The sequence below is a fragment of the Mycolicibacterium frederiksbergense genome (assembly GCF_012223425.1).
Classification (GTDB): domain Bacteria; phylum Actinomycetota; class Actinomycetes; order Mycobacteriales; family Mycobacteriaceae; genus Mycobacterium; species Mycobacterium frederiksbergense.
In genome coordinates, this window is sequence record NZ_CP038799.1 from 399,630 (window position 1) to 630,315 (window position 230,686).

191 protein-coding genes, 1 tRNA gene, 1 other RNA gene, 10 pseudogenes and 1 riboswitch (2 of these 204 only partly in view) are annotated in these 230,686 nt (G+C 67.5%); of the genes and pseudogenes, 105 read left to right on the top strand and 98 right to left on the bottom strand.

From position 1 onward, the window contains the following. Positions 1-562, top strand: partial view of an AMP-binding protein gene (locus EXE63_RS04990; protein ID WP_168141060.1) — the end only. The gene continues 884 nt to the left of window position 1, outside the view; 562 of the gene's 1,446 nt are visible here — the last part of the coding sequence; its start codon lies off the left edge, out of view; its stop codon occupies positions 560-562. Here the strand turns inward: EXE63_RS04990 and EXE63_RS04995 are convergent, their stop codons facing one another. Further along, positions 563-1,321, bottom strand: coding sequence for a DUF2127 domain-containing protein (locus tag EXE63_RS04995; protein WP_168145408.1), 759 nt, complete (start codon positions 1,319-1,321; stop codon positions 563-565). A 2-nt stretch (positions 1,322-1,323) separates the two neighbouring features. Further along, a complete protein-coding gene (locus EXE63_RS05000) occupies positions 1,324-3,480 on the bottom strand; it encodes an Rv1355c family protein (RefSeq protein WP_168145409.1) in 2,157 nt (718 codons plus the stop codon). 97 nt (positions 3,481-3,577) lie between these two features. On the opposite strand from EXE63_RS05000, the gene EXE63_RS05005 reads away from it, so the two are divergent. Continuing rightward, on the top strand, positions 3,578-4,951 hold the full coding sequence (locus EXE63_RS05005; protein WP_168141061.1) for a cytochrome P450: 1,374 nt from the start codon (positions 3,578-3,580) through the stop codon (positions 4,949-4,951). A 58-nt stretch (positions 4,952-5,009) separates the two neighbouring features. On the opposite strand, the gene EXE63_RS05010 is transcribed toward EXE63_RS05005, so the two are convergent. Continuing rightward, positions 5,010-5,654 (bottom strand): TetR/AcrR family transcriptional regulator, encoded by a 645-nt coding sequence (locus tag EXE63_RS05010; protein WP_168141062.1) that lies wholly within the window; start codon positions 5,652-5,654, stop codon positions 5,010-5,012. A 148-nt stretch (positions 5,655-5,802) separates the two neighbouring features. Between EXE63_RS05010 and EXE63_RS05015 the strand changes: the two genes are divergently transcribed. Together EXE63_RS05015 and EXE63_RS05020 are read left to right on the top strand one after the other, a co-directional pair. Then, positions 5,803-6,507 (top strand): dienelactone hydrolase family protein, encoded by a 705-nt coding sequence (locus tag EXE63_RS05015; RefSeq protein WP_168141063.1) that lies wholly within the window; start codon positions 5,803-5,805, stop codon positions 6,505-6,507. A gap of 21 nt (positions 6,508-6,528) precedes the next feature. After that, positions 6,529-7,194 (top strand): class I SAM-dependent methyltransferase, encoded by a 666-nt coding sequence (locus EXE63_RS05020; RefSeq protein WP_234904365.1) that lies wholly within the window; start codon positions 6,529-6,531, stop codon positions 7,192-7,194. Between the two features lie 18 nt (positions 7,195-7,212). Here the strand turns inward: EXE63_RS05020 and EXE63_RS05025 are convergent, their stop codons facing one another. The 5 genes from EXE63_RS05025 to pgm all read right to left on the bottom strand — a co-directional run bounded on the left by EXE63_RS05025 (position 7,213) and on the right by pgm (position 13,631). After that, positions 7,213-9,018: a putative bifunctional diguanylate cyclase/phosphodiesterase gene (locus EXE63_RS05025; protein ID WP_234904692.1), complete on the bottom strand. Its 1,806-nt coding sequence runs from the start codon at positions 9,016-9,018 to the stop codon at positions 7,213-7,215. 151 nt (positions 9,019-9,169) lie between these two features. After that, positions 9,170-10,417, bottom strand: a complete 1,248-nt coding sequence (locus EXE63_RS05030; protein WP_234904366.1) for a sensor domain-containing phosphodiesterase — start codon at positions 10,415-10,417, stop codon at positions 9,170-9,172. Between the two features lie 185 nt (positions 10,418-10,602). Continuing rightward, positions 10,603-10,675: transfer RNA gene (locus EXE63_RS05035), tRNA-Ala, on the bottom strand. A gap of 56 nt (positions 10,676-10,731) precedes the next feature. Further along, a complete protein-coding gene (locus tag EXE63_RS05040) occupies positions 10,732-12,000 on the bottom strand; it encodes an MFS transporter (RefSeq protein ID WP_168141066.1) in 1,269 nt (422 codons plus the stop codon). Next, positions 11,997-13,631, bottom strand: coding sequence for a phosphoglucomutase (alpha-D-glucose-1,6-bisphosphate-dependent) (gene pgm / locus EXE63_RS05045; protein WP_168141067.1), 1,635 nt, complete (start codon positions 13,629-13,631; stop codon positions 11,997-11,999). The genes EXE63_RS05040 and pgm overlap by 4 nt, the downstream gene beginning before the upstream one ends. A 94-nt stretch (positions 13,632-13,725) precedes the next feature. Here pgm and EXE63_RS05050 point away from each other — a divergent pair, with 94 nt between their 5' ends. After that, the gene (locus EXE63_RS05050) at positions 13,726-14,418 is read left to right on the top strand and encodes a hemerythrin domain-containing protein (RefSeq protein WP_168141068.1); all 693 of its coding nucleotides are present in this window, start codon (positions 13,726-13,728) and stop codon (positions 14,416-14,418) included. An 88-nt stretch (positions 14,419-14,506) separates the two neighbouring features. On the opposite strand, the gene EXE63_RS05055 is transcribed toward EXE63_RS05050, so the two are convergent. Continuing rightward, positions 14,507-17,785 carry an ATP-binding protein gene (locus EXE63_RS05055; RefSeq protein ID WP_168141069.1) on the bottom strand — a complete coding sequence of 1,093 codons (3,279 nt, stop codon included), beginning with the start codon at positions 17,783-17,785 and terminating at the stop codon, positions 14,507-14,509. Between the two features lie 48 nt (positions 17,786-17,833). Between EXE63_RS05055 and crcB (EXE63_RS05060) the strand changes: the two genes are divergently transcribed. The 6 genes from crcB (EXE63_RS05060) to mbtN are packed head-to-tail and all read left to right on the top strand — an operon-like array spanning position 17,834 to position 22,741. Then, positions 17,834-18,229 carry a fluoride efflux transporter CrcB gene (gene crcB / locus EXE63_RS05060; protein WP_105366065.1) on the top strand — a complete coding sequence of 132 codons (396 nt, stop codon included), beginning with the start codon at positions 17,834-17,836 and terminating at the stop codon, positions 18,227-18,229. Between the two features lie 26 nt (positions 18,230-18,255). Continuing rightward, the gene (crcB, locus tag EXE63_RS05065) at positions 18,256-18,600 is read left to right on the top strand and encodes a fluoride efflux transporter CrcB (RefSeq protein WP_234904693.1); all 345 of its coding nucleotides are present in this window, start codon (positions 18,256-18,258) and stop codon (positions 18,598-18,600) included. Then, positions 18,597-19,646 (top strand): putative PII-like signaling protein, encoded by a 1,050-nt coding sequence (locus EXE63_RS05070; protein WP_168141071.1) that lies wholly within the window; start codon positions 18,597-18,599, stop codon positions 19,644-19,646. Before crcB (EXE63_RS05065) ends, EXE63_RS05070 begins: the two co-directional genes overlap by 4 nt. Positions 19,647-19,701: 55 nt before the next feature. Then, the gene (locus tag EXE63_RS05075; protein ID WP_105366062.1) at positions 19,702-19,971 is read left to right on the top strand and encodes an acyl carrier protein; all 270 of its coding nucleotides are present in this window, start codon (positions 19,702-19,704) and stop codon (positions 19,969-19,971) included. Positions 19,972-19,988: 17 nt separating this feature from the next. Next, positions 19,989-21,563, top strand: coding sequence for a long-chain-fatty acid--ACP ligase MbtM (gene mbtM / locus EXE63_RS05080; protein ID WP_168145411.1), 1,575 nt, complete (start codon positions 19,989-19,991; stop codon positions 21,561-21,563). Positions 21,564-21,589: 26 nt separating this feature from the next. Next, a complete protein-coding gene (gene mbtN, locus EXE63_RS05085; RefSeq protein ID WP_168145412.1) occupies positions 21,590-22,741 on the top strand; it encodes a mycobactin biosynthesis acyl-ACP dehydrogenase MbtN in 1,152 nt (383 codons plus the stop codon). Positions 22,742-22,815: 74 nt separating this feature from the next. Here mbtN and EXE63_RS05090 read toward each other — a convergent pair whose 3' ends face one another. Next, complete coding sequence (locus EXE63_RS05090; protein WP_168141072.1) at positions 22,816-23,445, bottom strand: GNAT family N-acetyltransferase; 630 nt, start codon at positions 23,443-23,445, stop codon at positions 22,816-22,818. A 132-nt stretch (positions 23,446-23,577) separates the two neighbouring features. On the opposite strand from EXE63_RS05090, the gene EXE63_RS05095 reads away from it, so the two are divergent. Next, positions 23,578-23,772, top strand: a complete 195-nt coding sequence (locus EXE63_RS05095) for a hypothetical protein (protein WP_168141073.1) — start codon at positions 23,578-23,580, stop codon at positions 23,770-23,772. A 25-nt stretch (positions 23,773-23,797) separates the two neighbouring features. Beyond that, positions 23,798-25,441, top strand: a complete 1,644-nt coding sequence (locus EXE63_RS05100; protein ID WP_234904367.1) for a patatin-like phospholipase family protein — start codon at positions 23,798-23,800, stop codon at positions 25,439-25,441. Here the strand turns inward: EXE63_RS05100 and EXE63_RS05105 are convergent. Continuing rightward, positions 25,438-25,833 (bottom strand): DUF2237 family protein, encoded by a 396-nt coding sequence (locus tag EXE63_RS05105; protein ID WP_105366058.1) that lies wholly within the window; start codon positions 25,831-25,833, stop codon positions 25,438-25,440. The two genes, EXE63_RS05100 and EXE63_RS05105, sit on opposite strands and share 4 nt — an antisense overlap. A gap of 175 nt (positions 25,834-26,008) precedes the next feature. Here EXE63_RS05105 and EXE63_RS05110 point away from each other — a divergent pair, with 175 nt between their 5' ends. After that, positions 26,009-26,245 carry a hypothetical protein gene (locus EXE63_RS05110; RefSeq protein ID WP_168141074.1) on the top strand — a complete coding sequence of 79 codons (237 nt, stop codon included), beginning with the start codon at positions 26,009-26,011 and terminating at the stop codon, positions 26,243-26,245. Positions 26,246-26,252: 7 nt separating this feature from the next. Here EXE63_RS05110 and nagA read toward each other — a convergent pair whose 3' ends face one another. From nagA to EXE63_RS05125, 3 genes are read right to left on the bottom strand one after another with little or no spacing between them, the layout of a single operon-like run. Further along, on the bottom strand, positions 26,253-27,377 hold the full coding sequence (gene nagA / locus EXE63_RS05115) for an N-acetylglucosamine-6-phosphate deacetylase (RefSeq protein ID WP_168141075.1): 1,125 nt from the start codon (positions 27,375-27,377) through the stop codon (positions 26,253-26,255). Then, entirely contained in the window at positions 27,378-28,163 is a 786-nt protein-coding gene (nagB, locus tag EXE63_RS05120) for a glucosamine-6-phosphate deaminase (protein WP_168141076.1), read from the bottom strand. Continuing rightward, positions 28,163-28,624, bottom strand: coding sequence for a PTS sugar transporter subunit IIA (locus EXE63_RS05125; RefSeq protein ID WP_168141077.1), 462 nt, complete (start codon positions 28,622-28,624; stop codon positions 28,163-28,165). The genes nagB and EXE63_RS05125 overlap by 1 nt, the downstream gene beginning before the upstream one ends. Before the next feature lie 68 nt (positions 28,625-28,692). Here EXE63_RS05125 and EXE63_RS05130 point away from each other — a divergent pair, with 68 nt between their 5' ends. Then, on the top strand, positions 28,693-30,231 hold the full coding sequence (locus EXE63_RS05130; protein WP_168141078.1) for a PTS transporter subunit EIIC: 1,539 nt from the start codon (positions 28,693-28,695) through the stop codon (positions 30,229-30,231). A gap of 6 nt (positions 30,232-30,237) precedes the next feature. Here the strand turns inward: EXE63_RS05130 and EXE63_RS05135 are convergent, their stop codons facing one another. Further along, positions 30,238-30,786: a chorismate mutase gene (locus tag EXE63_RS05135; RefSeq protein WP_168141079.1), complete on the bottom strand. Its 549-nt coding sequence runs from the start codon at positions 30,784-30,786 to the stop codon at positions 30,238-30,240. Continuing rightward, entirely contained in the window at positions 30,786-32,546 is a 1,761-nt protein-coding gene (locus EXE63_RS05140; protein ID WP_168141080.1) for an N-acyl-D-amino-acid deacylase family protein, read from the bottom strand. Before EXE63_RS05140 ends, EXE63_RS05135 begins: the two co-directional genes overlap by 1 nt. Positions 32,547-32,791: 245 nt before the next feature. On the opposite strand from EXE63_RS05140, the gene EXE63_RS05145 reads away from it, so the two are divergent. Beyond that, on the top strand, positions 32,792-33,613 hold the full coding sequence (locus tag EXE63_RS05145) for a type IV toxin-antitoxin system AbiEi family antitoxin (protein WP_168141081.1): 822 nt from the start codon (positions 32,792-32,794) through the stop codon (positions 33,611-33,613). Here EXE63_RS05145 and EXE63_RS05150 read toward each other — a convergent pair. Next, complete coding sequence (locus EXE63_RS05150) at positions 33,610-34,596, bottom strand: LmeA family phospholipid-binding protein (protein WP_168141082.1); 987 nt, start codon at positions 34,594-34,596, stop codon at positions 33,610-33,612. The two genes, EXE63_RS05145 and EXE63_RS05150, sit on opposite strands and share 4 nt — an antisense overlap. Positions 34,597-34,663: 67 nt before the next feature. Further along, complete coding sequence (locus EXE63_RS05155) at positions 34,664-34,957, bottom strand: hypothetical protein (protein ID WP_168141083.1); 294 nt, start codon at positions 34,955-34,957, stop codon at positions 34,664-34,666. A 131-nt stretch (positions 34,958-35,088) separates the two neighbouring features. Here EXE63_RS05155 and EXE63_RS05160 point away from each other — a divergent pair, with 131 nt between their 5' ends. Further along, a complete protein-coding gene (locus EXE63_RS05160; protein ID WP_234904694.1) occupies positions 35,089-36,843 on the top strand; it encodes a sulfatase-like hydrolase/transferase in 1,755 nt (584 codons plus the stop codon). Between the two features lies 1 nt (position 36,844). Here EXE63_RS05160 and EXE63_RS05165 read toward each other — a convergent pair whose 3' ends face one another. After that, entirely contained in the window at positions 36,845-37,528 is a 684-nt protein-coding gene (locus tag EXE63_RS05165; protein WP_168141085.1) for a YceI family protein, read from the bottom strand. A 122-nt stretch (positions 37,529-37,650) separates the two neighbouring features. Between EXE63_RS05165 and EXE63_RS05170 the strand changes: the two genes are divergently transcribed. From EXE63_RS05170 to EXE63_RS05195, 6 genes are read left to right on the top strand one after another with little or no spacing between them, the layout of a single operon-like run. Then, the gene (locus tag EXE63_RS05170) at positions 37,651-39,270 is read left to right on the top strand and encodes a peptide chain release factor 3 (RefSeq protein ID WP_168141086.1); all 1,620 of its coding nucleotides are present in this window, start codon (positions 37,651-37,653) and stop codon (positions 39,268-39,270) included. A 42-nt stretch (positions 39,271-39,312) separates the two neighbouring features. Continuing rightward, a complete protein-coding gene (locus EXE63_RS05175; RefSeq protein WP_168141087.1) occupies positions 39,313-39,519 on the top strand; it encodes a CopG family transcriptional regulator in 207 nt (68 codons plus the stop codon). Then, complete coding sequence (locus EXE63_RS05180) at positions 39,516-39,890, top strand: type II toxin-antitoxin system death-on-curing family toxin (RefSeq protein WP_168141088.1); 375 nt, start codon at positions 39,516-39,518, stop codon at positions 39,888-39,890. The genes EXE63_RS05175 and EXE63_RS05180 overlap by 4 nt, the downstream gene beginning before the upstream one ends. Positions 39,891-39,924: 34 nt before the next feature. After that, positions 39,925-40,440 (top strand): 2Fe-2S iron-sulfur cluster-binding protein, encoded by a 516-nt coding sequence (locus EXE63_RS05185; RefSeq protein ID WP_168141089.1) that lies wholly within the window; start codon positions 39,925-39,927, stop codon positions 40,438-40,440. Continuing rightward, a complete protein-coding gene (locus EXE63_RS05190; protein WP_168141090.1) occupies positions 40,437-41,432 on the top strand; it encodes an FAD binding domain-containing protein in 996 nt (331 codons plus the stop codon). Before EXE63_RS05185 ends, EXE63_RS05190 begins: the two co-directional genes overlap by 4 nt. Further along, entirely contained in the window at positions 41,429-43,507 is a 2,079-nt protein-coding gene (locus EXE63_RS05195) for a xanthine dehydrogenase family protein molybdopterin-binding subunit (RefSeq protein WP_168141091.1), read from the top strand. The genes EXE63_RS05190 and EXE63_RS05195 overlap by 4 nt, the downstream gene beginning before the upstream one ends. A gap of 3 nt (positions 43,508-43,510) precedes the next feature. On the opposite strand, the gene EXE63_RS05200 is transcribed toward EXE63_RS05195, so the two are convergent. The 11 genes and pseudogenes from EXE63_RS05200 to EXE63_RS05250 form a co-directional block, all read right to left on the bottom strand. After that, positions 43,511-44,464 carry a mechanosensitive ion channel family protein gene (locus tag EXE63_RS05200; protein WP_168141092.1) on the bottom strand — a complete coding sequence of 318 codons (954 nt, stop codon included), beginning with the start codon at positions 44,462-44,464 and terminating at the stop codon, positions 43,511-43,513. 39 nt (positions 44,465-44,503) lie between these two features. Continuing rightward, positions 44,504-45,000 (bottom strand): annotated as a pseudogene (locus EXE63_RS05205) (O-acetyl-ADP-ribose deacetylase). A 10-nt stretch (positions 45,001-45,010) separates the two neighbouring features. Next, on the bottom strand, positions 45,011-48,124 hold the full coding sequence (locus tag EXE63_RS05210) for a helicase HerA domain-containing protein (RefSeq protein WP_168141093.1): 3,114 nt from the start codon (positions 48,122-48,124) through the stop codon (positions 45,011-45,013). Further along, positions 48,124-48,741, bottom strand: a complete 618-nt coding sequence (locus EXE63_RS05215) for a hypothetical protein (RefSeq protein WP_168141094.1) — start codon at positions 48,739-48,741, stop codon at positions 48,124-48,126. The genes EXE63_RS05210 and EXE63_RS05215 overlap by 1 nt, the downstream gene beginning before the upstream one ends. A gap of 50 nt (positions 48,742-48,791) precedes the next feature. Continuing rightward, positions 48,792-49,832, bottom strand: a complete 1,041-nt coding sequence (locus tag EXE63_RS05220) for a DUF7159 family protein (RefSeq protein ID WP_168141095.1) — start codon at positions 49,830-49,832, stop codon at positions 48,792-48,794. Between the two features lie 88 nt (positions 49,833-49,920). Further along, positions 49,921-50,313, bottom strand: a complete 393-nt coding sequence (locus tag EXE63_RS05225) for a type II toxin-antitoxin system VapC family toxin (RefSeq protein WP_168141096.1) — start codon at positions 50,311-50,313, stop codon at positions 49,921-49,923. Then, positions 50,310-50,573 carry a type II toxin-antitoxin system VapB family antitoxin gene (locus EXE63_RS05230; protein WP_168141097.1) on the bottom strand — a complete coding sequence of 88 codons (264 nt, stop codon included), beginning with the start codon at positions 50,571-50,573 and terminating at the stop codon, positions 50,310-50,312. The genes EXE63_RS05225 and EXE63_RS05230 overlap by 4 nt, the downstream gene beginning before the upstream one ends. Positions 50,574-50,617: 44 nt before the next feature. Next, entirely contained in the window at positions 50,618-51,448 is an 831-nt protein-coding gene (locus EXE63_RS05235; RefSeq protein WP_210000284.1) for an RNase H family protein, read from the bottom strand. A 93-nt stretch (positions 51,449-51,541) separates the two neighbouring features. Beyond that, positions 51,542-52,123 (bottom strand): DUF2510 domain-containing protein, encoded by a 582-nt coding sequence (locus tag EXE63_RS05240; protein WP_168141099.1) that lies wholly within the window; start codon positions 52,121-52,123, stop codon positions 51,542-51,544. Between the two features lie 90 nt (positions 52,124-52,213). Then, positions 52,214-52,849 carry a hypothetical protein gene (locus EXE63_RS05245; RefSeq protein WP_168141100.1) on the bottom strand — a complete coding sequence of 212 codons (636 nt, stop codon included), beginning with the start codon at positions 52,847-52,849 and terminating at the stop codon, positions 52,214-52,216. An 8-nt stretch (positions 52,850-52,857) separates the two neighbouring features. Continuing rightward, a complete protein-coding gene (locus tag EXE63_RS05250; protein WP_168141101.1) occupies positions 52,858-53,370 on the bottom strand; it encodes a hypothetical protein in 513 nt (170 codons plus the stop codon). Positions 53,371-53,518: 148 nt separating this feature from the next. Between EXE63_RS05250 and EXE63_RS05255 the strand changes: the two genes are divergently transcribed. The 3 genes from EXE63_RS05255 (at position 53,519) to EXE63_RS05265 (ending at position 55,531) form a co-directional block, all read left to right on the top strand. Further along, on the top strand, positions 53,519-54,808 hold the full coding sequence (locus tag EXE63_RS05255) for a plasmid pRiA4b ORF-3 family protein (RefSeq protein ID WP_168141102.1): 1,290 nt from the start codon (positions 53,519-53,521) through the stop codon (positions 54,806-54,808). 94 nt (positions 54,809-54,902) lie between these two features. Continuing rightward, the gene (locus EXE63_RS05260; RefSeq protein ID WP_168141103.1) at positions 54,903-55,145 is read left to right on the top strand and encodes a type II toxin-antitoxin system Phd/YefM family antitoxin; all 243 of its coding nucleotides are present in this window, start codon (positions 54,903-54,905) and stop codon (positions 55,143-55,145) included. Further along, a complete protein-coding gene (locus EXE63_RS05265; RefSeq protein ID WP_168141104.1) occupies positions 55,142-55,531 on the top strand; it encodes a type II toxin-antitoxin system VapC family toxin in 390 nt (129 codons plus the stop codon). The genes EXE63_RS05260 and EXE63_RS05265 overlap by 4 nt, the downstream gene beginning before the upstream one ends. A gap of 43 nt (positions 55,532-55,574) precedes the next feature. Here EXE63_RS05265 and EXE63_RS05270 read toward each other — a convergent pair whose 3' ends face one another. After that, positions 55,575-56,237 carry an NUDIX hydrolase gene (locus EXE63_RS05270; RefSeq protein ID WP_168141105.1) on the bottom strand — a complete coding sequence of 221 codons (663 nt, stop codon included), beginning with the start codon at positions 56,235-56,237 and terminating at the stop codon, positions 55,575-55,577. 65 nt (positions 56,238-56,302) lie between these two features. Between EXE63_RS05270 and EXE63_RS05275 the strand changes: the two genes are divergently transcribed. Genes EXE63_RS05275 through EXE63_RS05285 form a run of 3 tightly spaced genes read left to right on the top strand, consistent with a single transcriptional unit; the run spans position 56,303 to position 59,426 of the window. After that, complete coding sequence (locus EXE63_RS05275) at positions 56,303-57,712, top strand: ADP-ribosylglycohydrolase family protein (RefSeq protein ID WP_168141106.1); 1,410 nt, start codon at positions 56,303-56,305, stop codon at positions 57,710-57,712. Further along, a complete protein-coding gene (gene pnuC, locus EXE63_RS05280) occupies positions 57,709-58,350 on the top strand; it encodes a nicotinamide riboside transporter PnuC (protein WP_168141107.1) in 642 nt (213 codons plus the stop codon). Before EXE63_RS05275 ends, pnuC begins: the two co-directional genes overlap by 4 nt. Beyond that, on the top strand, positions 58,350-59,426 hold the full coding sequence (locus EXE63_RS05285; RefSeq protein ID WP_168141108.1) for an AAA family ATPase: 1,077 nt from the start codon (positions 58,350-58,352) through the stop codon (positions 59,424-59,426). Before pnuC ends, EXE63_RS05285 begins: the two co-directional genes overlap by 1 nt. A gap of 5 nt (positions 59,427-59,431) precedes the next feature. On the opposite strand, the gene EXE63_RS05290 is transcribed toward EXE63_RS05285, so the two are convergent. Both EXE63_RS05290 and EXE63_RS05295 read right to left on the bottom strand, forming a co-directional pair. Continuing rightward, positions 59,432-60,277: a hypothetical protein gene (locus tag EXE63_RS05290; RefSeq protein ID WP_168141109.1), complete on the bottom strand. Its 846-nt coding sequence runs from the start codon at positions 60,275-60,277 to the stop codon at positions 59,432-59,434. 59 nt (positions 60,278-60,336) lie between these two features. Further along, positions 60,337-61,143, bottom strand: a complete 807-nt coding sequence (locus EXE63_RS05295; protein ID WP_234904368.1) for a hypothetical protein — start codon at positions 61,141-61,143, stop codon at positions 60,337-60,339. A 116-nt stretch (positions 61,144-61,259) separates the two neighbouring features. Between EXE63_RS05295 and EXE63_RS05300 the strand changes: the two genes are divergently transcribed. Next, positions 61,260-62,333: an HNH endonuclease gene (locus tag EXE63_RS05300; protein WP_234904369.1), complete on the top strand. Its 1,074-nt coding sequence runs from the start codon at positions 61,260-61,262 to the stop codon at positions 62,331-62,333. A gap of 73 nt (positions 62,334-62,406) precedes the next feature. Continuing rightward, on the top strand, positions 62,407-63,024 hold the full coding sequence (locus tag EXE63_RS05305) for an endonuclease/exonuclease/phosphatase family protein (RefSeq protein WP_210000286.1): 618 nt from the start codon (positions 62,407-62,409) through the stop codon (positions 63,022-63,024). A 611-nt stretch (positions 63,025-63,635) separates the two neighbouring features. On the opposite strand, the gene EXE63_RS05310 is transcribed toward EXE63_RS05305, so the two are convergent. The 10 genes and pseudogenes from EXE63_RS05310 to EXE63_RS05355 form a co-directional block, all read right to left on the bottom strand. Then, a complete protein-coding gene (locus EXE63_RS05310) occupies positions 63,636-64,046 on the bottom strand; it encodes a hypothetical protein (protein ID WP_168141111.1) in 411 nt (136 codons plus the stop codon). A 279-nt stretch (positions 64,047-64,325) separates the two neighbouring features. Beyond that, complete coding sequence (locus tag EXE63_RS05315) at positions 64,326-65,771, bottom strand: serine/threonine-protein kinase (protein WP_168141112.1); 1,446 nt, start codon at positions 65,769-65,771, stop codon at positions 64,326-64,328. 588 nt (positions 65,772-66,359) lie between these two features. Next, positions 66,360-67,418: an EcsC family protein gene (locus EXE63_RS05320; protein ID WP_168141113.1), complete on the bottom strand. Its 1,059-nt coding sequence runs from the start codon at positions 67,416-67,418 to the stop codon at positions 66,360-66,362. A gap of 75 nt (positions 67,419-67,493) precedes the next feature. After that, on the bottom strand, positions 67,494-68,984 hold the full coding sequence (locus EXE63_RS05325; RefSeq protein ID WP_168141114.1) for a serine/threonine-protein kinase: 1,491 nt from the start codon (positions 68,982-68,984) through the stop codon (positions 67,494-67,496). Positions 68,985-69,602: 618 nt separating this feature from the next. After that, positions 69,603-70,028 (bottom strand): annotated as a pseudogene (locus EXE63_RS05330) (ATP-binding protein); the annotation flags it as partial. 64 nt (positions 70,029-70,092) lie between these two features. Continuing rightward, positions 70,093-70,536: a DUF6262 family protein gene (locus tag EXE63_RS05335; RefSeq protein WP_168140339.1), complete on the bottom strand. Its 444-nt coding sequence runs from the start codon at positions 70,534-70,536 to the stop codon at positions 70,093-70,095. Further along, positions 70,533-72,707 carry a tyrosine-type recombinase/integrase gene (locus EXE63_RS05340; protein ID WP_168140340.1) on the bottom strand — a complete coding sequence of 725 codons (2,175 nt, stop codon included), beginning with the start codon at positions 72,705-72,707 and terminating at the stop codon, positions 70,533-70,535. Before EXE63_RS05340 ends, EXE63_RS05335 begins: the two co-directional genes overlap by 4 nt. Continuing rightward, positions 72,704-73,885, bottom strand: coding sequence for a tyrosine-type recombinase/integrase (locus EXE63_RS05345; RefSeq protein ID WP_168140271.1), 1,182 nt, complete (start codon positions 73,883-73,885; stop codon positions 72,704-72,706). Before EXE63_RS05345 ends, EXE63_RS05340 begins: the two co-directional genes overlap by 4 nt. 153 nt (positions 73,886-74,038) lie before the next feature. Continuing rightward, positions 74,039-74,359 (bottom strand): annotated as a pseudogene (locus EXE63_RS05350) (ATP-binding protein); the annotation flags it as partial. Then, a pseudogene (locus EXE63_RS05355) lies at positions 74,359-75,183 on the bottom strand (Mu transposase domain-containing protein); the annotation flags it as partial. The pseudogenes EXE63_RS05350 and EXE63_RS05355, both read right to left, overlap by 1 nt. Before the next feature lie 167 nt (positions 75,184-75,350). Here EXE63_RS05355 and istA (EXE63_RS05360) point away from each other — a divergent pair. Both istA (EXE63_RS05360) and istB read left to right on the top strand, forming a co-directional pair. Further along, complete coding sequence (gene istA, locus EXE63_RS05360; RefSeq protein WP_168141116.1) at positions 75,351-76,856, top strand: IS21 family transposase; 1,506 nt, start codon at positions 75,351-75,353, stop codon at positions 76,854-76,856. Further along, entirely contained in the window at positions 76,853-77,662 is an 810-nt protein-coding gene (gene istB, locus EXE63_RS05365; RefSeq protein ID WP_168141117.1) for an IS21-like element helper ATPase IstB, read from the top strand. Before istA (EXE63_RS05360) ends, istB begins: the two co-directional genes overlap by 4 nt. 44 nt (positions 77,663-77,706) lie before the next feature. Here the strand turns inward: istB and EXE63_RS05370 are convergent. The 4 genes and pseudogenes from EXE63_RS05370 to EXE63_RS05385 form a co-directional block, all read right to left on the bottom strand. Continuing rightward, positions 77,707-78,141 (bottom strand): annotated as a pseudogene (locus tag EXE63_RS05370) (sigma factor-like helix-turn-helix DNA-binding protein); the annotation flags it as partial. 307 nt (positions 78,142-78,448) lie between these two features. After that, positions 78,449-78,826 carry a DUF732 domain-containing protein gene (locus EXE63_RS05375; RefSeq protein WP_168141118.1) on the bottom strand — a complete coding sequence of 126 codons (378 nt, stop codon included), beginning with the start codon at positions 78,824-78,826 and terminating at the stop codon, positions 78,449-78,451. Positions 78,827-79,066: 240 nt separating this feature from the next. Next, positions 79,067-79,453, bottom strand: coding sequence for a DUF732 domain-containing protein (locus tag EXE63_RS05380; RefSeq protein ID WP_168141119.1), 387 nt, complete (start codon positions 79,451-79,453; stop codon positions 79,067-79,069). 35 nt (positions 79,454-79,488) lie between these two features. Then, complete coding sequence (locus EXE63_RS05385; protein ID WP_168141120.1) at positions 79,489-79,908, bottom strand: DUF732 domain-containing protein; 420 nt, start codon at positions 79,906-79,908, stop codon at positions 79,489-79,491. A 636-nt stretch (positions 79,909-80,544) separates the two neighbouring features. Between EXE63_RS05385 and EXE63_RS05390 the strand changes: the two genes are divergently transcribed. Continuing rightward, positions 80,545-81,690: an ATP-binding protein gene (locus EXE63_RS05390; protein ID WP_168141121.1), complete on the top strand. Its 1,146-nt coding sequence runs from the start codon at positions 80,545-80,547 to the stop codon at positions 81,688-81,690. Between the two features lie 60 nt (positions 81,691-81,750). Here EXE63_RS05390 and EXE63_RS05395 read toward each other — a convergent pair whose 3' ends face one another. Beyond that, a complete protein-coding gene (locus tag EXE63_RS05395; RefSeq protein WP_168141122.1) occupies positions 81,751-82,719 on the bottom strand; it encodes a metallophosphoesterase in 969 nt (322 codons plus the stop codon). A gap of 156 nt (positions 82,720-82,875) precedes the next feature. Beyond that, a riboswitch (SAM riboswitch) is annotated at positions 82,876-82,983 on the top strand. 33 nt (positions 82,984-83,016) lie between these two features. On the opposite strand from EXE63_RS05395, the gene EXE63_RS05400 reads away from it, so the two are divergent. After that, a complete protein-coding gene (locus EXE63_RS05400) occupies positions 83,017-83,598 on the top strand; it encodes a hypothetical protein (protein ID WP_168141123.1) in 582 nt (193 codons plus the stop codon). Between the two features lie 3 nt (positions 83,599-83,601). Here EXE63_RS05400 and EXE63_RS05405 read toward each other — a convergent pair whose 3' ends face one another. Continuing rightward, a complete protein-coding gene (locus EXE63_RS05405) occupies positions 83,602-84,252 on the bottom strand; it encodes a DsbA family protein (protein WP_396835284.1) in 651 nt (216 codons plus the stop codon). A gap of 190 nt (positions 84,253-84,442) precedes the next feature. On the opposite strand from EXE63_RS05405, the gene EXE63_RS05410 reads away from it, so the two are divergent. Continuing rightward, complete coding sequence (locus EXE63_RS05410; RefSeq protein ID WP_168141124.1) at positions 84,443-85,738, top strand: DUF2786 domain-containing protein; 1,296 nt, start codon at positions 84,443-84,445, stop codon at positions 85,736-85,738. A 59-nt stretch (positions 85,739-85,797) separates the two neighbouring features. Here the strand turns inward: EXE63_RS05410 and EXE63_RS05415 are convergent, their stop codons facing one another. From EXE63_RS05415 to EXE63_RS05435, 5 genes are all read right to left on the bottom strand, one after another. Further along, positions 85,798-87,462, bottom strand: a complete 1,665-nt coding sequence (locus tag EXE63_RS05415; protein ID WP_168141125.1) for an SWIM zinc finger family protein — start codon at positions 87,460-87,462, stop codon at positions 85,798-85,800. Positions 87,463-87,845: 383 nt separating this feature from the next. Continuing rightward, positions 87,846-88,595 (bottom strand): hypothetical protein, encoded by a 750-nt coding sequence (locus EXE63_RS05420; RefSeq protein ID WP_168141126.1) that lies wholly within the window; start codon positions 88,593-88,595, stop codon positions 87,846-87,848. A 181-nt stretch (positions 88,596-88,776) separates the two neighbouring features. Continuing rightward, positions 88,777-89,265: a hypothetical protein gene (locus tag EXE63_RS05425; RefSeq protein WP_168141127.1), complete on the bottom strand. Its 489-nt coding sequence runs from the start codon at positions 89,263-89,265 to the stop codon at positions 88,777-88,779. A 4-nt stretch (positions 89,266-89,269) separates the two neighbouring features. Then, a complete protein-coding gene (locus tag EXE63_RS05430; protein ID WP_168141128.1) occupies positions 89,270-90,478 on the bottom strand; it encodes an amidase domain-containing protein in 1,209 nt (402 codons plus the stop codon). A 392-nt stretch (positions 90,479-90,870) separates the two neighbouring features. After that, positions 90,871-91,959, bottom strand: coding sequence for a fatty acid desaturase family protein (locus EXE63_RS05435; RefSeq protein WP_168141129.1), 1,089 nt, complete (start codon positions 91,957-91,959; stop codon positions 90,871-90,873). A 308-nt stretch (positions 91,960-92,267) separates the two neighbouring features. On the opposite strand from EXE63_RS05435, the gene EXE63_RS05440 reads away from it, so the two are divergent. From EXE63_RS05440 to EXE63_RS05455, 4 genes are all read left to right on the top strand, one after another. Further along, entirely contained in the window at positions 92,268-92,582 is a 315-nt protein-coding gene (locus EXE63_RS05440) for a type VII secretion target (RefSeq protein ID WP_168141130.1), read from the top strand. Between the two features lie 15 nt (positions 92,583-92,597). Continuing rightward, positions 92,598-94,265 (top strand): Rv0964c family protein, encoded by a 1,668-nt coding sequence (locus EXE63_RS05445; protein WP_234904540.1) that lies wholly within the window; start codon positions 92,598-92,600, stop codon positions 94,263-94,265. Next, on the top strand, positions 94,262-94,705 hold the full coding sequence (locus EXE63_RS05450) for a hypothetical protein (protein WP_168141132.1): 444 nt from the start codon (positions 94,262-94,264) through the stop codon (positions 94,703-94,705). Before EXE63_RS05445 ends, EXE63_RS05450 begins: the two co-directional genes overlap by 4 nt. 111 nt (positions 94,706-94,816) lie before the next feature. Further along, positions 94,817-95,242 (top strand): hypothetical protein, encoded by a 426-nt coding sequence (locus EXE63_RS05455; RefSeq protein WP_168141133.1) that lies wholly within the window; start codon positions 94,817-94,819, stop codon positions 95,240-95,242. Positions 95,243-95,278: 36 nt separating this feature from the next. Here the strand turns inward: EXE63_RS05455 and EXE63_RS05460 are convergent, their stop codons facing one another. Both EXE63_RS05460 and EXE63_RS05465 read right to left on the bottom strand, forming a co-directional pair. After that, positions 95,279-95,596, bottom strand: coding sequence for a hypothetical protein (locus EXE63_RS05460; protein WP_168141134.1), 318 nt, complete (start codon positions 95,594-95,596; stop codon positions 95,279-95,281). 85 nt (positions 95,597-95,681) lie between these two features. After that, a pseudogene (locus EXE63_RS05465) lies at positions 95,682-96,134 on the bottom strand (ATP-binding protein); the annotation flags it as partial. Positions 96,135-96,255: 121 nt separating this feature from the next. Here EXE63_RS05465 and EXE63_RS05470 point away from each other — a divergent pair. The 3 genes from EXE63_RS05470 to EXE63_RS05480 are packed head-to-tail and all read left to right on the top strand — an operon-like array spanning position 96,256 to position 100,048. After that, complete coding sequence (locus EXE63_RS05470) at positions 96,256-97,437, top strand: tyrosine-type recombinase/integrase (RefSeq protein WP_168140271.1); 1,182 nt, start codon at positions 96,256-96,258, stop codon at positions 97,435-97,437. Next, a complete protein-coding gene (locus EXE63_RS05475; RefSeq protein WP_168140340.1) occupies positions 97,434-99,608 on the top strand; it encodes a tyrosine-type recombinase/integrase in 2,175 nt (724 codons plus the stop codon). Before EXE63_RS05470 ends, EXE63_RS05475 begins: the two co-directional genes overlap by 4 nt. Next, entirely contained in the window at positions 99,605-100,048 is a 444-nt protein-coding gene (locus EXE63_RS05480) for a DUF6262 family protein (RefSeq protein WP_168140339.1), read from the top strand. Before EXE63_RS05475 ends, EXE63_RS05480 begins: the two co-directional genes overlap by 4 nt. 45 nt (positions 100,049-100,093) lie before the next feature. On the opposite strand, the pseudogene EXE63_RS05485 reads toward EXE63_RS05480, so the two are convergent. Both EXE63_RS05485 and istA (EXE63_RS05490) read right to left on the bottom strand, forming a co-directional pair. Then, a pseudogene (locus EXE63_RS05485) lies at positions 100,094-100,423 on the bottom strand (ATP-binding protein); the annotation flags it as partial. 2 nt (positions 100,424-100,425) lie between these two features. Continuing rightward, entirely contained in the window at positions 100,426-101,658 is a 1,233-nt protein-coding gene (istA, locus tag EXE63_RS05490; protein WP_372513160.1) for an IS21 family transposase, read from the bottom strand. Between the two features lie 124 nt (positions 101,659-101,782). Between istA (EXE63_RS05490) and EXE63_RS05495 the strand changes: the two genes are divergently transcribed. Continuing rightward, complete coding sequence (locus tag EXE63_RS05495; RefSeq protein ID WP_168141136.1) at positions 101,783-102,013, top strand: hypothetical protein; 231 nt, start codon at positions 101,783-101,785, stop codon at positions 102,011-102,013. 254 nt (positions 102,014-102,267) lie between these two features. Then, on the top strand, positions 102,268-103,575 hold the full coding sequence (locus tag EXE63_RS05500; protein WP_168141137.1) for an HNH endonuclease signature motif containing protein: 1,308 nt from the start codon (positions 102,268-102,270) through the stop codon (positions 103,573-103,575). A 231-nt stretch (positions 103,576-103,806) separates the two neighbouring features. On the opposite strand, the gene EXE63_RS05505 is transcribed toward EXE63_RS05500, so the two are convergent. Both EXE63_RS05505 and EXE63_RS05510 read right to left on the bottom strand, forming a co-directional pair. Continuing rightward, positions 103,807-104,124: a hypothetical protein gene (locus EXE63_RS05505; protein ID WP_234904370.1), complete on the bottom strand. Its 318-nt coding sequence runs from the start codon at positions 104,122-104,124 to the stop codon at positions 103,807-103,809. A 207-nt stretch (positions 104,125-104,331) separates the two neighbouring features. Further along, the gene (locus EXE63_RS05510; RefSeq protein ID WP_168141138.1) at positions 104,332-105,834 is read right to left on the bottom strand and encodes an APC family permease; all 1,503 of its coding nucleotides are present in this window, start codon (positions 105,832-105,834) and stop codon (positions 104,332-104,334) included. Positions 105,835-105,972: 138 nt separating this feature from the next. On the opposite strand from EXE63_RS05510, the gene EXE63_RS05515 reads away from it, so the two are divergent. From EXE63_RS05515 to EXE63_RS05545, 7 genes are all read left to right on the top strand, one after another. Further along, positions 105,973-106,707: a FadR/GntR family transcriptional regulator gene (locus tag EXE63_RS05515; protein ID WP_234904371.1), complete on the top strand. Its 735-nt coding sequence runs from the start codon at positions 105,973-105,975 to the stop codon at positions 106,705-106,707. Further along, positions 106,704-107,396, top strand: coding sequence for a cache domain-containing protein (locus EXE63_RS05520; RefSeq protein WP_168141139.1), 693 nt, complete (start codon positions 106,704-106,706; stop codon positions 107,394-107,396). Before EXE63_RS05515 ends, EXE63_RS05520 begins: the two co-directional genes overlap by 4 nt. A 99-nt stretch (positions 107,397-107,495) precedes the next feature. Then, on the top strand, positions 107,496-108,692 hold the full coding sequence (locus tag EXE63_RS05525) for a cytochrome P450 (RefSeq protein WP_168141140.1): 1,197 nt from the start codon (positions 107,496-107,498) through the stop codon (positions 108,690-108,692). Positions 108,693-108,705: 13 nt separating this feature from the next. Beyond that, positions 108,706-110,091 (top strand): glutamine synthetase family protein, encoded by a 1,386-nt coding sequence (locus EXE63_RS05530; protein WP_168141141.1) that lies wholly within the window; start codon positions 108,706-108,708, stop codon positions 110,089-110,091. Then, entirely contained in the window at positions 110,088-110,786 is a 699-nt protein-coding gene (locus tag EXE63_RS05535; RefSeq protein WP_168141142.1) for an ABC transporter substrate-binding protein, read from the top strand. Before EXE63_RS05530 ends, EXE63_RS05535 begins: the two co-directional genes overlap by 4 nt. Positions 110,787-110,788: 2 nt before the next feature. Further along, on the top strand, positions 110,789-111,490 hold the full coding sequence (locus EXE63_RS05540; protein ID WP_168141143.1) for a gamma-glutamyl-gamma-aminobutyrate hydrolase family protein: 702 nt from the start codon (positions 110,789-110,791) through the stop codon (positions 111,488-111,490). After that, positions 111,487-112,296, top strand: a complete 810-nt coding sequence (locus EXE63_RS05545; protein ID WP_168141144.1) for a gamma-glutamyl-gamma-aminobutyrate hydrolase family protein — start codon at positions 111,487-111,489, stop codon at positions 112,294-112,296. Before EXE63_RS05540 ends, EXE63_RS05545 begins: the two co-directional genes overlap by 4 nt. Before the next feature lie 50 nt (positions 112,297-112,346). Here EXE63_RS05545 and EXE63_RS05550 read toward each other — a convergent pair whose 3' ends face one another. Then, entirely contained in the window at positions 112,347-112,985 is a 639-nt protein-coding gene (locus EXE63_RS05550) for a TetR/AcrR family transcriptional regulator (RefSeq protein ID WP_234904372.1), read from the bottom strand. A gap of 125 nt (positions 112,986-113,110) precedes the next feature. Between EXE63_RS05550 and EXE63_RS05555 the strand changes: the two genes are divergently transcribed. The 4 genes from EXE63_RS05555 to EXE63_RS05570 all read left to right on the top strand — a co-directional run bounded on the left by EXE63_RS05555 (position 113,111) and on the right by EXE63_RS05570 (position 115,068). After that, the gene (locus EXE63_RS05555; RefSeq protein ID WP_168140736.1) at positions 113,111-113,353 is read left to right on the top strand and encodes a hypothetical protein; all 243 of its coding nucleotides are present in this window, start codon (positions 113,111-113,113) and stop codon (positions 113,351-113,353) included. Positions 113,354-113,433: 80 nt separating this feature from the next. After that, a complete protein-coding gene (locus EXE63_RS05560; protein ID WP_105363609.1) occupies positions 113,434-113,862 on the top strand; it encodes a MarR family winged helix-turn-helix transcriptional regulator in 429 nt (142 codons plus the stop codon). Between the two features lie 35 nt (positions 113,863-113,897). Beyond that, positions 113,898-114,257, top strand: a complete 360-nt coding sequence (locus EXE63_RS05565; protein ID WP_234904373.1) for a nuclear transport factor 2 family protein — start codon at positions 113,898-113,900, stop codon at positions 114,255-114,257. A 64-nt stretch (positions 114,258-114,321) separates the two neighbouring features. Beyond that, positions 114,322-115,068, top strand: a complete 747-nt coding sequence (locus tag EXE63_RS05570) for an SDR family oxidoreductase (RefSeq protein ID WP_168145418.1) — start codon at positions 114,322-114,324, stop codon at positions 115,066-115,068. Positions 115,069-115,072: 4 nt separating this feature from the next. On the opposite strand, the gene EXE63_RS05575 is transcribed toward EXE63_RS05570, so the two are convergent. From EXE63_RS05575 to EXE63_RS05615, 9 genes are all read right to left on the bottom strand, one after another. Further along, a complete protein-coding gene (locus EXE63_RS05575; RefSeq protein WP_168141146.1) occupies positions 115,073-116,191 on the bottom strand; it encodes a PDR/VanB family oxidoreductase in 1,119 nt (372 codons plus the stop codon). After that, entirely contained in the window at positions 116,184-117,092 is a 909-nt protein-coding gene (locus tag EXE63_RS05580) for a metal-dependent hydrolase (RefSeq protein ID WP_168141147.1), read from the bottom strand. Before EXE63_RS05580 ends, EXE63_RS05575 begins: the two co-directional genes overlap by 8 nt. 129 nt (positions 117,093-117,221) lie before the next feature. Next, complete coding sequence (locus EXE63_RS05585) at positions 117,222-118,028, bottom strand: transglutaminase-like domain-containing protein (RefSeq protein ID WP_168141148.1); 807 nt, start codon at positions 118,026-118,028, stop codon at positions 117,222-117,224. After that, positions 118,025-118,756 carry an N-formylglutamate amidohydrolase gene (locus tag EXE63_RS05590; protein WP_168141149.1) on the bottom strand — a complete coding sequence of 244 codons (732 nt, stop codon included), beginning with the start codon at positions 118,754-118,756 and terminating at the stop codon, positions 118,025-118,027. The genes EXE63_RS05585 and EXE63_RS05590 overlap by 4 nt, the downstream gene beginning before the upstream one ends. Positions 118,757-118,765: 9 nt before the next feature. Beyond that, positions 118,766-119,494 carry a proteasome-type protease gene (locus EXE63_RS05595; RefSeq protein WP_168141150.1) on the bottom strand — a complete coding sequence of 243 codons (729 nt, stop codon included), beginning with the start codon at positions 119,492-119,494 and terminating at the stop codon, positions 118,766-118,768. Positions 119,495-119,619: 125 nt separating this feature from the next. After that, positions 119,620-121,326 carry a glycoside hydrolase family 13 protein gene (locus EXE63_RS05600; RefSeq protein WP_168141151.1) on the bottom strand — a complete coding sequence of 569 codons (1,707 nt, stop codon included), beginning with the start codon at positions 121,324-121,326 and terminating at the stop codon, positions 119,620-119,622. Then, positions 121,323-122,333, bottom strand: a complete 1,011-nt coding sequence (locus EXE63_RS05605) for a glycosyltransferase family 4 protein (RefSeq protein WP_234904374.1) — start codon at positions 122,331-122,333, stop codon at positions 121,323-121,325. Before EXE63_RS05605 ends, EXE63_RS05600 begins: the two co-directional genes overlap by 4 nt. Positions 122,334-122,372: 39 nt before the next feature. Further along, entirely contained in the window at positions 122,373-125,213 is a 2,841-nt protein-coding gene (locus tag EXE63_RS05610) for an MMPL/RND family transporter (protein WP_168141152.1), read from the bottom strand. Between the two features lie 101 nt (positions 125,214-125,314). After that, on the bottom strand, positions 125,315-126,013 hold the full coding sequence (locus tag EXE63_RS05615; RefSeq protein ID WP_168141153.1) for an Ntn hydrolase family protein: 699 nt from the start codon (positions 126,011-126,013) through the stop codon (positions 125,315-125,317). 22 nt (positions 126,014-126,035) lie between these two features. Between EXE63_RS05615 and EXE63_RS05620 the strand changes: the two genes are divergently transcribed. The 7 genes and pseudogenes from EXE63_RS05620 to EXE63_RS05645 all read left to right on the top strand — a co-directional run bounded on the left by EXE63_RS05620 (position 126,036) and on the right by EXE63_RS05645 (position 134,126). Next, the gene (locus EXE63_RS05620) at positions 126,036-127,025 is read left to right on the top strand and encodes a DNA polymerase domain-containing protein (RefSeq protein WP_168141154.1); all 990 of its coding nucleotides are present in this window, start codon (positions 126,036-126,038) and stop codon (positions 127,023-127,025) included. A 66-nt stretch (positions 127,026-127,091) separates the two neighbouring features. Further along, a complete protein-coding gene (locus EXE63_RS05625) occupies positions 127,092-127,625 on the top strand; it encodes a hypothetical protein (protein WP_168141155.1) in 534 nt (177 codons plus the stop codon). Positions 127,626-127,699: 74 nt separating this feature from the next. After that, positions 127,700-129,154 carry a DUF3375 domain-containing protein gene (locus EXE63_RS05630; RefSeq protein WP_168141156.1) on the top strand — a complete coding sequence of 485 codons (1,455 nt, stop codon included), beginning with the start codon at positions 127,700-127,702 and terminating at the stop codon, positions 129,152-129,154. Then, positions 129,151-129,738 carry a DUF4194 domain-containing protein gene (locus tag EXE63_RS05635; RefSeq protein ID WP_168141157.1) on the top strand — a complete coding sequence of 196 codons (588 nt, stop codon included), beginning with the start codon at positions 129,151-129,153 and terminating at the stop codon, positions 129,736-129,738. The genes EXE63_RS05630 and EXE63_RS05635 overlap by 4 nt, the downstream gene beginning before the upstream one ends. Next, positions 129,731-129,886, top strand: a pseudogene (locus EXE63_RS33405) (ATP-binding protein); the annotation flags it as partial. The gene EXE63_RS05635 and the pseudogene EXE63_RS33405, both read left to right, overlap by 8 nt. A 183-nt stretch (positions 129,887-130,069) precedes the next feature. Beyond that, positions 130,070-133,012: an ATP-binding protein gene (locus EXE63_RS05640; RefSeq protein ID WP_234904375.1), complete on the top strand. Its 2,943-nt coding sequence runs from the start codon at positions 130,070-130,072 to the stop codon at positions 133,010-133,012. Then, entirely contained in the window at positions 133,005-134,126 is a 1,122-nt protein-coding gene (locus tag EXE63_RS05645) for a DUF3322 domain-containing protein (protein WP_168141159.1), read from the top strand. Before EXE63_RS05640 ends, EXE63_RS05645 begins: the two co-directional genes overlap by 8 nt. A gap of 21 nt (positions 134,127-134,147) precedes the next feature. Here EXE63_RS05645 and EXE63_RS05650 read toward each other — a convergent pair whose 3' ends face one another. The 5 genes from EXE63_RS05650 to EXE63_RS05670 all read right to left on the bottom strand — a co-directional run bounded on the left by EXE63_RS05650 (position 134,148) and on the right by EXE63_RS05670 (position 137,921). After that, positions 134,148-134,930 carry a hypothetical protein gene (locus EXE63_RS05650; protein ID WP_234904376.1) on the bottom strand — a complete coding sequence of 261 codons (783 nt, stop codon included), beginning with the start codon at positions 134,928-134,930 and terminating at the stop codon, positions 134,148-134,150. Next, positions 134,887-135,204, bottom strand: a complete 318-nt coding sequence (locus EXE63_RS05655) for a hypothetical protein (RefSeq protein WP_168141160.1) — start codon at positions 135,202-135,204, stop codon at positions 134,887-134,889. Before EXE63_RS05655 ends, EXE63_RS05650 begins: the two co-directional genes overlap by 44 nt. Before the next feature lie 315 nt (positions 135,205-135,519). Further along, on the bottom strand, positions 135,520-136,107 hold the full coding sequence (locus EXE63_RS05660; RefSeq protein ID WP_168141161.1) for a hypothetical protein: 588 nt from the start codon (positions 136,105-136,107) through the stop codon (positions 135,520-135,522). 28 nt (positions 136,108-136,135) lie between these two features. Further along, positions 136,136-137,044 carry an alpha/beta fold hydrolase gene (locus EXE63_RS05665; RefSeq protein ID WP_168141162.1) on the bottom strand — a complete coding sequence of 303 codons (909 nt, stop codon included), beginning with the start codon at positions 137,042-137,044 and terminating at the stop codon, positions 136,136-136,138. A 106-nt stretch (positions 137,045-137,150) separates the two neighbouring features. Next, positions 137,151-137,921, bottom strand: a complete 771-nt coding sequence (locus tag EXE63_RS05670; protein ID WP_168141163.1) for an SDR family NAD(P)-dependent oxidoreductase — start codon at positions 137,919-137,921, stop codon at positions 137,151-137,153. A gap of 90 nt (positions 137,922-138,011) precedes the next feature. Here EXE63_RS05670 and EXE63_RS05675 point away from each other — a divergent pair, with 90 nt between their 5' ends. Next, positions 138,012-138,572: a dihydrofolate reductase family protein gene (locus EXE63_RS05675; protein WP_168141164.1), complete on the top strand. Its 561-nt coding sequence runs from the start codon at positions 138,012-138,014 to the stop codon at positions 138,570-138,572. A 50-nt stretch (positions 138,573-138,622) separates the two neighbouring features. On the opposite strand, the gene ssrA is transcribed toward EXE63_RS05675, so the two are convergent. The 8 genes from ssrA to prfB all read right to left on the bottom strand — a co-directional run bounded on the left by ssrA (position 138,623) and on the right by prfB (position 146,139). Beyond that, positions 138,623-138,993, bottom strand: a transfer-messenger RNA (tmRNA) gene (gene ssrA, locus EXE63_RS05680). 65 nt (positions 138,994-139,058) lie between these two features. Continuing rightward, complete coding sequence (locus EXE63_RS05685) at positions 139,059-141,317, bottom strand: putative bifunctional diguanylate cyclase/phosphodiesterase (RefSeq protein ID WP_366515309.1); 2,259 nt, start codon at positions 141,315-141,317, stop codon at positions 139,059-139,061. A gap of 131 nt (positions 141,318-141,448) precedes the next feature. After that, the gene (gene smpB, locus EXE63_RS05690; protein WP_168141165.1) at positions 141,449-141,946 is read right to left on the bottom strand and encodes an SsrA-binding protein SmpB; all 498 of its coding nucleotides are present in this window, start codon (positions 141,944-141,946) and stop codon (positions 141,449-141,451) included. A 2-nt stretch (positions 141,947-141,948) separates the two neighbouring features. Further along, positions 141,949-142,842 carry a permease-like cell division protein FtsX gene (gene ftsX, locus EXE63_RS05695; protein WP_168141166.1) on the bottom strand — a complete coding sequence of 298 codons (894 nt, stop codon included), beginning with the start codon at positions 142,840-142,842 and terminating at the stop codon, positions 141,949-141,951. Continuing rightward, entirely contained in the window at positions 142,842-143,531 is a 690-nt protein-coding gene (gene ftsE / locus EXE63_RS05700) for a cell division ATP-binding protein FtsE (RefSeq protein ID WP_105363313.1), read from the bottom strand. The genes ftsX and ftsE overlap by 1 nt, the downstream gene beginning before the upstream one ends. A gap of 25 nt (positions 143,532-143,556) precedes the next feature. Next, on the bottom strand, positions 143,557-144,066 hold the full coding sequence (locus tag EXE63_RS05705; RefSeq protein WP_168141167.1) for an Rv3103c family proline-rich protein: 510 nt from the start codon (positions 144,064-144,066) through the stop codon (positions 143,557-143,559). Beyond that, positions 144,063-145,034: a mechanosensitive ion channel family protein gene (locus EXE63_RS05710; protein ID WP_168141168.1), complete on the bottom strand. Its 972-nt coding sequence runs from the start codon at positions 145,032-145,034 to the stop codon at positions 144,063-144,065. The genes EXE63_RS05705 and EXE63_RS05710 overlap by 4 nt, the downstream gene beginning before the upstream one ends. Next, positions 145,024-146,139 (bottom strand): peptide chain release factor 2, encoded by a 1,116-nt coding sequence (gene prfB / locus EXE63_RS05715; protein WP_168141169.1) that lies wholly within the window; start codon positions 146,137-146,139, stop codon positions 145,024-145,026. Before prfB ends, EXE63_RS05710 begins: the two co-directional genes overlap by 11 nt. A gap of 139 nt (positions 146,140-146,278) precedes the next feature. On the opposite strand from prfB, the gene EXE63_RS05720 reads away from it, so the two are divergent. Further along, positions 146,279-147,619, top strand: coding sequence for an FAD-dependent oxidoreductase (locus EXE63_RS05720; RefSeq protein ID WP_168141170.1), 1,341 nt, complete (start codon positions 146,279-146,281; stop codon positions 147,617-147,619). A gap of 170 nt (positions 147,620-147,789) precedes the next feature. Further along, complete coding sequence (locus EXE63_RS05725; RefSeq protein WP_234904377.1) at positions 147,790-148,737, top strand: type IV toxin-antitoxin system AbiEi family antitoxin; 948 nt, start codon at positions 147,790-147,792, stop codon at positions 148,735-148,737. Here the strand turns inward: EXE63_RS05725 and EXE63_RS05730 are convergent, their stop codons facing one another. Both EXE63_RS05730 and EXE63_RS05735 read right to left on the bottom strand, forming a co-directional pair. After that, positions 148,738-149,145 (bottom strand): PPOX class F420-dependent oxidoreductase, encoded by a 408-nt coding sequence (locus EXE63_RS05730; RefSeq protein ID WP_168141171.1) that lies wholly within the window; start codon positions 149,143-149,145, stop codon positions 148,738-148,740. It lies immediately after the preceding gene. A gap of 12 nt (positions 149,146-149,157) precedes the next feature. After that, positions 149,158-149,520, bottom strand: coding sequence for a hypothetical protein (locus EXE63_RS05735; protein WP_168141172.1), 363 nt, complete (start codon positions 149,518-149,520; stop codon positions 149,158-149,160). A 23-nt stretch (positions 149,521-149,543) separates the two neighbouring features. Between EXE63_RS05735 and hisN the strand changes: the two genes are divergently transcribed. From hisN to EXE63_RS05755, 4 genes are all read left to right on the top strand, one after another. Next, entirely contained in the window at positions 149,544-150,311 is a 768-nt protein-coding gene (hisN, locus tag EXE63_RS05740; RefSeq protein ID WP_168141173.1) for a histidinol-phosphatase, read from the top strand. A gap of 82 nt (positions 150,312-150,393) precedes the next feature. After that, positions 150,394-151,782: an acyl-CoA dehydrogenase family protein gene (locus EXE63_RS05745; protein WP_168141174.1), complete on the top strand. Its 1,389-nt coding sequence runs from the start codon at positions 150,394-150,396 to the stop codon at positions 151,780-151,782. Between the two features lie 25 nt (positions 151,783-151,807). Next, a complete protein-coding gene (locus EXE63_RS05750) occupies positions 151,808-153,022 on the top strand; it encodes an acyl-CoA dehydrogenase family protein (protein ID WP_168141175.1) in 1,215 nt (404 codons plus the stop codon). 192 nt (positions 153,023-153,214) lie between these two features. After that, positions 153,215-153,634 (top strand): hypothetical protein, encoded by a 420-nt coding sequence (locus EXE63_RS05755; RefSeq protein WP_168141176.1) that lies wholly within the window; start codon positions 153,215-153,217, stop codon positions 153,632-153,634. Positions 153,635-153,797: 163 nt separating this feature from the next. On the opposite strand, the gene EXE63_RS05760 is transcribed toward EXE63_RS05755, so the two are convergent. Beyond that, positions 153,798-154,769, bottom strand: a complete 972-nt coding sequence (locus tag EXE63_RS05760) for an esterase family protein (RefSeq protein ID WP_168141177.1) — start codon at positions 154,767-154,769, stop codon at positions 153,798-153,800. Positions 154,770-154,991: 222 nt separating this feature from the next. Between EXE63_RS05760 and EXE63_RS05765 the strand changes: the two genes are divergently transcribed. Both EXE63_RS05765 and EXE63_RS05770 read left to right on the top strand, forming a co-directional pair. After that, positions 154,992-155,558, top strand: a complete 567-nt coding sequence (locus tag EXE63_RS05765) for a TetR/AcrR family transcriptional regulator (RefSeq protein WP_168141178.1) — start codon at positions 154,992-154,994, stop codon at positions 155,556-155,558. Positions 155,559-155,597: 39 nt separating this feature from the next. Continuing rightward, the gene (locus EXE63_RS05770; RefSeq protein ID WP_210000297.1) at positions 155,598-156,761 is read left to right on the top strand and encodes an acyl-CoA dehydrogenase family protein; all 1,164 of its coding nucleotides are present in this window, start codon (positions 155,598-155,600) and stop codon (positions 156,759-156,761) included. 120 nt (positions 156,762-156,881) lie between these two features. Here the strand turns inward: EXE63_RS05770 and EXE63_RS05775 are convergent, their stop codons facing one another. The 4 genes and pseudogenes from EXE63_RS05775 to EXE63_RS05790 form a co-directional block, all read right to left on the bottom strand. Further along, a complete protein-coding gene (locus EXE63_RS05775; RefSeq protein WP_234904378.1) occupies positions 156,882-159,851 on the bottom strand; it encodes an MMPL/RND family transporter in 2,970 nt (989 codons plus the stop codon). After that, entirely contained in the window at positions 159,848-176,593 is a 16,746-nt protein-coding gene (locus tag EXE63_RS33410; RefSeq protein ID WP_168141179.1) for a non-ribosomal peptide synthetase, read from the bottom strand. Before EXE63_RS33410 ends, EXE63_RS05775 begins: the two co-directional genes overlap by 4 nt. 79 nt (positions 176,594-176,672) lie before the next feature. After that, positions 176,673-190,760, bottom strand: a pseudogene (locus EXE63_RS33415) (amino acid adenylation domain-containing protein); the annotation flags it as partial. A gap of 30 nt (positions 190,761-190,790) precedes the next feature. Further along, complete coding sequence (locus tag EXE63_RS05790) at positions 190,791-191,015, bottom strand: MbtH family protein (protein ID WP_168141180.1); 225 nt, start codon at positions 191,013-191,015, stop codon at positions 190,791-190,793. A 553-nt stretch (positions 191,016-191,568) separates the two neighbouring features. On the opposite strand from EXE63_RS05790, the gene EXE63_RS05795 reads away from it, so the two are divergent. The 9 genes from EXE63_RS05795 to EXE63_RS05835 all read left to right on the top strand — a co-directional run bounded on the left by EXE63_RS05795 (position 191,569) and on the right by EXE63_RS05835 (position 199,746). Further along, positions 191,569-192,012, top strand: a complete 444-nt coding sequence (locus EXE63_RS05795) for a DUF3887 domain-containing protein (RefSeq protein WP_168141181.1) — start codon at positions 191,569-191,571, stop codon at positions 192,010-192,012. 99 nt (positions 192,013-192,111) lie between these two features. Beyond that, positions 192,112-193,203: a homogentisate 1,2-dioxygenase gene (locus EXE63_RS05800; protein ID WP_168141182.1), complete on the top strand. Its 1,092-nt coding sequence runs from the start codon at positions 192,112-192,114 to the stop codon at positions 193,201-193,203. A 2-nt stretch (positions 193,204-193,205) separates the two neighbouring features. Further along, on the top strand, positions 193,206-194,396 hold the full coding sequence (locus EXE63_RS05805; RefSeq protein WP_168141183.1) for an alpha/beta hydrolase family protein: 1,191 nt from the start codon (positions 193,206-193,208) through the stop codon (positions 194,394-194,396). Further along, on the top strand, positions 194,393-195,613 hold the full coding sequence (locus EXE63_RS05810; RefSeq protein ID WP_168141184.1) for a CaiB/BaiF CoA transferase family protein: 1,221 nt from the start codon (positions 194,393-194,395) through the stop codon (positions 195,611-195,613). The genes EXE63_RS05805 and EXE63_RS05810 overlap by 4 nt, the downstream gene beginning before the upstream one ends. Next, positions 195,610-196,548 (top strand): hydroxymethylglutaryl-CoA lyase, encoded by a 939-nt coding sequence (locus EXE63_RS05815; RefSeq protein WP_168141185.1) that lies wholly within the window; start codon positions 195,610-195,612, stop codon positions 196,546-196,548. Before EXE63_RS05810 ends, EXE63_RS05815 begins: the two co-directional genes overlap by 4 nt. A gap of 1 nt (position 196,549) precedes the next feature. Further along, complete coding sequence (locus tag EXE63_RS05820; protein ID WP_105363563.1) at positions 196,550-197,164, top strand: TetR/AcrR family transcriptional regulator; 615 nt, start codon at positions 196,550-196,552, stop codon at positions 197,162-197,164. Between the two features lie 19 nt (positions 197,165-197,183). Continuing rightward, positions 197,184-198,422 carry an acyl-CoA dehydrogenase family protein gene (locus tag EXE63_RS05825; RefSeq protein WP_168141186.1) on the top strand — a complete coding sequence of 413 codons (1,239 nt, stop codon included), beginning with the start codon at positions 197,184-197,186 and terminating at the stop codon, positions 198,420-198,422. Further along, positions 198,419-199,411 (top strand): phosphotransferase family protein, encoded by a 993-nt coding sequence (locus EXE63_RS05830; protein WP_168141187.1) that lies wholly within the window; start codon positions 198,419-198,421, stop codon positions 199,409-199,411. The genes EXE63_RS05825 and EXE63_RS05830 overlap by 4 nt, the downstream gene beginning before the upstream one ends. Beyond that, a complete protein-coding gene (locus tag EXE63_RS05835) occupies positions 199,408-199,746 on the top strand; it encodes a DUF6285 domain-containing protein (RefSeq protein WP_168141188.1) in 339 nt (112 codons plus the stop codon). Before EXE63_RS05830 ends, EXE63_RS05835 begins: the two co-directional genes overlap by 4 nt. A 1-nt stretch (position 199,747) precedes the next feature. Here EXE63_RS05835 and EXE63_RS05840 read toward each other — a convergent pair whose 3' ends face one another. Then, entirely contained in the window at positions 199,748-200,107 is a 360-nt protein-coding gene (locus EXE63_RS05840) for an SPX domain-containing protein (protein WP_168141189.1), read from the bottom strand. Positions 200,108-200,152: 45 nt separating this feature from the next. Next, positions 200,153-200,767, bottom strand: a complete 615-nt coding sequence (locus EXE63_RS05845) for a class I SAM-dependent methyltransferase (protein ID WP_168141190.1) — start codon at positions 200,765-200,767, stop codon at positions 200,153-200,155. Between the two features lie 86 nt (positions 200,768-200,853). Between EXE63_RS05845 and EXE63_RS05850 the strand changes: the two genes are divergently transcribed. From EXE63_RS05850 to EXE63_RS05935, 18 genes and pseudogenes are all read left to right on the top strand, one after another. Beyond that, the gene (locus EXE63_RS05850) at positions 200,854-201,225 is read left to right on the top strand and encodes a nuclear transport factor 2 family protein (protein WP_168141191.1); all 372 of its coding nucleotides are present in this window, start codon (positions 200,854-200,856) and stop codon (positions 201,223-201,225) included. A 10-nt stretch (positions 201,226-201,235) separates the two neighbouring features. Continuing rightward, entirely contained in the window at positions 201,236-201,748 is a 513-nt protein-coding gene (locus EXE63_RS05855; protein WP_168141192.1) for a YceI family protein, read from the top strand. Positions 201,749-201,758: 10 nt separating this feature from the next. After that, positions 201,759-202,157 carry an Rv3143 family two-component system response regulator gene (locus EXE63_RS05860; RefSeq protein ID WP_168141193.1) on the top strand — a complete coding sequence of 133 codons (399 nt, stop codon included), beginning with the start codon at positions 201,759-201,761 and terminating at the stop codon, positions 202,155-202,157. A 183-nt stretch (positions 202,158-202,340) separates the two neighbouring features. Beyond that, positions 202,341-202,715, top strand: a complete 375-nt coding sequence (locus EXE63_RS05865; RefSeq protein WP_168141194.1) for an NADH-quinone oxidoreductase subunit A — start codon at positions 202,341-202,343, stop codon at positions 202,713-202,715. Continuing rightward, positions 202,706-203,263, top strand: a complete 558-nt coding sequence (locus tag EXE63_RS05870) for a NuoB/complex I 20 kDa subunit family protein (RefSeq protein WP_057167587.1) — start codon at positions 202,706-202,708, stop codon at positions 203,261-203,263. Before EXE63_RS05865 ends, EXE63_RS05870 begins: the two co-directional genes overlap by 10 nt. After that, the gene (locus EXE63_RS05875) at positions 203,260-203,946 is read left to right on the top strand and encodes an NADH-quinone oxidoreductase subunit C (RefSeq protein WP_168141195.1); all 687 of its coding nucleotides are present in this window, start codon (positions 203,260-203,262) and stop codon (positions 203,944-203,946) included. The genes EXE63_RS05870 and EXE63_RS05875 overlap by 4 nt, the downstream gene beginning before the upstream one ends. After that, positions 203,946-205,247, top strand: coding sequence for an NADH dehydrogenase (quinone) subunit D (gene nuoD, locus EXE63_RS05880; RefSeq protein WP_168141196.1), 1,302 nt, complete (start codon positions 203,946-203,948; stop codon positions 205,245-205,247). The genes EXE63_RS05875 and nuoD overlap by 1 nt, the downstream gene beginning before the upstream one ends. After that, positions 205,244-206,089, top strand: a complete 846-nt coding sequence (gene nuoE, locus EXE63_RS05885) for an NADH-quinone oxidoreductase subunit NuoE (RefSeq protein WP_168141197.1) — start codon at positions 205,244-205,246, stop codon at positions 206,087-206,089. Before nuoD ends, nuoE begins: the two co-directional genes overlap by 4 nt. After that, entirely contained in the window at positions 206,086-207,378 is a 1,293-nt protein-coding gene (gene nuoF, locus EXE63_RS05890) for an NADH-quinone oxidoreductase subunit NuoF (protein ID WP_168141198.1), read from the top strand. The genes nuoE and nuoF overlap by 4 nt, the downstream gene beginning before the upstream one ends. A 97-nt stretch (positions 207,379-207,475) precedes the next feature. Further along, positions 207,476-209,848, top strand: coding sequence for an NADH-quinone oxidoreductase subunit G (locus EXE63_RS05895; protein WP_168141199.1), 2,373 nt, complete (start codon positions 207,476-207,478; stop codon positions 209,846-209,848). 28 nt (positions 209,849-209,876) lie between these two features. Then, positions 209,877-211,142: an NADH-quinone oxidoreductase subunit NuoH gene (gene nuoH / locus EXE63_RS05900; protein ID WP_168141200.1), complete on the top strand. Its 1,266-nt coding sequence runs from the start codon at positions 209,877-209,879 to the stop codon at positions 211,140-211,142. Then, positions 211,126-211,662: an NADH-quinone oxidoreductase subunit NuoI gene (gene nuoI, locus EXE63_RS05905; protein ID WP_168141201.1), complete on the top strand. Its 537-nt coding sequence runs from the start codon at positions 211,126-211,128 to the stop codon at positions 211,660-211,662. The genes nuoH and nuoI overlap by 17 nt, the downstream gene beginning before the upstream one ends. Next, on the top strand, positions 211,662-212,426 hold the full coding sequence (locus EXE63_RS05910) for an NADH-quinone oxidoreductase subunit J (protein WP_168141202.1): 765 nt from the start codon (positions 211,662-211,664) through the stop codon (positions 212,424-212,426). The genes nuoI and EXE63_RS05910 overlap by 1 nt, the downstream gene beginning before the upstream one ends. Next, a complete protein-coding gene (nuoK, locus tag EXE63_RS05915) occupies positions 212,423-212,722 on the top strand; it encodes an NADH-quinone oxidoreductase subunit NuoK (RefSeq protein ID WP_168141203.1) in 300 nt (99 codons plus the stop codon). Before EXE63_RS05910 ends, nuoK begins: the two co-directional genes overlap by 4 nt. Continuing rightward, positions 212,722-214,631 (top strand): annotated as a pseudogene (gene nuoL, locus EXE63_RS05920) (NADH-quinone oxidoreductase subunit L). Before nuoK ends, nuoL begins: the two are co-directional and overlap by 1 nt. Positions 214,632-214,669: 38 nt before the next feature. Further along, complete coding sequence (locus EXE63_RS05925; protein ID WP_234904541.1) at positions 214,670-216,184, top strand: NADH-quinone oxidoreductase subunit M; 1,515 nt, start codon at positions 214,670-214,672, stop codon at positions 216,182-216,184. Further along, a complete protein-coding gene (gene nuoN / locus EXE63_RS05930; protein ID WP_168141205.1) occupies positions 216,181-217,743 on the top strand; it encodes an NADH-quinone oxidoreductase subunit NuoN in 1,563 nt (520 codons plus the stop codon). Before EXE63_RS05925 ends, nuoN begins: the two co-directional genes overlap by 4 nt. 9 nt (positions 217,744-217,752) lie before the next feature. Then, the gene (locus tag EXE63_RS05935) at positions 217,753-218,517 is read left to right on the top strand and encodes an enoyl-CoA hydratase (protein WP_168141206.1); all 765 of its coding nucleotides are present in this window, start codon (positions 217,753-217,755) and stop codon (positions 218,515-218,517) included. 72 nt (positions 218,518-218,589) lie between these two features. Here the strand turns inward: EXE63_RS05935 and EXE63_RS05940 are convergent, their stop codons facing one another. Continuing rightward, complete coding sequence (locus EXE63_RS05940) at positions 218,590-219,186, bottom strand: TetR/AcrR family transcriptional regulator (RefSeq protein WP_105363583.1); 597 nt, start codon at positions 219,184-219,186, stop codon at positions 218,590-218,592. A 43-nt stretch (positions 219,187-219,229) separates the two neighbouring features. Between EXE63_RS05940 and EXE63_RS05945 the strand changes: the two genes are divergently transcribed. The 3 genes from EXE63_RS05945 to EXE63_RS05955 all read left to right on the top strand — a co-directional run bounded on the left by EXE63_RS05945 (position 219,230) and on the right by EXE63_RS05955 (position 222,413). Further along, complete coding sequence (locus EXE63_RS05945; RefSeq protein WP_168141207.1) at positions 219,230-220,354, top strand: phosphotransferase family protein; 1,125 nt, start codon at positions 219,230-219,232, stop codon at positions 220,352-220,354. Then, complete coding sequence (locus EXE63_RS05950) at positions 220,354-221,469, top strand: Rv3169 family protein (protein WP_168141208.1); 1,116 nt, start codon at positions 220,354-220,356, stop codon at positions 221,467-221,469. The genes EXE63_RS05945 and EXE63_RS05950 overlap by 1 nt, the downstream gene beginning before the upstream one ends. Positions 221,470-221,515: 46 nt before the next feature. Then, positions 221,516-222,413 (top strand): IS5 family transposase gene (locus EXE63_RS05955; protein ID WP_372451606.1). Its coding sequence is split into 2 segments (ribosomal slippage): positions 221,516-221,899 and positions 221,901-222,413, totalling 897 coding nucleotides; the frame shifts between segments, so codons are not numbered across the junction. 45 nt (positions 222,414-222,458) lie between these two features. Here EXE63_RS05955 and EXE63_RS05960 read toward each other — a convergent pair. Beyond that, positions 222,459-222,860, bottom strand: a complete 402-nt coding sequence (locus EXE63_RS05960) for a DUF4345 domain-containing protein (RefSeq protein ID WP_168141209.1) — start codon at positions 222,858-222,860, stop codon at positions 222,459-222,461. Here EXE63_RS05960 and EXE63_RS05965 point away from each other — a divergent pair. After that, a complete protein-coding gene (locus EXE63_RS05965; RefSeq protein WP_168141210.1) occupies positions 222,859-223,644 on the top strand; it encodes a helix-turn-helix domain-containing protein in 786 nt (261 codons plus the stop codon). The two genes, EXE63_RS05960 and EXE63_RS05965, sit on opposite strands and share 2 nt — an antisense overlap. A gap of 2 nt (positions 223,645-223,646) precedes the next feature. Here the strand turns inward: EXE63_RS05965 and EXE63_RS05970 are convergent, their stop codons facing one another. Both EXE63_RS05970 and EXE63_RS05975 read right to left on the bottom strand, forming a co-directional pair. Further along, a complete protein-coding gene (locus EXE63_RS05970; protein ID WP_168141211.1) occupies positions 223,647-225,197 on the bottom strand; it encodes a flavin-containing monooxygenase in 1,551 nt (516 codons plus the stop codon). 47 nt (positions 225,198-225,244) lie between these two features. Next, positions 225,245-226,216 (bottom strand): TIGR03617 family F420-dependent LLM class oxidoreductase, encoded by a 972-nt coding sequence (locus EXE63_RS05975; protein WP_168145424.1) that lies wholly within the window; start codon positions 226,214-226,216, stop codon positions 225,245-225,247. 90 nt (positions 226,217-226,306) lie between these two features. Here EXE63_RS05975 and EXE63_RS05980 point away from each other — a divergent pair, with 90 nt between their 5' ends. After that, complete coding sequence (locus tag EXE63_RS05980) at positions 226,307-227,641, top strand: flavin monoamine oxidase family protein (protein WP_168141212.1); 1,335 nt, start codon at positions 226,307-226,309, stop codon at positions 227,639-227,641. On the opposite strand, the gene EXE63_RS05985 is transcribed toward EXE63_RS05980, so the two are convergent. After that, complete coding sequence (locus tag EXE63_RS05985) at positions 227,631-228,554, bottom strand: alpha/beta fold hydrolase (protein ID WP_168141213.1); 924 nt, start codon at positions 228,552-228,554, stop codon at positions 227,631-227,633. The two genes, EXE63_RS05980 and EXE63_RS05985, sit on opposite strands and share 11 nt — an antisense overlap. Before the next feature lie 61 nt (positions 228,555-228,615). Then, the gene (locus EXE63_RS05990) at positions 228,616-229,695 is read right to left on the bottom strand and encodes an NAD(P)-dependent alcohol dehydrogenase (protein WP_372513158.1); all 1,080 of its coding nucleotides are present in this window, start codon (positions 229,693-229,695) and stop codon (positions 228,616-228,618) included. A 27-nt stretch (positions 229,696-229,722) separates the two neighbouring features. Here EXE63_RS05990 and EXE63_RS05995 point away from each other — a divergent pair, with 27 nt between their 5' ends. Beyond that, positions 229,723-230,686, top strand: the 5' portion of a protein-coding gene (locus EXE63_RS05995; RefSeq protein WP_168141215.1) for an NADPH:quinone oxidoreductase family protein. It continues 5 nt past the right edge of the window; 964 of the gene's 969 nt are visible here — the first part of the coding sequence; its start codon is at positions 229,723-229,725; its stop codon lies off the right edge, out of view.

A 230,686-nucleotide genomic window follows, 5' to 3' on the forward strand; every position in this document is an offset into this window, starting at 1 on the left:
CGGTGGCAACATCGCCTTTCTCGGCCCGTCTGATCACCTCTCCGAGGATCCCGCGGTGCTGCGCAGCGCGGGTCGTCCCCATGACGAGGTCAGCATCCGGATCGCCTCCGACGGCGAGATCCTGGTCCGCGGCGCGCAGGTCGCCGCCCAGTACTGGCCGGACGGACCGGCGACCGTCGACGGCTGGTTGCACACCGGCGACGCCGGGTTCATCGATGACAGCGGACGACTGGTGGTGACCGACCGCCTCAAGGACATCATCATCACCGGCGGCGAGAACGTGTCCTCGCGAGAAGTGGAAGACATACTCTCCCTGCATCCGGGCGTCGAGCAGGCTGCCGTGGTCGGCGTGCCCGACGAGTACTGGGGCGAGGCGATCTGTGCGGTGGTGGTGCCCGGCCCGACGCAGCCGACCGCCGATGAGCTGATCGCCCATGTGCGGGCACATCTGGCCGGGTTCAAGCGGCCCCGGCATGTGCACTTCGTCGAGGAATTACCGCTGACCAGCAACGGCAAGGTCGCCAAATCGACTGTCCGGCAGTACGCCCGCGAGTCGCTGTGATCAGCGGGTGTCCAGACCGGCACGCTCGACGCTGAGCAGGCTCTCGGTGTGATGCTCGGCGAGGTAGGCTTGCCCGCCGCCGTTGAGCCCGAACAGCCGCTTACTCCACAACAGCCACACCACCGCGACGATATTGATCAGCACCGCCAGCAGCCGCAGCGTGGTCACCTTCTCGGTCAGCTCGTAGATCTCCAGCGGCAGAAAGGCACTCGTGGCGACCACCGCGAAATACTCGCCCCAGCGTTTCATCGACCACAGCCCGACCGCCTCGATGAGCTCGATCACGGCATAGGCGATCAACCCGATGGCGATCCACAGCAGCGTGGTCTCCGACAAGGTGAAGGCCTCGCCGATGTGCTGGACGATCTTGGAATCATCGAGATTCCAGCCGATCTGGTCACTCAACGGCCGAATCAACGGGAGCTCGGCCTCGAACTTCTGCTGCAGCTCGGTGTGGGATCTGCGCAGAGTGAACACCCCGGCGGCCACCAGCAGGATGACCAGCGCGCGGATCACCCGTTCCACCGCGAGCAGCCGCATCAATGTCCGGTCACGCAGCAACCGTCCGCGCGGCACCTCCGGGGCGGTGTCGGCGGGCCCGCGTCCACGCGGCGCCCCGACGACGAACGTCTCACAGCGCAGGCAGCGCCACGCCTCCCCGACCGGGGTGTCGACCCGCAACCGGTCGGCGAGGTCGGTCTCGTCCGGGGCGAACGTCGCGTGCCCGTGCAGACCACACGAGCGCAGTGCGAAATCCAGTTTCACCGGGTGGCCCCCTGAATCGGCGCGAGCGAGAGCCGATCCCTGCTGCGACGGCTGGGCAGTGAGGTCGGCGGGGTGTGTGCCAAGCGCAGGGTGAGGGCGATCGACTCATCGGCCTGCAGTCCGATCAGATCGTCGAATTCCCGCTGCAGCGCCCCCAATTCACCGGCGAACGACGGGGACAGCTCGTGCAGATCCTCGGCGGTCTGCGCGTACAGGAAGACCGGGGACACCGGCTGGGCACCGATGCCACGCTGTGAAGCGGTGATCCACACCGCTTCCACCGCGGACCCGCCGGCGGCGTAGTCGCGCAGGTTATGCCCCGGCACGCTGATGACGGCGAGCGCCGAGCTGGCCAGGATGCGGTCGCGCATATCGTCGCCGAGCGCCGAGCCGGCGTCCCACCCGGCCAATTGCGCCATCACATCGGGGCGGCGCAGCACGCCGAACACCGCCATATCCCCCTCGTCGAATTCGAGGTTGCGCACATCGATACCGGCGTCCGGGTCGGGGTCACCCGGCCAGCGCAGCTCGGAGATCATCTCTGCATGCAGGTGCGGGGTCAGGAATCGGATCCGGTCCGCGGCCGCGAAGATCATTGCCGCCCGCTCGATGTCGGCGCGCTCGGTGAGCAGCCTGAGCCGCCCGCCCTGATGTTCGGCCGCGGCCGTCAGTGCCGTGACAAGGTCACCATCGATGGGATGCGGTTCGCCGTGATGACGGTTCGTCTCGCGCGCCATCATCGCCGCGAAAAGCCCGGCAAGGTCGGCGTCGGCACCTGTTCCGAGCCGCAACCGGACCTGCAGCGGCACCCCGCCGGCGTCCTCGGAGACGCTGACCTCGCCGAGCGCGCCGTGCGCTGCCGCGGCGATGCGGGTGTTCAGCAGCGCCGCGCCGACCGCCACCGCACTGCCGCGGAATCCAACGTCCATCGTCGATGTGTAGGTGGGCGCAATGCCGATCTCGACCTCGTCCGGCCGCACGCCGATGCGCCACGGCTGGACGTTGCCGCCCGAGGGTGCCCGCATCGCCGCCACCGCCAGATCGCCGAGGAGTTCGCCCGGCGCAGCCACCGAAGTCCCTGTGTGACCAGGAGAATCGATCCATTCGGCGTCATCGCCGCTGTGATGGGTCATCTCGGGCTCATGAATCTGGTCGAGTGCCCAGCCGATGTCGAGACGGGTCCGGCCCGAACGCAGCTCCTCCCCGAGCCCGATCCGGCGGACGGCCTCGGTCACCGCGCACGCACCGATACCGACGTCGGCGGCGGTCTGCGGCCACGTCGACAGGGATTTGTCGATCTCGAGCAGCGAGGCCGCGATGCGGGCCGACAGCCGCTCGGCCTCCAGATGCCGCAGGATATGCGGGATCTTCTCGCGATTGGACATGCCCGGCAGCAGATCGATATCGAGTTGCCCGAGCAATCCGTGCAGGATCGGGCGGCCCGGCTCGTGGTCGAACCGTTCCACGTCGACGATCCCGCGGTCGCTGGTCGCCATCAGCACCGGGATGCGACGTTGCTGCGCGGCCATCCGGAGCACGGCCTTGATGTGCAACGAATCGCATTCCTCGACCACGATGTCCAGACCGTCGACGAAGTCGTCGAGCGTCTCGGGATTGAGACCCGTGTCGAAAACCTCGACGGGCAGGTAGGGATCGATCTCGGCGATCCGGCGCGCGGCGACGTATGCCTTGTTCACCCCGAGATCGAAGACCGTGGCCGGAACCCGGTTCAGGTTGGACAGTTCCAGCTCGTCGAAATCGGCGAGCCGCAGGTTCCCGCACACCCCTTGCATGGCCAACGTGTGCGCGATGATGTGCCCGACGCTCAGACCCGCAACCCCGATCGAGAGTTCGGCGAGGCGGTCCTGCTCGACGGCGGTGATGCTGTTGCGATTGCGGTCCAGACGCAGTGCCCGAAATCCGCGCGGCCCCAACACCGCCACGGCGGCCCGCCGCCACGGGTAGAACGCCCACCTGCCGGGCTCGGCGAGCAGATCCGGATCCGGTGCCGGGCGCAGACCTTCCAGGCTTGCCAGTTGCTGACCGTGGTGATCCAGGAGTTCGATGCCCGGGTCCCGCCGGAGCGTGTCGAGGATGTCGCTGTCCGCGGGGTCGGCCGGGTCCAGAATCTGTGCGCGGTAAGCGATCGGCATGCTGTCCTCGTCATCCTCGTGCGCCACGGCGCGAACTCATCCGAGTCGTACACTAGGACCGATTCAACGGGGGCGTGGGGACCGACTCGACGGAGGTATGTCCTTGCCCGAGGTGACGCACGATCGCACCGTGGCCGAACTACCGCTCGCCCCGCTCAATCCGTTGCCCTACCGGCAAAGACGGGACGCGTTGCGTAACTTCCACACCGGCACCGACATCCTGCGCGATGCGGGCGGTCCGGTAACCCGGTTCAGCCTCGGCCCGAGTTGGCTCATGCCGCCCATCGTGGTGGCCACCTCACCTCAGGGAATACGCGATATTGTCAGCGTCCGCGACGGCTCCATCGACAAGACCAGCGCGGTCGCCACCCAGCTGCGCAGCCTCATCGGGGGGAATCTTTTCGTCTTGCCACACGAGGAGTGGCTACCACGGCGGCGGACCCTGCAACCGGTTTTCACCAAGCAACGCGTCGACTCGTTCGCCGGACACATGGCAGAGGCTGCCGAAATGATCACGGCCTCTTGGGTAGACGGCAGCGAGATCGATCTGGACGGGCAGGCCCGGCTGCTGTCCATGCGCGCGCTGGGGCGTTCGGTGCTGGGGCTGGACCTCGACGAGAGATCCGATGCCGTCGCCGAACCACTGCGGGTGGCGACCAGTTACGCCGTGGCCCGCGCGCTGCGTCCGCTGCGGGCGCCGTCCTGGCTGCCGACACCGGCGCGGCGACGAGCCAGGGCAGCCACCGAGAGCATCCGTCGGTTGGCCGCCGAGATCATCACCGCCTGCCGCGCCGACCCCACCCTGGACGCTCCCCTGGTGCACGCCCTCATCGCCGCCACCGACCCGGAGACCGGCCAGCCGTTGTCGGACAACGAGATCCGTGACGAGATGATCATCTTTCTGTTCGCCGGGCAGGACACCACCGCCACCACGCTCACCTACACCCTGTGGTCGCTGGGCCGCCACCGCGAGATCCAGGACAGGGTGGCCGCCGAAGTGGCCGCGATCGGGGATCGGCGGCTGACCACCGACGATGTCGGACGCCTCGGCTACACCGTCCAGGTGATCAAGGAGGCGTTGCGGCTGTGCCCGCCCGGGCCGACCGGCTCACGCAGGGCGACAAAGGATGTGGAGGTGGCCGGGTACCGGGTCGAAGCCGGCACGATGCTGGTGTTCGGACGCATGTCGGTGCAACGCGATCCGTCGCTGTGGGCAAACCCACTGCAGTTCGACCCCGACCGTTTCAGCCCGCAGAATGCCAAGGACCGCGACCGCTGGCAATACGTGCCCTTCGGCGGTGGCCCACGGTCCTGTATCGGCGATCATTTCGCGATGCTGGAGGCGACGCTGGCCATCGCCACCATCATCAGGGAGGTGCAGATCACCGCCCTGGACCCCGATTTCCCGCTGGCCGTGCCGTTCACCATGGTGCCGGGCGGTCCGATCCGCGCCCGGGTGACTGCGCGTTGATCCCTGGTGGGGCATACCCCACGAACACCCGCACCAGGGATCAACGCTCGCCAATTGGTCAATCGCGCGCCGTGGGAACAGCGGCGGCGTCGAGGACTTGACCCTGGCGGATCAGCCCCGTCACCGCGGCATCCCAGCGCTGCAGCTGCGTTCGGGTCACGAACGATTCCGGAAGATGACGCTCGATGTGCGGTCGGAGGATCATCGCCCCGACCCGCAAGATCAGCGGATTGAGGGCACCCCACACCGGATCGAGATCGGGGCTGGTCAGGCCGGCCTCGGCGAACTTCTCCCCCTGCGCGGCGCTGATCTGAAGCAGACCGTCGAAGATGACGGATCCGATCTTGTCGCCCTCGACGAGCGCGTGCGCAATGTAGTTCACCAGGTCCGGGTATTCGTAGAGCAACTGGGAGAACCGGCTACCCATCTGCGCGAGATACTCACTCGTCATCTCCGATACCGGCGTCACCTCTATGATCTCGCCGAACACCTGCAGCACGTAGTCGTCGACGGCGGCCACCAACCCGGCCTTGTTGCGGAAATAGTGCTGCACCAGGCCGATCGAGACCCCGGCCTCCTCGGCAACGGCCCGCAGCGACGTCGCGGCGACACCCTTCTCGGCCAGCGTCCGCACTGCGGCATCACGAATGCGATCGATACTCGTGGGCCCGGGCGTCACCGTTGGCCGGAGAAAGACCGTCATACCCTGAGACAATACAGCCAACTTGTATTCCAATGCGACCCTATGGTTCGGCGATATGGCACGCTGGGTTGGCAATGCGTGCGTACCGCCGCGGACCGCCAAATGCGCTGGACAACCAATTCAGCTGAACAACAACGGGATAACCCACATGCCGAAGGTCACCTATCCAGCACCGGCGGGCCCGCTGCCCGGCTACCTCGCGACACCCACCACCGAAGGCCCCTGGCCGGCCGTCATCGTGGTGCAGGACGTGCGCGGGATGACCGCCGATGTCCGGCGTATCAGTGACCGCCTGGCCGCGGCGGGGTACCTCACGCTGGCGCCCGCGCTCTACGGGCGCGGTCTCAAGATCAAATGCATGATCGCCACCATGCGCACCCATTTCGCGGGCACCGGTGCCGCCTTCGATGACATCGTCGCCGCGCGCGACCACCTGCTGGCCGACCCGGACTGCACCGGCAAGGTCGGCCTGGTCGGCTTCTGCATGGGCGCGGGCTTCGTCCTGCAACTCGCGCCCAGCGGCCTGTTCGACGCGACCGCCCCCAACTACGGGCTGAACCCGGAGAACATCGAGGCGCTCTCCCAATCCTGCCCCGTGGTGGCAAGTTACGGCGCCAAGGATCGGATCGTGCGCAGCGGATCGGCGGCCGAACTGGAGACGGTGCTCGCCAAGGGCGGCGTACCCCGCGATATCAAGGAGTACCCGAACGTCGGGCACAGCTTCATGAACGATTTCGGCATCCCCGCGCCGTTCAATGTGATCGAGCGGATCGCCGGCATGGAGTACTCCGAACCGGAGGCCGAGGATGCGTGGCGGCGCATCCTGGCCTTCTTCGGTGAACATCTGGGCTGACTCCCGCTACGCTTTGGCGCTATGGGTGAAGTGATGGACTGGGATGCCGCGTACTCCGACCACATCTTCGCGGGCCCGCCGCCATGGAACATCGGTGAGGCGCAACCCGAGATCGCCGCGCTGATCGACGGCGGCAAGATCACCAGCCCCGTTCTGGACGCCGGCTGCGGTGTCGGAGATGTGTCACTGGCGCTGGCCGCTGCCGGGTACGACGTCGTCGGCGCCGATATCTCCACGGTCGCCATCGAAGCCGCCACCCGCGCCGCCGCGGAGCGCGGGCTGACGAATGTCCGCTTCGTACAGGGTGACCTACGCACCCTCACCGTGGACGGCGAGCCGTTCAACACCGTCGTCGACTGCACGCTGTTCCATTCGCTGCCGGTCGAGGCCCGCCCGGATTACCTGCGCGGCATCCACGAGGTGTCCGCCCCCGGCGCGGTGCTGCACATGCTGGTGTTCACCACCGACGCGCTGCCCCCGGATTCCCCGTTCCCGGTGCCGAACCTGGTGACCGAGGCCGAGCTGCGCGATGCCGTATCGCAGGTCTGGACGATCGAGAAGGTCCAGCCGGCCTTCGTGGCGGTGCAGTTGCCCGATGTCCCGAACCTGCCGGAGCACAGCTTCGACAGCGACGCGAAGGGCCGCGTGAAGCTGCCCGCACTGCTGCTGTCGGCCCGTAAGAGTTGACCCGAAGCGACCGGGAATCTAGCGCCGCCAGGCGATGGTGCCGGTCGCCAGCATCTGTGCCATGGTGTCCGCATCGACCGGTGGAGACAGCAGGAAACCCTGGGCCTGATGGCAGCCCATCTTCACCAGCATCTGCGCGGCCGCCTCGGTCTCCAGTCCCACGGCGACCAGACCCAGGCCGAACGCTTCGCCGAGGGACACGATGGCCCGGATGATCGTCACATCATCCTTGCTTCCGTCGAGGTGTTGCACGAATGACCGGTCGATCTTCAAGGTGTCGATGGGCAGCGACTTCAGCCTGCTCAAATCGCTATAGGCGGCCCCGAACTCGTCGAGTGCCAGTCCCACGCCGAGTGCGCGCAGCGCGGTGAGGATCTCGTTGTTCAGATCGGCGTCGTCAGTGACGAAGCTCTCCGAGAACTCCAGACTCAACGAGGCCGGATCGAGCTCGAACTCCGCCAGCACCCGCGCCACGTGGTCGACAAAACCATCGGCCACCCGCTGTACCGGTGACACGTTGACCCGCAACTTCACGTCCTGCGCGAGACCCATCGACTTCCACTGCCGCAACTGCGCGCAGGCGTCCTGAAGTACTTTGCGGCCCAATACCGCTGCCAGGTTCGAGGATTCGGCGACCGGCATGAAGGCGCTCGGCAGCAGCATGCCCCGGGTGGGGTGGTTCCACCGCACCAGCGCCTCCACCGCGACCACTGCACCGGTACGCAGGTCCACCTCGGGCTGGTAATGCACGACGAACGCTTCGCTCTCGATGCCGTCGCGCAGGTGTAACTCGACATCGTTGAGCAGCTGGTATTTCAGGGCGATCGCATCGGTGAAGACGGCGGCGTCATTACCTCCCGAGCCCTTGGCCGCGACCAGTGCCAGGTCGGCGTAACGCAACACGTCGGAGGCCGAGTCCTGGCCCGGGAGTCCCACCGCAACACCGATACTGGCAGTCCGGCGGACGAACTCGCGGCCGACCGTGAAGGACTCCCGAACGAGCAGCCGGATCCGTTCGGCCAGCAGCGCGGCCTCCGCCAGCCCCATCGGCTCATGCGGCACGATCACGAACTCGTCCCCACCTTGACGAGCGAGTAGTGCAGTGTCACCGATGGATTCGCGCAGCCGACGGGCGAACTGAGCGATCAGTTCGTCCCCAGCGGTGTGGCCGAACAGGTCGTTCACCGATTTCAGGCGATCCAGGTCGGTGAACAGCACCGCCACCGGTCCGTCCTGTCCCGGCGCGAGGCGGTCATCGAGATGAGCGGTGAGCACCCCGCTGTTGCACAGCCCGGTGAGGTCGTCGTGTTCTGCCAGGAACTGCAGCCGCTCGATCGCCACCAGCCTGGCCTGCAGCTGGGCGAACATGGTCGCGATGGTCTTCAGTGCGTTGAGTTCTTCTTCGAGCCACTCCCGGTCGCCGTATTTCACGAAACCCAACGTGCCGGTGGTGACGTCGTGCGACAGCAATGGCACGCAGGCCAGCGAAGTCTGCGGAACCTCGGTGCCCTGCTGGATCGTCTGCTGATACTCGTCGGTCTTGGGCTCGGGGCGGATCACCAACGGCTCCTTGAGCCATTCGGCCATCGCGAAGACCGGGTCGGCGTCGGCGAAGTAGACGACACCGATCGGGTCCGGGTCGGGCACGAAGGTGCGTATCGGCCACTGCGCCACCAACCGGGTCGCATGGATCTCGTGATCGTTGTGCCGCAGGAAGGCGACATCGAGCCCGAGATAGGCCGCCAGATCGGTGAGCACCAGTTCGCTGACCTCGACCACGTTGTCGGTGTGGGCGGTGATCAGCCGTTTGGCAGCCAGATCCACCAAACCGTTGAGACTGCCGATCAACTGGCGCCACCGACTTTGCAAGCCCCCCGAGTTCCGGCAGCACGGCGAGAGGTGCACATCGCCCACACTTTAGCGGCCCGCGTCAATTCTGCGGCGACGCCAAGCCGGTGTGCACATACCGCACCGCTCAGTGCATTCGGTCCAACAGGCTGCGTGCGACGACGGTCACCAGATCGCGGTCGTAGGTGATGGCGAGATCGAACCGGCGCTCGGCCTCGGGCACCGACCCGGTGGGGTCCTGCTCGCGCGCGATCAGCGCCGCGCAATGGTGCGGGCCGAGGATGAGCACGATCCACTGTCCGCACAGCGGGTCCTCGGGGTCCAGGTCCACCCCCCGGATGCCGGATCCCAGATCCTCGGGCAGGCCCCGGCCGAAGATGGCGACCAGCGCCGAGAACGGGGCCAGCTCGCCGTAGCGCGCCCTGGTCGCGGCCGTGAAGTGTTGCGCCAGCTGCAAGGAGGCCATCACCATCGGTGGATCGGTGGCATGCCGCGCCTGGGCTTCGATGTGCCGGGAGAACGGAATCAGGGTGGCCTTGCGCGCGGTGCGCACCAGGATCTTGCCCGCCACGACGTCGAACGGCGAGGCACCGACCGGCTGCACCGGGGCTTTCATCGGCGGCGGCGCCCACGACACCGACACCGGCGCGGTCAACGGCCCGGGCCGCCCGAATTTGTAGCCCTGACCGAGGCTGGCCCCCAGCGCCAGCGCCTGCTCGAGGTGCTCGTCGGATTCGATGCCCTCGGCGAGCAGCACCGCCCCGGTGCGTTCGGTGTGCGCCAGCACGGCGGCCAGGATGTGCGCCTGGGCGTCGGTGGGGTGGGACTGCACCAGATGGACGTCGAGTTTGACGATATCCGGACAGATGACGTCGAGCAGCGCCAGCGAATCAGGATGGGCGCCAATATCGTCGAGGGCGATGCCGAACCCGTCCGCACGCAGACGGGCCACCTTCCGCAGCAGCGCCCGCGGGTGGGTGAGCAGGCTGCGCTCGGTCAGCTCGAAAATCACCCGCAGCTCGCCGTGCGCGCGGTCCAGCAGCGGGTTCTCGGCGCGGCTGAGGTGGCTACCGAGCGGTTCGCAGTTGAGCGCCAGCAGGGTGCCCCGAGGCAGGTCCTGGCGCAGGGCATTGTCGATCGCGGCGTCGATGCACATCTTTTCCAGACCGCCGAGCCTGCCGGTGGCCGCGGCGTGGGCGAACACCGCCTCGGGATCAGGGTCTTCGAGCGCCGGCCACCGCGTCAGGGCCTCGAAGCCGACCACCGAGCCGTCCGCGAGGGCGGTGATGGGCTGAAACGCCGGGTCGAGCCCGACTCCGGACACGGCCTCGTCAAGAATCGCGTCGTGGGGACCGCTGAGCGCAGTGGGCGACACGATCATCCCCCTGCGCTAGTCCCCGTGACGCCGACCAGTTCCCACTCACCCCGCATGCGCCCCGATGGCAAACATAGCCCGGCCCACCGAGCGCCGCGTCGCGTTCGGCGAAGGCGGTGCGAACACCGGGTCCCGGAAACGGAAAAATCCGCCCCGACCGAAGTCGGAACGGACTTTCGAAAACGTGGAGCTAAGGGGATTCGAACCCCTGACCCCCACACTGCCAGTGTGGTGCGCTACCAACTGCGCCATAGCCCCGTTTGTTGTGCTGTTGAAAGGTACACCACTGTCCCACACAGGTTCAAAACAGCTGGTCAGGGCACCTCGCCGCCGGCCTCTGGGCCCAGCGGGCGGACCGGGGTGTGCTCGGCGGGTGGCCGACCCCTGGTCTCGGGGGCGAACACCCAGGCCAGTGCGGCGACCAGCAGGATTGCCCCGCTGATCACGAACGCCCAGGAGAACGAGAAGTACTGCGCGATCAACCCCACCAGCAGCGAGCCGCCGATCGAGCCGACATCGGCCATCATCTGGAAGGTCGCCACCGCGGTGCCACCGCGCGATTTGTTGCCGACCACGTCGGCGACCGCGGCCTGCTGCGGTGAGACGAAGATCCCGGTGGCCGCGCCGGCCACATAGGCCGCGGCCAGGAAGACCGGCAGCGAGGTGGTGTAGCGTACCAGCGCCGTCGACACCGCTGCCAGCGTCAACCCGAAGATCAGCAGCTTGCGCCGGCCCAGCTTGTCCGACAGGTACCCGCTGGGAATGACGACCGAGATATTGCCCACCGCGAACGCCGTCAGCGCCAGCCCGGCCGCACCCGGGCCCTGACCCAGCACCTCCACGACGAACAGCGGAACCAGCGCGATTCGCAGCCCGAACGATGCCCATCCGGTGGCGAAGTTGGAGATCAGCGCCGCCTTGTAGGCCCGGTGGGCGAACACGGTGCGGAACGGCACCGGCGGGGCCTCGTCCTCGTCCGACCGGCCGGCGATGGTGGAATGCCGCAGGCTGAAGAACACCACCGCGGCGGCGACCAGCAGCGCGGCTCCGTAGATCAGGAACGGCGCGGACAGGCCGAACCCCACGGTCAGGCTGCCCAGGACCGGCCCGCCGACCGAGCCGATCATGAAGCCCGACGAGAACAGTCCGGCGACCCGGCCCCGCGCATCGGCGGGCGAGATGCGGATCAGCAGCCCCAGCGAGGACACCGTGAACATCGCCGAACCGAGACCGCCGAGGGACCGGAACAACAGCAGCTGCCAGTAGCTTTCGGCCAGTGCGCAGGCACCGGTCGAGAGCGCCACGATGACCAGCCCGCTGATGTAGACCTTGCGCTCGCCGAGCCGCTGCACCAGAAATCCGGCCGGCGGTGCACCGATCAGACGCATCACGGCGAATGCGGTGATGACAAACGTCGCGGCGGCAATACTGACCCCGAAGTGCCGGGCGTACTGCGGCAGCACCGGCGCCACCACCCCGAAACCCAGCGCCACCACGATATTGGCGGCCACCAGGACCCAGACCTCGCGCGGCAGCCTCCGCTTGGCATCAGCCGGACAGTCTTCCTCCGCGGTAGAGCTCACCCGATGACTGTATTCACCACATCTTTGGCGGCCTCCTGCACCTCCGCCAGATGCTCGGGTCCTTTGAAGGACTCGGCGTAGATCTTGTACACGTCCTCGGTGCCCGAGGGCCGGGCGGCGAACCAGGCGTTCTCGGTGGTGACCTTCAGCCCGCCCAGGGACGCCCCGTTACCGGGCGCGGTGGTGAGCTTGGCGGTGATCTTCTCGCCGGCCAGTTCGGTGGCGCTCACCTGCTCGGGCGACAGCTTGGCCAGCCGAGCCTTCTGCTCGCGGTCGGCCGGGGCGTCGATGCGTGCGTAGGTGGGCGCCCCGTACTTGGCGGCGAGCTCGGCGTAGCGCTGCGACGGGGTGGACCCGGTGACCGCGAGGATCTCCGAGGCCAGCAACGCCAGGATGATGCCGTCCTTGTCGGTGGTCCAGGTCGAGCCGTCGGTCCGCAGGAAGGAGGCGCCCGCGCTTTCCTCACCACCGAAACCGATTGTCCCGCCGATCAACCCGTCCACGAACCATTTGAAGCCGACGGGCACCTCGACCAGCTCGCGGCCCAGCCCGCCGACCACCCGGTCGATGATCGAACTGCTCACCGCGGTCTTGCCGACCGCGGTGCTACCCGGCCAGCCCGGGCGGTGGGTGAACAGGTAGTCGATGGCGACCGCCAGGTAGTGGTTGGGGTTCATCAGCCCGCCGTCGGGGGTGACGATGCCGTGCCGGTCGGAGTCGGCGTCGTTGCCGGTGGCGATCTGGTACTCGCCGATCTTGCCGATCAGCGAAGCCATCGCGTTCGGCGAGCTGCAGTCCATTCGGATCTTGCCGTCGGTGTCCAGCGTCATGAACCGCCACGTCGCATCGACCAGCGGGTTGACCACGGTGAGGTTCAGATTGTGGGTCTCGGCGATCGCGCCCCAGTAGTCGACGCTGGCGCCACCGAGCGGATCCGCCCCGATGCGCACCCCCTGCGCGCGGATGGCGTGCAGATCGACCACGTTGGGCAGATCCGCGACGTAGGCGTTGAGGTAGTCGTGGCGCTGGGCGACCTGAAGGGCGCGCGAGAGCGGGACCCGCTTCACCGAGCGGATGCCTTCGCGCAAAATCTCGTTGGCCCGCTTGGCGATCACACTGGTGGCGTCGGTGTCGGCGGGGCCGCCGTTGGGCGGGTTGTACTTGAAGCCGCCGTCGCGCGGCGGATTGTGCGACGGGGTCACCACGATCCCGTCGGCCAGGTCGGTGTCGCGGCCCCGGTTGAAGGTGAGGATGGCGTGGCTGACCGCCGGGGTCGGGGTGTAGCGGTCGGCGGCGTCGATCATCGCCACCACGTCATTGGTCGCCAGCACTTCCAGCGCCGACGCCCAGGCCGGCTCGCTCAGGGCGTGGGTGTCCCGACCGATGAACAACGGGCCCGTGGTGCCCTGCGCGGCGCGGTACTCCACGATCGCCTGGGTGGTGGCAATGATGTGCGCCTCGTTGAAGGCCCCGTCGAGCGCGGAGCCGCGGTGCCCGGACGTCCCGAACGCCACCTGCTGGGCGACGTCATCGGGGTCGGGTTGCACCGTGTAATAGGCGGTGACCAGATGTGCGAGGTCGACGAGATCTTCGGGCTGTGCCGGCTGACCGGCTCGCGGATTGGCCACCATGACACCATCCTTGCCTACCCGCGGCACCGGTGTCTCGCCGTAGTGCAAGCCCGTCGCAAGTTCGTCGCAAGTGGGCCGTTACAAGGTTGTCGGCATGAACAATTCCGCACGATCAGCCCACCCCGCAGACAACGCCCGACGTCCCGCCGATCCGGGGCCCGACCTCAGCGGGATCACCCTGACCCACCGCGCCATGGTCGCCGACACCCGGCGCCTCGCCGAGCTGACCACCGCCCTCGCCCAGCGCCGGCTGCCGTGCGGTCCCCCGCGCGCCAAGGCCGTGGCCCGCTATGTCGCGCTGATGTGTGAGTCGATCCACCATCACCACACCATGGAAGACGATGTGCTGTGGCCGGTGATCGAGGCCTCGGCGGGCGACTTCATCGACCTGACGGAGCTGACCGAGGATCATGCCGCGCTGGATCCGCGATTGGACCGGCTGCGCGTCCAGGCCGCGGCCTTCGGGCGGTCCGCCGACCCGGAGCTGGCCCGGCCGCTGGCCGCCGGGCTGACCGATCTGCACCAGCTGCTCCAGGCGCACATCGCCGACGAGGAACGCGAGTTGTTCCCGGTGATCCGCCGCTATGTCTCGGTCAAGGACTGGGAGTCGATCGAGAAGGCGGCCCGGCGCAGCGGGCGGTTGTCCTTCGAGGGGCCGCGCATCCTGGGGGCGGCCGATGATGCCGAGCGCGCGATGATCGCCGCCAGTGTGCCGGGACCGCTGATGCTGCTGCTGCGTTTCCTCTCCGCCCGGCACCGCCGCTTCGAGCGCGCGGTATTCGGCTGATTCACCCACTGATGTCGCGGCGAAACTCGCGTACCCGGCGTCGGCGCGGCCGAAATGACGCCCGGTACGCGAGTTTCGCCCACGACGGTCAGTCGATCAACGCCTGGGCGGCCGCGCGCAGCCGTTCGGTCAGCTCCGCCGCGGCCTGCCGGTAGCGCGCGGCACCGGTGGCATCGCCGGTGGCCTCGGCGACGGCGGCCAGCGCGGCGTCCACCGGCCCGGTGAGCAGAGTCCCGTTGTCGAGGCCGGCGAACCGCCCGGAGTATGGCAGCAGCTCCGCCGCGGTGGCGGTCGCGACGGCGAGATCACCCACCGCGACGGCCGCATGGGCCCGCAGGGTGGCCATCGCGACGAAGTAGAAGGACCGCTCGATCGGGACGCGCTGCGCCCAGATCTGCTGGGCTTCTTCGGTTCTGCCCGCCTGATGCAGGGCGATCGCGGCGCCGTCGGCGATGATGCGGGACACGAAGCGGTGCACGGCGACCAGATCGTCGGCCATCGGAGCGAGGCCGCCGCGCACCAGGTTGGCGCTCACCCTACCCACGATGCCGATGTGCGCCCCGTTGGCCACCCCGTATTCGGCCAGCTTCGCCGAGACGGCGATATAGCCCCGCTCCCCCTCGTCGGTCCGGCCGGCCAGCACGGCCAGCTGCGCGCCGAAGGCGTCGAGCACACCCAGCAGGAAACCGAGCTGGCCGGTACCGGCCCGCGCCACCGCCTGGTCGGCATGGGCGGCCGCACCCGCCAGATCCGAGCCCGCGGACGCGTCCAGGAACGCGAACCAGTGTGCCACCGCCTGATAGTCGATGGCGTCACAGGCTTCTGCGACCGAGAGAAGTTCGGCGACAACGCTTTCCCGCTCGTGGGCCAAGTCGGGGCCGAGGCAGGCGAAGGCCCGCACGTTGAGCGCCGCACACAGCAGCCGCTGGTTGCCGGCCGGATCCTGCGCGTGCACGGCCCGGGCCAGTGCCAGCGCCTCCTGGCCGGCGGCCAGCGCCGAATCGTGTTCCACGCCCTCCAGTTCGGTGAACAGGGTCAACAGCAACCGGGCACGCACCTGCGGGTCCTGTTCACGGTTCAGCACCCGCCGCAGCGGGTCGACGATGGCGTGGTCGATGAGGTCGCCGTCGCGCACCCGCCACACCAGCGGGCTGTCCGAGGCGGTCAGCGCCTGCACCGCCAAGGCGTCGTGGGAACCGACGGCAACCATGGTGTGGTGCAACTCTTCCCGCGACCCGATCGCATCACCGGCCTGGGCGAGCGCGGCAATGAGACCGCACCGGGCGGGAACCGCCGCCGAGTGGTCCGCGCCGGCGAGCTCGAACATGCGCACCGCGGCCCGCCACTGCCGGGCGGCCTCCACCGGCGCCCCGACCGCGTCGGCCTCCCTGGCCGCCTGCATCGCGAAACCCGCTGCCTCGGAAGCGGTATCGGCGGTGGCGGCCGCGACGGCATGGTAGGCCAGCGAGGCCGCGTCGGCGCCGCGTGGCCGCAGCAGGTCCAGCGCCGCGGCATGCAGCCGGGACCGGCGCAGCACCGAGGTGTCCTCGTAGAGGGTGTCCCGGATGAGGTTGTGCGCGAATCTGACCCGTCCGGGCACCGATTCGTCGAGCAGGCCGGCAAGTACCGCGGGTTCCAGCGCATCGAGCAGTTCGTCGTCATCGCTGCGGGCCAGCTCGCCCAGCAGGGTGATATCGACCTCGCGACCCAGCACCGCCGCCTGGCGCAGCGCGGTCGCGGTCTGCGGTGGCAGCCGGGCCAGCCGGCGGCGCACCACGTCCCCGACCCCGGCGGGAATCCTGCCGTGGGCGGCGTCGACACCTTCGGCGACCATCAGCCGGGCCAACTCCCGGACGAACAGCGGGTTGCCACCGGTGCGGTCCCGCAACAGCCGCAACGTTTCCCGGGTGACCGCAGGCAACCCGCAGTCGATGGCCAACGCGGTCAGCGCCGCATCGTCCAGACCGGACAGCGTCAGGTGCGCGGCGGTGTGGTTGGCCAGCGCGGCCCGGGCCTGGCCAAGCTCGGCACCGGATTCCGAGGGCCGGTAGGTGCCGATGACGAGCACCCGCCCCGAACCGAGCCGGTCGGCGGTCAGTCGCAGCAACTCAAGTGTCAGACCGTCGGTGCGGTGCAGGTCGTCGAGCACGATGAGCAGGGGCGTCCGCTCGGCCGCCTGCCCGAGCACCTCGGCCAGCGCGTGCGCGATCCAGAACGCGGAGCCCTCCGCGGTTGCCCGGCCGTCGTGCAGCAGCGGCGCCAGCGCACCAGCCTGTCGCGGCGGCAGTGTGGCGGAGAAGGTTTCGAGCACCTCGGTCCACGCCCACCCCGGTGGCGCGCCGTCGACCTCGGGGCTGCGCCCGGCGACGACCGTCCAACCGGCGTCGCGCAGCCGGGCCGCCGCCGCGTCGACGACGGTGGTCTTGCCCGCACCGGCCTCACCGCCGATCCACACCACCCGCAACCCGCCGCGCACCGCGGCGGCCGCGGCAGCGTCGATGGCGGCGAGTTCATCGGCGCGGCCGCGGGTGGGGCTGGCCTGCGGTGCGTCATGGGGCGGTGACACCGGCGCCGGCGCGAGTGCGATGGGCTCCAGGTGATCGGCGTGGCGCAGGATGTCGCGTTCCAGATCCCGCAGTGCCCGACCGGGTTCCAGGCCGAGTTCCTCGGTGAGGTAGGCGGTGGTACGGCGCAGCACGTCCAGGGCCGCGGCCTGATGACCGGAGCGGTACCGGGCGACCGCCAGCAGGCAGGCGGCCGCCTCGCGGTCCGGGTGATCGCGCACATGCGGTTCCAGCACCCGGGCCACCACGCCGTGCTGTCCGAGGGCGGACTGGGCCGCGGCGTGGGCCTCGGTGACGGACAGCCGCAACTCGGCCAGCCGGGCCACCTCGGGGGCTGCCCAGAGCGCGTCGCGGACCTCGACGTAGGGATCACCGGTCCACGCGGCGACCACATCCTCCAGCAGCGGTGCCCGCTCCAAGGGGTCGCTGTGCTGTTCGGCCGCGGCGATCCTGGCTTCCAGCGACCACACGTCGACGGCTTCGTCGGGTAGCCGCAGGCAGTACCCGGGGGCGGCACTGACGATCACCCGGGCCGCCGCGCGCCGTTCACGGCCGGGTTCGAGGACCCGGCGCAGGTGCGAGATGTAGGCCTGCAGCGCCGCCAGCGCCTTCGGCGGCGGTTCCCCGGCCCAGAGGTCCTCGATCAGCCGGTCGACCGACACCACGTCGCCGTGCGCCAGGACCAGCCGGACGAGCACCGACCGCTGTTTGGGTCCGGCCAGATCGACCAGTTCGCCACCCACCGACGCCCGGACCGGTCCGAGTACGGAGATCCGCACCGGGAGGAGATCCTGCGCCGTCATGGTGTGCCGACCCTATCGGTACGGCCGCCAGGCCACATACTTTGTCGTGTGGCGATCACCGACCGGCGGGAAGTGGCTGCGGTGTTTCTCGGCGGTGCGCTGGGGACGCTGGCGCGCGCCGCGCTCAGCCACGTCCTCGCGGTGCCGCCGGGGCACTGGCCGTGGGCGACGTTCATCGTCAACATCGTCGGGGCCGCGCTGCTGGGGTACTTCACCACCCGGCTGCTGGAACGGCTGCCCGCATCGGGGTACCGCCGTCCGCTGCTGGGCACCGGTTTGTGCGGGGGGCTGACCACGTTCTCGACCATGCAGGTCGAGGTGCTGGTGATGCTGGAGCACGGTCACCACGCGCTGGCTGCCGGCTACACCGTGGTCAGCATCGGACTGGGTCTGCTGGCGGCGCAGGTGATGACCGCGTTGGTCCGACGGGTGCGTGTCCGGTGAGCACGGTCGCGGTGTGGGCCGGCGTGATGCTGCTCGGCGGGCTCGGCGCGGTATGCCGGTTGCTGGTCGACCGGGCGGTGTCGTCCCGGGTCACGGTCGCAAGCGGTTTCCCGGTGGGCACCCTCGCGGTGAATGTCAGCGGCGCGTGGCTGCTGGGTTTTGTCGGCGCGTTGACCATCAGCCCGCACGTGGCACTGCTGGCCGGTACTGCGTTCGTCGGCGCCTATACGACGTTCTCCACCTGGATGCTGGAAACCCAGCGGCTCGGTGAGGAACGGCGGGGACGGCTCGCGGTGGCCAATATCGTGCTCAGCGTCGCGCTGGGACTGGCGGCGGCCTGGCTGGGCCAGCTGATCGGACGGGCACTGTGAGTGCCGAACTGCTGAAGCTGACCGCGTACTTCGGGGAGCGGCTGCGCGGTGATCGCGGGTTCGCCGCCGACGAACTGCTCGATCTGTTCGACACCGAGCAGGTCGCCGACAGCGTGGTGCTGCGCGGTATCGGCGGATTCGGGCCCAGCCATCAGCTGCGCACCGACCGTTCGCTGTCGGCGTCCGAGGATCTGCCGGTGGCGCTGGTCGCGGTGGACACCGCCGATCGCATCGCCGGGCTGGCGCCCACCGTGGTGGCCGGTATCGCGCGCGGCATCGTCACCCTGGAACGGGCCGGGACCGGTGTCGGCGGTTCCGGTGCGGCAAAGCTCACGCTCTACATCGGGCGTCAGACCCGCATCGGCGGCCGGCCGGCGTACCGGGAGATCTGCGCGGTGTTGCACGGGCTCGGATTCGCGGGCGCGGCAGTCTTTCTCGGCGTCGACGGTACCGAGCACGGCGCGCGCCGGCGGGCCCGGTTCTTCAGCGCCAACACCGAGGTGCCGGTGATGATCGTCGCGTCCGGCACCGACGGACAGGTGACGGCGGCGCTGCCGCGCCTGCGTGAACTGCTGCCCGCCGCGGCGATGACGGTGGAGCGACTCCAGATCTGCAAGCGCGACGGACGGCTGCTGGACCGGCCCGCGACCCTGCCCGCCGCCGACGCCGACGGCGTGCCGCTGTGGCAGAAACTCACCATCCACACCTCCGAGGGCACCCGGCACGACGGGGTGCCCATCCACCGCGCGATCGTCGACGTGCTGCGGGCTCGACAGGCCGGCGGCGGCGCCACCGTGCTGCGCGGAATCTGGGGCTTCCACGGCGATCACGCACCGCACGGCGACCGACTGCTGCAGCTCGGACGTGAGGTCCCCGTCACAACCGTGGTCGTGGACACCCCGGCCCGGATTGCGGCGTGTTTCGACCTGATCGACCCGCTGACCGCGGTGCATGGCCTGATCACCAGTGAAGTTGTGCCCGCACTGGTCTCGATTGACGGGGGCGTCACAAAGGGCGACACGAGACTCGCCCGCCCGGCGCCCTGAGGGCACGTTCGGTAAGCCTACCCTGAGTAAATTCTCAGGTGTAGGGTCGCCGAACATGGAAATGTCACAGCCCGAAGCGGTCAATCCGGAGCTCTTGGCCATCCTGCGCGACGATCTCAACATCGACGTCAGCCGGGTATCGCGGGACTCCCGACTCGTCGACGATGTCGGCATGGATTCGGTGGCCTTCGCCGTCGGCATGGTCGCCATCGAGGATCGCCTGGGCGCCGCGCTGTCCGAGGAAGATCTGCTCAGCTGCGAGACCCTCGGCGACCTGGAAAAGGTGGTCCTGGCCAAACTGCCCGCGGATCAGGCGAACTCGTGACGGCCGCGCCATGGGGGCTGGCGCAGGCGCTGACCGATGCGATGACGTCCACGGACCGGGCGCTGGCGGTGCTCGACACCGGCGCCGGCACCTGGACCCGTCACCCGTGGGGTGAGATTCACGCACGCGCCGAGAACGTCGCCGCCCGCATCTGCGATGACGGCGCCGCCACGATCGGCCTCGTCGGCGATCCCACCGCGGAGTTCATCGCCGCCATCCCCGGCGCCTTCCTGGCCGGTGCCGCCGTGTCGATCCTGCCCGGACCGGTGCGCGGCGCCGACCCGAAGCGCTGGGCCCGCGCCACCATGGAACGGTTCGACCGGGTCGGGGTGCGCACCGTGTTCAGCCACGGCGCGCAGCTGCGTGAGCTGACCGGCGTGCAGAGTGCCATCGCGGTGCACGATGTCGGTGCGGTCGCGCACGCGCAGCGCTCCACGACCCACTCCGGCATGGTGACCGGCACCGGGGCGGCCGTGCTGCAGGGCACCGCGGGCTCCACCGGAACCCCACGCACGGCGCAACTCTCACCGGAGGCCGTGCTGGCCAACATCGGCGCGCTCGTGCAGCGCGTCGAGGTCACCGACGCCGACTGCGGCCATTCCTGGTTGCCGCTCTACCACGATATGGGCCTGTCCTTCGTGCTCACCATGGCGCTGGCCGGCGCTGAGCTGTGGCAGGCGCCGACATCGGCGTTCTCCGCATCACCGTTCGGCTGGATCAAGTGGCTCACCGAGAGCCGGGCCTCGCTGACCGCGGCGCCGAACATGGCCTACAACATCGTCGGCAAGTACGCCGGTCTGATCGGCGAGGCCGACTTCTCGAACCTGCGCTTCGCACTCAACGGCGGCGAGCCCGTCGACTGCGACGGCAGCCGGCGCTTCGCCGCCGAGATGGCCAAGTTCGGACTCGATCCCGGCGCGCTGGCCCCGTCCTACGGCCTGGCCGAATCCAATTGTGCGGTGGCGGTTCCGGTACCCGGACACGGTCTGCGGGTCGACGAGATCCACATCGTCACCGATGACGGTGGCTACGTCCGCAAGCACGCGGTGCTGGGTGAGGCCATTCCCGGTATGCAGATCCGCATCGCACCCAACGAACGGTTTTCCGGCGATGTCGCCGACCGCGAGGTCGGCGAGGTGGAGATCCGCGGCACCTCGATGATGAGCGGTTACCTGGGCGAGGACACCGTCGATGGCGAAAACTGGTTCCCCACCGGGGATATCGGCTACTTCCTGGACGGCAGCCTGGTCATCTGCGGGCGCGCCAAGGAGATCATCACCGTGGCCGGGCGCAACATCTTCCCCACCGAGATCGAGACCGTGGCCGCCCAGGTCGACGGTGTCCGGGCGGGCGCCGTCGTCGCCGTCGGCACCGACGGACCGGCCACCCGTCCCGGTCTGGTGATCGCCGCGGAGTTCAAGGGCGCAGACGAACCGGCCGCCCGCACCGCGCTGGTCGAGCTGGTCGCCTCCGAATGTGGCGTCGTACCGGCCGAAGTCGTCTTCATGCGACCCGGATCGCTGCCCAGGACCTCCTCGGGCAAGCTGCGCCGGCTCGAAGTCAAACGCAACCTGGAGGGCGCCGGACAGTGACCGCCACCATCGACACCGCCGAACCGATGGCGCTGGCAGAGTTCCAGGAACTGCTGAACCGGGTCTTCGACGACCGGGTCCGGGCCTGGACCGCCGACGCCGAGCGCACCGGAAAGTTCCCCCGGGAGCTCATCGAATATCTGGGTGCCGAAGGGGTTTTCGCCGCCAAGTGGGGCGATTCGCAGCAGCCCGACGTGGCCAAGGTGATCGCGCTAGCGCTGGCCCTGGGCAGGCTGGGATCGGCCGGTATCGCCGTCGGGGTCAGCCTGCACGACTCGGCCATCGCGCTGCTGCGCCGGTTCGGGCGTTCCGAACATCTGCGCGACATCACCGAGAAGGCCATCCGCGGCGAGGTCGTGTTGTGTGTCGGGGCCTCGGAGGAGTCCGGCGGATCGGACCTACAGATCGTCGAGACCAAGGTGCGTTCGGTGCGCGACGGGTTCGAGGTCAAGGGCGTCAAGAAGTTCGTCTCGCTCTCCCCCATCGCCGATTACGTGATGGCGGTGGCCCGCAATGTCGACAACAACCCGGACAGCAGGCACGGCAACGTCGTCGTCATCGCCATCCCGCTCCATGATGCGGGCGTGCGGGTGCAGCAGCCCTACAACAAGGTCGGCGCCGGACCGCTGGACACGGCCGCGGTGCACATCGATACCTGGGTGCCCGCCGATGCGCTGGTGGCCAGGGCGGGTATCGGCCTGGCCGCCATCTCCTGGGGTCTGGCCCACGAACGGATGTCGGTCGCCGGCCAGATCGCCGGCAGCTGCCAGCGGGTGCTGGGAATCACATTGGCCCGCATGATGACCCGCAGCCAGTTCGGGCACACGCTGTACGAGCATCAAGCGCTGCGGATGCGGATGGCCGACCTGCAGGCACGGGTGGACATGCTGCGCCACGCGCTCACCGGGATCGCCGCCGGCGGGAAACTCGACCTGCGCACCGCGGCCGCCATGAAGGTGTGCGCGGCCCGACTGGGTGAGGAAGTGGTCTCCGAATGCATGCACATCTTCGGCGGCACAGGCTATCTGGTCGATGAGACACCGCTGGGCCAGTGGTGGCGCGATATGAAGCTGGCGCGCGTCGGCGGCGGCACCGATGAGGTGCTGTGGGAGCTGGTCGCGGCCGCGATGAAGCCGGATCACGACGGCTACGAAGCGATGATGGGCTCCGCTCCCTAGCGCGAGCAGTCGCAAATGGCCCCTATTTCGCGGTGAAATGGGGCCATTTGTGTCTGCTCGCGGGAAGAAAGGAGCTATTTGTGCGCGGGGATGTCCTCGGGCGTGCGCGGAAAGACGTAGAGCGCCATCGTGCGATTGGCCATCTGGTGCTCGCCGAGGAAGGTGGCGCCCACGTACTCGACGAGCCGGCGCGCACCGGTGTTGCGGTGGTCGGGATCGAACATGATGCGCCGGCACTCGGGTTCCAGGGCGAACATGTCCTTCATCAGCCGCGGCAGCATCAGCGGCGCGATCCCCCGGTTCACCAGTTTGGTATCCGCGATCGCGGCGTGCATCCCGAGATCGTGCGGGTCGGCGTCATAGCGGGTGGCGATGGAATCCTTTGCCGCGCGGTACAGCTCGACGTAGCCGATGTCCTCGCCCTTGCGACTGGTGAGGAACGGCCGGGAGAACGACCCGGCCAGCTGGGCCTTGAGGTAGAGCCGCCAGCGCTCCGGCGGCCAGGCGTACTCCCAGGCCTCCGCGAGATGCGGAAGGTTCATCCACTCCGAGATCAGCTCGGCATCGGTGTCCGGGTCGACCGGCCGCGCAGCGTACGGCGCGGCGATATCGGGTATCTGCGGCGGGCCGACCCGCCGCACCGCGTCCGGGATGTCGGTGAGCTCGCGCGGAAGAATCGGCAGTGCCTCGTCAATGTCGATCATTTGATATTCGACCCTACCTAACCGCCCGAAGTTGGAGTGCCCTACGCCAGCTGGGCACACCGCACCCTGAGATGGCTCTCAGGTGTACCCCACCGCGGAGGTTTCCAATCTCCGCGGGAGCATCATAGGTACATGACGCGCGACCCGGTCGAAGAACTCCGCCGCTGGGAAGACTCCGGCGCGCACTGGCAGGTGGTGTCCCGGACAACAGATCGGGTCACCATCGCGCTGCTGCGGTGCGACGGCGGGGAGGAAGTCGAGCGGCTCGTCTCCGGTGACCCGGCGCTGCTGGCCTTCATCGGTGGTCGGGATCGCTCCGAGGACTGAGCTTCGACACTTAAAGTGTCTGACTGTGCAGACCCCGTTCGCCGACGCCGAGCCGGCCGACTCCGCCGAAGAGCGGGAGAACGCCGAGGCACTCGGGGCGGACCTGCCCTCCGGTGAACCGGCGCTGGCGCTGCAGAAGATGGAGAACCGGCTGGTCCGGCTGCAGCTGGCCCACCCGGACGTGCTGAACGCCGGCCAGGTCCGCAGGCTGCGCTATCTGCTGAACTTCGCCAAGCTGGCCGACTTCGAACCGGGTGCGGCCGGCCCCGGCGGGACGCGCGGGCGCGGCGACGTGTCGGTCGGTGCGGAGCTGAGGGGCTGGCAGTCCCGGGTGGTCGACGCCCTGCACGGACCGTTGCGCGAGCAGAAGCACGGGGTGAGCGCGCTGACCGCAGCGCGCGAGGTGCTGGCCGCACTCGCCGCGGACCAGGACACGCAGCGTCGTTCGCTGGCCGACCGCCACGGCAGCGACTTCTCGATGGCCGAGCTGGACGCGGAGGTCGGCAACAAGAAGTTGGTGACCGTGCTCGGCGGCGGCGGTGGCGCGGGCTTCGTCTACATCGGCGGGATGCAGCGGCTGCTGGAGGCCGGGCAGGTGCCCGATTACATGATCGGCTCGTCCATCGGGTCGGTGATCGGTTCGGTGATGGCGCGGTCGTTGCCGGTGCCGATCGAGGAGTATGTGGCGTGGGCCAAGACGGTGTCCTACCGGTCGATTCTGGGACCCGAACAGCTGCGCCGCAGGCATGGGCTGACCGGGGTGTTCTCCCTGCGCTTCGACCAGTTCGCGCACGCGCTGTTCACCCGCCCAGACGGTGAGCAGCTGCGGATGTCGGATCTGGGCATCCCGTTCGACGCGGTGATCGCCGGGGTGCGCAGGCAATCGTTCGCCGCGCTGCCCGCCAAGTTCCGCCATCAGGAACTCGCCGTGCTCAAGCTGCGCACCTTGCCCTTCCTGCCCATCGGTATGGGGCCCGAGGTGGCGGCTCGGCTCTGGCAGGCCGCGGCCTTCATCGATTCGCGGGTGGTCAAGGCGATCGTCGTCGGTGGTGACGATCTGACCCGCGACGTCAATGTCGTTGACGCCTCGTCGTTCTCGTCGGCGATTCCCGGCGTGCTGCACCATGAGACCCGGGATCCGCGGATGGTCCCGATCCTGGACGCGGTGCTGGCGGCCCACGATGTCGCGGCGATCGTCGACGGCGGCACGGCCAGCAATGTGCCGGTGGAGCTGGCGTGGAAGCGGATCCGCGATGGCCGCCTGGGCACCCGCAACGCCTGCTATCTGGCCTTCGACTGCTTTCACCCGCAGTGGGATCCACGGCATCTGTGGCTGGCGCCGATCGCGCAGGCCATCCAGCTGCAGATGGTGCGCAACCTGCCCTACTCCGACCACATCGTCCGGTTCTCACCCACCCTGTCGCCGGTGAACCTGGCGCCGTCGCGGGGTTCGATCGACCGGGCCTGCGCCTGGGGGCACAAACGCGTCGAGCGGGCCATTCCGATCACCTCGGCTCTGCTGCAACCGATCTGGTGGGAGGAGGCCACCCCGGTCGGCCCACCCAGACGTGTCAAGGCGTCGGTGGCGGCACCGATGAGCGAGGTGCTCTCCGGGGTCGGGCGGCCGCGCAACCGATTCGAGCGCTGGCGCAACCGCTACATCACCTAGAGGTCGCTGGCATCGTCGGGAACGTCGACGGCGTGCTCGGCAAGCGCCTCCAGTGGGACGACCTGCAGGGTGTTCTCGTGGGTGGACGCCATCACCACCGGGGCGGCGCAGCCGTCCTGATAGGCGCGCAGCCAATTCACCGCGGTGACACACCAGCGGTCCCCCGGTGTCAGTCCGGGAAACCGGTACTGTGGCATCGGCGTGCTCAGGTCGTTGCCGATGGAGCGCTGATGCTCCAGGAATTCGGCCGTCACGACCGCGCAGATGGTGTGCAGGCCCGCGTCTTCGGGCCCCGTCGAGCAGCAGCCGTCGCGATAGAAGCCGGTCACCGGGTCGGTGCCGCACGGCTCCAGCGGTCCGCCCAGCACATTGAGTTCGGGTTCGTCGGGCATGTGCCCATCATGCTCCAAGCGGTCACAGACCGTTGACCGGCGCACCGTTCGCCCGGCATCGAGAGCAACCGGTGCCGCGACGCCGGGCGCGTTCGAATACCACCAGAGTTGCCGATGAACGTGCCATTGCTCAGTGGCATCTTGATTTCACGGCGCCCGGGAATACAGTGACCCCATGGTGCTGATGTTCATGGTGCGGATCATCGACGTGGTGGTGCGCGCCGTGCGGCTGATGGCGAGCGGCTCGGCGGCCGGTATCGCGCTGCTGGTGTTGGTGGTCTTGCTGTTCGCCGCGGGCGCGTTCTCGGCCGTCTCGCTCGGGGCGTGGCTGCTGGCCACGATGCAGAACGACCACGGCTGGATGGATGCCGTGTTGCCCTGCGCACTGGGCGGTACCTGCCCCGCGCTGTGAGTCCGCGCTACACCCACGACCCGCGGTGCAGCACACCGGTGACGGCGAGATCCTGGTCCAGCGCCACCAGATCGGCGACGGCGCCGGGCTTCAGCGCGTTCGCCGGGAGCCCGAGGGCGCGGGCCGGGTTGATCGACGATTGCGCGACCGCCTGCAGCAGTGCCTCATCGCGCGCCAACCCGCTGTGCGCCACGGCGAACCGGAACACCCGGTCCATGGTGGCGGTGCTGCCGGCGATGGTATCGGTACCGGCAACCCGCGCCACCCCGTCGACCACATCCACCCCGAGCGGGCCCAGTTCGTAGCGCCCGTCGGACATCCCGGTGGCCGCCATGGCGTCGGTGATCAGCGAGACCCGCTGGGCGCCAACGCTTTGGGTGACGAACCGGTAGATGGCCGGGTTGATGTGCACACCGTCGGTGATCAACTCGACGGTCACCCGGGCATCCTCCATCAGCGCGACGACCGGCCCGGGTTCCCGCCGGTCGATCGGGCGCATCGCGTTGAACAGGTGGGTGCCGACGGTGGCGCCCGCGTCGATGGCCGAGCGGGCCTGCGCGTAGCTGGCCTCGGTGTGACCGACCGCGGTCACCACCCCGGCCGCGGTGAGTTGTGCGATGGCCGCCGGTGCACCGTCGCGTTCGGGGGCCAGCGTCACCATCGCGATGGCGCCGTCGGCGGCGGCCAGCACCCGGTCGATCTCGGCGGGATCGGGGTCGCGCATGAGCGCGGGCTGGTGCGCCCCGCAGCGGTGCACCGAGAGCCACGGGCCTTCCAGATGGATGCCGGCCAGCACACCGGCCCGGACATCGGCGGCCAAACTGCGCACCTGCCGCAGCAATTCGTCGGGCGCGGCGGTCACCAGCGAAGCGATCAGCGTGGTGGTGCCGTGCCTGCGGTGCAGCGCGGCCGCGGTGGCGGTCTCCTGCGCCGAGGCGGCGGAGAAGTTCGCGCCGCCGCCGCCGTGCAGGTGGGTGTCGACGAACCCGGGCACCACGACGGCGAGCTGGTGGTCTGCGGCGCCCGGTGGCGCCCCGGCACCGACGGCGCGGACCGCGCCCTCGGCCACGTCAATCCAGCCGGGCCGCAACAGGTCCGCGCCTGTCAGCAGGGTGTCAGCGGCCAGCAGCACTCAGATGCCCTGCCAGTCGGGTTTGGAGCGGTGCGTCTCGCGGTAGTAGTCGGCCAGCTGCAGCCGGCGCGCGGCGGCATCGTCGAGCAGCACCGTCACGTGCGGATGATGCTGCAGCACCGATGCCGGCCACATCGCGCTCACCGCGCCCTCGACGAGGTGGTGCACGGCCTCGGCCTTCTGCCGGCCGGTGGCCACCAGCACGACGTGGCGGGCATCGAGGATGGTGGCCAGCCCCTGGGTGAGGCAGTGGGTGGGCACCGCGTCGATATCGTCGTCGAAGAATCGGGCGTTGTCCGAACGGGTCTGTGCGGTCAGGGTTTTGATGCGGGTGCGCGAGGCCAGCGACGAGCCGGGTTCGTTGAAGCCGATGTGACCGTCGGTGCCGATACCGAGGATCTGCAGGTCGATGCCGCCGGCCGCACGGATGGCCTCCTCGTAGGCGGTGCAGGCGGCCGGGATGTCGGCGGCCAGGCCGTCGGGACCCTGCACCGCGCCGGGCGCGAAATCCACCCTGGACACGAACACGTTGTCGATGACGTTGCGGTAGCGCTCGGGGTGTTCGGCGGGCAGGCCGACGTACTCGTCGAGGGTGAAGCCGCGGACCTGACTGAAGGAGATCTGCCCTGCCGCACAACGGGTCACGAGTTCGTCGTAGATCGCCAGAGGGGAGGATCCGGTGGCCAGCCCGAGGACGGCGTCGGGCTTGCGGTGCAGCAGCGCGCTGATCGCGTCGGCGGCCAGGGTGCCGATCTCGGCCGGGCCGCCGGCGATGATGACCTCCATCAGCGGTGCGCCACGAACAGCTCGTCGCCGGACGCGATGGCGGCATCCAGCGCGGCGGTCACCGAGATGTTGGCGGCTTCGCGTTCGTCCATCACCACGACGGGCACGATCGGGTCGAGTCCCTTGGCGACGATCGCCGGGACGTCGAAGGTGATCACCGGCTGCCCGGCGCGGACCTGCTCACCCTGCTGCAGGTGGGTGGTGAAACCCTCCCCGTCGAGTGCGACGGTGTCCAGACCCAGATGCACCAGCACGCCCACGTTGTCGGCGGTCAGCACGACAAAGGCATGCGGCATCAGCTTGAGCAGCCGGCCGCCGACCGGCGCGACCGCGGTGATGACCTCGCGCGGCGGGTCGATTGCGGCGCCGTAACCCACCATGCCCTGGGCGAACACCGGGTCGGGTACATCGCCGAGGGCCACCGTGCGCCCGGCCACCGGGGCGATCACTGTCGTCGTCATGGTCCCAACACTACGAGCGTCGCCGAACATGGTCTTGGGTTCGCCGCTTCTCGTTTAAGCTCCCCGGCATGGGTGGGTCGACGAAACGTCAAAGCAGTCGCAGTATTCCGGGATTCGCGCAGTTGCAGCGGCTCGGCAAGAGCCTCATGCTGCCGATCGCGGTGCTACCTGCGGCGGGCATCCTGCTGCGACTGGGCCAGCCCGACCTGCTGGGCCGGATCGAGGCACCCGTCATCGGGCCGTTCTTCCAGGCCATGAGCGCCGCCGGCGGCGCGCTGTTCGACAACCTCGCCCTGCTGTTCGCCGTGGGTGTGGCGATCGGGTTCGCGAAGAAGGCCGACGGCTCCACGGCGCTGGCCGCCGTCGTCGGTTACCTGGTGATGGACAAGGTCTTCGAGACCATGTCGCCGTTCGTGCTCGACGGGGTGCTCGACAAGGCCGGCGAACAGGCGCAGATCAACTACAGCGTGTTCGGTGGCATCGTGATCGGACTGCTGACCGCGTGGCTGTTCGACAAGTACCACACCATCGAACTGCCGTCCTATCTCGGCTTTTTCGGCGGCCGCCGGTTCGTCCCGATCGTCGTCTCGCTGACCAGCCTGTTCGTCTCGTTCGCGATGAGCTACTTCTACCCGATCTTCGACGCCGGGCTGACCGGGCTGGGCCAGTTCATCGGCGGCGCCGGTGCGCTGGGTGCGTTCGTCTACGGGTTCGCCAACCGCATGCTCATACCGGTGGGTCTGCACCACATCCCGAACTCCTACATCTGGTTCCTCTACGGCGACTACGACACCCCCGAGGGTGTGGTCACCGGTGAGCTGACCCGGTTCGCCGCGGGCGACCCCACCGGCGGGCACCTGACCGCCGGGTTCTATCCGATCCTGATGTTCGGTCTGCCCGCCGCGGCGCTGGCGATGATCCACGTGGCCAACAAGAAGCAGCGCAAGGTCGCGGTCGGCATCCTGTCCGCGGCGGGGTTGACGGCGTTCCTGACCGGCGTGACCGAGCCGCTGGAGTTCGCGTTCATGTTCGTGGCGTTCCCGCTGTACGTCATCCACGCGGTGCTGACCGGCCTGTCGCTGGCGATCGCCTACATGCTCGACATCCATCTGGGCTTCTCGTTCTCCGCGGGCCTGATCGATCTGCTGCTGTACGGCACCGCACCGGCGGCCAAGAACATCCCGCTGCTGATCGGGATGGGTGTGGTGTTCTTCGTCATCTACTACCTGCTGTTCCGGTTCGCGATCACCCGGTGGAACATGCGCACCCCGGGCCGCGAACCCGAGGCGGAGTTCGAGGCCGAGCAGGCCGCCAACCTCGGCGACGCCGGCGAGTCCACCACCACGGTCGCCACCGTCGCGGCGCCGGCGCGGGCCGACACCAAGGCCGAACAGGTCATCGCGGCGTTCGGCGGCCGGGAGAACCTGGTCAATGTGGACGCCTGCATCACCCGGCTGCGGATGGAGGTCGCCGATCCTGCCAAGGTCGATCAGGCCCGGCTGAAGAGTCTGGGTGCGGCCGGGGTGATCGAGGTCGGCAGCAACGTGCAGGCGGTGTTCGGCACGGAGGCGGAGGCGCTCAAGAACGCCATCAAGGATGTGCTGTAGCTCGGCTCAGCGGCAGTAGTCGTGGGTGGCGTACTCGAGTGCGCGCCGATACAGCGGGTCCAACCCCCGGTTCACGGCCACCTCGTCGATGGTGGCGCCCAGCTCGGCGCGGCAGGTCGGGGCCTGAAGGTCCGGCCACCGCTGGGCGATCTCACTGACCATGGTCTGGTTGAGGCCGTCGATGGTGGCCCGCGTCGACGCCAGGTCCGGGGCGCTTGCCGGCGCGGCGGCCGGGTCGACCTTCCAATCGCCGAACAGGCTGTACTGCAACGACACCGTCGCGTCGATCTGGTCGCGGAACACGTCGCGGACATAGGCCGGATCGGCGCCCTGGGCCTGGGCCGCGGTGGCCACGGTGTCGAGGACCTGCGCTTCGCGCTGCGGATCCTCGATCGGGCCGCCCGTCAGATACTTGCTGGCCGCCACCGGTTCGGCGGTCAGCAGCCGCTGCGCGGCGGCGTCGACCAGCGGGTGCAGCGGGCTGAGCACATCAGCGCCCGCCACCGGCGCGGCGGCGACGGCCACGACCGCCAATGCGACCGCAAGTCCGCGCATCAGCGGCTCCCGCGGACCAACCGGCCCGGACGTGCCCCGGTGTCGACCCCGTCGCGGCGGGTGATGACACCGTTGACGACGGTGGCGGTGTAGCCGGAGGCGCCCTGGACCAGGCGGTGCCCGCCGGCGGGCAGGTCATAGGCCATCCGCGGGGCGTGCAGCGTCAGCGCGTCGAGGTCGATCACGTTGATATCGGCCTTCTTTCCGATCTCGATCACGCCGCGGTCGGTCAGCCCGAACAGTTGCGCGGTGTCGCGGGACTGTTTGCGAATCACGTACTCCAGCGGCAGCTTATCGCCGCGGTGCCGGTCGCGCGCCCAATGGGTGAGCAGGAACGTCGGGTAGGAGGCGTCGCAGATCATGCTGCAGTGCGCGCCGCCGTCGGACAGGCCGAGCACACCGGCGGGGTGGGTCAGCATCTCGCGGATCGCGTCGTGATTGCCCTCGGCGTAGTTGAACATCGGCAGCATCAGCATGGTGGCGGCGTCGGCCTCCAGCATGAGGTCGTACATGGTCGTCAGCACATCCTCGCCGCGCGCCTTGGCGATCGCGGACACCGTGCGCTCGGCGGTGGGCTCGTAGTCCGGCGGGTTGCCCAGCGAGTAGAGCCGGTCGCCCGAGTACTGCGCCAGCGCGAACATGCCGTCGAAGAGCACATTGGGGTCGACGGGCAGGTCCTCTTCGGACAGGATCGCCGCGCGCACAGCGGGTTCGGCGAGCTTCGCCGCCAGCTCCTCGCGGCTGAGTGCGGCCTTGAGCTTGCGGTAGGTGGGCCGGTGGGTGAAGGCGTGGTGGCCCGGGAAGCCGAGCAGCATGCCGAACGGGCGTGCCGCCACCTGCGGGTAGAGCCGGCTACCGGCCTGGTGCGCGGCCGCCGACAGGTCGAGCTGTTCGCGCCACAGGTTGGGGTCGGCGTCGACCTGGATGAGGGCGAAACTCAGCGCGCAGTCGATCTCCTCGCCGAGCCGGCGCATCCACTCCAATTCCTTTCGGGGCGCGACGATGTCCTCGCCGGCGGCACCTTGGGGGGCGAGTTCGAACACCGCACCACCCCCGGCCGCGGTGGCCCGGCCGAGCGCGAACAGTTCATCCTCGGCGGCGAACGTGCCGGGGACGGGTTCGCCGTCCATGGCGCGGTGGGCCAGGGTGCGTGATGACGAGAAGCCCAGTGCGCCGGCCTCGATGGCCTCCTGAACGATCCGGCTCATCGCAGCGATGTCATCTCCGGTGGCCGGTTCGTTGCGGGCGCCGCGCTCCCCCATGGCGTAGGCGCGCACGGTGCCGTGCGCGATCTGGCTGCCCATGTCGACCGCGAGTTCGCGGCGGCCGATGACATCGAGGTATTCGGCGTAGGTCTCCCAGCCCCAGGTGATGCCCTCGGTGAGCGCGGTACCCGGGATGTCCTCGACGCCCTCCATCAGTTCGATGAGCCACTGTTCCTGGCCGGGGCGCACCGGTGCGAAGCCGACTCCGCAGTTGCCGGCGACGATGGTGGTGACGCCGTGGTTGCTCGACGGTTCCAGCAGGTCGTCCCAGCTGACCTGGCCGTCGTAATGGGTGTGGATGTCCACGAAACCCGGCGCGACGATCTTGCCGGTGGCATCGATGGTCTCGGCGGCGTCGGCCTGCAGGACGGGGTCGCTCGGCCCACGCCGGCGGACCTCGACGATCTTGCCGTCCTTGATGGCGACGTCGGCGGTGAACCGGTCGGCACCGGTGCCGTCGACGACGGTGCCGCCGGTGATCAGTAGATCGAACACGATGCACTCCCTTTGGCCGGCGTCGCTTTCATCGTGTGTAACACGACGGTGCCGCCCGACTAGGCAGATTCGGAAAAGTGTTCACTGCTGCGGCGCCGGTCTCCTCCCATACTGCGGTCAACACCCTCGGACCCAAATCGAGCCCACGGTCGTAAATCACCCAGGCACCCCGTTATCCACAACCCTCACCTCGATCTGGGACAGAGGGACCGACACGTGTCGGTACCGCTGGCCAGCATGTCGCCATGTACGCATTTCTGGGCAATGAAGCCATCGCGAGCAGAGCCGTGTCCCGCGGCGAGCTCCGATCTCGCTACACCCGAGTCCTGCCGAACGTGTACGTCCACAAAGGTCTCGAACTCACCCTGGAAGACCGGGCACACGCGGCCTGGGTGTGGTGCGGGCAATCCGGTGTCATTGCAGGACGCACCGCCGCCGGCCTGTATCTGGACCCGTGGGCCGTCACCGCGGAGCCCGTCGAACTGATCGCGCTCAAGAGCAGGCATCCGCCGGGCCTGATCGTCCGCAATGAGCGGATCGCGGTCGATGAGATCACCGTCGTGGGACCTCTTGCGGTCACCAGTCCGGCTCGCACCGCGCTGGACCTGGCGCGCCACCATGACCGCGACATCGCCGTCGCACTCATGGACCAAATCGCCCGGCAAGCCCGCATCTCGAAGGACGACATCCTGCGATTGGCCGAACGCTACCCGCGCTCACGGGGAATCAACGCGGCGAAGGCGGCCATCGCCGACATCGAGCCCGGTGCCCGGACACCCGAAGAGACCAGGGTTCGCCTCATTCTCTCCGACGGTGGGCTGCGTCCGACCCATACCCAGATTCGCGTCACCGACGGGTTCCGGGAAGCCGTGATCGCCATGGGATGGCCGACCCAGAAGGTGGGAGTGAACTGCGATTATCTTGCTGCGCAACGCTTTCCATACCTGGCGGTGGACACCGCTGATCTGCTGCGGAATCTGGGCTGGCTGGTGATCGACGCTCTGCCCGACCACACCGAGCGCTACATCTACCTGCGCACACGCGATGCGCTGCGGTCGCGGGCTTAGAGCGCCTCGAAGCAGGAGTCGCTCTCCCCGGTCGGGATCGCCGCGTCGGTGGACGAGAACTTCCCGGTCACACCGGTGCTCGTCACGGCGACGCTGTCGGCCTTGATCCCCAACGGATAGTTGTCATTCAGCGTGGTGGTCAGCTCGCCGAGCGCGGTCTGCACGGCGTCCCTGCCGAACGGCCCGGTGACGTCGACGACGTTCAGCTCCAGATTGCCGGCGTTGACCTCCGGTCGCGCGGTGATGGTGGTGCCGCCGGTGGCGTCCATGATCAAGGTTCCCGCGGCCGCGTCGGTGCGTACATCGGTGACGAGGTCGCCGACGACCGGCAGATTCTCGGCGACGGTCTGCTTGATCCCGTCCGCGGTCCAGTCCAGGGTGGCCGTCACCGACCCGATGGTGCCCTTCGCGTCGGCGGTGGGTTGCAGGTCGATATCGCTGAGCGTGACATCGGCGGTCATGCCCTTGGCTTCCTGCACCCGGTCCCCGGTGGTGATCACCGAGATGTCGGAGTAGTGGTCGGTGAGGTACTGCCACAGGAACGGCGGCGTCACCGAGTACGAGACATCGGCGGTGTCCTCGACCAGGCAGTCGGTGATACCGGAGAGCACCGTGCCGGCCCGGTGCCGGGCGTAGAGCTCTGCGGCGGCGAGCCCGCCGACCAGCACCGCCACCACGATGACGGCGATCAGCACGATGCTCTGCTTGTTGCGTGCGGCCGGGGGCGGCGGGGGCTGCATGCCGGGCGGTCGCACCGGCGGGGCCGGTGGCGGCTGGGCTGGCGGCGGCGGTCTGCCGATCTGCTGGGTCACCGGGTCCGGGACCCGGATCTTCTGGGTGGGCGGCTCGGGACGCGGGAGGCGTTGGGTCGGACTGAACGGATCGCCCGGTCGCGGCGCTCCTGCCCGCCGGTCCGGCCCGGGTGGTCGCGGTATCCGCCGGGTCGCCGGGTCACGCGGCGGTTCGGGCGGCTGCGTCGGCATATGCCCAGTCTGCCAAACGACCGGCGGCGGGAAACCGAAGTTCCCCGCCGCCGGTGCTGACGTGCGCTTACTGCTCGGGCTGCTCGGTCCCTGCGTGTCCCTCGACGGCGCTGTAGCGGCTCCAGAACGCGTACGCGGCCAGGCCGGCGGCCACCGCGACCACGGTCCACACCACGAACGAGATGATCAGCGAGATCGGGGACAACCCGAAGGTGGACAGCGCGAAGCCCGCGTAGACCAGCCACAGCAGCCGGTACACCGACCACAGCGCGGTCAGGCCGCTGAAGAGGGCGATGATCAGGGCCGGGGTCTTCTCGACACGCTTGGTCAGGTCCTGCAGCTGGGCGGGGATCACGTTCATCGGTTGTCCTTTCGGGGTGCGCCGCCGCTCTGGCGTCGTCATGGCGCAAGTACAGCCGGGCGCATTCGCTACCGATCCCAACAATCTGGTGTTGAATTTGACGGGTGAGTCAACCCGACATCGTCATCCTGATGACCGACGAGGAACGCGCGGTCCCCCCGTACGAGTCGCCCGACGTGTTGGCCTGGCGGCAGCGCACGCTGAGCGGGCGGCGCTGGTTCGACGAGCACGGCGTCAGCTTCACCCGGCACTACACCGGGTCGCTGGCCTGCGTACCGAGCCGGCCGACGCTGTTCACCGGGCACTACCCGGATCTGCACGGCGTCACCCAGACCGACGGCCTGGGCAAGCGCTACGACGATTCGCGGTTGCGCTGGCTGCGCCCCGGTGAGGTGCCCACACTCGGAAACTGGTTCCGCGCAGCCGGTTACGACACCCACTACGACGGCAAGTGGCACATCTCGCACGCCGACCTGGAGGACCCGGCAACCGGCAAGATCCTGGCCACCAACGACAAGAACGGCAAGGTCGACCCGAAGGCCGTGCAGGCCTACCTCGACGCGGACCCGCTGGCACCCTACGGGTTCTCCGGCTGGGTGGGGCCCGAGCCGCACGGAGCGGCCCTGGCCAACAGCGGTTTCCGGCGTGACCCGCTGTTCGCGGACCGGATCGTGGCGTGGCTCGAGGACCGGTATGCCCGCCGCCGTGCCGGTGACGCCGCGGCTTTGCGGCCGTTCCTGCTGGTCGCCAGTTTCGTCAATCCCCATGACATCGTGTTGTTTCCGGCGTGGTCGCGGCGCAGCCCGCTGAAGGCCTCGCCGCTGGATCCCCCGCAGGTGCCGGCCGCGCCGACCGCGAACGAGGATCTGCGCAGCAAGCCGGCCGCGCAGGCGGCGTTCCGCGATGCCTACTACTCCGGCTACGGGCCCGCTGCGTCGGTCGCCCGGACCTATCGCCGCAAGGCGCAGGAGTACCGCGACCTTTACTACCGGTTGCACGCCGAGGTCGACGGCCCGGTGGACCGGGTGCGCCGCGCCGTCACCGCGGGCTCCACCGACGCGGTGCTGGTGCGTACCTCCGATCACGGGGAGCTGCTGGGTGCGCATGGCGGGCTGCACCAGAAGTGGTTCAACCTCTACGACGAGGCGACCCGGGTGCCGTTCGTCATCGCCCGCATCGGCGCGGGGGCGACGACGGCACGCACGGTCAGCGCTCCCACCTCGCATGTGGATCTGGTGCCGACGCTGCTCGGCGCGGCAGGCGTCGACGTGCCCGCGGTCGCCGCGCAGTTGGCCGCCGAGTTCAGCGAGGTGCATCCGCTACCCGGACACGACCTGATGCCCGTCGTGGACGGCGGCCCGGCCGATGAGGACCGCGCCGTGTACCTGTTGACCCGCGACAACGTGCTCGAAGGCGACAGCGGGGCGTCCGGGCTGGCACGGCAGCTCGGCCGGGACGTCAATCCCCCTGCACCGCTGCGCATCCGGGTGCCGGTGCAGGTCGCCGGCAACTTCGAGGGTCTGGTGGTGCGCGCCGATGACCGGCTGTGGAAGGTGGTGCGCACCTTCGACGATCCGGGTACCTGGACCGAGCCGGGGGTCCGGCAACTGGCCTACACCGGCAGCGGCGCCGAGCGCTACCGCAGCGATGTGCTCGACGACCAATGGGAGCTCTACGACCTGACCGGCGATCCCGCCGAGGCGGTGAACCGCTGGGAGGACCCGTCGCTGCACGAGCTACGGGCGCTGCTGCGCATGCAGCTCAAGCAGGTACGCGCCGCTGCGGTGCCGGAGCGCAACGCACCGTGGCCGTACGTGCGCCGCCGGCCCCCGGCCCCGGAGTCGGGTGGGCTGCTCGGGCGGGTGCTGGCTAGGTTCCGCCGCTGAGTCAGCCCTTGGCCAGGTGCACCAGGAATTCGATGGTCGCGACCGGCTGCACCTCCAGTAGCGAGGCGGGTGGCCGCGGCGGGTCCACATTGAAGTCGAAGAATCTGATCGGGATGGTCCCGGCGACGTCGACGCGATCGCCGTTGCGCTGGATGTCGATTTGCGCGCTCACCACCCGCGTCACGCCCTTGAGGGTCAGATGCACGGGCACCTCGAGCCGCGCCGGGCTGCCGTCCGCGGGCACCGCGGCCAGGTCGACGGGCATGTTCATGCTCACCGTCGCCGTCGGGAACGCCGCGGTGTCCAGCGCGTCGGTGCTGCGGAAGCGTTCGTCGCGGCCCGGGCGCCCGGAGTCGATGGCGGCAACGTCGACGGTGAATTTGGCGGACATCAGCTGGGATTGGCGGATCTCGGCGCCGCCGGTGACGGCATCGGTGCGCCCGTTGACGTCCACCATCAGCCAGAGCAGCTGCTGCTGGACGCGGTAGCCGGCCAACGATCCGGGTTGCACCATCCACGATCCGTCGACGTCCGTGCTCGCGGGACCGGCCCCGGACGGCAGCGCCAGGGGCGCGTCGGGCGGTCGTTCGACGTAGTTCTTGTACGCCCACGGCGCCACCGCCACGGCGGCGACGAGAAGAACGGCCAGCAGACCCGCAAAGATCAACCAGCTCTTTTTCCTCATCGGGTCATCGTGACAAACCCGCAGGCCTTTGGGGTGATCTTGAAGGAATCAACGTCGCTGCAGGTGGGCACTGTCCGGCGATTATCCGTTTCGCCACCTGGGCAAATATCATCGGAGGCGAGATGACCGAGAACACCCTGACCACCGCCGACACCAAGTCCGCCGCCCGCGTCACCGCGGAGGCCGCCCGGCGGCGCACCTTCGCCGTGATCAGCCACCCCGACGCCGGTAAGTCGACGCTGACCGAGGCGCTGGCCCTGCACGCGCGGGTCATCACCGAGGCCGGCGCCATCCATGGCAAGGCGGGGCGGCGCTCCACGGTGTCGGACTGGATGGAGATGGAGAAGGCCCGCGGTATCTCGATCACCTCGACCGCGCTGCAATTCCCGTATCGCGACTGCGTCATCAACCTGCTCGACACCCCCGGCCACGCCGACTTCTCCGAGGACACCTACCGGGTGCTCACCGCCGTCGACGCCGCGGTGATGCTCATCGACGCCGCGAAAGGCCTTGAGCCGCAGACCCTGAAGCTGTTCCAGGTGTGTAAGCACCGCGGCATCCCGATCATCACGGTGATCAACAAGTGGGACCGCCCGGGCCGCTACGCCCTGGAGCTGATGGACGAGATCCACGAACGCATCGGGCTGCGCACCACTCCCCTGACCTGGCCGGTGGGCATCGCCGGCGATTTCAAGGGCGTGATGGACCGCCGCAAGGGCCACTACATCCGGTTCACCCGCACCGCCGGCGGTGCCACCGCCGCGCCCGAGGAGCACATCCCGGCCGACGACGCGCTGGAGGCCGCCGGCACCGACTGGGAGACCGCGGTCGAGGAATCCGAGCTGCTGTCGATGGACGGCTCCGACTTCGATCCGGACACCTTCCGCACCGGCGAGTCCTCGCCGGTGCTGTTCACCTCCGCGGCGCTGAACTTCGGCGTCAACCAACTGCTCGATGTGCTGGTGGAGCTGGCGCCCTCACCGGGACCCATCGTCGATGTGGACGGAAACCCCCGTCCGGTCGAGTCACCGTTCAGCGCGTTCGTGTTCAAGGTGCAGGCCGGGATGGATTCCTCGCACCGCGACCGCATCGCGTACGCGCGGGTGTGCTCGGGGACGTTCGAGCGCGGCGATGTGCTGACCCACGCCGGTACCGGCAAGCCGTTCGTCACCAAGTACGCGCAGTCGGTGTTCGGCCAGCAGCGCTCCACGCTCGACGATGCGTGGCCCGGCGACGTGATCGGGCTGGCCAACGCCGCGGTGCTGCGCCCCGGGGACACGCTGTATCGCGATGTGCCCGTGGTCTATCCGCCGATCCCCAGCTTCTCCCCCGAGTACTTCTCGGTGGCGCGCGGCACCGATCCGAGCAAGCACAAGCAGTTCCGCAAGGGCATCGAGCAGCTGGACCAGGAGGGTGTGGTGCAGGTGCTGCGCTCGGACCGCCGCGGTGAGCAGGCCCCGGTGTTCGCCGCCGTCGGGCCGATGCAGTTCGAGGTGGCACAGCACCGGATGGCCGCCGAGATCGGCTCCCCGATCGCGCTGGAGTCGCTGCCCTATCAGGTGGCGCGCATCGTCGACCCCAAGGACGCCGACTTCATGAACAAGCAGGTCTCCGCCGAGGTTCTCACCCGCAGTGACGGGGTGATGCTGGTGCTGTTCTCCACGCCGTGGCGGCTGCAGGGCTTCCAGCGGGACAACCCGGACATCGAGCTCCGGTCGCTGGTGGCTGCGGCGGAGGGGTAAAACTCCTCGCCGGGCGTGGTATCACTGCGGTATCGTCGCCTCATGGGCATGACTCTGCGCACCAGCGACGAGCAGACCGCTGCGCTGCGCAAGCAGGCCGAAGCCGAAGGCCGGTCGATGCAGGCCGTCGCCCTCGCCGCCATCGATGAGTACATCGCTCGCCGCGCGCACACCGCCAAGGTCGACGCCGCACTCAGCCGCGTCCTGGTCGAAGAAGCCGGGGTGCTCGAGCGCCTCAAGGACGCGTGACCGAGTACCTCGATCTCGACGACCTGCTCGCGATCGCCCGTCGCGCGATCGACAACGACGTGGCGGTGCGCGATTACGGGCTCCTCGAGTCGGCGTTGGCGCGGCCACGTGCCTCGGTATTCGGCGAGGACGCGTACCCCGATGTCTTTCTCAAGGCGGCAGCGTTGATGCACTCCCTTGCCCGCAATCATGCGCTGGTCGATGGCAACAAGCGGCTGGCCTGGACCGCGTGCCGAACCTTCCTGGCTCTCAACGACCGGTGGATCGCAGCCACCGAGGACGACCGCTTCGACTTCGTCATTCGCGTTGCCACCGGCGCAGAACCCGAGCTCGACGAGATAGCCGCACAACTGCGCGGCTGGAGCGACTGAGTTTCGCCGCAATCCATCCGGGTAACCACCCGCCATGGAGTCAGCCCACTTCACCGAGGTCACCGTGCACGTCGACGGCACCGACCGCACGATACGCATCGACAACCGCACCACCCTGCTGGATCTGCTGCGCGAGCATCTCGGCGTGACCGCCCCCAAGAAGGGCTGCGACCACGGCCAGTGCGGCTCGTGCACCGTCCTGATCGACGGCAGACGCGCCACCACCTGCCTCGGTCTGGCCGTCGCCCACGACGGTGCGGAGATCGTCACTGCCGCCGGCCTCGGCGAGGACGACGCGCTGCACCCGGTCGCGCAGGCCTTCCTCGATCACGACGGGTTTCAATGCGGGTACTGCACGCCGGGACAGATCTGCTCGGCGGTCGGCATGCTCGACGAGGTCAAATCCGGTGCGCCCAGCCACGTCAGCGACGACCTGGAAGCCACCCCCGAACTCACCGATGAGGAGATCCGGGAACGCATGAGCGGCAACCTGTGTCGCTGCGCGGCCTACCCGAACATCGTCGACGCGATCCAGACGGCGGCACGATGATCCCCTTCGACTATCACCGCGCCACCAGCGTCGAGGACGCCGTCACCACGCTCGCCGAGCACCCCGACGCCATGTTCCTGGCCGGCGGCACCAACCTGGTCGACCACATGAAACTCGGTGTCGCACAACCCTCCCTGCTGGTCGACGTCGGACACCTCTTCCCGCTGCAGGACATCGACGTACTGCCCGACGGGTCACTGCGTGTCGGCGCCGATGTGCGCAACGCCGACCTCGCCGCGCACCCGGTGGTGCGCGGGAACTACCCGGTGCTGGCCCGCGCGCTGCTCTCCGGTGCCTCCGGCCAGCTGCGCAATCTGGCGACCACCGGCGGAAACCTGTTGCAGCGCACCCGCTGCGTGTACTTCCAGGACGTCACCACACCGTGCAACAAGCGCGAACCCGGTACCGGTTGCTCGGCCATCGGCGGCTATGTGCGCTATCACGCCATCCTCGGCGCCTCCGAACACTGCGTGGCGGTACACCCCTCGGACATGGCGGTGGCGATGACCGCGCTGGATGCGCAGATCGTCTACGTGGATGCCGACGGTGACCACCGGCGGCCGATCGAGGAGTTCTACCGGCTGCCCGGTGACGAACCCGACCGCGACACCACCCTGCCGCACGGCGCGTTGATCACCGCCGTCGAGATCCCCGCACCACCGGCCGGCGCGCACTCCACCTACCGCAAGGTCCGCGATCGGGCCTCCTATGCCTTCGCGCTGACCTCGGTGGCCGCCGAACTCGTCATCGAAGACGGCACCATCGGCGCGGCCCGCATCGCGCTCGGCGGTGTCGCGCACAAGCCGTGGCGGGCCAGCCTCGCCGAGCGGGCGCTCATCGGCGCACCGGCCGGCGCGGAGGCATTCGAACAGGCCGCCGCTGCCGAACTGGACCAGTCAGAACCGTTGGACGGCAACGAGTTCAAGGTGGCTCTGACGAAGCGGGCGATCGTGGCCATCCTGACCGCCGTGATGGAAGGACATGCACGATGACGCTGGCACACCGCGTGATGGGCACCGCCGTCACCCGCCTGGACGGCCCGGCCAAGGTCACCGGCACCGCGCCGTACGCCTTCGAGTTCGGCGTCGAGAACCCGGTGTACCTGCATCCGATCCAGGCCACCATCGCCCACGGCCGCATCACCGCCATGGACACCTCCGCGGCGGCAGCCATCGATGGCGTGGCCGCGGTGCTCACCGTGTTCGACGCCCCAACGCTCGCCGACGCCTCCAACGGTGACCTCGCGGTGCTGCAGGATGCTGCCGTGCATTACCGGGGCCAGTTGATCGGCGGGGTGCTCGCCGACAGCACCGAAACCGCCCGGCAGGCAGCGTCTCTGGTGCGCGTCGAATACGACGAGCAACCCGTCGACGCCGAACTGACCGCCGACCACCCGAAGCTCTACACCCCCGAGCAGGTCAACCCGGACTACCCGGCCGTGACGGCGCAGGGCGATGCCGAGGCCGCGCTGCGCGAGGCGGCCGTCGTCATCGACAACACCTACACCACCCCGCACGAGCACAACAGCCCGATGGAGCCGCACGCCTGCATCGCGCTGTGGGACAACGGTGAACTGACCCTGTGGGATTCCACCCAGGGTGTGCACGCCGTGCGTGAGGAGATCGCTTCGGCGTTCGGCCTGGACCCGGCCAAGGTGCGGGTGATCGCCAAGAACGTCGGCGGCGGCTTCGGCTCCAAGGGTGCTCCGCATTCGCACAATGTGCTCGCGGTGATGGCCGCGCAACGACTTCCGGGCCGGCACGTGAAGCTGGCGCTGACCCGTCAGCAGATGTTCGACATGGTCGGCTACCGCACCCCGACCATCCAGCATCTGCGTCTGGGCGCCATGCCGGACGGCAGCCTGACCGCGATCAGCCATGAGGTGGTGGAGCAGACCGCGACGGTCAAGGAGTACGCCGAGCAGACCGCGACGCCGACGCGGATGATGTACGCCGCGCCGCACCGCGCAACCTCGCACCAGCTGGCCCCATTGGATGTGCCGGTGCCGTTCTGGATGCGGGCACCCGGTGAATGCCCCGGCATGTTCGCGCTGGAAGTGGCGATGGACGAACTCGCCGTGGCCTGCGATATCGACCCCATCGAATTGCGCATCCGCAACGAGCCGCCCGTCGACCCGGAGACCGGCAACCCGTGGTCCAACCGTCGGCTCATCGAGTGCCTGCAGACCGGGGCCGAACGGTTCGGCTGGGCCGACCGCGACCCCAAGCCCGGAAACCGCTGCGAGGGTGAATGGTTGATCGGGTCGGGTGTGGCATCCGCGGTGTACCCGGCGATGGTGATGCCCGGCAACACCGCCCGCATCGAGCACGCAGCGCCCGGCCGGTTCGTCGTGCAAATCGGCGCGGTCGACATCGGCACCGGCACCTGGACCGCGCTGACGCAGATCGCCGCCGACGCGCTGGGCGTCGAGTTGGCCGCGGTCGACCTGCAGATCGGCGACACCGCGCTGCCCAGCGCCTCGGTGGCCGGCGGCTCGTCGGGCATCACGTCCTGGGGGCGGGCCATCGTCGCCGCGGCCCGGTCCTTCCGGCATGACCACGGCGAGCACCCCGAGGTGGGCGTGCACACCACCGCGTCGGCCGCCGACGCGAACGAGGAGGCCGAGAAGTTCGGGATGTATTCCTTCGGTGCGCATTTCGTGGAGGCGCGGGTCAGCAGGTTCACCGGCGAGGTGCACGTGTCCCGGATGCTGGGGGTGTTCTCGGTGGGCCGGGTGATCAACCCGACGACGCTGCGCTCACAGCTGATCGGCGGCATGACGATGGGCCTGTCGATGGCGTTGCACGAGCACAGCGTGCGCGATCCGCGTTTCGGGCACATCGTCACCCGCGACTTCGCCAGCTACCACATCAGTTCACACGCCGACGTTCCCGCCATCGAGGCCATCGCGCTCGACGACGTCGACGAGCACGCCAACCCGATGGGGTCGCGCGGCGCCGGGGAGATCGGCATCGTCGGCTCCGCGGCGGCGGTGGCCAACGCGGTCTTCCACGCCACCGGGGTACGGGTGCGCGATCTCCCCATCACCTGCGACGCCCTGCTCTAGGGACTACTCGGCGCCTGCGGAGGCCCGCAGCAACGGGTACGGCAGGTCGATACCGTTCTCGTCGTAGGCCCGCAGGATCTCGCGGCGCAGCCGGCGCTGCACCGACCACTGCGCGTTGGGCTTGGTCTTCAGCGTGAGCCGCAGCGTCGCCTGGTCCACCGACATGGTCTGCACGCCCAACATCTCCGGCTCACCGATCACCTTGGCGGCGATGGCCTCGTCCTTGATGGCCTCCCGGGCGGCCTCCAGCGCCACCCGCTCGGCTTCGTGCAGGTCGGCGTTCAGCGCGACGGGCACCTCGATGCGGGCGACCGCGTAGTCCTGGCTCATGTTGCCGACCCGGGCGATCTCGCCGTTGCGGACATACCAGAGCGTGCCGTCGATATCGCGCACCGTGGTGATGCGCAGGCCGACGGATTCCACCTCGCCGATGGCCTCACCGAGGTCGACGATGTCGCCGACGCCGTACTGGTCCTCCAGCAGCATGAACACACCCGTCACGAAGTCACGCACCAGGTTCTGCGCACCGAAACCGATGGCCAGCCCGACCACACCGGCCGAGGCGATGAACGGCGCGATATTGACCCCGAACACGTTGAGGATGGTCAGCACCACCCAGACCAGCAGCACGATCGACGCGGTCGACTTCAACACCGACCCGATGGTCTGCGCGCGCTGCTGACGCCGCGCGGCGACCTTGGCGGCGTTCGCCGAGCCGGTGCGCTCCCGCAGGTTGCGCAGCAGCGGTGGCTTCTTCGATGAGGTCTCGCCGGCGTCGGGCTGGGCTTCGGCGACGATCTTCGGGTTTCTGCCGGTAGTCGCGCGGTCGATGGCGCGGTGGATCAGATATCGCGCGATCAGCGCGATGACCAGGTACGCGGTCACTCTGATGGGCACTTCCACCAGCCAGTGCTTGTTGGTGTCGGTCCATTCGAAAGCAACGTTGTACACATCCATGCTGTGGCCCGTACCCGAATCGACGCGGGGTCAATCTGGTCAAACCAGGCGCGCGCGCACTGCCTCGAAGGTCGTGACATCGAAGGCGACGATTGTCACAGCGGTCACGTTGGTTGCCGCGCCGGCGATGGTGTCGATGGCCGCGGCAATGGCATCGTCCTTGGGCCAGCCGTAGATTCCGGCGCTGATCAGCGGGAAAGCGATTGCAGCGGCACCGAGTCGTCGGCGACCTGCAGTGACCGCCGATAGCAGGATTCCAGCAGGGCGCGGTCGCGCTGACCTGCGTTGTAGTTGGGTCCGACGGTGTGCACCACCCAGCGGGCAGGCAGACTTCCGGCGGTGGTCCAGCCGGCGTCGCCGGTGGCCAGGCCGTCGGGAAAGCGTCTGATGCAGTCCTGCAGCACATCGGGGCCGCCGGCGCGGTGGATGGCGCCGTCGACGCCTCCGCCGCCGCGCATGGCGCTGTTGGCGGCGTTGACGATGGCGTCCACGTTCTGCCGGGTGATGTCGCCGTGCACGGCGGTGATGGTCGGCATGGTGTCAGTACTACTCCGTGGCGGGCTGCGGTGTCTCCGTCTGCGCCAACGCCAGCACGTCCTCGGCCGACGGCGGGCTGGCCGCGTGATAGGACAGGCACCACGGCGCGACGATGCGGTGGAACGCCTCGCCCTCGGTGGCGACGTAAAAGTTCCCGGCCCGCAGGCGGCTGATATCGGGCACCAATCCGCCCTTCGCCCTGGCCATTTCCTCGGCGGTGCCGATCTGCACCGGTGAGTTCAGCAGCCCGTAGAACTGGGTGGTCGCGTTGCCCGGGATCTGGTTGTGCAGGCCCTTCGGCGACTGGGTGGCGAACACCAGTCCCAGGCCGTACTTGCGGGCCTGCGAGGCCAGCGCCAGCGTGCTGCGGGTGCTGGCCGTGGTGCCCCGCGATGGGGCGAGGGTCTGCGCCTCGTCCATCACCAGCAGCCCGCCCAGCGGCCGGTCCCCCGCCGGATTGCGTTTGATCCAGGCGAACAGCGCCATCTGCAGCTGGTTGACGAAGCCCTGGCGCTGCTCGTCGGATTGCAGGCCGATCATGCTGATCACCGACACCCGGGCCCGCTTGCCGTCGGTCGGGGTGAGCAGCAGACCGGGGTCGACGGGCTGGCCAGCCCCGCCGAACATCGGGTCGTTGACCATGGCGGCGCGCAGATCCTGGGCCATGTCCGCGGCGATGCGCCGGCCGTCGGCCAGGTTGCTGACATCGTCGGGCAGATCGGCGAGCATGTCGATGAACCCGTCCAGCGTCGGCGCGGGTTGACGGCCGTACTGCTGCAACGCTTCCCGCAGCACCGCGCGGGACCGGTTGGCCTTCTGCGTCTGCCCGGCGATCAGCGCGCGGGGTTCCAGGGCAGCACAGGCCGATTCGACGGCGTCGTGGTACTCGTCGCGGTCATCGACGACGCTCGGGAAATCGGGCAGCGGCTGGAACGCCAGCGGGCGGCCGTTGGAACGACGTGGCGTCCAGATGACGACCTCGGTGTTCTGCAGGTAATCCTGGGCGCGGCCATCATCGGAGCGCCGCCAGCCGTTGGGCAGCTCCGGCCACGCGGAGCCCAGGCGGGACAGATCGTTGTTGGGGTCCAGCACGATCGAGGACACCCCACGCAGCGCGCACTCCTCGACCAGGCGGCGGATCAGCACCGTCTTACCCGACCCGGAGCCGGCAAAGATCGCAATGTGCTTGCGCAGCATGGCCAGATCGATGGCCACCGTCTCGTCGGTGTGTAGGTCGATGCCGAGTGGGATCTGGGTGTCGGACACCGTGGTTTCCGGCAGCGGCTCCGCTTCCGGTTCCGGTACCGGCTCGGTGGCCTCCACGGCGGCGGGCGCCTCGAAGTCCAGGGCCTCCTGCAGCAGCCTGATGCCGTGCGCGGGCCGACGTTCGCGCAGCCAGTCGGTCAGGCCGTGCAGGTCCTCCGCGATCAGGTCGCGCAGCGCGGCCATGGTGCGGATGTCGTTGTCCGACAACGTCAAAGTGCGCCCACCGGCCGCCTTGACGTCATCGATCAGACTCTGGGTCTTCGAGCCGCTCGGCCACGGGTCGTTGCGCAGCAGGAACAGTCCGCGCCGGTCCGATCCGGACCCGAGACCCGTTGCGCTATAGGCCTTCTTGATGCGGTTCTGGGCGGCGACGGCGTTGGTGGCGCCGACCGCGCGAAACGCCCAGTGCCGTTCGTCGTCGGTGGCCGAGTCGATGGTCTGGCGCAGCCGGGCGTGCAGCACCACATGCGAGCCGGGTGGCGGGTCGCACTTGTAGGACTGGTCATCGCCATGTTCGACGATCCACGCCGTCAGCGCGGCGTTCAGCAGCGCGGGCACCGCGGTGTCCTCACCGTCCTGGTCCAGGGCGGCAGCGGTGACGGCGCGCGATCGGTATTCGGCGAAGCGCCGGTCGATCGGCGAGGTGTCGATGTCGTTATCCGGCTGAGGGTCCGACGGTTTTGGGGCCGCCCCGAAGCGGTGGATCTCGATGACCTCGCGGCGCAGCAGGCAGTCGCGGACGTGTTTGTCGGCGCGGATCAGCAGCTGGCGCGGGGTGTGCCCGGCGGCGCCGTCGAACGCCGCGGGCAGGATCGGCCAGCTCGGGTACGGCGGGGTGAACCCGACCGAGGCGTAGCTGGCGGCGAACCGGCGTTCCAGGATGGCGCGGCCGATATCGGCGCTGGGCAGCGGCGCCAGCGGCGCGGTGACCCGGAACCGGTCGGACACGCTGGCGGTGGCGTGGTCGCGGATGCGTTCCCACGCCGAGGGCAGACACGCCACCACCGCGACGGTGCGCCGCATGGTCTGGCGCAGCGACATCAAGCCGTGCGCGACCTGCTCGAGCACACCGTCGGCGTCGGGTCCGGCCTCGTCGGTGCGGGTGGAGGTCTGCGCGAGCAGGGTGTCGATCTGGTCGAGGGCGAGCACGGCGGGCCCGGCCAGCGCGGTCAGCCGGGCGATATCGCGCACGCACTGCTGCGCGGACGGGCTGGTGCCGCGCAGCCGCCAGGCCTGACGGTCCTCGGCGCCGACTTCCTCGCTGGCCTGCAGGTAGGCGTCGCCGATATCGCGGGCGCCAAGGTCGTTGGCGGCCAACAACACCAGCGCACGCAGGGTCTGGTGGCAGTCGCGGACGTCGCGGCGCGCCTTGGCCAGGGTGTTGACGAAGTCGTCGAGCACCTCGGGTTCGAGGTCCTCGTCGCCGATGATGGCGCGGCGGTCGGCCCGGGAGACGTGCGCGATGGAGGACAGCTCCCACAGCAGGTCCTTGAGCTGGGTTTCGCGGTGCTCGCCGGGGCGCCCGAGGCTTTCCAGGACGCCGCTGCGCACCGATTCCCAGAAGCTGGCGGCATCGAGCAGTTCGACGACGAAGAAGAATCCGCCGCCGGTCTGCACGCGTTGGCGGATCTGGCCGAGCAGGTGGGTCTTGCCCGAGCCGGCCTGCCCGCGGATCGCGACGCCCAGCGGGGCGGTGTCGGGGTCGCGCAGCGCGTCGCCGAACGCGTCCATGACGTCCTCGATGGCGCGCTCATTGAGGCCGTCCACGTGGGTGGCCTGCGGGCGCCACAGATCGTCACTGGTGGGCGCCCAGGTGAGGCGAAGCGCGGCGAGCGCGTCGCGATGTGCATCCTGCATCAGCTCTCGATGCTAATCAGATGCTTGGCCTGATTGCCGACTTCCAGCGCGGCGGCACGGTCTGCCGGGGTGAGGACCTTCTGGTTTTCCTCGGGGATGAGGCTGATGGCGCCGGCGCGGTACAGCTCGCCGAGGGCGTCGTCGATGTCGGTGCGGGGCAGGTCATCGAGCTGTGTGCGCAGTGTCGCCAGCGCGACCCAGGCGCCGGGGCGGGCGGCCAGGGCGGTGTAGGCGTCGCGGATCCGGTCGGTGGGGCCGCTCGGCGTGTCGGGCCAGAACACGTCGGCCAGGCTGAGGTCGGCGCGGTGCAGGTAGCGCTCGAACCCGTGCAGGATCGTGGCCAGGGTCTTCGCCGGTCCGGTGGCGCCGGCGGGCGGGTCGGCGCTCAGGATGTCGCGGCACACCCGCCAGCCGCGGTCGGTGAGCTCGTGCACGAAACGGCCACCGGTGCGGTCGGATTCGATCAGGCCGAGGCTGTTGAGCTTGTCACGGCCGGCCTTCTCCAGGCGGGGGCCCAGCGCGATCAGGTCGGGGTTGGGCACCGGGCGGGATTCGGCCATCAGGACCAGCAGCACAGCGCGCTCGGTGCCGGTCAGGTCTGCCGGGGTGACACTCACGGCTTACAACGTAGCGGGATGTGCGTGGCGCGTCAGAGCGAGCAGGTAGCTCAGTTGAAGCGGCCGATGATCGGGATGCGGTCCAGGATGCGGTCGCGCAGCCGCGGCTCCTGCACCGCGGGCACCGACGGTTGCAGCGGTGCGGGGGCCGCGGCCGGCGGGGGTGGTGGCGTGGGCGCGGCTTGTGGTGGTGCGGGAGCGGCAGCTTGCGGTGGTGGCGGCGCCGGAGCGGCCGGGGCGATGTTGAGGGTCCTGGCCATCTCCCGGGACGCGCGCGGCGGTACCGGGCTGAGCGGCGCTACCGGCGGCGGGGCGGTCTCCACGGCGGCCACCGGGCGGGGCGGTGGTTCGGGTGCCTCCGGGGCGGTCAGCGCGACCGACAGCGACACGACGAAGACGACGGCCGCGGAGCCCAAGGCGGTCGCGAGGGCGCCGACGCGGGTGATGCGCTTCTTGGTTTCGGGGGCTTCGGGCGTGTTGGCGGTCAGCGCGGAGGCCAGGGCGGCGCCGCGGGTGAGCGCGAAGTCGGCCTCGGTGGCCGTGATGACGGGGCGGTCCGTTTCCGCGGCGACGGCGGCGACGAGGTCGTCGGGGTCCTGCGAGCCCAGGATGTAGACGGCGTCGGGGCTGGGGCGGGCGGCGCGCACGATGGCGCGGACCCGGTCGTTGATGGTGGCGGCGTCGGCGTGGTCGATGTGCTCGACGTGGATCTCGAAGCCTTCGACGGTGGCCACGACGGCACCGTCGGGTTCGACGACGCAGATGACGGCGAAATCGTGTCCGGCGATGTCGGCGATGCCGCGGGCCAGGGCTGCGGTGGCCTCGACATCGCGGACGGCGACGATAGGTGCGCCGCCAGCGTAGGCGTCGAGGGCTTCACGGACCTTGACGGCCTCGGATTCGGCGTCGTGTGACCAGGTGATGCCGACGGCGCGCAGGTCGGCATCGGCCGGGAGTTCGGCCAGAAAGTCTTCGATGTGGTCTGCGTCCACGATGGCGCGGTCGATCGGGTGGCCCTCGCCGGTGTCGCCGTCGACCAGCTCGCCGTGGATGTCCTTCGATGTCACCGATAGGCCCAGTACGAGGCTCATTGGGGTCCCCCTGATCCGTCGTCCATTGGGGTTGAGGTTACCCAGGTGGCTTTGGTTTATTCGGGTCAGTGGGTTGTGAGCGGGTAAATCACCTTGCCGAGGCGATATCGGTGTGCGCGAAGTCGCCGCCGACGTACAGCAGTGGTTCCCCGGTGACGTCAGCGAGTGCGTAGGAATAGCAGTCACCGAGATTGAGTCCGGCCGGGTGGCCGCTGCCGCGACCGAAGTCGCGATAGGCCCGTGTCGCACGTGCCGCCTGCTCAGCATCGAAAGCTACTGTCTCGATGCCCAATTGGTCGATCAAGCGCTCGACGCGACGGAGATCTTCGGGCGCCATCCGTCGCATCAGCACGGCAGAGATCTCGACCATCGAGGCTGCCGAGATTTTCGCGGCAGTCGCATCCAAAATCGCGTCAATCAACCGGTCGCGTTCGGGTTCGTTGAGCGCTATGGCCACGATCGCGCTGGTATCGAGAATCACACCGGCAGCCCTTGGTCGTCATATAGCTGCTTCTCTTCGGCACGGATCTGGCTTTTCTGCCGAGAAGTCATCGATGTGTCCAGATCGACCAGCAGTTTGTTCACGTTGGCGCGGCGTGCATCTCGACCTGCCCCAGCGTTGACCTCTGCGAGCTTGGCGCGTACCGCCTCTTCGACGGCACTGGTTTGGCTGAGCCCGGTGCGTCGAGCAAGTTCGCGCACGAGCTCGACCGTCCGCTCGTTCTTGATGTTCAGACTCATGGTAGAAATCTACCCCTCCATGGTAGAAATGTCGACCTCGATGGCTACGCCGTCATCTCGGCAACGCGCCGAAACTCGGAGGCAAAACCCTCGGCGATGCCTGCGGCGCGGCGGCGGTACTCATCGTCATCGCGCAGGTCGTGGTCACCGCGTCGATGCCGCGACGCCAGCCGCGCCAAGGCGTCGGCACCCTCGTTGAGAGGTTCACCGCGATGGCCGGGTGCCCAGCGCACGTCGACCCGTTCCCGATCGACGTGGATCTGGCGTCGTGCGACATGCAGCGGGCCGTCGGACGGGTACTCGACGGGCATGGCGGTGTCCCCGCGCTTCCAGCAGTCCACCATGGCGACGGCATCCTGGCTGTCGGACATGATCGACAGGCGTCGGCGCGTCAGCTCGCCCACGGCGTCCCCGATGGCGAGCAGCTCGGCGACGAGTACCGGTTGCCTGCCCACCGTGTTCGCCGACGAGCGGTAGCCGGCCACCCCGTAGTGCCCGGTGCAGGACAGCCACGCGAACCCGGCGTGCTTGCCACGCACGGAGCCGTCGGCGGCGACCGTCATCGGGTCGAGCGTCACCGGCAGCGATATCGCAGGCGCAAAGGGGTTGTGCCGCAGCCGCTCCACGGCTGCGTCCACCAATGGTTGTTCCGCGGTATCGGGACGCTCGATCCACCAATGGATCTGGTGGGCCTCGCGCCACAACGGGCTGCTGCCTTTCAGGTTCACCAGGAACCGCATCCGCAGGTGTCTTCCGTGTTCGGCACGGATGCGGGTGATGGCCTCCAGCAGGGCGGCTTCTTTGGTGGGCGCGGCGATGAACCCTGCCCAGGACTGCAGCTCTCCGACGGCGGCGTAGCGGTAGCCGAAATCCACTGCGGCGACTGCTATTGCGATCGTCTCCGGTGGGCGCGGGCGGGCGAAGGCGAGGTCGACCGGTCTGGGTCGAGCTCGCGGTAGCGGAGCCATCTACCCGCAGTCCGGCGGGAGGTACTGGCCGTGCACTCCACGCGGATCGCCCTGCAGGTAGAGCTTGTCCTCGTGCTCGGCACGCTGCGCGAGCATGTCGCGCTGGAACTGCTCACAGCGCTGCTCTTCCTCGCGCCGTTGCGCAGCCTTCAGCGCCCAGAACCCGCCGCCGGCCAACGCGCCGATCACCGCGAGAACGGCCAGCAGCCACGGGTGTTGGGCGATCAGACCCATCAGGAAGAAGCCGCCGATGACCGCGAGCGCGATCAGCGGCCGCCAGTTCGCGGTGCGTACCGTCGCACCGTTGCCGGCGACCGCCACCGATGACGATCCGCCACCGCCGAAGATGGCGGCCAGGGCCCAGATCGGCAGCCACAGCCCGCAGGTGAACACCGTCAGCACCAGGTGCAGGCCGTGGCTGGTGCCGCCGCCGTTCGATACCGCGACCGCCACGGCCTGTGCCGGCGGCGCCGAGACGGGTGGCGGGGTGGGCGTGAAGTGCTGTGTCCAGCGGTGGCCGTCGTGATAGCGCTGGCCGGGCTGACCGGCCGGATCCGGGTACCAACCGGGGTGTGTGGTCATGGTGTCCTCCGTCGATTCGCTTCGTGCTCAAGCGAGCCGGACAGAATGACAGAGGGCACCGACAAGTTCCGGCGCAGAGCCTCCGGACCGTCAGGAGCGACGTCGGGGTCCGTCGAGGTAGTAGCCGATCAGGTACGCGATCGGCGGAAGCAGGAAGACCGGAATCGAGCTGATGACGATCAGCGCCAGCTGCACCCACCGGCGGCGGGCGATCGGGAATCCGTCATAGGAGTCGATGTACCCGGTGATGGCCAACATCGCGACGGTGAGTGTGCCGGCCCCGAGCGTTTCAGGCCCCATGCCGAACATCAGCGCGCTGGTTCCCGTGACCACGCCGAAGACCGTCAAGAGACACCAATGCGCTGTCGCGGTGACCTGCCCGCGGTACGCGTCGGGCGGCGGGATCACCCGCGGCGCGGGGCTGCCGTCGGTGGGCGGATCAGGTTGGGTTCGAGCGATCCAGAACGAATAAATTCGCCCGCCGATTTTGAGATAGGACGTTCTGAAGTAGGCGAGCAGTACTCCCAATGCCGCCACCAGTGCATAGACGACAAGTGCTGTCCCCCAGCCTCGATGCACTACTCCGAATGTCATTACGCCGGGGCTTAACAACCAGGTCGACCAATAGACTCGGCGTTCAATGCGCACGTTATGGATAAAGCCAAGGGCGATCGAGCCGACAATGCCTATGGCGAGTCCGGCCTGGAGCCAGACACTGCTATTCAACCGTCTGCTCAGTCCCAGTCTTGGGCGGCGAACATGAAGAGCCCCCAGCTGAAGCCTGCTCCGTAACCGCGGCCGTTCCAACTGAACCCATACTCTTGATAGTTCGCCAAGTACTGGTCATTGAGTGGACGCAGGGGGCCGGGGGTCAGCGGGCCAAAGCGTCGGGCGAAGTCGTTGACATCCACTTCCCATGGACCAAACTCTTTCGGAGACTCCACTTGCGGGAACTGTCCGCGCATTCGCCGGTAGTTCATTGACTGGGTCGAACCGCTTTCGGCCGCCACCGCTTTGAAGTCGAAGTCCGGCCATAAAGCACTGGCAAATTCCAGCGACGTAGCGTCGCTGTCTGTCCCGGTGAGTAGCACCTTCAAGTTCCGGAAGTAGGAAGCCTCGTCTCCAAGTGAGGATGCGACGCGGTCGCGCGCCCGCTCACCATCTTCGACAGAAAGTCCGTGCTCCGACAACTTCGCGTGTAGATGTTCGGTGATCTGAGACATCGACATCCGCAACTTCATGGTCATCAGCACATAGATTTCGAAATCAACGATGGCCGACTCTGCAATCTCTGTTGACAGGCCCTTTACTACCTGAGGTCAACTGTCGAGGTTACCTCCGATATCGGGGTTGGGTTGTCACCATTTCGGCCACTTCCCTCGTAGGCTGACCCGCGTGGGCAGCACCATCACAAGCAGGGAAGCCAAGAGCAATACCTACCGCGTGCTGGTGGACCTGGACGGCTCCACCCCGCCGATCTGGCGGCGCCTCGATCTCCGTGCGGATCTGCCGCTGGACGTGGTGCACCTGGTGGTGCAGGCCGCGTTCGACTGGGAGAACCGGCATCTGTACCGCTTCGCCATGGGTGGAGGACCATTCGATGACCGCAGCCTGAAGATCCTCTGCGACGAGGACATCGCCGAGGGTGAGGATCGTGGCCTACCTGCGTCCCAGACGTCGTTGGGCGCGATGATGAGTGAGCCCGGCGACCGGCTGGGCTATGTCTATGACTACGGCGATTTCTGGGAACTGACACTGGAACTCGAACAGGTACTCACTCCGATGGACAGCTACCCCGCCGCCGTGGTCATCGACGGCGAACGGGCCGCACCGCCGGAGGACTGCGGCGGGATCACCGATGCCGTGCAGCTCGCCACGGTGCTGCCTGATCCGGAACTGTTCGACCTCGCGCGGCTCAACGAGGCACTGCATGGCCCCTTCTTCTCCGCAGTGCTGGGCGGGCTGGATTCGCGGCTCATCGCCCTGTTGAGCCGCTTGCCGGACGGTCCCGTACTCGTCAACTTCGTCGCGGGCCTTGTCCAGTTGAGTTCGGCACCCACCATCGTCGACGACGACATCCTGCGAGCCAATCTGACCGCACACCAATGGTTCTTGGACCGGGCGGTGAAGGACGCCATCCCGTTGACATCGGCCGGCTATTTGAAACCCTCTGACGTGACCGCCGCAGCAGCGGTGGTGCCGCAGGTGGCCGAGTGGATGGGTAATAACAACCGTGAAGCCAATTGCCCTGCACTGCTGAACTTTCGGGAGTCCTTGCAGGCGATGGGATTGCTGCGCAAGCTGAAGGGCTCGCTGGTGCTGACCAAGGCCGGCATCGCCGCCCAGCGCGATCAGGCGGTGTTGTGGCGCCATCTCGCATCGCGACTAATTCCCTCTGACGGCGAAGCGTTCGAATGCCACGCCACGCTGTTGTTCCTGGCACAGGCAGGCGGCGCGGAGGACGGCCGGGTTCGGTTCAAAGACATCGCCGAAGCGCTCACCCAGCTGGGCTGGCGTCGCGAGGACGGTGAACCCGTCCCGTCAGACGTGCTGTACCGGCTGACCGCGCACGATGTGCTGGTCAACGTTTGCGATCGGCCGCGGCGGCTCGCCGACCTCAACTGGATCAGTCCTGCAGCTGCCGCGTTGGCAAGGGTGGCGCTGCGGGCCGGGCGTCTTACTTGAGGCGGAAGGCCTGATCGCTTGCTGCCCTCGGCCTAACGATCTTATTACGCTAGTTACGCTAGCGCGATTAGCTTCTCTGATCTACCATGGGCGTATGGAAAGCACGGTGACCAGCACGGAAGCCAAGAACCAGCTGAATCGCATCCTGGCCGAAGTTGAACGGACCGGCGCATCTGTGACCATCACGAATCATGGCCGCCCCATTGCCAGGCTGGTACCGGTGCAGCCCCTTCCGCGCACATTCGGCCAGTTGCCAGCCCTGCGCATCCCCCATGACTTTGATGAACCGCTGCCCGATGCCGAACTACACGCATGGGACGGCGCCGACGAGTCGTGAACGTTCTTCTGGACACCCACACCCTCCTGTGGCTGGTCAGCGCACCGGCCGAAGTGGAGGCCGCAGCCATGGCAGAGCTGATCAAGCCCGAAACCCACGTCGTCGTCAGTGCCGCTTCCGCATGGGAAATCGCCATCAAAACCAGGATCGGGAGACTCGATGGTGAGGCGTTACTGTCGGCTTGGCCGGACATCATTGCCGGTATGAGCGCCGCGGAATTGCCCATCGAGTCTGCCGACGCGATTCTCGCCGGACGGCTCCCGTGGCAACACAAAGACCCATTCGATCGGGCGATCGTGGCGCAGGCACTGCGCCGCAACCTCACCGTTGCCACTCGTGACGACAAGATCATCGACGCTGCACTGGTGGCCGTGATCAGGGCCTGATCACGGCCATGTTGGCGCCGGCGAGCGCTGCTTGAAAGTCAAGTCAGGTGCGATATGCGTTGCGCCGGAACAATTCAGCCGGACGCCCCCGACCGAGGGCCACCCGTTCACCGGTGGGCTCCAGGTGCGGCTCCATGGCGCGCCGAAAGGTGTCGCGCTGCAACGCCTCCCCCTCGATAGCCTCATGCAGCAGACGTAGGTCACGCAGGGTGAACTGCTCGCCGAGCAGTCGATCCGGGTCAGGTGTTCCGGCATAACGGGCACGAACGTCGTCGACGGCCAGCGCGATGATCTCGGCGTGGTCGTAGACCAGCCGGCCGGGCGCATCCACCGGCACCAACCGGGTGGTCTCGGGGATTCGTGTCGACAACTTGCCGGCGGGAACCACCGCCACGTGCGCGACCGACAGCACCCAGCCCCGGCCATCACGGCCGAGCGCATCAAAGACGTGGAGTTGACGCGGCGCCACCCCGTGGACGCCCGCCTTGTCGGCCAGCGAGCGCTTGACTGCGTCGGCGAGCGTCTCCCCCTCGTGCAGGAAGGTGCCCGGTAGCGCCCACCCCCTGCTCTGCGCGCGACGCACCTGCAGCACAGCCAGACCCAGGTCCGGATCGGGTGTCAGGACCGCGGCGTCGACGGCAACGGAAGGTCGCGGGTAGTCCGTGAGGGCCCGCCCGCTGCTGCTCAAAGGAATTCCGTTGTCCATGTCAGTGCCTCAGCGTACAGTCAACCATCAATTAGCGCAGATTCGCGCAAAATGGGGAGGGTGACATGACATCACGCAATGACCGGGCCGAGGGCGTGCTGCTGGGCACCGCCGCCGGCGACGCCCTGGGGGCGCCGTATGAGTTCCAGCCGCCGCGCGGGCCTGAGTTACCCGTCGAAATGACGGGCGGCGGGCCGTGGGAGGCCGGTGAGTGGACCGACGACACCGCGATGGCCATCGCGATCGCCGAAGTCGCCGCCACCGGGGCCGATCTGCGCGACGAGGCCGTGCAGGACGCGATCGTATCCCGCTGGCACACCTGGTCTTTGACCGCCAAGGATGTCGGCATCCAGACCCGGTCCGTGCTGTCCACAGCGGCCCGCGGCGGGGCTATCACGGCGGCCGCCGCCCGCGCGGCGTCGACCGAGCACCACGCACGTACAGGCCGCACCGCCGGCAACGGCTCGTTGATGCGCACCGCACCGGTCGCGCTGGCCTACCTCGATGACGAGGACGCCATGGTCGCGGCGGCTCGCGCGATCAGTGAGCTCACCCATTTCGACCCCGACGCGGGTGATGCCGCCGTGTTGTGGTGCTGCGCGATCCGGCACGCGGTGCTGACCGCCGAACTCGATGTCAGCGTCGGGCTGCGCCATCTCGACACCGCCCGTCGCAAGCTGTGGGCCACCCGCTTTGACGAGGCAGAAAAGGTCCGGCCCGCTGACATCCCGAACAACGGCTGGGCGGTCGCCGCGCTGCAGGCGGCGTGGTCGGCCATCTCGAGCACCCGCGGTGGCGGACCAGAGCATCTGCGCGATGGGCTCGACGCTGCGGTGCGCTCCGGATTCGATACCGACACCGTCGCCGCGATCGCCGGCGGCCTGCTCGGTGCCGCGTATGGAGCGTCCGCCGTGCCGCTGCAGTGGCGCCGACTGCTGCACGGCTGGCCGAGAATGACCGCGCGGGACCTGGTGGGTCTCGCAACGGCAATTCAGCGCAAGGGTGCGCCGAGTAGCGGCCCGTCCTACGCCGGTTACCGCACCGATGCCCTTGTCCCCCATCCCTTCGACGACGGCGTGCTGATCGGTGGCATCGGGGCGCTGCGCCGATTGCCGTCCGAGGTGGATGCGGTGGTGTCACTGTGCCGGGTGGCTGACGCCGATGTGCCGGTCGGGATGCCGCATGTCGAGGTGAGGCTGATCGACAGCTCCAACGCCGATGAGAATCCGCACCTCGACCACGTGTTGCTCGACGCGGCCCGCGCCGTCGAGGAACTCCGCGCGCAGGGCCACACGGTGCTGCTGCACTGCGTCGAGGCCTACAGCCGCACACCGACCGTCGCGGCGCTCTACGGTGCACTTGTGCGGGAAATCAGTGGTGACGAAGCCCTGCAGGCGGTGCTGGACGTGCTGCCTGACGCGAGCCCGAACCCGGCATTCCGGGACTCGGTACGCCGGCTGGCGGTGACGACATGATCGACTGGCTGGCGCGGCTGGTCGAGCCACTGAACGCAGTGCTGTTCACCATCGGAAGCGATCAGGTCAGCACCGCTGAGTTGCTCGGCTTCATCACCGGCGGCCTGTGTGTGGCATTGACGGTGCGGCGCAGCATTCTCAATTTCCCTGTCGGCATTGCCAACTGCGTGTTCTTCCTCGTCCTGTTCGTCTCGGCGCAGCTGTGGGCGGGGGCGACGCTGCAGCTGCTCTACATCGGACTCGGCGCCATCGGTTGGTGGCAGTGGCGGTCGGGACGGACCGGCGATGCGCCGGTCACGGTGCGCCGCTCGCATTGGCGCGTGCTGACGATGTGTGTGGCGTTCGTGGCGGTGGGCACTTGGGCGCTCAGCGAGATCCTTACCGCGGTCGACGGTTCGGCACCGCTGTGGGATGCGCTGACGACCTGCCTGGCGCTGGCGGCGCAATGGCTCCTCAACACCCGGCGGATCGAGACGTGGTTCTTCTGGATCGCCGCGGACTGCATCTACATTCCGCTCTACATCAGCCAGGGCCTGAACCTGACGGCCGCGATCTACGTGCTGTTCCTCGGGTTGTGCATCCTCGGTCTGCGCGAGTGGACACGGGCGCGCGTACCGCTGGCCGAAAGCGTGGCGTGATGAACGAGTTCCGGCATGGCCTGTTGGTCGGGAAGTTCTATCCGCCGCATCTCGGTCATCACCAAGCGATCCGGGCGGCGGCGGCACGCTGCGATGCGTTCACCGTGCTGGTGATGGCCTCCGCGGTGGAGACCGTGCCGCTGGCCGACCGTGTCGCGTGGATGCGAGAGGAGCACGCGGGCGATGCGAACGTGCGTGTCGCCGGTATCCGCTGTGATGCGCCAATGGACGTGACGGATCAACGGGTATGGGCGGCGCAGGTCGCGGTGATGCGGGCCGGTATCGGCGGGGTTGCGGTGGATGCGGTGTTCAGCGGGGATGATTACTGCGTCGAGCTGGCGCGCTGGTTCGACGCGAAGGCGGTGCGGCTGGAACGCGCCGGATCCAGCACGTCGGTGCGCCGGGATCTCGCCGGCCGGTGGGACCAGTTGGCGACACCGACCCGGGCCGGGTTGACGACGCGGGTCGTGGTGCTGGGCGCGGAGTCGACCGGGACGACGACAATCGCGCGGCGACTGGCCGCGCACTACGCCGCGCGAGGTGGCGTGTGGTCGGCGACGCAGTGCGTCGAGGAGTACGGACGGGACTACACCGCGCTGAAGTGGGCGGGGAATCCCGGCGTGAGACTTGACGAAATGGTCTGGACAGCCGAGGATTTCGATCTGATCGGCCCCGAGCAGACCCGACGCGAGCAGGCCGCGGCGCGCGCCGGATCACCGGTGCTGATCTGCGACACCGACGCGTTCGCGACCGCCATCTGGAAACGCCGCTACCTCGGCGACCCATCCGGGGGCGCGTGGACCGCGGTCCCGCCGCGGGCCGTGTATCTGGTCACCGACCATGTCGGTGTGCCGTGGGATGACGACGGTATGCGCGAGGGCGACCTCGCGGTGCGAGCGGCGATGACGGGCTGGTTCATCGACGCGCTCACTGGGGCCGGGCATTCGTGGGTGCTGCTGACCGGCACGCCGGAGCAGCGTCTCGACGTGGCTTTCAGGACGGTCGAGCCACTCCTACAATTGCGAGCCCGGTTCGGAGAGCCGTTACGCGGTCCGGGGTTCGAGGCCACCGAGTAGCGGTTTCACCACTCGTTGGAGCACACCTCGCAGTGCCAGGTTTCGTCGCGTGGGCAGCAGCCACCCATGTGCCGCCACGGCTCCCACTCGCTCGGGTTCGCCGGCTCGCCGTACCCGATCCACTGAGTACGCCGCGCACCGCATACACCGCACGCAGGATGCCGGCTGAACTTGAAGTCGATGAGCGAGGTGAAGTTGCCGTCCCGCATGCGGACGTCGCAGCGGCCGCACAGCACGCCCGGCCAGTCGCGCGCCAACTCCCGCAGCCAGGCCTGGTACGGCCGCGCGGGCCCCGATTTGTGGTACGTCCTAATCGGCGAGTCCGGCTCCGGCCTCGGTATCGGGTCCACCGTGTGGACGTGCACCCGATCGCGGGCATCGTATCCGCTGAGATCGATCTCCTCGTCACATGATGTGCATTTCCCATTGCACCGGAGCAGGATTCGCGCGGCAGCCACCGATGAGTGTCCCCAGCGATAGGCGGCTCGGCCGTGTATCGGGGTCTCGTGCAGCGCGAGGATCGCCCGTTCCGCGTCGTCATCGTCGAACCGCCAGCCGTCGAAGGCGCTAGGCAGGTCCAACACCATCGCCAAAGTCGTCAGATCGACCAGATCGAGAGAGTAGTCCCGCAGCAAGGCGCCGCCGAGTGGACCTTCGTGGTCGATGCGAGCCAGCTTCGTCAGCACCGACGCCGGGTCGGTCCCGAGCACCACGATGGCGTAATCACCCGGACGGGACTCCCCGAACGCGTACTGCCAAGGCCGGTACGGCGAGGTCGGTTCGAGCAGGGTGATGATCCCGTCTTTCCAGTCGGCGGCCTCAAGGATGTGCAGACGAATTCTTTGCGGCATTCTGTCATTATCCCACCAAGGTATGACATTTTTACCCGTCAGAACTTTGCTGTTCGGCGCTATCCGGCCTCGGCGTCACGGGCCCGTTGGATTCGATTCTTGATCTCCCGATAGGCCTGCACCCGTGCCATGACCGCCTCCACCGCGGAGTCCGTGGGCGTGGAGTCCGGCGTGGCCTCGATGCCGTAGAGCATCGCGCTGAGCTTGCCGTGCAGCTCGGCCCGCTGCTCGGCGACGCGGGCATCCTCCCGTTCGGCGCGCAGCGACGCATCGATGTGTCGCGCCTCGACGGCGCACTGAGCGATCAGTTCGACCCGCTCGATCGCGGTGCGTTCCAGGTTCGCGATGGTGGCGCGCGCCTCCGCGAGGAGCTTGCGGTCATCGTTGCTCGGCTTGTCCAGCGCCGACAGCTTGCCGGTCACGGCGTTCAGGGCATGCGCTTTCGCGAAGCCGTCGGCGATCCCGGCAATATCGGTGCTGAAGTCGACATCACCCAACCACCCGGCGCGAGCGGCCTCGGTGCCGACAACCTGCTTGACCGCGCGCAGCGCAGACTCCATCAGCACAGCATTCTGCGGCCCGAGCATGTCGATGCGCACCTGCTTCTCCCGGCGCTCCCACTCCACGCGTTCATGCTTGGCGGCGGCCGCCTGCGCCACGCGTTCTATGCGTATACGTTCCTGCTCCTCGACACGTCTCTTCTCAGCAGCCTCAACCGCTTTGGAGACCAACCAGATCACCAGGATGAGTGCAGTCATGGCTCCGAGGGTGATCCAGACCTCTTTCGGCACCGCCGCGATGAGCACGACGATGACGACAAACAGGACGCCCACGCCACCAGACCCACCGGATGAACCCTTGCTCACCGTTTCGCTCCCATCACGATTGGCTGCGTCGGATGTGCGCAGGCCAGCCGGACAGAATGACAGCGACCTCCGACAACTTGGGTCGGATCGGCGCTGCCCCGTGGTACCAAAGGTCTGTGCCCGAAGCCATCGACCCACTGCTGCTCGGTCAGCTTCTGGTGGCGATCCTGGAGACCGGGGTGCGGGTGGCGACCTACAAGCTCGCCACGCTGATGGCGCTCATCGACCACAGCATCGAGAACCTGCCCGAGCACCCGGCGGGCCCGCTGGCCGTGCCGATCCCCGATCTCGCGCACCGGGTGCTGCAGCTGTACTGGCGTCAGGTCCGCCCCTTCGAAGGGCACGATCTTCGGCAGTCCAGCGGAGAAGAGGAGCGCATTCCGCGTGCCGTCCGGGCCTTGCGCGCCGCGACGCCGGCGTCCTCGTTGAGCGTGGCGATGACGCTCGCGCCGGAGGTCTACCAGGCGTCCATCGACGAGATCGGGTTGTGCCTGGCGCAGCAGCCGCTGTATCGGCTACAGCGGCTGCCCGGCGGAGACTCCAATGATCCGTTCCTGTACGACGACAGCTTCCTGCACGCCAACGTGTCCCGACGGACGCTGCGGGCGCACGGTGACGCCATCGCTCTGATGCCGGGCGTGGCAACCGGTCTCGCCCGGCTGGCCGGGCTGCTCAAACCGGCGCTAGAGATCATGTGGGTCGATGACGTGCGCCGGATGAACAAATTCCTCAGTGCCGAGGTGCCGGACATCGCCGGGCATCTGTTCGGCCGCGACCGCACCGCATTGGCCGCGGTGCGTGGTCCCTTCAAGGATGCGTTCGGTGCGCGCTGCTTCTACTGCGACACCAATCTGCCGGCCGACAACCCGATCGACCACGTGCTGCCGTGGTCACTCGTCGGCATCGACGGACTGGCCAATCTCGTGTTGGCGTGTGCGCGCTGCAATACCGACAAACGACATGCACTGCCGGCGGTCGACCTCGTCGACAGGGTGCTCGGTCGGGACCGCGAAGAGCTCGAGCAGATCGCCGGCGCGATCCGATGGCCCACCGAGTACCTGCGCGTCGTCGCGGCGGCGCGCGGAATCTACGGAAGCCAGCCACCGGGAATTGCGACCTGGTCGGGATACAAGGCGAGTGTGCGCCTCGACATCAGATTCGCGCCCCGGTGGATGGATTCGCCCAGCTGAGCGCACTTGTCGGTACCCGCCCTCATACTGATCGGCTCGCTGGAGATTCCACGTCGAGCGAGAGGACACTCCGGTGGGCACGAGGCTCGCGACGCTCAACATCCGACACGGCGGCACCAAGTCCGCTGATGCGCTGGCCACTCGACTGCTCGGCTACGACGCCGACATTTTGGTGGTCACCGAGTTCCGCACCAACGCGGTCGGCGCGCGGCTGATCGACCGTCTTGAGCAGGCCGGCTACGACACTTCGCATCCCGCAGTCGGGCCGAAGGTGAACACCGTGCTGATCGCCGCGCGCATCGGCATCGAGCGGTCCTGGGCGTTCAGCGAATCGCTCGACCCGCGGCATCTGTGGTGCGCCGAGATCGACGGCGCCTACGTATGCGGGGTGTACATGCCGCAGAACACCGCGAAACTCCCCTACTGGGAAGCGCTGATCCGGGACGCCTCGTCGAATGGCATCGACCTGTTGATCGGCGACTTCAACACCGGCACCAACGATCTCGACAAGGATCCGCGGGGAGCCAAGTTCATCGGACCGGAGATGCCCGGACGGCTGATCGCCTCCGGGTACACCGATATGTGGCGGTCACTGCACCCCGACGTCCGCGAGTACTCCTGGTTCAGCCGGCCCGCTCGATACCCGAAGTCCCAGCAACTTCGCTCGCATTTGCGAGATTCTTGGCGCTAGTGGCATCGACCATGAGACCAAAAGCTTGAGAGCCACCTATCCCCGCCGTCCGCCGGTCGGAGGACACACCGAGGTCGCCGTGTCCGCCTGGCGGACTCGGCTGTCTCCAGTACATGGTCTCTGCCCTGCTCACCGAGACCGCTTGCATATGGCCGGCGTGACCCTACTGCCGACGTCTTCGTGCGCATCGGCTACTCGCTTTGGTACAGACTGCGCCGCCAACGCTATTACAAAGCCGTGGTGGCAATTCAGGTTTCCCCGTCCACGAAAGGGCAACACGCGGAACTCGATCGATGCACTGTGATCAACCCGTCGAGCGAAAAGCATGACCTGGTTGCGGAACTCGCGGGGCCAGGCCACAAGCACAACTGGAACCTTTTGCAGCACACCCGTCACGCGCGAGCCAACCCAGATGTCATCGATTTGGGCAGCAGACCCATCCACCCCGGCATGTCCTGGTGGATCAGTCGCTCGCCCGCGCGATCACGACGCTGTTGTCGCCGAGTTGGGCAGGCGCTCGTAGACAAGCTGCTTGGCGCTGTTAGCCTAGAACGTGGCTTAGCGGCGCCCGTATCGCTCTTCCGAGCAGACCGGTCCTATGTCCGACTGAACTACCCGCAGTCATCGCACACGCCGGTCAGCGGCAACTCCATGCTGCACGTCGAGCAGAGACCGGCTTTTGGACGGTGGCTGCGCTGCTGCGCCTCTCGTCGCACGCGGTTGGTTGGATGCGCTACGAACCACGGTCCTTTGCCCGACAACGGCCGTTCGCCGGCCACCCCGGACACCGATGAGGCCTCTTCTTCGGTCGTGAAACCTGTTGTATAACCCCAGAAGATACTGAGTGCCGGAAAGTTGCCGTTCCCCGTCGCCGAGACGTACGGCTCGCTGACGTCGACGATACTGAACTGGGTCAGTCCGGCGGCAGCTACCATCGCCTGGATGAATGCGTGGTTCTCAGCTGGAATACGAGCTCTCACCAGTGCACCGATGAGCGACTCTCGCTGAACGTCAGTCGTCATGCATCCCTCAATCCCACGCCCGGTGATCCAAGCTTCTTATCAGAGGCGAAGGTCGCCTGCACATTAGATCGACCACGATGAACCCAAAGCCCGATGTCTGCAGTCGATTCCCCTCCCCCAAGCTACCGTTCTGTCCGTCGCTGCGTACTCGTACTGACGCGTCTCGGGCTTGGATGTTCTGCCGGAAGCCTTCGCCACCAGATCCAGCTTCTCGTGTGCCCTTATTCTTTTGGGTCCCGGATTTCGGGGTTTGCTCACCTCAGCTCCACTGGGTTGCCGTCAGCATATGAACCCATCTGGCCCTTTGAAGTGATTGGCGAAATCCGCGCAGACCGGCCGGTTGACTTCGACCCAACCCTGTGGCGTGCACACTGTGTATGGCCCCTGTCCATAGTTAGGGCCAACCGTGCCGAGACGCGAACACCCCCCTGAGGTGATGAGCGGAGCATTGACGTAAACCCAGCCAGCGCCGGTGCATAGCGAGTAGGAGTCCATGGTCTCCGGCTCGTTCACTGTGCCAAAGTAGCCAATGCCGCACGGTTCCAACTCCGGATCGGTGTCAGGTGCCGTCGAGGTTGTAGTCGTTGTCGGCAACGTGATCGGAGGTAGCGGCGGTGGCGGCGCTGGCGCGGCGGTCTCAGTGGGGGTGGATGTGGTGGTCGGAGCCGGTTGGGTTCCCGACGCTTCTGTAGAAGTGGTAGGCCGCCACGGTCGCCAGACCAGCACCAATGCGGCGACCAGGAGGAACACGCCCACGACGGCCAGGGCGGCGAACCACGACCGGCGGCCCGGGCGAATCAAATTGGCATTTGGCGCATTGGTTCGCTGAGGTCTGCTCGCTGCCACAGCGGCTATTGTTGCGGCTTCGTGAAGTCGATTGTCCGGTGCCGCAGCGATTTCGGTGAGCTGATGGGTGAAATCAACGCAGCGTGGAAAGCGATCTTTTGGATCTTTGGCTAGGGCGGTCGCCAGAGGGTGATCGAGCGAGGCTAGTTCAGGCCGTGCGTCACCTAGAGCAGGTGCTGATGCATTGAGATGCCGACTAATCACAACCGCTGGGTTCAGATTTGAGAAGAGCTGCGATCCGGTCAATAAGTGGTAGGTCGTCGCGGCAAGGGCGTACTGGTCGGCTCTTCCGTTCATGGCTTCACCCATGAGCTGTTCCGGGGCGGCGTACGCAACCGTGCCGACAGTCATGTTGGTCGTGGTGATTCCGCTGGTGTCGTCGAGGGGTCGGGCGATCCCGAAATCGGCCAGGGAAATCTTGGGGTCGTCGGTATCGAGGTCCGCGACGATTATGTTCGCGGGCTTAACGTCGCGGTGTAGCAGGCCCTTCTTGTGGGCGTAGTCCAACGCGCTGGCCACGGCAGTGACGACTGCTAGGACATGCCCCACCGGCATGCCTTCCGAGTAGCGCCGCTCCAGAAGGTGTCTGAGGTCGGTGCCGTCAATGTAGTCCATCGTGATCCAAAGCTGACCTTCGTGCTCACCCCGGTCGTGAATACCCACGACATGGGGGTGGCGCAGGCCCGCGGCCAGGTCGGCTTCGCGGATGAACCTCTCCCGAAACGACGGATCCTGGGAAAACTCCGGGCGCAGGACCTTCAGTGCTTCCTGACGAGGAAGCCGAGGGTGCTGGACCGAATAGACCTCCCCCATTCCTCCGGAACCCAACTGCCGTAGAACGCGATATCCCGCGAAAGTGTCTCCGATTCTCAACGGCATGGGCGGATGTTAGCGGCAGACTGGGACAGTTCGCGCCCGCATCTCCACTTCGCCCCGTCAGCTTCGCTGTCTGTGCCGGCGTCGTCTGAACAAGGCGGGCAGCTTCCTCGACATATGATCTCGCGGAATCGAGGCCCTGTCAGCATGCATCTGCCAAGCATCCGACTCCGTGTGCCTGTACTCCAGATCGAGAGTCCTAGTGCCCTCGTCGCGCCGATGGCAACCCACCGAGTACCTCACGCCCACCCTCGAATAGGTCAGGGTTGCTGACGCTCTGGCGCCCCTGAGGCTTGCTTCGAGTCGGAGCCATGATTGCCTTCCTTTGCACTCGCAGCGCACGTTCGTAGATGCGGCGGTATCCGGGCCCCTTTTTAGCCTGACGCCCGGCCTGGTTCACGATTTCATCGAGCCGCTTGCGCGCCTTCTTCCCGAATGCGTAATTAGCCTCTAGCGCGGTCAACTTGTCATGAATCAGCTGAAGCATCACCGGCTTCCAGTCAGCTGACTGCTCCGTCTGTTTAGGGCTGTCCGTCAAATTGAAACTCTTTCGTGTGCCAGTGAAGATCCTTCGATCGCAGCGCTTCTGATCTAGCCCTCTGTGATTGGGCCGCCATTGTCAATAGTCACTCCCTCTGACTCAAGAATGCCGATCACATCGATCGCGTCGTCCTCGGCGACGCCAGACTTATCGACTTCGGCGTCGATCACCACAGGCCTAATTTCACCGCCCTTGTCGAAGAGAAACCGCTCACGATATGCCCAGTAGGCGGCACTGGCGACGTCGTCCACCATTTTCCAGTTCAACGCGGCACCAATTCCCACACCGGCGATCGGAACGAACTGTCCGAGCTTCTTTTTGGTCAGCTTCTGGCCGAACTGGGTGGCGAATCGCTGCACAACCTTGACGAACGTCTGTTGATTCAGTTGCCGCCAGGCCACATTGGTCGCGAGGCTACGGGTCAAGATCGCAAGCTGCTGGTAAGCAACCGCTTTAGCGGACGGAGTCACAGCGAGACCTAGACCGATGATCTGCATCATGAAAACTTCTTCGGCAGGGTCACGCGGGTCATAGCCGTAGTAGAGAGCGTCGTGCGCAATGACCCGGCTGCAGGCGGCCAGAAGCGCAGCAGCGTCAACGCCCATCGCGGCTGCAATGGTCCCCAGCCCTGGTGCAGCTGCCGCTCCTGCTCCCGCTACCGCACCGAATGCCGCCAACGCTTGCCCGCCGCTAACCGCAAGTCCGGCTGCTGCGCCCTCGGTTGCGGCGGAGATGGAATAGGCGTAGTGCAACCGCGTGAACGAAGCAACCTTGTCGATTGCTCGTAGATCCAGTTCGTGGATGTCATCAAGGCGCTCGACGGTGTGGCCCTTCTTGACATAGGACCGGATGACGCGAGTCTCGGACGTCGTCAGTTGCCCTGTGCGGGTCATGAACTTTCCAGCACCCTCGGCGGTCGCCTTTAGAGCAGCGGCTCCGCTGTCCTTCAGCTTGGCGGCACCCGGAGCTTTTAGCGCGCTGCCATACAACTTGCGGCCCGTTTCTTTAACCGACTCCGGCACGAGGTGTCGAGCGGACCCACGAAGTTCTCGCTCTTTGTGCTCACGCACCTTGTCAAGCTGAAGCCGCTCGTAATCCGACAGACCCACAGACTTTCCTCCCCTTGGTGTAGAACTAAAATTGACGGCACAGTTGCGTCAGAATGCACTGCTTGCAGCACGTAATCACGGTCCCGCCGAGATCGCCGGTTCGGCGTAAACGTCGCCGCCTGTATAGATCACCAGCCCGTTTCGACTGATGTCGTACCGGGTGTCCTCGTTGGCTACCGAGAATCCCGCCGGAGTGGCCACGACTCCAGGCAGATCGATTCGAGCGTTGTCCTTTCGGCGCAGACCCTTATAGGTATAGATGCCATTGCCCTCGTCACAAATGACAACCACGGATTGGACTGTTTGCAACGTCAACGCTGGAACGTACGGACACGACAATCCTGCATATGACCACGTAGCGGACGTCGGTGCAGCAGTGGCAGTCGGGGCATGCGCAGTCACCGTAGAACTCGTTGGCATCAAAGGCGTTTCAGTCCGCGCGCTGCTAACAACCGGTGTACCGGTCGCCATCCCGCTTCGCTCCCAAGGACGCGAGACCAACGCGACAGCTGCACCGCCAACAAGGGCGACGGCAACCAGAGTGCCGGCGACAATCGGCCATGCCCGACGTACCCGCACCTCCTGCGTTTGAGTAGGTGGATAGGGCGGCGTTAACGGCGAAAGCGTCTTCGTCAGGGGCGGTGCTTTGCGGATCTCAGACAAACGTGGCACCAAATGCGGACGAGCAGCGACTGGAGCCAGTACGGTCGTCTGCCGCGATGCCGTCGAAGCACTCGCGCCGCTGACGGCCTGCGCGAAGGCTGCGCAGGTGGCGTGACGGTCTTCGGGTGTCTTTTCGAGTGCTTGGCGGACTGGTGCGTTAAGCACCGCGAGGTCGGGACGTTCGTCGCCGAGCAAGGGTGGTGTCGTGCTGAGGTGCCGACTAATGACGACCGCTGGGTTGGAGTTTGGGAAGAGCTGCAATCCAGTCAGCAAGTGATACGTCGTCGCGGCCAGCGCGTACTGATCGGCCTTTCCGTTAATTGGCTCGCCCATGAGCTGTTCTGGTGCGGCGTAGGCGACGGTGCCGACCGTCATGTTGGTCGTGGTGATGCTGCTGGTGTCGTTTAGTGGTCGAGCTATCCCGAAGTCGGCAAGAAAGATCTTGGGGTCGTCGGCATCGAGGTCGGCGACGATGATATTGGCTGGCTTGACGTCTCGGTGCAGCAGGCGCTTCTTGTGCGCGTAGTCCAGCGCACTGGCCACAGCAGTGATGACGGTCAAGACATGCCCAACAGGGAGGCCTTGCGGGTACCTCCCGTCCAGCAGCTGGCCGAGGTCGCTGCCCTCAACGTAGTCCATCGCGATCCACAGGAGGCCGTCGTGCTCGCTCCGGTCGTGGATGCCGACGATGTGAGGGTGTCGCAACCCCGATGCGAGATCTGCTTCACGGATAAACCGCTCACGGAACGACTCATCCTGGGAGAACTCCGGGCGCAGGACTTTCAGGGCCTCCTGACGCGGCAGTCGAGGGTGCTGAACCAGATAGACCTCGCCCATCCCGCCCGACCCCAGCTGGCGCAGCACGCGGTATCCGGCGAAGGTGTCGCCGATCGTCAGTGGCATTGCCGGATACTAACGGCAGACTCCGACTGTTTTCATGGCCTCACAGTTGTCGGAGTTCATCACATTTAGTCAGAACGCCGCGACTGAAACCGTGACCTTCGTCGAACCCACCGATCCCAGGGTGACTGGCCAGCTCCGCGCGTTCGATCTGTCGGGCCCTGCCGCACGTCGTTTCCTTTATGGGTAGTAGCCCCTGTAGGACGCGTAGATGTCCCGGTATTGGGGGCAGTAGGTATCTATGACGTAGCCGATTCCCTGCTGGAGCTCCGTGTAACTCAGGTTCGTCTGCGTCATCCAGACTGAAACTTGGGTCCATATTCTGTGGCGCGTCGGGTCGGCGTCTAGGTCGCTGCATACCGCGTTCGAGTAAACGTTCCCGAACTGCTGGATGCTGGTGAAGTGCATCGTGTCGGGTTCTCCCAATATCGCTGCTTTTGTGGGGTCCGACGCGACGCCATACGGAGAGTCGGGCACCCATTGCACCGGGATTGGACCGTAAGGTCCACCGACACAAAGTGACCCTGTTCCGGGATAGCCTCCCGTCTCGCAGTACGGCCGTTGTCAACGGCAACCGAAAATTGACCAGCTGTCGGCAATTGAAAATTGACCAGCTTGGGTTCATTGGTCTTCGGCCGTGACGGTGGGTACGCGGCCGAGGTCTCGGTCTTTGATGCGGTAGCTGTCTCCTTTGAGGGCGATGACCTCGGCGTGATGGACAAGGCGGTCGATCATTGCGGCCGCGACGACGTCATCGCCGAAGACTTCACCCCAGCGGCCGAAGGGCTTGTTGGAGGTGACGATGAGGCTGGCGCGTTCGTAGCGCGAGGACACCAGTTGGAAGAACAGGTTGGCCGCTTCTGGCTCGAACGGGATATAGCCCACTTCGTCGATGACCAGCAGCGGGTAGCGCGCGAGGCGGACGAGTTCGGCTTGCAGGGTGCCGCTGTGGTGAGCGGCAGCGAGTCGGTCGACCCATTGGCTGGCGGTGGCGAACAGGACCCGGTGCCCGGCTTGGCATGCCCGGATCGCGATGCCGATCGCCAGGTGGGTCTTTCCGGTTCCACCCGTTATCGAAGGTTCGAACGCAGAATGACCGTGTTATGCCTGTTCAGGACGTTGTTGCGATCGATACGACGTTAGGCGAGGGCTGGATGCCGCGGCGGGCCAGTTCGCGCCGTAGGTCGAGGTTCTCTCCGTGTGCTCGTTCGAGTGCGTCGCGGAGTGCTTTGAGTTGCTGGTGGTGCTGTTTCTTGAGTTCGGCGATCTGGCGGGTCAGCGTGATGACGAGCGTGCTGTCGGTGTCCACGGATTGGTCGGCGGGGGCCTTGGGGCGGGTGCCGCGCAGATGTTCGATTCGTTTGCGCAGTTCGGGATGGTTGTAGAGGAAGGCGTGAGAGACGGCCGCTTCGCGTTGCACGGCCTGGAAAGTGATCGGGTCGCCACGTTTGACCAGTCGGCGGATGGCCTGCTCAGCGTCTCGGGTCTTGTTCTGAGACTTGGCTTTCGCTGCTTGGGTGAGTGCGGTGATGCGGCGTTCTCGGGAGTCGGTCATGGGGTGCTCCTGCGGTGGGCGGTGAGATCGAGAGTCAGCGGGACTGGTCCAGCGCTGGCTCGATGACACTGGGTTGTCGCGCCGTGGGCTGCGGAGCCGGGCGCATCGTCGAGGGCGGCCAGGAGTCGGGTAAGCGCGTGGTGTTCAGCTCGGCGGCGGATCAGCCAGACGTTGTCCTCGGGCATGGGATGGCCGTGTCGCTGTTCGAATTCCGTTGTGGCCCGGTCGATCAGGTCGGTGGTCTCGCGGAGTTGACGTTGCAGTACGTCGTGGTGGGTGTGGTCGGTGACGAAAACTGAGCAGGTCAGGCAGGCGTTGCCTTTGTCGCAGGATTGCAGCGGTGGCAGCATGCACCACCCGTTGGGCAGGAACCGGTCTGCGCGGCGGAACAGGTGCAGACTGTCGTGGTCGTCGCTGGAGAGTTGGATGCGGGTGCCGTCGGATCGCAGCTTGGCCGTGGCCAGGAATGCCTGCTCGGCGTGTTCGTCGCGGGCGGCGATGTAGTGCATCGTCATGGTGGGGGTGGCGTGCCCTGCATAGCGCTGTAGGACGTGAATCGGCAGACCGAGTTCGGCCAGTCGGGTCAGCCGGGTGTGGCGGAAGCGGTGAGTGTGGCTTAACCGCACGGCGTGGCCCTTGGCGTCGGTGATCTGAACGAGGTCGCTGAGGCTGCGCAGCACCCAGTTGTAGGTACCTGCCGGATAGGGTTTGTCACCGCGGCGGTTGCCCAGACGCCGCGCGAACAGATACCGCCTGCTGCCTTCTGGATGCTGGATTTGGAGCCAACGGTGTTGTTCGGCAATGACTTCGGTGACCTCGCGGTCGACGAGGATGATGTCGGGTGCGACATCGATCTTGCTCTGCGCGTAGCGGAACCTGGTCAGCATTTGGCCATCGCCCTCGGCCGCTGCGGTAGTGGCGGGCGCAGCCGAAAGGCAGTCGAAGTCGCAGGTGCGGATCTCGCTGGCCCGCCGGCCGGTGAGGATCTGCAGCAGGATCATCCGCATCGCTTGCGGGTCGTCAAGTCCGTTGGCGGTGAGGGTGGTGCCGTCGCCGCGGGTGATGGTCATCTGCTCGGTGCGCGGCAACCCGATCAGCGGCAGCGCCGCAGTGATCTGCGCGAGTGCGTGATCATCGATGTAGTTCGCATCGTTGAAACCGCGTTGATGCGGTATCCGGGTGACCCGGCCGAACCAGCTGGAGGCGTGTGCTGCGCTCACTCGTTGCCAGGGCTCGGCACCGAGAACGCTGCGAGCCTCCCCGGGATTGGCGGCAATGAAGTCCAAGAGGCCGGCCACCGCTCGCAGGTCGTCGTTGATTCCCCGGATCGGCACTGTTCTTCCGAGGTGGCGTGTGTCGGATTGGCGGGTGACGCGGTTGGCTGCCACGGCGGTCCACCGCGCGAACGCCGCCGCCTGTTCGACCGCGCTCGTTGGGTCGCCCAGGATGCCAGTCGGGTCGTCGAAGCTGGCGGTCAGCCAGTTGTCGAACCGGCGGAAGCTGCGCATGCGTTCCTGGCTGACCGTGGTCCAGCGCAGCGCCCCGGATTCGAGCATCGTGCCCAGGTGCCACTTCACCGCGGCCCGCAACCACGGAAGCTGTATATCTCCGGGTGCGCAGCCGTAGTTGGCGACCGGTTCACGATCGGTCAGTGGTATCCGCGGATCGCAGCGCGGGTGCCAGAAGTCCAGGTGCCACCACGGGCCGTCGTGGCAGGCGGCGATCAGGGCGTGCCGGGCGAACCCGAACAGAGCGTGCACCCGGCCCCGACCTCGGGGTGAGGGCAGTCGCTTGCCCCTGCTGAGATAGAACCAGCTCTGCAACACCGCGGCGGCGTCGTAATCCATCGCCCGGATCGACGAGGGGAAATCACGGCCCTCGGTAACTGCCCGCCGAATCATGTTGGCCAACTGCGCCATCGCCAACACCGAGACACGGGTGCCATCACCGGCCTGCCAGTGCGCCATCCACGCCAGCTCCGCGGCGAACGGATCGGGTAATTCGCTCAGATCCAAATGCGGCCAATCATTCTCGGTAATCGACGCCCAGTTCTCGATACCGGGCCCGAGCACGGGGCCACGCCACTGTGCTGGCAGCTCGTCAAAGAGTCGCCAGATCGGATCGAGGTGTTCGGCACTACGCAGGCGCAGGTGGCCATGCTCGTCGATCACTCGGCCACCCGCCAGCTGCTGGCATAGGACGCCCAGTTGGCTGCTGCTCGCAGGGCTTCGTCATCGCGAACCCAGCCGTAGAGGTCAAGGGTGGTCTGCACGTGGGCGTGCCCGAGGCGTCGGGAGACCACCCACTCCGGCGTCCCCGCCAGCAGCAGTGCAGTGGCATGGGTGTGGCGGAACCAATGCGGCGTCCACCCGGGTGGCCCGATGCAGCGCCGACGCAGCGTGGCCACCTTCTCCCGGACCGTCGTCTCTCGCAATGCGGCCAACAACGGTGGTCGGAACACATTCACCAGTAGCGGCGACGTGTCCGTAAGAGCAATGCCGCCTTCGGTTGCCCGGCAGGCGATATCGGTGAGATAGTCGGCGAACAGCCGCTCGAGGTCGGCCCCGACATAGACCCGTCGCGGTCGCATCATCTTCACCCGCGCCCCGTTGGGATTATCCGAGCGGGGCACGATCTGCACATACGCGGTGCCGCCGCGGCCAAGCACGAACTCGCCGATCCGCAGACCCAGCGCCTCCCCGAGACGCATCCCGGTCTCGGCCAACAGGGCGAACACGAACCGATCGCGCAGGTTGCCTCGCCACGATCCGGACTCGGCGTCGAAGACCGCGCAGCCATCCAGGATCGCCTGAATCTGCTCGGGCAGGAGCACGGGCGGTCTGTCGCGGCGGCGGTCGCGGCGCACGCGCACCAGCGATGACGCGACCGGGGCCGAACGCGCATCCAGATGCGCAAGCAAGCCTCGCGCCGGTCGGTGCCGCGGTGCTCCACGAAGGAGCCGTCCCGCTACCGCCACCCCGGACACGGCCTGATGCCAACGGTAGAACGAAATCACCGCTGCCAGGCGGACTTCCAACGTTGCAGCGGTCGGCGTCGGGCCAGACCCGGTCAGCCGATGTTCAACCGTGCGGCCATTGCGCTGCCAGGACAGGAACGCCGTGAACGCGGGGACACCGACATCACGCCAACCGTCGGTCTGTCCGCGTTGCTCCAGGAAGCTCCACCACTGCGCCAACGACGTCGCATAACCACGCACCGTGTTCGGTGACCACAGGTGCCGGTGAGCTTCGATCCACTCCTCGATCGGACCGACCGTTGCGAAGTCCTCGCCAAGCACAGTCCACGTCCGCTGCCCACCCGCAGGACACACAGCCACCGGATACGCCATCGTTGCCGTTCCTTCACGTTGAAGAACACCCGCCGATAAACCGGCAACAACGATGACTTGCCCCGCATCAACCCCCTTGTCACATACATAGATTCGAGCGTGTTGCTACCCGTTGATAACGGGTGGGCCCAGGAACACCACGTTGTCTTTGGCGGTAACGAAGTCCAGAGTTCCCAGATGGGCGATGAGATCGCGCTTGAGGCCGCGGGCGTGGTCGAAGTCGAACTCCTCCAACGATTTCCGGGATGGAAACCGAGCCGCCCGGATGCGTCCCTCCCCGCCGTGGGATTCACGGGCGGACACCTCACGCTGCAGACACGCTGCCAGGAATTCCTCGTAGCTCCAGGTTTCGGTGCGCGCGCGCTCTGCCAGCCGGTCGATCGCCTCACGCAGGGTCGGCGCTTTCAAGGCCCGGGTCAGATACGCCAGCTCCGCGGTCACGTCCCGGCTGCCACTCGCGGTCTTGGTGGCCATCACGCCACCGGCCCATCGAGCCCGAGCACGGCGTCATAATCGGCCAGCCGGCGTTGTTCGACCTCGACGTGCGCTGGCACAGTGAGAACGTCGAAACGGTGGCGGCGCAGCAGCTTGGCTGCATCCACGTGCTCGGGGTCAGAGATCGTCTGGTGCTTGGCCCAGATCCGAACATGGTCGCCGACCAGGGCGCCACCGCACCAGATGCGGACCCGTTCCAGATCGGCGGTGACCTCGATGCGCCGCCCGACCGCGATCGGGTGCACCGAGTAGTCGTTGCCGTCGAGACGGACGTAGTGATCGCGCGGCAGCCGGGTCGAACTGCGCCACCCCAGGCTCGGTGGCACTGGCGGCAGGCTCAGCATCGCCGCCTTGTCGGCCTCGATCCGATCCACTGGGCGACACCCCAACACCCGGTGCTGGCGGTGATTGGCCCGCACTAACCATTCGGTTAGTTGGGTGTTGAAGTCCGCCGGTGAGGTGAACACCCGACCTGGCAGAAACGCCCGTTCCAGGTAGTCGTGGAACCGCTCGACGAGTCCCTTGGCTTCGGGATCGGCGGGTTTGCAGATCAGCACCTTGGTTGCGAGCGTGCCGCGAAACCCCTGGCATGCCGCGGTCAGCTCGGGCTGGCGTGCCCGCCACCGCCCGACCGCGCCCTCGCCGTCCCAGACCAACACCCGCGGCACCGCTCCCAGCGTCCAAAGATGCTGCCACCAACCGGCATAGAGGTCTTCGGCTGTCCGCGTCGGGATGAGCATTGCTGAGGCCCACCGCGAATACCCGCACACCATCGTCAACACCGGCAATGCGGTGGCCGTGCGGATTGTCCGTGGCCATGAAAAAGTACCCGCTGGTGGCCAAGTAGAGGTCCCCGCTGGTGGCCAGATAAAAGTCCCCACCCTGTGTTCGTCGTGTCGATCAGGAACTGTGGGCCCCGATGGTGACGGTGAAGGTGCCAACCAAACGCCACCACCACCGGGGAGTTCCATTGAAGTCTGCGAAGGACCGCATGGACATCATTTCCGCCTACCAACAAGTCGGGTCGTACCGAGGTGCTGCCGACCTCTGCCACACCACCCCCAAGACCGTCAAACGGATCGTGAAGAAGTTCGAAGCCGGCGATAGCGCACCGCCACGGGCCCAACGGGCCCACAACTACGATGCGGTGACCGACCTGGTCACCGACCGTGTCGAGAAGTCCCAGGGCCGGATGTCGGCCAAACGGATGCTGCCGATGGCCAGGGCTGCCGGTTATCAGGGATCCGCCCGTAACTTCCGCCGCCTGGTCGCCGAGGCGAAGACGTTGTGGCGCAACGAGCATCACCGAGGGCGACGTCCCGCGGTGTGGTCACCGGGTGAGTATCTGGTCATCGACTGGGCCCAGGCCGCGCCGGGATTATTCCTGTTCTGCGCGGTGCTGGCGTTCTCACGGTGGCGCTTCGTCGCGTTCGCCACCGACCAGAAAGCCTCCACCACGTTGGCGTTGGTCGCCGAAGCATTCAATGCGATCGGTGGTGTTCCGGCGCGAGTGCTGGCCGACCGGATGGCGTGCCTCAAGGGCGGGGTGGTTGCCAACGTGGTGATCCCGACGGCCGAATACGTGAGATTGGCAGGGCATTACGGATTCACTCCGGATTTCTGCCACGCCAACGACCCGCAGTCCAAGGGAATCGTGGAGAACCTCTGCGGCTATGCTCAACGCGACCTGGCCGTCCCGTTGTTGACCGAAGCCGCCATCGCCGGACGGCCAGTCGATCTGCGGGTCGCGAACACCGCCGCCGCAGCGTGGTGCGCCGAAGTCAACGCCACGATGCATTCGGAGATCTGCGCCGTTCCCAACGAACGGCTGATCGTCGAACGTGAACTGCTGCAACCACTGCCGACGCTGCGGTTGCAGATCGGGGCACCCTCGGTACTGCGCAAGGTCGACCGACTGTCATGTATCCGATACGGCTCGGCCCGCTACTCGGTGCCGACCCGGCTGATCGGGACCAACGTCGCCGTCGTGGTCGATCACGGCGCGGTCTGCCTGGTTGAACCGGCCACCGGGATGATCGTGGCCGAACACGAGCTCGCCGCCCCAGGCAGTGCGTCGATTCTCGACGGGCACTACGACGGGCCACGACCAGCACCGAACCGGGGTCCACGACCCCGAACCACGACCGAGCAGCAGTTCTGCGCCCTGGGTGCGGATGCCGAGGCCTTCCTGGTCGGGGCAGCGGCGATCGGCAACACCAGGCTGGGCTCTGAACTGGAGGTCCTGCTCGGGTTGGGAGCCGCGCACGGCACCGACGCACTGACCGCGGCGTTGCGCCGGGCGGTGGCGTTTCGGCGGTTCCGTGCTGCTGACGTGCGCTCGATCCTGGCCGCCGGCGCGGGAACACCGCAGCCCCGCCCGGCCGGTGACGCGCTGATCCTGGACCTCCCGGTCGCCCCGATGCGTTCGCTGGACGCCTACACGGTGAGCCCGGCCGACGGGGGTGTCACGTCATGACCAGCACATCAGCGAAGGCCGTAAAACCCGTTGCGCCACCGTCAGTTCCGCCGCTGGCCGCTGATCTCGACGCCGGGTTACGGCGACTCAAACTGGCCGCGATCCGACGCACCGCACCCGAAGTGTTGATCACCGCGAAGACCCAACGCTGGACCCCCGAGGAAGTGCTGCGAACCCTGATCGAAACCGAACTCGCTTCACGGGATGCCTCCAACGTCGTCAACCGCCTCAAGGCCGCCGGCTTCCCCGTCACCAAGACACTCGAGTCGTTCGACGTGACAGTCTCCTCGATCCAGCCGAAAGTGTTCGACTACCTATCCAGCCTGGAATGGATACGCACACAACAGAACCTGGCCATCATCGGACCCGCCGGAACAGGTAAGTCCCACACCCTGATCGGACTGGGAGTCGCCGCCATCCATGCCGGGCACAAGGTGCGCTACTTCACCGCCGCCGACCTCGTGGAAACCCTCTACCGCGGCCTGGCCGACAACACCGTCGGCAAGATCATCGAATCGCTGCTCCGGGTCGACCTGATCATCCTCGACGAACTCGGCTTCGCCCCACTCGACGACACCGCCACCCAACTATTGTTCCGGCTCGTCGCCGGCGCCTACGAACGCCGCACCCTGGCCATCGGCTCGCACTGGCCATTCCAAGAATGGGGCCGATTCCTACCCGAACACACCACCGCCGTCAGCATCCTCGACCGGCTCCTGCACCACGCCACCGTCGTCATCACCGACGGCGACTCCTACCGCATGAAAGACGCCCACCACCGAAAGGAGAACACCCAACCAACCTAGGAATCACCACACGGGGTGGAGACTTTTATCCGGCCACCAGCGGGTACTTCCATTTGGCCATTGACACGGATCTGGCCGTACCCGACCGGCACTTCGACGTCGGGGAACCAGAAGTCACATTGGGCGATCTCGCCCGCCACATAGGTTGTGCGCGATACCGGATCCGGCGGCAGATACACCGGACGCAACTCCCGCACCCGCTCACTCAATGTTCGGATCGAATACGACCATCCGATCCGTTCGGCGATCACCGTCGCCGGCATCCGCGGGAACGCCGCCAACAGCTCACGAATCCTGGGCTCGGCCCCGTCTGCCACCGACCCCGCCGGCGCCCGCTGATACTTCGGCGGGCCATCGGAGGCCAGCGCCGTCTTCACCGTGTTCCGCGATATCCCCAACACCCGTGCGATCTCCGCAATCGGCATTTGCTCAGCCCGGCGTAACCGCCGGATCTCTGCCCAGTCCTCCACGCTCAACACTCGCTTCCTCCCTCGGCCTATAGCCAAGGGTCTCCAGGAAGCTGGTCAATTTTCAGTTGCCGCGCAGTGGTCAGTATTCAGTTGCCGCCGACAGCCGTGCGTTCGCCGTACCCGGCCCTACCGCCAGGCCCACACTTGTCATCCCGGTCATCACTAGGGCGGCAATGAGCTTCTTCATTTTCATTGCTTCTCCATATTTGCAAACCTCACTACAGACCATCCCGAGAAAACACATTCGACGTATTGCGGGCAGTGCATTGTGATCGAAGCGTCCAGAGGTGCGCGCCACCACCACGGGCGGAGGGACTCACCAAGTGGAGCCGGTTGCCAACTCGACAAGCATCTGAGGACAGTTGTCCTCCTCGGCCTGCCTAACGAAGTCCTCGACGTTCGGAGTGATCATGCCGGGATTCGTCTCGACCATGTGGTTGACAATGTCAGTCTCGCTGATCCCTTTCGCGCGCCAAGCGCAGATGTCCGTTGCATGGATGCCGACCGATTCCGGACTGGGACCATATGGGTTGTAGCCGTTGATCGGGGTGCTGTAGTACGGCTCGCAGACACCTTCCGAATTGAGTTCCCAGTTGACCTGGCAGGGTGGCGTGGCAGTCGCTGGAGCCGCTCCCATGAATGCACCGACGGCACCTGCCGCCAACGTGGTCAGCAGAAGTCGCTTCAGTGCCATAGACCCATCTCCGAAATAATTAGTGTTAGTGAAGTTGCTGCGGGATGATTGGCAATGTATATCAGACACGAACTCATCGATCTGGCAAAGTGTGAAGAAGCGCTAAGGTCCTAATACTTCGCGCCTCGCACACGGCCACTGATCACCCGGTGCCTGGCGTCCGCCGCCGCCCGTCAGGATGACCGCAGTCATCGGCGCACACAGACTGGGCTCCAGGTTGCTGCCCATGCCGCCCAGAGATCAGCACAGCAACTTTTGGGCGTTCTTCAACACCTGGACTGCCGAGGTCGTATCGACGCCCCCGCTGACCATCTTTTGTGCGATTTCGTTGGGTGGTGTGCCGCGTCCCAAGCTCCGGCAAATCGAGTATCCGAGTTCCAGGACATCCTCGCCGGTGGAGCCTGCAAACAGTGTCCCGCTCTCGGTCAGGAAAGCAGCCTCTCCGTGGTACTCAACGTCGCTGTTAACCACGTAAGGCTCGCAGGCGCCGGTAACAGGGTTGCGGAACTCGAGGCATCCAGGCTCGGCGTTGGCGATCGCCGGCGCGACCAACGCGGCGACGAGGGCACCGGTCAGGACTGACAGGGCCGCAAACGCTCGCGCGCTAGCTACGCAACAGGTGGTCACGATGCCTCCTACTTCAACCTCTTGAGGTGTCGCGATTATTTGAGGCCAGGGCACAGGTACATCTCGGCGTCGATTGCGAAGTAGCCCGAATCGTGCAGGTCGAGTCGATTCTTGTTGAAAGTTGCCGCCATGATGTCCTTGACGCGTTGTTCGGAAAAGCCTTGGCGACGGAGATCGCACGCGGCGTAGCCCAATTCAAGGATCTGTGCGTCATTCAGTCGCCGAATGGACGGCAGGATCAGTCTGACATCGGACACGAAACCTGCTTCGCCGGTTGGCCCGTAGGTGTCTCCGTTGCCGTTCTTACCAGCATCGAACGGAGCGCCACCTAAGCAAGCCTGGACGCCCGCGTCAGTGCCCCAGTCGCAAGTCTCGGAGACTGCGATTGGCGCTGACTGCAAGGCCACAGCAGCCAGCGCAAGTCCTGCGGCGCAAACTGACCCTGTCCACTTCATTCTTTACCCCCTGAAGCCGCTGACTGCCGAGTCGCCGTGCAGCGGCATATCCCCGATCAATGTAGTTCTCGCAACTCAGGTTGTCGCCGTTACAGGCTCCAGTTGGCAACAAACTTGACGACACACTGGGAGCGGTCAACCGAGAAATTTGGATCGTGTACGTGACCGACGCCGACCCCATGGGTGCGCACCTAGCCTGCGCCGGCAGCATCGAACGTGGCGAGCGTAATCTCGCCCTCCAGGCCGCTGGCGCCAAGGAACTCACGGCGTATCGAGGCGGCACCCGCTTTGTGCCGCGTCGGATACTTGGCCAAACCGACCACCCTGGCGTCAACGAAGTACACACTGGAGCAACCCCTCCTGTGCCGGACCGAGCACGTGAAGTACACCTGTTGCGCCGGCGTCCGGACACCCCGGGCTCGGGTCCAGCACAGTCGACCATCGTCGGCCCAAAAGTGCCCGCCACGGTCCGGACTATGGATACCCCTCAGCCGAAATCTCCCGTCGCCACCAGAGGGGCGCGTACCCGCCTGCCGTTCGGGCATGAAGCTGGGCAAAGCAGCGACTTACCAAGCCGTCCGTATAGATTCGTATACTTCTGGGTGATCTATACCGAACTATGCGGGAGGTGGGCCGATGGAGCCGAGCCCGTACGCACCCGGGTCGCTGCCAGAATATCTGGCAGGCCGTGGCCGTGAACGCGAGCTGATCCGCGACAAGGTGTCCCGGCTGAGCATGCTCGGGCGTTCCGGCGGACCCCTGCTGGCCTTCCATGCTCCGCGTGGCCTCGGGAAGACGTCGCTGCTGCGGATGGCCCAGCGCGACGCGCGCGCCGAAGGCTTCCTGACCGTGTGGGTCACCGGCCGTAATGACCGGCCGATGTCGCCCGATATGGCACAGGGATTGAGCGCGGCGGTGAAGGACCATTCCTTCGGGCACCGGGCGAACGCGCTGCTGGATCGGCTGGCCCAGGTCCAGGTCGAGTTCGGGATCCCGGGAGTCGAGGTCGGCGCGACGCTCTCCGCCGGGGACAAGGCTCCGGGTTCGGCGGTGTTGGAGAAGCTGCTCGAGGATGCCGGCCGGTTCAGCCGCGCGCATGCCGCCAAGGGGCTCGTCGTGTTCGTCGACGAGTTCCAGGAGGCCCAGCTCGGCGATCGCAAGAGCCTGCTGATCGGGCTGCAGCACTTCGACGGCGCCCCGGACGCGATACCGGTCGCGGTGATCGCCGCCGGCCTGCCCTCGTTGCCGCCGGCGGTGACCGAGGCGGCCACCTTCGGCGAGCGGTCCCGGTTCGTCGAACTCGGCCTGCTCACCGACGTCGCCGTTGCCGAGGCGATCCGGCTACCCGCCGAGCACCACCGGGTCACCTGGTCCGACGAGGCCATCATGGCCGCCATCGAGCTCGCCGCCGGCTACCCGCACAAGGTGCAGCTCATCGGCGACTCCACCTGGGAGATCGCCCGTCCCACCGCCGGGAGCACGATCAACGTGGGTCACGTCCGGCGGGCCGAAGAGGAGATCGAAGACCGCATGACGGGCCTGTTTCGTACCCGTCTGACCCGCGTGACGCCCGAGCAGCAGCGGTTCCTGACGGCCATGGCCGAAGTCGGAGACGGCCCGGTGGAGCGCGCGGCGATCGCCGCCGAACTGGGGGTAGCGACGACCGCGGTGAGCCGACCCCGGCAGCAGCTGATCGACGGCGGCTATATCGAGGCGGTTGGGCGCGGCAAGCTGCGATTCACCATTCCCGGGTTCGCGGCCTACATCCGCGCCAATGGTTGACGCGCCGGACTGCCCGCGGGCACTGCGGCTTCGCGACGGCGATCCATCACCCCGTTCCGTTCACCCCACGCTGCTGCCGACCGATACATAGTGGGACGGATCAATTCGCGTCTCCCCCGACCACCGGTACGCCGTCAACGCCCCGCCCTTGACCGCGCTGAAGTCCACGCACGCGGCGTAGTCGGTCCAGTCGTGCAGATGCCGCGGCGAACCCTGCCGCCAGTAGTGCCCATAAAACACCGGCACCTTCCCCTCGTACACGAAGTCCTGGACCAGCGTCACCTCCGGAAGCGCCGGATACGGCCGATGGTCCTCGGTGGTGAAGGTGCTACTGATCTCGGCGAGGTCGGCCAGCGTCGTCGCCGTCTCGTTCCACCACCGCAGCCGGGCGGCACCGCGGGAATGCCCGTCCTTGTCGAGGTAAGGCGGCTGCCCGTGCTCGACGAGGCTGACCTCGGGACCCTTGAGCAGCGTCTCCACCGCCTCAAACATCGGGTCGCCCTTCGTCGACGCCCGCACCAGCTGCTCATCGATGCTGATCCGGTCATCACCGAGCGCCGCCATCGACGCCTCATGCCAGCAGGCATGCACCACTCGGATGACGCCGAGGTCCAGCCACAGCGGCTGCGTCCGGAACCAGGCCAGGCACTCGGCACGCGCCTCCCCCGTCACCTGCTCCAGGAACTCCGCATGCTGTCTCTCATTCTTCGCCGCGTCCGGATTCCCGGGGTCGTCATGCGGCCGTAGGTACTTGCCCGAGCCGCGCGGCCACTCGGTGGCGTAGGCGAGTGCGTTGAACTCGTGGTTGCCCAACACCATTCGCGCGCTGCCGGCGTCGACCATCGCTTTGACGATCTGCAGCACCCGCAGCTGAGCGGGTCCGCGGTCGATGAGGTCGCCGACAAAGATCGCCGTGCGGTCGGGGTGCCGGTAGGCGCCGTCGCGGACGGCGTAGCCCAGCTGGGCAAGCAATGCCTCGAGTTCGTCGGCGCAGCCGTGGACATCGCCGATTACGTCATACCCATTCATCGGTACCTCCTTCGTCCGCCCCGTCAAAGGCGGTCCATCAGTGGTGTGTGCCGACCATCGCCTCGCACCGATGAACTCGGCGGGCAGGTCTGGAATCTGTCTTCAGGATATCGCCGGACACCGACATGTCGGAGTGGAGCCGTATCCTCGGAGACAGCTCACGAGCGGACGACTGCTTGGGTACCTGGCCCGTCGTCCCGGCAACCGCGCGCCACCGCACGGTGCCCCAGGGGAAGAGCGGGCACGACAGTGCAAGCGGTGGGCGTCCGAACGCGGCGCCGCCAGGAATGGCGAACGATGACCGACCAACCCCTGACGCCGGCGGATGCTGCTCTGCGCGAACGCATCACCGAACTCTCGGTACATATTCCGTGCGGCGGCCTGCGCGGACCGGTGCAGCGCACGGTGTGGCAATCCTGCCGCCACGAAGACTCCCCGCAGAAGTGGGAGGGTGTCGACGTCTCGCGTCACTACGACCTGTGCATCGTCTGCTTCCGCGCCACGGCAGGCGGAATTTCACGGTGGTCGTGGCTGGCCTGCGCGGACTGCCGCTCCGTCAACGACGCGATTGCCCAGGTGTGGGGATTCCGACCGTTCGCGCTGGGCCGGCACAGCCTGATGAACGGCATCGGGCTGCGCGGTGGTGCGTCGCCGGAAGTTCAACAGCGCCAGGCCGAACGGCTCAGCGAGTTCGCCGGCGGTGACTGGCGCCTGAAAGGTTGGCGCGATCACGAGTACCGGCTGATGGCGGCACGTTTCGAACCCGACGCCGATGTGCCCCTGCGGGAGTGGCAGCAGGCCTGGCCGCCCGGACCGGCTGCCTCACAGGAGGCGTTCGCGCGGCTGATCGGTCCGACGTTTCCTTTGGACCGCCCGTGAGGGTCAGCCCGCGACCTGACCCAACCAGTCCGAATTCCCATCGATGGGCTGCCCGTCGATCAACACCAGTGGAACCCCCGGCTCCGGAAACTGGTGCAGCAGAGCGAGGTTGTTGGCCGCAATCACCCGCGCGTCGTAACCGATCGGCAGGCCGATCCTGATGAGGTCGAGGGCGGCCGGTGGGGCTCCCGCACCGGCTGCCAGATCAGCCAGCTGGTTGTTGTCCAGATCGGTGGAGCCACCTTCGTGCGGCTGGTGCTCGGCGGAGAAGATCTGCTGCACGAAACGCCATGTGACATCGCTGGACTGTGACTGCCCAGCCACCACGAACGCCGCGTAGATGGCCCGGCTGTCGTATGTGCCGCTGGCCGAATACTTTTCGAGGAAGTTCACCAACCGCAGGTTGACATGCAGCGAGCCGTTCTCGATGCGCTGCCCGATATCGTCCCCCTGTTCCTGGATCAGCTGACCGCTGAACGGGCACAGCGGATCCAGATACAGATCGACCTGCCCGACCGCATGCGGGTCACCGATGGAGATCACATCGCCGGCAGGCGCCGCGACCGCCGCATGCGCGAAGCCCGCGGCCGGCGCTAACAGCAGCGCCGCGACCACGGCGAGAATTGCCCCGACGGCGCGCATCGGCCGGTTCACCCAGGTTCGGTCCATGACACCCATCATGCCGGGGCGAACGGGCCCTGCATCGTCAGTTGACGAGGAGACCGTTGCAGATGCTCGTATCGACATCTCCGTCGCCGCGCCACCCATCGATCGGTCCGAGCACCGCCAACGTGCGTACCCGAGCGACCAGTGACCTGTCGTACCCGTCCGACACAATCCGGACATGAGCCGACACAACCGCCAGAAGCGCGCGGCCAAGCAGAAGGCCCGCCGCCGCGCCTCATCCCAGCATGAACACCGCGAGCCCGAACCGGGCCACGACCGCATCGTCCTACTCGACCACCTCGTCGCGGCGTTGTACGCCTCGGCGAACTGTCCCGAGCATGACGCCGATGTCCACGCCGCCGAGCTGATCCAGGAGTTTTCCGGCTGGACCCGTGACCTCGATACCGCCGCCGAAGTCGCCATGGCCGGTGCCATCGGCCGGGCGTGGGAGGCGGGCTGGTCGCCGAGTGACCTCCACGAGCTTGTTCGCCGCCACCTCGATGCGTCGGCGACCGACTATCTGGCCGAGGCCATCGTGCGTGAGTCTGCCCAGTACGCCACCGCAACACTGCACCCGCGATGGCGGGCGGACCTCAATGCGCTGTCTCCGGGGATCGATCCCACCGCCCACGCGCCGCAGATGTGGGACTGGGCCGACCGACGCGCGGTCAGTCATCGCGCGGCCTTGGCGGTGGTGCTGAACGCGCTCCGATTCCTGGGGCGGCTTCCGGTCCTGGAGCCGTTGCTGCCCTTGCCCGGCGCGAGCCGGCACGCCGCGGTGGTGGTCGGCGAGGCCGACGCCAAGGCGCTCGGCCGAGTGCGCGGACTGCTCGCCAAGGCCGAGGCCACCAGGTTTCCCGAGGAGGCCGAGGCTCTTTCGGCCAAGGCGCAAGAATTGATGAGCAGGTACTCGCTGCACCACGCCATCAACAACCACGAGGCCGGCCGCACGGCAGAGGCGGCCGCGCGGCGGCTCTGGATCGACAACCCCTACGCCCGCGCCAAGGCGACGCTGGTGCAGGCGGTGGCGACAGCCAATCGGTGTCGCATGGTGTGGGCGGAGAAGCTCGGATTCGTCACCATCGTCGGCGCCGATGCTGACCTGGAATCCGTTGAGTTGCTGACCACGTCGCTGCTGGTGCAGGCCAACCGGGCCATGCTGGCCGCGGGACGCCAAAACGCCGGTGGGCAGGCCAGAACGAGATCATTCCGTCAATCGTTTCTCGTCTCCTACGCCGTCCGCATCGGCGAACGCCTCACCGTCGCCAGTTCGACCGCCGCCGCCGACGTCGGTCACGACAAGCTGCTACCGGTCTTAGCGGCGCGCAGCCGGGCGGCCGACGACCTGTTCGACCGACTCTTCCCGGCCGCCATCGCCCGCGCGGTGTCGGCGTCCAATATCGCCGGATTGGCGGCCGGGCGCGTCGCTGCCGACCTTGCCCAGCTGGATGTCCGCACACGGATAGCGGGCTAGCACGATCATGCCTTCAGCCCGTCGTTCACGCCGAGAAGGCGACAGCCGAGCGGCGGACGTCAGAGTTTCTTGGCGTCGAGTGCCTTCATCAACGATGGCCGTCGGCCGTACTCCCGCCGGATCTCGGCCATGAAGACCGCGAAATCGGCACTGCGTCCGCCCTTTTCGTACAGCTTCGCCATGGTGGCCAGCGTCGCGGCGATATCGGGATAGATCTTGGAGTTGGGATACCGCAAATCGTCCGCCAGCTTCGGGCGGTACAGGTCGGCCGCGGCGACGGGTCGAGCATCAGCACCGCGTTGCGCCAGTTCCTTCCAAGCCCAGCCCGGGCCGTAGCGATCTGCGGCCTGCCAGGCGGCCTCGATATCACCCTCACTGAGCCACAGCTGCACCAGAACCGCGCCCTGGGCGAATCGGTCCGCCGCGAGTCTCTCCGCATGCTCGAGCGCCCATGCCCGTTCGGTGTCGGCGCGATCGATGGTTGTCGCGAAGTCCAGCAAGACACGGTAAGTGGGAACCGAAGGCTGCCGGACAAAGTCGGCCCGCATGACATCGAGAGCGTCATCGAGACGGCCCAGGCTCAGGTAGGTCTGCGCAACGGCATCGGGGCTCAACCAGAAGTCATTGCCGCCACCGTGACTGGATACTCGGCCCTCGGTGACCGCGCGGTCAATCCACCCGACCGCTTCATCGGCTCGGCCGGCGGCCCGCAACCGATCCACGATCGCCCCGTATTGCGGGTGGTCGCGTCGGCTCAAGAGGTCGACGGCTTGGTCGACGTCGCCGTCGTGGTCGGCAAGTTCAAGTACCATTCGGTCGATTTCCGACCGAGTCCACTTTTCTCGGTCGGCGTACTTGCGGTCCACCGCGGCCACCGCCCGCCGATAGGTCGCCAGCGCAGGTTCGTCGAACGCGTCGACGAAATCGGCAAGGACCAGTTCGGGCCAGCCCGGCGAGTCGGCGCGAAATTTCACCAGCCAGGTGGCGAGCTTGACGGGATCGGGCCGGCCCAATCGGCACGCCCGTGCATAAAGGGAAGCCGCCCTTTCACATTCAAAGCCGATCGACCCCGACGAGTCGTCGGCCTCCTCCATGATCTTGCGCAACCGGGTCACCGCTCGCAGTAACGCGGGGCGCACCGCCTCGGCGGCCCCACCGTCCAGGTAGCTTTCCAACTCGTCGAGCACGTCAGCGGCCACGCCCGCAACGTCGAACGAGCGCCGATAGTCGATAAAGCCGCGAAACGACAGTGCGTTTCGCACATAGGCATCCAGCTCAGGTGCGGCCTCGGCGCCATCACTCGACGCTGCCATGGTTCGGATCTCGATCAGCCGTTGCACACTGTCGTCGCGGCGGGCAAGATCGAGCACCAGCTCGCGTAGTTCGTCGACATCCATCGCCCGCACCGCGTCATCCAAGGCCGTATCGGGTGCACCGTTGGTGTCAAGGTCGACTGCGACGCGGCCGGTGTCGATCGCGGCGAGCCCGACGGCGACCAGGTGCTTGCAGAAATTGCCGTCCTCAAAATGCGGGCAGGTGCACCATCCACCGAGCACCGAACCGGACCAATCGAGTTCCACGGTATACACCCGCTTGGCCTGGACGGACGCGTACGCCTTCGTGTCGGCGACCCGCAGCCCGCGGACATACCCGACGTAGTCCTCACCCCGGGCAAACACGACGCCGCCTGCCGCGCCAAGCAGGCCCGCTTCGGACAATGGCACATCCCCATCGTGCCGTATGAACTGCGGCTTCGGCCACTACCGGCAGCACGTGAGTTGTCGCTGCTTTGTCGCTACAAGGCGGGCAGTGACTTACTCACTTCTCCGCCGGCGCAGCGGCACGTGCCGGCCCCACAACGTCACCCACTCGGGTACGGCCAACCCGTGAATTATCCGTTGCGTCCGAAACAGCTGGCGCGGTGGCGAAGCCGAGTTGTGCGGCAGGTCGTACTTCTCGCACAGCTTCCGAACCCGGACACCGACTTCGCGGAGCCGATTTCTCGGCAGAGGGACAACTGACCTGCCGCCGTGCCGAAAAACAGCCCATCAACGTGGCACCAGGATCTCAGCACTACCTGAGATCGAATCGTCCATCGCGGAACCGCTCATCGACCCTCGAATCGACCAACTCCATCCGATCCTCCGGATGTAGCCAGTAGTGCCGCCCCCAACCAGTACACGGCCACACCGCGGGGAACGTATAAATTGAGGCCGCCAACGACCTTCTCGCTGCCATCGCGCAGGGACAGCACCACCGACCTGCCGGCTCTTTTGCCATCCTTGGTCTCGGAGTGATCCTTGATGCCGACAATGTCATCCCATTCCACCGCTCGGGTTTTGACTACATCGGCGATCTCGACCATTGCCGGACTGAGCCTGATGTATCCCACTCCCCCGCGCCGCACCCAGCTGGTCAGCCCGATGACCGCACACACGGCAGCTGCCAGGAACAGAGGGGGCGAGAAGATTTGGAGCCCTCGCGTCATGGGAATGTCGATCGCACCGCGCGGGATGAAGAACGCGAGCAGCAGTGCCGAGGGGACGATCACCGCGAGTCCGGTCAAGTACAGCATGGTGAACCGCTTATCCGGCCACACGGTGAACCCGGTTGCGTCGCTGGAGGTCCGCGTCTTCGTCTTGCCGGCTGACGCCAGGAGAAGAGCAGCCATCATCAGGACTGGAAACGTGATGAAGCCGAAAATCAAACACGTCGTCAAATAGTTGCCCCGCAGTCCGGCGAGGATTCCTCGGACAACGAAGTAGGCCACCCCCACAGACTCGATGAGTCCCGCCCACAACACGTACCTGCCGGATTCGGCCCAGTTCGCCGGCTTGGGGAGATTCAGTTCGGACACAACGCCTCCCCAACGAACTCGCCCATTTCTATGCCCCCGAAACCTCCGACAAGGCCACCTGCAACGGCGAATACCGGGACGGCACCTGGCGCGAACGGACCCGTCGCGAGACCCAACGCCGCACCGCCTTCTGCCAGAGCCCAACCGCCGCCACCACCGGCGGCAAGTTGATCGTTCCGGCTCACCCGCTGGTCGCGAAGTAGAACGGCTCCCAGTAACCCATCTCGGCGATCGCCACGACCCCGAGTTCGCGGGTGCGCGACGCTTGCCCCAGGCACCGCTCCTCGACCGTGACGTCGAAGCGGTAGGTCGAAGCTGCCGAGGACAACCCCGGAACCTGTTGTCCTCGTTGCTCCCCACGATCCTGCACCGCTGCCAGTTCGTACGCGCAGCCCGTCGCCGGCATGGCCGCTTCGATGGAGTCGCGCTGCTCCAGCGATAGCCCGCCTTTCAAGCGAAGTACCGGAACCTGTTCTGCGTCATGCGTGTTGAGACCCGCCACGAGTCGATCTGCCCACTCTTGTTGCTTGCCGGGACCGTAGTCACCTAACGACAGACCATCACTGTTGGACGGCAGAGTCAACAGCCAGACCGTGGCGGCCACCGCGACGACAAGCACCGCCGCAGCAATCCACGAAACGCGCCGGTGCGCGCTGTACCACTCCATCATGGATTCACTCCCCCGGATACCTCAGATGGACGAACTCGACTTGAGCTGGCGCATGAGTGTATTCCGCTGAATTGGGCATCCAGTCATCGTGCAGCTTCACTCCACCGGAATGCTGGTTGATGATGTCAGTTGGCACACCGTTGATCGTCTGCTGGCCGGCATAGACCGCTACATGGTTGATGCCGCCGTCGGCGTCCTTGTAGTAAATGAGATCTCCGGGAAGCAACCCCGCCTTTGAAGGCGCCAGTGGATCCAGCCCGTTACTGCTGGGCGTCGGCACCACTCCGACGATGTCGCCTCGACCCGAATGCTGGGTCACGAAATTGTGATTCTCCTTCGCCAGCGTCCAAGTCTTGGACGAGGTATTCCCCGGAAGTATCGCGCCATCATTTTGGTAGTACCAGTCGTCGCTGTCTCCACGGCGCCAATCATCGATGTCGTTGCCCACGTCATCGAACCCGCCGGCCCGCATTACTTGAGAAGCGAAGTTCGTACAGTCCAGGTCGCCACCACCAAGCGATTCGTATTCGGGGTTGAAGCCTTCGGCCCACTTCTCGGAGTATTCGACAGCCCGACGACGACTCTCGGACAACGGTGGGTTCTCGCCTAGCTCTGGCCCTAGTTTGATCTCGTTGCCGACCAGTTGCACCTGGTCGCCGGGCGCCTCGCTCCTGTTCTCGCCGTCGAACGAGATGCCGGCAAGTTCCTCAGCTTTGGCTTCGAGCTGTTTACCCACCAGAGCATCGGTTTGAACGAGTTGTTCAGCGCGCCAACGGATCTCTTCGGCATACTCGATCGCGGAAACAACACGAGTCGCCGCGGTCTGCGCGTCGTACGGACGAGTGTCGCTCACCGTCAGGTCCTCATCCACCTGGAAGCCGTCAGCCTCGGCAGTGTGGATTGCCTCGAGTACTTCCTGCTGAGCACTGCGAATGTCCTCTGCGCCGCGGGCTGCGATGACAGCAGCTTCACGTTGCGCGTCGCCCTGTCGATGTGCAACGGCGACGTCCGCGGTCACCCGCTGTAACGCTGCATCCTTGGCATCGCCGACCCATACCGGGTTGGCGATATTCTGCCGATGCTGGTCGAATGCGGCTTCTGCTGCCGACGCTGCCTGCTCCCACCGGGTCGCCGCACTGCTGAGGTCCGCCGTGTTCCAGCCCGCGACCTCCGATCGAGTCGGCAGCGCCGTCTGGGTAGCCGTAGGACTCAAATTGCCCCGTCAATAGCCGCTGAGTTGCCGCGGTCCGCGTCGTCGTAGCGCGTGCCCGCGGATGACAGATCTGCCGCCTGTTTCGCGATCCGGTCAGACTGCCTCGTGCGTACCGCCGCACACACCGCATCCAGCGCTGAGATTCCCGCGCCACTCGGCCGGGAATTGCTCACCGACTCCGTCACCGCACCATCCGCCAGACCTGCAGCGACCATCGTGCTTGCAGACGACGCCGTGCGCAGACCGTCGACCTCTACTTCCAGATTCCTCGCCATAGCTCCCCATCCAGCGACTCCAGAATCTGCAGAATATCGCACCTTGAACAGGCACCAACGCACCAGTTTTCTGTGCAGCGGTCGGTGCCGGTCTTCGTATACAGCGGGTGGCGAAAGCTAGCTGCGCCGTCCGGCCGGCAGAAGCCCATCCGGAATCCCCAACTCATGAATGATCCGCTGCGTCCGAAACAACTGGCGCGGAAGCGAAGCCGAGTTATACGGCAGATCGTACTTCTCGCACAGTTGCCGCACGCGGACACTGACCTCGGGCAGTCGGTTGCTCGGCAGGTCCGGGAACAGGTGATGCTCGATCTGGTAGCACAGGTGCCCGCCCGAGAGCGCCACCAACGGACTCACCTCGAAGTTGGCCGTCCCCAGCATCTGCCGCAGATACCACTCACCCCGGGTCTCATCCGTGACCACCGCCGGATCGAACGTCTGGGCACCATCGGGGATGTGCCCGCAGATGATGTTCACGTACACCCACAGGTTCCGGAGCGTGTTCGCCGCCACGTTGGCCGCCAGGGTCCGCCGCCACCGGCGCAGGCTCAGCGCCGGCATGAATATGTAGTCCTTGGCCAACTGACGGGCCGCCTTGCCGACGAACTTCCGCCGCTCGACCGCCAAGACCGCCGGCTCACCCCGCAACTTCTCCGAGTGCAGCCCGTGCAAGGCGATGCCCCATTCGAACATCGCCGCCAACACCAGGTTTCGTGCCGGAGTCGCCAGATACCACCAGCGCCACGGCTGGTCCTCGGTCACCCGCAGCAGGCGGTAGCCGATGTCCTCATCCATGCCGAGCACATTGCTGTAGACGTGATGCCGGTAGTTGTGCGAATACCGCCACTGCGCCGAATGCCCGACCATGTCCCACTCCCAGGTGTTGGAGTGGATTTCGGGGTCGTTCATCCAGTCCCACTGGCCGTGGGAGATGTTGTGGCCGAGTTCCATGTTCTCGAGGGACTTCGCGTACGCCAGCGCGCCCGTGCCCAGCAGCCATCCCTTCTTGGACCGGCTGCCGGCGATCACCAGACGCGCCGCGACGTCGAGCGCCCGCTGAAAATGAATCACGCGCCGGATGTAGGCCGCGTCCTTCGCCCCGAGCGAGTCCTCGACGTCCTGGCGGATCGCGTCGAGTTCGTAGGCGATCTCTTCGACGTCCGCGCTACTGAGATGCAGGTAGCTGGGAACATCGGCGATCGCCATCAAGGTGTCCTCGGGTGGGTGGGCGTGGAGCGGCGCAATCCACCGCGAGCGTCAGACCGCAGCTTAGAGGCTGCGGCTGAACGGCGAGTAATCGAGGTTCGCCGTCCAGGCGAAATGGCGGTGCGGACGCGCGGCGCTGGCTGCGCTCCGACCTACGACGACCAGGATGGACGCTTGTCGACGACGTGGCGTTGCAGCCCTCCGCGCACGCTGAGAAGTCGTTCAGAATCGGATCGCAGTTTTGGTGCGTTCCCGTGCCCCCTAGCGCCAGTAAACTGGCAATACACGTGTAACGGGGAGGTCGTGGGGTGCCCGAGCAAGGCGAGCCGCTGAAGGTAGATCCGACTGAGTTGGTGCTCGCCGCCGGTCAACTCGACGGCCAGGCCGCCGGCTTCAGGACGGCACATCAGTCGGCACATGCACGGGCGAGTCACGCGGCACTGGGCGCCGGCTCGTCTGCGGCCGCTCTGCCTGGAATGCTGGCTGCTTGGGAACGCGACGGCGTCCGCTACGACCAACAGTTCACCTCGCTCTCAGAAAAGCATCGGGCCGCTGCCGCGAAGTACGCGGCGACGGACGACCAGGAGTCTGCAGACATCGACACCGCAGGTTCTGCGCTCTGAGGTGACTGCGTGTCGATGACACTCAGGGAGCTCAGGGAGTGGGTTCCTGAAATAGCCGATCTGGCGGGATCGACCCGCGACGCGGCGGCCAACCACACGGCCTCGGCGGACTTCTACCGGTCGCTGGCCAGCGCGTCTACGTGGGAAGGTGACGGCGGCAACGCGGCCCGAGCAGCCATGGTGGCCAGCGCAGCCGACCATAGCGACACAGCTGACAATCTCGCCACCGCCGCAACGGGCATGGGCAGCGCGCACCAGCAAGCTGAGGCAATCGCCACGACGATCACCGGCATCTTGAACGACGCGGCGGCATCTCCTGTTGTTCTTGTCGACGAGACCACCAACCAGGTGATCCCGCCCGACGTCTCCTACCTCGACGAAGAGACCGCTGCCCAGGTCGCCGCAAAGGTTGCGGACCTACAGGCTCGAATCGCCGACGTGCTCGCCGACGGCGAACAGGTCGACGCTGACCTTGCAAGCGCTATCGGCACAGCCACCGGAGTCCCGGCACCAGCACAGCCTGCCACTTCGCTGGAGGACCTGCTACTTCCGGGTGCCAGGAATCCCGAGCAACCACCCGTACGCGGCCAATCAGAGCGTGCACCAAATGATCTCGGCGAAGCGCTCGCCCAACTAGCCGGACAACCCAGCGACCAACCCATCACGCCTCTCGCCCCGCCTCCGTTGGATCCCGTGAAAGTGGAGCAGTTCAAGACACTCGCAAGGCAGGAGATGCAACGTGCCGGAGTGCCGGCCGATCAGATCGAGGCACGTCTCGATGCGATGGTTGCGGCGGCGCAACGACCGCTTCCGCGCTACGTCCCACCCAAGCCCGAAGCGATGCCACCGCCGGGGTTCGGTGAGGGCTTCGCTGACCGGTGGTTTGCGACCGAGCAGGGAATCAAGGAACTCATGGGACAAGGCGGCCCCGGCGCTCCCGGAGTGCTCGAGTCATGGCGCGAGCTCGCCGCAAGTACGCACGACCAACTCACCAACCCGTTCGGCGCGGCCGTGGACGAGATCCAACATGCACTGAACTCTCCCAGTGCTGCCTACTATCTGGGCGAGAAGGCGGCCGACGGTGCCGTTGCCACACCCGGTTTGATCTTCGGCGGTGAAGGCGCCCTTATCGCACGGGCGGGAGCGCTTGACGGACCAGGCATCCCCCACGATCTGATCGATGGGCCAACGTCTGCCGGCGCTCTCGACCACCCGTCACCACTCGCCGCGCCAGACACCACTGGCTTGCCGTTGGACCCGCTGCCCGCCCCCGCGACGACAGGCCCGGAGTTCAACCTGAGCAACCCGCTCGACCACATGACCCCTGACCTACGCGTTTTGGCCGAGCAACATCTCACGGGCAGCGGACAGACGGTCCTCGGACCGTACAGCCCCGCCAACGGCGGTCCGTCTTACATTGAAGTTGCACAAGCGAACGGTGCGACCTACTTCGACATCGGCGATGCATGGAACGCAGCAACCCCGGTCGAACGACTCGCCGCGAACCAACATGTGCTGGATCTCGCGATCAGCAATGGCGACACGATAACGCTCTCGGTGCCGATCGACCAGATCAAGGTCGATACTTTCACCGGAGCCGAACTGAGATACTTGCAAGCTCATGGCTACGTGATTGTGAATAGCACGACGTTGGTTCCACCGAGTGCCGGAGGCCGCCCATGAAGACGCTCCTCGAGTTCATCGTCCGCTACGTACAAGTGCTCTATCTGAATCCGGCGTATCGCTTCACCGACTCCCGGACCCGCGGACTCGCGGACATCGACGCGTCTGTGTCGATCTCGAGCGATCAACTCCGCTGGGAGATCGCCAACGATCGCGGTCAAATCGGAATCACCGTTGCGCCGCTGCGATACGCAAACGACGAAAACTGGTTCTGGCTTTCCCTCATTCGCCAATACCTCGATGGTGGTTCAGACACCGAACAGGGTTCCTCGCTCGACCTCGCCGAGTGGTTGACCCAGAATCTCGTACGAGTCGAAGCACTTTTTGCAGATGAAGCGACGGCTCCCGATGTCTGCGCGAAGCTGGTTGCTCTCCGGAGGTCGAATTCCTACAAGAACTGGGGATGGCCAAAGCCCGGTCCCGATGACATCGACCCGTAGCCCCGTGCTGTTGATACGTAGACCGGAGCACCACGGCCGTGGACTTCGTCCGTCGCGGAGTCGAACGATTCCTGGACCACGTTTGCGCGCGTACGAATCTGGGGCAATTAGTTGAAGCATCTACTGGGAGTACTTCTCGAGTACTTCGATTTCCTGTACCTCGACCCCCAGTACCGCATCACGGACTCCAGTACGTCCGGCTCGCCGACAATCGATGCCCAACTGGTCCTCACCGGGCAGCTCCTGATTTGGTCCATCACCAACGACCGCGGACATATTCTGGTGGCAACCGCCCCCACTGCGAACAGTGCCCCTGAGAATTGGTTCCGCCTCTCGATTATCCGCCGTCATCTCGACGGCATTGTGACACCCAGTCCTCTCAATGCCGAGGCTGCCGACTGGCTCAGAACGAACACCGCTCGCGTCGAAGGCCTTTTCAAGGACGAAGCGACGGCGATCACGTCGTGCGCGGCGCTCGTTTCGCTCGAGCACGCTGCCGCCGAAGAGCTGTTCGGCCGGTCTGGAGGCGACCGGTAAGAACGCTTGTCGCCTGCTGACAATGCTCGGAAACTTCTAAGGACACTCCTCGGAATCAATCCGCACCACACCGAAGTCGATGTTGGTACTCACCGTGAACGTGGCGCCCGGCGCCGGGGTCGGGCTGCACACCTGCCAGTTGCGGTCACTCAACTGCGCACGATCCTGACCAGTGAGGTCGGTCGAACTGCTGAACCACACCTGCCCGCCGCTCACCGACTGGATCGCGTCCTGCGCACCCTGCAGGTCCATGCCAATCAGGTTCGGCATCGTCCAGGACGGCTCCGCCGACGCAGGCGGACTCATCGCGATCGCCACACCGACCACGGCCGCCACCACAAGAACATTTCTCATCGATTTCTCCTTGGCTCTGAACTTGTTGACGACGGTCGAAAAGTAGGCCAGAAGCGACGGTGAAAAGTAGGCCACGTGGTCGTGGTTATTGTGCCGTGTTGTCGGCTCTGGCGGAGGGCAAGGTGTCGATTCCGGTGTCTTTGAGCCGATAGCTGGAGCCTTTGAGGGTCAGGACGTCGGCGTGGTGGACGATGCGGTCGATCATTGCCGCGGCCACCACTTGGTCACCGAACACGTCGCCCCAGCGGGCGAAGGGCAGGTTCGAGGTCAGAATCAGTGAGGCGTGTTCGTAGCGGCTGGAGACCAGTTGGAAAAACAGGTTCGCCGCGTCCTGCTCGAAGGGGATGTATCCGACCTCGTCGACGACGAGCAGACCGATGCGCCGCAGCTTGACCAGCTCGGCCGGGAGTCGCCCGGCGTTGTGGGCGGCTTTGAGGCGGGCGACCCAATCCACCGCGGTGGCGAACGCGATGCGGTGCCCGGTCTGGGCGGCTTTGACCGCCAGTCCGATCGCGAGGTGGGTCTTGCCGGTTCCGGGTGTTATCAACGGGTAGCAACACGCTCGAATCTATGTATGTGACAAGGGGGTTGATGCGGGGCAAGTCATCGTTGTTGCCGGTTTATCGGCGGGTGTTCTTCAACGTGAAGGAACGGCAACGATGGCGTATCCGGTGGCTGTGTGTCCTGCGGGTGGGCAGCGGACGTGGACTGTGCTTGGCGAGGACTTCGCAACGGTCGGTCCGATCGAGGAGTGGATCGAAGCTCACCGGCACCTGTGGTCACCGAACACGGTGCGTGGTTATGCGACGTCGTTGGCGCAGTGGTGGAGCTTCCTGGAGCAACGCGGACAGACCGACGGTTGGCGTGATGTCGGTGTCCCCGCGTTCACGGCGTTCCTGTCCTGGCAGCGCAATGGCCGCACGGTTGAACATCGGCTGACCGGGTCTGGCCCGACGCCGACCGCTGCAACGTTGGAAGTCCGCCTGGCAGCGGTGATTTCGTTCTACCGTTGGCATCAGGCCGTGTCCGGGGTGGCGGTAGCGGGACGGCTCCTTCGTGGAGCACCGCGGCACCGACCGGCGCGAGGCTTGCTTGCGCATCTGGATGCGCGTTCGGCCCCGGTCGCGTCATCGCTGGTGCGCGTGCGCCGCGACCGCCGCCGCGACAGACCGCCCGTGCTCCTGCCCGAGCAGATTCAGGCGATCCTGGATGGCTGCGCGGTCTTCGACGCCGAGTCCGGATCGTGGCGAGGCAACCTGCGCGATCGGTTCGTGTTCGCCCTGTTGGCCGAGACCGGGATGCGTCTCGGGGAGGCGCTGGGTCTGCGGATCGGCGAGTTCGTGCTTGGCCGCGGCGGCACCGCGTATGTGCAGATCGTGCCCCGCTCGGATAATCCCAACGGGGCGCGGGTGAAGATGATGCGACCGCGACGGGTCTATGTCGGGGCCGACCTCGAGCGGCTGTTCGCCGACTATCTCACCGATATCGCCTGCCGGGCAACCGAAGGCGGCATTGCTCTTACGGACACGTCGCCGCTACTGGTGAATGTGTTCCGACCACCGTTGTTGGCCGCATTGCGAGAGACGACGGTCCGGGAGAAGGTGGCCACGCTGCGTCGGCGCTGCATCGGGCCACCCGGGTGGACGCCGCATTGGTTCCGCCACACCCATGCCACTGCACTGCTGCTGGCGGGGACGCCGGAGTGGGTGGTCTCCCGACGCCTCGGGCACGCCCACGTGCAGACCACCCTTGACCTCTACGGCTGGGTTCGCGATGACGAAGCCCTGCGAGCAGCAGCCAACTGGGCGTCCTATGCCAGCAGCTGGCGGGTGGCCGAGTGATCGACGAGCATGGCCACCTGCGCCTGCGTAGTGCCGAACACCTCGATCCGATCTGGCGACTCTTTGACGAGCTGCCAGCACAGTGGCGTGGCCCCGTGCTCGGGCCCGGTATCGAGAACTGGGCGTCGATTACCGAGAATGATTGGCCGCATTTGGATCTGAGCGAATTACCCGATCCGTTCGCCGCGGAGCTGGCGTGGATGGCGCACTGGCAGGCCGGTGATGGCACCCGTGTCTCGGTGTTGGCGATGGCGCAGTTGGCCAACATGATTCGGCGGGCAGTTACCGAGGGCCGTGATTTCCCCTCGTCGATCCGGGCGATGGATTACGACGCCGCCGCGGTGTTGCAGAGCTGGTTCTATCTCAGCAGGGGCAAGCGACTGCCCTCACCCCGAGGTCGGGGCCGGGTGCACGCTCTGTTCGGGTTCGCCCGGCACGCCCTGATCGCCGCCTGCCACGACGGCCCGTGGTGGCACCTGGACTTCTGGCACCCGCGCTGCGATCCGCGGATACCACTGACCGATCGTGAACCGGTCGCCAACTACGGCTGCGCACCCGGAGATATACAGCTTCCGTGGTTGCGGGCCGCGGTGAAGTGGCACCTGGGCACGATGCTCGAATCCGGGGCGCTGCGCTGGACCACGGTCAGCCAGGAACGCATGCGCAGCTTCCGCCGGTTCGACAACTGGCTGACCGCCAGCTTCGACGACCCGACTGGCATCCTGGGCGACCCAACGAGCGCGGTCGAACAGGCGGCGGCGTTCGCGCGGTGGACCGCCGTGGCAGCCAACCGCGTCACCCGCCAATCCGACACACGCCACCTCGGAAGAACAGTGCCGATCCGGGGAATCAACGACGACCTGCGAGCGGTGGCCGGCCTCTTGGACTTCATTGCCGCCAATCCCGGGGAGGCTCGCAGCGTTCTCGGTGCCGAGCCCTGGCAACGAGTGAGCGCAGCACACGCCTCCAGCTGGTTCGGCCGGGTCACCCGGATACCGCATCAACGCGGTTTCAACGATGCGAACTACATCGATGATCACGCACTCGCGCAGATCACTGCGGCGCTGCCGCTGATCGGGTTGCCGCGCACCGAGCAGATGACCATCACCCGCGGCGACGGCACCACCCTCACCGCCAACGGACTTGACGACCCGCAAGCGATGCGGATGATCCTGCTGCAGATCCTCACCGGCCGGCGGGCCAGCGAGATCCGCACCTGCGACTTCGACTGCCTTTCGGCTGCGCCCGCCACTACCGCAGCGGCCGAGGGCGATGGCCAAATGCTGACCAGGTTCCGCTACGCGCAGAGCAAGATCGATGTCGCACCCGACATCATCCTCGTCGACCGCGAGGTCACCGAAGTCATTGCCGAACAACACCGTTGGCTCCAAATCCAGCATCCAGAAGGCAGCAGGCGGTATCTGTTCGCGCGGCGTCTGGGCAACCGCCGCGGTGACAAACCCTATCCGGCAGGTACCTACAACTGGGTGCTGCGCAGCCTCAGCGACCTCGTTCAGATCACCGACGCCAAGGGCCACGCCGTGCGGTTAAGCCACACTCACCGCTTCCGCCACACCCGGCTGACCCGACTGGCCGAACTCGGTCTGCCGATTCACGTCCTACAGCGCTATGCAGGGCACGCCACCCCCACCATGACGATGCACTACATCGCCGCCCGCGACGAACACGCCGAGCAGGCATTCCTGGCCACGGCCAAGCTGCGATCCGACGGCACCCGCATCCAACTCTCCAGCGACGACCACGACAGTCTGCACCTGTTCCGCCGCGCAGACCGGTTCCTGCCCAACGGGTGGTGCATGCTGCCACCGCTGCAATCCTGCGACAAAGGCAACGCCTGCCTGACCTGCTCAGTTTTCGTCACCGACCACACCCACCACGACGTACTGCAACGTCAACTCCGCGAGACCACCGACCTGATCGACCGGGCCACAACGGAATTCGAACAGCGACACGGCCATCCCATGCCCGAGGACAACGTCTGGCTGATCCGCCGCCGAGCTGAACACCACGCGCTTACCCGACTCCTGGCCGCCCTCGACGATGCGCCCGGCTCCGCAGCCCACGGCGCGACAACCCAGTGTCATCGAGCCAGCGCTGGACCAGTCCCGCTGACTCTCGATCTCACCGCCCACCGCAGGAGCACCCCATGACCGACTCCCGAGAACGCCGCATCACCGCACTCACCCAAGCAGCGAAAGCCAAGTCTCAGAACAAGACCCGAGACGCTGAGCAGGCCATCCGCCGACTGGTCAAACGTGGCGACCCGATCACTTTCCAGGCCGTGCAACGCGAAGCGGCCGTCTCTCACGCCTTCCTCTACAACCATCCCGAACTGCGCAAACGAATCGAACATCTGCGCGGCACCCGCCCCAAGGCCCCCGCCGACCAATCCGTGGACACCGACAGCACGCTCGTCATCACGCTGACCCGCCAGATCGCCGAACTCAAGAAACAGCACCACCAGCAACTCAAAGCACTCCGCGACGCACTCGAACGAGCACACGGAGAGAACCTCGACCTACGGCGCGAACTGGCCCGCCGCGGCATCCAGCCCTCGCCTAACGTCGTATCGATCGCAACAACGTCCTGAACAGGCATAACACGGTCATTCTGCGTTCGAACCTTCGATAACCAGCGGCCCGAGGAGTACCACGTTGGAGGCCTTGGCCAGGAACGCGCCGGTGCCCAGGTGGGCGATCATGTCCCGGTTCAGCGCCGGCTGGTGATCGAAGTTGAAGTCCTCCAACGATTTGCGGGTCGGGAAACCGGCGGATCGGATACGCGTCGCCGCGCCGGAGGCTTCCCGGGCCGCGACCTCCCGAGACAGGACCGCGGCGAGGTATTCCTCGTGGGTCCAGCCCGCGTCGCGGGCTTGCTCGGCCAGTCGGGCAGCCGAGTCGCGGATGCGCGGCGCCTTGAGCGCTTGGGCGTAGTGCAGAACGGCCTTCATCGGATCCTCGGCCATGCTCATGCCACCTCGCCATCGGAAGTGACTGTGCCCGTGGTGAAGTCGACGCCGAATGCCCGGTCGTAGTCGGCCAGGTCGCGCACCAGCTGATCACCTGCGGCCGGTGGCGGGCCGGCCTGGAACTGGTGACGCAGCACCGCGGCAACCTGCACGTGGGTGGGATCGGTGAGGGTTTGTCGCGCCGCCCAGCAGCGGTCGTGAGCCGCCAGCAGGCGCCCCGACCGGGTCACCGTCACCTGGGCCAGGGTGGTGCTTACCTCGACGAGTTGGCCGATCGCATGGGGGTCCACGGAGTAGTCGTTGCCGGCCACCCGCACGTAGTAGTCGCGTCCCAGCCGCACCGAGGTCACCGTCTCGACGGTCGGCGGCACCGGTGGCAGCGCCAGCATGTGCGCGCGATCGATATCGAGGAAGTCGACCGGACGACCATCCAACACCCGCACCCGTCGGTTGTTGGCAATCGGAAGCCACTGCCCGAGCTGGTCATTGAAGTCGTGCGGTGAGGTGAAACTGCGACCGGGCAGAAACGAGGTCTCCAGATACCGGTTGGCTCGCTCCACCATTCCTTTGGATTCGGGGTCGTTAGGCTTCATCTGCACCAGTCGCGACCCCAGCGTGCCCACCAACGCCGTCACGGGATCGGTCAACCGGCCGCGACGACCGATCCCGGCTTCGTTGTCCCACCACAACTCGTGGGGCACCGTGATGAAGTTCTGCGAGAGCAGCTGCCACATCCCGGCCACGAGGTCCATGGTTTGGCGCGAGGGCAACATCACCGCGGCGACGAACCGCGAGAACGCCGCGACCATCACCAGCACCGGCAGCATCGCCTCCTGACCGAACCCGACCGCAATCCTCGGTGCCGGGAACCACAGGTCGCACTGGATCACCCGACCCGGCGGATGCTCGAGGCGATCGACCGGATCAGCAGGCAGATACTCCGGGCGAAGCGCCCGGACCCGCTCCCGGAACCAGGAGATCGAGCCAGTCCAGCCGACCCGCTCGGCGAGCACCGTCGCCGGCATCCGGGGATAAACCGACAACAACGCCCGAAGCCGCGGCTCCACCTCGGTGATCGCCGACGGACCTGCCGCCCGCTCGTACTTCGGTGGACCATCACTGGCCAACGCGCTGGCCACCGTGTCTCGCGCGATGCTCAGCTGTCGTGCGATAGCCCGCTGCGACAACCCTTCGCTGCGGTGAAGATGCCGGATCAAGGCCCAGTCTTCCAAGGAGATCACCATCCAATCTGATTGGGTGGCCTACTTTTCAGCCGTCGCGACTGGCCGGATTTTCAACCGTCGTTAACAGAACTCCTCATCTTTCGACATCCCCGCCTACCTCAACCACACCGCTATGGACGAGATCGAACGCAGCCTGCTGCCGCTGGGCAGCGCCATCCCCGGCCGCACCCGACCCGACCTCGACGCCGACCAACTCCAAGACCTGGTGTTCGTCACGATGGGCGTGACCTCGAGTGCCTGCCTACGCATCGCGCTGCAACGCCCACCCGGCTCGGACCGCGGCGCCATGGTCGCGCTGACCGCCAGGATGCTGGCGGCCGCGCTGACGCCGGATCCGAGTTGACCCTGATCCGTTTCGTCGAATACATGCCACCACCCGCACCGTCACCGAAGTCCTGATACAAAACCCCTTGCACAGGTTGCACTTCCGGCGTACTATCGAACACAAGTTCGAATGCGACGTGGCTCCCATCTTCACCGGTGAGCTTCAGACCGCGACTACGGTCGCCGCGAGGTTCGACTGCCCCTTCGGGGGCCAGTCGGACTGTATTGACTGATCGTGCGCTGTGCGTACCTTCTGTGAAAGCCGGTATCCCTATGGACGCCAACCATTTCAACACCTTTATCGATGCGCTTATCGACGATCTCACCCCGACACCCGTACCGGAGGACGACGCCGACCGGAGGCTGTGTCACCTGCTCGATTCTCCTCGGCGCATCGTGGATGAACCGGCGTTGCTCGCGGTACTGGCTGCTGCAGTCACGGCGCGCAACGTTTTCGACCATGTGATCGCCCAGGCCGTCGCAGCCGCGGAACGGGCCGGTATCCCGGGCCGCAAGCACCTGCGCTCCGGCGCTGACCTACTCAGCCAACTGGGGATGTCACCGGGTGCGACGTGGCGGGCGGTGCGGGTCGGACGTGCGGCACACACCCTGCCGGCACTGACCCAACAGCAGCGCCTCGGTGCGGTCGGAATCGAGTTCGCCGACGCCATCGGCAAGGGAGTCACTCACATCACCGAACGAGTCCCCTTGTCCGACAATGACCGCACGAACATCGTGACGAAGTTGATGATTGAGACCACCCCGTCGGATGTGGCCAAGAAGGCTCGCACGATCGCCATCGACAAGGCCGGCACAACACCCTTGGCCGAAGATGTCGTACCGGTCGCGGAGAACACCGACCTCAACGACATGACACTGGCTGTGAACGACGAAGGACGTATCACCGCCGCCCTGGACCTCGATGCGCTCACCGGCGAAGAACTCATCGCGGCACTCGATCCGTTGTGCCGGCCCGTACCGCTGCCCGACGGATCAGCGGACCCCCGCCCGGTCGGGCGGCGTCGCGCGGAGGCGTTCGGGCAGATCATGCGGACCTACCTGTCGAATTCGCAGCGCCCAATGTCGGGAGGTGTACTCCCGCACGTCACCCTGATCCGGCCCGCCGCACACGGCGTGGACACACTGGGATTCGGCGGGCCCGTCAGTGCCGCCACCGCCGAACTCATCGCCTGTGACAGCACTCTGACTTCGGTGATCGTCGACCACTCGGGCGTACCCCTGGATGTGGGGCGCAGCGAACGGCTCTTCCCGCCCCATATCCGTAAAGGGTTGGCGGTCCGTGATGGTGGTTGCGCGCACCCCGGCTGCGGGCGCCCGGTGTCCTGGTGCGATGCCCACCACATCACCCCCTGGGAGCATGGCGGCACCACCAGCCTCGACAACGGGGTTTTGCTCTGCCGACTGCACCACACCGCCATCCACCACGGCGGCTGGCAGGTCTACCTCGGCCCCGACCGCTACCCCTGGTTCATCCCGCCCCACGACCCGACCGGCCCCGAACCGGCGCATCTGCGATCGCACGCCCGACGCACCATGACCGACCTGCCCGCCGCTGCCTGACCAAGTCTTCACGCACCTTGATAACTCCATAGAGAACGCACACGCGGCGGGAACCGGCGAAGAATACGCCGCCGGACCCGCCACGATGAATCCTGCCGTGACCCACGGGACGGCCAACTAGCCTCCGCTGAGCCTTTAAGTCGACTTCAGTTCAGCGAAGGAACAATCGAACTCACCGCGGCGGCGCGAAACGTGGTGGGATTGCCGACAGCCGCCCGTCCTGCCCGGCGGCTAGGGACACTCCTCGGAATCAATCCGCACCACACCGAAGTCGATGTTGGTACTCACCGTGAACGTGCCACCCGGCGCCGGGGTCGAGCTGCACACCTGCCAGTTGCGGTCACTCAACTGCGCACGATCCTGACCAGTGAGGTCGGTCGAACTGCTGAACCACACCTGCCCGCCGCTCACCGACTGGATCGCGTCCTGCGCACCCTGCAGGTCCATCCCGATCAGGTTCGGCATGGTCCACGAGGGCTCCGCCGATGCAGCCGGGCTCATCGCGATCGCAACACCGACAACCGCCGCTGCTATAACAACACTTTTCATCGATTTCTCCTTGGCTCGAAGTAGCCGCACATCGTCGCATCCGGCACCGACAAGCCGTTCACTCTGCACACAGGGCGCGACTCGCTCGCACATCGCCGCCACCACCGCAGAGCCCAGACGACCCACAACCCGTGTCGCTCGATTGTCGCTCAGAGGTGGGCAAATCGAGAGCCCAAATTTTCCGGCGCGCGGCGGGGGCGACTGGAATCAGCGCCGGCCCGAAGGAATCGCATCGCTGTACGGCGCGGTGCTCCGACCAGCCACCGGGTGAACCACCATGTACACCAACCCGATTCCGATCACCACCACCGCCGACAGCGCCACGATCCAGTTGTCATACCACGCCGCATCCGGGGTCCGCGGCCACGCCATGTTCACCATGGCGATCACGCCGTACACCAGCGCGGCGATGTTCACCGGCAGCCCCCACCGCCCCAGCGAGTACTTCCCGCTAGGCACCCAGCCCTTCAGCCGGGCCCGCAGCGCCGCCAGCACCACCATCTGGAACGCGATGTAAATGCCCAACGCCGCAAAGCTGATGATCTTCGTGATCGCATCGGTGGAGAACCGCGATCCGATCACGATCACCGCCGGCACCACGGCCGCAATCACCAAGGCGTAGGGCGGCACATGCCGGGTAGCCGAAAACTTCGACAGCAGAGACGATCCCATGATCATCCCGTCCCGCCCATACGAGTAGGCCAGCCGGCTCGCCGCGGCCTGCAGGCTCATCGCGCACGACAGGAACGAGATCAGCACGACCACCAGGATCACCTTCGATCCGACCGGACCGAACGCCTCGTTGAGCACCGTGCTGACCGGGTCGGTGTCCTCACCGGCGATCACCGCGGGGATGTCGGCGACCGCGAGCACCAGCGCCAGGCACACGAAAGTGGCTGCCGCACCACCGATGTAGATGGTGCGCCGCATCGCCTTGGGGATCAGCCGGCCCGGGTCTTGCACCTCCTCGGCCACATCGCCGCACGCCTCGAAGCCGTAGTACTGGTAGATACCGATCAGCGCGGCCGCCGCGAACGCGAACATGTAGTTGCCGTCACCGCCGGTGCCGAAGCTGTCGAACAGCACCCCGAGATTGTGCTCGCGGTGCGCGATCAGCAGCCAGCCACCCACCACCAGCGCGCCGATGATCTCCGCGACGAAACCGATGATCGCCGCCTTGGCAAGGACTTTCGTCCCCAGAAAGTTGATGGCCGTCGCCGCCGCGATCAGCACCAGCGCGAACAGGATGATGTTGTCCGTGGTGGCCTCGATGCCGAACGTCGCGGCCACAAACGGCCCGCCGCCGTAGGTGACCGAGGCGATGGTGACCAGCAGCGCCACCAGGTACACCCACCCGGTCATCCACGCGTACCGCCGCCCCCACAACCGTCGCGCCCACGGATACACCCCGCCGGCCACCGGGAACTGCGCCACGATCTCGCTGAACACCAGCGCCACCAGCAGCTGGCCTACACCGACGATCAGGAAGCTCCAGATCATCGGCGGCCCACCGGTGGCCAACGCGAACGCGAACAACGTGTAGACGCCGACAACAGGCGACAGGTAGGTGAACCCCAGGCTGAAGTTCGCCCACGGGCTCATATCCCGCTTGAACTCCGACTTGAAGCCCAGCGCGTGCAGGTGCGCGGCGTCGTCATCGGGATGAGAAGCGTCATCGGGGCGGGACGTCGGTGGCGTGGCAGTGGTCATGAGCTGCTCTCCTTCGGGTGGAAAACCGAATGAGCGAAAAACTACATTCCTATGGTTTAAGCCGCTACCAAAACGGCAGAATTGGTACCCGATCGGGTACATTGCCGATCGTCGGGCAAATGACGGGAGGGGCGGACCGTGGTGTCTTCGCTGTCTCCCCTGGTCGCCCCCGACGCCCCCGTCGGCCGGGCCGACGAAATCGTCCTGCGCATCACCGAGGCCATCCACCTCGGCCTGCTCGACGACGGCGAACGCCTCCCGGTCGAGGTCGACCTCGCCGCCCAGTTCGGCGTCGCCCCGATGACCGTCCGCGAAGCGCTGGCCACCCTGCGCGAACAGCACCTCGTGGAAACCCGGCGCGGGCGCAGCGGCGGCTCCTTCGTCCGGCGCCCCGAGGGCCCACCTGTCGAGCAGCTCACCGAACGCCTGGCCGCGATGAGCGCCTCGGACCTGCGCGACCTGTTCGACGAGCACACCGCCATCGCCGGGCAGGCCGCGAAACTCGCCGCCGAACGCGCCGCCCCGTATGCGGTCCGCAGACTCTTCGCACTCACCGACCAACTCGGTGCGGCCGCGACCCTGGGTGACCGGATCCGCGCCGACAGCCGCTTCCACATCCAGGTGGCCGTCGCCTCCCAGTCCGCGCGGCTGGCCCGCCGCGAAGCCAACCTGCAGGCCGAGCTCGCCGGGCTCATCTGGCTACCCAGCGGCCCGGACATCGACGTCGCCGCCTACGTCGACACCCAGCACGCCATCGCCGCCGCGGTCGCCGCCGAGAACGCCCCCGAGGCGCGCCGGCTCGCCGAAGAACACGCCATGAGCCAACTGCCCCGATTGACCACGGTGAACATGAATCTGGCTGGCCGGTCATGACCGCACAGGAGCTGGCCACCGAGGCCTCGCACGCCGTCGAGCCGTTCTACCGACTGCTCGACACGGTCGCCGAGGAAGTGCTGCGCAGCCGCCCACCGCGCGCGTCGCTCACCGAGACGCACTTCTCCGGGTTGCAGCGCCTACTGGCCGGACTGCTCACCACCGAACACGGCATCTGGGGCATGGGCTTTGTCGCCGCGCCGTCGGTCGTCGAGGGCCGCGAACGCTATATGGCGTGGTGGCAGCGGCACAACGAACGCGTGGCCCGGCTGCGGCTGAACTTCGACCCGACCAGCATCGACGTCTACGACTACCTGCAGATGGACTGGTACCAGCTGGCCCAGCGCGGTCAGCAGCGCGTCGCCTACGGCCCGTATGTCGACTACAGCGGCTCGGACATGTACACCATCACCGCGACCATCCCGGTGATCGCCGACGGCACCTTCCTCGGCGTGGCCGGCGCGGACCTGGTGGTCGGCGATGTCGAACGCCGGCTGATCGAGGTGCTGCGGCACACCGGCGAGGACGCCGTCGTGGTCAACACCGAGCGCCGGGTCATCGCCGCGAACACCCCGCGCTGGCTGGTCGGCTCCCGGCTCGACGCCGTCCCCACCGACGACGAAACATTCCACGAGGTCGCCGAACTCCCCCTCGGCAACGGCTGGTCCGTTGCCATCGCAAACAGCTGAACCACGGGTTACCCAGACTTAACTCGCAGCCCTTGACATTAATCCTCTCTTTCTAGAGTCTTTAAAGGCATCCGGTCACGCACCCTGGAGGTAGCCCCGATGTCGCCCCTCGATCTCGTTCCGCACTTCGACGTCGCCGACCCGGAATTTTCGCTGACCTCCGCCGAAGTGCACGACGCCCGCGAACGCAGCTGGTACGCCACCACCCCGTACGGGATCGCGGTGCTGCGCTACGCCGAGATGAACAAACTGCTCAAGAGCCGCCAACTCCGCCAGGGCAGCATCGCCTGGCCCGCGCACAACGGCGTCACCGAAGGACCGTTCGCCCGATGGTGGGCCAGCTGGCTGCTCAACAAGGAAGGCGAGGAGCACCGCCGGCTGCGCCGCCTGATGACCCCGGCCTTCACCCAGCAGCTCATCGCCGGGCAGGTCCCCCGATTCCAGGCGCTGGCAGGCGAACTCGTCGACGCCTTCGCCGCACCCGACCGCTGCGAGTTCATGTCCGAGTTCGCCGAGCCGTACTCGGCGCGGGTCACCGCCATCATGCTCGGCACCCCCGAGCAGGACTGGCGCCTCCTCGCCAAGGAGGCCACCACGATCGGGCTGGCCATGGCCGTCACCCTCAAGGACGACCTACCCCGCATCGAGGGCGCGCTGGCACGGCTCTACGACTACTGCGACGCCCAGATCGCCGACCGCCGCGCCCATCCGCGCGAGGACTTCGTCACCGCCTTCGTCAACGCCGCCGACCCCGAGGACGGCCGACTGTCCGACGACGAACTGCGCGACGGCCTGACCATGCTGATCTTCGCCGCCTTCGACACCACCCGAAACCAGCTCGGCCTGGCCATGCAGACCTTCCTGGCCAGCCCCGACCAGTGGCGGCTGCTCGGCCAGCGCCCCGACCTCGGCGGCAAGGCCGTCGAGGAGATCATGCGGCTGAACCCCACCACCCGCTGGGTGACCCGCGAGGTCGTCGAGGACTTCGAATACGAGGGCGTGGAACTCAAGGCCGGCACCACCGTGCACCTCTACGCCGAGGCCGCCGGCACCGACCCGCGGGTGTACACCCCCGGCCTGGACATCACCGCGGAACGCAAGCCGCACTTCGGGTTCGGCGGCGGCCTGCACTACTGCCTGGGCCACTTCGTCGCCCGCGCCGATATGAGCGAGGCGCTGCCGCTGCTGGCCCGGCGGATGGTCGACCCGCACGAACTGCCCGGCGCCACCTGGCTTCCCGACTCCGGCAACACCGGCCCCATCACGCTGCCCATCGGCTTCACCCCAGCCCCCTGACCCAGGAGATCCGATGACCACCACCCCGCTCGACGCGCACCGGCAGACCAACGCCACCAGCGCACACCTGGCTCAGGTCCTGGAAACCATCGCCGAGCGCGGGGTGGAGTTCGTCTACTTCCAGGCGATCACCATCACCGGCCGGGTGGTCGGAAAGGTGGCCCCCGCACGACATTTCGAGCGCCTGGCCGTCAAGGGGGTGCAGCAGCACCAGACCGCGATCGCCAACCTGCAGGGCACCCGGGAGGGCGTCCTGCTGGCCGGCGGGGTCAACGCCCCCGAGTACACCGCGATCCCCGATCTGGACACCTTCGCCGTGCTGCCCTGGGACACCAGCTTCGCCCGGGTGTTCTGCCGCCTCTATGAACCCGACCACCTGGCCGTCGACGCCGGGATCGAACTGGCCTGCGACTCCCGAGGGCTGCTCCGAAAGGCGCACGCCGGGTTCACCGACCGCACCGGCCTGGAACTGCGCACCGGCTGTGAACCCGAAATGACCTGGCAGGGCGAGGGTCTGGAAGCCCAGTTCCGGCCCGGATCCAGCCCGGCCTATCACATCGAGCATCTGGAGCGGAACCGCCCGATCGTCAAGAAGGTCGTCGAGTACGCGCAGGCACTGGGCCTGGACATGATCGAGGGCGACTACGAGGACGAGTTCCAGGTCGAGCTGAACTTCATGTATGACCACGCCAACCTGACCGCCGACCGGCTGACCACCTACCGGCAGATCTGCAAGCAGGTCGCCCGCGAACTCGACATCCAGGCCAGCTTCATGCCCAAACCGGCCACCGGCATGATGGGCAACGGCTGCCACCACAACTTCAGCCTGTGGCGCGACGACGTGAACGTGCTCGTCGACCCGGGCGTCACCGAACTGCACCTCTCCGAGATCGGCAGGCATGCCCTGGGCGGGTTGCTGTCGCACTCGGCGGGCGCCATGCTGGTCAACGGCTCCACGGTGAACTCCTACAAACGCTATTGGGACGCCGGGCAATTCGCGCCGTCCAAGATCAACTGGGGCCTGGACAACAAGACCTGCACGGTGCGGCTCTCGGCCAACGGGCGCCTGGAATACAAGCTGCCCGACGCCGCGGTCAATCCGTATCTGTCGCATACGATCCTGCTGGCGGCGTGCGAGGACGGCATGAAGAATGCCACCGATCCGGGCGTGCCGTGCCAGGGGTCGTCCTATGACACCCCGCAGGACGAACGGTTCCCGGCGCTGCCGCTGACCCTCGGTGACGCGATCAACGCCTTCGGCAAGGACACCGTGATCACCGAGGCGTTCGGCCCGAAACTCTCCGCACTGCTCATCGACTTCCACACCGATGAGTGGGCCCGATTCTGTGGATACGTCACCGACTGGGAGCGTGAAATGTATTGGAATGATGCCCCGTGACCGACAAGCTGAGACTGGCCTGCCTGGACGCCGAGGCCCCGCCGCTGTTCACGTTGTGGACCCCGGAGAACGGGCGCGACGGCTATGAGCCCGGCGTCGCCGCGGCGCTCGGGGCCGAACTGGGCCGCGAGGTCGAGTGGGTGCGGGTGCCGTGGGTGGACATGATTCCCGCGGTGCAGCGCGGGGACTCCGACGCCGTGCTGTGCGGGCAGGGCATCACCGCCGAACGCCAAGCCCAGGTCGACTTCACCCGCCCGTACGCGATCTTCCATGAGGGCGTGCTGATCCGGCGCGGCGACGACATCCACTCCGCCGAGGACTTGGTGGGCCGCAGGGTCGCCGCCATCGAGAACAGCACCAATATGACGCTGGCCCAGACCTTCACCGGCGCCGAGCCGGTCGCGTTCGGGGCGGGCTCCGACGATGTGTACGCCGATATGCTGGCCGCGCTGCTGGCCAAGGATGTCGACGCCGTCGTCGACGACGATGTGGTGTTCGTGCCGCTAGGTGCCACCCACCCCGACTATGAGCTGGCCTTCACGGTGCAGACCGCCAACCGGTGGGGCATCGCCGTGTCCAAGGACCGGCCCGACACGCTGGCCGAGATCGACGGCGCGCTGGGCCGGCTCATCGACTCCGGTCGGCTGCAGCAGGTGTGGACAGCGCACCTGCCGACCCTCGACTACCCGTTCTGAGCGTGCGTCCGCTGATCGCGGTCACCGGTCGCCGGGCCGCGCAGGTACCGATCCTGCGGTTCTCGGCGACCCTGGCCGCCGAGGCGATCTGCGAATCGGTCTGGGCGGCCGGCGGGGAGCCGGTGATCCTGCATCCCCCGGCCGCCGACCCGCTCGCCGAATTACCCGGCAGACTGGCGGGTTTCGACGGGGTGCTGCTGCCCGGCGGCGCCGACCTGGAACCGGCCCGTTACGGCGCGGAACCCGCCCCGCAGACCACCGACACCGTCGCCTTCCAGGACGACTTCGACCTCGGCGTCACGAAGGCGCTGCTGGACACCGGCATCCCGGTGCTGGCGATCTGCCGCGGACTGCAGGTGCTCAACGTCGCGCTCGGCGGCACCCTGCACCAGCATCTGCCGGAGACCATGCACCACAACAGTATTCACTCGGTCGACGTGCAACCTCACACGAAATTGCGTGCCATCGTCGGCACCGACCGCATCGAGGTGTCCTCCTACCACCACCAGGCCGTGGACCGGCTCGGACGCGACCTGGTGGTCACCGCGTATGCCGATGGCGTCATCGAGGCGGTGGAGCACCGCCGCGCCGATATCGTGGCGGTGCAGTGGCATCCCGAGGACCGGCACGACGTCTCCCCCACCGACGCAGCACTGTTCACCGATCTGGTGGACCGCGCCCGCAAACGAAAGGCCAATCGATGACCGCCGTGGTGCACCTGCGGGATGTGCTGCCGGACCTGCCCGCGCCGGAGCCCCCGCGCGCCCACGTCTGCGTGCTGGCCTCGCTGAACTACCCCGATATCAGCGACGCCGACGTCGCGCTGATCAAGCGGTTCACCAAGGTGGCGCTGAGCACGCTGTACGAACTGGGCGCCGACTTCGAATTCTTCGACACCAGCGAAGCGCTCAACAACCCTTCCTCGGCAGCCTATTTCGACGGGCTGCTCCTGCTCGGCGGCGGTGACGTCGACAACTCCTGCTACGGGATGAGCACCCCGCATCCGACGACCTACGGGGTGGACGGCCGCGCCGACCGTGACGCGTTCGCCGCCATCGCCGCGGCCGCGGCCGCCGACCGGCCGATCTTCGGCATCTGCCGCGGCTCGCAGCTGCTCAACGTGTTCCGCGGCGGCACCCTGATCGGTGATATCGAGGACTATGCCCTGCACCACGGCGCACCCGGCGAGCCGGAGTTCGTCGACGAACCCGTCGACATCATCCCCGGCACCCGGCTGGCGGCCATCCTGGGCACCGACCGCATCATCGCCCGCAACGGGCATCACCAGGCCGTCGACAAGGTCGGCGGCGGGCTGGTGGTGGCGGCCCGCGCGCTGGACGGCATCACCGAGGGCATCGAGGATCCCAAGCGGTTCTTCCTGGGTGTGCAGTGGCACCCCGAGGACGATGACGGCCCGGCCACCGACCGGATGGCGCTGTTCGGCGCCTTCGTCGACGCCGCCGAGCAGGCCCGCGAGCGCAGCGCGGCCGCGGTCGCGCGGGCCGACTGACACGTGGCGATCCGCGAAGCTCACCCCTCTTCAGCTTCGCGGATCGCCCGCTAGATATCGGCGGCTTCCGCGGTGAACTGCCCCTTGCGGATGAGGGCGGTCACGGCGGCATCCCAGCGGTTCAACTGGCTGACCGTGTAGAACGGCTCGGGGATGTGGCGTTCGATGTGATGGCGCAACATCGTCGCGCCGACGCGCAGGATCAGCGGGTTGATGGTGCCCCACAGCAGATCGAGGTCGGAGCGGACCAGCCCGTGCTCGGCGTACTTCTCGCCCTGTTCGGTGCTGATGCGCAGCAGGCCATCGAAGATGACGTTGCCGATCTCGTCACCCTGACACAGCGCGTGCGCGACATAGTCGGTGACCTCGGGATACTTGTGGAAGAGCTTGGCGAAACGGCCGCGCAGTTCGACCGAGTGATCGCCAGGGGGCTCCGGCAGCGGCGCCGATTCGAGGACTTCGCCGAAGACCCGCAGCACGTACTCGTCGACCGCCGCCGTCAGGCCGGCCTTGTTCCCGAAGTAGTGCTGCACCAGCCCCACGCTCACGCCGGCGGCATCCGCCACCGCGCGCAGCGGGGTGTTGGAAACCCCGTGCTGGGAAAAGGATTTGATGGCCGCGTCGACGATGCGCTCCCGACTGGACGGCACGGCCGGCGTCGGCTCCCGAAGAAACACAGCTGCAGCCACCCGCTGACAGTACGGCAGTGCTGGTTCGGCATACAAGTGTCCGGTGTTGCCATATGCCGATGGGGTAATGCAATATGCACATATGGCTCGCCGGGGGCGAGCCTGTGAAGCGGGGGTTTCCAGACGTGAATTCGGCACTGCGACAGCAGATCCAATCGGCATGCGACGCGGTGTACCGCGACCCGGATGACACCGGCGCCGTGGAGCGCTTGCGCGGCCTGCTCGGCGCCCCGACCGCGGTGTCCCACGCGAATTGGCGCCGGCTGGTGAAGCTGGCCTGCGACAAGCTGTACGACTCGCCCGAGGACCAGGACTCCCGCGATCTGCTGCTGGTCTTACTGACCGCCCGCGGATCGGCCACACTGTAGGAGTGACGGCGAAAAAGCGGGACACATCAACAAAACAGGACTGGCTGACCCCGCAACAGCAACGCGCATGGATCGCCTACATGCGGGTGCAGCTCCGGATGAACTACGAGATGAACCGCCAGCTGCAGGCCGATTCGGACCTGTCGCTGTCCGATTACGACGTGCTGGTGGCCCTCAGCGGTAACCGCGACCAGTCGATGCGGGTCAGTGATCTGGCCGCCCACATCGGGTGGGAGCGCAGCAGGCTGTCACACCAGTTACGCCGCATGGAGGAACGCGGCCTCACCGAACGCCGGCCCAGCACGCAAGACGGCCGCACCAGCAATGTCGTGCTGACCGAGCGGGGCCGCGCCGCCATCACCGACGCCGCACCCGCGCACGTCGACCTGGTGCGCAGCCTGTTCTTCGACCCGCTGCCGGACAATCTGCTCGCCCCGTTCACCGCGGCGCTGGAACATATTCACGTCAATCTCAACCTGAACAGTTCGCTACCGCCCGCGCCGCGCTAGGCTTGAGTGAAATATCACCCACTTGGAGGTCGTTCATGAGCGACGCAATCACCCGCCTGATGGAAGCCAACCTGCTGGCCGTCTTCGATGAGCGTGACCCGCAGCGCCGCGCCGCGGCGATCGCCACCACCTACTCCCCCACGGTGCAGTGGTTTGACGACGAAGGCGTCGCCACCGGCCACCAGGAACTGGACGCCAAGGCCGCCGAACTGCAGGGAAAGCTCACCGGCCTGCACTTCGTCCCCGCGGGACCCGTCCGCCAGACCCGCGGTCTGGGTTTTCTGGCCTGGGAGGTGCGCACCCCGGATGACACCGCGGTGGCATCGGGCTTCGACGTCGCGGAGATCGCCGAGGACCGCATCGTGAAGCTGTGGACCATCCTGACCCAGGAATAGGTGACACATCACCCATGTTGCACCGGGCGGACCGTATGAACCTGACATGAAACGGAGCCCGATCATGGGACAACTCGACGGCAAGACCGCACTGGTGACCGGCGGAACATCCGGCATCGGCCTGGCCACCGCCCACCGCTTCGCCGCCGAAGGCGCCTACGTCTTCATCACCGGCCGCGACCGCGCCCGCCTCGACGAGGCCACCGCGACGATCGGCGAGAACGCCCGCGGCGTCCAGGGCGATATCAGCAACCCCGATGATCTCGACACCCTCGCCGCCGAAATCGGTGCGCACGGAAAGGGTCTCGACGTCATCTTCGCCAATGCCGGAGGCGGTGACTTCGCCACCCTGCCCGACGTCACCGTCGAGCACTACCGGAACAACTTCGACCGCAACGTCGCCGGCACCGTGTTCACCGTGCAGAAGACGCTGCCGCTGCTCAACGACGGGGCCTCCATCGTGCTGGCCGGCTCCACCGCTGCCACCGAGGGGGTGCCGGCGTTCGGCATGTACGCCGCCTCCAAGGCCGCGATCCGCTCGCTGGGGCGCACCTGGGCCGCCGAACTGGTCGACCGCAAGATCCGGGTCAACACCATCATCCCGGGCCCCATCGAAACCCCCGGGCTGGCCGGTCTGGCTGAAGCCGGACAAGAGCAGGACCTGTTGGACGGCATGGCCGCCGGGGTACCGATGAAGCGCCTGGGCCACGTCGACGAGATCGCCTCGGCCGTCCTGTTTCTGGCCTCGGACCAGAGCAGCTACATGACCGGCGCCGAGTTGGCCGTCGACGGCGGACAGCTACAGTTGTAGCGGCTCAGAGGTCGAGCACCAGCCGGCCATCCGCCGACCGCGACACGCACAGCAGCATCTGCCCGAGCTCGCGCTGCTCGTCGGTCAGCAACTGGTCGCGGTGCTCGACCGCACCGGCCACCACCTGCTGGGCGCAGCTGCCGCAAAACCCTTGCTGGCAGGAGTAACTCACGTCCGGCTTGGCCGAAAGCAGCGCGGCCAGCGCACTCTGGTCGGCGCGCACGGAGATGACCTCGCCGCTGCCCGCCAACTCCATTTCGAACGGCCGGCCGTCGACCACCGGCACCGGCGAGAAGCGCTCGATGTGCAGTTCGGCGCCGTCGGGGACCGCGGCGCGCACCACATCCATCATCGGTGGCGGCCCGCAGGCATACACCGCGGTCCACGGGTTCACGTCGTCGAGAAGGTCGGCGGGCGTGGGCAATCCGGACACATCGTCGGTGATCACCCGCACCCGGTCACCGAACGCTTCGAGCTCGTCGAGGAACGGCAGGCTGTCGCGGTGCCTGCCGGTATAGCGCAGCGACCAGTCCATGCCCAGGCGGTCGGCCAGGCGCACCATCGGCAGGATCGGGGTGATCCCGATACCGCCGGCGATGAAACGCAGCCGTTCCGAACGGGATCCGGAACCCGGCAGCGGCATCATGAAGGCGTTACGCGGGCCGCTGACCTCGATGACCTGCCCCACGCTCAGTCCGTGCACCTCGATGGAAGCGCCGTCCTGGGCCGGGATCTGGCGCACCGCGATGCGGAACTGATCGGGGCGGTCGGGGTCCCCACACAACGAGTACTGCCGGGTGCGCCCGGACGGCAGGTGCACGTCGATGTGGGCGCCGGCATGCCACTGCGGCAGGTCCGCGCCGTCGGCGGCCACCAGTGTCAGCGCGACGACATCGGGATCGCGGGCGACGACCGTGCGGGCGTCGACCACCACGGCGCGGCGGTTGGTCCGGCGCGGCAGCTCCGGGGGCTCCTTGTCGCCACCCAGGCGGGTGACCACCGACAGAAAATGCGGGACCGCGGTGCCGGCGATCCGGATCAGCAGGTCCGAGGACTTCCCGTACAGCCCCGGCGGCGGCTGCCCCTCGTAGGGCCGAAGGAGTCGGTTCAGCCGCTCACCCATGGGTGGCGCGGGCGGCCGGCGAGGTGGCGAGGTACGCGACGGCCTGGGCGGTGCTGCCCTCGTCGACCGGGTCGTAGTCCCGGCGCAGCAGCGTCAGCCCGGAGGCACCCAGGTAGCGGAACGTCGGCAGCGCGCCCGTCTTGCCGGACTTGCGCAGCTGCCACAGCAGCCGCGGGTAGCGCATGTTCGGCAGCGCCGGGTCCTGATGCACCAGGTACTTGGTGCCGCGCAGCATCATGGAAAAGAAAACCGCGCTGACCATCACCCCACCGAGGGCCTGCGCGACATAGTCCATGCCGAAGTATTTGGCGACGTTGAACGAGACGTGGCGGTGCTCGACCTCTTCGGCGCCGTGCCAGCGGTACAGGTCGGTCAGGGTCGGGTCGGCGCCCAGCTCATCCCAGCGGTTGTTGAGCGCCCAGTGCCCCAGCACGCCGGTGTAGTGCTCGGCCGCGCACAGGGCGTGGCAGCCCGATTCCAGCGCCTTGCGCCGGTTGACCGGCTCGGCCTGCTCGACCCGCCGCTCGTACTGGCCGGCCACCCATTCCAGTTGGTCGGTGAACGGCTCCGGGTCGATGCCGTGCCGGCGCAGGTATTCCTGGAGCACGTTGTCGTGGGTGCGGGCGTGCACCGCCTCCTGGCCGATGAACCCGACGATCTCCTCACGCAGGTGCTCGTCGCGCACATACACCAGCGAGTCGGACAGCAGTTTGCTGAACCAGCGCTCCGCGACGGGCAGGAACAGGTTCAGCGCGGTGACCGAATGCGAGGCGTATGGGTCGCCGGGAATCCAGTGCAGCGGCGCGTCTGACCAGTCGAACTGCACGTTGCGGGGGCGCAGGGCGACTTCCTCGGGGGCGAACTTGTCCGCGGCGTCATGGATCACCCGGTCTTCAGTCATCCGGCCACCATTCCCAGCTCCAGCGTTGCTCAAACACGTCCCAGCGAAACGGCTGCCCAGGACAGGTATGCCGCCACTCTACTGCGCTCCCCCGGTGTCGGAGAGCCCCGCGGGAAGCCCGGCGCGAACTCAGGCCACCTCGTCGGTCCACACCCGGAAACTCGACAGCGTGTTCGCCCCGAACGCATTGCTCAGCGCGACATCGCCGGCATCGCGGCCCCGCGCGATCAGTACCCGGCCGATGCGCGGCATGTTGTTACGCGCATCGAAGGTGTGCCATTGCCCGCCGAGGTAGACCTCGAACCAGGCGGCGAAATCCATCGGACCGTACGGTGGCGGCATGCCGATATCGCCCAGGTAACCGGTGCAGTAGCGGGTCGGGATGTTCATGCAGCGGCAGAACGCCACCGCCAGGTGCGTGTAATCGCGGCACACGCCGACCCGCCCGGTGAACGCCTCCAGCGCCGTGCGTGTGCTGTCCGCGCGCTGATAGTCGAACGTGATGTGCCGATGCACGTAGTCACAGATCGCCTGCACCCGGTCCCACCCCGGCGGGGTCTGCCCGAACAGATCCCACGCCGTCTGCGACAGCCGATCGGTATCGCAGTAACGGCTGCCCAGCAGGAAGATGAGCGTCTCGTCGGGCAGGTCCGGCACCGGCACCTGTTGCGCCCCGGGGACCAGGACATCCGGCAGGCCGCTGTCGTTGACCAGAGAGTCCGCCGAGACCCGGGTGCGTCCGGCCGGCGCGACGATCCGGGTGCACCAGTTGCCGAAATCGTCGCGGTAGGCCTTCATCGGGACGGCCGGGTCGACCACCAGTACGTCGCGGCCGATCAGGTCGGAGATGCGGGTGAAGTGGACGTTGAGGTTGAAGATCATCGGGGTGGGCTGGGGGCAGTCGAAGATCATCTCGAAGCCGACATGGATTTTCATGGTGTCCTGCCTGTTCTTTCGCGGTGCGGTTCGGGGTCGGTGACCGCGTGCAGCGAGTCGATCAGCGCGCGACGCAGCTCGGTGAGGGGCCGGCCGCCGGCGACCACGATGCGCTGGTTGATCTCCAGTTCGATCCCGACGTAGTCACCCGGCGGGAAACGCTTGCGCAGATGGGAGGTCAGGCCGTCGGCTTTGCCGGCGTACGGGTAGTTGCGCCGCACCCGCAGTTGCGGCGCCACCGCCGCCAATGATCGCTGCCAGCGCATACCGGTCTCGACCTCCCCGGGCCTGCGCGGGTCATAGAGCAGTCCGACGTCGGTCCGGCGCACCACGCCGTCCAGCTCCGGGGTGAAGCTGTGCGACGATATGTGGATCACCCGCTGACCGCTGGAAACCGCCTGTGCGACAAGGTGTTCGACCTCGTCACGGTAGGGCCGGTAGTGCTCCTCGACGATCCGCTCCCGGACCGCCGCCGGTGCCGCACGGGTGATCGGTGAGAAGACGTGCCGGTGTCCCAGCGAGCGGTTCAGGTCGATGAGCAGCCGGCTCGTCGTCGACGACACCAGCGGCGCCCGGCACGCCGCCGCGAGTGCCTCGGCCATCACCAGGGCACCGGGATCCCAGCCGCGATGGGTATCGAGCAGGTCGCGGTGCGGGACGAAGAGCGGACGAAACGGCACCGGCACCCCGTTGCCCCCGTGCTCGCAGGTGATCAGCAGGAGGGCCATGGCGGTTGGTCACCAACGAATTTCGGGCAGCTTGGCGAATACCGTCCGGGTGCCCTCGCTCCAGGCCTCGCCGACCGCGGTGAAGTACGGGTCGCCGTCGTCGAACCGGCGTCGCCGTTGCACGTGCAGGCTGTCGCGCTGGTAGCTGATGAGGTCGATCGGCATGCCCACCGACAGGTTGCTGCGCATGGTGGAATCGAAGGACACCAGCACGCATTTCGTCGCGTCGGCCAGCGAGGTCGCCGGGGTCAGCACCCGGTCCAGAATCGGCTTGCCGTACTTGGCCTCACCGGTCTGCAGGAACAGCGTGTCGGTGCCCGCTTCGATGAAGTTGCCCTCGGCGTAGATGCGGAACAGCCGCATCGGTTCACCGGCGAGTTGGCCGCCGATGATGAACGAGGCGTTGAAACCGGTCGGGTTCTTGTTGAGGTAGCCCGCATCGCGTTGCTCGGTCTCGCGCATCGCATCCGAGACCAGCCGGGCGACCTCGAACATGGTCGTGGCGCCGAGGAGGTTGGTGGGCGCCGGGCCGTCGGCGCAGCGCTGGCGCAGCACGCTGATGATGGCCTGGGTGCCGGCCAGATTGCCCGAGCTCAGCAAGGTGATCACCCGGTCGCCGGGAGTCTCGAAGACCGACATCTTGCAGAACTTCGCGACGTTGTCGACGCCGGCGTTGGTGCGCGAGTCGGACGCGAAGATGATGCCGTCCTCGAGCAGTACCCCGATGCAGTAGGTCATGAGATACCACAGCCGCACATGCCGATTCCCCGTTCGCAGGACGGGTAGCTCTGACTCGTGGCAGACGACGGCGCGCTCAGGGCCGGGAGTTGATTCCCCGGCTCGACGCCGTCGGTCCCTCGACTCTACGCCGGTCGACGGCCTGCGGCAGCGTGGCAGGCGATCGAGTAGATGCGCGCATCCCATGCCGGCAACTCCAGCGACGCCGACGCGGCCGGGGTGCCGGGCAGGTTGCCCAGCAGCAGCTGCGCCCCCTCCCATTCCGCGCCGATGTCGACGGTGCGGGTGTCGCGGCCGCAGTTGGCGATCACCAGCAGGCGGTGCTCCGCGGTGGCTCTGGTGTAGGCCCAGATCTGCGGGTCGTCGGGAAACAGCGGTGTGAAGTCGCCCTCGGCGAGGATCGGCAGCTCGTGCCGCAACCGGATCAGCGCCCGATAGTGCGCGAACACCGAATCCGTGGTGGCCGTTTGCACCTCGGCGTTCAGCCAGCGGTGGTTGGGGTTGACCGGCAGCCACGGCTCGCCGGTGCTGAAGCCCGCGTGCTCGCCCGCGTCCCACTGTATGGGTGTGCGGGCGTTGTCGCGGCTCATCCGGGCCAGTCCGATCAGCGCCTGCGCGGTGTCACCGCCGCGGGCCAGGACGTCGTCGTAGTAGTTGACCGCCTCGAGATCCCGGTAGTCCTGCGGGTACCGGAACGGGTGGTTCGTCATGCCGAGTTCTTCACCCTGATAGATGAACGGGGTGCCGCGCATCCCGTGCAGCACGGTGGCCAGCGCCTTGGCCGAGGCGGCCCAGTACGCGGGATCGTCATCACCGAACCGGGACACCACCCGCGGCTGATCGTGATTGCTCCAGTACAGGCTGTTCCAGCCGGTGTCGGCGAGCGCGGCCTGCCAGCGGTGCATCGTGGCTTTGAGCGCCACGAGGTCCAGGCCACGGTCCTCGAACTTGTCGGTGGGACTCTGGTCGATCGCCATGTGCTCGAACTGGAACACCATGTCCACCTCGCCGCGCGCCGGGTCGGTGTAGAGCCGGGCCTGCTCGGTCGTCACGCCGGGCATCTCACCGACGGTGAGGTACTCGCCGTCACGGCCGCCGAACACGGTGCGTGTCAGCTCGGCCAGATAGTCGTGCACGCGCGGCCCGTCGGCGAACCCGTCGAAGGCGATGACATGGCGCTGCAACGGCACGGGCCGTGCGTCGGGCAGCCCGTCGGCCTTGGAGATGAAGTTGATGACGTCCATCCGGAATCCGTCGACACCGCGGTCCAGCCACCACACCATGATGTCCTGCACCGCCTTTCGGACCTCTGGGTTGTGCCAGTTCAGATCCGGTTGGGTGCGGTCGAACAGGTGCAGGTAGAACTGTTCGGTGCCGGGGTCCCAGGTCCAGGCCGGCCCGGAGAAGAACGACCCCCAGTTGTTCGGCTCGACACCGTCGCGGGCATCACGCCAGATGTACCAGTCCCGCTTCGGATTATCGGGCGAGGACCGCGATTCGGTGAACCACGGGTGCTCGGCGGAGGTGTGATTGACCACCAGGTCCATCACCAGTTTCATCCCGAGCGCGTGCACCTCGGCGATCAGGGTGTCGATATCGGCCAGCGTCCCGAACAGCGGATCGATATCACGATAATCGCTGATGTCGTAACCGTTGTCGGCCTGTGGCGAACGGTAGACCGGGGACAGCCAGATGACGTCGACGCCGAGCGCGGCGAGGTGATCGAGACGGTGCAGGATGCCGCCTAGGTCTCCGATCCCGTCACCGTCGGAGTCGGCGAAGCTGCGCGGATAGATCTGGTAGACGACCGCCGATTTCCACCACGGACTCACGCCCGCCCGCCGATCACACCGCGGTACACGTCCACGTACTTGTCGACCATCGCCGCGATGGTGAAGCGGCCCTCGGTCAGCTCACGGATCTTCGGGCGGTCCAGTGTGCCGACCGCACCGACGGCGGCCACCGCCGAGTCCGGATCGTCCACCAGATACCCGGTCACCCCGTGCTCGATGAGCTCGTTCATCGAGCCCCGGTTGTGGGCGATCACCGGTGTGCCGCAGGCCATCGCCTCCACCACGCTGTAGCCGAAGGGCTCGTCGAAGTCGATGAGGTGCAGCAACGCGTGCGCCCCGCCGAGCGCTTCGGCGCGCCCGGCCGCGTCGACGGCACCGAGGTAGCGCACCGTCTCGCCGTCGATATGGGGTTCGACGGCCTCGCGAAAGTAGTTCTCGTCCTGGATGATTCCCGCGATGTCGAGCCGACGGCCGCAGCGCCGGGCGACCTCGATGGCATGGGCGGTGCCCTTGTCCGGGTGGATGCGGCCGAAGAACAACAGATGCTCACCGGGATTCGGGTGTAGGGCGAACCGGTCGGTGTCGATACCGTGATGGATGGTGGCGGCGTAGCGCAGGGCGGGGTGGCGGTCGGCGTCGCTGATCGACACGTAGGCGCCCCGATCGTTGTAGCGCCGGTAGACCGGCACGATGCGCGGCGAGGAGAACCCGTGGATGGTGGTGACCACCGGTGTGCGCACCAGGTCGCTGTAGGTCAGCGGCAGGAAGTCGAATCCGTTGTGGATGACCTCGAAGTCGGCGGCACGTTCGAAGACCGACGCGATGTGCAGGCATTCGGCGACCTTGGCGTCGACCGACACGTCCTCGGACCAGCCGCTCGCCGCGGTGGACACCAACTCGGCGGAGGTCAGCGAGTCGGCGGTCGCGAACAGGGTGACCTCATGCCCGGCGGCGACCAGACCCTCGGTGAGCAGCGAGGCGAACTGTTCCCACGGGCCGTAGTGCCGCGGCGGTGTCCGCCACGCGATCGGCGCCAGCACGGCCACACGGATGGGATCGTGCCGGGAATTGTCGATGTAGCCAGCCTACGCGGGCACGTCGATTCCCCGTGCCGCCAGGCGGCGCTGCGAGGCCTCGGTGCGGATCACCTGCGGCCACCAGAACCACTTGCCCAGCAGGGCGGCGATCGCGGGTGTCATGAAGGAGCGCACCACCAGGGTGTCGAACAACAAGCCCAGCGCGATGGTGGTGCCGACCTGCGCCATCACCGTCAGATCGCTGAACGCGAACGAGGCCATGGTGAACGCGAATACCAGCCCGGCCGAGGTGACCACCGATCCGGTACCCGCCATGGCGCGGATGATGCCGGTCTTGAGCCCGCCGTCCAGTTCCTCCTTGAACCGGGACACCAGCAGCAGGTTGTAGTCCGAGCCCACCGCCAGCAGCAGGATCACCGACATGGGTAGCACCATCCAGTGCAGTTCCAGGCCGAGCAGGTGCTGCCACAACAGCACCGACATGCCGAAGGAGGCGCCCAGGGACAGCAACACGGTGCCGACGATCACCGCGGCCGCCACCAGGGCCCGGGTGATGAGCAGCATGATGACGAAAATCAATGCGGCGGCCGCGATCCCGGCGATCAGCAGATCCCACTGGGCGCCGTCGTGCATGTCCTTATAGGTGGCCGCGGTCCCGGCGAGGTAGATCTTGGAGCCCTCCAGCGGGGTGCCCTTGATGGCTTCCTTGGCGGCCGTCTTGATCGGGTCGACGTGCGCGATGCCCTCGGGGGTGGCCGGGTCACCCTCGTGACTGATGATGAAGCGCACCGACTTTCCGTCGGGTGAGATGAAGTTCTCCATCCCGCGCTTGAAGTCCTCGTTCTCGAACGCCTCCGGCGGCAGGTAGAAGGTGTCGTCATTGCGGGACGCATCGAAGGCCTCCCCCATGGCCGTCGAGTTCTCCTGCATGGCCGAGCCCTGATCCTGCATGCCCTTCTGGGTCTGATACATCGTCAGCATCGAGTTGCGCATGTTCTCCATGACGCGGATGTTCTCCGGCATCAGCGCGACCATCTGCGGCAGCAACGTGTCCAGGCGCTGCAGTTCGGGCACCAGCTCCTGGATGTCGGCGGTCAGGATGTCGATACCGTCCAGGGTGTCGAAGACCGACCGCATGGTCCAGCACACCGGGATGTCATAGCAGTGCGGTTCCCAGTAGAAGTAGTTGCGCAGCGGCCGCAGGAAGTCGTCGAAATCGGCGATGTGGTCCCGCATTTCGGCGATGTCGAGCGTCATGTCGGTGGTCTTGAGCACCATCGAGTGGGTGGTGGCGGCCATCTGCTCGGTGACGGACGAGAGCTGCTGCATGGTCTCGATATTGGTTTGCATGTCGTCGGCCTGCTTGAGCATGTCGGCGAACTGGTCCTGACGGTACTTCTCGTTCATCATCTGGGTGGCGCCCTGCTGGCTCAGCATGAACGGAATCGTGGTGTGCTCGATGGGTTTTCCGTTGGGCCTGGTGATGGTCTGCACCCGCGCCACGCCGGGGACGGCGAGGATGCCCTTGGCGATCTTGTTGATGACCAGGAAGTCGGCCGGGTTGCGCAGATCGCGGTCGCTTTCCACCATCAGCAGTTCGGGGTTCATCCGGGCCGCGCTGAAATGCCGTTCGGCGGCGTCGTAGCCGACATTCGCGGACAGGTCCGCCGGCAGGTAGCGCCGGGCGTCGTAGTTCGTCTTGTAGCCGGGCAGGGTCACCAGACCGATGAGCGCCAGCGCCAGGCTGGCCACCAGCACCGGGCCGGGCCAGCGCACCACGGTGACCCCGATCCGGCGCCAACCCCGGGACCGGATGGCGCGTTTGGGCTCGAACCGGCCGAAGCGGCTGCCGATTGTGATGACCGCCGGACCCAGTGTCAGCGCCGCGAGCACCGCGACCAGGGTGCCGATCGCGCACGGCACCCCCATGGTCTGGAAGTAGGGCAGCCGGGTGAACGACAGGCACAGCATGGCTCCGGCGATGGTCAGCCCGGATCCCAATACCACATGCGCGGTTCCACCGAACATGCTGTAGTAGGCGGTTTCCCGGTCTTCCCCGGCACCACGCGCCTCCTGATAGCGGCCGACGGCGAAGATCGCGTAGTCGGTGCCCGCCGCAATGATCATCAGCGTCAACAGGTTCACCGCGAAGGTCGACAGCCCGATCACCCCGGCGTTCGCCAGGAATGCCACCACACCGCGGGCGGCGCCGAGTTCGACGAACACCATGAGCAGGATCAGGATGGTGGTGCCGATGGAGCGGTACACGATCAGCAGCATCAGCAGGATGACGCCGAGGGTGATCATGGTGACCTTGGCAATGCTCTTGTCACCGGCGTGGTGCTGATCGGAGATCAGGGGCGCGCCGCCGGTGACGAACACCTGCAGCCCGGGCGGCGGCGGGGTCTGCGCGACGATATCGCGGACCGCCTCCACCGATTCGTTGGCCAGCGTCTCACCCTGGTTGCCGCGCAGGTAGAGCTGGACGTAGGCGGATTTGCCATCGGCGCTCTGCGCGCCGGCCGCGGTCAGGGTGTCCCCCCAGAAGTCGGCCACGTGCTGGATGTGGGCGGGGTCGGCCTCGAACTTGTCGATGAGGCCGTCGTAGTAGTGGTGGGCTTCGTCGCCGAGCGGCTGATCGCCCTCCAGCACCACCATGGCGTTGCTGTCGGAGTCGAATTCCTCGAAGTTGGCGCCGATCTGCCGCATCGAGATCATCGCCGGCGCGTCCCGGGCGCTGAGCCCGACGGTGTTCGCCTCGCCGACCTTTTCCAGCGAGGGCACCAGCACGTTGGTCGCCACCGTCAGCGCCAGCCAGCCCAGCACGATGGGTACCGAGAGCACTCGGATGAGATGCGCGATCCGGGATCGATCGGTGGTGGTGTTCATTTGTGGCCCGTCAGGATTACAGAATCGCTGTCGGGCGTAATTTACGTAGCTAAGTTAACAACTGCCAACCGATGCGCCGGATTGACAGCAACCTCACAGGCTCAGCCGAAGAGGTCGTCGAGCGCCTGCCGCTCGAGCTTCACCCACCGGGCCACGTCCTTGCGGACCGCGTCGACCTGCTTGGGCGTCAGGTGCTGGGCGCCCTCGTCCGGGGTGATCCGGCACAGATCCATCGGCCCGCCGACGCTCGAGGACGAGGCGTCCAACGCATCGAGCACCCGCAGGGCCGCGACCACGCCGTAGTCCACATCGCGTTCGGGCATCTGGAAATGGGTGAGCAGCGCGTGCGCCTGCTGCGCCATCGGCGCACCGCTGCCGACCGCCTGGAAACCGGTCTCCTCGTGATGACCGAGCAGCGCGTTCGGGTCCAGGTCGATGATGAACGGCCGGTCCCCGACATAGCCGGCGGCCAGGATGTAGGTGGCCGGGGTGCCGGCCTTGTCCTGCCCGGGCACGTGCGCGATGAAATTCTCGTAGTGATGTTCCAGGATGGGCCGGACCCGGGCCTGGATGGCGTGCCCGATGTCCTTGGCCTCCACGATGGCCTCGGCCTCCTCGGTGAACAACTGCTCGACGTCGTAGAGCACCGCGCGGGAGCCGCTGCCGCCCCAGGCCGCGGACTTCCCCAGCGGGTGCAGCTTCTGCGCGGGGAAGGTCAGGCCGCGGCCCGGATCGGTGATCTGGGAATCGGACGCCAACACGATCCCGTTGGCGCACTTCACGGCGAGGACGACAGTCATCCCACGATCCTATGGTGGAGCCATGACCGCGGACGAGCAGCGAGCCGGCGTCGAGCTGACCAACCTGGACCAGCCGCTGGGACCCGACGCCGGGGCCACCAAGCGTGACCTGGTCGACTACCTGGACGCGGTCGCCGACCGGATCCTGCCGGTGCTGGCCGGCCGGCCGCTGACGGTGCTGCGGGTGCTGCGCGGGCGGGCGCCGTTCATGCAGAAGAACGTGCCCAAATACACCCCGGACTGGGTGCGCACCGTGCCGATCTGGGCCGAGGCGTCGCACCGCGAGATCCGCTACGCGCTGTGCGATGACCGCCGCACCCTGCTGTGGCTGGCCAATCAGCGTGCCGTCGAATACCACCCCGCGCTCGGCCTGGCCGACAACATCTACCAACCGACCCATCTGATCCTCGACCTGGATCCGCCCGACGCCGAGGACTTCGCCGCGGTGGTAGCGGTGGCCGAGTTGGTGCGTCAGGCGCTGGCCGACTGCGGGCTGTCGGGCGCGGTGAAGACCAGCGGCTCGCGTGGGCTGCACATCTTCGTGCCCGTCGAACTCTCCGGTGATGCCGCCGGGAATGACGTGGCCGCGGCGACCCGGGCGTTGGCGGCGCGCGCCGAGGCGCTCGATCCGGCCATCGCGACAACGGCTTTCATCGTCGAGGACCGGGCCGGCAAGGTGTTCGTCGACGCCACCCGCTCCGGCGGGGCGACGGTGGCAGCGGCGTACAGCCCGCGGTTGCGGGGTCGGGGCGAGCGAAGCGACGGGGGAAAGCCATGCACCCCGGTGTCCTTCCCGCTTTCCTGGTCGGAGCTCGCCGACGTGCACCCGTCGGACTTCACCGTGCACACCGCGCTGGAACACCTCGGGGACCGCGACCCGTGGGCCGAGGCGATGCCGGCGCCGCAGCGGCTGCCCGACGATCTGATCGAGCAGGGCCACACCATCCCGGTCGCCCGGGTTGCCGCCATGCACGAGGGCAAACGACGGGCCAAGGCGCGCCGCGAGGGCTGAGCCGTTTCACGCACGCCCGGCGCGTTACCCGACTTCGTCATCCGAACGTCGTACCGTCGAAGCACTATGGCGAACAACGGACCCGGCGACTACTACTCCGACGACGACCCCACCCAGTACGCCGCCAACTACAGCGACTACACCCAGCCCTATCAGGCGGCCGATCCCTACGCCGGCGGCGGCGAACCACCCGAGCCGCCGCAGCCCTGGTACCGCAAACCCGCGGCGCTGGTGGTCATCGGCGCCGTGGCGGCCCTGGTCCTGGTCGGCGCGATCTGGGGCATCATCAGCGCGCTGAGCGGTGACTCGTCGCCGTCCACCAGCACCACGACCTCGTCGACCACGTCCTCCTCGGAAGCGGCGACCACCTCGGCGGTGGCACCGGTGCCGACCGAGACGGTGACGGCCACCCCGGAGACCACCACGACCACCGAGCCGACGACCACGACGACCACCACCACCCCGTCGACCACCACGACCACCACCACGACGACCACCCCGAGCACATCGGTCAGCACGAGCACCAGCACGGTCACCGAAACCCAGACCGAGACGCAGACCGTCACCCCGGAGCCGCCGCCGGCTGACGGCGCGGGATAGTTCGGGGAGGGCGTCGGTACCGCGCGGATACGAGATAGCTGAACCTGTCGGCTTCGCGGACTACCCTCCCCACGGTGGGGATCACGTCGTCCGTGCTGCGCTACCGGCGCCTCCAGCAAGAGGCACCGGAATGGTCACTGCTGCGCGCCCGCACCGCCGGACTCATCGTTGCCGTCGTTCAAGAGTATTTCCCACCCGAGCAGCGAACTCGGCCCGCCGCCGAGGTGGTCGCCCAACTCGACCAGGATCTGGCACAACTGCGTGAGGTCGGTGCCGAGTTCGAATCCACGGCCGCCGTCTACGTGACCGGTTGGGTCTCGGCGGGCTATTTGATCCGCCGTCCCGGTGAATCGCGCGGCAGTGAGACCCTTGCTCCATCGGCGGCGGCTCTCAATGCCGCGGCCATGGTCACTGGCATCGAGTCACCCCAGCGGGCCGCGTCAGCATCCCGACTGGGATCGATCACATCGAACCTGATTGCACTGCAACGTGATTCCGACCCGAACGCCGCGACACGACTGGCGCTCCTCGAGGCCGAGCGGGACGCCATCGAATCGCGGATTGCCGAGGTGCGCAGCGGAGACTTCTCGGTACTCGACCCGGAAGCCGCCAAAGAACGCGTCGCAGAGACACTCGGTCTGGCGCAGGAAGTACCCGTTGACTTCGCCCGGGTGCGCTCGACGATAGAACAACTGAGCCGTGAATTGCGGGCAAAAGTCCTTGACGAGACCGCCGAAGGCGGCGCGACCCTGGGCAACCTGTTTCGCGGAGTCGATCTGCTGGCCGAGTCAGAGGCCGGCCGTTCCGTGAACGGTTTCTACGATGTGATCCTCGATGCCGAGCAGTCAACCCGTCTGCAGGAAGCAATTGGCGCGATCCTGTCCCGCGATTTCGCCACCGAGCTTTCGCCGCAGGCACGCACGGATCTCAGAACATTGCTCTCACGACTGGAGGATGAAGCCGCTACAGTGCGGCAAACGATGCTCCTCCTCTCCCGGTCGCTCCGCCACTTTGTGCTGTCTCGCCAGTATGAGGAGCACCGACGCCTGAGACAGCTGATCCAGCGATGTCAGTCCATGGCAGTGAAGGTGAGTGCAACGCACCGCCCCGAGAAACCGCTGAACCTTGAGCTCACCCGAATTGGCATGCAGATCCGCTCAATCGCGGCGCTCAGGCTGCACAACCCCGGCGAAGGACGGGTGCCGACCGATTTCGACTCACATGGCACGGGCGAGGTGGACTTCGCCGATCTGGCTGCCCAAGCGCGAGAATCAGATATCGATTTCGACGAGCTCCGGCGAAATGTCATCGCCGTGCTGCGGCGCGCACCAGGCCCCGTCACCGTCGGGCAGGTGCTCGACGAGTTCCCGCCGACCCAGGGCCTGGGCAGCATCGTCGGGCTCATGGTGCTCGGAGCCGAACACGGCGCGGTCAGCACTGATGGGGCAGAAAGCGTGATGTGGGATCGACGCACAGTCACCCTTCCGTCCATCACCTTCCGCGCAGGAGTCTTCGAGGATCATCGATGAACCCCGACGAAACCTTCCCGTTCGAAGCCAAACGCGCCCTCGTCCAGCTTCTGCGCGGACCTGTCGTGACGCACGAAGCGCACCGCCAACAGTGGTCGACGATCCTCGCTCATCGCACCGAGATCGAACGCCGCCTCGCCGACGTCTTTCTCGATTTGGTCCTCGACATCGACGACGGCATCGCCTTCACCCGACCACAGCCTGCACCCGACGACCCGAAACTCGCGCCACCGCAGGTGCTTCGCACCGAGACCCTCACCTTCATGGACACGTTGGTCATCCTCGTCCTGCGGCACGAACTATTGGTGGCGCAGCCAGGAGACCGGGTGATCGTGGACTACGACGATGTCGTGGCGAGCATGGATCCCTACCGCGGTCGATACACCACCGACGACGCCGGATTCCGAAAAAGAATCAACGCGTCCTGGGAGAAGATGAAGAAGTACTCACTAGTGTCCCCCGCCGACACCCCGGGCCGATTCGAGGTGTCACCGGTGCTGCGCCAGCTGTTCGATGCCGACGAGGTGGCGCTCGTCGAAGCCGAATACCGGCGCCTCCTGGAAGCAGAAGACGGCGATGGCTGAAGACCTTTTGCGGCACGGCCAGCACCGCCTCGCCAGGGTCCAGCTGTTCAATTGGGGCACCTACGACGGCTATCACGATCTGCCTATCGCCCGTCGGGGCTTTCTCATCACCGGACCATCCGGATCGGGCAAATCGACGTTGCTCGATGCCATCTCGACGGTGCTGGTGCCGCCCACGAAACTCAACTTCAACGCCGCCGCACAGGGCCGCGGACGAACCGCGGTGTCCTACGTCCGGGGCGCCTACGCCCGCGGATCCGATACCGAGACTCGGGAACTGCGCGCGCGCTATCTACGCGAGGGCGCCACCTGGAGTGCTGTCGGGCTCACCATGACAACTGCCAGTGGAGAAGACGACGAGCTCGTCACCACACTGGTCGCGCTGTTCCACTTGAAGCGTGGCAGCAACGAACTGGGCGAATCGGGCCGAGCGTTCTTACTGTTCGACCACCACCTCGACATCACCGACCTTCGACACGTGGTCACGGACGGCATCAACGTGCGAGCATTGAAGAAGCGTTGGCCCGAGGCGCTTTACAACAAGAGCTATCCGCAGTTCGGTCAACGGTTGCGCGCCCGTCTGGGTATCGCTGACGAGAATGCGCAGCTGCTCTTGTACCGAGCCATGTCCGCCAAGGGGCTTGACAGCCTTGACCGGCTATTCCGCGACTATATGCTCGATGAGCCGGACACGTTCGATGAGGCGCGCCGCGCTGTCGAGTTCTTTGCCGATCTGGACGAGGCCCACCGCCACGTCGTTCAAACGCGTGAGCAGATCACCGCGCTGACGCCGCTGGAGGAGTTGACCGCTACCCGCGACCGCGCCGAACAGGAAGCCCGAGAACTCGGCGCCGAGCAGGCCGCGTTGGACGGCCTCGCGGCGCGCTTCGAACTCGACCTGGCGCAGGGTTGGCAAGCGGACGCCGATGCCGCCCACGACAACGCCGTCACCCGCGAGGATCAAGCCCATTCCACTCGGCAAGCCGCTGCCACCGCGCTCAGAGAAGCCGAGCGGGCCCGCGACGGAAACCAGTCTCTGCGCGAACTGACCGATGCTCTGAGCCATGCCGAGGATCGAGTCGACCGCGTGCGCACCCAGCGCAGCCGGTTGGCCATCGGGCTGGACACGTGGGGTGCGCCGGTACCTGACACCGCCGAGCAATTCGCCACCATCCGTTCCCAGATCACCAGGGAAGCCGATGAATTGGCTGCAGAGTCCGACGAGCACGACGCCGCTCAGAGCGCACTTTTGCTGACCTCCGCGCGCGCTGAAGAGACTGTCACCGAACTCAAACAACAGATCGCCGCGCTCGCCCGCGATAAATCGAACCTCGACCACAAATTGTTGGCGGCGCGGGAACTGATCGTGCGGACCACGGGGCTTGCCGCCCGTTCGCTGCCCTTCGCCGGGGAGCTCATCGACGTCACCGACTCAGACTGGACGGGGGCAGCCGAGCGAGTGCTCGGCGGGCTGGGACGGACGATGCTGGTATCTGTCGAGCACGCCGACGACGTCGCGGCCGCCGTGGACGCCGCCCACCTGGGGACTCGACTGGTCTGGCGAAAGGTGGATCTGAGACGCACACAACGGGTCCCCACCACAGATGCCGGTTCCATCGTGAACGTTTTGCGAGTGGCCGACTCACCATGGCGGCACTGGCTACATGTCGAGCTCGCCTCCAGATTCGACTACCGCCGGGTAGAGGACGCGCGGGAACTGAGCCGGCATCAACGAGCGGTGACCCGGGCCGGACAGACCCGAAACGGTGACCGGCATATCAAAGACGATCGGTCCGCGATCGACGACCGCAGTCGCTATGTGCTCGGCACGAACAATGACGACAAGCTGCAGACCCTCCGTGACCGGCTACGCAGCGTGGAAGCCGCCGCGTCTTCCGCGCGTCTGCGAGTCGAGGCCGCCCGCGTCGAATCCGGCAATCGTCGGGACCGGATCGCCTCGGCCCCAGCCATTCTCGCCGTGCTATGGCCCGAGATCGACCTTCGTGGCGCCGACGCCCAGCGCCTCAACGCGGCCGAGCGTCTCGCCGCACTCCGCGGCGACGCCGAGATCGACCGGTTGGAGGCGGCTGTCGTGTCGGCACAGGCAGCAGCCACAGAGTCCGAGGCCGAGCACCAGCGGGCTCGCGACGCACTCCACAGCGCGCGTGACCATGCCGAACGGGTCAAGATTCGTATCGATGCGCTCCAAGCAACAGCGGAGCAGACAACGGCACCATCAGATGAGTTGACCGCGCGGTACCGGTCACGCTTCGACGACGGCCGGCGCGCTCCACTGCGACTGGACGGCTTCCCTGCCGCGGAACGCACTGTGGCCAATCAAGTCCGGTCGACGCATTCCTCTGCCGAGAAAGAGTTGATGAAAGCCCAGCACGCCATCGAAACAGTGTTGCAGCAGTACCTGCACCGATGGCCGCATCCCGAACTGGCCGCCGAGGCCACCTACGGCCACGACGCAGTAACCTTCCTACGCCGACTGCGCACCGATGACCTGCCGAGCGTGGAGAACCGCTTCTTCGAGCTCAACGACCGCCAATCGAACCAGAACCTCGGCACACTGGCAATGCGCATTCGCCGCGCACCGAGCGAGATTCGCCGCCGCATCGACGAGGTCAACTCGTCGCTGTCACGCTCAGAGTTCGACCGCGGTCGATTCCTGACGATCGATGTTCGCGACTCCCAGCATCCTGATGTCACCGATTTCCTTGCATCGATTGCGCGAGTACAGGACGGGTCGCTGCTCGCCGACGACCGTCGGGCCCAGGAGCAGCGGTTCGAGCGAATGCGGGATTTACTGGGCCGACTCGGTTCGTCCGACCCTGGTGACGTGGCCTGGCGCAACCGTTGCCTGGACACCCGCCGCCACGTCACGTTTGTGGGCGTCGAGATCGATGCCGAAGGGACAGCGGTCAATCATCACGATTCATCGGACGCACTCTCCGGCGGACAAGCACAGAAGCTCGTGTTCTTCTGCCTCGCTGCAGCACTCCGATACCAGCTCGTAGGTCCCGACGGGGACCTGCCGCGCTATGGCACCGTGATCTTGGACGAGGCGTTCGACCGATCCGACCCTGAGTACACACGCCGCGCAGCCGACGTATTCGACCAGTTCGGTTTTCACTTGGTGCTCGCAACGCCACTGAAGATGATCCGAACCCTCCAGGAGTACGTTGGCGGCGTCGCCACCGTATCGATCCGTGACTCGAAAGCCTCACGACTGGGAGTCGCGTCGATCAGCGAGGCCACAGATGTATGAACCACCGAAATTGCTCCTGCCCAACGATGTCGCCGAGAGAGCACGGCGAGCCGTTGACCGCAACCTCAAAGCGTGGATATTCGACCTTGCGCCCGCAACACTGACCGCACGGTTAGGCAGCCCAAGCGAAGCTGAAGTGGCTGCGCACCGATCAACAGTCGAATCATGGGTCCGCGCCTGGCAACGTTCACCCCTTGACGTCCGCTGGGAGGCGCGGCGCTGGCCCAGTCTGGGCCGGCAGCTTCTACCTGCATCGGTGACACTTCCTGACGCCGACTCGATCGCCGCCGCAGCAGGTGCGACGGTGCGCTGGCAGACCGTTCAGCACCGCTGCACCCAACTACAAGATCTGAGTATCAACCCGGGCTGGCCGGACGTTCTCGCGGCCACCTTCCGGCACTGGAACACACTGAGCGACAACGATTTCGATCGCCTCCTTGCAGTCGTCAGCTGGCTGCACCGACACCCCGATTCGGGGCTGCTGATCCGCCAACTACCAATCGCCGGGGTGGACACGAAGTGGCTGGGTACCCACCGCACCGCAGTCACCTCGTTGGCGGTGCCGCTGGGTGTACCCGAAGACCTCGGACTGCGGGAACGCGAACTCCTGCGTCCGATCGCCATACTTGATCCCGCACTTCGCCGCGGACTTCCACGACTGTTCGCAGCCTCAGATTCCGAGCTGGCAGTTCTCGACCTGGCACCACCCCGGGTTCTTGTGGTGGAGAACCTACAGACCCTCGAAGCGCTTCCCGACATCGCAAATACGGTTGCCGTGTTCGGATGGGGCGGAAATACCTTGGCGGTCGCCGACTTCCCCTGGGTACGAGGCGCACCACAAGTCGTTTACTGGGGCGATCTTGACACGGATGGATTGGAAATCCTGACCCGCTTCCGCGCGAAGCTTCCGTGCGAGAGCATTTTGATGGATCACCACACTTTGGAGAGCTGGCGTGAACTTGCGGTGCCACACCCGGCAAGGGAACCGGTCACGTGCGAACTGCTCCACCACGGCGAACGAGCGGCACTCGACGTGCTGCGCCGTGACGGCCTTCGCCTTGAACAGGAACGCATACCGATGAGTGTGGTCATTGATCACCTTCGCTCGAGGTAGTCGACACAGCGCGTCGCCGCATCATCCGGTCGCGCGGTGCGGACCCGGGTGCCCGACGCGGCGGATGCATTTGGCTCGCGCCCTTGGCATCTCCGCTCCGCACCGTTCGGCAGAGCGGCGGTGCAGGATGTCCCTGGCATCCCCGTAGTCAGACCGGGAGCGGGCCGCCCGCATGACGGCGGCAAGCGCCGCGTATGTGTCGGGCTTGCCGGTGTCGTCGTAACCGTCTTTCATCGCAGCCTCGGCCTCTGCTCTTGACACCACTTTCGCGAGATCTTCGGGGAGCAAACCGAGCTGCACCAGCGCGCGAACGAGATGAGCTTCCGCAGCGCGGGGTTTGTAGTCCCATCCGTCGAGTCCGACACCTTCGGCCACCACCTCAAGAAGCGCCAACGCATCCCAGAGCTGTGTGACTTCCTGTTCGGTCAGTCGGCCTGACCGAACGAGAGCGTTGGCGACGTCATACACCGCATTCCCGGTACGAGGGCCGGCACAGACCACTTCGATCAGCCCGACACCCTCCACCACGCGCGCAGCGAAAACGACCCGGTGCTTCTTTCCGAGCACCTCCACGGTGTTGAGCCCCGCGAGTCGGTCACTGGCCGACCGATTGCTGAGAGGATGCTTGCCGGTCGGGTGGTCACAAAGGGCAACTACTTCAGTGAGAACAGATTCGCGTTCGTCAGCCGTCAGATCGTCCAGGTAGACCAGAAACGACTCGGAGAAGACGACCTCCGCCTGGTCGCCCGGCAGTCGCTCGCTACCGCGCATCCGACTCTGCGCGCAAACGGGCCGCCCGCTCACGGACACGGCCCACGTCGATGCCCGCCTTGGCGCACAGTTCGTCCAAGCTGTACATACGATCGCGTGAGGTAGCCAGCTCGGAGGCCGCCTCGACGACCGCCCACGCCGCATCCCGAACCTCACGCACCTCTGCGTCAACGCGGTCGGGCGAATCTACGACAGCGACAACCCGGCCGTGACTGGTCAGCGCCACCCGGTTCTCCGCGCTCAATTCAGCAAGAGCGGACACGCCTTTTCGCGCGGCGACAGAGATGGGAATATTCGTCGTCGTCATCCTGCAACTCTATACATATGTGTGTACTACTGCAGTACGCGCGAACCGATACGGGTCATCACGCTTTCCGCTCGGTTCGGTCACGAGCGGCCCGGGCCCGGATCGCCGGTGGTTGGATCGGGCGGTGGCAACGTTCGCGCTCGTCGTCGGGGTCGCGCTCGTCGCCGCGATCGGTGGCTACCTGGTGGGCCGGCCCAGCCCACGGCGCTCACGACGGGTCTTCATCGCCGGCTTCCTGTGCGGCTCGGTGGCCGGATCGGTGCTGCGCGGTCGACGACGCCGGCTGGCGCATCAGGCGATGCGCCGGGTGCTGCCTCAGCTTCTCGGCGGCGCGGTCGCCGCCGGACCCAGAAGGTCGGCTTCGCTGTTCGATGAGGTGCGCCGCCACCGCCCGTACAACGGCAACTCGCGCAACGACTCCCACGCCCACCGCCGCGCCAGGAACCGCAGGACCGTGCGCACGTAGCGGCTGGTCTCGGAGTACCACCGCCACTCGTAGAGCCGTCCGCCCGCCAATCGCTGGGCGAGCGCCTCGGATTCGACACCCTGCAGGTACGGCCGCACCCACGTCACCATCACCCAGGCCTGCGTGATGTCGGCAAGCGCGAACGTCCACTCGATCGGCGCGTCGCCGGCGGCCATGGTGTGCCGTACGGCGGGCGGCGCCACCCCGTCCGCGCCGAACAGCTGCACCGTGACGTTGTGGAAGACACCGGGCCCGCCCACCTCGAAACGCACCCGGTAGACCTCACCGTCGCGGGTCACGGTGAACGCCACCAACCCGCCGACGGCGACGTAGCGGGAGAACACCAGCGCGCTGCCGACCATCAGGATCCGGCGCGCCGCCAACAGCACGGTGAACGTCGCAACGGTCAGCGCGACGACGCTCCACATGAGATCCACGTGCACAGCGTGTCAGACAGCGCAGCGATTACCGGGCAGCGCCGATGAAATTGACGCCCGCGTTGATCGCGGCGCGGTGCCGCAGGATCCGGTAGTGGGCCAACCGACCCAACCCCCGGGTGGTCACCAGCTCCGCACCCGGCCAGTCCCCGATGAACTGCGCACTGAAGCGATAGGGCGCATCCGGATCGTCGGGGTCGTGGATGACCAGCAGCGGTGTCGGGGACTCCAGCTTGGCGCCGATGACCCCGAGATCGGTCTCGTGCAGCGGCATCTCGATGCGCTCGGCGAGCCGGCGGTGCAGCCCATCGCGGACGCGCGGGCCGAACCCGTGCCGCTCGGCGAACATGTCGAGGTAGAAATCGAAGTCCCCCATCGGCGCCAGAAACACCAGGCGCTCGATCTCGGCGCCGCCGCTCAGGGCCAACGCGGCGGCTTTCGCGCCCAACGAGTGCGCGACGATCGCCCGGGCCGGGCCGTGGGTCCGGATGAAGGCGCTGACGGCCTCGGCGCACTCGACGAGATGGGTGCGTCCGGGGGCCAGCACCCCGGTGTCGGAGTCGTTGTGCGCCGGCAGGTCGAAGGCGATGACGCGGTGCCCGGCGGCAACGAGCGGTTTGACGAAGACGCCCAGATGCGCGCGGCAACCGCCCCAGCCGTGCACCAGATACACCGCGGGCCCCTGTCCCCAGGCCTCCCCCGCGACCCGGTGACCGGACCAGAACGCCTCGACGGGTTCGCTCGCCGGCACCCCCGGCGGCATGCGCAGGCTGGCATCGACCACCGGCGGGGTGCACCACAGCTCGGTGGCCCAGCGGGCACCGACGGCGGGGGCGAACCGTTCCAGCAGGCCCAGCGCCTTGCGGATCCGCGGGTGCACGGGCGGCTCGATGCCAGAGCCGGCCTGACTCTCGGATTGCGTACTGTCACCGACCATCAAACGTTCCCTCGCCCCATGGCGCCGATCCTATGGGTGCCTTCCTACTCGCCGAACGTCGACCTGATGTCGACCGCGCTCGAGAACCTCGACACTCGACAGGCCGTTACTGCGCGAGATATCCCCCATCCACGGGCAGCACGGCACCGGTGATGAAGGACGCGTCGTCGGAGGCCAGGAACACGATGGCCTGCGCGACCTCGGCCGGTTCGCCGAGGCGGCCCATCGGGTGCATACGCACGATGGACTCCAGATACTCCGCGCCGCCCGGCTCGTCCGGAATCCGCTTGACCGCATCCGTTCGGATCGTGCCGGGAGCCACGGCGTTGACCCTGATCCCCCGGTCGGCCCATTCGACCGCCAGGTGCTTGGTCAGGCCGGTGGCGACGAACTTGGCCGGCCCGTACGCGGCCTGTCGCTTCTGCCCCGCCATTCCGGAGATCGAGGACAGGCAGACGATGGACCCGCCCCCGGTCACCAACATCGACTCGATGGCGAACTTGCAGGTGAGGAACATGCCGCGCCCGTCGATGGCCATCACCTCGTCCCAGCCGGCGACGGTGACCTCGGATGCGTCCCCGAGCGGGATGATCCCGGCGTTGGCCACGAGCACGTCGAGCCGACCGAACCGCCCGGCCGCCGCGATCATCCGCCGGGCATCGTCTTGCACCGAGACGTCACCGATGACCGTCTCGACCTCCGCGCCCGATTCCCGCAGTTCCTCGGCCAGCGCCAGCAGCGGCTCGCGCTGGATGTCGGTCACCACCAACCGGGCGCCCTCGCGTGCGAAGAGCGCGGCGGTCGCCCGGCCGATGCCGAAGGCCGCCCCGGTGATCACCGCGGACTTTCCGAGCAGACGTCCCGATCCTTGGGTCACCGCGCCATCGTGGCACCGCTGCTCAGCGGTGTCCCCGCTTTGGTGATCCGCCTGCCGATGAGCTTTTTCCGCCGGTGCAGTCTGATCTGCATGGGCACACTCATCTATGGCTTCACCGTGTCGGTGGACGGCTACATCGCCGACGCCCAGGGCAGCATCGACTGGTCCGACCCGAGCGAAGAGCTGCATCAGTACTGGAACGACTTCGAGCGCCAGACCGCACTGTCGTTCTACGGGCGGCGGCTCTACGACCTGATGGCGGCGTACTGGCCGGCCGCCGACCAGGAACCGGACGCCACCCCGTTGATCGTCGACTTCGCGCAGATCTGGCGTGACATGCCCAAGGTGGTGTTCTCGCACACGCTGCAGTCCGTGGATTGGAACTCGCGACTGGAACGCGGCGACCCGGTCGAGGTGGTGCGCAAGCTGAAAGCCGAGACCGACGGCCAACTGGAGGTGGCCGGGGCGACGCTGGCCGCACCGATCGTCCAAGCCGGACTGGTGGACGAGTTCCGGATGGTGGTGGCACCCACCGCGGTGGGTGGCGGCACACCGTTCTTCCCGACGCTGCCCTCGTGGATCTCGTTGCGGCTGCTGGAGAACCGCGCCTTCCCGAACGGCACGGTCCTGCTGCGCTATGCGGCGAGCTGAGCGGACAACGAGAAAGGCCGCAGGTCGTGTGACCTGCGGCCTTTCCCTTGTGGTGGAGCTGCCGGGAATTGAACCCGGGTCCTACGGCATTCCCTCAAGGCTTCTCCGTGCGCAGTCCGCTATGCCTCTACTTGGATCTCCCGGTCACGCGGACGAGCCGAGATGACGATCCCAGTCGCTGTTTGATGTCCCCACGGGTCCCGCGACCGAACCCGTGGGTGGGTCCCTCTAGCTGATGCCAGGATCCGGGCCGAGGGCGCTCCCGGTCTGACAGACACGCATCGCTACTTAGGCAGCGAGTGCGTAGTCGCGCTGATTGGAATCGGCGCTTAATTGGTTGCAACGACGCTTACGGTGGTCATTTGCCTGCACCGGCACGCTTCCCTTGATTCGATGCGCGAAGTCGAAACCGTTCAGCCCCTCGCACCCCCGCCGAGTTTCGGCAGGACTGTCCATCTTACCGGTCATACCGACATCGGCGAACCATTAATTATTCCGGCAGTTCTCCGCACCCGCAGCCCGCGCGGCGGCCAGCGTGCCCGGCAGTTCCGCGATCGGCACCGGACGCCCGAACACGTGCCCCTGAGCCAGGTGCCCACCGGCGTCGCACACCATCCGGGCCTGCTCGGCGGTCTCGACGCCCTCGGCGATCACCTCGAGACCGAGGTCGTCGCACAGCTTGATCACCGACCGGTACAGCGTCCGATCACGCGCCGGGTTGCTGCCGGAGGCCAGGCTGCGGTCCAGCTTCACGATGCCGACCGGCAGCGCATGCAGATAGGTCAGCGAACTGAAACCGGAGCCGAAATCGTCCAGCGCGACCTTGACCCCCAGCTCACCGAACCGGTCGATCTGCCGGGCCGCACGGTCGAGGTCGACGATCGGCATCGTCTCGGTGATCTCCAGGACGAGCCGGTCCCGCGGTATCCGGTACCGCTCCAATACCGTGCGCACCGTCGATTCGAACCCCGGGTTGCCCAGCCGCGCCCCGCCGATGTTGACGTGGATGTCGACGTCGAGGTTGCGTCCGCGCACCTCCGAGCAGGCCAGGTCGAGCACCAGCGCGTCGAAGTCGGCACCCAGGCCGGCGGCCTCGGTGTCCGCCACGAAGGTTTCGGCCGAGATGTCGATTCCGTTGGCGGCGGTCCACCGGGCCAGCGCCTCCACCGCGACCGGTGTGCCGTCACCCAGCGCGACGACCGGCTGGTAGACCAGTCTGAACCCGGGCGGCGGCCGGCCCTTGGCGGCGCGCAGCAGGGTCGGGAAGTCGACCACCGCCCCCGATGACGGCTGGTAGATCACGGCGGTGTCCTTGCCCATCCGTTTGCCGGCGTACATCGCGATATCGGCCTGCCGCAGCAGGTCGTCGGAGGTCTGCGGCAGGCCGTCCGTCTGCGGCCGCACCAGCCCCATGCTGGCCTGCACCCGCAGCGACGAACCGTGCACCGGGAACGGTTCGCGCAACGCGATCCGCAGTCGTTCGGCCGAGGCCTCGAGCTGTTCGCCGTGCTCATCGGTGCCCTCGATGAGGATCGCGAACTCGTCACCGCCGATCCGGGCCAGGGTGTCACCCTCGGCGACGAACCGCCCCAGCCGGTCCCCGACCGCGCGCAGCAGTTCATCGCCGGCGGCGTGCCCGTAGCGGTCGTTGACCTCTTTGAAGTCGTCGAGGTCGATGAAGATCAGCACGAACTGTCCGTGCCGCATCGCCTCGTCGAGCCGCAGCGCGAACAGTGTCCGGTTCGGCAGCCCGGTCAGCGCGTCGTGGTGCACCTGATGGGCCAGGCCGCGCTGCGCCCAGAACAGCCACTGCGTCAGCGCGCGCTCCGCGCGGGTCGCGAGCATCTGCCGGGCGGCCACCAGCGCGACCATCAGGACCGTCAGGACGAGCGCGGGGAAGGACAGTTCACGCTCGATGTACAGGTGGAAGGTGAACAGCACCGCGATGCCGAGAAACCCCACATAGGGCAAGACGAGTTGCGCCCAGTCCTGGCGGCGGAAGCCGCTGTCGGACGGCGGTGATGTGGGCAGGAACGCGAAGCCGGCGAGCACCGGCCCGATGATCAGCCCGAGACCGGCCCACAGTTCGGCGTCGGGCACACCCACCGATCGCAGGTAGGCCAGCAGCCGGTTGGCGGTGCCCATCAGCAGGAGGGCACTCGCGAGCAGCAGAAAGTTCGTCCGGTTCGGACGGCCGGGGTCATAGATCATCGCGATCAGCACGACGGCGCCGACGACGAAGATCTCCGCGCCGATGAAGACGATGTCGAGCACCCGCATGCCGGGGTCGGACGCCGCGAACCGGGTCCCCAGATCGCTCATGACCGCCAGGATCAGGAAGGCGAGCCCGGCGATGACGCCGTCGAGGACGTTGGTGACGAAGGGTTGCCGCAACGGACTGTCCGGCGGGGACATCACCCCGCCGCTGGAGCGCACCAGCAGCACCACCGAGGTGAGCACCAGCACCGGTATCGACAGGTACACCGCGCGTACCAGCACCGGCGCCGAGTCGGCCACGTGCAGACGCCACAGCGTCTGGCCGAGCATCCAGGTCAGCAGCGCCGCGACGAACATCAGTCGCCACCACCGGTCGGCACCGTGCTGGCGCCGTGCGACCGTCACCCCGCAGATGACCGCGCCCACACCCGCGCAGATCTGCAGGATCAGCGCGCAGGTGTCGGCGACCGAGTCGCCCCAGAACGCCATCGCGTTGGCCGCCGCCAGCGTGGTGACACCGACGAGCACGAGGAGACGGAGACGCGAGCGTCGTACTGTCAACGACCCTCCCCCGTACGTCTGACCGCGTGGGGCGCACTATATCGCCCGTGGAGGCCCGTCCCTGCGGATCGCGCGTGCGTGGCGTCGGGTCAGATCGGCTAGCTCATACCCTTGTTGCGCCGGCCGAGCTCACGGGTGATCTCCCGGTCGGCATCGCGCTTGGCCAGATCCTGGCGCTTGTCGCGGGCCTCTTTACCGCGGGCCAGTGCCAACTCGACCTTGACCTTGCCATCCACGAAGTACAGCGACAGCGGCACCAGGGTGAGGTTGCCGTCGCGGATCTTGCCGACCAGATTGTCGATCTGGCTGCGGTGCATCAGCAGCTTGCGGTTGCGCCGCGGCGCGTGATTGGTCCAGCTGCCGTGGTGATATTCGGCGATGTGCAGATTGCGCAGCCAGACCTCGCCGTCGTCCACCGTCGCGAACGCGTCGGCCAGCGAGGCCTGGCCTTCACGCAGGCTCTTCACCTCGGTGCCGACCAGCACGATCCCGGCCTCGTACACATCCAGGATCGAATAGTTGTGGCGCGCCTTGCGATTGGTCGCCACTATCTGGTTGTTCGCCTTTACGGCAGCTTTGTCTGGTTTCGTCGCCATCATCATCTTCGTACGTAGAGGCGCAGCGTCGCATAGGCAGTGACACCGGCCATCGCCACACCCACGAACAGCAGGATCGGCGCTATGTAGAGGATATCGGCGAAGTCCAGCGGCGCAATCAAATTAGCCTGGGTGAACTGGCTCAACGCCTGCTCCAGGAAAAGCGTGCGCACCGTCAGCAGACCGATCAGCGCCAGCACCACACCGATGAATGCCGCGAGCATCGCCTCCACCAGGAACGGCAACTGGGTGTACCAGCGGGTCGCGCCGACCAGGCGCATGATGCCGATCTCGGTGCGCCGGGTATAGGCCGCCACCTGAACCATGTTGGCGATCAACAACACCGCGCCGATCGCCTGCACCAGCGCCACCGCGAACGCCGCGTTGGACATGCCGTCCAAGAGCGCGAACAAGCGGTCGATCAGATCCTTCTGGTTCAGCACGTTGAGCACACCGGGCTGGCCCTGCATGGCGGCGTCGAAATCGACGTGCTGTTCCGGGTTCTCCAGTTTGACGATGAACGATGCCGGGAAGGCGTCCTTGCTGGCGACATCCTTGAACGCCGGGATCTTCTTGATCGCGTCGGCGTAGGCCTCCTCCTGGTTGAGGTAGCGCACCGACCGCACGTCATCGCGCGAATCGATCAGCGCGCGCAACGCCTTACAGGGGTCGGCATCACAGTTCGGGTCGTTGATCGACGCGTCGTTGGTGAGGAAGACCTGGCTCTCCACCCGGTCCAGGTAGATGTCACGGGACTGATCCGCCACCCGCATCACCAGCAGACCACCGCCGAACAGGCCGATGGAGATGGCGGTCGTCAGGATCATCGCCACCGTCATCGTGACGTTGCGACGAAGTCCGGTCAGAACCTCATTGATCAGGAAGCCAAAACGCACTAGCGATCCATTCCGTAAACGCCGCGCTGCTCGTCGCGGATGAGGCGGCCCAATTCGAGTTCGATGACGCGCTGACGCATGGAGTCCACGATGTGGTGGTCGTGCGTCGCCATCAGAACCGTGGTTCCGGTGCGGTTGATCCGCTCGAGCAGATCCATGATGTCCTTACTGGTTTCCGGGTCCAGGTTGCCGGTGGGCTCATCGGCCAGCAGCACCAACGGGCGGTTGACGAACGCCCGCGCGATCGCGACGCGCTGCTGCTCACCGCCGGACAGCTCGTGCGGCAGCCGGCTGGCCTTGCCGCTCAGCCCGACCATCTCGAGCACGTCGGGCACCACCCGGTTGATCACGTCACCGCGCTTGCCGATGACCTCGAGGGCGAAGGCCACGTTCTCGAAGACCGTCTTCTGCTGCAGCAGCCGGAAGTCCTGGAACACGCAGCCGATGACCTGCCGCAGGCTCGGGATGTGCCGGCCGGAGAGCTTGTTGACGTGGAACTTCGAGACCCGGATGTCGCCGGTGGACGGGTGCTCGGCGCCCAGCAGCAGACGCATGAACGTCGACTTGCCCGACCCCGACGGCCCGATGAGGAAGACGAACTCACCCTTGTCGATTTTGAGAGAGACGTCATCCAGTGCCGGACGAGCAGAGGATTTGTACTGCTTGCTCACTTTGTCGAGGGTGATCATCACGGCACGCCAGTGTAGACGCGTGTCAGTTCGCGCTGCGTGCAGGCGGCGGCGGTGTCGCCGTCGACTGTGGCGCCGGGGTCGGTGCCGACCCCGGAAGCACCGGCAGCGTGATCGGTGGGACCACCCCGTCGGGACCGTCCGGGTCGACCACCGTGGTGGTGGGCGGGGTCTCGGTCGGCGACGTCGGCGTGTCGCCCGGTGACGTCGTCCCGGTCGGGTCGGTGGGCGACGTCGTCGTCGGCTCGGTGGTCGTGGTTGTCGTGGTGGTGGTCGGGTACGTGGTGCGCGGCGCCTCGACGTTGGTGCGTGGCACCCAGGTGTACTCCGGGTCGGGAACGAAGCCCGGAGGCACGATGGCCGTCTCCGGCGCCGGAGGTGGGGCGGGAGGCTCGTAGGTCTGGCTGATCCAGGACAGCGCGATGAAGGCGACGATCAGGCCGGCGGTAGACGTACGGATGCGGCCACCCGGCAGATACCGCGGCCACCCGCGGTCGCTACGGCGCCACTTCTTCAACAATTCGGTGATCTTCATGGCTTCTGCTCGGTTCGTCCGGTGCCGGTTTCCTTGTCGGCGGCGCCCGAGGACGGGTTGAGGTTGCCGAGCGTCGGGGTGTGATCGGCGGTCGCGATGCCCGCGGTGGTCAGCGCCGCGATGATGCGGATCCGCAGCCGGCGGCCGACCTCGAACTGCTTGCCGGGCAGCGTCCGGGCGACCATCCGCAGATTGACCGTGTCCAACTCGATGCTCTCCACGCCCATCAGCTGCGGACTGTCCAGCAACAGCGCGCTCAGGCGGGCGTCCTCCATCGCCTTCTCCCCGACGTCGTGCAGCACGTCGTTGACGCGATTGAGGTCGGCGCTGGCCGGTACGGGGATGTCGACGACCGCTCGGGCCCAGTCCTTCGACATGTTGAGTGACCGGACGATGTTGCCGTTGGGAACCGTGAACACCTCACCCTCACCGGTCCGCAGCTTGGTGACCCGCAGGGTCACCTCCTCGACGGTGCCTTCCGAGGCCTCGGGGGCCCCGATCATGCTCAACTGCACCAGGTCGCCGAAGCCGTACTGGCGTTCGGTGATGATGAAGAAGCCGGCCAGCAGGTCCTGCACCAACTTCTGCGCACCGAAGCCCAGCGCGGCACCGAGCACCGCGGCGGGTGCGACGAGCGAGCCGACCGGGACGTTGAGCGCGTCGGTGATTTCGACGCCGACCACCACGAACAGCACGGCAATCGACACCCAGGAGATCACCGAGGCCACCGCCTGGCGGTGCTTGGCGCTCTCGGAGCGGACGAGCTGATCGCTCTCCTGGTACTCGGCATCGATGCGGCGGGTGACCCGGCGGGCGATCCAGTTGATCATCCGGGCCGTCAACAATGCACCGATGACCAGCAGCGCGATGCGCACGCCGACGGTCAGCATCCACGACCCGATTTCACCGTGCCAGAACCCGTGCCACAGGTCGGCGACCGGAAGGGCCACCAAAGTCTTAGTCGTCATCTTTCCTATTGCGCCAACGGATCCCTGCCTCCAGGAAGCCGTCGATGTCTCCGTCGAGAACCGCTGCCGGGCTACCGACCTCGAATTCGGTGCGTAGGTCTTTGACCATCTGATACGGGTGTAGCACGTAGGAGCGCATCTGGTTGCCCCACGAGCTGCCGCTGTCACTCTTGAGCGCATCCATCTCGGCGCGCTCCTCCTGACGCTTGCGCTCCATCAGCTTGGCCTGCAGCACGCGCATCGCCGAGACCTTGTTCTGCAGCTGTGACTTCTCGTTCTGGCAGGTGACCACGATGCCGGTCGGGATGTGGGTCAGGCGGACCGCCGAGTCGGTGGTGTTGACCGACTGGCCGCCCGGGCCGCTGGAGCGGTAGACGTCGACCCGGACATCTCCCTCGGGGATCTCGATGTGGTCGGTCGTCTCCACGACGGGCAGCACCTCGACCTCGGCGAAGGAGGTCTGCCTGCGGCCCTGGTTGTCGAACGGGCTGATGCGCACCAGCCGGTGGGTGCCCTGCTCGACCGAGAGGGTGCCGTAGGCGTACGGGGCGTGCACCGCGAAGGTGGCGCTCTTGATCCCGGCCTCCTCGGCGTAGGACGTGTCGAACACCTCGACGGGGTACTTGTGCGCCTCGGCCCAGCGGATGTACATCCGCATCAGCATCTCGGCCCAGTCCGCGGCGTCCACCCCGCCGGCACCGGAGCGGATGTTGACCAGCGCCTCGCGCTGGTCGTACTCCCCGGCCAGCAGGGTCCGGACCTCCATGGCCTCGATGTCCTCGCGCAGCTTGGTCAGCTCGGCGTCGGCCTCGGCGAGCGCGTCGGAGCCTTCCGCGCCTTCTTCTTCGGCGGCCATCTCGTAGAGCACCGGCAGGTCCTCGACGCGCTGGCGCAGTTCCTCGACGCGGCGCAACTCGTTCTGCGCGTGCGACAGCTCGCTGGTCACCTTCTGCGCGTGCGCCTGGTCGTTCCACAGGTTGGGGTCGGCGGCCTCGGCTTCGAGCGTCTCGATGCGGCCGCGCAGACCGTCGACATCGAGCACCCGCTCCACGGTCGTCAACGTGGTGTCGAGGGCGGCGATATCGGCAAGACGGTCAGGATCCACGACTGTTGAGGTTACCGGCCGCTTCTCCGGACTCCGCCCTCGATCGCCGGTGCGCGGCTAGCATCGGGCTGGTAACCGGTCCGGTGACGTCGCGACAGCCCCTTGCGCGCCACCGTTCAGCCTCACGAAAAGGCTTGCCATGCGCCCGTACCACATGGCGATCGTCGGCTCAGGCCCGTCCGGGTTCTTCGCCGCCGCGTCGCTGTTGAAGTCCGATCTCGAAGTCCGTGTCGACATGCTGGAGATGCTGCCCACCCCGTGGGGACTGGTGCGCTCCGGCGTCGCACCCGACCACCCGAAGATCAAGTCGATCAGCGCGCAGTTCGAGAAGATCTCGGCGGACCCGCGTTTCCGGTTCTTCGGCAACATCTCCGTCGGCGAGCACGTGCGTGCCGCCGAGTTGGCCGAGCGCTATGACGCCGTCGTCTACGCGATCGGCGCCCAGTCCGACCGGGTGCTGGGTATCCCCGGCGAGGACCTGCCCGGCAGCGTCGCGGCCGTCGACTTCGTCGGTTGGTACAACGCGCATCCGCATTTCGGTGAGGTGGCCCCCGACCTGTCCGCCGACCGCGCGGTGGTGATCGGCAACGGCAACGTCGCACTGGACGTGGCGCGCATCCTGATCAGCGACCCGGAGATCTTGGCGCAGACCGATATCGCCGACCACGCGCTGGATCTGCTCGGGCCGCGCGGTGTCCGCGAGGTCATCGTGGTGGGCCGGCGAGGGCCGTTGCAGGCGCCGTTCACCACGATGGAGCTGCGCGAACTCGGGCATATGGAGCAGATGGCCGAGGTCGACATCGTGGTCGAGCGCGCCGACTTCGAGCACATCACCGATGCGGACCTCGAGGCCGCCGACAAGACCGTCAAGACGAACATCAAGGTGTTGCGGCAGTACGCGGAGATACAGCCCGAAGGCGCGAAGCGGCGGGTGGTGTTCCGGTTCGCCACCTCCCCGATCGAGATCCGCGGTTCCGATCGGGTGGAGTCGATTGTGTTGGGGCGCAACGAACTGGTCGACGAGGGCGGCCGTGTGGTGGCCAAGGACACCGGCGAGCGTGAGGAGCTGCCGGTGCAGCTGGTGGTGCGCGCCGTCGGGTATCGCGGTGTGCCGGTCGACGGGCTGCCCTTCGACGAGAAGTCCGGCACCATCCCGCATGCGGACGGACGGATCGAGGGCCGCGAGCACGAGTACGTCGTCGGCTGGATCAAGCGCGGGCCCTCCGGTGTCATCGGCAGCAACAAGAAGGACTCCGCGGATACGGTGCAGACGTTGTTGGGCGATCTCGGTGAGCCCGGCTTCGAGGAGGGCCACGACGCCGAGTTGGCGCAGTGGCTGCTGTCCCGGCAGCCGTTGCTGGTCACCGACGATCACTGGGCGCGCATCGACTCCCACGAGCGCGCGACCGGCGATGCGCAGCACCGGCCGCGGGTGAAGCTCACCAGCGTCGCGGACCTGCTGGGGATCGCGCACGGCTGACGCTTGCGCTCCGCCCCGCGCCCTCCCCGCTCCGCCCTCCCTGCGCCCTCCCTGCGCCCTCCCTGCGTCCCCCGCCGCGAGATTGTCGTTATCGACATCCGCACTCGCACTTTCGCGCGATAACCGCAATCTCGCGGACGCTTGTCGGTGTCCGAGGGGACTATCCGGCCATGAGGAAGCTGATCGTCGGGAGCCAGGCCCGCGCACTCGGAACAGTGAGCGAGTACGACCTCCGCCGTTGCTATGAGCGAGTCCACCGCAATATCTACATGCCGCGCGGTCACCAACTCACCTTGGATGAGCGCATCGACGGGGCGTACCTGCGTTCCGGCCGTCACGGGGTTGTCGCCGGAGTCGCCGCTTCTGCCCTGCTCGGCGCGCAATGGGTCGACGACGACATCCCCATCGAGATGATCTGGGACGTGAGCCGTGCGCCGGCCGGGATCATCGTGCAGCGAGACCGCGTGGCGCCCGATGAGATCAACGTCGAGGACTGCGTGTCGGTGACGACGCCCGCACGGACCGCGTTCGACATCGGTCGGCGCATCGATCGCCACAACGCCCTGGCTCGCCTGGACGCTCTGCAGCGGGCGACGTTCTTCCGGCCCCCGGAGGTGCTGACGCTTGCCGAGCGATACCGCGGTGCCCGCGGCCTCAAGCAATTGCGTGCCCTACTCCCACTGGTCGACGGTGGCGCGGCATCGCCTCAGGAGACGCGCCTGCGCTTGCTGCTACTCGACGCCGGTTTCCCGGTTCCGCGCACGCAGATCGAGGTGGTGTCCGGGATTCGACCGCTCCGCGCGCTCGACATGGGCTGGGAGGATTTCATGGTGGCGATCGAGTACGACGGCGGGCAGCACCAGACCGACCGCCACCAGTACGTCAAGGACCTCCGCGTGCTGCCGCAGGTCGAGCGCATGGGATGGCTGGTGCTGCGCATCATCAAGGAGGACAGCGACGCGGAGATCCTCGTCCGCGTCTATCGCGCGCTCATCTCGCGCGGCTGGGACGGCAAGCTGCGCAAGCCGCATCCGTCCGTCGCCGCACTGGTCGCGAGGTTGCCGTTGTCGACATCCGCACTCACACTTTCACGCGAGAACCGCAATCTCGCGGGCTGATCACTCGCCGGGCGGCGGGGTGACCTTGTCTGCCTCGATGGTGAGGATGAGCCGCGTCTCGTCCGGGTTTCCGCTGAAGTACGGGTACGGGATGCCCAGGTATTTCTGCGAGATCTCGTGGATGCTCTCGTGGCCGCCCTCGGCGGTGGTTGCCGTGACCCGGCCCCGAATCGCGTAGAACCGCCCGATCTCGTCGGGGTCGGCGACATTGATGGCGATCCGCGGGTCGCGGATGAGGTTGCGGTCCTTCTGGGAGCCCCCCACGATGTTGAGCACGACGTGCTCGCCGTCGGTGTGCACCCAGGTCTCGGTGAGCTGCGGTGAACCGTCGGGCATCAGCGTGGCCACGAAGCACGGGCTGGGCTTGCGCAGCAGCTCGATCAGTCCGGCCGGGAGCGGTTGGGGCACGGGGGTGTCCTCTCAGACGGTCGGGTACGTCTCGGGTGCCGGCGGGGGCGGCGCCGACGGTGCGAAACCCCACTTGTCCGGGTTCTTCGGCGAGTAGACGACGTCGATCAGCTGGCCGATCGTGGGCCACTGGTTGACGTCGACGACCATGCGTTGATAGACGACGTGCTCGTTGACCGTCGGTCCGTTGATGACACCGCTGATGGTGACGAACTGCTCGCCGACCTCGTCCGGGCGTGGGCTGACGCCGGTGACCAGCAGCGTGCCGGGCGCCATGCCGGCGCCTCCCCCTGCCTCGCGGCGCTTGCGGATCCACGGCATCGCTATGAGCACCAGCGCACCGACCAACAGCAATATCATCGCGAATTCGATCACCTAGCCATGGTAGGACTGCGGGCATGAGCGCTGACGATCTCGACCTTGCCCTGCGACTGGCCGACCAGGCCGACGAGCTGACCATGGCCCGCTTCGGCGCTCTGGATCTGCGCGTCGAGACCAAGCCCGATCTCACCCCCGTCACCGACGCCGACAAGGGCGCCGAGGAGGCGCTGCGAGCGGCCCTGTCCCAGGCCCGGCCCGATGACAGCGTGTTCGGCGAAGAGTTCGGCGGCACGACGTCTTCCACGGGCCGCCAGTGGGTGATCGACCCGATCGACGGGACCAAGAATTTCGTCCGCGGCGTCCCGGTGTGGTGCACGCTGATCGCGCTGATCGAGGACGGCGTGCCCACCGTCGGCGTGGTGAGCGCACCGGCGCTGGGGCGGCGCTGGTGGGCCGGCGCGGGCCAGGGCGCGCACACCTCGTTCGGCGGTGCGACTCGCCGCATCCAGGTGTCCGGGGTCGGCGATCTGGCCTCGGCGAGCCTGTCCTATTCGGACCTGACGACGGGGTGGGACGACCGCCGGGACAGTTTCCTGACATTGACGGACGCGGTGTGGCGGGTGCGGGCCTACGGGGACTTCTGGTCGTACTGCCTGGTGGCCGAGGGTGCGGTGGACATCGCCTGCGAACCCGAGGTGAAGGTGTGGGATATCGCGCCGTTGGACATCCTGATCCGGGAGGCCGGCGGCACGTTCACCAGCATCGATGGTGTCCCCGGACCGCATGGCGGCAGCGCCCTGGCCACCAACGGCCGGTTACATGAGGCGGTCCTGGCCGCACTGTGAGGTTGGTTACAGCCTTTTTCTATCTTACTCCGGAGTAAGATACGGTCATCACGCATTGCCCCCACCAAAAGAGGCTGCCGAAATGACTCAGATCGAATCCCGCCCCCAGCGCAAAGGCCCGGAAAGCGCCGTTGGGCTCCAGAAGCACAAGCGCACCGCGACCGATATCGGGATCGCGCTGCTCACCCCCCTCATGGGCCAGGAGTTCCTGGACCGCTACGGCCTGCGCGACCCGCTCAACAAGGGCATCCGGTACGGCGTGAAGACGGCGTTCTCCGCCGCCGGCGCGTCGACCCGCCAGTTCAAGAAGATCCAGAACCTGGGCGGCTCCCCCACCCGGCTCGCGCCGAAGGAGTCCGATTACTTCGACCTGACCCCGGATGACGACCAGAAGATGATCGTCGAGACGGTCAGCGAGTTCGCCGAGGAGATCCTGCGCCCGGCCGCTCACGACGCCGACGCCGCGGTCACCTACCCGGCCGACCTCATCGCCAAGGCCGCCGAACTCGGGATCACCTCGCTGAACATCCCGGAGAATTTCGACGGCATCGCCGAACACCGCAGCACGGTGACCGGCGCGCTGGTCGCCGAGGCGCTCGCCTACGGCGACATGGGGTTGGCGCTGCCGATCCTGGCGCCCTCCGGTGTCGCGTCCGCGCTGACCCATTGGGGCAGTGCGCAGCAGCAGGCCACCTACCTGCCCGAGTTCGCCGGCGAGAACGTGCCGCAGGCCAGCGTCGCCATCGCCGAACCGCACGCGCTGTTTGATCCCACCGCGCTGAAAACCACCGCGGTACGCACCCCGGGCGGCTACCGGCTGTCCGGCGTGAAATCGCTTGTCCCCGCAGCGGGTAGCGCGGAGCTGTTCATCGTCGCCGCCCAGCTCAACGGCAAGCCCGCGCTGTTCATCGTGGAGGCCGCGTCCGAAGGCGTCACCGTCGAGGCGGATCCGTCGATGGGCGTGCGCGCCGCCGCGCTGGGCCGGGTGGCCCTCGACAACGTCGCGGTGCCGCTGCACAACCGCCTCGGTGAGGACGATCGCACCGACGCCGACTTCGCGCAGGACTATTCCGAGGCCATCGCCTACTCCCGATTGGGTTGGGCCGCACTGGCAGTCGGCACCTCGCATGCCGTGCTCGACTACGTCATCCCCTACATCAAGGAACGTGAGGCGTTCGGCGAGCCGATCGCCAACCGGCAGGCGGTGGCCTTCATGGCCGCCAACATCGCCATCGAACTCGACGGTCTGCGGCTGATCACACTGCGCGGCGCCGCCCGCGCCGAGCAGGGCCTGACGTTTGCGCGGGAAGCCGCGCTGGCCAAGCGGATCGCCACCGACAAGGGCATGCAGATCGGCCTGGACGGCGTCCAGCTGCTCGGCGGCCACGGCTTCACCAAAGAACACCCGGTCGAGCGCTGGTACCGCGATCTGCGGGTCCTCGGCGTCGCCGAGGGTGTTGTGGTCCTTTAAGACTTCTAGGAACGGAAACCCAGTCATGGCAATCAATCTGGAACTACCCAAGAAGCTGCAAGCGGTCGTCGAAAAGGGACATCAGGGCGCGGCGGAGATGCTGCGGCCGATCTCGCGCAAGTACGACCTCGCCGAGCACGCCTACCCGGTAGAGCTCGACACCCTGGCCAACCTGTTCGAAGGCCTACAGGAAGCAAAGACCATCTCGTTCGCCGGCGCCGACGCCTTCGGTGGCCGCAACGACGAGGGCAAGAAGACGAACGTCAACGGCGCCAACATGTCTGCGCTGCTGAACGCGCTGGAAGTCAGTTGGGGCGACGTCGCCCTGCTGCTGTCGATCCCCTTCCAGGGCCTCGGCAACGCCGCGATCTCCAGCGTTGCCAACAAGGAACAGCTGGAGCGTTTCGGCAAGGTCTGGGCCTCGATGGCCATCACCGAGCCCAGCTTCGGCTCCGACTCGGCCGCGGTGTCCACCACCGCGATTCTCGACGGCGACGAGTACGTGATCAACGGCGAGAAGATCTTCGTCACCGCAGGATCCCGCGCGACCCACATCGTGGTGTGGGCGACGGTGGACAAGTCCCTGGGCCGCGCGGCGATCAAATCGTTCGTCGTGCCGCGGGAGCACCCCGGTGTCACCGTGGAACGCCTCGAGCACAAGCTGGGCATCAAGGCCTCCGACACCGCAGTGATCCGCTTCGAGAACGCGCGGATCCCGAAGGAGAACCTGCTCGGTGACCCAGAGGTCAAGACCGACAAGGGCTTCGGCGGCGCCATGGAGACCTTCGACAACACCCGCCCGATCGTGGCGGCGATGGCCGTCGGCATCGCGCGCGCCGCTCTGGAGGAACTGCGGGTCATCCTGACCGAGGCCGGTATCGAGATCTCCTACGACAAGCCCGCCCATGCCCAGAGCGCACCGGCCGCTGAGTTCCTGCGCATGGAAGCCGACTGGGAGTCCGGCTATCTGCTCACCATCCGGTCGGCATGGCAGGCCGACAACAAGATCCCGAACTCCAAAGAGGCCTCGATGGGCAAGGCCAAGGCCGCCCGGGTGGCCAGCGACATCACCCTCAAGGCCGTCGAGATGGCCGGCACCGCAGGGTATTCGGAGCAGACGCTGCTGGAGAAGTGGGCCCGCGATTCGAAGATCCTGGACATCTTCGAGGGCACCCAGCAGATTCAGCAGCTGGTGGTCGCCCGCCGGCTGCTGGGGCTGTCCTCGGCTCAGCTGAAGTGATTCCTGGTGGCGCCGATCCGGGGGGACGGCGCCACCTCCCACTTCCTCTCGCCGAGAGTGCGGTTTCATCCGCAACACCCCGCAGCCCCCGTATCCCGACGCACACACGCGTGAACCACACCTGTGGATAACGTGCGCGAATCGGGTGTCGCCGGCTGATTCGTGTCGGCGCTCGTCGTCACCGTCGGTGGCTTGAACCCCATCGATTGGCCGTTTCGCGGCCCGGAGGCCGTGCACAACGGCACCCTGACGTTCCGTGAACTTCGCCGCTTCAACAGGGCCATCTACCCGGCGGTGTGGATACTTCGCGACACCGTGCTGTCCCCGCAGCAGCTCGCCCGCGCGGCGTGGCTGTGGTCAGACCGCCGCGGCGTGGTGAGCGGTCTGTGCGCCTCGGCACTGTTGGGCGCCAAATGGATCGACGCCGGTGAGCGCGCCGAGATCATCCACAGCAATCGCAGGCCACCGGCCGGGTTGGTCGTGCATAGCGACACCCTGGCGCCCGGTGAGACAACCGAGGTCTCCGGCATGCCGGTCGACGGAGGCTCGGAATCCCCGTATGAGTCGTTGACGCGACTCATGCTTGTGCGCGCCGAGTTTCGCGGCCGATGACGCAGATCAAGGTCTGTGACAGGTACGGCCTCGTGCCGGCCAGGCTCGACATGGGCTGGCCCGAGTATCGCGTCGCGGTCGAAACCACACTCTCGCAGACACGTTGGTCGGCAATAGAAAAATCCCCCGAGGCAGATGCCTCGGGGGATTTTCTACGGCTTACTTATGCGCCGAGAACACGCTGCAGGTCGGGCAGCATGGCCTGGAGCTCGCGGCCCCAGTACGCCCAGTTGTGCGTGCCGTTGTTCGGGAAGTTGAACACACCGTTCGATCCGCCCGCGGCCAGGTAGTTGTCGCGGAAGGTGATGTTGGTGCGGATGGTCAGATCCTCGAGGAAGGTCGCGGGCAGATCGCCGCCACCGAGCTCGTTGGGCTGGCCGTTACCGCAGTAGACCCAGAGGCGGGTGTTGTTGGCCACCAGCGTCGGGATGTTGACCATCGGGTCATTGCGCTTCCAGCCGCTGTTCGGATCCTGGGTCTTGCCCCACATGTCGTCGGCCTTGAAGCCACCGGCGTCACCCATGGAGATGTTGATCAGGAACGGCCACCAGCCCTCGGAGGGGTTCAGGAAGCCCGACATGGAGCCGGCGTAGATGAACTGCGCGGGGTGCCAGGTCGCCAGGTTCAGCGCGGCCGAGCCGGCCATCGACAGACCGACCGCAGCACTGCCGGTGGGCTTGACGGCCTTGTTGGCCTGCAGGTAGGCGGGCAGCTCCTGGGTCAGGAAGGTCTCCCACTTGTACGTGACGGTCGGGCCCTTGTTACGAGCCGGCGAGTACCAGTCGGCGTAGAAGCTCGACTGGCCACCGACGGGCATGACGACCGACAGACCACTGTCGAGGAACCACTCGAAGGCCTGGGTGTTGATATCCCAGCCATTGAAGTCATCCTGCGCACGCAGGCCGTCCAGCAGGTACACGGCCGGCGAGTTCTCGCCACCGCTCTGGAACTGGATCTTGATATCGCGGCCCATCCCAGCGGACGGCACCATCAGGTACTCCACCGGAAGACCCGGGCGGGAGAAGGCACCAGCGGTGGCTGCGCCACCCGCCACTGCGATCGCACCCGGCACGACCAGCGCAGCCGCGGCGACGGCCCCGATCCGGCGCATCCACCGGCCTACAACGTTCTGCATCAAATTCTTCCCAACTCTAATTGTCACGGTCCCGCCCGACCCGGGGTGCAGCATGTCCAACACCCAGAGATACCGCAGTGCGTCCTTGCACTGCGGTATCCGCGTCCGCTCGCTCTGTCGTGGAGCGGACCGAGAATTCAGTTGTCGCGACTTGCAGTAAAACACGCAGCGAGGGCCAACAGAAAGTCAGGGGTGCGCGCGAGTCGCCGTAGGCTGCCCCTCATGGCGACCGCCCAGAGCCCATCCGGCAACCGTCTGACCATCGACGATTGGCTTCAGGCCGGGTACGCGATCCTTGCCGAGGACGGGATAAAACTGCTGAAAATCGATCGTTTGTGTGCGCGGCTGAAGGTGACCAAGGGCAGCTTCTATTGGCACTTCGACGGCATGCCCAGCTACCGAGCCGCCCTCGTGGAGGGCTGGCGCGACCTGCGAGACGCCGATCGCAGCCAGATCGAGGCCGTCCGCGAGTTGCCTCCCCGGGACCGCCTGGCGCGGATGATGGCGTCGCTGGTGAGCCCGCGGCACTGGACGCTGGAGCGCGCCATGCGCGAATGGGCCCGCTCCGATGACGCCGTCGCCGACAGCGTTCGGGACGCCGATCGGCGGGTGCTGGCCGCGGTGCGGACCGCGTTCGAGGACTACGGGTTCGACACCGATGAGGCCGAACTGCGGGCCGGCGCGACATTCGCCGTGGGTATCGGCTTCCTGCACCTGTCCGGCCGGGTGCCCGATCCCCGCCAGGCTGCCCAGAGCGACCGCTTCCTCGACCTGATGTTGGCGCGCTGACGGCAGCTTCCATACTAAAAGGTATGGTACGTTCTGGCCATGACGACGATCGAGGCCCGCACCCTTGTCACCGATGAGTTCGTGAGCGCACTGGCCCAGCGCGCCCCCGAGGCCGAGGAGCTGCGCCGGCTGCCCGAGGCGACGATCGCCGACCTGACCGCGTCCGGGTTCACCGATCTGTTGGTCCCGGCGCGTTACGGAGGCCAGCAGGCCCCATTCCCGGCCCTGCTGGACCCGGTCCGGCGGATGGCCCACGGCTGCACGTCCAGCGCGTGGACGATCGGGTTCTTCGCGCTGCACAACTGGATGCTGGCCCTGTTCGGCGAGCAGGCCCAGCAGGAGGCCTTCGGCGCGCGGCCCTTCCTGGCGCCCGCGCCGCTGGCACCGACGGGCCGCGGCCTGCCCGCCCGCGGCGGTATCCGGCTCAGCGGACGCTGGTCCTGGGCGACCGGGGTGAACCACGGCAACTGGATCATCGTGGCCGCACTGTGCGGCGCGGACGACGCCCTCTACCCCGCGCTGGCGCTGTTGCCCGCGGCCGACGTCACCGTCGAGGACGTGTGGCACACCGACGGCATGCGGGCCACCGGATCCAATGACGCCATCGCCACCGACGTCTTCGTGCCCGAGCACCGGTTGGTCAAGGTCACCGACATCTATGCCGGCACCGCACCCGGCGCCGGTCTGCACGACGCCGCCACCTACCGCTGGCCGATGGTGCCCGCGCTCGCGCTGCTGGCCGCCATGCCCGCCCTCGGCAGCGCCGAACGGGTCACCGAGATCTACGCCCGACGCCTCGCCGAACGGGTGCTGCCCTATGAGGGCGTGACGCAGAAGGACAAGCCGATCGCCCAGGCGCACCTGGCCGGAGCACAGGTGCGGCTGCGCGCACTGCGCGGTCTGCTGGCCGACACCGTCGGCGAGATCGAGACCATCGTGGCCACCGGGGATCCGGTGGACAAGCCCGTGCGGGCGCAGGCCCGGCTGGCGGCCGCACACATCGTGTCCGAGTCCAAGGCCGTCATCGGTGAGCTGATGGGCGCCGGCGGGGCCAGCATCCACTTCCTGTCCAGCCCGCTGCAGCGCTACAAGCGCGATGTCGACGTGCTGTCCGGGCACGTGGTGTTCGACTACGACACCAGCCGGGAGCTGGCCGGCGCACTGTCGCTGGGCATGAAGATCCCGCGGACCTCGATGGTGTGAGGCAGTACAGCCCAGCCACGGAGGTGTCTCGATTCCCGTTCGGCGGCAGCGCCACCTACCGGGCTTCAGCCGCTCGCGGTACCGGTCATCCAGACTGAAACCACGTACTTCTCATGGCCACTAGCCGACGGCGACGGGATCGTTCTCGGACGGTGCCGGACGGTTGCGCGGCGCGCGGCGCCCCGACGGCCACCAGTTGTACTTGCCCACCAGCACCGCCAGCGCGGGCACCGTCAGCGTGCGCACCAGCAGGGTGTCGATCAGCAGGCCGACCCCGATGATGAAGCCGCCCTGCACCATCGAGCTGATACTGCTGAAGCACATGGCGAGCATCGGGGCGGCGAAGATCATGCCGGCCGAGGTGATGACGCTGCCGGTGGCGCGCACCGTCTTGATCACACCCGAGTTGATGCCGTGCGGGGATTCGTCGCGTATCCGCGATATCAGCAGCATGTTGTAGTCGGCGCCGACGGCCACCAACACGATGAACGCCAGGCCCGGCGTGCTCGCCGCGATGGGTTGGTCGAGCATCACCTGGAACACCAGCACCCCGATGCCCAGTGCGGACAGGCACGAAAGAATCACGGTGGCAACGAGATACAGCGGGGCCACGATAGCGCGAAGCAGCAGCACCAGGATCAAGAACACCACCGCCACGGTCATCACCACGATGAACAGCAGATCCTGGTCGTAGTAGTCACGCAGTTCGCTGTAATACGGCGTCATACCCGACATCGAGATCGAGGCGTCGGCGAGCGCGGTGTTGACCTGTGCGCCCTGCGCGGTGGCGAGGATGGTCTTCACCTGATCCATCGCCCCGGTGTCATAGGGATCGAGGGTGGACTCGACCAGGTAGCGCGCCGAGTGCCCATCCGGCGACACGAAGACCTCGACGACGTCCTGGAAGTTCTTGTTGTCGAGGATCTCCGGTGAGATGAAGAAGCCCGCGGTGCCCGGGTCGGTGGCGTTGCGTTTCATCGACAGCAGGAAGTCCGAGGCGTCCTCCAGTCCGTTGCCGAGTTCACCGGTCTGCTCGTTGAGGGTCTTGACGCCGTCGGCGAGCTGCCGGCTGCCCTCGGCCAGCGCGTCGGCGCCCTGGTCGATCTTGGCGATCTGCTGCTGCAGTCCACCGGAATTCGCGGATCCCAGCTGGGAGAGCACCTTGCCGGCCGCGTCCATCGCGGGCTGCACCTTGTCGAGGACCTCGACCACCCGCTGCCACCGATCGCGGTCGGACGCGCAGGCCGGGTCCATATCGCAGTTCGGGTTGTTCTGCAGGGTCCGCACCACGAACCTGGTGAATTCCAACGATTCCCGGAAGCTCTCCGCGTCCTGCACCACGGGGGCGTCGTCGCCGGGCATCTTCGGCAACAGATCGGAGTTGGTGAGCTGGTTGCGCACGTCGGCCATCGTCTTTTTCAGCCCGTCGAACACCGCGGTGGCCTGGGTCAGCTGGCCGCGCACCGACGCCAGGCTCTCTGCCAGCTGGTCCGCACCTCCGGTCAGTTGCGAGCGGGCATCGGTGCTTTCGGTGATCTTGGCGGACGCGTCGGCGAGTTTGTCGCCGATCACGCCGGCCTGATAACTCAGCGTGGCCTGTTCCAGCGGTTCGCCGGAGGGCCGGGTGACACCGCGCACCGTCTCGATATCGGGTAGCTGGCTGACCCGCTGGGCCAGCTGTTCCATGTCCGCCAGCGCCTCGGGCGTCCGCAGATCGTGCGGCGACTGGATGAAGATGTACTGCGGGGCGGTGATACTGGCCGGGAAATGTTCCTCGATCGCGGCCATGCCGACATTGCTCTCCGCCGACGGCGGCAGCGCGGTTCGCGCGTCGTAGCTGGTGTCCATCGCCAGGACGCACAAAGCCAGCGGCACCAGGATCAGCAGGCTGCCCATCAGGTGCGCCATCGGCCGGCGCACGATGCGGATGGCGGACCGTCGCCAGAATTGTTTGGTGAGCTCGCGTCTGGGCGTGGCCCATCCGCGCCGGCCGCACAGCACCAGGAACGCGGGTAGCAGCGTGACCGAGGCGAAGAACGCCACCGCGATCGAGACGGCCAGCGCCGGCCCGGCGGTGGAGAACACCTTCAGCGTGGTGAAACCCATGCCGAGGAAGGTGACCGCCACGGTCGCCGCCGAGGCGGCGATCACCTTGCCGATCGCGCTGATCGCCCGGGCCACCGCATCGTCGGGGGTCATCCCGGCGCGCAGGTATTCGTGATATCGGCTGATGAGGAAGACGGCGTAGTCGACGCCGGCGCCGATCATCATCGCCGACATGAACACCAGGGTCTGCTGCGAGATCGCCAGCCCCATCTCGGCGAGGCCGGCCACGATCTGCGCCGCGGCCACCTGTGAGATCGAGATGGTCAGCAGCGGCAGCAGCATCGTGACGATGCTGCGATACACCACCAGCAGGATGACCAGTACCACCGCGACGGTGACGGTTTCGATCAACCGCAGGTCGCGCAGCCCGATCTGTTCGCGTTCGGCGACGGTCGCGGTCAGGCCGGTCATGTGCAGGGTCAGGTCGGAGCCTGCGACGGTGTCCTCGACGGTCGTCACGACGCGCTGATAGGCCTCGGTGGACTCCGGGGACCCCAACTCCCCCACGATGCCGACCGGGATGAACCAGGCCTTGTCGTCCTTGCTCTGCATCACCTCCCGCAGCGGCGGCTGGGTGATGAAGTCCTGCACCATCACGACATCGCGGACGTTGCCGTGTAATTCGTTGACCAGCCGGCGGTAGACGTCCTCGTCGGCGTCGGTGAGTCCGTCGTCGTTGGTCAGCACCACCAGGGCGATGTTCTGGATGCCCGGCTCGCCGAAGTCGGCGGTCATCTCCTTGGTCGCCACCATCACCGCGGCGTCGCCGGGCAGCATCTCCTGATCTCGGTCGCTGGCCAACTGGATCAGCGGCGGCAGCGTGGAGGCGAGCACGCTGACGAGCACCAGCCAGCCCGCGATCACCAGCCAGGGACGCCGCACGACGACACGGGCGAGCCGCTCGAAGACGCCGTTGACGGTCAGCTTCCCGGCCTCACCGCTGTCCGGCGACTCGGCGTTGCGTCGGGACCAGCGCAGTTTCACGGCGCCTCGCGGCCGAGCAGGCGCCGCAGCTGCGGCCCGTACTGCTCGAGTGTGTCGGTGCCCAGCATGTCCTGATGGCTGCAGTCCACCCGGTGTGCGGTGATCACGCCGTCCACGTACGGCGCCCAGCGACGCTGGAGGTAGCCGGCCCGGTCGTCGTCATCGCGTTCGGCGGAGAACACGATCAGTTCACCCTGGAACACGTCGGCCATGTGTTCACGGTAGAGGCCGATGTTGGTCTCGACGTTGTGCACCATCCGGTCGAGCAGCGCGGTGATGTCCGGGCCGTCGTGCGTGCCGAGCAGTTCGTCGACCTGACCACGATCCACGGCCGCGTTGGCCTTGTCGCTCAGGGTCGGTTCGGCGTCGAGCAAGATCAGCCGGGCGACAGCGCCGCCGCGGCGCTGCACCTCGACGGCGATGGCGTGCGCGAGGACACCGCCGTAGGACCAGCCGAGCAGCTGGACGGGACCGTCGGGCCGTTCGGCCTCGATCCGGTCGGCGTAGATCGCCGCCATCTCGCGCAGCGAGGCCGGGGTGTCCTCGGCGACCTGTTGGATACCGACGATCGGGTTGTCCAGCACCCCGGCGAGCACCTGGTAGTGCCAGCTGACGCCGCTGACGGCGTGCGGGACGAACACCGCAGCGCCAGTGCCGTCCTGCAGCAGCTGCACGGCGGCGATCTCGGCGCCGGCGCCGTCGTCCAGCCGGGTGGCCAGCGCCGCAACGGTCGGGGCCGCGAAGATTACCGACACCGAAAGGTCGCTGCCCAGTTCCTGATTGACGGCGGCGACCAGGCGCATCGCGGCGATGCTGTCCCCGCCCAGATCGAAGAACGATTCGTCGGCGCCGACCTCTTCGACTCCCAGCACCCGGGCGAACACGGCGGCCAGCGCCTGCTCGGTGGCGGTCCCGGGGGTGCGGGATTGTCCGGCGCGATATTCCGGGGACGGCAGGGCGCGGGCGTCCAGCTTGCCGTTGACGGTGACCGGCAGTGCCGGCACGGCCACGACCGCGGCGGGCACCATGTAGCCGGGCAGTTGATCGGTCAGCGCCGCGCGGACCGCGAGCGGATCGGCGGTTCCGGTGATGTAGCCAACCAGCCGCCGGTCGCCGGGCCGGTCCTCACGCACGATCACCGCGGCCTGCTCGACGCCGTCGCGGGCCGCCAAAGCCGAACGCACATCGCCGAGTTCGATGCGGAAGCCGCGGATCTTGACCTGCTCGTCGACGCGGCCGAGGTGCTCGAGCTGGCCGTCCGCGCCCCAGCGCGCCAGATCACCGGTGCGGTACATCCGCTGCCCGGGCGCGCCGAACGGGCACGGAACGAAGTGTGTGCCGGTCAATCCGGGACGGTTTCCGTAGCCGACGGCGACACCCGTGCCGGCCACATACAACTCGCCGACGACCCCGACGGGCACCGGTCGCAGGAACGCGTCGAGCACGAAGGTCGCCGCGCCGGGCACCGGCGCACCGATCGGCATCTTCCCGCCTGCGCTCAGCGGGCTGCTGACCGTCGCGTACACGGTGCCCTCGGTGGGACCGTAGATGTTGACCATGGTGCGGCCGTCGGCGCTCCAGCGGTCGACGATGCCGGCCTGGCAGGCCTCACCGCCCACCAGCAGCGTCATCTCCGCCAGGCCCTCGGGTGCCAGCATGGCGGCCGCCGAGGGGGTCTGGCCCAGCGCGGTGACCCGTTCTTCGACGAGCAGGGCGTGGAAGTCCCCGGGTGCCGCGGTGACGGATTCGGGTACCACCACCAGGCGTCCGCCGTGCAGCAGCGCCGCCCACATCTCGCCCACCGAGAAGTCGAACGCGAAGGAATGGCACAGCGCCCACACCTCGTCGGCGCGGCCGAGGACCGGGCTGGCGAACTGCCCGGTCACGTTGCGGTGGCTGACCACAACGCCTTTGGGGACGCCGGTGGTACCGGAGGTGTAGATGACGTAGGCGATATCGTCGGGCGACGGCCCCGGCGGCGCGATCGTGGGTTGTGCTGCCAGGCGCGGGTCCGCGGGGTTGATCACCGGCAGGTCACCGAAGCGGTGGGCGTGTTCGCTGACGGTCACCGCCGCGACGGGCGCGGTATCGGCGAGCATGAACGCCAGGCGTTCGGCGGGCATGGCCGGGTCAATCGGCAGGTAGGCCGCCCCGGCCTTGAGCACGGCCAGGATGGCCACGATCGCCTCGGCGCGGCGCGGCAGCATCAGCGCGACGAATTGTCCTGGGCCGGCGCCGTGTTCGGCCAGCAGATGGGCCAACCTGTTCGCGGCTTCGTCGAGTTCACGGTAGGTCGTGGACCGGCCGTTGAATCTGAGCGCCACCGCGTCCGGGATGCGGGCCGCCTGCGCGGTGAACAGCTCCGGGATCGATGACGCGGGCGCCGGCGCGCTCAGCGTGGGCAGGTGCGCGAACTCGTCGAGCCGGGCGTGTTCGGCCTCGCCGAGCAGATCGACCGCGGCCAGTGCCCGGGTGGGGTCGGCGATCATCTCGGCCAGCAACCGCTCGAATCGTTCGATGAACATCTCGATCTCGGTCCGGGTGAACACCTCGGTGTCGTACTCCACCCGCAGGCCCAGTTCCGCGCCCGGGGACACCTGCACGGTCAGCGGATAGTGGTTCTCTTCATGCGCCTCGAAATCGGTGATGGCCAGCGCGTCCCCGAAACCGGCGGCAGCCGCCCCGAGCGGATAGTTCTCGAAGGCGAACATGGTGTCGAAGAGCTTGTCCTGCGCCGTGATCCGGTGGATCTCGGCCAGCGCCAGGTACTCATGCTCCAGGGTGGCGTTGTGGGTGCGCTGCATCTGATCGAGCAGATCGGCGGCACTCGTGGTCGCCGCGACGGTGGCCCGTACCGGCACCGTGTTGATCATCAGCCCGACCATGGCATCAGCGCCGGGCACATCGGTCGGCCGCCCCGACACCGGGGTCCCGAAGACGACGTCGCACCGGCCGGTCAGGTGCATCAGCAGCTGAGCATAGGCACTCTGGAGCACGACGTTCACCGTGGTCTGGTGGGCCCTGGCCAGTTCGCCGACCGCACCGGTGGTCGCCGCGGAGAGCCGCAGCGAGCGAACATCCCTGCGCCCCAGCAGCTCCTGGGCAGGCCCGAGCAATGTCGGGGTGTCGAAACCGGCCAGCACCTCGGCCCAGGCGGCACGGGCGGCGTCGAGATCCCGGGCCGCCAGCCAGCTGACGAAGGTTCGGTACGGCACCGCGGCCGGCAGGCGCTGACCGTGGTAGGCGGCGAAGATCTCATGCAGCAGGATGGGCAGCGACCAGCCGTCCATCACGATGTGATGGTTGGTCAGGATCAGCCGGTGCCGCTGTGCGCCGGTGCGGATCAGCGCGACGCGCATCGGCGGTTGGTGCGCGAGGTCGCAGACCGCGGCGCGTTCGGCGGCCCGCAGCCGCCGAATCTCCGCGTCGACGGCCGTATCGGCGAACTGCCAGGCGATCTCGGGATCGGCGGGCACGATCTGCACGGGCTCCTCGAGACCGGCGGTGAAACGGGCGGCCAGGTGCGGGTGCCGTGCGATGACGGTCTGGACCGCGGCCCGCAGCCGGTCGGCCTCCAGTGCGCCGGTGATGGTCAGATCGAGTTGCACCGCATACAGCTCGGCTTCGGCGGCGTCGGCATGGAACAGCAGGCCCTGCTGCAGCGGGGTGAGCGGCAGGATGTCGGCGACCCGGTGCCGCGCCTGCAGGTCGTCGATCTGAGCCTGGCTCAGGCGGGCGGGTGCGATATCCGACGGTGTAAGACCACCACCGCCGCCGCGGACGTGTGCGCAGATGCCGGCCAGCGCCTCGAACCACAGCCGGCTCAGCCGGGCAACCTGCTCATCGTCGAGCACCGAGCGGGCCCACGTCCAATTGGCATGCAGCTGCGGTCCGTTCGCGGTGTCCACCGTGGCGGCGTTGAGTTCCACGGTGTGCATGAGCGGCATCGGTACCGCCGCACTGGCCGCCGTCACCTCCGAGGAGCCGTCGGCGGCCAGGCGCCACAGTTCACCGGGCAGTTCGACGCCGCCGCCCAGACGGCCCAGATAGTTGAAGCCGATCGGCGGCTCGGCGCCGTCGAGGTCGACATCGGCGTTGAGGTAGCGCAGCAGGCCGTAGCTCAGGCCCTCGGGGTGCGCCCGCAGCTGCTCCTTGGCGTCCTTGAGCAGCGCGCCCAGCTCGGCATCGCCGGCGAGGACCCGGGCCCACGGCAGCCCGCCGAGTTCCAGGGACACCGGGTACTTGGTGGTGAACCAGCCGACGGTGCGGGACAGGTCGATGTCGGCGGCCAGCTCTTCGTGGCGACCGTGGCCCTCCACGTCGATCGCGATGGCCGACTCACCGACGAATTCCGCTGCGGCCAGGGCGAACCCGAGCAGCAGTATATCGTGGATGCCGGCGTGGAACGCGGCCGGAGCGTCGCGCAGCAGAGTGTCGACGACATCCGCGTCGTCCAGCGATACCGACAACCGGCCCGCCGCCTCATAGGTGTCGGTCGCGGTGGGTAGCGCGCCGGGCACCGCCGCGATCCGCCGCCAGGAGTCGGCGTCGGCGAGCACGTCGGCGCTGCGGGCATGCTCGGCGAGCAACTCCGACCATCGGGCGAAGGATGTCCCACTCACCGGCAGGGCTGCGGGCTGCCCGTGGTGGTGCCGGCCCCAGGCGATGTTGAGGTCTTCCAGCAGGATCCGCCAGGACACCCCGTCCACGGCGAGGTGATGCACGATCAGCGCCAGTTGCCCGGTGCGGCGCGCCCACAGCGCACGCAGCATCGCACCGTGGCGCGGGTCGAGCTGCGATCGTGCCGAGATGACGGCGGCCGCGTCGACCTCGTCCACCACGTGCAGACAGTTCGCGGCGTCCACCGTGCCCGGTTCGGGGACCTGCAGGGCATCGCCGTCGGCGCGCAGCCGCAGCATCGCGTGCCGGTCCAGCAGTGCCTGCAGCAGCACCACGACGTCGGCCTCGGTGGCACCGGACGGGGCCTGCAGCACCACGGTCTGGTTGAAGTCCTGTGTCGGGCCGTCGACATCGCCAAGCCACCGCATGATCGGGGTCGCCACCACCGGGCCCACCCCCGGGTCGACGATGGCGTGGCCGTCGGCGACGCCGACCACGAGGGCCAGCCGGGCCACCGTCTGCTCGACGAAGATGTCGCGCGGCCGGCAGGTCAGCCCGGCCGCCCGGGCGCGGGCCACCGCCTGCATCGACATGATGCTGTCGCCGCCCAACTCGAAGAACGAATCGTCCACCCCGACACGATCGAGTCCGAGCACTTCGGCGTAGATGCCGGCCAGCAGTTCCTCGACTGCGGTGCCCGGCGCCCGGTACCGGTCGGGCTGGTCATAGCTGGGTGCGGGCAGAGCCCGCTTGTCCAGTTTGCCGTTGGGTGTCAGCGGCAGCGCGCCGATGGCGATCACCGCGGCCGGCACCATGTAGCCGGGCAGTTGTGTGGTCAGCGCGGCCCGCGCCGCACCCGGATCGGCGCTGCCGGTGACGTATCCGATGAGCCGCTTGTCCCCCGGCCGGTCCTCGCGGGCGATGACGACCGCCTGCTCGACCCCGTCGACGGCCGCCAGTGCGGTTTGCACATCGCCGAGTTCGATCCGGAATCCGCGGATCTTGACCTGTTCGTCGGCGCGGCCCAGATATTGCAGCTGCCCGTCGGCACCCCAGCGCACCAGGTCACCGGTCCGGTACATCCGCTGCCCGGCACCCGCGAACGGGCATGCCACGAAACGGGATCCGGTGAGCTCGCCGCGCTTGACGTAGCCGGCCGCGACACCCGTTCCGGCGATGTACAACTCCCCGACCACACCGATCGGGACCGGGCGCAGCCATTCGTCGAGGACGAAGGACGCCGCGCCGGGAACCGGGGCACCGATGGGCACCGCGCGCGTCGCGGTCTCCGAGGCCGCTCGCAGCGGGGTGCTGGCCGTCGCGTAGATGGTGCCCTCGGTGGGACCGTAGGCATTGATCATCGTGACGCGGGATGCCCAGCGGTCGACGAGTTCGGCCGGACACGCCTCGCCGGCCACCACCAGTGTCGTGACGTCCAGTCCGTCCGGTGCCAACATCATTGCCGCCGAGGGGGTCTGGGTCAGCACGGTGACGTGCTCGGCAGCCAGCAGGGCGTGCAGGTCCTCCGGGGAGCGCGCCACCCATTCGGGGACGATGACCAGCCGGCCACCGCGCAGCAGCGCGCCGAAGATCTCCCACACCGACACGTCGAAGGCCAGCGAATGCCATTGGCTCCACGCCCCGACCGGGGCCAGGTCATTGCCGGCCTCTCCCAGCAGCCCGATGGCATTGCGGTGTGTGACAGCGACGCCCTTGGGCACCCCGGTGGTACCCGAGGTGTAGATCAGGTAGGCGATGTCGTCGGCCGACGGACCGGGTAGCGCGGAGGCGGGCTGTGCGAGCAGTGCCGGATCATCGAGATCGAGCACGCTGGCACCCGGGCGGGCCAGATCCGCGCCGGCGAGCACGTCCACCGGGGCGGCATCGCCGAGCACGAAGTCGACGCGTGCCGCCGGCAGCGCCGGATCGATCGGCAGGTAGGCGGCGCCGGTCTTGAGCACCGCGAGTATCGCGGTGATCGCTGCGGCGGACCGGTGGAACAGCAGCGCCACGGTCTGACCGGGCCGCGCACCGCGGCCGGACAGCCGATGCGCCAACTGGTTCGACAGGGCGTCGAGTTCGGCGTAGGTCCAGCTGCGCCCCTCATCGGTGAGCGCGACCGCGTCGGGGGTGCGGGCGGCCTGCGCGGTGAAGGACTCCGGCAGCGACACCGGTGTGTGCGGGGCAGCGGAAAGCGCCGCGCGGTGGCCCAGTTCGTCGAGCCGCGCGCGCTCGGGATCGTCGAGCAGGCTCACCGCGGACAGCGGCCGGTCCGGGTCGGCGGTGGCGGCGGCCAGTACCCGCTCCAGCCTGCCGATCAGGGTTTCGACGGTGCCGGCGTCGAATACGTCGGTGCGGTACTCCACCTCGCCGCCGATGCCGGCGGGTGCGCCGGTGTCGGTCCACCGCTCGGCCAGCGAGAAGGTCAGATCCATTCGGGCGGACTGGGTGCTCAACGGAACCGGCGCGACGTCAAGGCCTTTGAGCCCGGGCCCGGCGGCGGCATTGTGGTGCCCGGTGAAGTTCTGCCAGGCCAGCATGACCTGCACCAGGGGGTGATGGGTGAGGCTGCGGGCCGGGTTGAGGCGCTCGACGAGCACCTCGAACGGGACGTCCTGATTCTCGAAGGCCTCCAGGCTGCGGGTGCGCACCTGCGCCAGCAGATCGGCGAAGCTGGGATCGTCGGAGACGTCGGCGCGCAGCACCATGGTGTTGACGAAGAAGCCGACGAGGTCGTCGAGTTTGGCGTCGCGGCGCCCGGCGATCGGGAATCCGACGGCCACATCCGAACTCGCGGTGACCTTGGACAACAGCGCCATCAGCGCGCTCTGCACCACCATGAACGGCGTCGCATTGTGCCGGCGTGCCACCCGGGCGATCCGATCCTGCAGATCGGCGGACCAGTCGACGCGCACCGTGTCCCCGGCCATATCCGCGATCAGCGGGTAAGGCCGGTCGGTGGGCAGCTCGAGGCGCTCCGGCATCGCTGCCAGCGCCCGCTCCCAGTAGTCCAGTTGTGCCGCCACCCGGCTGTGGCTGTCCTGCAGATCGCCGAATTGGGCGTGCTGCCACAGGGTGTAGTCGACGTACTGGACCGGTAGCGGCTCCCAGTCCGGCGCGTGACCGGCGCACCGCTCTGCGTAAGCCAGGCTCAGATCGGCGACCAGCGGCCGCAGGGACCAGCCGTCCGCGGCGATGTGGTGCAGCACGGTGACCAGGACGTGGTCCTCGGCGCTGACCCGGAACAGCTGGGCGCGCAACGGGAGGTCGACGGAGAGGTCGAAGGTCCGGCGCGCCGCATCCTGCAGCGCATCGTCCAGTGCACCCGCTGACCATGTGCGTGCGTCGACGATCTGCCAACCGAAATCGGCCTTCTCGGCGGGGATCACCACCTGCTGCGGGGTGCCGTTGGGCGCCACGAACAGTGTGCGCAGGCTCTCGTGCCGGCCGACCACGTCGGCCAGCGCAGCGTGCAGCGCCGCGGGATCCAGCGGGCCGCTGCAGCGCAGCGCGGCGGCCATGTTGTACACCGCCGACGGTCCCTGCACCTGATCGACGAGCCACAACCTGTTCTGCCCGAACGACAACGGGATCTGCTCGGGCCGTGGCGCCACCACCAGCGGCTCGCGCCGGGTCGCGCCGTGATCGACGTGTTGCACCAGTTGCGCGACGGTGGGCGCCTCGAACACCGCGCGGACCGGCAGGTCGATGTCGAGGGCGGCGTTGATCTCGGCGATCAGGCGCATGCTGGACAGCGAATCCCCACCCAGGTCGAAGAACGAGTCGTCCACGCCGACCCGGTCGAGGCCCAGGACCCGGGCGAAGACTCCGGCGACGACCTCCTCGGCGAGGCTGGCGGGCGCGCGCTGCGGTCCCGCCGCATAATCGGGCTCCGGGAGGGCGCGGACATCGAGCTTGCCGCTGACGGTCACCGGCAACGCGTCGAGCCGCACCACCGCCGAGGGCACCATGTAGCTCGGAAGCCGTTGTGCCACAGAGGCACGGGCTTCGGCGGGGTCCGCGGTACCGGTGGTGTAGGCCACCAGCCGGCGCCGGCCGGCAGCGTCGGTGCGCACGAGCACCACCGCCTGGTCGACACCCTCGAGCGCGGCCAACGCGGACCGGACCTCGCCGAGTTCGATGCGGTAGCCGCGGATCTTCACCTGCTCGTCGGCGCGGCCCAGGTACTGCAATTGCCCGTCGGATCCCCAGCGGACCAGGTCACCGGTGCGGTACATGCGTTGCCCGGCCGTCCCGAACGGACACGGCAGGAATCGCGTCGCGGTGAGGGCCGACCGGTTCCAGTATCCGACACTGACGCCGTCACCGGCGACGTACAGTTCGCCGACCGCTTCCGGCCGCACCGGTTGCAGCCAATCATCGAGCACGAACAGGGCGGCGCCGCGAGGTGGCGTACCGATCGGCGGGACTCCGGAACCCGGGTGCAACGGCGCGCTGGCCGAGGCCCAGATGGTGGTCTCGGTCGGGCCGTACAGGTTGACCATCACCCGGCCGGCCCGCGCCGTCCAACGATCCACCAGCTCCGGTGGGCACGCTTCGGCGCCGACCATCAGCGACACCGAATCCAGGCCCTCGGTGGGCAACATCGCTGCGGCCGAGGGGGTCTGGCACAGCACGGTGACGCTCTCGCGGACCAGGATGTCGTGGAACTCGGTCACGGAGCGGGCGGCCTCGTCGGGCACCACCACCAGGCGGGCGCCGTGCAGCAGTGCACCCCAGATCTCCCAGACCGAGAAGTCGAAGGCATAGGAATGGAACTGCGACCACACCTGCTGCCCGTTCGGCTCGATCCCGATCTGCACATCGTCGAACAGCTGGGTCAGATTGCGATGCGCGAGGGCAACACCTTTGGGCCTGCCGGTGGTCCCGGAGGTGTACATGACGTAGGCGATGTCGTCCGGGTGCGGTGCCGGCAGCTCGCAGACATCGCCGAGGTGCGGGTCGTGCACGTCGATGATCCGCAGGTCGTGCCCGTCGAACCGGTCGGCGAGGCCCGCGGTGGTGAGCGCGGCCACCGGTGCGGTGTCGGCCACCATGAACGCGATGCGCGCCGAGGGCATCACCAGGTCCATCGGCAGGTAGGCGGCCCCCGATTTCAGGACGGCGAGGATGGCGACGACGGCGTCGGCCGAGCGCGGGACCAGCAGGGCGACCGTGCGGCCCGGCCCGGCGCCGGCGGCCACCAGCCGCTGCGCGAGCCGGTCGGAGGCGTCGTCCAGTTCGGCGTAGGTCAGCGTGGCGTCACCGCACACCACGGCCACCCGGTGCGGTGCCCGGCTGACCTGGTCGCGGAACCGGTCCGCGACCGTGGTGCCGGCCGCCGATCGGTTCAGCGCGGCCCGGTTGCCCCACCGGTCCAGTGCCGCTTGTTCATCGGTGTCCGCGGCGGTGAGATCGGACAACGGCCGCGCGGGTTCGGCGGTCATCGCCCGCAGCACCGCGGTGAATCGCCGGGTGAGCGCGGTGATGTCCTCGGCGTCGAAGACATCGGTGTCGTACTCGATGCGCAGCGCGAGGTCCCGGCCGGGCTGGGCCTGCACGGTCAGGGGGTAGTGGCTGGACTCCCGGGTGCTGACGTCGGTGACGGTCAGCTCGTGATCCCCGGACAGCGCCGCGGTGTCCACCGGGTAGTTCTCGTAGGCGAACATGGTGTCGAAGAGCTGGTCATGTCCGGTGACACGGTGAATGTCGTTGAGGGCCAGGTGCTGCTGGTCGAGGGTGTCGTTGTACGCGCCGTGCAACTGCTCGAGCAGGTCGGCCGCCGAGGTGTGCGGGGTGATGCGCGCCCGCACCGGCACGGTGTTGATGAACAGGCCGATCATGGATTGCACGCCGGGAACCTCGGCGGGCCGACCCGAAACCGTGGTGCCGAAGGCGATGTCGCGACGGCCAGTGAGCCAGCACAGCACCTGCGCGTAGCCTGCCTGCAGCACGGTGTTGACGGTGGTGTGCCGGGCCCGTGCCAGCGCCGCCACCGCGTCGGCGATTCCGTCGGCCAGGGTGACGGTACTGACTTGGCGCGGCCCGGCGTCGGTGCGATCCGGCGGACCGACCAGGGTGGGCTCGTCGAAGCCGGTGAAGAGTTTGCCCCACACGGTGCGGGCCTCGTCGAGGTCACGGCCGGCCAGCCAGGTGAGGTAGCGGCGGTACGGCGTGGCCGCGGGCAGCCGGTGCCCGTGGTAGCCGGCGAAGATCTCGGCCAGCAGGATCGGCATGGACCAGCCGTCCAGCACGATGTGGTGGTTGGTCAGCACGAACCGGTGGCGTTGCGCCCCGAGCCGGATCAAAGTGGTTCGTAAGACGGTCTTCTCGGTCAGATCGCAGACCGCGGCGCGCTCCGCCGCGCAGATCCGCTCGACCGCGACCGGATCGGGGTCGGCGGCCAGATCCACGTGCCGCCAGGCCGCGCTGGGCTGGGCGGGGATGACCTGGATCGGCGGCGACGCCTGGAAGCGTGCGGCGAGGTGCGGGTGGCGCTTGACCACACCGCGCACCGCGGCCCGCAACCGGTCCGCATCGAGCGGGCCGGTCAATTCGATGGCGACCTGCCCGGCGTACAGATCGTCGGTGCGCTCGGCGGTGGTGGCGTGGAACAACAGACCCTGCTGGACCGGTGTCAGCGGCAGCATGTCGGCAACCCGGTAGCGCTGCGCCACTGCGTCGATCTGCTGCTGGCTCAGCCGCGCGGGTGCGATATCGGAGGGGGTGAGGCCACCGCCACCGGCCCGCACATGTGCGCAGATCCCGGCCAGCGCCTCGAACCACAGCCGGCTCAGCCGGGAGACCTGCGCCTCGTCCAGCGCCGAGGGCGCCCAGCTCCAGCCCGCCTGCAGCCGTGGGCCGTCCGCGGTATCCACCGTGGCGGCGTTGAGTTCCAGGGTGTGCATCAGCGGCATCTCGGTCGCCGATGCCGACGCGGTCAGCGACCAGTCCGCACTCGGCCGCCAGAGTTTCTCGGAGAGCTCCGCGGTTCCCGTCTGCCGCCCGAGATAGTTGAAGCCGATGGTCGGGTCGGGGGCGCTCAGGGTGACATCGTTGTTCAGGTAGCGCAGCAGGCCGTAGCTCAGTGCGTCGGGCAGGGACCGCAGCTGTTCCTTGACGTCCTTGACCACCGCGCCGAGCGCGGTGTCCCCGGAGATGACCTGCGCCCAGGGCAATTCCCCCGCGTCGACGGCGATCGGGGACTTCGTGGTGAACCAGCCGACGGTGCGGGACAGGTCGATGTCGACGGCCAGTTCCTCGTGGCGGCCGTGGCCTTCGACGTCGATCGCGATCGCCGTCTGACCCGTGAACTGTGCTGCGGCCAAGGCGAACCCGATCAGCAGAATGTCCTGGATCCCGGCGTGGAACGCCGCGGGCGCGGCATTCAGCAGGATGTCGGTGGTTTCGGTGTCCAGCTGTGCCGACAGCCGGCCGGCGGTGGCGAAGGTGTCGGTGTCCGGAAGCAGCGCCGGGAACACGGGTGGTGTCTGCGTGACCTGTCGCCATGTCTCGGTGTGCGCGACGATCTCGGGTCGGTGTGCGTGTTCGGTGAGCACCGCCGCCCACCGCCGGATCGACGTGCCGCCGGCCGGCAGCTGCACCGGCTGCCCGCTCTGCAGCTGCGACCAGGCGATGTTGATGTCTTCCAGCAGGATTCGCCAGGACGCGGCGTCGACCGCCAGGTGGTGGATGAGCACCGCCAGCTGCCCGGTGCTGGGCACCCACAGTGCGCGCAGCATGGCGCCGGTGACCGGATCGAGACCCGACCTGGCCGCGGCCAGCGTCTCATCGCTGAGGGCGCCGACGATGTGCAGGCAGTCGCGCGCCTGGACCGTTCCCGGCGCCTCCACCCGCAGGGTGGTGCTGTCGATCACCCGCAGCCGCAGCGCATCGTGCCCGTCCAGCAGGGTCTGCAGCACCGCCAGCACGTCGGCTTCGATGGCCCCTGCCGGGGCCTGCACCAGCAGCGTCTGGTTGAACTCGGTGGTCGGTCCGTCAACCTCGTTGAGCCAGCGCATGATCGGCGTCGCCGGCAGTGGTCCGACACCCTCGTCTGCGACCGTGTCGGTCGCGGCGACCTCGACGACCCGGGCCAGCCGCGCCACCGTCTGCTCGACGAAGATGTCCCGGGTCCGGCAGGTCAGTCCGGCGGCGCGGGCCCGGGTCACCACCTGCATCGAAGAGATGCTGTCGCCACCGAGGTCGAAGAACGAGTCGTCGACGCCCACCCGGTCGGCACCGAGCACGTCGGCATAGATCCCGGCCAGGATGTCCTCGACCGCGTCGCTCGGCGCCACGTACTGCCCGCCGGCGTACTCGGGTGCGGGCAGGGCACGGACATCGAGCTTGCCGTTGGGTGTCAACGGCAGTTCGGCGACGGTGATCACCGCCGCCGGGATCATGTAGCCGGGCAAGGAGTCGGCGAGGTCGGCGCGCACCGCCACCGGGTCGGCCGTGCCGGTGATGTAGCCGATCAGTCGCTTGTCCCCCGGACGGTCCTCGCGGGCGATCACGACGGCCTGTTCCACCTCCGGACGTGCCGCCAAAGCCGTCTGCACATCGCCCAGTTCGATCCGGTAGCCGCGGATCTTCACCTGCTCGTCGGCGCGGCCCAGATAGTCCAACTGGCCGTCGGCGCGCCAGCGCACCAGGTCCCCGGTGCGATACATCCGCGCGCCGGCACCGGCGAACGGGCAGGCCACGAAACGTGCGGCGCTCAGGCCGCCGCGGTTCAGATAGCCGGCAGCCACGCCGCCGCCGGCAATGTAGAGCTCACCGACCACGCCGGCCGGGACCGGCCGCAGCCACGCGTCGAGCACGAACAGCGCGGCACCGCCGGCCGGGGTGCCGATCGGCACGCCAGTTCCTGAATCGGGTGTCAGCGGTGCGCTGATCGAGGCGTAGATGGTGCCCTCGGTGGGGCCGTAGGCGTTGATCATCGTTCTCGGCGCCCAGCGGTCGACCAGTTCGGCCGGGCAGGCCTCCCCGGCCACCACCAGGGTCACCTCGTCGAGACCGTCGGGGGCGAGAGCACCCGCCGCCGAGGGGGTCTGACTCAGCACGGTCACCTGCTCGTCGATGAGCAGCGCGTGCAGGTCCTCCGGTGCGCGCGCCACCGATTCCGGGACCACCACCAGCCGCCCGCCGTGCAGCAGTGCGCCGAAGATCTCCCAGACCGAGACGTCGAAAGCCAGCGAGTGCCACTGCGACCAGACTCCGGCGCGGGGCAGCCCGGAGTCCGGCGCGGTCAGCAGCGACAGCACGTTGCGATGGCTGACGGCAACGCCTTTGGGGACACCGGTGGTGCCCGAGGTGTAGATCAGGTAGGCGAGGTCGTCGGCGGCCGGTGCCGGCAGTGCGGTGTTCGGCTGATCGGCGATGACGGGATCATGCACGTCGATGACGACACCGGCGTGGGCGGTCAGTTGCGCGGCGAGTTCACCGGTGGTGAGCACGGCGACCGGCGCCGCGTCGGACAGCACCACCGCGATCCGGGCCGGCGGCAGGGCCGGGTCGAGCGGCAGGTAGGCGGCGCCGGACTTGAGCACCGCCAGGATCGCGATGATCGCCTCGGCGGAGCGCGGCAGCAGCAGCGCCACCGTGTGTCCTGCCCGCACCCCCTGCGCGGTGAGCAAACCAGCCATCCGGTTGGCGGCGGCGTCGAGTTCGGCGTAGGTCAGCGACCGGCCGTCGGTCCCTCCCCCGCCGACTCGCTCGCCCGGGCAACGCAGCGCCACCAAACCCGGGGTGCGGGCGACCTGCGCGGCGAACAGCTCCGGTATCGACGTATCAGGGGTTGGGTGCGTGCACACCTGACGGTGGCTCAGCGCGTCGAGCCGTTGCTGCTCGGCATCGTCGAGCAGGTCCACCGCTGACAAGGCCAGCGCCGGATCCGCGGTGGCGGCCGCCACCACCCGCTGCAGGCGGTCGATCAGGGTTTCGATGGTGACGGCATCGAATACGTCGGTGCGGTACTCGACGGTGCCGCCGATGCCCGCCGGTTCACCGTCCTGCGTCCACAGCTCGCCCAGGGAGAACGTGAGGTCCATCCGCGCGGTCTTGGTGTCCACCGGCAGCGGCTCGATCTGCAGCCCGCCCAGCGCCAGACCTGAGGTGTTCTGCCGGTGACCGGGCAGGTTCTGCCAGGCCAACAGCACCTGCACGAGCGGATGGTGGCTCAGGTTGCGGGTCGGGTTGAGCCGCTCCACGAGCACGTCGAAAGACACGTCCTGGTTCTCGTAGGCGGCCAGGCTGCGCTGCTGCACCTGCGCGAGCAGGTCGGCGAAGGTCGGGTCGCCGTCGATCTCGACACGCAGCACCAGGGTGTTGACGAAGAACCCGACGAGGTCGTCGAGCGCGGGGTCGCGGCGGCCCGCGACCGGGACGCCCACCGCCACATCGGAGGTCGCGCCGATCTTGCTCAGTAGCAGCGTGAGTGCGGTCTGCACCACCATGAAGCTGGTCGCGTTGTGTTCGCGGGCCACCCGGGCGATACGGCGCTGCAACTCGGCGGGCCACTCGACGGTGACGACGGCTCCGCGTTGCCCGGCGACCAACGGGTAGGGACGGTCGGTGGGCAGCGGCAGGCGCTCGGGGAGCCCGGCCAGCGCGCTCTCCCAGTAGGACAGTTGCCCGGCGATGGGGCTGTCCGCAGCATCCAGTTCGCCGAATTGTGCCCGCTGCCAGAGGGTGTAGTCGACATACTGCACCGGAAGTGGCGCCCAGTCCGGCGCCTGCCCGGCGCTGCGGCTCGCGTAGGCCACGCTGAGATCCCGGGCCAGCGGTGTCATCGACCAGCCGTCGGCGGCGATGTGGTGGACGGCGGCCACCAGCACGTGCACATCGGGCTGCATCCGGAAGAGGTGGGCGCGCAGCGGGATTTCGGCGGACAGGTCGAAGGCGTACCGTGCGGCGGCGCCGACGGCCTCCTCGATCTGGGTGGCCGGCCAGTCGGTGGCATCGCTGAACTGCCAACCACATTCGGCCCGTTCGACCGGCAGCACCACCTGCTGCGGTATCCCGTCCGGCGCCACCAGCAGGGTGCGCAGGCTCTCATGCCGGGCGATGACGTCGTCGAGCGCGGCGTGCAGTGCGTCGATGTCGAGGTCGCCACGCAGCCGCAATGTCGTGGCCATGTTGTACACCGCCGAAGGTCCCTGCAGTTGCTCGAGGAACCACAACCGTTTCTGCGCGAACGACAACGGGATGACCGCGGGTCGTTCGCCGGCCACCAGCGGTTCCAGCCGTCCGGATTCCTCGCCGACGCGGGGCGCGAGCTGCGCGACGGTGGGTGCCTCGAAGATGGTGCGCACGGCGAGGTTGGCGTGCAGGCTGCTGTTGATGGCGGCGATCAGCCGCATGGCGGTGATGCTGTCTCCGCCGAGGTCGAAGAAGGAGTCGTCGGCGCCGACCCGTCCGACGCCGAGCAGCTGGGCGTAGAGACCGGCCAGGATCTCTTCGACGGCGCCGGCCGGGGCGCGGTACACGCCGGCGGCGTAGTCGGGTGCGGGCAACGCCCGGGTGTCGAGTTTCCCGTTGGCGGTGAGTGGCAGGGCCGCCAGCACCACGATGGCGGCGGGGACCATGTAGGCGGGCAGCCGGGCACTCAGCGCGGCGCGCACGTCCACCGGGTCGACGGTGCCGGTGAGGTAGCCGACCAGGCGCTTGTCCCCGGGGCGGTCCTCGCGGGCGATGACGACGGCCTGGTCGACCCCCGCGACATCGGCCAAAGCGGTGTGCACATCGCCCAATTCGATGCGATAGCCGCGAATCTTCACCTGCTCGTCGGCGCGACCCAGATAGTCGAGATGACCGTCGGCACGCCAGCGCACCAGGTCCCCGGTGCGGTACATCCGCCCGCCCGCGCCCGCGAACGGGCACGCGACGAAGTGCGAGCCGGTCAGCGATCCGCGGCCCAGATAGCCCACGCCGAGGCCGGCGCCGGCCACATACAGTTCGCCGACCACGCCGACGGGCACCGGCCGTAGCCAGGCGTCCAGGACGAACAGGGCGGCATGCGAGACCGGCGATCCGATCGGCACCGTGCGCGGTTCGGCGCGCAGTGGGGCACTGATCGTGACGCACATGGTGGTCTCGGTGGGGCCGTAGGCGTTCAGCATGGTCCGCCCGCCGGAGGTCCACTTCTGCTGAGCAGGCCTCGCCGACCGCGACCAGCACCGTCGATTCCAGTCCCTCGGTCGGCAGCACCGCTGCTGCCGAGGGGGTTTGGGTCAGGACGGTGACGCCCTGCGCGACGATCACCGCGTGCAGGTCCTCGACATCGCGGACCACCACGACACGGCCACCGCGCAGCAGCGGTCCGAAGATCTCCCAGACGGACACATCGAAGGCCAGCGAGTGCGCGTGACTCCACACCGACCCCTCGGGCAACCCGCGGTGCGGCGCCCCGAGCAGTTGGGTGACATTGGCGTGGGTCAGCCCGACACCCTTGGGCACCCCGGTGGTACCCGAGGTGTAGATCAGGTAGGCGGGGTTGTCGGCGGCGGGCGCGGCCAGCGGTGCGTCGATACCGCCGTCGGGCACGTTGTCGATATCGACGACGGCACCGCCGAAACCTGCGAGTAGTCCGGCGAATTCGTCGGTGACCACGGCGGCGACCGGTGACGCGTCGGACAGCACGAACCCGATGCGTTCGGCGGGCCAGGCCGGGTCGATCGGCAGGTAGGCCGCGCCGGTCTTGAGGACGGCCAGCATCGCGCTGATCGCCTCGGCCGAACGCGACAGCAGCAGCGCCACGACCTGACCCGGTCCAGCACCGTGCCGGATCAGCAGGTGCGCCAGCCGGTTCGACGCCTCATCGAGGGCCGCATAGGTGAGCGAGCGGTCACCGCTGATCGCGACCGCGTCGGGGGTGCGCGCGACGTGTTCGCCGAACAGTTCCGGTATCGAGATCCCGGCCGGTGCGTTGCCGAGTGCCGCCACGTTGCCGAGGGCGCGCAGTTGCGATACCTCGTTGTGGTCGAGGAGATCCAGGGCCGCCAGCGTCCGTTCCGGGTGTGCGGTCATCGCCACGAGCACCCGACCCAGCCGGTCGACCAGGTCGTCGACGGTTGCCGCGTCGAACACGTCGGTGCGGAACTCGACGATGCCGCCGATCCCGTCCGGGGCTCCGGATTCGGTCCAACGTTCGGCCAGTGAGAACGCCAGATCCATGCGCGCAGTGTGGGTATCGACCGGCAGCGGGTTGATCTCCAGGTCACCGAGTACCAGGCCGGCGGCGGTGTCCGCGTGTTGCCAGGGCAGGTTCTGCCACCCCAGCATGACCTGGATCAGCGGGTGATGGGTCAGGCTGCGGGTCGGGTTGAGCCGTTCCACCAGGACCTCGAAGGGCACGTCCTGATGCTCAAAGGCGCTCAGGCTGCTGGTGCGCACCCGCTCCAGCAGCTCGGCGATCGACGGGTTGCCGGTGAGATCGACCCGCAGGACCAGGGTGTTGACGAAGAAGCCGACGAGGTCGTCGAGGGCGGTGTCGGAGCGACCGGCGATCGGGAAGCCCACGGCGACATCGGAACTGGCGCTCAGCTTCGACAGCAGTACCGCCAGCCCGGCCTGCACGACCATGAAGCTGGTGGCGTTGTGCGCGGTGGCGAGTCGGGCGATCTGCTGCTGCAACTCGGCGGGCCAGTCGATGTCGACGGTAGCGCCGCGGTGGTCGGCCACCGCCGGGTAGGGGCGATCGGTCGGCAGGTCCAGGTGTTCCGGTATGCCGGCCAGGGCGCCTTCCCAATACCGCAGCTGCTCGCCGACCGGGCTTGCGGGGTCATCGAGCTCACCCAGTTCGGCACGCTGCCACAGGGTGTAGTCGATGTACTGGACCGGCAGCGGTACCCAGTGCGGCGGTTGTCCGGCCGAGCGGCATGCGTAGGCGGTGCCGAGGTCGGTGACCAACGGCCGCAGCGACCAGCCGTCGGCGGCGATGTGGTGCACCACGGCCACCAGCAGATGCTCATCCTGAGTCACGCGGAAAAGTCCGGCGCGTAGCGGGATCTCGGAAGTCAGGTCGAAGGTGTACCGGGCCACCGCACTCATGGCCTCATCCAGCCGATCGGGCGACCAGCCGGTGGCATCGACGGTGTCCCAGCCGACCTCGATGGTATCGGCCGGGAGAACCACCTGTTGTGGGATGCCGTGCGCCGAGGCGAACACGGTGCGCAGACTCTCGTGCCGACTGACCACGTCGGCCATCGCAGCGCGCAGCGCAGCGGGGTCGAGCCGCCCGCGCAGCCGCAGCGCGACCGCGATGTTGTAGATGGGTGACGGTCCCTGCAGCTGGTCGACGAGCCACAACCGGTTCTGCGCGAAGGACAACGGGACCGCCGGCGGCCGCTCGGCCGGCACCAGCGGTGCCTTGCGGGAGCCACCGAGATCGACCCGCAGTGCCAGCTGGGCGACGGTCGGCGCCTCGAAGACCGTGCGGACCGGCAGGTCCGCGCCCAGCGCGCTGTTGACGGCGGTGATGAGGCGCATGGTGGACAGCGAATCGCCGCCCAGGTCGAAGAACGAGTCGTCGACGCCGACGCGCTGCACACCGAGGGTGTCGGCGAAAATGTCGGCAAGCGCCTGCTCGATGGCACCGGCGGGCGCTCGGTAGCGGGTGGTCTCGTGGTAGTCCGGGGCCGGCAGTGCCCGGGTGTCGAGCTTGCCGTTGACGGTGACCGGCATCGCCGGCACCCCGATCACCGTGGACGGCACCATGTAGCCCGGCAGCCGTTCGGCCAGGGCGGCGCGGGCGGTCACCGGGTCCGCCGACCCGGTGATGTAGCCGACCAGCCGTTTGTCACCCGGAGTGTCCTCGCGGGCGATGACGACCGCCTGTTCCACCCCGTGCACGGCGGCCAGGGCCGAGCGCACCTCGCCGAGTTCGATGCGGTAGCCGCGGACCTTCACCTGCTCGTCCGCACGGCCGAAGTAGTCGAGCTGACCATCGGGTCGCCAGGACACCAGGTCGCCGGTGCGGTACATCCGGGTGCCCGGCTCACCGAACGGGCACGCCATGAAACGGGTTGCGGTCAAGGAGGTCCGGCGCCAGTAGCCGGCTCCGACGCCGCGGCCCGCCAGGTACAGTTCGCCGACCACCCCGGGGGGCACGGGCCGCAACCAGGCGTCGAGCACGAAGAACGCGGCCCCGGCGGTCGGTGCACCGATCGGCGGCGCACCGGACCCGGCGGCCAGCGGGGCGCTCTTGCAGGCCCACATGGTGGTCTCGGTCGGGCCGTAGACGTTGACCATGACACGCCCGGGCGCCCAGCGGTCCACGAGTTCCGGTGCGCAGGCCTCCGCGCCGATCACCAGTGCCGCATCCACGCCCTCGGTGGGCAATACCGCTGCCGCCGAGGGGGTCTGGGTCAGCACGGTGACCCGTTCGTCGATCAGCAGGGCATGGAAGTCCGGTGCCGAACGGGCGATGTCATCGGGGACCACCACCAGGCGTCCACCGTGCAGCAGCGCCGCCCAGATCTCCCACACCGAGAAATCGAAGGCATAGGAGTGGAACTGGGTCCAGACCTGCTCCGGGGAGAGCTCGATACCGATGTCGAGTCCGTCGAACAGCTGGATCACATTGCCGTGACTGACCGCAACACCTTTGGGAACGCCGGTCGTGCCGGAGGTGTAGATGATGTGCGCGATGTCCTCGGGGCCCGGCCCCTCCGGGACGTGGCCGGCCGCCACCGCGCGGGTGGGGTCGGCGCAGTCGTCACACTCGATGACCGCGATTCCGGCCCCGGCTACCCGGCCGGCCAGCGTCGCGGTGGTCAGCACGGCGACCGGCCCGGCGTCGTCGAGCATGAACTCGATGCGGGCCGGCGGCAGCGCGGGATCCATCGGCAGGTAGGCCGCACCGGATTTGAGCACCGCCAGGATCGCCACGATCGCCTCGGCCGATTTCGGGAACAGCAGTGCCACCGACCGTCCCGGGCCCGCGCCGCCGGCGATCAGCAGATGCGCCAGGCGGTCGGCGGTCCGATCCAGTTCGGTGTAGGTCAACGATCGTTTCCCGTGCACCACCGCGACGGCGTCCGGTGTGCGGGCGACCTGCGCGCCGAACCTCGCCGGTACCGTCGATCCGGGGTAGGGCAGCCCCAGCACCGTGCGGTTGCCCCAGTGGTCGAGTCTGGCCCGCTCGCCGTCGTCGAGCAGATCCATCGAGGACAACCGGCGCCGCGGATCGGTGGTGAGCGCCGACAACAACCGCTGCAGCCGGCCGACCAGGGCCGCCACGGAGGCGGCATCGAAGATGTCGGTGCGGTATTCGACCGTGACATCCAGACCGTCGGGATCGCCGTCGGCGTTCCAGCGCTCCCCCAGCGAGAACGCCAGGTCCATGCGGGCGGTCTCGGTATCCACCTGTAGCGGGGTCACCTGCAGGTCGCCCAGCGCCAGTCCGGCGGCGTCGCCGGGTTGCCAGGCGAAGTTCTGCCAACCGAGAAGCACCTGCACCAGGGGGTGCCGGGTGAGGCTGCGCGCCGGGTTGAGCCGTTCGACGAGCACCTCGAAAGGGACATCCTGATGTTCGTAGGCGGCCAGGCTGCGCCCGCGCACCTGCGCCAGCAGGTCGGCGAAGGTCGGGTCGCCCGCCACGTCGACGCGCAGCACCAGCGTGTTGACGAAGAAACCGACGAGGTCATCGAGCGCGCTATCGCGCCGGCCGGCGATCGGAAAGCCCACTGCGACATCGGTGGTCGCGCTGATCTGCGCCAGCAGCGCGGCGAAGGCCGCCTGGATCACCATGAAACTGGTGGCGTTGTGTTCGCGGGCCACCCGGCGCACCTGCTGCTGCAGCTCGGTCGGCCACTGCACGGCCACCCGGGCACCGTGGTGATCGGCCACCGGAGGGTAGGGGCGGTCGGTGGGAATCTGCAGCTGCTCGGGCATACCGGCCAGCGCGGTCTCCCAGTACGCCAGCTGAGCGGCGATCGCGCTCTGGTCGTCGTCGAACTCGCCCAGCTGGGCACGCTGCCACAACGTGTAGTCGACGTACTGCACCGGCAGCGGCGCCCACCCCGGCGCCTGACCCACATACCGACTGGCATAAGCCAATCCGAGATCACGCACCAGTGGGGTGACCGACCAGCCGTCGGCGGCGATGTGATGCACGACGGCCACCAGGATGTGCTCTCCGTCGGAGACCCGGAACAGCGTTGCGTGGAACGGGATGTCAGTGGCCAGATCGAAGGTGTGCCGCGCCGCCGCGCCGACCGCTTCGTCGAGGCGGTCCGCGGGCCACCGGTCGGCATCGACGGTGCGCCAGCCGATATCGGCGTCCTCGGCGGGAATGACGACCTGCTGAGCCGATCCTTCCGGTGCCACGAACCGGGTGCGCAGCGATTCGTGGCGGGCCACCACATCGCCGAGCGCCAGCCGCAGCGCGTCGGCATCCAGGTGGCCACGCAGTCGCAGGGCCACCGCGAGGTTGTAGATCGGTGACGGCCCCTGCAGCTGGTCGAAGAACCACAACCTGTTCTGCGCGAACGACAACGGGATGACGGCGGGTCGGTCGGTGGCCACCAGTGGCTCCAGCCGCGCGGCGTCGCCACCGATGCGGGGCGCCAGCTCCGCGACGGTCGGCGCCTCGAAGATGGTGCGCACCGACAGGTCGGCGTCCAGGCTGGTGTTGACGGCGCCGATCAGTCGCATCGCCGACAGCGAATCGCCGCCGAGGTCGAAGAACGAATCGTCAACACCGACCCGCTGCAGACCGAGCACCTGGGCGTAGATGTCGGTGAGGATCTCCTCGACCGCGCCGGCGGGTGCCCGGTATTCGTCACCGTCGCCGTATTCGGGCGCCGGCAACGCTTTTCGGTCCAGCTTGCCCGAGGAGGTCAGGGGCATCTCGTCGAGCACGACGATGTGCGGCGGCACCATGTAGTCGGGCAGCCAGGCGCTCAGCCGGCGCCGCACCGCGCTGATCTTGGTGGCGCTGTGCGGCTCGTTGGCGTGCACCGCGTGCGGAACCGGGAGGTACACATCGGTGAGCGCGGGTGTCGCGGTGCCGGTGGAAGCGACGAAGACGGCGTCCACGGTGCCCGGCGCCGCGCCCCAGGTGACGGCGACGTGGTAGCCGGTCGACTCGCCCAGACGGTACAGCTCCTCGGGTGTGCAGCTGGGTAGTGACGATGGCTTCTCGACCGTGATCTGCCCGTCGGCCAGTGCCTGTTCGAGCAGCACGTCTTCGATCACCCCGGTGCGCGGGATACCGCTGACCCGAACGGTATCGGGACGGTCCTCCACCAGCATGGACTGCAGTTCGGCGAGATTGCGGCATCCCGCAGGCCATTCGTGGGTGGGGATGTCGGCCAGTGAACGCACCGGGCCGGGGCCCTTGCGGATGGCTACGTCGTAGCGGTAGCGGCTCAGTTCGTTGTCGGCGGTGCCGCGTTTGACCTGGATGTCGACGCCCGAGGCCGCCACATGATTGTCGGCCCAGCTGGTGAAGAACTCCGGGGCCAGCAGCAGTTCGGGTTCGCCGAGCACCGCGTGCTGCACACGCTGGCGGATGACGGCGGCATCCAGGCCGGCCGCTGCGTGCCGCACCAGCACGATCCCGGTCTGGAAGGCGTTCTGCAGGCTGTGGTTACGGACGTCGCCGATGAACAGTGTGCCGCCGGGGGCCAGCAGCTCCATCGCATTGTCGATGACCTCGCCGAGATACGCCGCGTTCGGGAAATACTGGACGACGGAGTTCACCACGATGGTGTCGAAGTGTCCGCGCGGCAGCCCGTCGGTGACATGGGCGGGCCGCGCGAGCAACTGCACCCGGTCACGCCAGGCAATTTGGTTGTCCTGCAGTGCCTGTGCGATCGCGTCGACGACAACCGCCGAGATGTCGGTGGCGAGGTACTGCTCGCAGTGCCCGGCCACCTGGGACAGCAGCAGACCGGATCCCACACCGATCTCCAGCACCCGCCGCGGCTGCAACGCCAGGATGCGGTCGACGGTCGCGGCCCGCCATTCCCGCATCTCGGCGAGCGGGATCTCCGTGCCGGTGTAGCTGCTGTTCCAGCCCCGGAAGTCCTCGCCGAAACCGGGTGCCTCGATATCGGCGGCGTAGAGCTGGTCGTAGATGCTCTGCCATTCCTCGACGATCTGGGTGTCCTGCCCGGTATCGCGGTTGGTGTCGGCGTGCTCGAAGGTCAGGTAGGCGACCAGTTGTGAGCCTGCGGTGCCGTGGTGCACGGCGGCGGCGGCCTGGCCCACCTGGGGGCAGGCCAGCAGCGCGCTCTCGATCTCGCCGAGCTCGATGCGCTGTCCGCGCAGTTTGATCTGGGTGTCGACCCGCCCCAGATAGTCCAGGGTGCCGTCGCTGTTCCAGCGCGCCAGATCACCCGTGCGGTACAGCCGTGCGCCCGGACCACCATCGGGATCGGCAACGAACCGCTCTGCGGTCAACCGTGCCCGTCCCACATACCCGTGTGCCAGTGCGGGTCCGGCCAGATACAGTTCGCCCGTCACACCGGCGGGCACCGCGCGCAACTGCGCATCGAGCACCAGTGTCCGCATCCCGGCAATCGGGGATCCGATGTTGACCGGCCGGTCCGGTGACAGCGGGGTGCCGGTGGCCCAGATGGTGGCCTCACTGGGTCCGTAGGCGTTGAACATCCGCCGACCGGGCGCCCAGGCCTGCACCAGTTCGTCGGGGCAGGCCTCACCGCCGGTGATCAGGGTGGTCAGTTCCGGCAGCCGGGTCCGGTCCAGGGACGCCGCCACCGTCGGGGTCAGCAGGGCTGCACTGACGCGCTGCCGGTGCGCGAGTTCGGTCAGCGCCTCACCGGCGTACACGTCCTTGGGCGCGATCACCAGGGCAGCACCGGCGCCGGTGGCCATCAGGATCTCGAACAGTGAGGCGTCGAAGGTGGGCGCCGCGACCATCAATACCCGAGACGACGCGGCGAGCCGGTACATATCGCGTTGGGCGGCGGCGAATCCGAGCAGGCCGGCGTGGCTGACCGCCACGCCCTTGGGTTCACCGGTGGAGCCCGAGGTGAAGATGACGTAGGCGGTGTCGTCGGTGCCCAGCGGCGCGAGCCGCTCCTCGTCGGTGATCTCCTCGGCGCGTTGCCCGGACAGCGCGAGTTCGTCGATGCGCAGCACCGGGCGCTGCCCGGCACCGGCCACGGTGTCCATACCGCATGTCAGCACGCATCCGGCGTTCACCGAATCCAGCACGGTGACAATGCGTTCCACCGGATGGGTGCGGTCGATGGGCACGTAGGTACCGCCCGCCTTGAGCACGGCCCACCAGGCCGCGACCAGCTCGGCGGTCCGGTCGACGGCCACCCCGACGGCGCATTCGGGTCCGACACCGGCCCCGATCAGGGTGCGCGCCAGCCGGGTCGACCATTCGTCGAGCTCGCGATAGGTCAGGCTGTGTTCACCGTCGACGATCGCGGGCGCGTCCGGGTCGACGGCTACCGCCGCGGCGAGCAGCCCGGTGGCGAGGCCGACGGGTGCCTCGACACCCGCGCCGGACCACTGGGCCAATCGGCGATGCTCGTCGGCATCAAGAGTGTTGATGGACAACAGCTTCCGGGCTGGATCGGCGGCCATCGCGGTCAGCAACCTGCGCATCCGCCCCATCAACGTCGCGATGCCCTGCGCGGTGAAGACCTCGGTGTCGTATTCGACGTGCAGATTCAGCTCGTCGCCCGGGATGGCTTCGACCGTCAGCGGGTAGTGGTTGAACTCGCGGTTGGTGAACCCTTCGATCGCCAGGTCATCGGCGCCCAGCGGCGCCCCGGTGTCCACCGGGTAGTTCTCGTAGACGAACAGGGTGTCGAACAGCTGCTCGTGGCCGGTGGCGCGGTGGATCTCGGTGAGCGCCAGGTGCTGATGGGACAGGGTGTCGTTGTGCGCGGTGTGCAACTGCTCCAGCAGATCTGCGGTGCTGGCGTCCGCGGTGATGTTGGCGCGCACCGGCACGGTGTTGATCAGCAGTCCCACCATCGATTCGGCGTCGGCCATCTCGATCTGGCCGAGCCGGGACCGGGCGGTGCCGAACGCGACGTCGTGCCGGCCGGTCAGTGAGGTCAGCAGCACGCCCCAGGCGCCCTGCAGCACGGTGCTGACGGTGGTGCGGCAGGACCGGGCGAGTTCGCCGAGAGCCTGTGTCGTCGCCGCGGGTATCGGGAAGGACGCAAAACCGCGCTGCCCCAGCCCGAGTCGGTCCGGACGCCGATCCGGTGAGCCGAGCAGGGTGGGCGTGTCGAACCCGGTCAGTGCCTGCCGCCAGGCCGCACGTGCGGCGTCGAGGTCACGGTCGGCCAGCCAGGTGAGGAACGCCCGGTAGGACGCCGCGGCGGGGAGGCGCTCCCCGGCGTAGCAGGCGAAGATCTCGCGCAGCAGGATGGGCATCGACCAACCATCGAGCAGGATGTGATGGTTGGTGAGGATGAACCGGTGCCGTTTTGCACCGGTGCGGATCAACACGGCACGGAAGGCCGCCTGGTTCGCGAGGTCACCGACGGCGGCGCGTTCCTCGGCACAGAGTCGTTCGATCGTGTCGTCGCCGGCCCCCTCGGTGAGATCGAGGAACTTCCAGGCGATCTCGGGATCCTCCAGCAGGATTTGCACCGGCTCGTCATAGCCCTGGATGAACTGGGCGGCGAGGTGCGGATGCCGGGCGACCACGGCGCGTACCGCGTCACGCAGGCGATCCGGGTCGAGTGTTCCGGTCAGGGTGAAATCGAGTTGCACCGAATACATCTCGGCGGACATCTCGGAATGGGCGCTGTCGGTGTGGAACAGCAGGCCCTGCTGCAACGGTGTCAGCGGCAGGATGTCGGCGATCCGGAACCGGGCCTGAAGGTCGTCGATCTGCGACTGGCTGAGCCGGGCGGGCACGATGTCCGACGGGGTGAGCCCTCCCCCACCGCCGCGCACATGTGCGCAGATACCGGCCAACGCCTCGAACCACAGGCCGCTCAAGCGGGTGACCTGCGCCGCGTCGAGCACCGAGGTGGCCCAGGTCCAGTCGGCCTGCAGCTGCGGACCGTCCGCGGCGTCCACGGTGGCGGCGTTGAGTTCCACGGTGTGCACCAGCGGCATCGACACCGCGGCGGCCGTGCCGGTCAGCGACAGCGCGTCCGGGCCGGGGCGCCACAGCTCGTCACCGGCGGTCCCCGGCGAATTATCCAGGCGGCCCAGATAGTTGAACCCCACGGTCGGATCAACCCCGTCGAGGTCGATGCCGTCGTTGAGGTAGCGCAGCAGCCCGTAGGTCAACGGGTGCGGGAGCGCGCGCAGCTGTTCCTTGGCGTTCTTGATGACCGCCCCGAGCGGCTCCGCACCGGCGCGTACCTGGGACCAGGACAACCCGGTGATGGACAGGGCGACCGGGTACTTGGTGGTGAACCAGCCGACGGTGCGGGACAGGTCGATGTCCTCGGCGAGTTCCTCGTGCCGACCGTGGCCTTCGACATCGATACCGACCGGGGTAGTGCTGCCCAGGAACTCCGAGACGGCCAGCGCGAAGCCGATCAGCAGGATGTCCTGCACCCCGGCATGGAACGCGGCGGGCGCCTGGCCGAGCAGGATGCGGGTGTTCTCGGCATCCAGCGTCGATGACAGCCGTCCGGCCGTGGCGAAGGTGTCGGCCGCCGGTCGCGCCGCGGGCAAGGCGGGAGCAACCGCCAGCCGCCGCCAGCTTTCGGCCGTCTCGATCACGGCCGGTAGCTGGGCGTGCTCGGCGAGCACGGTGGCCCACCGCTGAAAGGACGTGCCGGTCGGCGGCAGTTCGACGGGCTGCCCAGCACGGCGCTGCATCCACGCGGTGGTCAGGTCTTCCAGCAGGATTCGCCAGGACACCCCGTCGACGGCGAGGTGGTGGATGATCAGTACCAGCCGACTGCTCGCGGGGATCCACAGTGCGCTGAGCACGGCGCCGGTCGCCGGGTTCAGTCGCGCGCGAGCGGTCCGCACTGCGTCGTCGGTGAGCGCGTCCACGAGGTGCAGGCAGTGCCGCGCATCCACCGCGCCGGCCTCGGGAATCTTGATGGCACCGCCGGCACCCACCCGGAGCCGGAGTGCGGCGTGCCGGTCGAACAGGGTCTGCAGCAGGTCTCGCGCATCGGCGGCGGTGGCACCCGACGGTGCCTGCACCACCATGGTCTGGTTGAACTCGTCGGCCCAGCCGCCTGCGCCGCCTAGGTCGTTCAGCCACCGCATGATCGGCGTCGCGGGCACCGCGCCGATGCCCTCGTCGACCGGGCCGGTGTCGTCTCGGGCGGCGACCACGCGGGCCAAACGTGCCACGGTCTCCTCGACGAAGATGTCACGCGGTCGGCAGGTCAGCCCGGCGGCCCTGGCCTTCGCGGCCACCTGCATCGACATGATGCTGTCGCCGCCCAACTCGAAGAACGAGTCATCCACGCCGATGCTGTCCAGCCCGAGCACCTCGGCATAGATTCCGGCAAGCAGTTCCTCGGTCGCGGTTTCGGGGGCCCGGTGCTGCCCGGGCGTGTATTCCGGTGCGGGCAGGGCCCGGACGTCCAGCTTGCCGCTGGAGGTCAGCGGCAGCTCGGCCAGCACGACCACCGCGGTCGGCACCATGTAGCCGGGCAGCCGAGTGGCCAGCGCCGCGCGTGCCTGCGCCGGGTCCACGGAGCCGGTGACGTACCCGACGAGCCGTTTGTCCCCGGGGCGGTCCTCCCGGACGATCACCGCCACCTGCCCGGCCCCGTCGACGTCGGCCAATGCCGTTGCGACCTCGCCGACTTCGATCCGGTACCCGCGGATCTTCACCTGCTCATCCGCGCGCCCCACGTAGCACAGCTGCCCATCGGCGCCCCAGTACACGAGGTCACCGGTCCGGTACATGCGCTGCCCGGATCCCTCGAACGGGCAGGCCACGAACCGGGATCCGGTGAGGTCGGAGCGGCCCAGGTACCCCAGGCCCACACCGGCGCCCGCCACATAGAGTTCTCCGACCACCCCGGGTGCCACCGGTTGCAGCCAGCCGTCGAGCACGAACAGTGCCGACCCCGCGACCGTGGAGCCGATCGGAGCGGCACCGCCGCCTGCCTGCAGCGGCGCGCTGACCGCGACGTAGATCGTGGTCTCGGTCGGTCCGTAGGCGTTGATCATCACCCGGCCCGGTGCCCACCGGTCCACCACATCGGCGGGGCACGCCTCACCGCCCATCACCAAGGCCGTCGACTCCAGCCCCTCGGGAGGCATCATGCCGATGGCAGAGGGGGTCTGGGTGAGGACGTTGACGCGCTGCTCGACGAGGTAGTGGTTCAACTCATCGGGTTCGCCGACGATCGATTCGGGCACCACGACCAACCGGCCGCCGCGCAGCAGCGCGGAGAAGATCTCCCAGACCGAGAAGTCGAACGAGTAGGAATGCCAGTGCGACCAGGCCTGCTCAGCGGGCAGGCCGCCATCTTGGGAGGCGATCAACTGGGTCAGGTTGTGGTGGGTGACGGCCACCCCCTTGGGGGTTCCGGTGGTGCCGGAGGTGTAGATGACATAGGCGATGTCGTCGGGTGCGACCGGCACGCTGACCGGACCCGCATCGACGGCGGTCTCGTCGATATCGACTATCGGACCATCGAATTCGCCGAGCAGGCCGCTCGTGGCCGCGGTGGTGACGGCGGCGGACGGGGCGGCGTCGGCCAGCATGAACGCGATCCGGGCCGCCGGCAGCGATGGGTCGACCGGCAGGTAGGCGGCCCCGGTCTTGAGGATCGCCATGACGGTGGTGACGGCTTCGGCGGTCCGCGGCAACAGCATGGCCACCCGTTGGCCCGGCCCGACGCCGCCACCGATGAGCCGGTGCGCCAGACGATTCGATGCGTCGTCGAGTTCGGCATAGGTCAGCGAGCTCTGCCCCGCACTGACCGCCACGGCCTCGGGGCGGTTGGCGACCTGCGTGGCGAACATCGCCGGGATCGATGTCGGCGCGGCACCGGCACCGCGCAGTGCCGACCAGTTACCCAGCGTGGCCACCGCTGCGCGCTCGGGTTCGGCCAGTGGATCGACAGAGGACAGCGGGCGCACCGGATTCGCGGCCATCGCCGCCAGGATGCGTTCCAGGTGTCCCACTAAATCGGCAGCCGGCGTCGTCGAGAAGGGCTGGGCGGCGCCGAATGTGCTGAGCAGCAGGTCGTCTCCGGCCCCGGTGAACATCAGCCCGGAACCGCGCCCGAGGCTGGAGGTCAGCGACGCTGTCGCGGTGGCACCGCCGAAGGGCACGGTGAACGCCGACGGGAGGAAATCGAGCACCGGGCGGTCCGCGATCTCCCCTGGAGCGCGTGCGTTGAGTTCGCGTTCCAGAGCTTCCACCGGAAATCGCTGATGCTGCAGGGCTTCCTGGATGCAGGTGTCGACCTGCGCGCAGAACTCCGAGACCGGTGTGGTCGGCGATATCTTCAGCACCAGCGGAACCACCCCGGCGACCATCCCGGGCAGGGTTTTCGATTCGGGTTCGACGCGTCTGCTGACCGGGAAGTCGAACACGACCTCGTCCCCGTCGGCACACCAGCCGCGCAGCATCAGTGCGCATGCGGCAGTGATCACCGATGAACGTGCCATACTCCACTTCTGGCTGAGTTTCTCGACGCCGGCCAGAATTCTCGGATTCAGCGGGACGCGCTCAAGTGCCTGAACAAGATCAACGGCCGCCGCATTTTTCGTTCGGTGGTGATCATTACCGGATCCACCGGGAAGATGATCTTGCCAATACAGCTGATCGCGCGCGTACGATTCCGAATTCTCGTACGTGTTTTCGCACGCAATGAGGTCAGTGAGTGAACCGAACACGGTGGATGAAATGGGCGCGCCGGAGACGGCGGCGGAATATATCGAAGCCATCCGCTGACAGACCAGAACCATACCCACTCCGTCGATGACGATGTGGTGGCAGCAGACGAAGAGATAGTTCTTCGTCGCACCGGCCCGGAATAGCACGAATTTGTACAGCTTGTCGTCGAGCGGCATCGGCGTGCGCTGAATCGCCAATGCCATGTCGAGCGCCTGCTGCGCGGGCGCGTCGGATTTGCGCACGTCGAACACCGTCAGCTCGACCGCGTCATCATCGAGACGTTTCTGGAACACCTCGCCGTCCGCCTCGAAGAAACCGACCCGCAGTGGTTCGGACTCCTCGACCGCCCGGCGGATGGCCCATTTCAGGGCCTTGCGGTCGAGCATGCCGTCGATCTCCACGAAGAGACCGAGTTGCCACTCAGTGGCGGACTGACCGGTCTCCTGTGCCAGCCAGATGTCCAGCTGTGCGCGGGTGATCGGTAGCGCTGATTCCCCGAGTTCCATCCCCACCCTCGAATCGCGACGTTCTGGCCATCAGCCTGGTTGTTTGGCGGCCAATCGGTCCCGCAGACTCTTGGGCCTGATATCGGTCCATTCCCGTTCGATGAACTCCAGACACGCCGCACGATCGTCCTCACCGAACACCACTCGCCAACCATCGGGGATGTCAGCGAACGTGGGCCAGAGGCTGTGCTGCTCCTCGTCGTTGACCAGCACGACAAAGCGACCCTTTTCGTCGTCGAACGGGTTTGTGCTCACGCGGCCCTCCAAAGCAATTGACGGATAGGACAATTCATCGGTGTGGATCGTGTTCCCGCCCCGGCGCCGGCATTCGCGCGCCCGGCCGGAGACTTCCCTGGGCGCGCCGAGGCGTGCCGGTTCAGCAGTTCAGAGCCGCTTGCCCGTGGCCTGTTCACGTTGCCGGGCTTGGCCGCATCGGGGTGACCCCTGGGAGATTCCATGAGGAGTGGGGTGAGAAGACCCGCAATCGCCAAAGCTACAACTACTTTCTCCGTCAAACAGGGCGCCAATGACCGGTCGGTGGCCGACGCGGATTCCGCTGGCGCGGCATTCCGATGCACATCGCTTTGGCAACCTTCCGAGCCCGAGCCTACACAATCTCACAAAGCCATCGAACACTGTCAATACGCACGGCGAAGGCGGCAAGAAGATCTCGCTATGGAATTTACCTGTGCGAAAATTACTGTGCTGCAGCCGAATGCGCGCACTTTTGCAGAAGCGCACTATCCGCGCACCGATCATGTTGACGATTCGATCGAATAAATGACCCCAGGGGCCTATCCTGACCCCCGTGCGCCCAGCAAATACCCGCCATCCTCGACAATCGGACACCGCGCGACCGCTGGCCGCCATCATGGCGGTCCTCCTCGGTGCGGGCGCTTTGACGCTGGGAGCGCCGACGGCGGCCGCGGAGGTCCCGCCGGATCAGGTCGCGCTGTCCACCCTCGACGAGATCGTCCGCGGCGACTATCCGGCCGCAGCCGCCGACTTCAATCCGACGATGCAGTCACTGCTGCCCACGCAGGCATTGCAGCAGTCCTGGGATCTGTATCAGCAGGTGTTCGGCGCCTACCAATCGCACGGCGTGCCGGAGAACATCCAGCGCGGTGACGTGACGGTGGTCAACGTGCCCCTGCAGATGACCCGCAGGCCGGGGCAGTTCCGGCTGACGGTGCAACCCGACGGGTCGGTGGCAAGCCTGACATTCCTCAAGGAAGGCGTTCCGGTCCCCTAGATCGCTCGGGCGTGGCGGCAGGTCCTCGGCCTTGCACCTCGGCAGAACAAAAAGTAAAGTCACTTTCAGTTTTGCTGACCGGATCTGCCGAGGAGCGTCATGGAATCCTTCGTTCACCTGCGAAAAGGCAAGACGCCCAAACGCGTGCACGCCGACCTCGACGGACTCAAGGACGACGAGTTGGGGCGCGGCGGCTTCGTCGGCCGGACCGCGAACATGTACCGGCGCAACGACCCCACCGCGTACCGCACCGTCGGGCCACTGCGCCCCACCGATGTGCTGTCCTCGGAGCTGAAGCCCAGCGATGCCACCGACGCGCGCGGCGGCCCGCTGCTGATGTTCTCCAACGACGACTGCCTGGTCCTGCTGTCCCGGCGGACCGAGGAGATGCCGTTCTTCGTCCGCTACGTCGACGGGGACCTGCTGATCTTCGTGCACAAGGGCGCAGGGCTGCTGGAGACCGAGTTCGGTCCGGTGCGCTACCGCGAGGGCGACTGGGTCTACCTCCCCAAGGCCTGCACGTTCCGCCAGGTGCCCGACGCTGAGAGCACATTCCTCATGATCCAGGCCACCGACGACTTCCGGGTGCCCCCGGCGGGAATCCTGGGCCGGCACTTCCCGTTCGACCCGGCCCAGGTGACGATCCCGGAACCGGCGCCCAGCAATGATGACGGCAGGGCCGAATACGAGGTACGCCTCATCCACGAGGGCGGCCCCACATCGCTGTTCTATCAACACAATCCGCTCGATGTCGAGGGCTGGCGCGGGGACAACTTCCCATTCACCTTCAACATCGAGGACTACACCGTCATCACCTCCGAAAGCGTGCACCTGCCGCCGACGGTGCACCTGTTCATGCAGGCCACCGGCGTCTACGTGATGAACTTCCTGCCCAAGCCCGCCGAGAGTGTCCCCGGCACCGAGCGCACGCCGTGGTATCACCGCAATGTCGACTATGACGAGATCGCCTTCTTCCACTCCGGTTCGCTGTACGGCATCCCGATGCCCCCCGGACTGGTTTCCCATGCGCCGCAAGGGGTTCACCACGGCGCGCCGGAGAAGGCCCGCGAGCGCGCCCGCCGCAAGTTCGACGACTACGACCGGGTGGACTGGTCGGTGATCGCCATCGACACCCGTCGCCGGCTCATCCCCTCCGCCGAAATCCTCGCCAATGATCTGGGGCAACACTAGCCATGACCGCAACCGAAGTACCCGTCAAGTTCGAGTACGAGCGCATCCCGTATCTGGTCGCCTACCAGAACACCTCGAGCGTCCGCGACGTGTACGGCGGCGTCGCCGAACTCGTGGTGCTGGAAAGCTATCTGCTCAAGCCGAAGCACAAGCCCAGCGATACCGTGCTGGTCTTCATGCACCCGATCGGCGGCGGCGCCTATCTGCCGATGATCAACGCGCTGGCCCGCGCCGGGCATCACGTCATCTACTGCAACAGCCGTTTCCGCGGCACCGACTCCGCGCTACTGATGGAGAAGGTCGTCGAGGACCTCGGTGAGTGCATCAAGGACGCCAAGAACCGCCTCGGCTATGACAAGGTGGTGCTGGCCGGGTGGAGCGGCGGCGGCTCGCTGTCGGTGTTCTACCAGCAGCAGGCCCAGCGCCCGACCGTCACCGCCAGCCCGTCCGGCGACGGCCCCGACCTCACCACGCTCGGCCTCATCCCGGCCGACGGCATCATGCTGCTGGCCGCGCACATCAGCCGGCACGGCACCATGACCGAATGGATGGACGCCTCCATCCTCGACGAGAACGACCCGTCCCGGCGGGACCCCGAGCTCGATCTGTACAACCCCGACAACCCGAATCAGCCGCCGTACACCCCGGAGTTCCTGGCGCGCTATCACGAGGCGCAGATCGCGCGGAACCGGCGCATCACCACGTGGGTCAAGGAAAAGTTGGCCGAGCTCAGGGCCGCCGGCCGCCCCGATGATGAATATGCGTTCGTGGTGCACGGCACCATGGCCGATCCGCGTTGGCTGGACCCGACCGTCGATCCGAACGAACGCACCCCGGGCACCTGCTATCTGGGCGATCCTCAGGTGGTGAACAACTCCCCCGTCGGGCTGGCCCGGTTCTGCACGCTGCGCAGCTGGCTGTCGCAATGGAGCTACGACGACGCCAACGGCGACGCCGTCAAGGCCGGCCCCGACATCGCCGTGCCCGCCCTGGTGATCGGCAACCTCGCCGATGACGCCTGCACGCCGAGCCACACCCGCCGCCTGTTCGAGGCGATCGGGCATCCCGACAAGGAGATGCACGAGATCAGCGGCGCCAACCACTACTACTCCGGACCGGACCAGCGCGGCACCCTGCGCCAGGCCGTCGGAGTCTGCACGGATTGGCTGCACCGGCACGGGTTCTCGGTATGAGTGCCGATGCCACCGGGCCGACCGGTGCGCTGGACGGTATCCGGGTCCTGGAGCTGGGCACCCTGATCTCGGGCCCGTTCGCCGGCCGATTGCTCGGCGACATGGGCGCCGAGGTCATCAAGATCGAGCTGCCCGGGACGCCGGATCCACTACGCACCTGGGGACAGGCCGAACTCGACGGCCACCACTTCTTCTGGACCGTGCACGCCCGCAACAAGAAGGCTGTCACCCTCGATCTGCGCACCGACCGCGGTCGGCAGCTGTTCCTTGACCTGGTGGACCGCTCCGACATCATCGTGGAGAACTTCCGGCCCGGCACCCTGGAGAAGTGGAACCTGGGCTACGACGTGCTGCGCGCCCGCAACAAGGGCATCATCCTGGTGCGGGTGTCCGGTTACGGCCAGACCGGCCCGGACGCCGGTAAGGCCGGCTACGCCTCGGTCGCCGAGGCGGCCAGCGGGCTGCGGCACATGAACGGATTCCCCGGCGGCCCGCCACCGCGGCTGGCGTTGTCGCTGGGCGACAGCCTGGCCGGGATGTTCGCCGCGCAGGGTGCGCTGGCCGCGCTGTACCGACGCAGCGTGACCGGCGAAGGACAGATCGTCGACACCGCGCTGACCGAAAGCTGCTTGGCGATCCAGGAATCCACCATCCCCGACTACGACGTCGGCGGCGTGATCCGCGGGCCGTCGGGCACCCGGCTGGATGGTATCGCCCCGTCCAACATCTATCAGAGCGCCAACGGCAGCTGGGTGGTGATCGCGGCCAACCAGGACACGGTGTTCCGCAGGCTGTGCTCTGCGATGGGCCTGCCGGAGCTGGCAGGCGATGACCGGTTCGCCAACCATGTTGCGCGCGGCCGCCACCAGGACGAGCTCGACAAGATCATCGGTGACTGGGCGGCCGGGCGTCAGCCCGACGACATCATCGCCACGCTGTCGGAGGCCGGCGTGATCAGCGGCCCGATCAACACCGTGGCCGAGGTGGTCAACGACCCGCAGCTGCAGGCCCGCGGGATGATCGCCGACCACTGGGATGAAAGGGTCGAACGCAATGTCAAGGGGCCCGGTGTCATTCCGGTGCTCTCGGTGACGCCGGGCAGCGTGCGCAGCGCCGGTTCGGCGCGACCCGGGCAGCACAATGACGAGGTGTACTCGGGGCTGCTCGGCCTGAGCGCCGAGGAACTGACGACGCTGCGAGAGCAGGGGGTGCTATGACGGCGGCAGGCCGGAGCGAAGCGACCGGGGGATCGAACGTGCCGAAAAAGGTTGCTATCCGCGAGGTTTGCCTGCGCGACGGTCTGCAGATCGAGGCGCCCATCCCGCTGGCCGCCAAGATCGGGATCCTGGAGGCGATCGTGGCCACCGGGGTCCGTGAGGTGGAGGCCACCGCCTTCGTTTCGCCGTCGAAGGTGCCGGCCCTGGCCGATGCCGCCGAACTCGCGGCCGAGCTCTATCGCTTTCCTGATGTCGAGTTCTCCGCGCTGGTGGCCAGCCCGAACGGCGCCAAACGCGCCATCGCCGCCGGTCTGACCTCGATCGAGTACGTGGTGTCGGCGTCGGATGCGCACAGCCGCGCCAACGTCGGCCGTGACGCGGGCCAGGCGACGGCGGCCATCGCCGACGTGACCCGCATCGCCCATGATCACGACGCGACCGTCGAGGTCATCATCGCGACCGCCTGGGACTGCCCGTTCGACGGCCCGACGGATCCCCGCCGGGTGATCGAGATCGCTTCGGCGGCAGCCGAACTCGGTGTCGACCGGATCGCCATCGCCGATACCATCGGGACCACCACTCCGCACCGGGTCAGCACACTGATCGAGCGGGTCCGCCCGGTGATCGGCGATCTGCCGCTGGGGGCGCACTTCCACAACACCCGCGGTGCCGGGCTGGCCAGCGCGTATGCCGCCGTACAGTCCGGGGTGACCCGGCTGGACGCCTCCGTCGGCGGCCTGGGCGGGTGCCCGTTCGCCCCGGGAGCCAGCGGCAACATCGCCACAGAAGATCTGGTGTACCTGTTGCGCGACAGCGGTATCGAAGTCGACGTGGACCTCGAGTCCGCCATCGCAGCGGCTCGGGTCGCACAGGAGGCCGTCGGGCACGAGCTGCCCAGCGCGTTGCTGCGCGCCGGTGATCGCATCCTGGCCTGATATGACACCCGCCGAATCGCTGACCGCCAAGGGCCGCCAGACCCGCGAAGCCATCGAGCTGGCCGCCCGGAAACTGTTCGCCGAACGCGGCTTTCATGGCACCACCCTGGCCGATATCACCTCCGCGGCCGGGAAGTCCTCGGCGGTGTTCTACCGGTATTTCGACGACAAGGAAGATCTGCTGGCCTCGCTGGCCGAGTCGTTCCTGCACGATATCGTCGAGCCGTCCGGGTCGCGGGTACCGCTGCCGGATACTCCGCAGGACAGCGAGTACTTCACCACGGTGGTGACCGGGTACTGGAATCTGTTCCGGCAGAACATCGGCATCATGATCGCCGTCGCTCAACTCGGGGCCACCCAGCCGCGTTTCGCGCAGGTTCAGCACGAGTTCCGGCGGTTCGGTATGGACATGGTCGCCGGGTCGGTGCGCCGGGCCCGTGAGCAGGGCTATGCACAGGACCTCGATCCCGAACACATCGCCGCCGCGATTGCGCTGCTGTTCGAGAACTTCACCGTCGTCGTGGTGGGCAACCCCGGCTCCGAGCTGCAGATCAGTGACGCCGATGCCATCAAGACGCTGTCGACGATCTGGAAGAAGACGCTGTACGGCCATTGAGCCAGAAGGAGAGATCACCGTGGATTTCGCTTTACCCGAGCACCTTCCAGGCCTGCTGGCCGAGATGGACGCCTTCATCGAGGCTGAGATCAAGCCGCTGGAACGTGAGAACATGCAGTACTTCGACCGGCGTCGCGAGTTCGCCCGGACGGATCTGGACAACGGCGGCGTGCCGACCCGCGAATGGGAGGACCTGCTCGACGAGATGCGGCGGCGCGCCGATGCCGCCGGGTGGCTGCGGTACGGGCTACCGGAGGAGTTCGGTGGTCGCGGCGGATCGAACCTGGACATGGCGGTGATCCGGGAGCACCTGGCGCACAAGGGGCTCGGGCTGCACAACGATCTGCAGGACGAGTCGTCGATCGTCGGTAACTTCCCGCAGGTCATCATGATGAGCAGGTTCGGCACCGATGCCCAGAAGAAGGACTGGGTCGAGGCGATGCTCACCGGCGAGCGCTCGATGGCGTTCGGGCTCACCGAACCCAACCACGGCAGCGACGCCACCTGGATGGAGACCACCGCGGTCCGCGACGGCGACGACTGGGTGATCAACGGCGCCAAGCGCTGGAACACCGGCGTGCACCGCGCCACCCATGACCTGGTCTTCGCCCGCACCTCTGGTCAGGACGGCTCAGCGGTCGGGATCACCGCATTCCTGGTGCCCACCGACACCCCGGGATTCACCGTCCCGTACTACTGGTGGACCTTCAACATGCCCAGCGACCATGGTGAGGTCGAGCTCAAGGACGTCCGGGTGCCCGCCGACGCGGTGCTCGGCGAGGTCGACCACGGACTCGAGGTCGGCCAGACCTTCCTGCACGAGAACAGGATTCGGCAGGCCGCCAGTAGCCTGGGGGCGGCGCAATACTGCATCGACCGGGCCGCACAGTATGCCGGGGACCGGATCGTGTTCGGCAAGCCGTTGTCGGTCAACCAGGCCGTACAGTGGCCGCTGGCCGAGTTGCAGACCGAGGCCCAGATGGTGCGGCTGCTGGTGTACTACGCCGCCTGGCACCTGGATCGCGATCACCACATGGAGGTCTCGGACAAGGTGTCGATGGCCAACTACCGGGCCAACCGGCTGGTGTGTGAGGCCGCCGACCGGGCGATGCAGATCCACGGCGGTGTCGGCTACAGCCGTCATGAACCGTTCGAGCACATCTATCGGCACCACCGCCGGTACCGGATCACCGAGGGCGCCGAGGAGATACAGATCCGCCGGGTCGCGCAGCGCATGCTGAAGTTCGGCCGCAAGTGACCGAGCCCGCCGCCCTCGCCGGCGTTCTGGCGCCCGCGCTCGGGGAGGTCACGGTCGCCAATCTGCGGGTGCTCACCGGTGGAGCCAGCCGTGCCACCTGGGCCTTCGATGCGCAGACGGCGGCCGGCGTGCGCGCCCTGATCCTGCGCACCGGTCCACCCGATGACGTGCACGCCAGCATGGAGTTGGAGGCCGCCGCCCTGCGCCGGGCCGCCACCACCGGGGCCCCGGTGCCGGAGATCATTGCCGCCGACAACTCCCCTGCCGCCCTGGGTAATCCGTATCTGATCTGTGATTTCATCGGCGGCGAGACCATCGTCCGCAAGATCCAACGCACCCTCGACGCCACGACACGGGCGCGTCTGCTGCGGCAATGCGCGCAGGCGCTGGCGGCGATCCACCGGGCCGACCCGGTCGGCATCGGGCTGCCGACCTCGGACCCGCTGGCCGAATGGCGCCATCAGCTCGACGAGATGGGTGACACCACAGCCACATTCGAGTGGGCCTTCCGGTGGCTGGAACTGCATCGGCCGCAGCCGACCCCGTCGGTGCTGGTGCACGGCGACTTCCGGATGGGCAACCTGATCGTCGACGACACCGGCCTGGCGGCGGTGCTCGACTGGGAACTGACCCATATCGGCGAGGCGCTCGATGATCTGGCCTGGTTCTGCATCCGGGCCTGGCGCTTCGGCGCGCCGGCATCGCTGGGTGCCGGCGGGCTCGGCAGCATCGAAGATTTCGTTGCCGCCTACGAACAGGCGGGCGGCCTGCCGGTCGACCGCGCCGCGCTGCGCTGGTGGCTGGTCGCGGCCACCCTGCGCTGGGGTGTCATCTGCCGCTACCAGTACGAACGGCACCGCAGCGGGCTGACCCGCTCGGTCGAGTTGGCCGCCATCGGGCGACGAGTGTGCGAGACCGAGTACGACCTGCTCGACCTGCTGGAGGCCGGCGGGCTGGAGCGTAGCGACCGGGGAATGGACACAGCGTGACGGACCTGCACTACAAGCCGACCGCCGCCGAGCTCGTTGCCGCCGTCGCCGAGTTCCTGGAGGGCGAGGTGCGCGACGCGACATCCGGGGCGGTGAACTTCCACGCCCGGGTCGCGGCGAATGTGTTGCGCACCGTGGAACGCGAGCTGCTCGATGACACCGCCGATGCACCGCGGGCTGCGCTGTCATCGCTGGGTTTCGAGGATGAGGCCGCGCTGGCGGCCGCCGTCCGGGCCGGGGACTTCGATGGCCGCGACGACGAGGTGTTACCCGCGCTGCGGGCGCTGGTGGCGCACCGGCTGCGGGTCGCGCACCCCGGCTACGAGGAGGCGTGAGCTAGCCGTGCCGACGATCGTCGATGACCGTCTGGATCAACTCGACGATCTGTTGCTGGCCGGCGGCCGCCGCGTCGAACCGCCCTCGCATCTCCGCGAAGCCGCGGTCAATCTGGTCGAACCTGCCGTCCACGTATCCGCGCAGGTCGAGGAGGTCCTCGCGGGTGGCGTTGAAGGACGCGACAGTAGCTTGCTTGAATTCGCGGATCTCAGTCGTGATCTCGGATACGTCCCGGTCGGCACCGCCGGCGAGCACTCGCGCAGCCGCCGCATCGCGCTCGGTGGAACCAACGCGTCCCTTCAAGTCGCGCACCTGCTCCTCCAGAGCGGATACCCGTTTTTCAAGCTCGTCGGACGCCACGTACGAAGAATACCGCCGCAACCACGACCGTCGCGGCGCCAGTTCTCACACCCGGCGCACCCGCGCCAGCCAGGCCGGCTCGTCGACCACCGTGCCTGCCGGCAACCCGAGCAGGTCGGCGTGCGCCTGCCCCACCACACCGCGGTAGGTCGTGGTCTCCAGCGCCTCCAGGTCCCAGCCCTCGGCGAACGCCGACCGGATCACCTGCTCGCTGACCTGGGGACCGAACCCGCGACCGGCGTCGGACAGCGCCAGCACGTGGACGTATCCCGCGGGCCGACAAACGCGGCGCAAGCTCTCGATGTAACGCGCCCGGTCGGCATCGTCGAAGATGTGGAACAGCGCGCTGTCCAGAACCGTCGCATACGGCGCCACCGCTTCGAGGTCGAAGGCGTCACCGATCTTGAAGCGCGCATCCACCCCGCGGGCGGTCGCGTTCGCGCGGGCCTGCGCGATGGCATGCGGTGCGAAGTCGATGCCGACCACGTCATAACCCAACCGGGTCAGCAGGATGGTGTGCTCCCCCAGGCCGCATCCGATGTCGAGGACCGGACTGCGCAACAGACCCGTCCTTTCCAGGGCCACCACCGTGGGTTGTGGTTCACCGATCACCCAAGGCGCAGTGTGTGTTTCATAAGCGGTATCGAAGCGTTCCCTCATGTCCGCCAGTGTCCGACCTGAACTACGGTTGAGGTCAACCCCTGAGACGAGCGAAGCGACGGGGCACAATCCAGAAGGAAGAAACAATGACCGTTGATGTGGCGAACCGCTTGTTCGACGCGATCGAACGCGGCGCCTACGCCGATATCGAGGCGCTGTGGGCCGACGATGTCGCGGTCTGGCACAGCGGCGACCCGGCCGACAATGACCGCGAGCCGGCGCTGAAGGTGATCCGCTGGTTCCTCCGGATCACCACGACACGCCGCTACGAGATCCTCGATCGACAGTTCTTCGACGGCGGGTTCGTCCAGCAGCACGTCCTGCACGCCGACGCCACCCATGGTGCTTCCATCCATTTACGGGTATGCATCGTGATCAAGGTGGGAGCTGACGGCCGCATCACCAGGATCGACGAGTACTTCGACCCGGCCGATATGGCTCCCCTGCTGACGAGCTGAGGAGAACACCATGGACCCGCTGGACTGGATCGGCACCTGGCGGCTGGATCCCACGCGCACGGAGCTGGCTTTCCACAGCCCGACGTTCTGGGGTTTCGCCCACGTCAAAGGCGTGTTCACCGATATCGAAGGCTCGGCTGAGGCGGTCGCGGACGGCAATGTCACCGGCCGTCTCACCATTGCCGCGGCATCGGTGAACACCGGGATCGGCCGCCGCGACACGCACCTGCGCTCCGCGGACTTCTTCGATGTCGAGCGCTTCCCGCTCATCGAGGTGACCGTGGAATCCGCGGAGGTCACCGGCGCTTCCTGGGTCACCCTGAGCATCGTGGTGCGGGTCAAGGGCCGCGAACAGGAACTCGATCTCCCGGTGCATGTCCGTGACGCCGCCGGCGGCGAGGTCCAACTGCAGACCACCACGACGCTCAATCGCCAGACTTTCGGGGTCGACGGCGACCTGCTCGGGATGATGGGTGACGCTGTCAACATCGAAGCCGCCGCGGTTTTCGTCAAGCAGTCGTAGCATCGGCCTTGTGGCCGACACCGACGCCCAGCTCCGGATCCTGGTCTACAGCTCCAACAACCGCACCCGCGATCAGGTGCGCTCGGCACTCGGCCGGCGCATCCACCCCGATCTGCCCGAGCTGAGCTACCTCGACGTTGCGACCGCGCCGGTCGTCGTCGAACAGGTCGCCGCGGGTGGGTTCGATCTGCTGATTCTGGACGGCGAGGCCGCCCCGGCGGGCGGGCTGGGATTGGCCAAACAACTCAAGGACGAGGTCGAGGTCTGCCCGCCGATCCTGGTACTGACCGGACGGCCCGACGACGCTTGGCTGGCCTCCTGGTCACGCGCCGAAGCAGCCGTGTCACATCCGATCGACCCGATCCGCCTGGGTGAGGCCGTCGCCCATCTGCTGCGCAACCCTGCCTGAGTTCCAGCACGAAACAGCCTGCGGCCGTTGGTTCTTCACCACTCTCTGCGATGAGAGCGGGCAGCCGAGCTATTGCAGTCGATACTAACGAAAATGCGCCGCCTCAACCGTTAACGCGACTAAGCTGTGTCCTAGCTCACATCGACAGTCCAACGGGAGAGCGACACAAAGGTTGACACAGGCATGAACGTCTACACACCCATCCTGGTGCTCGGGGCGATCGCTGCCCTGTTCGCGATCGGGTCGGTGGGCATCGCCACGTTCATCGGTCCGCGCCGCTACAACCGGGCCAAGCTCGAAGCCTACGAATGCGGGATCGAACCGCTGCTGCCTGCCGACGATGCGAAGCTCGCCACCGGCCAGCGGTTCCCGGTCAAGTACTACCTGACCGCAATGCTGTTCATCATCTTCGATATCGAGATCGTGTTTCTGTACCCGTGGGCGGTGTCCTTCGACTCGCTGGGCCTGTTCGCCGCCATCGCCATGATGCTCTTCCTGTTCAACGTCTCGGTGGCATACGCATACGAGTGGCGCCGAGGAGGCCTGGCATGGGACTAGAGGAACAACTGCCGGGCGGCATTCTGCTGTCCACCGTGGAGAAGGTCGCCGGCTACGTCCGGAAGGGTTCACTGTGGCCGGCCACCTTCGGGCTGGCGTGCTGCGCCATCGAGATGATGGCGACGGCAGGCCCGCGCTTCGACATCTCCCGGTTCGGGATGGAGCGGTTCTCCGCCACACCTCGACAAGCAGATCTGATGATCGTCGCCGGCCGGGTCAGCCAGAAGATGGCTCCGGTACTGCGACAGGTCTACGACCAGATGGCAGAACCGAAATGGGTACTGGCGATGGGGGTCTGCGCGTCCTCGGGCGGCATGTTCAACAACTACGCGGTGGTGCAGGGCGTCGACCACGTGGTACCGGTGGACATCTACCTGCCCGGCTGCCCGCCGCGGCCGGAGATGCTGCTGAACGCAATCCTGAAGCTGCACGCCAAGATTGCCGAGATGCCACTCGGGGTCAACCGGGCCGAGGCCGTCGCCGCCGCCGAACAGGCCGCGCTGGCATCACCGACAACCCTCGAACTGACCGGATTGTTGCGCTCATGACGGACAAACCCGAGCCGCGGGATAGGGACGTGGAGGTCATCGGCACCCGCCGCGGCATGTTCGGCGTCACCGGCAGCGGTGACACCTCCGGCTACGGGCGGCTCGTGCGTGAGGTCGCACTTCCGGGCAGTTCACCGCGCCCCTACGGCGGCTACTTCGACGAGGTGGTGGATGCGCTGATCGCCGGTCTGGGGCCGGACCAGTTCAGCGCCGCCGTCGAGCGCGTCGTGGTGTTCCGCGACGAGCTGACACTCGAGGTCCGACGTGAGCATCTGCCGGTGGTGGCCCAGGCCCTGCGCGACGATCCCGCGCTGAGATTCGAGCTCTGTCTGGGCGTTTCAGGTGTGCACTATCCGCAGGAGCGGGACCGCGAGTTGCACGCCGTATACCCGCTGATGTCGATCACGCACAACCGCAGGATTCGGGTCGAGGTCGCCGCCCCGGACACCGATCCGCACATCCCGACACTGTTCCCGGTCTATCCGACCACCGACTGGCATGAGCGGGAGACCTACGACTTCTTCGGGATCATCTTCGACGGACACCCGTCGCTGACCCGCATCGAGATGCCCGACGATTGGGTCGGGCATCCGCAACGCAAGGACTACCCGTTGGGCGGCATCCCCGTGGAGTACCACGGAGCGCAGATACCGCCGCCCGACGAGCGGAGGTCATACAACTGATGTCAGTGGAGAGCACTCCGCCCGTGGTCATGGTCGGCGGCCAGGACTGGGATGCGGTGGTCGCCGCCGCACGCGAACACGCCGGCGAACGCATCGTCGTCAACATGGGTCCGCAGCACCCGTCCACACACGGCGTGCTGCGGCTGATCCTGGAGATCGAAGGCGAGACCATCACCGAGGCCCGGTGCGGAATCGGCTATCTGCACACCGGGATCGAGAAGAATCTGGAGTACCGCAACTGGACCCAGGGCGTCACCTTCGTGACCCGGATGGACTACCTGTCCCCGTTCTTCAACGAGACCGCCTACTGCCTGGGCGTGGAGAAGCTGCTCGGCGTCACCGACGACATCCCCGAACGCGCCAGCGTGATCCGGGTGCTGCTGATGGAGCTCAACCGGATCTCCAGCCACCTGGTCGCACTGGCGACCGGCGGTATGGAACTGGGCGCGATGTCGGCCATGTTCTTCGGATTCCGCGAGCGCGAGACCATCCTCAGCATGTTCGAGACCATCACCGGGCTGCGGATGAACCACGCCTTCATCCGCCCCGGCGGGCTGGCCGCCGATCTGCCCGACGAAGCCCTGCCCCAGTTGCGCGAACTGCTCACGACGCTGCCGGAGGGGCTGCGCGACCTGGAGAAGCTGCTGCGGGAGAACTACATCTGGAAGGCCCGCACGCAGGGCATCGGGTACCTGGATCTGACCGGGTGCATGGCGCTCGGCATCACCGGACCGGTGCTGCGCTCCACCGGCCTGCCGCACGACCTGCGCCGCGCCCAGCCCTACTGCGGTTATGAAACCTACGACTTCGAGGTGTGCACGGATGACGGCTGTGATGCCTACGGCCGCTATCTGATTCGCGTCGACGAGATGAAGGAATCGCTGAAGATCGTCGAGCAGTGCGTCTCCCGGTTGAAGCCCGGGCCGGTGATGCTGACCGACAAGAAGCTGGCCTGGCCGGCCGACCTCAAGATCGGCCCGGACGGGCTGGGCAACTCCGCAGAGCACATCGCGAAGATCATGGGCTCCTCGATGGAGGCCCTCATCCATCACTTCAAGCTGGTCACCGAGGGTATCCGGGTGCCGGCCGGTCAGGTGTACGTGGCCGTGGAGTCACCGCGCGGTGAGCTCGGCGTGCACATGGTCAGCGACGGCGGCACCCGCCCGTACCGCGTGCACTACCGCGACCCCTCGTTCACCAATCTTCAGGCGGTGGCCGCCATGTGCGAGGGCGGCATGGTCGCCGACGCGATATCCGCGGTGGCCTCGATCGACCCGGTGATGGGAGGCGTAGACAGGTGACGACCATCGATCTCCAGCTGGGGCAACGTCCGGATGAATCCGGACCCCCGATCAGCGCTGGGCCCCAGCACTATTCGGACGAGGTGACCGAACGACTGGTCGCAGATGCCGAGCAGATCATCGCCCGCTACCCGGTGGCACGGTCGGCACTGCTGCCGCTGCTGCACCTGGTGCAGGCCCAGGACGGTTATCTGACCCCGGCCGGAGTCGGATTCTGCGCCGCACAACTCGGTCTCACCCCCGCCGAGGTCACCGCCGTCGCCACGTTCTACTCGATGTACCGGCGCACCCCGACCGGGGACTACCTCGTCGGGGTCTGCACCAACACGTTGTGCGCGGTCATGGGCGGCGATGCCATTCTCGAGGTGCTGCAGGATCATCTCGGCATCCAGGCCGGGCAGAGCACCGCGGACGGTGCGGTCACGCTGGAACACATCGAATGCAACGCCGCCTGCGACTACGCCCCGGTGGTGATGGTGAACTGGGAGTTCTTCGACAACCAGACCCCGGCCTCGGCACGGGATCTCGTCGACGATCTGCGCTCGGGCGCGCCGGTCACGCCCACGCGCGGGGCGCCGATGTGCACCTTCACACAGACGGCCCGCATCCTCGCCGGCTTCCCCGATGAACGACCCGGTGCGAACGACGCGACACCCGGCGAAGCCACGCTCGCGGGCCTGAAGGTGGCCCACGAACACGGCATGACCGCTCCCGCGGTCGGCGAAAGCGGCTCCACCGCAGGCGGTCCCGATGACGAACGGATCACCGAGGAGACCGCTCGCGACCAGCCGGCACCCGCACCGTCGGCCGACCTGCCACCGAAGAACGGGGGTCGACCGTGACCCTCGCACCCGTTCTGAGCAAGCACTGGGACCAGCCGTCGTCCTGGACGCTGGACTCCTACCGGCGCCACGGCGGATACCAGGCGCTGACGAAGGCGCTCACCATGGCGCCCGATGACGTCATCGCCCTGGTCAAGGAGTCCGGACTGCGCGGCCGGGGCGGGGCGGGATTCCCGACCGGGCAGAAGTGGTCGTTCATCCCGCAGGGCACCGAGGGTGCCGGCGCCAAACCGCACTACCTGGTGATCAACGCCGACGAGTCGGAACCCGGTACGTGCAAGGACATCCCGCTGATGATGTCCTCACCGCACATGCTCATCGAGGGCGCGATCATCGCGGCATACGCGATCCGGGCCCGGTATGCGTTCATCTACCTGCGCGGCGAGGTGGTGCCGGTGCTGCGGCGCCTGCAGGCCGCGGTCGCCGAGGCCTACGATGCGGGCTACCTCGGGTCCGGTGTGGACCTCGTCGTGCACGCCGGTGCGGGCGCCTACATCTGCGGGGAGGAAACCGCACTGCTGGACTCGCTGGAGGGCCGGCGCGGCCAACCCCGCCTGCGCCCACCGTTCCCCGCGGTCGCCGGCCTCTACGCCTGCCCCACCGTGGTCAACAACGTCGAATCCATTGCCAGCGTGCCCGCCGTCGTCGCCGGTGGCGTCGACTGGTTCAAGTCGATGGGCTCGGACAAGTCGCCCGGCTTCACGCTGTACTCGCTGTCGGGTCACGTCACCCGGCCCGGCCAGTACGAGGCCCCGCTGGGCATCACACTGCGGGAGCTGCTCGACTATGCCGGCGGTGTACGGGCCGGACACCAGCTGAAGTTCTGGACCCCGGGGGGCTCGTCGACCCCGCTGCTGGCCGCCGAACACCTCGATGTGCCACTGGATTACGAGGGGGTGGCCGGCGTGGGATCGATGCTGGGCACCAAGGCGCTGCAGATCTTCGACGAGACCACCTGCGTGGTGCGCGCGGTGCGGCGGTGGACGCAGTTCTACGCCCACGAGTCCTGCGGCAAGTGCACACCGTGCCGCGAGGGCACCTACTGGCTGGCCCAGATCTATGAGCGGCTGGAGACCGGCGCAGGCACGAGTGACGACATAGACACACTGCTCGATATCTCCGATGCCATTCTCGGCAAGTCGTTCTGCGCGCTCGGCGACGGGGCGGCCAGCCCGATCATCTCGTCCATCAAGTACTTCCGCGACGAATACCTGGCCCACCTGGGCGGCGGGTGTCCGTTCGACCCCTATGCGTCGACACTGTTCGCCGTCGAAGGAGCGGGCGCATGAGGGTCACTCTCTTCCCGCGGGCAGTCGCAAATGGCCCCTGTTTGGACCATTTTCGGGGCCATTTACGTCTTCACGCGGAGAAATGGGGGGTGCACGCATGACGATTGCCGAACCGGCCAAGGAGACCACCCCCGTCGAGATGGTGGAGCTGACCATCGACGGGCATCAGGTGAGCGTGCCGAAGGGCACCCTGCTGATCCGCGCCGCCGAACTGATGGGCATCCAGATCCCGCGGTTCTGCGATCACCCGCTGCTGGATCCGGTCGGCGCCTGCCGCCAGTGCCTGGTCGAGGTCGAGGGTCAGCGCAAACCACTGGCCTCATGCACGGCCTCGGTCACCCCGGACATGGTGGTGCGCACCCAGCTGACCTCCGAGATCGCCGACAAGGCCCAGCACGGGGTGATGGAACTCCTGTTGATCAACCATCCGCTGGACTGCCCGGTGTGCGACAAGGGCGGCGAATGCCCGCTGCAGAACCAGGCGATGTCCAACGGCCGCAGCGAATCCCGCTTCACCGACGTCAAACGCACCTTCCCCAAGCCGATCCACCTGTCGGCCCAGGTGCTGTTGGACCGCGAACGCTGTGTGCTGTGCGCCCGGTGCACCCGCTTCTCCAACCAGATCGCCGGTGACCCGTTCATCGAGCTGCTGGAACGCGGTGCGCTGCAACAGGTCGGCATCGCCGATGGGGAGGCGTTCGACTCCTACTTCTCCGGCAACACCGTGCAGATCTGCCCGGTCGGCGCCCTCACCGGCACCGCATACCGCTTCCGCGCGCGGCCCTTCGACCTGGTGTCCTCGCCGAGCGTCTGCGAACACTGCGCGTCGGGATGCGCCCAACGCACCGATCATCGGCGCGGAAAGGTGTTGCGGCGACTGGCCGGCGATGACCCGGAGGTCAACGAGGAATGGAACTGCGACAAGGGTCGCTGGGCATTCACCTACGCCCGGGCACATGACCGCATCACGACTCCCCTGGTGCGCGACCCGGACGGCAGCCAGCGTCCCGCGTCGTGGTCGGAGGCGGTGGCGATCGCGGTGCGCGGCCTGACCGCCGCCGCTGGGCGCGCCGGTGTCCTGGTCGGTGGGCGCGCGACCGTGGAAGACGCCTACGGCTACGCCAAGTTCGCCCGGATCATGCTGGACACCAACGATATCGACTTCCGCAGCCGGGCCCACTCGGCGGAGGAAGCGCAGTTCCTGGCCCACGCGGTCGCCGGGCTGCCGCAGTCGGTCAGCTACGCCGATATCGAGTCCGCACCCGCGGTGCTGCTGGCCGGGTTCGAGCCCGAAGAGGAATCCCCGATCGTCTTCCTGCGGCTGCGCAAGGCCTTCCGCAAGCGCGGACTGCCGGTGCTGTCGATCGGTCCGTTCGCGACCCGCGGCCTGCAGAAGATGGGCGGCCGCCACATCCCGGCCGCGCCCGGCGGTGAGGCCGCGGCACTGGACGGTCTGGCAGCCGAGCTGCCGCCCGACGCGCTCATCCTGGTCGGTGAACGCCTGGCCGGCTCCCCCGGGGCCTATACCGCGGCGATCCGGCTGGCCGCCGCGACGGGCGCCCGGCTGGGCTGGATCCCACGCCGCGCCGGTGAGCGCGGTGCGCTGGAAGCCGGTGCCGCACCGCATCTGCTGCCCGGCGGCCGTCCCGTCGAGGACGCCGCCGCCCGCGGTGAGGTGGCGACCGCCTGGAATGTCGAGGAACTACCCGCCCGGCCCGGCCGGGACACCGATGCGATCCTGGCCGCGGCCGCCGCCGGTGACATCCGGGCCCTGCTCATCGGCGGTGTCGAGGTCGACGATCTGCCCGACCCGGAGGCGGCCGTCGCCGCTCTGGACGCGACACCGTTCATCGTCAGCCTGGAACTGCGGCACAGCGCCGTCACCGAACGCGCCGACGTGGTGTTCCCGGTCGCACCGGTCGCCGAAAAGGCGGGCACCTTCGTGAACTGGGAGGGCCGCCACCGTCCGTTCCCGGCGGCGCTACCCCCGGCCGCCACCGCCGATATGCGGGTGCTGGCCGCGCTGGCCGATGAGGTCGGGGTCGATCTCCGGCTGACCGACGCCGCCACCGTGCGCGTCGATATCGAACGGCTGGGCAGCTGGCAGGGCACGCGGGCCACCGCGCCGGCCGTCCCGGCGGCCGAGGCGACGCAGCCCGGGCCCGGTGAGGCCGTGCTGACCGGCTGGCGGATGCTGCTCGACGACGGACGCATGCAGGACGGGGAGCCGCACCTGGCCGGCACCGCCCGTCCCGCGGTGGCCCGGCTGTCCGCGGCGACGGCCGCCGAGATCGGCTGCGCCGACGGCGCTCCGGTGCGCGTGCGCACCGATCGCGGTGCGCTGAGCCTGCCGGTGGCGGTGACCGAGATGCCCGACCGGGTGGTGTGGGTACCGTTGAATTCCGCCGGTTCCGTGCACGGAGTCCTGGGTGCGACGGTCGGCGACACCGTCCGGATCGAGCCGGTATGACGCGGCGAGAAGCGAAGCGGGATCGCCCATGATAATGCCGGACTTGAGCTCATTCGGCCGCGACCCGTGGTGGCTGGTGCTCGCCAAGTGCCTGCTGATCTTCGTGTTCCTCTTGCTCACGGTGCTGGTGGCCATCCTCGCCGAACGCAAGATCCTGGGCCGCATGCAGATGCGGTTGGGCCCCAACCGCGTCGGGCCGTTCGGGCTGCTGCAGAGCCTGGCCGACGGCGTCAAGCTCGCCCTCAAGGAGGGACTGATACCGGCCGGTGTCGACAAGCCGATCTATCTGATGGCGCCGGTGATCGCCGTCATCCCGGCGATCATGGCGTTCGCCGTCATCCCGATGGGCGGGCTGGTGTCGGTCTTCGGGCACACCACCGCACTGCAACTCACCGACCTGCCGGTGGCCGTGCTGTACGTGCTGGCGGTCACCTCGGTCGGGGTGTATGGAATCGTGTTGGCGGGCTGGGCATCCGGATCGACCTATCCGCTGCTGGGTGGTCTGCGCTCCAGCGCGCAGGTGGTCTCCTACGAGATCGCGATGGGGCTGTCGTTCGTGGCGGTGTTCCTCTACGCCGGCACCATGTCCACCTCCGGCATCGTCGCCGCGCAGCAGGGCACCTGGTTCGTGTTTCTGCTGCTGCCCTCGTTCCTGGTGTATGTGACCTCCATGGTCGGCGAGACCAACCGGGCGCCGTTCGACCTGCCGGAGGCCGAGGGCGAACTCGTCGGTGGTTTCCACACCGAGTACTCCTCGCTGAAGTTCGCAATGTTCATGCTCGCCGAGTACGTCAACATGACCACGGTGTCGGCGCTGGCCGCCACGATGTTCCTCGGTGGCTGGCAGGCACCGTTCCCGTTCAGCCTGATCGACGGCGCCAACTCGGGGTGGTGGCCGCTGCTGTGGTTCGTCGGGAAGGTGTGGGCCTTCCTGTTCCTGTTCATGTGGCTGCGCGCCACCCTGCCCAGGATGCGCTACGACCAGTTCATGGCGCTGGGCTGGAAGCTGCTCATCCCGGTTTCGCTGGGCTGGATCGTCATCGTCGCCATCACCCAGTTGGTGCGCGGACCGGGCTCGCCGATCTGGGTGGCCATGGTCATCAGTCTCGGTGCCGTGGTGGCGGTGGCCCTGATCCTGATGATCCGCGTGTCCCTGCGGCGCCACGCGATCCCGACGTTCAGCCTGCCCACGGATCCGGACGCGGTGAGCGTCTACCCGATTCCGCCGATACCGAATACTGCGCGTCCGCTGCGCGAGGAACCGAAGGAGCACGCAGATGTCCAAGACCGGTGATGCGCTGGCCGGGTTCGGCGTCACGTTCAAGGCGATGTTCAAGAAGCCGATCACCGAGCAGTACCCCGAGGAGCCCGGCCCGGTCGCGGCGCGCTACCACGGCAGGCATCAGCTGAACCGGTACGCCGACGGGCTGGAGAAGTGCATCGGCTGCGAGCTGTGCGCCTGGGCCTGCCCCGCGGACGCCATTTTCGTCGAGGGCGCGGACAACACCGAGCAGCAACGGTTTTCGCCCGGCGAGCGGTACGGGCAGGTCTACCAGATCAACTACCTACGGTGCATCGGCTGCGGGCTGTGCATCGAGGCCTGCCCCACCCGGGCGCTCACCATGACCAATGACTACGAGATGGCCGATGACAACCGTGCGGACCTGATCTACGGCAAGGACAAGTTGCTCGCCCCGCTGGCCGCCGACATGACCCCGCCCCCGCACGCGATGGCGCCGGGCAGCACCGATGAGGACTACTACCGCGGCAACATCAACGCCCTCGGACTGATCCAGCAGCCGGAGAAAGCCTGATGACCCTCGATATCGTGGCGGCTTCGGTCGATGGCGAGGCACTGACCCGCACCTCGACCACCGAGGCGGTGCTGTTCTGGATCCTGGGCGCAGTGATCGTGGGCAGCGCGCTCGGGGTGGTGGCGGCGAGCAAGGCGGTGTACTCGGCGATCTTCCTGGCCATCACGATGATCAACCTCGCGGTGCTCTACATCGCCCAGGACGCGGTGTTCCTCGGTGTGGTGCAGGTGGTCGTCTACACCGGTGCGGTGATGATGCTGTTCCTGTTCGTACTGATGCTGATCGGCGTGGACTCCTCGCAGTCACTGGTGGAAACCATCCGCGGACAGCGGATCTCGGCCATCGTCGTGGGTGTCGGGTTCGGGGCCCTGCTGATCGGGGCGATCGGCAACGCGTCGGTCACCGGATTCACCGGCCTCGGGCAGGCCAACGGAGCCGGCAATGTCGAGGGCCTGGCGGTGCTGATCTTCACCCGTTACGTGTGGGCCTTCGAGCTGACCGGCGCGTTGCTGATCACCGCGACGCTGGGCGCGATGCTGCTGGCCCACCGGGAGCGGTTCGACCGCCGCAAGACCCAGCGCGAGATGGCCGCCGAACGCTTCGCCCCGGGCGGGCATCCGACGCCGATGCCCAATCCCGGTGTGTACGCCCGGCACAACGCGGTCGACGTGCCGGCCCGGCTGCCCGATGGCACCGGTGCGCGCACATCGGTCAGCTCGGTGCTGGTGCCGCGTGGTCACGTGCGAACCGAGGATGACGAATGAACCCGGCGAACTACCTGTTCCTGTCGGCCCTGCTGTTCACCATCGGGGCCGCCGGAGTGCTGCTGCGCCGCAACGCCATCATCATGTTCATGTGCGTCGAGCTGATGCTCAACGGCGCCAACCTGTCGTTCGTGACGTTCTCCCGGATGCACGGGAACTTGGACGGGCAGGTGGTCGCCTTCTTCACCATGGTGGTCGCCGCCTGTGAGGTGGTGGTCGGACTGGCCATCATCATGGCGATCTTCCGGGCGCGCCGGTCGGCGTCGGTGGACGGCGCAAGTCTGCTGAGGCACTAGTGGACAACCTGACCTGGCTGTTGATCGCCCTGCCGCTGGCCGGAGCGGCGCTGCTGCTGCTCGGTGGCCGGGCCACCGACGCGTGGGGGCATCTGCTCGGGCTGGCCGCCGCCGCAGCGTCGTTCGTGGTCGCGGTGGTGCTGTTCACCCAGCTGCTCGGGCGCCCCGCGGATGACCGGGCGCTGCACCAGACCCTGTTCTCCTGGGTGCCGGCCGGCGAGCTGCGCGTCGATTTCGGGTTACAGGTCGACCAGCTGTCCATCTGCTTCGTACTGCTGATCACCGGCGTCGGATCGCTGATCCACCTGTACTCGGTCGGCTACATGTCTCACGATTCGGAACGCAGAAGGTTTTTCGCCTACCTGAATCTGTTCCTGGCGGCGATGCTGCTGCTGGTGCTCGCCGACAACTACCTGGGCCTGTACATGGGCTGGGAAGGCGTCGGGCTGGCCTCCTACCTGCTGATCGGGTTCTGGTCGCACAAGCCGAGCGCGGCCACCGCGGCCAAGAAGGCGTTCGTGGTCAACCGGGTCGGCGATATCGGCCTCGCCGTCGCGCTGATGGTGATGTTCGCCGCCACCGGAACCGTCTCGTACTCCGGTGTTTTCGCGGCCGCACCGCAACTGTCCGGCGGCACGCTGAACGCCATCGGGTTGCTGCTGCTGCTGGCCGCGTGCGGTAAATCCGCGCAGGTGCCGCTGCAGTCCTGGCTGGGCGACGCGATGGAGGGCCCGACCCCGGTCTCCGCGCTGATCCACGCGGCCACCATGGTGACCGCCGGCGTCTACCTCATCGTGCGGTCCGGCCCGGTGTTCAACCTGGCGCCCGAAGCCCAGACCGCGGTCGCCGTCGTCGGCGCCGTCACCCTGCTGTTCGGCGCGATCATCGGCTGCGCGAAGGACGACATCAAGAAGGCCCTCGCCGCGTCGACGATGAGCCAGATCGGCTACATGGTGCTGGCCGCCGGACTGGGACCCGCCGGGTACGCCGTCGCGATCATGCATCTGCTCACCCACGGGTTCTTCAAGGCGGGTCTGTTCCTGGGTGCCGGTTCGGTGATGCACGGGATGAACGACGAAACCGATATGCGGCGCTACGGCGGTTTGCGCACCGTCATGCCGATCACCTTCGTGACGTTCGGCCTGGGCTACCTCGCGATCATCGGGGTGCCGCCGTTCTCCGGCTTCTTCTCCAAGGACGCCATCATCGAAACCGCTTTCGCCGCAGGCGGAGTCAAGGGTCTGTTGTTGGGCGGTGCGACCCTGCTGGGCGCGGGGATCACCGCGTTCTACATGACCCGGGTCATGCTGCTGACGTTCTTCGGCCAGAAGCGGTGGCGCGCCGAGGCGAGCGAAGCGACGGGGGAATTGATCGCGCCGCATCCGCACGAGTCCCCTCGGTCATGACCGCCCCGATGATCGTGCTGGCCGTCGGGTCCGTCGGCGCCGGCGCGCTGCTGGCCATCGGCGGCACGCTGGCGCACTGGCTCGAACCGGTGGTCGGTACCCACGAGGCCCACCACGTCGTCCCGGTCTGGGTGATGACCACCATCACGCTGTCGGTGGTCGCGATCGGTATCGGTATCGCCTACCGCATGTACGCCACCCGGGCCATCCCCGAGATCGCAGCGGACGGGTCCGCGCTGACCGTGGCCGCGCGCCACGACCTCTACGGTGATGCGTTCAACGAACGGGTGCTGATGCGTCCCGGCGCGCAGTTCACCGCGGGGCTGGTGGAACTCGACGACGACGCGGTGGAGGGTGTGACCCGGGGCCTGGCCGCGGGCGTGGCGGGTGCATCCCAGCGGATGCGACAGTGGCAGAACGGGTTCGCCCGGTCCTATGCGCTGACCATGCTGGCAGGCACGGTCCTGGTGATCGGCGCGATTCTGGTGGTGAGGGTCTGGTGAACGGGATCGGCTTGCTGACCGCGCTGTGGGTGGTCCCGATGGTCGGCGCGGTGGTGGTGATCCTGCTGCCCTCCAAGGTGTTCGCCAAGTACCTCGCGCTGGCCGTCTCGTTGGCGGTGCTGCTGCTGGCCGCGACGCTCGCCGTCCAGTTCGACCCGGCCGGGGCGCAGTTCCAGTTCGTCGAGGACTATCCGTGGATACCGACCTTCGGCACCGGTTACATCCTGGGCCTGGACGGGATTGCGCTCGCGTTGGTGGTGCTGACGGCGGTGCTGGTGCCGCTGCTGATCGTGGCCGGTTGGCACGATGCCGGTGACCGAAGCTTCGGTCACCGCTCCACACAGAGCTATCTGGCGCTGACGCTGGCCGTCGAGGCCATGGTGCTGATCTCCCTGATGGCCCTCGACGTGTTGCTGTTCTACGTGTTCTTCGAGGCGATGCTCATCCCGATGTACTTCCTGATCGGCGGGTTCGGCGGCGCCGGACGGTCCAAGGCGGCGGTGAAGTTCCTGCTGTACAACCTTTTCGGCGGGCTGATCATGCTGGCCGCCGTCATCGGCCTCTACGTGGTGACCGCGAGCAGCGGGGCGTTCGATTCCGGCACTTTCGATTTCCGGGCCATCGCCGCGGCCGTCGCCAACGGCGAACTGAACATCGACCCGGCCCTGCTGAACGCGCTGTTCCTCGGCTTCATGTTCGCGTTCGCGGTGAAGGCGCCGCTGTGGCCGTTCCACCGCTGGCTGCCCGATGCCGCCGTCGAATCCACCCCGGCGACCGCGGTGCTGATGATGGCCGTCGTCGACAAGGTCGGCACCTTCGGCATGCTGCGCTACTGCCTGCAACTGTTCCCCGACGCCGCGAAGTACTTCCAGCCGCTGATCATCACGCTGGCCGTCATCGGGATCGTCTACGGTGCGATCGTCGCGATCGGCCAGACCGATGTGATGCGGCTGATCGCCTACACCTCGATATCGCATTTCGGCTTCATCATCCTGGGCATCTTCGCGATGACCAGCCAGGGCCAGGCGGGCTCGACGCTGTACATGGTCAATCACGGCATCTCCACCGCGGCGCTCTTCCTGATCGCCGGATTCCTGGTGTCGCGCAGAGGGACCCGGCTCATCGCGGACTTCGGCGGCGTGCAACGGGTCGCGCCCGTGCTGGCGGGCACCTTCCTGGTCGCCGGTCTGGCCACCCTGTCGTTGCCCGGGCTGGCACCGTTCATCAGCGAGTTCCTGGTCCTCATCGGCACGTTCACCCGGTTCCCGGTGCTCGCTGTCATCGCGGCCAGCGCACTCGTGTTGTCGGCGGTCTACATCCTGTGGGCCTACCAGCGGATGATGACCGGGCCGCTCACCGCGGGCAATGAATCGATCCGTGACCTGATACCGCGGGAGCTGATCGTGGTGGCCCCGTTGATCGCGCTGCTGCTGGTGCTCGGGGTGTATCCGAAACCGGCGCTCGATGTCATCAACCCGGCCGTCACGCACACACTGACCACCATCGACGTCCAAGACCCGGTACCCGCCACCGCGGAAGGGCCCGCGCAATGACCATCGAAGCCCCGTCCATCGAATACGGCCAGCTCTCACCGATTCTCATCGTGCTGGGCGTCGCCGTCCTCGGCGTGCTCGTGGAGGCGTTCCTACCGCGCCGCGCCCGCTACGCGACCCAGCTGGTGCTGGCCCTCGGCGGTCAGCTGACCGCGCTGGGCGCCGTCGTCTGGGTGCACACCGATCTCGGCGACTCGCCCGGCAACACCGCCGCGGCGGGCTCCCTGGTCGTCGACCGGCCCGCGTTGTTCCTGCAGGGACTGCTGCTGCTCATCGGCATCCTCGGTGTGCTGCTGATCGCCGAGCGCCGGATCGACGCCGGGGGCGAGTCGGGACTGGACGCGTTCACCCCGCAGGCCGCCGCGGTGCCGGGCAGTCTCGCCGAGAAGGTCGCCGTCAAAGCCGTTGTCGCGCAGACCGAGATCTTCCCGCTGACGATGTTCGCGCTCGGCGGCATGATGTTGTTCCCGGCCAGCGATGACCTACTGACCATGTTCGTCGCCCTGGAGGTGCTCTCGCTGCCGCTGTACCTGATGTGCGGTCTGGCCCGGCGCCGCCGTCTGGTGTCGCAGGAAGCAGCCCTCAAGTACTTCCTGCTCGGCGCGTTCTCCTCGGCATTCTTCCTGTATGGAATCGCGATGCTGTACGGGTATTCCGGCGGTTTCCGCCTCGACGATATCGCCGCCGCCGTACAGGCCGAACGCGGTGACACCGCGCTGGCGCTGGTCGGGGTCGGGCTGGTGGCCGTCGGGATCCTGTTCAAAGTCGGCGCAGTGCCGTTCCATTCCTGGATTCCCGACGTCTACCAGGGCGCCCCCACCCCGGTCACCGCATTCATGGCGGCCGCCACCAAGATCGCCGCGTTCGGCGCCATGCTGCGCATCTTCTACGTCGCGCTGCCCGGGCTCGCCGATGACTGGCAGCCGATGCTATGGGTGATCGCGATCGTCACGATGGTCGTCGGCACCGTCACCGCGGTGTCCCAAAGCGATGTCAAACGGATGCTGGCTTATTCGGCGGTGGCGCACACCGGGTTCATCCTCACCGGCGTCATCGCGCTGAACGGGGCGGGGGTCGCGGCGACGCTGTTCTATCTGTTCGCTTACGGGTTCAGCACCCTGGGCGCCTTCGCGCTGGCCGGCCTGGTGCGCCGCGCCGACGGCGAGGAGGAGACCACACTCAGCCGGTGGGCCGGGCTTGGCCGCCGTTATCCGGTGGTGGGCGTGGTGTTTTCGCTGTACCTGCTTGCCTTCGCCGGTATCCCGCTGACCAGTGGGTTCGTCAGCAAGTTCGCCGTGTTCAAGGCGGCCGCCGAGGGCGGGGCCGGTCCACTGGTGATCGTCGGCGTCATCGCCAGCGCGGTGGCGGCCTACTTCTACGTGCGGGTGATCGTGCTGATGTTCTTCACCGATCCGCCCGAGGATGCACCGGTCGTCGTGGTGCCCAGCCTGCTGACCACGGGTGCGGTGACCGTCACCGCCGCCGTCACGTTCGCCCTCGGCGCGCTGCCGCAGCCGCTGCTGGATCTGGCGAACCAAGCACAGCAGTTCGTCCGCTAGGTTCCCCGGATGAGCGAAGTTCTGATCACCGACCACGACGCCGTGCGGGTGTTGACCCTGAACCGGCCGCAGGCCCGCAACGCGCTGAGCCACGACCTGATCAGGGCGCTGTATGCGGCGCTGAAGGCGGCCGACGCCGACGAGGAGGTGCTCGCGGTCGTGCTCACCGGCACCGATCCGGCGTTCTGCGCCGGCGTCGACCTCAAGGAGGCGGCCCGCGACGGGCTGAAGTACTTCGAGGAGTTCCGCTCGCAGAGTTGCATCACCGCGGTCCGGGAGATGCGCACCCCGATCATCGGCGCCATCAACGGCGCCACCTTCACCGGCGGGCTGGAGATCGCACTGGGCTGCGACTTCCTGGTCGCCTCCGAACGCGCGGTGTTCGCCGACACCCACGCCCGGGTGGGGATCCTGCCCGGCGGCGGGATGACCGCGCGGCTACCTCAGGTCGTCGGGCTGTCCATGGCACGCCGGATGTCGATGACCGGGGAGGTCATCGACGCGGCCCGCGCCGAGCGGATCGGCCTGGTCACCGAGGTGGTCGCGCATGACCGACTGCTGGAGCGCGCCCTGGAGCTGGCCGGGGCCGTCGCCGAGGTACCGGGACCGACCATGCTGGGGCTCAAGGAGATCTACACCGAAGGTGCGGCGGCGGTCATCGACCCGGCGCTGGCCGCAGAGGCGCGCATCGCGTATGCGCAGCACCGCGAGTTCGGGGATCTCGGTGACCGGTTCCGCGCGGTGTCCGAGCGCAACAAGAGCCAGATCACCTAGTCGCCGAAACTGCATTCCGGCAGGCCTCCACTCGCAATTTCCCTTCCGGAATGCAGTTTCGGCGGAGAAAGCTCAGCGGATCACGCCGTGCACCAGGATCGCGGTGGTCTGGTCGACCCACTGATCGTGCAGATCCTGTCCGGGGGTGAGCAGCATCCGCAGCAGGGTGGCGCCGCCGACCAGTTCGATCAGTCGGTCCGGGTCGACCTCCGGCTTCACCTCGCCGCGCTCGACGGCGCGCTGCAGCCGTAGCCGCACCACCTCGAACAGCCCGGTGAACCGGCCCATCACCCGGTCGTTGAGGTCGGGGTCGGCGGCCATGTCCGCGATCACCCCGGGCAGCGCGGCCCGCACCACCGGGCTGGTGAACACCGCCCCGGCGGCCGCGATCATCTCCCGCACGTCGGTGGCGATATCGCCCTCGGGCAGGCCCAACGCCGTGGGTGTGGTGGGAAACGCCGCTTCGTGCACCAACTCGGCCTTGCTGGACCACCGGCGGTACAGCGCGGTCTTCGTGGTGCCCGCCCGTTCGGCCACCGCGGCCATGGTCAGGTTCGAATATCCGATCTGCACAAGAAGATCCGATGTCGCCGCGAGGATGGCAGCATCGATGCGAGGGTCCCGGGGGCGGCCGGCACCCTTGTCAACCGGCGGTATCTCTGCTTTCATAACGCTACCCACCGTATCGTAATTCGGGCCGGAAGGAACAACCGTGGCGAATGAACCGGCTGTCGAGGACGTCAGCCGCCTCCAGCATTCCAGCCGCGACACCGACGCTCTACCCGAGCAGCTGTCGCAGTGGCTGGCCACGGTGCTGCCAGAACGAGCGGCACCGCAGATCACCGTCGAGAACGGTGTCGACGCCAACGGCATGTCCTCGGAGACGATCCTGCTCACCGCGCGGTGGGGCGACGACGAGCAGCGCCTGGTGGCCCGGGTGGCGCCCACCGCCACCGATGTGCCGGTGTTCTCCTCCTACCGGCTGGACCACCAGTTCGAGCTGATGCGTCTGGTCGGCGAGCTCACCGAGGTACCGGTACCGCGGGTGCGCTGGATCGACACCACCGGCGAGGTCCTCGGCACACCGTTCTTCCTGATGGACCGCGTCGACGGCGAGGTACCGCCCGATGTGATGCCCTACACCTTCGGCGGCAACTGGTTCGCCGATGCCGCACCCGAGCGCCGGCGCGAGTTGCAGGACTCCACGGTGGAGGTGCTGGCCAAGCTGCACGCCATTCCCGATGCGGCACAGCGGTTCTCTTTCCTGGCCGAGGTCGATCCACCCGGTGACACCCCGCTGCGCAGGCACTTCGGCTGGCTCAAGGAATGGTACGAGTTCGCGGTGCCCGATATCGGCCGCTCACCGCTGGTCGACCGCGCGCTGCAGTGGCTCGAAGAGCACTTCCCCACCGAGGTCGCGGCGTCCCCTGCGGTGCTGACCTGGGGCGACTCCCGCGTCGGCAATGTCCTGTACGCGGACTTCCGGCCGGTCGCCGTGCTCGACTGGGAGATGGCCACGGTGGGCCCGCGCGAGCTGGACGTCTCATGGATCATCTTCGCCCACATGGTGTTCCAGGAGCTCGCCGGCCTGGCCGGGCTGCCCGGCCTGCCGGACGTGTTGCGCGAGGAGGATGTGCGCGCGACCTATGAACGGCTCACCGGGGCGACGCTGGGCGATCTGCACTGGTTCTATATCTACTCCGCGGTGATCTGGTGTTGCGTGTTCATGCGCACCACCGCCCGCCGGGTGCACTTCGGGGAGATGGAGCAGCCCGAGGATGTCGAGTCCACCTTCTACCACGCGTCGCTGCTGCGCCGCCTTCTTGAGGAGTCATAGTGCTCGGACCGATGGATGAGTTTCCGGTACACCAGGTTCCGCAACCCATTGCGTGGCCGGGATCATCGGACCGGAACTTCTACGACCGTTCCTACTTCAACGCCCACGACCGCACCGGCGACATCTTCGTCATCACCGGGCTGGGCTACTACCCCAATCTCGGGGTGAAGGACGCCTTCCTGCTGGTACGCCGCGGCGATGTGCAGACCGCGGTGCACCTGTCCGACGCACTCGATCAGGACCGGCTCAACCAGCACGTCAACGGTTATCGCGTCGAGGTCACCGACCCGCTGCACAGTCTGCGGATCACCCTGGAGGAGACCGACGGTATCGCCGCCGATCTCACCTGGAACGGCCTGTTCGACGTGGTGCAGGAGCAGCGCCACCTGATGCGCCAGGGCAACCGGGTGACGTTGGACGCCCAGCGCTTCGCCCAGTTGGGTTCCTGGAGTGGTCATCTGGAGATCGACGGGGAACGCATCGCGGTGGACCCGGCGACCTGGATCGGGTCACGCGACCGGTCCTGGGGCATCCGCCCGATCGGTGAGGCCGAAACGCCCGGCCGGCCTGCCGATCCCCCGTTCGAAGGTATGTGGTGGCTGTATGTCCCGATGGCGTTCGACGACTACTCCATCGTCATCATCATCCAGGAGGCACCCGACGGGTTCCGCTCCCTGAACGACTGCACCCGGATCTTCAAGGACGGCCGCGTCGAGCAGCTCGGCTGGCCCAGGGTGAAGGTCCACTACCGCTCCGGTACCCGCATCCCCACCGGCGCCACCATCGACGCGACGGCACCCGACGGTACCGCGCTGCGATTCGACGTGGAATCCAAACTGCCGGTGCCGATTCACGTCGGCGGCGGCTACGGCGGCGACTCGGACTGGATCCACGGCGTGTGGAAGGGCGAGAAGTTCACCGAGCGGCTGACCTATGACATGACCGACCCGGCGATCATCGGCCGGGCCGCTTTCGGGGTCATCGACCATGTGGGCCGGGCGGTCTGCACCGAGGGAGACAAGGCTCCGGTCGAAGGCTGGGGTCTGTTCGAGCACGGCGCGCTGGGCCGGCACGACCCATCCGGGTTCGCCGACTGGCTCACCGTCGCCCCCTAGGGCGTGTCTGACAAATGTTTCGGGTGTTTCGGCTGAGACTTAGGCCATGTCACGGTTCCAGCTGCTCACCGATGCTCAATGGTCGTTGATTGAAGAGCTTCTTCCTGTTCGGACAGGTAAGAAGGGCAGGCCTTTTCGGGATGCCCGCCAGATGCTCGAGGGGATCATCTACCGGTACCGGTGCGGCATCGCCTGGCGCGACGTTCCCGAGGCGTTTGGGCCGTGGCAGACGATCTGGACCTGGCATCGAAGGATGAGCGCAGAGGGCACCTGGGATGCGGTGTTGGCGCGGTTGCTGGCTGCCGCCGACGAAGCCGGGATCATCGATTGGTCGGTGTCGGTGGATTCCACGATCGCCCGTGCTCATCAACATGCCACGAACATCACCCGTGACACAGGGGGCTGGGTCGAATTACACAAATCTGGCCAGCGAGCCGCCTGACCACGGCATTGGCCGCTCCCGCGGCGGACTGACCAGCAAGATCCATCACCTCGTCGACGGCCACGGACGACCGTTGGTCGTGCTCGTGGGCGCTGGCCAAGCCAACGACGGACCGGTTCTGGAGCATTTGCTCGCCCACCTGAAAGTCGAGCGCTGCGGTCGGGGGCGGCCACGCACGCGGCCTGATCGCCTGCGTGGCGACAAGGCCTATTCCAGCCGAGCGACTCGACAGCGGCTGCGACGACGAGGGATCGTCGCAGTCATTCCCGAACCGTCCGATCAGATCGGCCACCGCAAACGTCGTGGCACCCAAGGCGGGCGACCACCAGCCTTCGATGCCGAAGACTACAAGGGCCGCAACGTCATCGAACGCAACTTCAACGTCGTCAAGCAATGGCGCGGTCTGGCCACCCGCTACGACAAACTCGCCATCGTTTACCGCGGCGGAGCAGTCCTAAGGGCCATCACACTTTGGCTACCGCATTTATCAGACACGGCCTAGATCTCCTCGCGAGCTGGGGGCACCTCCCGCTTGCGAGCGGGTGAACTAGGCCACCCAGCACAGCGCGCCGGCGGCCACCGCCTCCACCAGGCAGTAGAACCAGTTGGGGTAGAACGACGTCCGGTCACCGAGCACCGCGGACGCCACCCGGCCCAGCGCCATCCCGCCCAGTGCCGCGCCGACGGTGATCAGCACGCCGGTGCGCACCTCCCCCGGCGTGGCCGCCGCATACCCGAGCACCACGGCGATGGCCACACCGAAACCGCCATACACCGCACGCACTTCCGCGCGCTGCGCATCGGCGGCCAGGGTGAACCCGAACGGGCGCAGCATGGTCGCCGGCGCAGCAAGCGCATACAGACCCATACCGAGGAAGAACACCCCGACGATGCCGATCACTACTAGGGCCACGGTAACCTCCTGAGCACTTGACGAGGAGTCCAGCATGTCGCCCCGAGCACCCGCTCCGCTTCCACAAACCTGCTATCCGGCGGTGTGGTTGTGGCCGGGACAGGCCCTCTATTCCGGCCCCGGTCTGGGCCTGCAACCCCACTCCGGCTCGGTGTGGTGCCTGGCCGTCGGGGTGGACGGGCCGCTGACGGTGCAGGTCGGCACGCAGCGCATCGAGGCGCGCACGGCGCTGATACCGCCGCGGCTGGTGCACCACCTGACGATGACGGGATCTTCTCCCGTCGCTCCGCTCGCCCCGACCCCGCTGGTGTCGTGTTACCTCGACCCCGCCTCGCAGCGCTCGGCCGCCTGCCGTGCGCAGTTCGACCGGTTCCACGGCGATATCGGCGTCCAGCACGCCGCCGAGACCGCACTGCTCACCCCGCCCACCGATGACATCGAGGCGCTGCGCTGGCTGGATATCGCGGCACCCTCGGATGTCCGGGTGATCGACCCGCGAATCGAGCTGGCCGCCAAGCAGGTTCGAGACGACCCGGCCGCCGCGGTGCCGGCCGCCGAGCTCGCCGCGTCGGCCGGGCTGTCCGAATCCCGGTTCCTGCACCTGTTCCGGCAGGAGATCGGGTCCAGTCTGCGCCGCTACCGGCTGTGGTGCCGGCTGATGCGGGCCGGGGCGGAGCTCGCCGCGGGCCAGAATCTCACCACCGCCGCGGCCGAAGCCGGGTTCGCCAGCCCGTCGCATCTGGCCGACCGTTTCAAGACGACGTTCGGCTTGTCGGCCACGCAGCTACTCGCGACGGGCCTGACGATCCGGACGCCCTGAACTCAGCCCGCGACGGTGCGCAGAGTCTGGTCAGCGGGCGGCGTGTCGGCCTCAGACACGCTCACTCGCGGGGAAGCCGCGGCGGCCTGCACCCGGCCGAACACCATCGACTCCTCGATCCGGTCGAAACGATGCTCGACGGTATCCAGCGCGTAGTTGTGCCGGACGTTCCACGGCCGCTTCGTCCCCGATTTGGGCAGTGCGTGCGGGGAGCGTTTGATGTAGCCGGCGTCGAGGTCGAACGTCGGCTTCTCCGGCATGACGGTCGAGCCCAGGTGCGGGTAGGCGCTGGTGTAGCCGTGGGAATCCATGTAGGCCAACAATTTGGCCACCGCCCGCGCGGTCATGTCGGCGCGCAACGTCCAGGACGCGTTGGTGTAACCGATGCACCAGGCCATGTTGGGGATGTCCTCGAGCAGATGTTCCTTGTAGACGAAGCGTTCGGTGGGGTCGACCCGTTTACCGTCCATGGAGATCTCGATGCCGCCGAATGACTGCAACTGCAGACCGGTGGCGGTGACGATGATGTCGGCGTCGATACGGTCCCCCGAGGTCAGCACGATGCCGTCGGCGTCGATGCGGTCGATGTGTTCGGTGACCACCTCGGCGCGGCCGGCGCTGATGTCCTCGAACAGATCACCGTCGAGCACCAGGCACATCCGCTGGTCCCACGGGTTGTAACGCGGCTTGAAATGGACGTCGACCGGATAGCCCTCGGGCAGTTCGGCAATGGTGGCCCGGCGGATCACCTTGCGGCCGAGGCCCGGCGCCTTGCGGAAGAACATGTACAGCAGAAAGTGATACCAGGCGTTGCGGAACCGGACGACCTGGTGGGCGATCTTGCGCGGCAGCACCTTCCGGACCGCCTGCATCGGCTTGGGCACCGCGGGCATGGACATCATGTAGGTCGGTGAGCGTTGCAGCATGGTCACGTGGGCTGCCTTCTCGGCCAACTCGGGCACCAGGCTGATCGCGGTCGCGCCGCTGCCGATGACCACCACCCGCTTGCCGGCGTAGTCGAGGTCCTCCGGCCAGAACTGCGGATGCACGACGGTCCCGGCGAAGGACTCGATGCCCGGGAAATCCGGGGTGTGCGCCTGGTCGTAGTTGTAATAGCCGGTCCCGAAGAAGACGAACCTTGCCCGGTGGGTGGTGGCCACCCCGTCCTGTTCGGCGTGCACCGTCCAGGTGTCGGTTGCCGAATCCCAGTCCACCGAGGACACCCGCGTATCGAACCGGATGTGCCGGTCGATGCCGTACTTGCGGGCCGTCTCGGTCAGGTACTCGCGGATGTCAGCGCCGTCGGCGACATGCTCGCGTCGGGTCCACGGCTCATACGGGTAGCTGAGGGTGAAGATATCGCTGTCGGAACGAATCCCCGGGTAGCGGAACAGGTCCCAGGTGCCGCCGATGCGCTGCCTGCGTTCCAGGATGGTGTAGCTCAGCCCGGGATTGCGCTCGTGGATGCGGTAGGCGGCGTTGATACCCGAGATACCGGCACCGATGATCAGCACATCGGAGAACTCGGGTTCGGTCGCAGTTTCGTTGGACACCGGACAACCTCCTTGTGGTCCTGCCCCGTACCACCCACCTTAGGACCTCAGGTGCGCAGCTCGTCAACGATCTGGGCCAGCAATTCCGTTTCGATCGGTCCGGGCTGATAGATGCAGATCCGGTCCGAGATGCCGTCCACGCGGTCCCGGATATGGGCCGCCACCTGCGCCGGGGTGCCGCACGCGGCGATGGTGTGCAGCACATCGTCGTCGATGAGCGCGCCCATCTCCGACCAGCGGCCCTGCTTGGACAGCGCGTTCAGTTCGGGCTGCAGGTCCCCCCAGCCGTGGATGTCGAGCACCGGCCGGTAGGCGGGTGTGGACCCGTAGAAGGCCAGCAGCTGCCGGGTGGCCGTGTGGTCCTCACCCACCGACACGATGATCTCGGGGACGATCGCCAGGTCGGCGCGGGTGCGTCCGCCCGCGGCGAGGCCCTCGTCGACGGCGGTCATGGTGACCTCGTGCAGGAACTTCTTGTTGCCGAACGGCATCACCAGCAGACCGTCGGCGTGCTGCGCGGTCGCCTTGGTCAGCCGCGGCCCGAGGGCGCCGACGTAGATGGGCGGCGGCCCGTACGGGTTGTCGCGCGGGGTGAACGTCGGCGTCATCAGGGTGTGGCGGTAGTACTCACCCCGGAAATCCAGCCGCTCCCCGGTGGACCAGGTGGTGAAGATGGCGCGCAGCGCCGCGACGAGTTCGGTCATCCGCACCACCGGGCGGTCGAACTCGGCGCCGAACCGCTTCTCGATCTGGGTGCGGATCTGGGTGCCCAGCCCCAGGGTGAACCGGCCCTGGGTCAGGATCTGGTGGTCGATGGCCTGGTGCGCCAGATGGATCGGGTTGCGCGGGAACGCGATCGCCACGTTGGTCATCAGGTCCAGGCCGCCGACGGTGGAGGCCAGCGTCAACGGCGTGAAGACGTCGTGCGGCCCCTCGAAGGTGAACACCCCACTGGCCCCGGCATCGCGTAGCGCCTCGGCGCGTTCGATGGCTCCCACAGGACCGAACAGCGCAGTCATCACCTTCACAGCGGGCACCCTACTGCGATTTCGCCGTGAAATCGTGCGCATACCGCACGTTTTCACGCCGAAATCGCGTAGGAAGGGGGCGTGACCGATGTGATCGTGGTGGGGGCCGGATTCGCAGGACTGTCAGCGGCACGCGAGCTGACCAAACGTGGGCACAAGGTGGTGGTGCTCGAAGGGCGGGACCGGGTCGGGGGTCGCGCCCACACCGCGACGCTGGCCGGGGTGCCCGTCGACCTGGGCGCGACGTTCGTCGGGCCGACCCAGGACGCCGTGATCGCGCTGGCCGCCGAACTGGGCTGCGAGACGGTGCCGACCTACAGTCGCGGCAAGAACCTCATCCGCTGGCACGGCAAGGTGCGCTCCTACCGCAGCACCATCCCGAAACTGTCGCTGATCGAACTGCTCGACGTGTCCCGTATCCAGTGGCGTTTCGACCGGCTGAGCAAGCTGATCCCGGTGACCGACACCTGGGCGGCCCCGGCCGCGCACCGGCTGGATCAGAAGAGCCTGGAGGGCTGGCTGCGCGCCGTCCATGCCAGCGCCTCCACCCGCAATCTGATGGCCATCATGGCGCGGGTGACGTGGGGGTGCGAACCCGGCGATGTGTCGATGCTGCACGCGGTGCGCTACGTCAAGGCCGCCGGCGGGCTGGGCCGGATGCTCGACGTCAAGGGCGGCGCCCAGCAGGACCGCTTCCCGGCGGGCACCCAGCAGATCGCCGAGCGGATGGCCGCCGACCTCGGCGACCGGGTGATCACCGGCGCGCCGGTACGAAGTATCACCCGCACCGGTTCCGGTTTCACCGTGGGGTCCGCGCGCGGCGAGCATGCCGCGAGCGCCCTCGTGCTGGCGATAGCGCCCGCCCACCGGGCGGCGATCACCTTCGATCCGCCGCTGCCCGCGGGCCACGTTCAGCTCGCGAAGCACTGGCCGCAGGGCAATCTCAGCAAGGCCTATGCCGCCTACGAGAAGCCGTTCTGGCGGACCGGGGGGTGCTCCGGGGAGGCGCTGTCGGATGAGGGCCCGATCTTCATCACCTTCGATGTCAGCCCCGGCGATGACGGGCCCGGGATCCTGCTGGGCTTCGCCGATGCGCGCACCTTCGACGACCTGGCGCCCGAGGTGCGTCGCGAACGCGCACTCGGGTGCTTCACGACGTTGTTCGGTGCCGCCGCCGCCACCCCGGTCGACTACCTGGATCACTGCTGGAGCGCCGAACCGTTCGCCCCCGGCGGGCCCACCGCGGCCGTACCGCCCGGTGCGTGGGTCGAGCACGGAGCGCACCTGCGTGAACCGGTGGACGGAATCTTCTGGGCCGGAACCGAAACCGCCGACCAGTGGACCGGTTTCCTGGATGGCGCGGTGCGCTCCGGGCACCGCGCGGCGGCCGAGGTGGGTGCCTACCTCAGGAGCTGAGGCGCTGCTGGGTAACCGATTCGGCGAGTGAACGCAAGGTGCGGTTCACCTCATCGGGGCATTCCAGGATGGCGCAGTGCCCGCCGGGCAGCTCCACGAACTCGGTCAGGTTGGGGGCGTGCTCGGCGATGTGCCGGGACGCGTTGATCGGCAGCAACCGGTCCTTGGTGCTGCCGATGACCAGCGTCGGCACCGTCAGGTTGTGCAGCGAAATATGCTGTGCACCAAGTCCGTCGACCAATACCCGGGCCCATCCGCCGCGGCCCGCGGGCGAGGTGGTGGCGAACAGCCGGTACACCAGTTCGGCGACCGACGGATCGGCGTCGCGACCGACCGCGAGGTAGGCGACGAAACGCTTGTTGGCCCGGTCGGCGAGCTTGGGGACCGGGGTGGCGCCGAAGGTCTTGAGCAGGGTCCCCGCGCCGCGGATCCGGGTGGCGGCCAGCGCCGGCGGCACCTGGGCCAGCTGCACATCGCGCAACAAGTCCCCGGTGGTGGTGTTGATCAGCGCGACGGCGTCGGCGCATTGGGCGACGCGGTGCGGGTAACGCTGTGACCAGGCGCTGATGGCGATACCGCCCATCGAATGCCCGCCGATGACCGCGCGTTGCCCCGGGGCCAGCGTCGCATCGAGCACCGCATCCAGATCGGCGGCCAGATGGTTGAGGCTGTAGGCCTTGCGGCCGCGCGGGGCCTCGCTGAGGCCGTGCCCGCGGTGGTCGTAAGCGATCACCTTGTAGTCGCGGGCCAGGTCGGCGATCTGGTGGGCCCAGACCTCGATGGCGCAGGTGATGCCGTGTGCCAGCACGATCGGATAGCCGTCGTCGGGCCCGAAGACCCGGACGTGCAGCCGGGTGCCGTCGAAGGAACGTACGTGCACTGTGTTGGCCGGTGGGAGCGCTGGCAGTGTCATCGGAGTTGCTCCAATCAGTCGGCGCCGTTGCCGGTGGACAGGCCTTGCCTGGACAGGGATCTTAACGCCCGGTGAGCAGCACCGGCTTGATTGCCCGGCCGGCCTTCGCGGCGGCCCACGCCCGGTCGAAGTCGTCGAACGGGTAGCTGGTGATCAACTTGTCCAGCGGCAGTTCGCCGCGGCGGTGGTACTCGGCGAGTTGCGGAATGAAGACCTGCGGGTCGCTGTCGCCTTCGACCACGCCCCGGACCGTCAGCCCCTTTGCCATGATCAGCGTCACCGGTAGCTCGGCGGTCGGCGCCCCGAGACCCACCAGAGCCAGCGTGCCGCGTGCGGCCAGCACCCCCACCGCCGAGGCGATGACATCGGGGCGTGCGGTGGTATCCACCGCGCCGGCGACTCCCCCGGTCAGGTTCACGATCTCGGCGGCGGCATCGGTGCCGGTCGGGTCCAGGGTGACGGTGGCGCCCAGCTCGGCGGCCAGCGCGCGCCGCTCGGCGATCGGGTCGACCGCGATGATCGTGGCCGCCCCCGCAATCCGGGCGCCCATCACCGCGGACAGCCCGACGGCGCCGGCACCGAACACCGCGACGCTGGGGGCTGCGCCGATCACGTTGACGACCGCGCCGACACCGGTCTGCACGCTGCAGCCCAGCGGGGCGGCCAGCGCCGGGTCGAAGCCGCCGGGCAACGGCACCGCGTTGCGGCTGCCGGCGATGGCATGGGTGGCGAAGCTGGACTGCCCGAAGAAGCCACCGGTGATGGGTACCCCGCCCAGCCGCAGTGCGCTGGTTTCGTCGCGGCGGCCCCCGCGCATGTTGAGGTTGGTGGACGCATCGCAGTAGGCGGGCCGGTCCTGGGCGCAATTGCCGCAGGCGCCGCAGCTGGCGAAGGTCAGCACGACCTGCTCCCCGACCCGGCGCTGCGCCTGCGGGCCGACGGCGACGACGGTGCCCGCACCCTCGTGCCCGAACACCATCGGGGTCTTGCTGAAGAAGGACGCCATGGTGATGTCGGTGTGGCAGATTCCGACGGCGTCGATGCGCACGAGTACCTCGTCACCCACCGGATCGCGCAATTCGATGTCGGTGAGCTGCGGATCCAGTCCGGGCTCGAGGAGTACCGCGGCACGTGCCCTGATCACTTGACGCATGTTAAATGGTCAGTCATGCGCGCAATACAGATACCCCGGTTGGACGGTCCCGACGCTGCGGAGCTGGTGGACATCGACGAACCCGCCGCCGATGGTGTGGTGATCGATGTGCACGCGGCCGGTGTGGCGTTCCCGGATGCGCTGCAGACCCGCGGCCTCTATCAGTACAAGGCGCCGCTGCCCTACGTGCCGGGCGCCGAGGTGGCCGGTGTGGTGCGCAGTGCGCCCGCGGGATCGGCGTTCGCGGCCGGTGACCGGGTCGCCGGGTTGTGCATGCTGACCGGTGGGATGGCCGAGGTGGTGACCCTGCCCGAGGAGCGGGTGTTCGCGCTGCCCGACAACGTGTCCTTCGAGGCGGGCGCCGGGGTGTTGTTCAACGATCTGACGGTGCATTTCGCGCTGCGCACCCGCGGCCGGATCGCCAAGGGTGACACGGTGCTGGTGCACGGCGCGGCCGGCGGTATCGGCACCTCGACGTTGCGACTGGCCCCGGCGTTCGGTGCGGCGCGCACCATCGCGGTGGTCAGCTCGCAGGACAAGGGCGAAATTGCCCGGGCGGCAGGGGCATCCGATGTGGTACTGGCCGACGGCTTCAAGGACGCGGTCAAGGAACTCACCGGCGGACGCGGGGTGGACATCGTGCTGGACCCCGTCGGTGGTGACCGCTTCACCGACTCGCTGCGCTCGCTGGCCCCGGGCGGGCGACTGCTGGTGGTCGGTTTCACCGGCGGCGAGATCCCGACGGTCAAGGTGAACCGGTTGCTGCTCAACAACGTTGACGCCATCGGTGTCGGGTGGGGCGCCTGGACCGGGACGCATCCGGGTTATCTGGCGCAGCAGTGGGCCGAGCTGGCGCCGCTGCTGGCCTCCGGCGCGGTCAGCGCACCCGAGCCCGTCGTCTACCCGCTGGAGCGCGCCGGTGAGGCGATCGCATCGTTGGAGAACCGCAGCGCCAAAGGCAAGGTCGTCCTCAAAGTCC

Coding starts and splice junctions, on each gene's coding strand:
- EXE63_RS05000 (WP_168145409.1), bottom strand. CDS start 3,480: ATGCCGATCGCTTACCGCGCACAGATTCTGGACCCGGCCGACCCCGCG.
- EXE63_RS05005 (WP_168141061.1), top strand. CDS start 3,578: ATGTCCTTGCCCGAGGTGACGCACGATCGCACCGTGGCCGAACTACCG.
- EXE63_RS05010 (WP_168141062.1), bottom strand. CDS start 5,654: ATGACGGTCTTTCTCCGGCCAACGGTGACGCCCGGGCCCACGAGTATC.
- EXE63_RS05015 (WP_168141063.1), top strand. CDS start 5,803: ATGCCGAAGGTCACCTATCCAGCACCGGCGGGCCCGCTGCCCGGCTAC.
- EXE63_RS05020 (WP_234904365.1), top strand. CDS start 6,529: ATGGGTGAAGTGATGGACTGGGATGCCGCGTACTCCGACCACATCTTC.
- pgm (WP_168141067.1), bottom strand. CDS start 13,631: ATGGTGGCCAATCCGCGAGCCGGTCAGCCGGCACAGCCCGAAGATCTC.
- EXE63_RS05050 (WP_168141068.1), top strand. CDS start 13,726: ATGAACAATTCCGCACGATCAGCCCACCCCGCAGACAACGCCCGACGT.
- EXE63_RS05055 (WP_168141069.1), bottom strand. CDS start 17,785: ATGACGGCGCAGGATCTCCTCCCGGTGCGGATCTCCGTACTCGGACCG.
- crcB (WP_234904693.1), top strand. CDS start 18,256: ATGCTGCTCGGCGGGCTCGGCGCGGTATGCCGGTTGCTGGTCGACCGG.
- EXE63_RS05075 (WP_105366062.1), top strand. CDS start 19,702: ATGGAAATGTCACAGCCCGAAGCGGTCAATCCGGAGCTCTTGGCCATC.
- mbtN (WP_168145412.1), top strand. CDS start 21,590: ATGGCGCTGGCAGAGTTCCAGGAACTGCTGAACCGGGTCTTCGACGAC.
- EXE63_RS05090 (WP_168141072.1), bottom strand. CDS start 23,445: ATGATCGACATTGACGAGGCACTGCCGATTCTTCCGCGCGAGCTCACC.
- EXE63_RS05095 (WP_168141073.1), top strand. CDS start 23,578: ATGACGCGCGACCCGGTCGAAGAACTCCGCCGCTGGGAAGACTCCGGC.
- EXE63_RS05105 (WP_105366058.1), bottom strand. CDS start 25,833: ATGCCCGACGAACCCGAACTCAATGTGCTGGGCGGACCGCTGGAGCCG.
- EXE63_RS05110 (WP_168141074.1), top strand. CDS start 26,009: ATGGTGCTGATGTTCATGGTGCGGATCATCGACGTGGTGGTGCGCGCC.
- nagB (WP_168141076.1), bottom strand. CDS start 28,163: ATGGAGGTCATCATCGCCGGCGGCCCGGCCGAGATCGGCACCCTGGCC.
- EXE63_RS05125 (WP_168141077.1), bottom strand. CDS start 28,624: ATGACGACGACAGTGATCGCCCCGGTGGCCGGGCGCACGGTGGCCCTC.
- EXE63_RS05130 (WP_168141078.1), top strand. CDS start 28,693: ATGGGTGGGTCGACGAAACGTCAAAGCAGTCGCAGTATTCCGGGATTC.
- EXE63_RS05135 (WP_168141079.1), bottom strand. CDS start 30,786: ATGCGCGGACTTGCGGTCGCATTGGCGGTCGTGGCCGTCGCCGCCGCG.
- EXE63_RS05145 (WP_168141081.1), top strand. CDS start 32,792: ATGTACGCATTTCTGGGCAATGAAGCCATCGCGAGCAGAGCCGTGTCC.
- EXE63_RS05150 (WP_168141082.1), bottom strand. CDS start 34,596: ATGCCGACGCAGCCGCCCGAACCGCCGCGTGACCCGGCGACCCGGCGG.
- EXE63_RS05155 (WP_168141083.1), bottom strand. CDS start 34,957: ATGAACGTGATCCCCGCCCAGCTGCAGGACCTGACCAAGCGTGTCGAG.
- EXE63_RS05160 (WP_234904694.1), top strand. CDS start 35,089: ATGACCGACGAGGAACGCGCGGTCCCCCCGTACGAGTCGCCCGACGTG.
- EXE63_RS05165 (WP_168141085.1), bottom strand. CDS start 37,528: ATGAGGAAAAAGAGCTGGTTGATCTTTGCGGGTCTGCTGGCCGTTCTT.
- EXE63_RS05170 (WP_168141086.1), top strand. CDS start 37,651: ATGACCGAGAACACCCTGACCACCGCCGACACCAAGTCCGCCGCCCGC.
- EXE63_RS05175 (WP_168141087.1), top strand. CDS start 39,313: ATGGGCATGACTCTGCGCACCAGCGACGAGCAGACCGCTGCGCTGCGC.
- EXE63_RS05185 (WP_168141089.1), top strand. CDS start 39,925: ATGGAGTCAGCCCACTTCACCGAGGTCACCGTGCACGTCGACGGCACC.
- EXE63_RS05190 (WP_168141090.1), top strand. CDS start 40,437: ATGATCCCCTTCGACTATCACCGCGCCACCAGCGTCGAGGACGCCGTC.
- EXE63_RS05195 (WP_168141091.1), top strand. CDS start 41,429: ATGACGCTGGCACACCGCGTGATGGGCACCGCCGTCACCCGCCTGGAC.
- EXE63_RS05200 (WP_168141092.1), bottom strand. CDS start 44,464: ATGGATGTGTACAACGTTGCTTTCGAATGGACCGACACCAACAAGCAC.
- EXE63_RS05210 (WP_168141093.1), bottom strand. CDS start 48,124: ATGCAGGATGCACATCGCGACGCGCTCGCCGCGCTTCGCCTCACCTGG.
- EXE63_RS05220 (WP_168141095.1), bottom strand. CDS start 49,832: ATGAGCCTCGTACTGGGCCTATCGGTGACATCGAAGGACATCCACGGC.
- EXE63_RS05230 (WP_168141097.1), bottom strand. CDS start 50,573: ATGAGTCTGAACATCAAGAACGAGCGGACGGTCGAGCTCGTGCGCGAA.
- EXE63_RS05240 (WP_168141099.1), bottom strand. CDS start 52,123: ATGACCACACACCCCGGTTGGTACCCGGATCCGGCCGGTCAGCCCGGC.
- EXE63_RS05250 (WP_168141101.1), bottom strand. CDS start 53,370: ATGACCATGAAGTTGCGGATGTCGATGTCTCAGATCACCGAACATCTA.
- EXE63_RS05260 (WP_168141103.1), top strand. CDS start 54,903: ATGGAAAGCACGGTGACCAGCACGGAAGCCAAGAACCAGCTGAATCGC.
- EXE63_RS05270 (WP_168141105.1), bottom strand. CDS start 56,237: ATGGACAACGGAATTCCTTTGAGCAGCAGCGGGCGGGCCCTCACGGAC.
- EXE63_RS05275 (WP_168141106.1), top strand. CDS start 56,303: ATGACATCACGCAATGACCGGGCCGAGGGCGTGCTGCTGGGCACCGCC.
- pnuC (WP_168141107.1), top strand. CDS start 57,709: ATGATCGACTGGCTGGCGCGGCTGGTCGAGCCACTGAACGCAGTGCTG.
- EXE63_RS05285 (WP_168141108.1), top strand. CDS start 58,350: ATGAACGAGTTCCGGCATGGCCTGTTGGTCGGGAAGTTCTATCCGCCG.
- EXE63_RS05290 (WP_168141109.1), bottom strand. CDS start 60,277: ATGCCGCAAAGAATTCGTCTGCACATCCTTGAGGCCGCCGACTGGAAA.
- EXE63_RS05310 (WP_168141111.1), bottom strand. CDS start 64,046: ATGACGACTGACGTTCAGCGAGAGTCGCTCATCGGTGCACTGGTGAGA.
- EXE63_RS05315 (WP_168141112.1), bottom strand. CDS start 65,771: ATGCCGTTGAGAATCGGAGACACTTTCGCGGGATATCGCGTTCTACGG.
- EXE63_RS05325 (WP_168141114.1), bottom strand. CDS start 68,984: ATGCCACTGACGATCGGCGACACCTTCGCCGGATACCGCGTGCTGCGC.
- EXE63_RS05335 (WP_168140339.1), bottom strand. CDS start 70,536: ATGACCGACTCCCGAGAACGCCGCATCACCGCACTCACCCAAGCAGCG.
- EXE63_RS05345 (WP_168140271.1), bottom strand. CDS start 73,885: ATGGCGTATCCGGTGGCTGTGTGTCCTGCGGGTGGGCAGCGGACGTGG.
- istB (WP_168141117.1), top strand. CDS start 76,853: ATGACCAGCACATCAGCGAAGGCCGTAAAACCCGTTGCGCCACCGTCA.
- EXE63_RS05375 (WP_168141118.1), bottom strand. CDS start 78,826: ATGGCACTGAAGCGACTTCTGCTGACCACGTTGGCGGCAGGTGCCGTC.
- EXE63_RS05385 (WP_168141120.1), bottom strand. CDS start 79,908: ATGAAGTGGACAGGGTCAGTTTGCGCCGCAGGACTTGCGCTGGCTGCT.
- EXE63_RS05390 (WP_168141121.1), top strand. CDS start 80,545: ATGGAGCCGAGCCCGTACGCACCCGGGTCGCTGCCAGAATATCTGGCA.
- EXE63_RS05395 (WP_168141122.1), bottom strand. CDS start 82,719: ATGAATGGGTATGACGTAATCGGCGATGTCCACGGCTGCGCCGACGAA.
- EXE63_RS05400 (WP_168141123.1), top strand. CDS start 83,017: ATGACCGACCAACCCCTGACGCCGGCGGATGCTGCTCTGCGCGAACGC.
- EXE63_RS05410 (WP_168141124.1), top strand. CDS start 84,443: ATGAGCCGACACAACCGCCAGAAGCGCGCGGCCAAGCAGAAGGCCCGC.
- EXE63_RS05425 (WP_168141127.1), bottom strand. CDS start 89,265: ATGATGGAGTGGTACAGCGCGCACCGGCGCGTTTCGTGGATTGCTGCG.
- EXE63_RS05435 (WP_168141129.1), bottom strand. CDS start 91,959: ATGGCGATCGCCGATGTTCCCAGCTACCTGCATCTCAGTAGCGCGGAC.
- EXE63_RS05445 (WP_234904540.1), top strand. CDS start 92,598: ATGACACTCAGGGAGCTCAGGGAGTGGGTTCCTGAAATAGCCGATCTG.
- EXE63_RS05450 (WP_168141132.1), top strand. CDS start 94,262: ATGAAGACGCTCCTCGAGTTCATCGTCCGCTACGTACAAGTGCTCTAT.
- EXE63_RS05460 (WP_168141134.1), bottom strand. CDS start 95,596: ATGAGAAATGTTCTTGTGGTGGCGGCCGTGGTCGGTGTGGCGATCGCG.
- EXE63_RS05470 (WP_168140271.1), top strand. CDS start 96,256: ATGGCGTATCCGGTGGCTGTGTGTCCTGCGGGTGGGCAGCGGACGTGG.
- EXE63_RS05480 (WP_168140339.1), top strand. CDS start 99,605: ATGACCGACTCCCGAGAACGCCGCATCACCGCACTCACCCAAGCAGCG.
- EXE63_RS05495 (WP_168141136.1), top strand. CDS start 101,783: ATGGACGAGATCGAACGCAGCCTGCTGCCGCTGGGCAGCGCCATCCCC.
- EXE63_RS05500 (WP_168141137.1), top strand. CDS start 102,268: ATGGACGCCAACCATTTCAACACCTTTATCGATGCGCTTATCGACGAT.
- EXE63_RS05505 (WP_234904370.1), bottom strand. CDS start 104,124: ATGAAAAGTGTTGTTATAGCAGCGGCGGTTGTCGGTGTTGCGATCGCG.
- EXE63_RS05510 (WP_168141138.1), bottom strand. CDS start 105,834: ATGACCACTGCCACGCCACCGACGTCCCGCCCCGATGACGCTTCTCAT.
- EXE63_RS05520 (WP_168141139.1), top strand. CDS start 106,704: ATGACCGCACAGGAGCTGGCCACCGAGGCCTCGCACGCCGTCGAGCCG.
- EXE63_RS05525 (WP_168141140.1), top strand. CDS start 107,496: ATGTCGCCCCTCGATCTCGTTCCGCACTTCGACGTCGCCGACCCGGAA.
- EXE63_RS05530 (WP_168141141.1), top strand. CDS start 108,706: ATGACCACCACCCCGCTCGACGCGCACCGGCAGACCAACGCCACCAGC.
- EXE63_RS05545 (WP_168141144.1), top strand. CDS start 111,487: ATGACCGCCGTGGTGCACCTGCGGGATGTGCTGCCGGACCTGCCCGCG.
- EXE63_RS05560 (WP_105363609.1), top strand. CDS start 113,434: ATGCGGGTGCAGCTCCGGATGAACTACGAGATGAACCGCCAGCTGCAG.
- EXE63_RS05565 (WP_234904373.1), top strand. CDS start 113,898: ATGAGCGACGCAATCACCCGCCTGATGGAAGCCAACCTGCTGGCCGTC.
- EXE63_RS05570 (WP_168145418.1), top strand. CDS start 114,322: ATGGGACAACTCGACGGCAAGACCGCACTGGTGACCGGCGGAACATCC.
- EXE63_RS05575 (WP_168141146.1), bottom strand. CDS start 116,191: ATGGGTGAGCGGCTGAACCGACTCCTTCGGCCCTACGAGGGGCAGCCG.
- EXE63_RS05580 (WP_168141147.1), bottom strand. CDS start 117,092: ATGACTGAAGACCGGGTGATCCATGACGCCGCGGACAAGTTCGCCCCC.
- EXE63_RS05585 (WP_168141148.1), bottom strand. CDS start 118,028: ATGAAAATCCATGTCGGCTTCGAGATGATCTTCGACTGCCCCCAGCCC.
- EXE63_RS05590 (WP_168141149.1), bottom strand. CDS start 118,756: ATGGCCCTCCTGCTGATCACCTGCGAGCACGGGGGCAACGGGGTGCCG.
- EXE63_RS05595 (WP_168141150.1), bottom strand. CDS start 119,494: ATGACCTACTGCATCGGGGTACTGCTCGAGGACGGCATCATCTTCGCG.
- EXE63_RS05610 (WP_168141152.1), bottom strand. CDS start 125,213: ATGAACACCACCACCGATCGATCCCGGATCGCGCATCTCATCCGAGTG.
- EXE63_RS05615 (WP_168141153.1), bottom strand. CDS start 126,013: ATGACTGTCGTCCTCGCCGTGAAGTGCGCCAACGGGATCGTGTTGGCG.
- EXE63_RS05620 (WP_168141154.1), top strand. CDS start 126,036: ATGACCGCGGACGAGCAGCGAGCCGGCGTCGAGCTGACCAACCTGGAC.
- EXE63_RS05625 (WP_168141155.1), top strand. CDS start 127,092: ATGGCGAACAACGGACCCGGCGACTACTACTCCGACGACGACCCCACC.
- EXE63_RS05635 (WP_168141157.1), top strand. CDS start 129,151: ATGAACCCCGACGAAACCTTCCCGTTCGAAGCCAAACGCGCCCTCGTC.
- EXE63_RS05640 (WP_234904375.1), top strand. CDS start 130,070: ATGACAACTGCCAGTGGAGAAGACGACGAGCTCGTCACCACACTGGTC.
- EXE63_RS05645 (WP_168141159.1), top strand. CDS start 133,005: ATGTATGAACCACCGAAATTGCTCCTGCCCAACGATGTCGCCGAGAGA.
- EXE63_RS05655 (WP_168141160.1), bottom strand. CDS start 135,204: ATGACGACGACGAATATTCCCATCTCTGTCGCCGCGCGAAAAGGCGTG.
- EXE63_RS05665 (WP_168141162.1), bottom strand. CDS start 137,044: ATGGTCGGTGACAGTACGCAATCCGAGAGTCAGGCCGGCTCTGGCATC.
- EXE63_RS05675 (WP_168141164.1), top strand. CDS start 138,012: ATGGGCACACTCATCTATGGCTTCACCGTGTCGGTGGACGGCTACATC.
- smpB (WP_168141165.1), bottom strand. CDS start 141,946: ATGGCGACGAAACCAGACAAAGCTGCCGTAAAGGCGAACAACCAGATA.
- ftsE (WP_105363313.1), bottom strand. CDS start 143,531: ATGATCACCCTCGACAAAGTGAGCAAGCAGTACAAATCCTCTGCTCGT.
- EXE63_RS05705 (WP_168141167.1), bottom strand. CDS start 144,066: ATGAAGATCACCGAATTGTTGAAGAAGTGGCGCCGTAGCGACCGCGGG.
- EXE63_RS05710 (WP_168141168.1), bottom strand. CDS start 145,034: ATGACGACTAAGACTTTGGTGGCCCTTCCGGTCGCCGACCTGTGGCAC.
- EXE63_RS05720 (WP_168141170.1), top strand. CDS start 146,279: ATGCGCCCGTACCACATGGCGATCGTCGGCTCAGGCCCGTCCGGGTTC.
- EXE63_RS05725 (WP_234904377.1), top strand. CDS start 147,790: ATGAGGAAGCTGATCGTCGGGAGCCAGGCCCGCGCACTCGGAACAGTG.
- hisN (WP_168141173.1), top strand. CDS start 149,544: ATGAGCGCTGACGATCTCGACCTTGCCCTGCGACTGGCCGACCAGGCC.
- EXE63_RS05745 (WP_168141174.1), top strand. CDS start 150,394: ATGACTCAGATCGAATCCCGCCCCCAGCGCAAAGGCCCGGAAAGCGCC.
- EXE63_RS05750 (WP_168141175.1), top strand. CDS start 151,808: ATGGCAATCAATCTGGAACTACCCAAGAAGCTGCAAGCGGTCGTCGAA.
- EXE63_RS05760 (WP_168141177.1), bottom strand. CDS start 154,769: ATGCAGAACGTTGTAGGCCGGTGGATGCGCCGGATCGGGGCCGTCGCC.
- EXE63_RS05765 (WP_168141178.1), top strand. CDS start 154,992: ATGGCGACCGCCCAGAGCCCATCCGGCAACCGTCTGACCATCGACGAT.
- EXE63_RS05770 (WP_210000297.1), top strand. CDS start 155,598: ATGACGACGATCGAGGCCCGCACCCTTGTCACCGATGAGTTCGTGAGC.
- EXE63_RS33410 (WP_168141179.1), bottom strand. CDS start 176,593: ATGCTGAACGCCTACGGCCCCACCGAGACCACCATGTGCGTCACGATC.
- EXE63_RS05800 (WP_168141182.1), top strand. CDS start 192,112: ATGGAATCCTTCGTTCACCTGCGAAAAGGCAAGACGCCCAAACGCGTG.
- EXE63_RS05805 (WP_168141183.1), top strand. CDS start 193,206: ATGACCGCAACCGAAGTACCCGTCAAGTTCGAGTACGAGCGCATCCCG.
- EXE63_RS05810 (WP_168141184.1), top strand. CDS start 194,393: ATGAGTGCCGATGCCACCGGGCCGACCGGTGCGCTGGACGGTATCCGG.
- EXE63_RS05815 (WP_168141185.1), top strand. CDS start 195,610: ATGACGGCGGCAGGCCGGAGCGAAGCGACCGGGGGATCGAACGTGCCG.
- EXE63_RS05820 (WP_105363563.1), top strand. CDS start 196,550: ATGACACCCGCCGAATCGCTGACCGCCAAGGGCCGCCAGACCCGCGAA.
- EXE63_RS05845 (WP_168141190.1), bottom strand. CDS start 200,767: ATGAGGGAACGCTTCGATACCGCTTATGAAACACACACTGCGCCTTGG.
- EXE63_RS05850 (WP_168141191.1), top strand. CDS start 200,854: ATGACCGTTGATGTGGCGAACCGCTTGTTCGACGCGATCGAACGCGGC.
- EXE63_RS05855 (WP_168141192.1), top strand. CDS start 201,236: ATGGACCCGCTGGACTGGATCGGCACCTGGCGGCTGGATCCCACGCGC.
- EXE63_RS05865 (WP_168141194.1), top strand. CDS start 202,341: ATGAACGTCTACACACCCATCCTGGTGCTCGGGGCGATCGCTGCCCTG.
- EXE63_RS05870 (WP_057167587.1), top strand. CDS start 202,706: ATGGGACTAGAGGAACAACTGCCGGGCGGCATTCTGCTGTCCACCGTG.
- EXE63_RS05875 (WP_168141195.1), top strand. CDS start 203,260: ATGACGGACAAACCCGAGCCGCGGGATAGGGACGTGGAGGTCATCGGC.
- nuoD (WP_168141196.1), top strand. CDS start 203,946: ATGTCAGTGGAGAGCACTCCGCCCGTGGTCATGGTCGGCGGCCAGGAC.
- EXE63_RS05895 (WP_168141199.1), top strand. CDS start 207,476: ATGACGATTGCCGAACCGGCCAAGGAGACCACCCCCGTCGAGATGGTG.
- nuoH (WP_168141200.1), top strand. CDS start 209,877: ATGATAATGCCGGACTTGAGCTCATTCGGCCGCGACCCGTGGTGGCTG.
- nuoI (WP_168141201.1), top strand. CDS start 211,126: ATGTCCAAGACCGGTGATGCGCTGGCCGGGTTCGGCGTCACGTTCAAG.
- EXE63_RS05910 (WP_168141202.1), top strand. CDS start 211,662: ATGACCCTCGATATCGTGGCGGCTTCGGTCGATGGCGAGGCACTGACC.
- nuoK (WP_168141203.1), top strand. CDS start 212,423: ATGAACCCGGCGAACTACCTGTTCCTGTCGGCCCTGCTGTTCACCATC.
- EXE63_RS05925 (WP_234904541.1), top strand. CDS start 214,670: ATGGTCGGCGCGGTGGTGGTGATCCTGCTGCCCTCCAAGGTGTTCGCC.
- nuoN (WP_168141205.1), top strand. CDS start 216,181: ATGACCATCGAAGCCCCGTCCATCGAATACGGCCAGCTCTCACCGATT.
- EXE63_RS05935 (WP_168141206.1), top strand. CDS start 217,753: ATGAGCGAAGTTCTGATCACCGACCACGACGCCGTGCGGGTGTTGACC.
- EXE63_RS05940 (WP_105363583.1), bottom strand. CDS start 219,186: ATGAAAGCAGAGATACCGCCGGTTGACAAGGGTGCCGGCCGCCCCCGG.
- EXE63_RS05965 (WP_168141210.1), top strand. CDS start 222,859: ATGTCGCCCCGAGCACCCGCTCCGCTTCCACAAACCTGCTATCCGGCG.
- EXE63_RS05960 (WP_168141209.1), bottom strand. CDS start 222,860: ATGCTGGACTCCTCGTCAAGTGCTCAGGAGGTTACCGTGGCCCTAGTA.
- EXE63_RS05975 (WP_168145424.1), bottom strand. CDS start 226,216: ATGACTGCGCTGTTCGGTCCTGTGGGAGCCATCGAACGCGCCGAGGCG.
- EXE63_RS05985 (WP_168141213.1), bottom strand. CDS start 228,554: ATGACACTGCCAGCGCTCCCACCGGCCAACACAGTGCACGTACGTTCC.